General features: G+C 63.7%; 204 protein-coding genes, 1 tRNA gene, 1 other RNA gene and 1 riboswitch (1 of these 207 running past the window's edge). Of the genes, 86 read left to right on the plus strand and 120 right to left on the minus strand.

The annotated features are described in order from the left end of the window. Positions 1-146: 146 nt before the first annotated feature. From rnpB to MUO32_RS13050, 5 genes are all read right to left on the minus strand, one after another. An RNA gene (gene rnpB, locus MUO32_RS13030) (RNase P RNA component class A) lies at positions 147-542 on the minus strand. Between the two features lie 41 nt (positions 543-583). Continuing rightward, positions 584-1,765, minus strand: a complete 1,182-nt coding sequence (locus MUO32_RS13035) for an FAD-binding oxidoreductase (RefSeq protein ID WP_257948731.1) — start codon at positions 1,763-1,765, stop codon at positions 584-586. A gap of 68 nt (positions 1,766-1,833) precedes the next feature. After that, on the minus strand, positions 1,834-2,409 hold the full coding sequence (locus MUO32_RS13040; protein WP_374708640.1) for a lytic transglycosylase domain-containing protein: 576 nt from the start codon (positions 2,407-2,409) through the stop codon (positions 1,834-1,836). Positions 2,410-2,757: 348 nt separating this feature from the next. Beyond that, positions 2,758-3,522 (minus strand): N-acetylmuramoyl-L-alanine amidase, encoded by a 765-nt coding sequence (locus tag MUO32_RS13045; RefSeq protein WP_257948732.1) that lies wholly within the window; start codon positions 3,520-3,522, stop codon positions 2,758-2,760. Further along, a complete protein-coding gene (locus MUO32_RS13050) occupies positions 3,519-4,259 on the minus strand; it encodes a DnaJ family molecular chaperone (protein ID WP_257948733.1) in 741 nt (246 codons plus the stop codon). The genes MUO32_RS13045 and MUO32_RS13050 overlap by 4 nt, the downstream gene beginning before the upstream one ends. 281 nt (positions 4,260-4,540) lie before the next feature. Here MUO32_RS13050 and MUO32_RS13055 point away from each other — a divergent pair, with 281 nt between their 5' ends. The 3 genes from MUO32_RS13055 (at position 4,541) to MUO32_RS13065 (ending at position 7,520) form a co-directional block, all read left to right on the plus strand. Continuing rightward, positions 4,541-5,755 carry a pyrophosphate--fructose-6-phosphate 1-phosphotransferase gene (locus tag MUO32_RS13055; RefSeq protein ID WP_257948734.1) on the plus strand — a complete coding sequence of 405 codons (1,215 nt, stop codon included), beginning with the start codon at positions 4,541-4,543 and terminating at the stop codon, positions 5,753-5,755. Between the two features lie 68 nt (positions 5,756-5,823). Next, entirely contained in the window at positions 5,824-6,453 is a 630-nt protein-coding gene (locus MUO32_RS13060; protein WP_257948736.1) for a LysE family translocator, read from the plus strand. Between the two features lie 131 nt (positions 6,454-6,584). Further along, on the plus strand, positions 6,585-7,520 hold the full coding sequence (locus tag MUO32_RS13065) for a lytic transglycosylase domain-containing protein (RefSeq protein WP_257948737.1): 936 nt from the start codon (positions 6,585-6,587) through the stop codon (positions 7,518-7,520). A gap of 22 nt (positions 7,521-7,542) precedes the next feature. Here the strand turns inward: MUO32_RS13065 and MUO32_RS13070 are convergent, their stop codons facing one another. Continuing rightward, positions 7,543-8,130 (minus strand): GNAT family N-acetyltransferase, encoded by a 588-nt coding sequence (locus tag MUO32_RS13070; RefSeq protein ID WP_257948738.1) that lies wholly within the window; start codon positions 8,128-8,130, stop codon positions 7,543-7,545. An 82-nt stretch (positions 8,131-8,212) separates the two neighbouring features. On the opposite strand from MUO32_RS13070, the gene MUO32_RS13075 reads away from it, so the two are divergent. Further along, positions 8,213-8,614 carry a ketosteroid isomerase-related protein gene (locus MUO32_RS13075; protein ID WP_257948739.1) on the plus strand — a complete coding sequence of 134 codons (402 nt, stop codon included), beginning with the start codon at positions 8,213-8,215 and terminating at the stop codon, positions 8,612-8,614. On the opposite strand, the gene MUO32_RS13080 is transcribed toward MUO32_RS13075, so the two are convergent. After that, positions 8,599-10,002: a serine hydrolase gene (locus MUO32_RS13080; protein WP_257948740.1), complete on the minus strand. Its 1,404-nt coding sequence runs from the start codon at positions 10,000-10,002 to the stop codon at positions 8,599-8,601. The genes MUO32_RS13075 and MUO32_RS13080 overlap by 16 nt on opposite strands. A gap of 65 nt (positions 10,003-10,067) precedes the next feature. Continuing rightward, on the minus strand, positions 10,068-11,627 hold the full coding sequence (locus MUO32_RS13085; protein ID WP_257948741.1) for a bifunctional diguanylate cyclase/phosphodiesterase: 1,560 nt from the start codon (positions 11,625-11,627) through the stop codon (positions 10,068-10,070). A 234-nt stretch (positions 11,628-11,861) separates the two neighbouring features. Here MUO32_RS13085 and MUO32_RS13090 point away from each other — a divergent pair, with 234 nt between their 5' ends. From MUO32_RS13090 to MUO32_RS13105, 4 genes are all read left to right on the plus strand, one after another. Further along, positions 11,862-12,530: an outer membrane protein gene (locus tag MUO32_RS13090; RefSeq protein WP_257948742.1), complete on the plus strand. Its 669-nt coding sequence runs from the start codon at positions 11,862-11,864 to the stop codon at positions 12,528-12,530. A gap of 159 nt (positions 12,531-12,689) precedes the next feature. After that, positions 12,690-13,469 carry a glycoside hydrolase family 25 protein gene (locus MUO32_RS13095; protein WP_257948743.1) on the plus strand — a complete coding sequence of 260 codons (780 nt, stop codon included), beginning with the start codon at positions 12,690-12,692 and terminating at the stop codon, positions 13,467-13,469. Between the two features lie 171 nt (positions 13,470-13,640). Continuing rightward, positions 13,641-14,849: a lytic murein transglycosylase gene (locus MUO32_RS13100; protein ID WP_257948744.1), complete on the plus strand. Its 1,209-nt coding sequence runs from the start codon at positions 13,641-13,643 to the stop codon at positions 14,847-14,849. Between the two features lie 116 nt (positions 14,850-14,965). Continuing rightward, on the plus strand, positions 14,966-15,898 hold the full coding sequence (locus tag MUO32_RS13105) for a DMT family transporter (RefSeq protein WP_257948745.1): 933 nt from the start codon (positions 14,966-14,968) through the stop codon (positions 15,896-15,898). A 572-nt stretch (positions 15,899-16,470) separates the two neighbouring features. On the opposite strand, the gene metF is transcribed toward MUO32_RS13105, so the two are convergent. The 4 genes from metF to MUO32_RS13125 all read right to left on the minus strand — a co-directional run bounded on the left by metF (position 16,471) and on the right by MUO32_RS13125 (position 21,137). After that, complete coding sequence (metF, locus tag MUO32_RS13110) at positions 16,471-17,379, minus strand: methylenetetrahydrofolate reductase [NAD(P)H] (protein ID WP_257948746.1); 909 nt, start codon at positions 17,377-17,379, stop codon at positions 16,471-16,473. Position 17,380: 1 nt separating this feature from the next. Beyond that, on the minus strand, positions 17,381-18,382 hold the full coding sequence (locus MUO32_RS13115; protein WP_257948747.1) for a metalloregulator ArsR/SmtB family transcription factor: 1,002 nt from the start codon (positions 18,380-18,382) through the stop codon (positions 17,381-17,383). Positions 18,383-18,566: 184 nt separating this feature from the next. Beyond that, a complete protein-coding gene (ettA, locus tag MUO32_RS13120; protein ID WP_257948748.1) occupies positions 18,567-20,216 on the minus strand; it encodes an energy-dependent translational throttle protein EttA in 1,650 nt (549 codons plus the stop codon). Between the two features lie 165 nt (positions 20,217-20,381). Beyond that, positions 20,382-21,137 carry a ribonuclease gene (locus tag MUO32_RS13125; RefSeq protein WP_257948749.1) on the minus strand — a complete coding sequence of 252 codons (756 nt, stop codon included), beginning with the start codon at positions 21,135-21,137 and terminating at the stop codon, positions 20,382-20,384. A 173-nt stretch (positions 21,138-21,310) separates the two neighbouring features. Here MUO32_RS13125 and MUO32_RS13130 point away from each other — a divergent pair, with 173 nt between their 5' ends. The 4 genes from MUO32_RS13130 (at position 21,311) to MUO32_RS13145 (ending at position 26,218) form a co-directional block, all read left to right on the plus strand. Then, entirely contained in the window at positions 21,311-22,267 is a 957-nt protein-coding gene (locus MUO32_RS13130) for an alpha/beta fold hydrolase (protein WP_257948750.1), read from the plus strand. Next, entirely contained in the window at positions 22,264-23,208 is a 945-nt protein-coding gene (locus MUO32_RS13135) for a DMT family transporter (protein WP_257948751.1), read from the plus strand. The genes MUO32_RS13130 and MUO32_RS13135 overlap by 4 nt, the downstream gene beginning before the upstream one ends. Positions 23,209-23,375: 167 nt before the next feature. Beyond that, positions 23,376-24,572 (plus strand): CaiB/BaiF CoA-transferase family protein, encoded by a 1,197-nt coding sequence (locus MUO32_RS13140; protein WP_257948752.1) that lies wholly within the window; start codon positions 23,376-23,378, stop codon positions 24,570-24,572. Next, complete coding sequence (locus tag MUO32_RS13145) at positions 24,569-26,218, plus strand: thiamine pyrophosphate-binding protein (protein WP_257948753.1); 1,650 nt, start codon at positions 24,569-24,571, stop codon at positions 26,216-26,218. The genes MUO32_RS13140 and MUO32_RS13145 overlap by 4 nt, the downstream gene beginning before the upstream one ends. Before the next feature lie 34 nt (positions 26,219-26,252). Here MUO32_RS13145 and MUO32_RS13150 read toward each other — a convergent pair whose 3' ends face one another. Further along, entirely contained in the window at positions 26,253-26,591 is a 339-nt protein-coding gene (locus MUO32_RS13150) for a TIGR01244 family sulfur transferase (RefSeq protein WP_257948754.1), read from the minus strand. A gap of 74 nt (positions 26,592-26,665) precedes the next feature. After that, entirely contained in the window at positions 26,666-27,520 is an 855-nt protein-coding gene (locus MUO32_RS13155) for a DUF4432 family protein (protein ID WP_257948755.1), read from the minus strand. A 267-nt stretch (positions 27,521-27,787) separates the two neighbouring features. Here MUO32_RS13155 and MUO32_RS13160 point away from each other — a divergent pair, with 267 nt between their 5' ends. Further along, on the plus strand, positions 27,788-29,155 hold the full coding sequence (locus tag MUO32_RS13160) for a L,D-transpeptidase (RefSeq protein ID WP_257948756.1): 1,368 nt from the start codon (positions 27,788-27,790) through the stop codon (positions 29,153-29,155). A gap of 138 nt (positions 29,156-29,293) precedes the next feature. On the opposite strand, the gene MUO32_RS13165 is transcribed toward MUO32_RS13160, so the two are convergent. The 8 genes from MUO32_RS13165 to MUO32_RS13200 all read right to left on the minus strand — a co-directional run bounded on the left by MUO32_RS13165 (position 29,294) and on the right by MUO32_RS13200 (position 39,492). After that, on the minus strand, positions 29,294-30,817 hold the full coding sequence (locus MUO32_RS13165) for a globin-coupled sensor protein (protein ID WP_257948757.1): 1,524 nt from the start codon (positions 30,815-30,817) through the stop codon (positions 29,294-29,296). A gap of 249 nt (positions 30,818-31,066) precedes the next feature. Continuing rightward, a complete protein-coding gene (locus MUO32_RS13170) occupies positions 31,067-31,783 on the minus strand; it encodes a ParA family protein (protein ID WP_257948758.1) in 717 nt (238 codons plus the stop codon). Between the two features lie 221 nt (positions 31,784-32,004). Further along, on the minus strand, positions 32,005-32,751 hold the full coding sequence (locus tag MUO32_RS13175) for a ParA family protein (protein ID WP_257948759.1): 747 nt from the start codon (positions 32,749-32,751) through the stop codon (positions 32,005-32,007). 167 nt (positions 32,752-32,918) lie between these two features. Then, positions 32,919-34,064: an iron-containing alcohol dehydrogenase gene (locus MUO32_RS13180; RefSeq protein ID WP_257948760.1), complete on the minus strand. Its 1,146-nt coding sequence runs from the start codon at positions 34,062-34,064 to the stop codon at positions 32,919-32,921. Positions 34,065-34,069: 5 nt separating this feature from the next. Continuing rightward, a complete protein-coding gene (locus tag MUO32_RS13185) occupies positions 34,070-35,449 on the minus strand; it encodes an aldehyde dehydrogenase family protein (protein WP_257948761.1) in 1,380 nt (459 codons plus the stop codon). 119 nt (positions 35,450-35,568) lie between these two features. Further along, on the minus strand, positions 35,569-36,933 hold the full coding sequence (locus MUO32_RS13190; protein WP_150130017.1) for a glutamine synthetase family protein: 1,365 nt from the start codon (positions 36,931-36,933) through the stop codon (positions 35,569-35,571). Positions 36,934-37,033: 100 nt separating this feature from the next. Further along, positions 37,034-38,617, minus strand: a complete 1,584-nt coding sequence (locus MUO32_RS13195) for an amino acid permease (RefSeq protein ID WP_257948762.1) — start codon at positions 38,615-38,617, stop codon at positions 37,034-37,036. Positions 38,618-38,733: 116 nt separating this feature from the next. Next, entirely contained in the window at positions 38,734-39,492 is a 759-nt protein-coding gene (locus tag MUO32_RS13200; protein WP_257948763.1) for an N-formylglutamate amidohydrolase, read from the minus strand. A 190-nt stretch (positions 39,493-39,682) separates the two neighbouring features. On the opposite strand from MUO32_RS13200, the gene MUO32_RS13205 reads away from it, so the two are divergent. The 6 genes from MUO32_RS13205 (at position 39,683) to MUO32_RS13230 (ending at position 45,410) form a co-directional block, all read left to right on the plus strand. Then, on the plus strand, positions 39,683-40,561 hold the full coding sequence (locus MUO32_RS13205; protein ID WP_374708665.1) for a MurR/RpiR family transcriptional regulator: 879 nt from the start codon (positions 39,683-39,685) through the stop codon (positions 40,559-40,561). Positions 40,562-40,665: 104 nt separating this feature from the next. Then, positions 40,666-41,769: an ABC transporter substrate-binding protein gene (locus tag MUO32_RS13210; protein WP_374708641.1), complete on the plus strand. Its 1,104-nt coding sequence runs from the start codon at positions 40,666-40,668 to the stop codon at positions 41,767-41,769. Positions 41,770-41,854: 85 nt separating this feature from the next. Continuing rightward, on the plus strand, positions 41,855-42,745 hold the full coding sequence (locus MUO32_RS13215; RefSeq protein WP_257948766.1) for an ABC transporter permease subunit: 891 nt from the start codon (positions 41,855-41,857) through the stop codon (positions 42,743-42,745). Beyond that, complete coding sequence (locus tag MUO32_RS13220; RefSeq protein ID WP_244759448.1) at positions 42,742-43,524, plus strand: iron ABC transporter permease; 783 nt, start codon at positions 42,742-42,744, stop codon at positions 43,522-43,524. Before MUO32_RS13215 ends, MUO32_RS13220 begins: the two co-directional genes overlap by 4 nt. Positions 43,525-43,533: 9 nt before the next feature. Further along, positions 43,534-44,595, plus strand: coding sequence for an ABC transporter ATP-binding protein (locus MUO32_RS13225; protein ID WP_257948767.1), 1,062 nt, complete (start codon positions 43,534-43,536; stop codon positions 44,593-44,595). Positions 44,596-44,699: 104 nt separating this feature from the next. Then, positions 44,700-44,846, plus strand: a riboswitch (FMN riboswitch). 87 nt (positions 44,847-44,933) lie between these two features. Beyond that, positions 44,934-45,410, plus strand: coding sequence for a 6,7-dimethyl-8-ribityllumazine synthase (locus tag MUO32_RS13230; protein WP_257948769.1), 477 nt, complete (start codon positions 44,934-44,936; stop codon positions 45,408-45,410). Between the two features lie 105 nt (positions 45,411-45,515). Here the strand turns inward: MUO32_RS13230 and MUO32_RS13235 are convergent, their stop codons facing one another. Further along, positions 45,516-46,217 carry a helix-turn-helix transcriptional regulator gene (locus MUO32_RS13235; protein ID WP_257949220.1) on the minus strand — a complete coding sequence of 234 codons (702 nt, stop codon included), beginning with the start codon at positions 46,215-46,217 and terminating at the stop codon, positions 45,516-45,518. Positions 46,218-46,508: 291 nt separating this feature from the next. Between MUO32_RS13235 and MUO32_RS13240 the strand changes: the two genes are divergently transcribed. From MUO32_RS13240 to MUO32_RS13260, 5 genes are all read left to right on the plus strand, one after another. Further along, complete coding sequence (locus MUO32_RS13240; protein ID WP_257948770.1) at positions 46,509-47,582, plus strand: ABC transporter ATP-binding protein; 1,074 nt, start codon at positions 46,509-46,511, stop codon at positions 47,580-47,582. 38 nt (positions 47,583-47,620) lie between these two features. Then, complete coding sequence (locus MUO32_RS13245) at positions 47,621-48,781, plus strand: spermidine/putrescine ABC transporter substrate-binding protein (protein WP_257948771.1); 1,161 nt, start codon at positions 47,621-47,623, stop codon at positions 48,779-48,781. Positions 48,782-48,869: 88 nt separating this feature from the next. Next, the gene (locus MUO32_RS13250; RefSeq protein WP_257948772.1) at positions 48,870-49,736 is read left to right on the plus strand and encodes an ABC transporter permease; all 867 of its coding nucleotides are present in this window, start codon (positions 48,870-48,872) and stop codon (positions 49,734-49,736) included. Next, entirely contained in the window at positions 49,736-50,560 is an 825-nt protein-coding gene (locus MUO32_RS13255) for an ABC transporter permease (RefSeq protein ID WP_257948773.1), read from the plus strand. The genes MUO32_RS13250 and MUO32_RS13255 overlap by 1 nt, the downstream gene beginning before the upstream one ends. Positions 50,561-50,565: 5 nt before the next feature. After that, positions 50,566-51,327: an SDR family NAD(P)-dependent oxidoreductase gene (locus MUO32_RS13260; protein WP_257948774.1), complete on the plus strand. Its 762-nt coding sequence runs from the start codon at positions 50,566-50,568 to the stop codon at positions 51,325-51,327. A gap of 2 nt (positions 51,328-51,329) precedes the next feature. Here the strand turns inward: MUO32_RS13260 and MUO32_RS13265 are convergent, their stop codons facing one another. Further along, positions 51,330-52,043, minus strand: coding sequence for a L,D-transpeptidase (locus MUO32_RS13265; protein WP_257948775.1), 714 nt, complete (start codon positions 52,041-52,043; stop codon positions 51,330-51,332). A gap of 165 nt (positions 52,044-52,208) precedes the next feature. Between MUO32_RS13265 and MUO32_RS13270 the strand changes: the two genes are divergently transcribed. Then, entirely contained in the window at positions 52,209-52,808 is a 600-nt protein-coding gene (locus MUO32_RS13270) for a YdeI family protein (protein WP_257948776.1), read from the plus strand. 26 nt (positions 52,809-52,834) lie between these two features. Here the strand turns inward: MUO32_RS13270 and MUO32_RS13275 are convergent, their stop codons facing one another. The 7 genes from MUO32_RS13275 to MUO32_RS13305 form a co-directional block, all read right to left on the minus strand. After that, complete coding sequence (locus tag MUO32_RS13275) at positions 52,835-53,869, minus strand: glycoside hydrolase family 25 protein (RefSeq protein ID WP_257948777.1); 1,035 nt, start codon at positions 53,867-53,869, stop codon at positions 52,835-52,837. A 139-nt stretch (positions 53,870-54,008) separates the two neighbouring features. Beyond that, positions 54,009-54,581 (minus strand): ASCH domain-containing protein, encoded by a 573-nt coding sequence (locus tag MUO32_RS13280; protein ID WP_257948778.1) that lies wholly within the window; start codon positions 54,579-54,581, stop codon positions 54,009-54,011. An 8-nt stretch (positions 54,582-54,589) separates the two neighbouring features. Then, positions 54,590-56,257, minus strand: coding sequence for a urocanate hydratase (locus tag MUO32_RS13285; RefSeq protein WP_257948779.1), 1,668 nt, complete (start codon positions 56,255-56,257; stop codon positions 54,590-54,592). 33 nt (positions 56,258-56,290) lie between these two features. Further along, the gene (locus MUO32_RS13290; RefSeq protein ID WP_257948780.1) at positions 56,291-57,379 is read right to left on the minus strand and encodes a DUF917 domain-containing protein; all 1,089 of its coding nucleotides are present in this window, start codon (positions 57,377-57,379) and stop codon (positions 56,291-56,293) included. After that, positions 57,379-58,647 carry a Zn-dependent hydrolase gene (locus tag MUO32_RS13295; RefSeq protein ID WP_257948781.1) on the minus strand — a complete coding sequence of 423 codons (1,269 nt, stop codon included), beginning with the start codon at positions 58,645-58,647 and terminating at the stop codon, positions 57,379-57,381. Before MUO32_RS13295 ends, MUO32_RS13290 begins: the two co-directional genes overlap by 1 nt. Positions 58,648-58,649: 2 nt before the next feature. Next, positions 58,650-60,026 carry a dihydroorotase family protein gene (locus tag MUO32_RS13300; RefSeq protein WP_257948782.1) on the minus strand — a complete coding sequence of 459 codons (1,377 nt, stop codon included), beginning with the start codon at positions 60,024-60,026 and terminating at the stop codon, positions 58,650-58,652. Between the two features lie 10 nt (positions 60,027-60,036). Beyond that, a complete protein-coding gene (locus tag MUO32_RS13305) occupies positions 60,037-61,575 on the minus strand; it encodes an aromatic amino acid lyase (protein WP_257948783.1) in 1,539 nt (512 codons plus the stop codon). Positions 61,576-61,696: 121 nt separating this feature from the next. On the opposite strand from MUO32_RS13305, the gene MUO32_RS13310 reads away from it, so the two are divergent. Beyond that, positions 61,697-62,860 (plus strand): LysR family transcriptional regulator, encoded by a 1,164-nt coding sequence (locus MUO32_RS13310; RefSeq protein WP_257948784.1) that lies wholly within the window; start codon positions 61,697-61,699, stop codon positions 62,858-62,860. Here MUO32_RS13310 and MUO32_RS13315 read toward each other — a convergent pair. Further along, positions 62,857-63,852: a GlxA family transcriptional regulator gene (locus tag MUO32_RS13315; RefSeq protein WP_374708642.1), complete on the minus strand. Its 996-nt coding sequence runs from the start codon at positions 63,850-63,852 to the stop codon at positions 62,857-62,859. The two genes, MUO32_RS13310 and MUO32_RS13315, sit on opposite strands and share 4 nt — an antisense overlap. Positions 63,853-63,945: 93 nt before the next feature. Here MUO32_RS13315 and MUO32_RS13320 point away from each other — a divergent pair, with 93 nt between their 5' ends. The 9 genes from MUO32_RS13320 (at position 63,946) to MUO32_RS13360 (ending at position 75,906) form a co-directional block, all read left to right on the plus strand. Continuing rightward, positions 63,946-64,857: a 3-keto-5-aminohexanoate cleavage protein gene (locus MUO32_RS13320; protein WP_257948785.1), complete on the plus strand. Its 912-nt coding sequence runs from the start codon at positions 63,946-63,948 to the stop codon at positions 64,855-64,857. Continuing rightward, positions 64,854-66,347: a carnitine 3-dehydrogenase gene (locus MUO32_RS13325; RefSeq protein ID WP_257948786.1), complete on the plus strand. Its 1,494-nt coding sequence runs from the start codon at positions 64,854-64,856 to the stop codon at positions 66,345-66,347. The genes MUO32_RS13320 and MUO32_RS13325 overlap by 4 nt, the downstream gene beginning before the upstream one ends. A gap of 129 nt (positions 66,348-66,476) precedes the next feature. Then, positions 66,477-67,637, plus strand: a complete 1,161-nt coding sequence (locus MUO32_RS13330) for an acyl-CoA dehydrogenase family protein (protein WP_244759470.1) — start codon at positions 66,477-66,479, stop codon at positions 67,635-67,637. Positions 67,638-67,644: 7 nt separating this feature from the next. Continuing rightward, a complete protein-coding gene (locus MUO32_RS13335) occupies positions 67,645-69,705 on the plus strand; it encodes an acetate--CoA ligase family protein (protein WP_257948787.1) in 2,061 nt (686 codons plus the stop codon). Beyond that, positions 69,702-70,484, plus strand: a complete 783-nt coding sequence (locus tag MUO32_RS13340; protein ID WP_257948788.1) for a carnitinyl-CoA dehydratase — start codon at positions 69,702-69,704, stop codon at positions 70,482-70,484. Before MUO32_RS13335 ends, MUO32_RS13340 begins: the two co-directional genes overlap by 4 nt. Before the next feature lie 275 nt (positions 70,485-70,759). Next, positions 70,760-72,349, plus strand: a complete 1,590-nt coding sequence (locus tag MUO32_RS13345; RefSeq protein ID WP_257948790.1) for an ABC transporter substrate-binding protein — start codon at positions 70,760-70,762, stop codon at positions 72,347-72,349. After that, positions 72,349-73,458 carry an ABC transporter permease gene (locus MUO32_RS13350; RefSeq protein WP_257948791.1) on the plus strand — a complete coding sequence of 370 codons (1,110 nt, stop codon included), beginning with the start codon at positions 72,349-72,351 and terminating at the stop codon, positions 73,456-73,458. Before MUO32_RS13345 ends, MUO32_RS13350 begins: the two co-directional genes overlap by 1 nt. Beyond that, the gene (locus MUO32_RS13355) at positions 73,455-74,282 is read left to right on the plus strand and encodes an ABC transporter permease (RefSeq protein WP_069058246.1); all 828 of its coding nucleotides are present in this window, start codon (positions 73,455-73,457) and stop codon (positions 74,280-74,282) included. The genes MUO32_RS13350 and MUO32_RS13355 overlap by 4 nt, the downstream gene beginning before the upstream one ends. Continuing rightward, on the plus strand, positions 74,275-75,906 hold the full coding sequence (locus tag MUO32_RS13360) for an ABC transporter ATP-binding protein (RefSeq protein WP_257948793.1): 1,632 nt from the start codon (positions 74,275-74,277) through the stop codon (positions 75,904-75,906). The genes MUO32_RS13355 and MUO32_RS13360 overlap by 8 nt, the downstream gene beginning before the upstream one ends. A 39-nt stretch (positions 75,907-75,945) precedes the next feature. Here the strand turns inward: MUO32_RS13360 and MUO32_RS13365 are convergent, their stop codons facing one another. Genes MUO32_RS13365 through MUO32_RS13375 form a run of 3 tightly spaced genes read right to left on the minus strand, consistent with a single transcriptional unit; the run spans position 75,946 to position 77,620 of the window. Then, positions 75,946-76,296, minus strand: coding sequence for a PAAR domain-containing protein (locus MUO32_RS13365; protein ID WP_257948794.1), 351 nt, complete (start codon positions 76,294-76,296; stop codon positions 75,946-75,948). Further along, a complete protein-coding gene (locus MUO32_RS13370; RefSeq protein ID WP_257948795.1) occupies positions 76,293-76,712 on the minus strand; it encodes an ACT domain-containing protein in 420 nt (139 codons plus the stop codon). The genes MUO32_RS13365 and MUO32_RS13370 overlap by 4 nt, the downstream gene beginning before the upstream one ends. Next, complete coding sequence (locus MUO32_RS13375) at positions 76,709-77,620, minus strand: alpha/beta hydrolase (RefSeq protein WP_257948796.1); 912 nt, start codon at positions 77,618-77,620, stop codon at positions 76,709-76,711. Before MUO32_RS13375 ends, MUO32_RS13370 begins: the two co-directional genes overlap by 4 nt. A 123-nt stretch (positions 77,621-77,743) precedes the next feature. Between MUO32_RS13375 and MUO32_RS13380 the strand changes: the two genes are divergently transcribed. Further along, a complete protein-coding gene (locus MUO32_RS13380) occupies positions 77,744-78,652 on the plus strand; it encodes a LysR family transcriptional regulator (RefSeq protein WP_257948797.1) in 909 nt (302 codons plus the stop codon). A 3-nt stretch (positions 78,653-78,655) separates the two neighbouring features. On the opposite strand, the gene MUO32_RS13385 is transcribed toward MUO32_RS13380, so the two are convergent. Continuing rightward, the gene (locus MUO32_RS13385; protein ID WP_257948798.1) at positions 78,656-79,723 is read right to left on the minus strand and encodes an acyltransferase; all 1,068 of its coding nucleotides are present in this window, start codon (positions 79,721-79,723) and stop codon (positions 78,656-78,658) included. A gap of 227 nt (positions 79,724-79,950) precedes the next feature. Between MUO32_RS13385 and MUO32_RS13390 the strand changes: the two genes are divergently transcribed. The 10 genes from MUO32_RS13390 to MUO32_RS13435 all read left to right on the plus strand — a co-directional run bounded on the left by MUO32_RS13390 (position 79,951) and on the right by MUO32_RS13435 (position 90,662). Beyond that, positions 79,951-81,111, plus strand: a complete 1,161-nt coding sequence (locus MUO32_RS13390; RefSeq protein ID WP_257948799.1) for an ABC transporter substrate-binding protein — start codon at positions 79,951-79,953, stop codon at positions 81,109-81,111. A gap of 257 nt (positions 81,112-81,368) precedes the next feature. Beyond that, positions 81,369-82,364: an ABC transporter ATP-binding protein gene (locus MUO32_RS13395; protein WP_257948800.1), complete on the plus strand. Its 996-nt coding sequence runs from the start codon at positions 81,369-81,371 to the stop codon at positions 82,362-82,364. Continuing rightward, a complete protein-coding gene (locus tag MUO32_RS13400; protein ID WP_257948801.1) occupies positions 82,361-83,311 on the plus strand; it encodes an ABC transporter permease in 951 nt (316 codons plus the stop codon). Before MUO32_RS13395 ends, MUO32_RS13400 begins: the two co-directional genes overlap by 4 nt. Further along, positions 83,301-84,116, plus strand: a complete 816-nt coding sequence (locus MUO32_RS13405) for an ABC transporter permease (protein ID WP_257948802.1) — start codon at positions 83,301-83,303, stop codon at positions 84,114-84,116. Before MUO32_RS13400 ends, MUO32_RS13405 begins: the two co-directional genes overlap by 11 nt. Positions 84,117-84,138: 22 nt before the next feature. After that, a complete protein-coding gene (locus MUO32_RS13410; RefSeq protein WP_257948803.1) occupies positions 84,139-85,566 on the plus strand; it encodes a gamma-aminobutyraldehyde dehydrogenase in 1,428 nt (475 codons plus the stop codon). Positions 85,567-85,725: 159 nt separating this feature from the next. Next, on the plus strand, positions 85,726-85,899 hold the full coding sequence (locus MUO32_RS13415; protein ID WP_257948804.1) for a DUF1328 domain-containing protein: 174 nt from the start codon (positions 85,726-85,728) through the stop codon (positions 85,897-85,899). 141 nt (positions 85,900-86,040) lie between these two features. Then, positions 86,041-88,218 carry a TonB-dependent siderophore receptor gene (locus tag MUO32_RS13420; RefSeq protein ID WP_257948806.1) on the plus strand — a complete coding sequence of 726 codons (2,178 nt, stop codon included), beginning with the start codon at positions 86,041-86,043 and terminating at the stop codon, positions 88,216-88,218. Between the two features lie 100 nt (positions 88,219-88,318). Beyond that, positions 88,319-88,981, plus strand: a complete 663-nt coding sequence (gene fhuF, locus MUO32_RS13425) for a siderophore-iron reductase FhuF (RefSeq protein ID WP_257949221.1) — start codon at positions 88,319-88,321, stop codon at positions 88,979-88,981. Positions 88,982-88,983: 2 nt separating this feature from the next. Then, a complete protein-coding gene (locus MUO32_RS13430) occupies positions 88,984-90,087 on the plus strand; it encodes an ABC transporter substrate-binding protein (protein WP_257948807.1) in 1,104 nt (367 codons plus the stop codon). A gap of 59 nt (positions 90,088-90,146) precedes the next feature. After that, on the plus strand, positions 90,147-90,662 hold the full coding sequence (locus tag MUO32_RS13435) for a hypothetical protein (RefSeq protein ID WP_257948808.1): 516 nt from the start codon (positions 90,147-90,149) through the stop codon (positions 90,660-90,662). On the opposite strand, the gene MUO32_RS13440 is transcribed toward MUO32_RS13435, so the two are convergent. Beyond that, entirely contained in the window at positions 90,659-91,219 is a 561-nt protein-coding gene (locus MUO32_RS13440; RefSeq protein WP_257948809.1) for an isochorismatase family protein, read from the minus strand. The two genes, MUO32_RS13435 and MUO32_RS13440, sit on opposite strands and share 4 nt — an antisense overlap. Positions 91,220-91,329: 110 nt before the next feature. Between MUO32_RS13440 and MUO32_RS13445 the strand changes: the two genes are divergently transcribed. Beyond that, positions 91,330-91,776, plus strand: coding sequence for an Lrp/AsnC family transcriptional regulator (locus tag MUO32_RS13445; protein ID WP_257948810.1), 447 nt, complete (start codon positions 91,330-91,332; stop codon positions 91,774-91,776). A gap of 60 nt (positions 91,777-91,836) precedes the next feature. On the opposite strand, the gene MUO32_RS13450 is transcribed toward MUO32_RS13445, so the two are convergent. Genes MUO32_RS13450 through MUO32_RS13465 form a run of 4 tightly spaced genes read right to left on the minus strand, consistent with a single transcriptional unit; the run spans position 91,837 to position 99,107 of the window. Continuing rightward, entirely contained in the window at positions 91,837-93,378 is a 1,542-nt protein-coding gene (locus MUO32_RS13450; RefSeq protein WP_257948811.1) for a trimethylamine methyltransferase family protein, read from the minus strand. Then, entirely contained in the window at positions 93,371-94,216 is an 846-nt protein-coding gene (locus MUO32_RS13455) for an oxaloacetate decarboxylase (RefSeq protein WP_257948812.1), read from the minus strand. Before MUO32_RS13455 ends, MUO32_RS13450 begins: the two co-directional genes overlap by 8 nt. Further along, positions 94,213-96,660: an FAD-dependent oxidoreductase gene (locus MUO32_RS13460; RefSeq protein ID WP_257948813.1), complete on the minus strand. Its 2,448-nt coding sequence runs from the start codon at positions 96,658-96,660 to the stop codon at positions 94,213-94,215. Before MUO32_RS13460 ends, MUO32_RS13455 begins: the two co-directional genes overlap by 4 nt. Further along, positions 96,657-99,107, minus strand: coding sequence for an FAD-dependent oxidoreductase (locus tag MUO32_RS13465; RefSeq protein WP_257948814.1), 2,451 nt, complete (start codon positions 99,105-99,107; stop codon positions 96,657-96,659). Before MUO32_RS13465 ends, MUO32_RS13460 begins: the two co-directional genes overlap by 4 nt. Positions 99,108-99,237: 130 nt before the next feature. Between MUO32_RS13465 and MUO32_RS13470 the strand changes: the two genes are divergently transcribed. Continuing rightward, on the plus strand, positions 99,238-100,086 hold the full coding sequence (locus MUO32_RS13470) for a LysR family transcriptional regulator (RefSeq protein WP_257948815.1): 849 nt from the start codon (positions 99,238-99,240) through the stop codon (positions 100,084-100,086). A 65-nt stretch (positions 100,087-100,151) separates the two neighbouring features. After that, positions 100,152-100,406: a hypothetical protein gene (locus tag MUO32_RS13475; RefSeq protein ID WP_257948816.1), complete on the plus strand. Its 255-nt coding sequence runs from the start codon at positions 100,152-100,154 to the stop codon at positions 100,404-100,406. A 2-nt stretch (positions 100,407-100,408) separates the two neighbouring features. On the opposite strand, the gene MUO32_RS13480 is transcribed toward MUO32_RS13475, so the two are convergent. The 5 genes from MUO32_RS13480 to MUO32_RS13500 form a co-directional block, all read right to left on the minus strand. After that, positions 100,409-101,185 (minus strand): SDR family oxidoreductase, encoded by a 777-nt coding sequence (locus tag MUO32_RS13480; RefSeq protein ID WP_257948817.1) that lies wholly within the window; start codon positions 101,183-101,185, stop codon positions 100,409-100,411. A gap of 208 nt (positions 101,186-101,393) precedes the next feature. Continuing rightward, positions 101,394-101,615: a hypothetical protein gene (locus MUO32_RS13485; protein ID WP_257948818.1), complete on the minus strand. Its 222-nt coding sequence runs from the start codon at positions 101,613-101,615 to the stop codon at positions 101,394-101,396. A 171-nt stretch (positions 101,616-101,786) separates the two neighbouring features. Continuing rightward, entirely contained in the window at positions 101,787-103,097 is a 1,311-nt protein-coding gene (locus tag MUO32_RS13490; RefSeq protein WP_257948819.1) for a HAMP domain-containing sensor histidine kinase, read from the minus strand. A 68-nt stretch (positions 103,098-103,165) separates the two neighbouring features. Then, positions 103,166-103,822, minus strand: a complete 657-nt coding sequence (locus tag MUO32_RS13495; protein WP_257948820.1) for a response regulator transcription factor — start codon at positions 103,820-103,822, stop codon at positions 103,166-103,168. Between the two features lie 79 nt (positions 103,823-103,901). Beyond that, positions 103,902-105,548, minus strand: coding sequence for a phosphoethanolamine transferase (locus tag MUO32_RS13500; RefSeq protein ID WP_257948821.1), 1,647 nt, complete (start codon positions 105,546-105,548; stop codon positions 103,902-103,904). A gap of 461 nt (positions 105,549-106,009) precedes the next feature. Here MUO32_RS13500 and MUO32_RS13505 point away from each other — a divergent pair, with 461 nt between their 5' ends. Next, a complete protein-coding gene (locus MUO32_RS13505) occupies positions 106,010-106,669 on the plus strand; it encodes a glutathione S-transferase family protein (RefSeq protein ID WP_257948822.1) in 660 nt (219 codons plus the stop codon). Here MUO32_RS13505 and MUO32_RS13510 read toward each other — a convergent pair. From MUO32_RS13510 to MUO32_RS13540, 7 genes are all read right to left on the minus strand, one after another. Further along, the gene (locus MUO32_RS13510; protein WP_257948823.1) at positions 106,666-107,025 is read right to left on the minus strand and encodes a hypothetical protein; all 360 of its coding nucleotides are present in this window, start codon (positions 107,023-107,025) and stop codon (positions 106,666-106,668) included. The genes MUO32_RS13505 and MUO32_RS13510 overlap by 4 nt on opposite strands. Before the next feature lie 36 nt (positions 107,026-107,061). After that, complete coding sequence (locus MUO32_RS13515; RefSeq protein WP_257948824.1) at positions 107,062-109,218, minus strand: cellulose synthase; 2,157 nt, start codon at positions 109,216-109,218, stop codon at positions 107,062-107,064. A 163-nt stretch (positions 109,219-109,381) separates the two neighbouring features. Next, complete coding sequence (locus tag MUO32_RS13520; RefSeq protein ID WP_257948825.1) at positions 109,382-111,730, minus strand: cellulose biosynthesis cyclic di-GMP-binding regulatory protein BcsB; 2,349 nt, start codon at positions 111,728-111,730, stop codon at positions 109,382-109,384. After that, on the minus strand, positions 111,727-113,898 hold the full coding sequence (bcsA, locus tag MUO32_RS13525) for a UDP-forming cellulose synthase catalytic subunit (RefSeq protein ID WP_257948826.1): 2,172 nt from the start codon (positions 113,896-113,898) through the stop codon (positions 111,727-111,729). The genes MUO32_RS13520 and bcsA overlap by 4 nt, the downstream gene beginning before the upstream one ends. 85 nt (positions 113,899-113,983) lie before the next feature. Next, positions 113,984-114,904 carry a cellulose biosynthesis protein BcsN gene (gene bcsN, locus MUO32_RS13530; protein WP_257948827.1) on the minus strand — a complete coding sequence of 307 codons (921 nt, stop codon included), beginning with the start codon at positions 114,902-114,904 and terminating at the stop codon, positions 113,984-113,986. 108 nt (positions 114,905-115,012) lie between these two features. Beyond that, a complete protein-coding gene (locus MUO32_RS13535; protein WP_257948828.1) occupies positions 115,013-115,792 on the minus strand; it encodes a LytTR family DNA-binding domain-containing protein in 780 nt (259 codons plus the stop codon). Further along, complete coding sequence (locus tag MUO32_RS13540; protein WP_257948829.1) at positions 115,789-116,898, minus strand: sensor histidine kinase; 1,110 nt, start codon at positions 116,896-116,898, stop codon at positions 115,789-115,791. Before MUO32_RS13540 ends, MUO32_RS13535 begins: the two co-directional genes overlap by 4 nt. Positions 116,899-117,180: 282 nt before the next feature. On the opposite strand from MUO32_RS13540, the gene MUO32_RS13545 reads away from it, so the two are divergent. Beyond that, positions 117,181-119,292 carry a pre-peptidase C-terminal domain-containing protein gene (locus tag MUO32_RS13545; protein ID WP_257948830.1) on the plus strand — a complete coding sequence of 704 codons (2,112 nt, stop codon included), beginning with the start codon at positions 117,181-117,183 and terminating at the stop codon, positions 119,290-119,292. Between the two features lie 36 nt (positions 119,293-119,328). Here MUO32_RS13545 and MUO32_RS13550 read toward each other — a convergent pair whose 3' ends face one another. Beyond that, positions 119,329-120,780, minus strand: a complete 1,452-nt coding sequence (locus tag MUO32_RS13550; RefSeq protein WP_257948831.1) for an amidohydrolase family protein — start codon at positions 120,778-120,780, stop codon at positions 119,329-119,331. 172 nt (positions 120,781-120,952) lie between these two features. Here MUO32_RS13550 and MUO32_RS13555 point away from each other — a divergent pair, with 172 nt between their 5' ends. Both MUO32_RS13555 and MUO32_RS13560 read left to right on the plus strand, forming a co-directional pair. After that, on the plus strand, positions 120,953-121,615 hold the full coding sequence (locus MUO32_RS13555; protein WP_257948832.1) for a flavin reductase family protein: 663 nt from the start codon (positions 120,953-120,955) through the stop codon (positions 121,613-121,615). Positions 121,616-121,795: 180 nt separating this feature from the next. Further along, complete coding sequence (locus MUO32_RS13560; RefSeq protein WP_257948833.1) at positions 121,796-122,581, plus strand: GntR family transcriptional regulator; 786 nt, start codon at positions 121,796-121,798, stop codon at positions 122,579-122,581. A 50-nt stretch (positions 122,582-122,631) separates the two neighbouring features. On the opposite strand, the gene MUO32_RS13565 is transcribed toward MUO32_RS13560, so the two are convergent. From MUO32_RS13565 to MUO32_RS13595, 7 genes are all read right to left on the minus strand, one after another. Beyond that, entirely contained in the window at positions 122,632-123,117 is a 486-nt protein-coding gene (locus tag MUO32_RS13565; RefSeq protein ID WP_244759516.1) for a heme-binding protein, read from the minus strand. Between the two features lie 108 nt (positions 123,118-123,225). Then, positions 123,226-123,822 carry a response regulator transcription factor gene (locus tag MUO32_RS13570; protein ID WP_257948834.1) on the minus strand — a complete coding sequence of 199 codons (597 nt, stop codon included), beginning with the start codon at positions 123,820-123,822 and terminating at the stop codon, positions 123,226-123,228. Further along, positions 123,819-125,447 carry a sensor histidine kinase gene (locus MUO32_RS13575; protein WP_257948835.1) on the minus strand — a complete coding sequence of 543 codons (1,629 nt, stop codon included), beginning with the start codon at positions 125,445-125,447 and terminating at the stop codon, positions 123,819-123,821. The genes MUO32_RS13570 and MUO32_RS13575 overlap by 4 nt, the downstream gene beginning before the upstream one ends. Positions 125,448-125,480: 33 nt before the next feature. After that, the gene (locus tag MUO32_RS13580; protein WP_257948836.1) at positions 125,481-126,926 is read right to left on the minus strand and encodes an amidohydrolase family protein; all 1,446 of its coding nucleotides are present in this window, start codon (positions 126,924-126,926) and stop codon (positions 125,481-125,483) included. Next, entirely contained in the window at positions 126,919-128,013 is a 1,095-nt protein-coding gene (locus MUO32_RS13585; protein ID WP_257948837.1) for an amino acid ABC transporter permease, read from the minus strand. The genes MUO32_RS13580 and MUO32_RS13585 overlap by 8 nt, the downstream gene beginning before the upstream one ends. A 1-nt stretch (position 128,014) precedes the next feature. Continuing rightward, positions 128,015-129,163, minus strand: a complete 1,149-nt coding sequence (locus MUO32_RS13590) for an amino acid ABC transporter permease (protein WP_257948838.1) — start codon at positions 129,161-129,163, stop codon at positions 128,015-128,017. An 84-nt stretch (positions 129,164-129,247) separates the two neighbouring features. Continuing rightward, the gene (locus MUO32_RS13595; RefSeq protein WP_244759522.1) at positions 129,248-130,267 is read right to left on the minus strand and encodes an amino acid ABC transporter substrate-binding protein; all 1,020 of its coding nucleotides are present in this window, start codon (positions 130,265-130,267) and stop codon (positions 129,248-129,250) included. A 338-nt stretch (positions 130,268-130,605) separates the two neighbouring features. Between MUO32_RS13595 and MUO32_RS13600 the strand changes: the two genes are divergently transcribed. The 3 genes from MUO32_RS13600 to MUO32_RS13610 all read left to right on the plus strand — a co-directional run bounded on the left by MUO32_RS13600 (position 130,606) and on the right by MUO32_RS13610 (position 133,332). Beyond that, positions 130,606-131,355, plus strand: a complete 750-nt coding sequence (locus MUO32_RS13600) for an aspartate/glutamate racemase family protein (RefSeq protein ID WP_257948839.1) — start codon at positions 130,606-130,608, stop codon at positions 131,353-131,355. Positions 131,356-131,552: 197 nt separating this feature from the next. Next, the gene (locus tag MUO32_RS13605) at positions 131,553-131,921 is read left to right on the plus strand and encodes a cupin domain-containing protein (RefSeq protein ID WP_257948840.1); all 369 of its coding nucleotides are present in this window, start codon (positions 131,553-131,555) and stop codon (positions 131,919-131,921) included. Positions 131,922-131,946: 25 nt separating this feature from the next. Next, complete coding sequence (locus MUO32_RS13610) at positions 131,947-133,332, plus strand: FAD-binding oxidoreductase (RefSeq protein WP_257948841.1); 1,386 nt, start codon at positions 131,947-131,949, stop codon at positions 133,330-133,332. Positions 133,333-133,623: 291 nt separating this feature from the next. Here the strand turns inward: MUO32_RS13610 and MUO32_RS13615 are convergent, their stop codons facing one another. The 4 genes from MUO32_RS13615 to MUO32_RS13630 all read right to left on the minus strand — a co-directional run bounded on the left by MUO32_RS13615 (position 133,624) and on the right by MUO32_RS13630 (position 138,522). Then, complete coding sequence (locus tag MUO32_RS13615) at positions 133,624-135,366, minus strand: MFS transporter (protein ID WP_257948842.1); 1,743 nt, start codon at positions 135,364-135,366, stop codon at positions 133,624-133,626. Then, positions 135,305-136,306 carry a glutaminase A gene (gene glsA, locus MUO32_RS13620; RefSeq protein WP_257948843.1) on the minus strand — a complete coding sequence of 334 codons (1,002 nt, stop codon included), beginning with the start codon at positions 136,304-136,306 and terminating at the stop codon, positions 135,305-135,307. The genes MUO32_RS13615 and glsA overlap by 62 nt, the downstream gene beginning before the upstream one ends. 247 nt (positions 136,307-136,553) lie before the next feature. Beyond that, positions 136,554-137,255, minus strand: coding sequence for a GntR family transcriptional regulator (locus MUO32_RS13625; RefSeq protein ID WP_257948844.1), 702 nt, complete (start codon positions 137,253-137,255; stop codon positions 136,554-136,556). Between the two features lie 97 nt (positions 137,256-137,352). Beyond that, positions 137,353-138,522, minus strand: a complete 1,170-nt coding sequence (locus MUO32_RS13630) for a serine hydrolase (RefSeq protein ID WP_257948845.1) — start codon at positions 138,520-138,522, stop codon at positions 137,353-137,355. A 340-nt stretch (positions 138,523-138,862) separates the two neighbouring features. On the opposite strand from MUO32_RS13630, the gene MUO32_RS13635 reads away from it, so the two are divergent. The 3 genes from MUO32_RS13635 (at position 138,863) to MUO32_RS13645 (ending at position 140,287) form a co-directional block, all read left to right on the plus strand. Further along, positions 138,863-139,744, plus strand: a complete 882-nt coding sequence (locus MUO32_RS13635; protein WP_257948846.1) for a helix-turn-helix transcriptional regulator — start codon at positions 138,863-138,865, stop codon at positions 139,742-139,744. Between the two features lie 173 nt (positions 139,745-139,917). After that, positions 139,918-140,115, plus strand: a complete 198-nt coding sequence (locus tag MUO32_RS13640) for a hypothetical protein (protein WP_257948847.1) — start codon at positions 139,918-139,920, stop codon at positions 140,113-140,115. 10 nt (positions 140,116-140,125) lie between these two features. Beyond that, positions 140,126-140,287 carry a hypothetical protein gene (locus tag MUO32_RS13645; protein WP_257948848.1) on the plus strand — a complete coding sequence of 54 codons (162 nt, stop codon included), beginning with the start codon at positions 140,126-140,128 and terminating at the stop codon, positions 140,285-140,287. 29 nt (positions 140,288-140,316) lie between these two features. On the opposite strand, the gene MUO32_RS13650 is transcribed toward MUO32_RS13645, so the two are convergent. After that, a complete protein-coding gene (locus MUO32_RS13650) occupies positions 140,317-141,531 on the minus strand; it encodes an MFS transporter (protein ID WP_257948849.1) in 1,215 nt (404 codons plus the stop codon). A gap of 352 nt (positions 141,532-141,883) precedes the next feature. On the opposite strand from MUO32_RS13650, the gene MUO32_RS13655 reads away from it, so the two are divergent. Further along, entirely contained in the window at positions 141,884-143,104 is a 1,221-nt protein-coding gene (locus MUO32_RS13655; protein ID WP_257948850.1) for a helix-turn-helix domain-containing protein, read from the plus strand. A gap of 33 nt (positions 143,105-143,137) precedes the next feature. After that, complete coding sequence (locus MUO32_RS13660) at positions 143,138-143,782, plus strand: glutamine cyclotransferase (protein WP_257948852.1); 645 nt, start codon at positions 143,138-143,140, stop codon at positions 143,780-143,782. Here MUO32_RS13660 and MUO32_RS13665 read toward each other — a convergent pair. The 4 genes from MUO32_RS13665 to nirK form a co-directional block, all read right to left on the minus strand. Beyond that, positions 143,779-144,639, minus strand: coding sequence for a DUF1989 domain-containing protein (locus MUO32_RS13665; protein ID WP_257948853.1), 861 nt, complete (start codon positions 144,637-144,639; stop codon positions 143,779-143,781). The genes MUO32_RS13660 and MUO32_RS13665 overlap by 4 nt on opposite strands. A 179-nt stretch (positions 144,640-144,818) precedes the next feature. Next, entirely contained in the window at positions 144,819-145,514 is a 696-nt protein-coding gene (locus MUO32_RS13670; protein WP_257949222.1) for a Crp/Fnr family transcriptional regulator, read from the minus strand. Positions 145,515-145,590: 76 nt separating this feature from the next. Further along, positions 145,591-146,505 carry a formylglycine-generating enzyme family protein gene (locus MUO32_RS13675; RefSeq protein WP_257948854.1) on the minus strand — a complete coding sequence of 305 codons (915 nt, stop codon included), beginning with the start codon at positions 146,503-146,505 and terminating at the stop codon, positions 145,591-145,593. A 131-nt stretch (positions 146,506-146,636) separates the two neighbouring features. Then, positions 146,637-147,779: a copper-containing nitrite reductase gene (nirK, locus tag MUO32_RS13680; protein ID WP_257948855.1), complete on the minus strand. Its 1,143-nt coding sequence runs from the start codon at positions 147,777-147,779 to the stop codon at positions 146,637-146,639. Positions 147,780-147,993: 214 nt separating this feature from the next. Between nirK and MUO32_RS13685 the strand changes: the two genes are divergently transcribed. After that, on the plus strand, positions 147,994-149,199 hold the full coding sequence (locus MUO32_RS13685) for an NnrS family protein (RefSeq protein WP_257948856.1): 1,206 nt from the start codon (positions 147,994-147,996) through the stop codon (positions 149,197-149,199). A 41-nt stretch (positions 149,200-149,240) separates the two neighbouring features. Here MUO32_RS13685 and MUO32_RS13690 read toward each other — a convergent pair whose 3' ends face one another. The 4 genes from MUO32_RS13690 to MUO32_RS13705 are packed head-to-tail and all read right to left on the minus strand — an operon-like array spanning position 149,241 to position 151,734. After that, positions 149,241-149,537 carry a metal-sulfur cluster assembly factor gene (locus tag MUO32_RS13690; RefSeq protein WP_257948857.1) on the minus strand — a complete coding sequence of 99 codons (297 nt, stop codon included), beginning with the start codon at positions 149,535-149,537 and terminating at the stop codon, positions 149,241-149,243. A 5-nt stretch (positions 149,538-149,542) separates the two neighbouring features. Then, positions 149,543-150,070, minus strand: coding sequence for a DUF2249 domain-containing protein (locus tag MUO32_RS13695; protein ID WP_257948859.1), 528 nt, complete (start codon positions 150,068-150,070; stop codon positions 149,543-149,545). Continuing rightward, the gene (locus MUO32_RS13700; protein WP_257948860.1) at positions 150,070-151,428 is read right to left on the minus strand and encodes a hypothetical protein; all 1,359 of its coding nucleotides are present in this window, start codon (positions 151,426-151,428) and stop codon (positions 150,070-150,072) included. The genes MUO32_RS13695 and MUO32_RS13700 overlap by 1 nt, the downstream gene beginning before the upstream one ends. A gap of 24 nt (positions 151,429-151,452) precedes the next feature. After that, complete coding sequence (locus MUO32_RS13705) at positions 151,453-151,734, minus strand: DUF2249 domain-containing protein (RefSeq protein ID WP_257948861.1); 282 nt, start codon at positions 151,732-151,734, stop codon at positions 151,453-151,455. 226 nt (positions 151,735-151,960) lie between these two features. Here MUO32_RS13705 and hemN point away from each other — a divergent pair, with 226 nt between their 5' ends. Then, positions 151,961-153,313 (plus strand): oxygen-independent coproporphyrinogen III oxidase, encoded by a 1,353-nt coding sequence (gene hemN, locus MUO32_RS13710; protein WP_257948862.1) that lies wholly within the window; start codon positions 151,961-151,963, stop codon positions 153,311-153,313. A 73-nt stretch (positions 153,314-153,386) separates the two neighbouring features. On the opposite strand, the gene MUO32_RS13715 is transcribed toward hemN, so the two are convergent. The 6 genes from MUO32_RS13715 to MUO32_RS13740 all read right to left on the minus strand — a co-directional run bounded on the left by MUO32_RS13715 (position 153,387) and on the right by MUO32_RS13740 (position 158,993). Next, positions 153,387-155,285, minus strand: coding sequence for a nitric oxide reductase activation protein NorD (locus tag MUO32_RS13715; protein WP_257948863.1), 1,899 nt, complete (start codon positions 155,283-155,285; stop codon positions 153,387-153,389). A 9-nt stretch (positions 155,286-155,294) separates the two neighbouring features. Then, a complete protein-coding gene (locus MUO32_RS13720; RefSeq protein WP_257948864.1) occupies positions 155,295-156,098 on the minus strand; it encodes a CbbQ/NirQ/NorQ/GpvN family protein in 804 nt (267 codons plus the stop codon). A gap of 66 nt (positions 156,099-156,164) precedes the next feature. Next, complete coding sequence (locus MUO32_RS13725) at positions 156,165-157,511, minus strand: nitric-oxide reductase large subunit (RefSeq protein ID WP_244762834.1); 1,347 nt, start codon at positions 157,509-157,511, stop codon at positions 156,165-156,167. 24 nt (positions 157,512-157,535) lie between these two features. Then, a complete protein-coding gene (locus MUO32_RS13730; RefSeq protein ID WP_160862022.1) occupies positions 157,536-157,988 on the minus strand; it encodes a cytochrome c in 453 nt (150 codons plus the stop codon). 158 nt (positions 157,989-158,146) lie between these two features. Further along, complete coding sequence (locus MUO32_RS13735; RefSeq protein ID WP_257948865.1) at positions 158,147-158,422, minus strand: cytochrome C oxidase subunit IV family protein; 276 nt, start codon at positions 158,420-158,422, stop codon at positions 158,147-158,149. A 10-nt stretch (positions 158,423-158,432) separates the two neighbouring features. Further along, a complete protein-coding gene (locus MUO32_RS13740; protein WP_257948866.1) occupies positions 158,433-158,993 on the minus strand; it encodes a cytochrome c oxidase subunit 3 in 561 nt (186 codons plus the stop codon). A gap of 99 nt (positions 158,994-159,092) precedes the next feature. On the opposite strand from MUO32_RS13740, the gene MUO32_RS13745 reads away from it, so the two are divergent. Both MUO32_RS13745 and MUO32_RS13750 read left to right on the plus strand, forming a co-directional pair. Next, positions 159,093-159,248, plus strand: coding sequence for a hypothetical protein (locus MUO32_RS13745; protein ID WP_257948867.1), 156 nt, complete (start codon positions 159,093-159,095; stop codon positions 159,246-159,248). Between the two features lie 11 nt (positions 159,249-159,259). Next, positions 159,260-159,721 carry a hemerythrin domain-containing protein gene (locus MUO32_RS13750; protein WP_257948868.1) on the plus strand — a complete coding sequence of 154 codons (462 nt, stop codon included), beginning with the start codon at positions 159,260-159,262 and terminating at the stop codon, positions 159,719-159,721. An 89-nt stretch (positions 159,722-159,810) separates the two neighbouring features. Here the strand turns inward: MUO32_RS13750 and MUO32_RS13755 are convergent, their stop codons facing one another. After that, positions 159,811-160,293 carry an Lrp/AsnC family transcriptional regulator gene (locus tag MUO32_RS13755; RefSeq protein ID WP_374708644.1) on the minus strand — a complete coding sequence of 161 codons (483 nt, stop codon included), beginning with the start codon at positions 160,291-160,293 and terminating at the stop codon, positions 159,811-159,813. A 200-nt stretch (positions 160,294-160,493) separates the two neighbouring features. Between MUO32_RS13755 and MUO32_RS13760 the strand changes: the two genes are divergently transcribed. Together MUO32_RS13760 and putA are read left to right on the plus strand one after the other, a co-directional pair. Beyond that, a complete protein-coding gene (locus MUO32_RS13760; protein ID WP_257948871.1) occupies positions 160,494-160,670 on the plus strand; it encodes a hypothetical protein in 177 nt (58 codons plus the stop codon). Positions 160,671-160,708: 38 nt separating this feature from the next. After that, positions 160,709-164,392, plus strand: coding sequence for a trifunctional transcriptional regulator/proline dehydrogenase/L-glutamate gamma-semialdehyde dehydrogenase (gene putA / locus MUO32_RS13765; RefSeq protein WP_257948873.1), 3,684 nt, complete (start codon positions 160,709-160,711; stop codon positions 164,390-164,392). Positions 164,393-164,447: 55 nt separating this feature from the next. Here the strand turns inward: putA and MUO32_RS13770 are convergent, their stop codons facing one another. From MUO32_RS13770 to MUO32_RS13820, 11 genes are all read right to left on the minus strand, one after another. Then, on the minus strand, positions 164,448-165,920 hold the full coding sequence (locus MUO32_RS13770; RefSeq protein ID WP_257948875.1) for an FAD/NAD(P)-binding protein: 1,473 nt from the start codon (positions 165,918-165,920) through the stop codon (positions 164,448-164,450). Between the two features lie 28 nt (positions 165,921-165,948). Continuing rightward, complete coding sequence (locus MUO32_RS13775) at positions 165,949-167,364, minus strand: LLM class flavin-dependent oxidoreductase (RefSeq protein WP_257948876.1); 1,416 nt, start codon at positions 167,362-167,364, stop codon at positions 165,949-165,951. A gap of 191 nt (positions 167,365-167,555) precedes the next feature. Continuing rightward, a complete protein-coding gene (locus MUO32_RS13780) occupies positions 167,556-168,770 on the minus strand; it encodes an SfnB family sulfur acquisition oxidoreductase (RefSeq protein ID WP_257948878.1) in 1,215 nt (404 codons plus the stop codon). 79 nt (positions 168,771-168,849) lie between these two features. Next, positions 168,850-169,698, minus strand: a complete 849-nt coding sequence (cysE, locus tag MUO32_RS13785) for a serine O-acetyltransferase (protein WP_257948879.1) — start codon at positions 169,696-169,698, stop codon at positions 168,850-168,852. A 41-nt stretch (positions 169,699-169,739) separates the two neighbouring features. Then, positions 169,740-170,780: an isopenicillin N synthase family oxygenase gene (locus tag MUO32_RS13790; RefSeq protein WP_257948880.1), complete on the minus strand. Its 1,041-nt coding sequence runs from the start codon at positions 170,778-170,780 to the stop codon at positions 169,740-169,742. Positions 170,781-170,989: 209 nt separating this feature from the next. Then, positions 170,990-172,354 carry an LLM class flavin-dependent oxidoreductase gene (locus tag MUO32_RS13795; protein ID WP_257948881.1) on the minus strand — a complete coding sequence of 455 codons (1,365 nt, stop codon included), beginning with the start codon at positions 172,352-172,354 and terminating at the stop codon, positions 170,990-170,992. Between the two features lie 8 nt (positions 172,355-172,362). Then, positions 172,363-173,628 (minus strand): SfnB family sulfur acquisition oxidoreductase, encoded by a 1,266-nt coding sequence (locus MUO32_RS13800; protein ID WP_257948882.1) that lies wholly within the window; start codon positions 173,626-173,628, stop codon positions 172,363-172,365. 74 nt (positions 173,629-173,702) lie between these two features. After that, positions 173,703-174,515 carry a MetQ/NlpA family ABC transporter substrate-binding protein gene (locus tag MUO32_RS13805; RefSeq protein WP_257948883.1) on the minus strand — a complete coding sequence of 271 codons (813 nt, stop codon included), beginning with the start codon at positions 174,513-174,515 and terminating at the stop codon, positions 173,703-173,705. 20 nt (positions 174,516-174,535) lie between these two features. Then, positions 174,536-175,195: a methionine ABC transporter permease gene (locus tag MUO32_RS13810; RefSeq protein ID WP_257948884.1), complete on the minus strand. Its 660-nt coding sequence runs from the start codon at positions 175,193-175,195 to the stop codon at positions 174,536-174,538. Then, the gene (locus MUO32_RS13815; protein WP_257948886.1) at positions 175,185-176,237 is read right to left on the minus strand and encodes a methionine ABC transporter ATP-binding protein; all 1,053 of its coding nucleotides are present in this window, start codon (positions 176,235-176,237) and stop codon (positions 175,185-175,187) included. Before MUO32_RS13815 ends, MUO32_RS13810 begins: the two co-directional genes overlap by 11 nt. A gap of 4 nt (positions 176,238-176,241) precedes the next feature. After that, complete coding sequence (locus tag MUO32_RS13820) at positions 176,242-177,474, minus strand: acyl-CoA dehydrogenase family protein (RefSeq protein ID WP_257948888.1); 1,233 nt, start codon at positions 177,472-177,474, stop codon at positions 176,242-176,244. 330 nt (positions 177,475-177,804) lie between these two features. On the opposite strand from MUO32_RS13820, the gene MUO32_RS13825 reads away from it, so the two are divergent. Together MUO32_RS13825 and MUO32_RS13830 are read left to right on the plus strand one after the other, a co-directional pair. Then, the gene (locus MUO32_RS13825) at positions 177,805-177,990 is read left to right on the plus strand and encodes a hypothetical protein (RefSeq protein ID WP_257948890.1); all 186 of its coding nucleotides are present in this window, start codon (positions 177,805-177,807) and stop codon (positions 177,988-177,990) included. Further along, positions 177,980-178,600, plus strand: coding sequence for a helix-turn-helix domain-containing protein (locus tag MUO32_RS13830; protein WP_257948891.1), 621 nt, complete (start codon positions 177,980-177,982; stop codon positions 178,598-178,600). Before MUO32_RS13825 ends, MUO32_RS13830 begins: the two co-directional genes overlap by 11 nt. Before the next feature lie 45 nt (positions 178,601-178,645). Here MUO32_RS13830 and MUO32_RS13835 read toward each other — a convergent pair whose 3' ends face one another. From MUO32_RS13835 to MUO32_RS13860, 6 genes are all read right to left on the minus strand, one after another. Then, positions 178,646-178,993, minus strand: coding sequence for a hypothetical protein (locus MUO32_RS13835; RefSeq protein WP_257948892.1), 348 nt, complete (start codon positions 178,991-178,993; stop codon positions 178,646-178,648). A gap of 262 nt (positions 178,994-179,255) precedes the next feature. Further along, positions 179,256-180,617, minus strand: a complete 1,362-nt coding sequence (locus tag MUO32_RS13840) for an O-acetylhomoserine aminocarboxypropyltransferase/cysteine synthase family protein (RefSeq protein ID WP_257948893.1) — start codon at positions 180,615-180,617, stop codon at positions 179,256-179,258. Between the two features lie 25 nt (positions 180,618-180,642). Next, positions 180,643-180,942, minus strand: a complete 300-nt coding sequence (locus MUO32_RS13845; protein ID WP_257948894.1) for a hypothetical protein — start codon at positions 180,940-180,942, stop codon at positions 180,643-180,645. Next, positions 180,932-181,720 carry an ABC transporter ATP-binding protein gene (locus tag MUO32_RS13850; protein ID WP_257948896.1) on the minus strand — a complete coding sequence of 263 codons (789 nt, stop codon included), beginning with the start codon at positions 181,718-181,720 and terminating at the stop codon, positions 180,932-180,934. Before MUO32_RS13850 ends, MUO32_RS13845 begins: the two co-directional genes overlap by 11 nt. Continuing rightward, the gene (locus MUO32_RS13855) at positions 181,720-182,721 is read right to left on the minus strand and encodes an ABC transporter permease (RefSeq protein WP_257948897.1); all 1,002 of its coding nucleotides are present in this window, start codon (positions 182,719-182,721) and stop codon (positions 181,720-181,722) included. The genes MUO32_RS13850 and MUO32_RS13855 overlap by 1 nt, the downstream gene beginning before the upstream one ends. Positions 182,722-182,725: 4 nt before the next feature. Then, the gene (locus MUO32_RS13860) at positions 182,726-183,760 is read right to left on the minus strand and encodes an ABC transporter substrate-binding protein (protein WP_257948898.1); all 1,035 of its coding nucleotides are present in this window, start codon (positions 183,758-183,760) and stop codon (positions 182,726-182,728) included. Between the two features lie 237 nt (positions 183,761-183,997). Between MUO32_RS13860 and MUO32_RS13865 the strand changes: the two genes are divergently transcribed. The 6 genes from MUO32_RS13865 to pncB all read left to right on the plus strand — a co-directional run bounded on the left by MUO32_RS13865 (position 183,998) and on the right by pncB (position 190,816). After that, positions 183,998-184,300, plus strand: a complete 303-nt coding sequence (locus MUO32_RS13865; RefSeq protein WP_257948899.1) for a helix-turn-helix transcriptional regulator — start codon at positions 183,998-184,000, stop codon at positions 184,298-184,300. Positions 184,301-184,694: 394 nt separating this feature from the next. Next, positions 184,695-185,726, plus strand: a complete 1,032-nt coding sequence (locus MUO32_RS13870; RefSeq protein ID WP_257948900.1) for an amino acid ABC transporter substrate-binding protein — start codon at positions 184,695-184,697, stop codon at positions 185,724-185,726. After that, entirely contained in the window at positions 185,726-186,925 is a 1,200-nt protein-coding gene (locus MUO32_RS13875) for an amino acid ABC transporter permease (RefSeq protein WP_257948901.1), read from the plus strand. The genes MUO32_RS13870 and MUO32_RS13875 overlap by 1 nt, the downstream gene beginning before the upstream one ends. Continuing rightward, positions 186,922-187,977, plus strand: coding sequence for an amino acid ABC transporter permease (locus tag MUO32_RS13880; protein WP_257948903.1), 1,056 nt, complete (start codon positions 186,922-186,924; stop codon positions 187,975-187,977). Before MUO32_RS13875 ends, MUO32_RS13880 begins: the two co-directional genes overlap by 4 nt. Positions 187,978-188,141: 164 nt before the next feature. Continuing rightward, positions 188,142-189,311, plus strand: coding sequence for an FMNH2-dependent alkanesulfonate monooxygenase (gene ssuD / locus MUO32_RS13885; RefSeq protein WP_257948904.1), 1,170 nt, complete (start codon positions 188,142-188,144; stop codon positions 189,309-189,311). A 200-nt stretch (positions 189,312-189,511) separates the two neighbouring features. Beyond that, positions 189,512-190,816, plus strand: a complete 1,305-nt coding sequence (gene pncB, locus MUO32_RS13890; RefSeq protein WP_257948905.1) for a nicotinate phosphoribosyltransferase — start codon at positions 189,512-189,514, stop codon at positions 190,814-190,816. On the opposite strand, the gene otsB is transcribed toward pncB, so the two are convergent. After that, positions 190,813-191,625, minus strand: coding sequence for a trehalose-phosphatase (otsB, locus tag MUO32_RS13895; protein ID WP_257948906.1), 813 nt, complete (start codon positions 191,623-191,625; stop codon positions 190,813-190,815). The genes pncB and otsB overlap by 4 nt on opposite strands. 105 nt (positions 191,626-191,730) lie before the next feature. Between otsB and MUO32_RS13900 the strand changes: the two genes are divergently transcribed. Beyond that, positions 191,731-192,822, plus strand: coding sequence for an ROK family protein (locus MUO32_RS13900; RefSeq protein ID WP_257948907.1), 1,092 nt, complete (start codon positions 191,731-191,733; stop codon positions 192,820-192,822). A gap of 29 nt (positions 192,823-192,851) precedes the next feature. Here the strand turns inward: MUO32_RS13900 and MUO32_RS13905 are convergent, their stop codons facing one another. The 6 genes from MUO32_RS13905 to MUO32_RS13930 all read right to left on the minus strand — a co-directional run bounded on the left by MUO32_RS13905 (position 192,852) and on the right by MUO32_RS13930 (position 198,117). After that, positions 192,852-193,085 carry a DUF2171 domain-containing protein gene (locus MUO32_RS13905; protein WP_257948908.1) on the minus strand — a complete coding sequence of 78 codons (234 nt, stop codon included), beginning with the start codon at positions 193,083-193,085 and terminating at the stop codon, positions 192,852-192,854. A gap of 76 nt (positions 193,086-193,161) precedes the next feature. Continuing rightward, positions 193,162-193,914, minus strand: coding sequence for an ABC transporter ATP-binding protein (locus MUO32_RS13910; RefSeq protein ID WP_257948909.1), 753 nt, complete (start codon positions 193,912-193,914; stop codon positions 193,162-193,164). Then, entirely contained in the window at positions 193,911-194,720 is an 810-nt protein-coding gene (locus tag MUO32_RS13915) for an ABC transporter ATP-binding protein (protein WP_257948910.1), read from the minus strand. Before MUO32_RS13915 ends, MUO32_RS13910 begins: the two co-directional genes overlap by 4 nt. Then, entirely contained in the window at positions 194,717-195,571 is an 855-nt protein-coding gene (locus tag MUO32_RS13920; RefSeq protein ID WP_257948912.1) for an ABC transporter permease, read from the minus strand. Before MUO32_RS13920 ends, MUO32_RS13915 begins: the two co-directional genes overlap by 4 nt. Beyond that, positions 195,568-196,518: an ABC transporter permease gene (locus MUO32_RS13925; RefSeq protein ID WP_257949223.1), complete on the minus strand. Its 951-nt coding sequence runs from the start codon at positions 196,516-196,518 to the stop codon at positions 195,568-195,570. Before MUO32_RS13925 ends, MUO32_RS13920 begins: the two co-directional genes overlap by 4 nt. A 96-nt stretch (positions 196,519-196,614) precedes the next feature. Then, positions 196,615-198,117: an ABC transporter substrate-binding protein gene (locus MUO32_RS13930; protein WP_257948913.1), complete on the minus strand. Its 1,503-nt coding sequence runs from the start codon at positions 198,115-198,117 to the stop codon at positions 196,615-196,617. A gap of 192 nt (positions 198,118-198,309) precedes the next feature. Between MUO32_RS13930 and MUO32_RS13935 the strand changes: the two genes are divergently transcribed. Next, positions 198,310-199,530 carry a Xaa-Pro peptidase family protein gene (locus tag MUO32_RS13935; RefSeq protein ID WP_257948914.1) on the plus strand — a complete coding sequence of 407 codons (1,221 nt, stop codon included), beginning with the start codon at positions 198,310-198,312 and terminating at the stop codon, positions 199,528-199,530. A 5-nt stretch (positions 199,531-199,535) separates the two neighbouring features. Here MUO32_RS13935 and urtE read toward each other — a convergent pair whose 3' ends face one another. From urtE to urtA, 5 genes are all read right to left on the minus strand, one after another. After that, positions 199,536-200,231, minus strand: a complete 696-nt coding sequence (gene urtE, locus MUO32_RS13940) for an urea ABC transporter ATP-binding subunit UrtE (RefSeq protein ID WP_257948915.1) — start codon at positions 200,229-200,231, stop codon at positions 199,536-199,538. A 4-nt stretch (positions 200,232-200,235) separates the two neighbouring features. Then, on the minus strand, positions 200,236-201,000 hold the full coding sequence (gene urtD, locus MUO32_RS13945) for an urea ABC transporter ATP-binding protein UrtD (RefSeq protein ID WP_069061286.1): 765 nt from the start codon (positions 200,998-201,000) through the stop codon (positions 200,236-200,238). A gap of 5 nt (positions 201,001-201,005) precedes the next feature. Further along, positions 201,006-202,172 carry an urea ABC transporter permease subunit UrtC gene (urtC, locus tag MUO32_RS13950; RefSeq protein ID WP_257948916.1) on the minus strand — a complete coding sequence of 389 codons (1,167 nt, stop codon included), beginning with the start codon at positions 202,170-202,172 and terminating at the stop codon, positions 201,006-201,008. Next, positions 202,169-203,743, minus strand: coding sequence for an urea ABC transporter permease subunit UrtB (gene urtB / locus MUO32_RS13955; RefSeq protein WP_374708666.1), 1,575 nt, complete (start codon positions 203,741-203,743; stop codon positions 202,169-202,171). Before urtB ends, urtC begins: the two co-directional genes overlap by 4 nt. Positions 203,744-203,907: 164 nt before the next feature. Further along, positions 203,908-205,200, minus strand: coding sequence for an urea ABC transporter substrate-binding protein (gene urtA / locus MUO32_RS13960; RefSeq protein ID WP_069057861.1), 1,293 nt, complete (start codon positions 205,198-205,200; stop codon positions 203,908-203,910). A gap of 227 nt (positions 205,201-205,427) precedes the next feature. On the opposite strand from urtA, the gene MUO32_RS13965 reads away from it, so the two are divergent. Together MUO32_RS13965 and MUO32_RS13970 are read left to right on the plus strand one after the other, a co-directional pair. Then, complete coding sequence (locus tag MUO32_RS13965; protein ID WP_257948918.1) at positions 205,428-208,802, plus strand: ATP-binding protein; 3,375 nt, start codon at positions 205,428-205,430, stop codon at positions 208,800-208,802. Then, entirely contained in the window at positions 208,795-209,709 is a 915-nt protein-coding gene (locus MUO32_RS13970; protein ID WP_257948919.1) for a response regulator transcription factor, read from the plus strand. The genes MUO32_RS13965 and MUO32_RS13970 overlap by 8 nt, the downstream gene beginning before the upstream one ends. 61 nt (positions 209,710-209,770) lie before the next feature. Here the strand turns inward: MUO32_RS13970 and MUO32_RS13975 are convergent, their stop codons facing one another. Then, entirely contained in the window at positions 209,771-210,739 is a 969-nt protein-coding gene (locus MUO32_RS13975; RefSeq protein WP_257948920.1) for a DMT family transporter, read from the minus strand. Positions 210,740-210,803: 64 nt separating this feature from the next. Here MUO32_RS13975 and MUO32_RS13980 point away from each other — a divergent pair, with 64 nt between their 5' ends. Beyond that, positions 210,804-211,619 (plus strand): helix-turn-helix domain-containing protein, encoded by an 816-nt coding sequence (locus MUO32_RS13980; RefSeq protein WP_257948921.1) that lies wholly within the window; start codon positions 210,804-210,806, stop codon positions 211,617-211,619. A gap of 151 nt (positions 211,620-211,770) precedes the next feature. Beyond that, positions 211,771-212,400, plus strand: coding sequence for a histidine phosphatase family protein (locus MUO32_RS13985; protein WP_257948922.1), 630 nt, complete (start codon positions 211,771-211,773; stop codon positions 212,398-212,400). A gap of 209 nt (positions 212,401-212,609) precedes the next feature. On the opposite strand, the gene MUO32_RS13990 is transcribed toward MUO32_RS13985, so the two are convergent. Further along, positions 212,610-213,368 (minus strand): SIMPL domain-containing protein, encoded by a 759-nt coding sequence (locus tag MUO32_RS13990; protein ID WP_257948923.1) that lies wholly within the window; start codon positions 213,366-213,368, stop codon positions 212,610-212,612. 154 nt (positions 213,369-213,522) lie between these two features. On the opposite strand from MUO32_RS13990, the gene MUO32_RS13995 reads away from it, so the two are divergent. From MUO32_RS13995 to MUO32_RS14010, 4 genes are all read left to right on the plus strand, one after another. Continuing rightward, positions 213,523-213,598, plus strand: a tRNA-Ile gene (locus MUO32_RS13995). A 175-nt stretch (positions 213,599-213,773) separates the two neighbouring features. Next, the gene (locus MUO32_RS14000) at positions 213,774-214,106 is read left to right on the plus strand and encodes an Arm DNA-binding domain-containing protein (RefSeq protein WP_257948924.1); all 333 of its coding nucleotides are present in this window, start codon (positions 213,774-213,776) and stop codon (positions 214,104-214,106) included. Next, a complete protein-coding gene (locus MUO32_RS14005) occupies positions 214,091-214,699 on the plus strand; it encodes a hypothetical protein (protein WP_257948926.1) in 609 nt (202 codons plus the stop codon). The genes MUO32_RS14000 and MUO32_RS14005 overlap by 16 nt, the downstream gene beginning before the upstream one ends. Before the next feature lie 159 nt (positions 214,700-214,858). Continuing rightward, complete coding sequence (locus MUO32_RS14010; RefSeq protein ID WP_257948927.1) at positions 214,859-220,876, plus strand: FG-GAP-like repeat-containing protein; 6,018 nt, start codon at positions 214,859-214,861, stop codon at positions 220,874-220,876. 200 nt (positions 220,877-221,076) lie between these two features. Here the strand turns inward: MUO32_RS14010 and MUO32_RS14015 are convergent, their stop codons facing one another. Beyond that, complete coding sequence (locus MUO32_RS14015; protein WP_257948928.1) at positions 221,077-224,208, minus strand: calcium-binding protein; 3,132 nt, start codon at positions 224,206-224,208, stop codon at positions 221,077-221,079. Between the two features lie 652 nt (positions 224,209-224,860). Then, positions 224,861-226,495 (minus strand): winged helix-turn-helix domain-containing protein, encoded by a 1,635-nt coding sequence (locus MUO32_RS14020; RefSeq protein ID WP_257948929.1) that lies wholly within the window; start codon positions 226,493-226,495, stop codon positions 224,861-224,863. 363 nt (positions 226,496-226,858) lie between these two features. Here MUO32_RS14020 and MUO32_RS14025 point away from each other — a divergent pair, with 363 nt between their 5' ends. Next, the gene (locus MUO32_RS14025) at positions 226,859-227,827 is read left to right on the plus strand and encodes a hypothetical protein (RefSeq protein ID WP_257948930.1); all 969 of its coding nucleotides are present in this window, start codon (positions 226,859-226,861) and stop codon (positions 227,825-227,827) included. Positions 227,828-228,301: 474 nt separating this feature from the next. Here the strand turns inward: MUO32_RS14025 and MUO32_RS14030 are convergent, their stop codons facing one another. From MUO32_RS14030 to MUO32_RS14055, 6 genes are all read right to left on the minus strand, one after another. Continuing rightward, positions 228,302-228,721 (minus strand): hypothetical protein, encoded by a 420-nt coding sequence (locus MUO32_RS14030; protein WP_257948931.1) that lies wholly within the window; start codon positions 228,719-228,721, stop codon positions 228,302-228,304. Positions 228,722-228,832: 111 nt separating this feature from the next. Beyond that, positions 228,833-229,180 carry a nuclear transport factor 2 family protein gene (locus MUO32_RS14035; protein ID WP_257948932.1) on the minus strand — a complete coding sequence of 116 codons (348 nt, stop codon included), beginning with the start codon at positions 229,178-229,180 and terminating at the stop codon, positions 228,833-228,835. Positions 229,181-229,237: 57 nt separating this feature from the next. Beyond that, the gene (locus tag MUO32_RS14040; protein WP_257948933.1) at positions 229,238-229,660 is read right to left on the minus strand and encodes a secondary thiamine-phosphate synthase enzyme YjbQ; all 423 of its coding nucleotides are present in this window, start codon (positions 229,658-229,660) and stop codon (positions 229,238-229,240) included. A 7-nt stretch (positions 229,661-229,667) separates the two neighbouring features. Further along, positions 229,668-229,793 (minus strand): hypothetical protein, encoded by a 126-nt coding sequence (locus MUO32_RS14045; protein ID WP_257948934.1) that lies wholly within the window; start codon positions 229,791-229,793, stop codon positions 229,668-229,670. A gap of 50 nt (positions 229,794-229,843) precedes the next feature. Next, entirely contained in the window at positions 229,844-230,197 is a 354-nt protein-coding gene (locus tag MUO32_RS14050) for a DUF1428 domain-containing protein (RefSeq protein ID WP_257948935.1), read from the minus strand. Positions 230,198-230,367: 170 nt separating this feature from the next. Continuing rightward, on the minus strand, positions 230,368-230,686 hold the 3' portion of the coding sequence (locus MUO32_RS14055; protein WP_257948936.1) for a transglycosylase SLT domain-containing protein. Its footprint extends 254 nt past the window's final position; the window shows 319 of its 573 coding nt (coding positions 255-573); its start codon lies beyond the right edge, outside the window; it ends in the stop codon at positions 230,368-230,370.

The following is a 230,686-nucleotide window of genomic DNA, read 5'->3' on the forward strand; positions in this document are numbered from 1 at the left end:
TTGCCCAACCCGGATTGAAATTTAGATATAAGCAACACCATCGTGTCAACGGGACTGAATGGAGCTCCGACAGTCTTTCTCAGGAGCTTCACCAATTCCGGAGAATTCGAGAAGACACCATGGGAAAAACCGCGAACGAGGAAATTTTTGCCAGTTGGCCTGTAAGCCGGGTTCTGTATGGCTCCGGTTTGCACCGGAACGTGGCAGCCATTCATCTGGGACCGGACTTGCGCCCGGCCTCTTGCAACCCACCCGGATGACCGGCCCGGAAACAGGCTGGACCGCTTGCGCGGTCCGCGTCATCCCTATTCGGTTTTGCTCCCGGTGGGGTTTACCTTGCCGTCCATGTCGCCATGGCCGCGGTGGGCTCTTACCCCACCCTTTCACCCTTACCTTCCGAGGAAGGCGGTTTGCTTTCTGTGGCACTTTCCCTGGGGTCGCCCCCGCCGGACGTTATCCGGCACCGTGTTTCCGTGGAGCCCGGACTTTCCTCCCCCTGCGGCCTTTCGGCACTTGCAGAGCGCGGCTGCCCAGCCAACTGGCAGGCGCTGACTAGCCCATAGCGAAGGGAAAGGCCAGAGCCTCAGCGGAAATGAACGGCAAAATCGGTCGCATAGTCCGGTTCGTCCATCCGGCCGCGAACCACGAGGTCGGCGCCGAGGCGGCCGATCTCGTCGGAACTCTTGGCCGCCATGCCGTTGCCCCCGGTGAGAAGCGCGATCCGCTCGCTCTCGACGAAGCCGGCATAGGGATAGCCGTGCTCCGTGAAGGTGGTGACGCAGGGCGCCGAAAGGAGACGCACGGGGTTCAGGTCCGGGATCGAGCGGGCCAGCAGGCGCTGGAGATGGACGATCGCACCGGGCGTGCCCGCCCCGCGGAACCAGTCGCGAATCGCCGACTCCTCGTCGATCTCGATGTCGGTCGGATCGCCGCCGATCTTGAGATAGGAATGTCCGTCAGGATAGACGATCGGCGGCAGGAAATAGAAATGCTCCGAGGGATCGGCGCTCTCATCGATCCAGGACGGCATGTCGCGATAGGCCTCCGCCTGCCCCGGCGTCAGCTGCGCCAGCACCACGGTACGCGCCTTGACGACGAGCGCCGGCACTATCGGCAACAACCCCGGATCCCGGGCAAAGCCGCCGGTCGCTACGAGCACGCGCCCACCCGTCACCGCGCCACCCGTCTTCAGCGCCACCGATACGCGGTCGCCGACCTCCGTCACGGATACGACATCCTCGAGAACGCAAACGCCGCCCGCCTTTTCGAAGCAGGCGACCTGCGCCGCAACAAGCTTTCGAGGATCGATATAGCCCGCGCCCTTCGCCTCGAACACGCCGGAGGATGTCTCCGGCAGGTCGAACCAGGGGAACTGGGCCCGCAGTCCGCCGCGATCGAGCACTGGAGCGTCGAGCTTGTGACGCCGGGCGACGGCTGCCACCGAGGTGATGTAGTCACCGCCGGCACGGCCGGTGATCAGGCAACCCGTCTCGCCGTAGAAGGTGATACCGCTTTCGGCTTCCAGGTCCCGGTAGCGGGCGATGGAGCGTTTGGCGAGCAGTGCCCAGTCCGGATCGCCATCGATGGTGCGGGTGATGCGGCCGCTGTCGTAGTGACTGGCGAAGACGCCATCGTGGGTCTTCCAGTCCGCCGGTTCTCCCCGGCCGACAAGCGCAGCGGATGCGCCCGTGCGGATGAGGTGGCGCGCTGCGGCCGCCCCCATCATGCCCCTGCCCACGACGACGAAATCGAAATGCCGAACCATGCTTCACCTCATGTTTTGGAGGCATGGATAGCATGGCACGGTTTCGAATCCAGCCTGCGAGAAACCACTCAGTCGATAATGCTCTGCACCTTGCCGCAATAGCGCTTCGAGACCGGGTTCATGCGCTTGGCGCCGTGGCCGGCATTGTATTTGAGGATCGTGCCGCAGGTCGTACCGCCACCGAGATCATGCGCCATGGCAAGATACTTCATGCCGAACTTGATGTTCGTTTCCGGATCGTAGAGCCCCTTGGCGTTGCCGCGATACCCCATCATGCGCGCCGTCGCCGGCTTGATCTGCATGAGGCCGATTTCACCGGCGCTGCCGCGTGCCTTCGGGTTGAAATTGCTCTCGACGCGCACGACCGCATGGGCAAGATCGACCGGAACACCATAGGTCTTCGCATAGGTCTGGATGAGGCTGGAATAGCCCGCCGACTTGACGGCGTTCGTCAAAGGGTTCTCAGCCCTCGGGAATCCGGCGGTGCTCTTATAGGTCTTCAACTTGCCCACCACGACGCCGTCCTTTTCGATGACGGCCTTGCGCTTGTTGCGGTTGCCCGCGGTCTTGCGGGACTTCTGCTTGCTTGAGACCTTGGCCTTGCTCGTCCTCTCAGCCTTGGCTTTCACCGGGGTCTTGACCACGGGCTGGGATGCCAGGCGGGGACTTTGCGTTTGGATCCTTTCAGAGGCTGCATGCACCATGCCAGCGGAAAAAATGGACACACAAAAGCAGGCCGCGCTGAGGGCAGCAACAAGTCTTCTCATCTAGTTTCAGTCTCCAAAAGGCGCAAAGGCGATGCCTTTGGGGGCGGCATTTCAAGCCGCGCACCCTGCGCTAACGTCGTAATCCTCGTTGATTGCGATCAGGCCCTGACCGCATGTTGCGCTGCAACGAACGCAGATGGAAAAGACATGCCCAATCGGGTGAGGATGTGGCGAAGTGGTAAACTTCTGTTACAAAGCGTAATATTCGAATATACGCAGAGAGCGTCACGCACCCAGTCGCGGCAGCGCGGAAAGCAGCCGATGCAGCGTGTCGATGGTCGAAAAATCGGCGATGCCATCGACCTTTTCCGGCCGGAAATGACGCTGGAAAGCGGCAACGTCGCCTTCCGTTCTTTCCGAATAAATCCCATCGATTTCAGTGCCATAGCCATAGAGCGACAGCATGGTCTGCAGGGCCTCGACCGGCTTGCCGGCATCCCCCCGCTGGAAGAAGCGCCCACCCGCTATGGGAGACGGCTCCACCCAGTGCCCGACGCCCGCCTTGTGCAGGCGGCCCCACGGGAATTTTTCACCCGGATCAACCTTGCGAACGGGGGCCACATCGCTGTGCGCCAGCACCCTTTCGGGGGCAATTCCCCACCTCTCGCCACAATTGAGACACAGTTCGACGACCGCCTGGATCTGCTCTTCGGGGAAATCCGGCAGTCCGCCGGGATGGCCGGGATTGGCGATCTCGATCCCGATCGAGGCAGAATTGATATCGGCCTCACCCTTCCAGAAGCTCTTGCCGGCGTGCCAGGCGCGATCCTTCTCGCGCACGAGCTGCTCGACACGTCCGTCTTCATGCACGAAGTAATGACAGGAAACCTGGCTTTCCGGCGCACAGAGCCATTTCAGCGCGCCGTCCGCCGTTGCCATGCCGGTATAATGCAGGAGGAGGATATCGGGAGAGCGTCCGCCCACCCGCTCGCCGAAATTCGGCGACGGCGCGGGGGTCGCGCCGGAATAGTCACATGTGAATGCGCTCATGCGGCGCAGCGTTCCTTCTCGATCGCCTCATAGGCGGCATTGAGCGCGGCCATGCGGTCGTTCGCGATCTGATGGAATTCGGCCGGCACGCCACGGGCCACCAGCCTGTCAGGATGGTGTTCCGAGGCGAGCACGCGATAGCGCTTGCGGATATCCGCGAAGTCGTCGCTCGGTTTGACACCGAGAACCTTGTAGGGGTCGCGGCCGCTGACATGCACATGGCGCGCGGTAATCTGCTCGAAGCGCTCGTCCACCATGCCGAAAATCTCGGCGACGCGGCCGAGGAACGCCATTTCGTTTTCGTGGATGAGACCATCGGCCTTGGCGATGTGGAACAGGCCATCGACGATATCCTCGAGGATCGGGCAGTTCTTCTCGCAGGAGACGCAGAGCGCCTTCATCTTCTCAGCATAGGCCTCGTAGCCCGCAACGTCCTGCCGCGCGAGATTATAGAGCCGGGCGACATTGGCCGCCTGATTGTCGGGATACTTGAAGATATCCTTGAAGGCATCGACCTCGGCCGTCGTGACGATGCCGTCGGCCTTCGCCATCTTGGCGGAAAGCGCGATCATCGCGACCGAAAAGGCAACCTGCCGGCGTGTTTCCGGGTCACCCTCAAAGAGGGTGCGCACGGCCTCGACCACGCCGGACAGCACATTGCTGGCGGCATCGGAGACCATGCCGACAAGGCGATCCCATACGGCACTGATGAAGCAGCTTGGCGAATTTTGGAACATAAGGTGATTTTGATCAGACAATTGCAGGGAAAGCAAGGCATGGAAAGTCGGATTTCAGCCCTATGCCGAAATTTTGATGCCCCTCAATAGATGGGGCGATGGCATTTCGGATTGCCACGCCATCCCTCCCGCCCGAACCGGGGAATGACTGGTACGAGTTCCGAGTGCTGAAAGCGAACGGAGGAACAAAGAGGTGGAAAACCATCTCGCACCGTCATTTAAATGCCGTATGATTTCCGCTAGAGAGTGCGCGCGTTTCGAGGAATCCCTGAGGAGGAACTATGCCTAAGCAGAAAGTCGCAATGCTGACCGCCGGCGGGCTCGCGCCCTGTCTGTCGTCCGCCGTCGGAGGCCTCATCGAACGCTACAGCGATGTTGCGCCCGATATCGAACTCGTCGCCTATCGCTCCGGCTACCAGGGCCTGCTCCTGGCCGACCGCATCGAGATCACCAGCGACATGCGCGAAAAGGCGCCCCTCCTCCACCGCTACGGCGGCTCGCCGATCGGCAACAGCCGCGTGAAGCTGACCAACGCCGCCGACTGCGTCAAGCGCGGCCTCGTCAAGGAAGGCGAAAACCCGCTGCGCGTCGCGGCCGAGCGGCTCGCCAAGGACGGCATCACCATCCTGCACACGATCGGCGGCGACGACACCAACACGACGGCGGCCGACCTTGCCGCCTATCTCGGCGCCAATGGCTACAATCTCACCGTCGTCGGCCTGCCGAAGACTGTCGACAACGACGTCGTGCCGATCCGCCAGTCGCTCGGCGCCTGGACGGCCGCCGAAGTCGGCGCCGGCTTCTTCGACCATGTCAGCAACGAGCAGAGCGCCGCGCCGAAAACCCTCGTCGTGCATGAGGTGATGGGTCGCCACTGCGGCTGGCTCACCGCCGCCACCGCGCGTGCCTATATCCAGAAGACCGATAGCAACGAATATGTCGACGGCTTCATGATGAACAAGCAGTTGAAGAACATCGACGGCCTCTACCTGCCGGAGCTGGACTTCAACCTGGAGACCGAGGCCGAGCGCCTCAAGGGTGTCATGGAGCGCGCCGGCTTCGTCACCCTCTTCGTTTCGGAGGGCGCCTGCCTCGACGCCATCGTCGCCGAGCGGGAAGCCGCGGGCGAGACCGTCAAGCGCGATGCCTTCGGCCATGTGAAGATCGACACGATCAATGTCGGCAACTGGTTCACCAAGCAGTTCGGCGCACTCCTCGGCGCAGAACGCTCCATGGTACAGAAATCGGGCTACTACGCCCGCTCCGCACCGGCCAACCGCGATGACCTACGCCTCATCCAGAGCATGACCGACCTTGCCGTCGAAAGCGCGCTGAACAAGGTTTCCGGCGTCACCGGCCATGACGAAGGTCAGGGCGGCAAGCTGCGCACCATCGAGTTCCCGCGCATCAAGGGCGGCAAACATTTCGACACCTCGGCAAAATGGTTCGGCGAGGTGATGGATACGATCGGCCAGAAGTGGAAGCCGGCAGCGTAAATCCCGCTTGACGGCAAAAATTTGCAATGGCTTGCTCCCCGGATCGACATCGATCCGGGGAGTTTTTTATGTCCTTCGAACATTGGCTTGCCTTCGCCGCCGCATCCGCCGTGATGCTCGCCATTCCCGGCCCGACGATCCTGCTCGTGATCTCCTATGCGCTCGGCCACGGTCGCAAGACGGCCGGCGCCACGGTCGCCGGTGTGGCGCTCGGCGATTTTACCGCCATGACCGCCTCCATGCTCGGCCTCGGCGCGCTGCTTGCCACCTCGGCGGCAATCTTCACCGTGCTGAAATGGGTGGGGGCCGCCTATCTCATCTGGCTCGGCATCAAGCTCTGGCGCGCGCCCGTCTCGGCTGGGGCGGAAGGCGAAGCGCCCGCGGAGGAAAAGCCTTTCCGCATCTTCGCCCATGCCTATGTGGTAACGGCGCTGAACCCCAAGAGCATCGTCTTCTTCGTCGCCTTCCTGCCGCAGTTCCTCGACCTCTCGCAGCCGGTTCTGCCGCAGATGGTGATCTTCGAAATCACCTTCCTCGTGCTCGCCACGTTGAACGCCTTTTCCTACGCGCTTCTCGCCTCCGCCGCACGCAAAACCATCCGCAAACCCTCGGTTCAGAAGGTCGTCAACCGCACCGGCGGCACGCTTTTGATCGGCGCGGGATTGCTCACCGCCGGCCTCAAGCGGGCGGCGGCGTGACGCATCGGTAAGTCTGCGGGTTGCCGCTTTCGGCCTGATCGGTTATGAGCGGGATACGGCCACGGCCGATTGATTTGCAAAAGCGAGGGCGTTCCGGCGCCCTACCCCCCAGCAAACCGAGAGCGACGACCATGGCTGATACCACCGTTTCCCGTCCGGCACGCATTGCCACGCTTGCCTGCGCCGGCCTTCTTGTGACGCTTGCCGGCTGCGCCAGCGTTGCCGACGACGCAACGACGGCGCGAACGGTGAAGCCGACATCCACGACGACCACGGATCTGGCCGCTGCCGACGGTACGACGACCGAAGTCGCCTATGCCGCTCTGCCGGCCGCGAAGCCCGGCACGGAAAACACCGCACAAGCCCTGCCGACGCCGATCGTCGTCGCAGCGGGCGAGGCCGCCGGTGCGGTTCCGGTCTCGGCCCTTGCCGAAGCCAAGACGATGACGGGCGCTGCGGCAGCGACCGCCGCCCTCGCCGGCAATACAGTCGAGGTGGCGAGCGCCGAAACCGCGGCAACGCAAACCTATGACACCGTGATCGGCGTTTCGGTCATGGAGCCGGGTTTCGACAGCGGTGAGCCCGAGGGCCTCGAACAGCTTGTTGCCACACACAAGATCGTACCGATGGCCAAGCCCGCCGTAATCAGCAACGCGGTTCTGACGACAGAAACGCGCCTGATGGTGCCGCAGGCCGAGCAGCCCTTCAAGAAATCCGGCACGCCGATCGATGCGCTGATCACCAAATATGCAAGCCTCTACGGCATTCCGGAATCGCTGCTGCACCGCGTCGTGAAGCGTGAAAGCACCTACAATCCGCGGGCGTTCAATCGCGGTCACTACGGTCTGATGCAGATCAAGTATTCGACGGCCAAGAGCATGGGCTTCGAAGGCCCGGCTGAAGGCCTGTTCGACGCCGAGACGAACATCAAATATGCTGGCAAGTATCTGCGCGGTGCCTGGATGGTTGCGGACGACAAGAACGACGGCGCCGTGCGCCTCTATGCGGCCGGCTATTATTATCACGCCAAGCGCAAGGGTCTGCTCGACGAGACCGGCCTGCGTTAAGCCGGTCTTCGCCTAAACGCTTTCACCGCGCCGGCTTCAGCCAGAACGACATCGGTTTTTCCGTCTCGCCAGCTTCCCCGATATCCTGCCAGGCAAGCATCGTGCGCAAATCCACGCGGTGCGCATAACCGCGTTTGCTCCAGAATTCGTCAAGCGGCACATAGTCGGCTGGACGGAGCAGGTGATGGCTCGGGCGCTCGACGGCACAGAAAGCGCACCAGTCGAACCGGCCGAGTCGACGCGCATAGGCCTCTCGCTCCTCGAAGAAACGCACGCCGAGCCCCCTGCCCCGATAAGTCGACAGCAGCACGGATTCGCCGAAATAGAAGACGGTTGCCGGATCGATGCCCGCGGTCACGAACGGCACCTTGAAGACATCGGAGGCGTCCGTCATCGGCACACCCGTCGAGGCTCCGACGATCGTCTCGCCGTCGAGCGCCAGCACGAAGAGGCTTTCGGGCGATTGCGCATAGGTCGCGAGATAGGAGGCCTCATAGTCCTCGCTGCCTTCGTAGAGGTACGGAAAGGCGCGGAAGACGGTGGTGCGCAGGCGCGCGAGGTCGGCGATATGCGGCGTCACCGCTTCTCCATGGACAATCTTGATCTGCATGATCCGTGAATGTTCCCAACGGTTTGAACAATGTTATAAGGCGATCGGGTTTGACCCGTGCGATAACGATATGAGGGATGACATGCCAGCAAAAGAGACGATCCGCGCCTATTACGATGCTTTCAACAGGCAGGATATGGAGGCCTTCTTCGATCTCTTGCATGACGATGTCGTCCACGACATCAACCAGGGCGGCCGCCAGGTCGGCAAGGACGCCTTTCGCGACTTCATGGCGCACATGAACCGCAGCTACCGCGAGACGCTGACCGATATCGTCATCATGTCGAGCGAGGACGGCCGGCGCGGTGCTGCTGAATTCGTCGTCAACGGCCAGTATCTGGCGACCGACGAGGGCCTGCCGGAAGCCAACGGCCAGACCTATGTGCTGCCGGCCGGCGCCTTTTTCGAGATCCGCGACGGCAAGGTCGCCCGTATCTCGAACACCTACAATCTCAATGACTGGATCGCTCAGGTCGGCGCCTGAACCGTCGCGTCCTTGGCATCCACGATATCGAGGATGCGCCTGATCAGCGGCTGGGGCTCGTAACCGAGCTTCGATGGCGTCAGCCCCAGCCGGATGACCGCAAGCTTCTTCGAGGGAATGACGGTGGCCGACTGGCCGTCATGCCCGCGTAGCCAGAATGTATCGGCCGGCAGACCATGCTCGGCATCGCTTTTGGCACCCGGTCCCTTGAGCCAGGTCTGCATCTGGCTGTAGGTGCCGGCGGACGCCTTGCTTGGTGTCCCCATGGCCGCGACAAAACCTTCCGGCAGCAGCCGCTCGCCCTTCCACACGCCATCGTTCAAGAGCAGCAGGGAGAACCGCGCCCAGTCGCGCGCCGTCGCATACATGTAGGACGAGCCGACGAAGATGCCGGTCTCGTCCGGCTCCAGCACTGCGCTTGCCATGCCGAGCGGCCCGAACAGCGCCTTCGTCGGAAAGGACAACGCCTGGCTGCGCCCGGAAAGCGCGCTCATCCAGATGCGCGACAAAAGCAGAGCCGTGCCGCTGGAGTAGTTGAACCGCTCGCCGGGATTGGCTTCCGCTGGCAGCGACAGCACGAAGCGCGTCATGTCGGGCTCGAGATAGAGCATGCGCGTCACGTCGGCGACGTCACCGTAGTTCTCGTTGAAGGCAAGCCCGCTTTCCATGGCAAGCAGCTGGCCAAGCGTGATGGTGGAGCGCGCATCGCCCCGCCAATCCGGGAAGAGATTGTTCAACTGCGGCGTGAACGCGCCCGCCTGCATCAGCCGGCCCAGCAGGGCGGCGTTGACCGACTTGGTCATCGACCAGCCGAGAAGCGGCATCGTGGCGTCGAAACCGTCGCCATAGGCTTCCGCGACGATGCGGCCGTCATGCACCACGACGATCGCGCGCATGCCGGGACCGGTCAATTCGGCATCCTCAAGCAGAGCGGCAATCGCCGCATTCATCGCGACACTTTCGCCATCCGGCCAGAGGATCGCAGGATCACCTGCCGGTATCTTCGGCAACCTTACATCCGAGATCGCCTGCCGTGCGGCACGGAAATCGCCATCCGGCACGCTGGAGCAACCGAACCCCTCGTGCCATGCGGCATAACCCGGTGCGAACAGACCGAAGAGATGGGTCGTTACGGTCTTCTCCGTGAAATCGACATCCTGCCGCATCAGTCTCAACAGCGGATGGCCGGGCGCCTGCACGTCCTCGGCAAGAACCTGCCGGGCGTCACGGCCGGACACGAAAACGCTGGAGCAGACGATCTTGGCCGCATAGCCGGAGCCGACGCTGAGCAGTGCGGGCGGCGATACGATGAGCCAGCTCGCCCCCACCACCACGGTGAGGACAAGAAGCGAAAGCATCCAAGCGGCCAGCCTGTAGAATCGTCTCATCGAGGCCCCTCCGTCCAAGCCAGAGACAATCAGGATTTGACTGTCATGAAAAGGCTTTTTGCGCCTCAGGCCGAAAGCCTGTTTTCCGGTTTCTGAAGAAGACGCCGGACATCGCCCGCCCCGACCGGCGCAGAAATCAGGAAACCCTGCGCCTCGGAAGCGCCACGCTGACGGATGAAATCGAGCTGGCCCTCGGTCTCGATCCCCTCCACCGTCGTCGCGACCTGGAAGGTCTGGCCGAGCTTGAGAATGATATCGACAAGCTCCGCGTCACGCTTGGTCTCCATCATCGCCCGCGCGAAGGAGCGGTCGATCTTCAACTGGTCGATGGGGAACGCCCTGAGATTGTTGATCGAGGAGAAGCCGACGCCGAAATCGTCGAGCGCGACGCGCACTCCATAGTCGCGAAGCTCGCACAGGCTTTCGCGGATGACCGTCTCGTCGACGGAAAAGACCGACTCCGTCACCTCGATCGTCAGGCGTCCCGGTGCGAGACCACTCTCGGCGAGGCACTGCTTCACATAGTCGACGAAGGCGCGATCCTTGAACTGATCCCCCACGACATTGACGGCCACGCCCGCCGGCGCCGGCCAATTGGCCGCTTCGCGGCAGGCCTCCCGTACCACCCAGTTGCCGAGCGGCAGGATCAGTCCGGTCTTTTCCGCGACCGGAATGAAGACCGCCGGCATGATCCGTCCCTTTTCGGGATGCTGCCAGCGTAGCAGCGCCTCGAAGGAGCGCACCACACGGCTCTCGACGCCGACGATCGGCTGGTACTCGAGGAAGAATTCATCGGCATCGAGCGCCTTGGCGAGATCGCGTTCGATTTCTGCCCGCGCCAGCACGTCGGCGGCAAGGGCGGCATCGAAGAAGCGGAAGCCGCTGCCATGCGCCTCCTTGGCCTCATAGAGCGCGACATCGGCGCGCTTCAGCAGTTCGGACATCGACGTATCGTCCGCCTCCATGAAGGTGACACCGATGCTGCAGCCACTGGTGACACGGTTGCGCTTCAGCTCGAACGGCTCCTCGAAGAGCGTGCAGATCGTGCGGCAGACATTCTCGATCTTGCCCTCGGACGGATGCCCCGCGATCGTCACCACGAATTCGTCGCCACCGAGCCGGTAGACGCGGGCGACCGTGGAGAGTGCGCGCCGCAGCCGATCGGCAATCGCCTCCAGCAGCGCGTCGCCCGCATCATGGCCAAGACTGTCATTGACGAACTTGAAGCGATCGAGATCGATGAGCAGTAACGCCGGTCGCGCATCCTCATCCTCATCCTCCACCGCAGCCTGGATGTCCCGCTCCAGGCAGAAGCGGTTGCCGAGCCCGGTCAGCCGGTCATGATAGGCATCGTGCGACAACCGCTGTTCCGTCTGCCGCCGCTGGGCAAGCTCTTCGATGAGCTGCGCCTTGGAGCGGCCGATCTGGTAGAAACCGACGCCGAAAAACACCGGCATGAGGGCGAGCGCCGTCGCGGTGGGAGCGGAAAAGCCAAAAAGACTGGCCTGCGTTTCATCACGCAAAAGCTGGTCGGCGGCAAAACACAGGGTTGGAAGGAAAGCTCCGAAAACGGACCCCGTCAGCGCATAACGCTGCTCGATCCTCGGCAACAAGGTTTTCAACATCATGTAACCCTAAACCGTTGTTATCATGACAACAGGGTGCGTGCGAACCGCCATCGGCCCGGTGATGTTTCTAGCCGACAAACAATGACAGAGTGTTAAGCGAAGGTTGGCGTTCACCTGCCAGATTCAGCGGGTCCAAATTTCTTCGGAACACTCGGCGCCTATGTGCGTTGGAACCATGTTGTCATTCGCGTGCGGGGCTTTGCGCGAGTATCGAGTGAAAAGGACCATCACATGAAATCCATCATTTTCGGTGCCGCCGGCATCCTCGTCACCGCCAGCGCGCTGCCGGCTTTCGCGGCTGACATGACCATCGCCGAACCGCCCGTGGAAACGCCCATCGTGGAGGCGGCACCCGGCATTTACGACTGGGGCGGTTTCTATGTCGGTGTGAACACCGGCTATGCCTGGACCGGCGTCAATTCCGACGGCCCGGCGCCGGCCATCGACCAGCGCATCGGCGGTTTCGCGCTCGGCGCCTTCGCCGGCTACAACGTCTTCAACGATGGCTGGGTCTACGGCGTTGAAGCCGATGTCAAACACGACTTCAACAATGATCGCTTCGCTTCCGGCGGCACGACCTACGAGGCGGAGACGAAATGGGGCGGGTCGGTCCGCGCGCGTCTCGGCTATGCCTTCGACCGCACGCTGGTCTATGCGACGGGCGGCTGGGCCTTCACCAATGCCGCACTCGAAAACGTCGATACCGGCGTGAAGGAAAAGGATACGTCCCATGGCTGGACGGTCGGCGCCGGCGTCGAGCAGGCCTTTACCGACACCGTGGCCGGACGCCTTGAATATCGCTACACCGACTATCGCAGCTCCGACATCTTCCAGGCTGCGGGCCGGGACGGCGATCTCGATTCGCATTCCATCATGCTCGGCGTCAGCATGAAATTCTGACCGGCAATCCGGGCGGCGTTCGCGTCGCCCGTTTTAACCGACCGCTAACCGTAATTTTACGAAAATCCGCGATAGGTCGAGGACCTGTCTCGCGCGCTCCCCTTTACGGCCCGCTTCGTTCGAGGCAGGATCGGTAATCGCGCGAACCACGGGACCTCCATGCGTCGGCTCATTCTGGCTTTGCTGCCTCTCGCCCTCCTCGCCACATCGTGCTCCACCACCGATTACGACCTCGTGTCGACGGCATCGGTTCCGCCCCGCTTCGAAGACAAGGATCCGCAGGATTTCGGCGCACGCACGCCGCATCGCCATCAGGTGCACGGCATCGACGTCTCCAAGTGGAACGGCGATATCGACTGGCCTTCGGTGAAGAGCGGCGGCGTCTCCTTCGCCTTCCTGAAGGCGACCGAGGGCACGGACCGCATCGACGCCCGCTTTGGCGAATACTGGCGCGGCGCGCGCGCCGCCGGCTTGGCCCATGCGCCCTATCATTTCTATTATTTCTGCTCGACGGCGGATGCCCAGGCCGACTGGTTCATCGCCAATGTGCCGAAGGAGGCCGTGCAGCTTCCCCCCGTTCTGGACGCCGAATGGAACCCGGACTCGCCCACCTGCACGACCCGCCCGCCGGCGGACGAGGTGCGCACCGCGCTGCAGCGCTTCATGGACCGCCTCGAAAAGCACTACGGCAAACGGCCGATCATCTACACCACGGTCGATTTCCACCGCGACAATCTCGTCGGCCATTTCGAAGGCTATCATTTCTGGCTGCGCTCGGTGGCGAACCATCCGGAAAACATCTATTCGGCGCGCAAATGGGCCTTCTGGCAATATACCTCGACGGGCGTTGTGCCGGGCATTTCGACGAACACGGACATCAACGTCTTTGCTGGCTCCGCCAAGAACTGGAACACGTGGGTCGCCTCGGTCTCCCGCTAGGTCCGTAAACAATTGCGTGAAAAGGGCGACCGCCCGCTGCGGTTGCCCTTTTCTTCTTGCTTCCGTCACATTCATTTGAGACAGCCGGGCAACCAGAGCCCGCCGGACAGAGCTTGCGACGACGGGCACCATCGAAGACAGCAGGGCAACGGACCCTTAGGGAGTATTGAGATGCGGCTGAACCTGAAGACGACACTTGCAGCTGGCCTGACGGCCCTTCTTTTCGCCGGCGCCGCGCACGCCCAGACGGCGACCGCGACGGCACCGGCCTGCGGTGGCGATCTCGACGCATTCCTTCAGGGCGTGAAGGCTGAGGCCCAGACGCTCGGCGTTTCCGCCGAGGTTGCCGACCGCGCGCTCGCCGGTGCGGCTCTCGACCCGAAGGTCTTGTCGCGTGACCGCGCACAGGGCGTCTTCCGCCAGACCTTCCTTGAATTCTCCAAGCGCACGGTCAGCCAGGCCCGCCTCGATATCGGCCGCAAGAAGCTGAAGGAGCTTTCCGGCGTCTTCGGCCGCGCCGAGCAGGAGTTCGGCGTGCCCGGCCCTGTCATCGCCGCCTTCTGGGCCATGGAAACCGACTTCGGCGCCGTGCAGGGCGATTTCATCACCCGCAACGCCCTCGTGACGCTCGCACACGACTGCCGCCGTCCGGAAATCTTTCGCCCGCAGCTTCTCGCGGCCATCGAGATGGTCGGGCACGGCGATCTCGACCCGAACGGTACGACGGGCGCCTGGGCCGGTGAAATCGGCCAGGTGCAGATGCTGCCGCGCGACATCATCGCCTATGGCGTGGATGGCGACGGCGATGGCCACATCGACGTCAAGCGGAGTTCGCCGGATGCGATCCTGACGGCCGCAAAGTTCATCCAGAGCCTCGGCTTCACCAAGGGACAGCCCTGGATCCAGGAAGTCTCGGTTCCCGACACCCTGCCCTTCGAAAAGACCGGCCTGCAGTCTGGCATGAAGGCCGCCGACTGGTTTGCGCTGGGCGTCACGCCGCGCGATGGCGACACCACTTTCGGCAATCTCGAAGCCTCGGTGGTTCTGCCGCAGGGTCGCAATGGCCCGGCCTTCATGACCTATCCGAACTTCAACATCTATCTCGAATGGAACCAGTCGTTCATCTACACGACCTCGGCCGCCTATTTCGCGACCCGCCTTGCCGGCGCTCCGCCCTATGAGCGTGGCACTCCGGAAGAGGGCCTCTCTGAAGAGGCCATGAAACAGTTGCAGACCAGGCTGCAGGGTCTCGGCCACGATGTCGGCAAGATCGACGGCATTCTGGGTTCCGGCACACGCGCGGCCATTCAGAAGGAGCAGCAGCGGCTTGGCCTTCCCGCCGACGGCTGGGCAACGCAAGGCCTGCTTTCCGCCCTTTGACGAAATCGGGTGGCGGTTGCCCGCCCCGGTGCTATGACACCTGACAGACTGAGAGCGGCAGCACGGTCGGACCGGCGGCCGCTCTTCTCGTTGGTGCATGGATTGGGAGGGGAAAGATGGACAATTCGGTGACGGCACCGGCCCGTATGAACGCGCAGACCTGGGGTCTGCTGGCGCTGCTCGGCATGATCTGGGGCGGCTCGTTCTTCTTCGCCCGCGTCGCCGTCGGCCATGTGCCGCCGGCGACGCTCGTGCTGCTGCGGGTCGGCATCGCGGCCCTTGCCCTCCATATCTACATCGCCGGCCGCTTCGGGATCTATGAGACGCTGCGCGCCCGCTGGCGGGAGTTCCTGCTGCTCGGCCTCATCAACAATGCCGTGCCGCATATGCTGATCTTCCTCGGCCAGACGCAGATCGGCGCAGGCCTCGCCTCCATCCTCAACGCGACGACGCCGATCTTCACCGTGCTCATCGCCAACCAGCTGACGTCGGACGAAAAGCTCTCCTCCCAAAAGATCGCCGGCTGCCTTATCGGCCTCGTCGGCACGGCCGTACTGATCGGCCCACGGGCACTCGCCCCCTTTACCGGCGACAGCGGCCCGCCGCTCTGGGCCGTCCTTCTCCCCGTGCTCGCCGCCGTCTCCTACGGGTTCGCCGCGACCTACGGCAAACGTTTCCGCGGCACCGCCCCGCCGGTCATCGCCGCCGGCCAGCTGACGGCCTCCACGCTCCTCATGCTGCCGGTCTCCTTCGCGCTCGATACACCCTGGCAACTCGCGATGCCCCCTCTGCCGGCAATCCTTGCCGTGCTCGCGCTCGCGCTCCTCTCCACCGCCTACGGCTACATCCTGTTCTTCCGCATCATGGCTGCCGCCGGCGCCACCAACACGTCGCTCGTCACGCTGCTCGTGCCGCCAAGCGCCATTCTCGCCGGCATGCTCTTCCTCGGCGAAACGCTGACGCCGCTCGGCATTCTGGGGATGGCACTGGTTCTCTTCGGCCTCGTGGTGCTGGACGGACGCCCCGTCGCACGCCTGCGACGGGGCTAGAGCGAGCCCCGCAAAAACACCCGCGCTGATCTGTCAGGAAACGCGAGAATGGCTTCAACGACTCACGAGCGGGGGAACAAAAAATCATCCTGATCGTTTCGTTAAACTGCCGCGGTTGCGGAGCCGACCTGCACCAGTATGGTAAATGAACAATGTCGGCACACGTCATCTGGTAAGGATTGTGAATTTTTTGCGGCAAGCACAATAGCGCAGAAAATTCAGCGATTTAGCGCTGTGAATAACTGCTGGGCGACGCCCGGATGTTGCAATGCAGCAACAAAACGCCTTTCCAACACGCTTTTTTCGGTCGTAGTATCGACCGGTAAACGCAAGGAGGTCAGCCATGGGACTCACACATTCCTTGAATGTTCTGATGATCAGTGCAGCGTTCCTCTTCGTCGCCACCATGATTTTTATGTAGGCGACCAAAGCGCAGTCAGAGAGGCCGGGGAACAAAACCAACAAACCCTGCCGTACCTATTAAAAAATGCATGGCCCCGGAAACGGCGCCATGCATTTTCGTTTGGATGGCATTTTCATTTGGAAGGCGTCTGCATTCGGAAGCCTGGGCGTTACGCCGCGGCACCCGTTACACGACGCTGGCGATCGTTCCGCGCGAAACCGACGCCGTCGCACACGGCCGACACCATCGCGGCGCGGTTCATCGTGTAGAAATGGAACTCCGAAATGCCGCGGGCGATCAGATCGCTCACCTGCCGCGTCGCAAGCTCGATGGCGACGGCGGCACGCTCCTGCGGCCGGTCGTCGAACGGGCCGAGGCGGTCCGCCAGCCATCCCGGTACGCTGGCGCCACAGAGGCCGGCGAATTTCTGGACCTGCGAGAGGTTATGCACCGGCAGGATGCCCGGCACCACCGGGATGGTGATGCCCGCCTTGCGCACGCGCTCGAGATAACGCTCGAAATCGTCGTTCTCGAAGAAGAACTGCGTCAGCGCACGGGTCGCGCCCGCGTCCACCTTGCGCTTGAGCATATCGACATCGGCGGCGACATCAGGGCTCTGCGGGTGCTTTTCCGGATAGGCCGAGACGGAGATCTCGAAATCGGCAAGGCCGCGCAGGCCTGCCGTCAGTTCGGCCGCATTGGCATAGCCGCCGGGATGCGGCTGATAGGGTGTGCCCACACCGCCCGGCGGATCGCCACGCAACGCGACGAAGTGCTTGACGCCGACAGCCTGGAAGTCGGCGACGACGGCATGGACCTCTTCCTTCGTGGCGCCGACGCAGGTGAGATGCGAGGCGGCCGGCAGGCCCATCTTGAGGAGATGACGGACCGTTGCCAGCGTCGGCTCCTTGGTGGAGCCACCGGCGCCATAGGTGACCGACATGAAGCCCGGATCATAGGCCGAAAGCGCGGCAGCCGTCTCCCAAAGCTGTCCTTCGGCTTCCGCGGATTTCGGCGGAAAGAACTCGAAAGACAGGCGGATGTCCTTGCGGGCTGGGATGGCGGTCGCCTGGGTCATGTCAACTCCTCCTGCGGATGGCAACGGGGTCGGCCGCCTGTTCGCGAGTATCGCGGGCGAGCCAGATGGTAACGGTGAGCGCGTCGGCGGCCGAAGGCACGGGCTTGAGGTCGACGACCTCCTCGACGGAAAGGCCCGCCTTTTCCAGCCATTCGGACATGGTCTGATGCGAGAAACCGAGGCGAATATGGGCGTGCTCGTCGCGCAGGTGTTCAAGCGCATGCGGGGCGAGGTCGATGATGGCAAGACGGCCGCCGGGCGCCAGCATGCGCGCCGCCTCCCCCACCGCCGCTTCCGGCTCGTCGAGGAAGTGCAGCACCTGGTGGATCGTCACGACGTCGAATTCATCGCGCTCCAGCGGCAGGTTGAAGATATCGCCGTGGCGGATCGACGCCTTGGTGATGCCGGCGCGGTCGAGATTGGCGCGCGCCACCGCCAGCATGTCGCGGCTGGCATCGACACCGACGCCGCGGCGGTACAAGCCTTCAAAGAGCTGGAGGATGCGGCCCGTGCCGGTGCCGAGGTCGAGGAACCCGTCGACCGGCTCGGTGCCGATCATCGCGGCAAGCTTGGCTTCCACTTCCGCCTCGCTGACATGGAGGCGCCGCACGGCGTCCCATTCGGCCGCGTTGCGGCTGAAATAGGCCTGCGCCTTGTCGGAACGGATCTTCTTCAGGGCCCGCAGCCGCTCGTCGTCGCGGGCAAAGACAGCATCGGCCGGGTCGGATGCATCCAGAAGCTGGCGCACAAGCGTAACCGCCGCGCCGCCCTGGCTGAGGCGGAAGAAGGCCCAGGCCCCTTCCTGGTAGCGATCGACGAGCGCCGCTTCGGCGAGCAGCTTCAGATGGCGCGAGATGCGCGGCTGGGACTGGCCGAGAATATCGGTCAGGTCCGTCACCGTCAGGTCGCCATGCGACAGCAGCGCGAGCAGGCGAAGGCGCGTCGGCTCGCCCGCCGCCTTCAAGATCTCCACGATGTCGTCCAGTCCGAGTTTGTCGCCCATGATCTTCCCAATCAAGACATAAAGATATGTTTATGTGATTAATTCACGTCGCGCAAGGCAAAATCCGCGCCGCCGATCTTTCCATCAACGGGCCCAAAGAAAAACCCCGGCGAACCGGGGTTTTTCAAAGAGAGCGAACAATCGCTTCCGTTTCGGCAACGGCTGGGTTTCAGCCGCTCGACGATCAGCGCGTCAGGCGCTTGTAGGACTGGCTGCCGGGGTTGAGGGCATCGGGGCCGAGGCGGCGGACCTTGTCCTCCTCGTAATCCTCGAAGTTGCCTTCGAACCATTCGACATGGCCATCGCCTTCAAAGGCCAGGATATGCGTCGCGAGACGGTCGAGGAACATGCGATCGTGGCTGATGATGATCGCGCAGCCGGCAAAGTTTTCCAGCGCGCTTTCCAGCGCACCCAGCGTTTCCGTATCGAGGTCGTTGGTCGGTTCGTCGAGCAGCAGCACGTTGCCGCCGGCCTTCAGCATCTTGGCAAGGTGCACGCGGTTGCGCTGGCCGCCCGAGAGATTGCCGACCTTCTGCTGCTGGTCGCCACCCTTGAAGTTGAAGGCGCCGCAATAGGCGCGCGAGTTCATGTCGAACTTGCCGAGCTTGATGACTTCGGCGCCGCCGGAGATTTCCTCCCAGACGGTCTTGTTGCCGTCGAGCGCATCGCGGCTCTGGTCGACGTAACCGAGATGCACGGTATCGCCGATGCGGATCGACCCCGCGTCCGGCTGCTCCTGGCCGGTGATCATCTTGAACAGCGTCGACTTGCCGGCACCGTTCGGGCCGATGATGCCGACGATGCCGCCCGGCGGCAGCTTGATCGACAGATCGTTGATCAGCGTGCGGCCCTCAAAGCCCTTCTTGATGCCTTCCAGTTCGATGACCACGTTGCCGAGACGCTCGGAAACCGGGATGATGATCTGCGCATCGCCGGGCCGGATGTTTTCGGCCGCATCGACCAGCTGTTCATAGGCCTTGATACGGGCCTTGGACTTGGCCTGACGCGCCTTCGGGCTGGACGCGATCCATTCCTGTTCGCGCGACAGCGCCTTCTGGCGACCGGCTTCCTCGCGGCTTTCCTGCTTCATGCGCTTGGCCTTGGCCTGCAGATAGGCGGAGTAATTACCTTCGTAGGGAATGCCGCGGCCGCGGTCGAGTTCGAGGATCCAGCCCGTCACGTTGTCGAGGAAGTAGCGATCATGGGTGATCATCATCACGGCGCCGGGATAGTCGCGCAGGTGCTTTTCCAGCCAGGCGATGGTTTCGGCGTCGAGGTGGTTGGTCGGTTCGTCGAGCAGCAGCAGATCCGGCTGCGACAGGAGCAGGCGGCAGAGCGCGATGCGGCGGCGTTCACCACCCGACAGCAGCGTGACGTCGGACTCCTTCGGCGGGCAGCGCAACGCTTCCATCGCCATCTCGACCTGCTGCTCCAGATCCCAAAGGTTCTGGCTGTCGATGATGTCCTGGAGCTTGGCCCCTTCATCCGCCGTCTCGTCGGAATAGTTCATCATCAGCTCGTTGTAGCGGTCGATGATGGCGGTCTTGTCGGCAACGCCGACCATGACGTTCTCGAACGCGGTCTTGGTCGGATCCAGGTGCGGTTCCTGCTCCAGGTAGCCGACGGTCGCGCCCTCGGCGAGCCAGGCTTCACCGGTAAATTCCGTGTCCTGACCGGCGATGATGCGCAGCACCGTCGACTTACCGGCACCGTTCGGGCCGAGGATACCGATCTTGGCATCGGGATAGAACGACAGGTTGACGTTCTCGAGGATTTTCTTGGCGCCGTAGGCCTTGTTGAGCCCCGACATGTGGTAGATGAACTGACGTGCCATGCAAACGCGCTCCGGATCGGATAAATTTGCCCGCTATGTAGGGTAATTCTCCGCCCGCGGCAATCTGTGAAAGCCGCGGCGCACAGGCGAATGGCACGGAATCGCCTCCCCAGCCGGCGAACCGCACACCTCATCGAACATGCCCGGCATCCCCGTCAGGCCCTGCTAGCCCGCCTTGGCGATGCCCGTCGCGCCCTCGGTGCAGCGCGACTTGGTCGGTGAGGAGCCATCGATCAGCGTCTCGAGCTTTCCATCGCCCGTCGCGAGGCCGATGGTGAGGCCGATGACGATGGGCTTGCCGTCGGCTCCCTTGCGGCAGCCGAGGCGCACGCGCTCGCCGGCACCGGGGCCGAAGGCCTTGTCGAAGGCGGCACGCACTTCCGTCAATGTGATCACGGCCCCGGCCTTGCCGGCAAAAAGAGCAGGCAGCGGCGAAGCGTTCAACTGGTCGAGCAGGTCGAGCGAGCGGCTGTAATAGGCTTCCGCCGACGTGGCGACGCAACTGCCGCTTCTCAGCCACTGCTGCCGGTCGAGCCCGAGCTTTGCGGCGGGCATGGCGACCAGCAGGCGATCCTTGGTGCCGGACGCCAGCACGATACCCGGCAGGTCCGTCCATTTGCCCTTGCGCGCCTTCTGCTTAAGAGCGGCGTCGATGCCGCAATAGCTCTTTTTCGCCTGAAAACGGCTCAACAGCGAGAATTGCTTCGCGGCGGCCGACGTCGCCGCGAAATCGGCGCAGCCGCGGCTCTTCGGCCGCGCTGCACAATAGCCGGGCTGCCAGCTGACGGACAGCACTTCGCGCATGACGTCGGTTGCCGGCGCCGACTGCGCGACGGCAGGAAGCGGGGCAACAAACCAGGCGAGACATAGGGCAACGAAGGAAAAGACGGCTTTGAACGGCAAGGCAGCATTCGTCATCATGACCGGCTCCCGAATGAGAACAAAACAAGATCATTTACAACTAAAAATCCCAAAATTGCAACCATGAATCGGAAAAATCGCGAAAAGCGCGAGGCATTGTAAAAATACACGCCGCATCCCGTTGTCTTTGCAGGGCAAATCGCGTTGACCTGTCGGAAATGGGAGGAAATGCCGTGTTTTCAGAGGCCGAGACGCTGAAAAGCGCAAGCGGAGCGCGGCTTGCGCTGCGATACGAGGCGGCGCGTGGCGAGGCGCGCGGCATCCTGCTTCTGAGCCACGGCCTTGCCGAACACAGCGCGCGCTACGCCACCTTTGCGGCCCGCATGGCGGACGATGGTTTTCACGTCTACGCCCACGATCATCGCGGCCATGGCTTCACCACCACACCGGATGCGGCACGTGGCCAGTTCGCCCCGCGCAGTGGTATTTCCTATGTCATCGCGGATATGCGGGCGGTGCGCGACCACGCGGTCGGGCGGCACCCGAACCTGCCGGTCGTGCTCTTCGGTCACTCCATGGGCGGGTTGCTGGCGCTTGCCTTCGCCGAGGCGCATCCGGCGGATATCGACGCGCTCGCCGTCTGGAACTCCAATCTCGAACCCGGTTTTGCCGGGCGCATCGCGCAGGTCGTGCTGGCGGGCGAGCGCATGCTGAAGGGCTCGGACGTACCGAGCGACATCCTGCCCCGCCTCACCTTCGCCGCCTGGGGTAAAGCGATCGCCGGCAGACGCACGGCGTTCGACTGGCTTTCGCACGAAACCGCGCAGGTGGATGCCTATATCGCCGATCCGCTCTGCGGCTTCGACATCAATGTTTCCATGTGGATCGACATTTTCGCCGTCACCTTTGCCGACGCGTCGGCGGAAAGCCTTGCGAAGCTTCCGAAAGACCTGCCGATCAACCTTGTCGGCGGCGCGGAGGATCCGGCCACCGATGGCGGCCGGGCGACGCTCGCCTTTGCCGAGCGACTGAAAAAATCGCGGCTTGAGGACGTCACGACAACAGTCTATCGCGGCATGCGCCACGAAACACTGAATGAAAGCCCGGCGCTGCGCGATCCTGCCATCGAAGCCTTTGCCGGCTGGTGCCGGCGGGTCACTGCGCAAAAGCCGGTTCGGGAACACGCATGACCACACCGCATATCACGCCGGCGCGCCAGGAGATCGGCCTCGGCCTCCTCCTCATGGTCCTGTCGGTGCTTATCTCGCCGATCATCGATATTTTCGCCAAGCTCGCGGTGACGGCCGTTCCGGCGACCGAGATCACTTTCGTGCGCCTGCTCTTCCAGATGACGGTCCTCGCGCCGATCTGTCTCTATCGCGGCACGCTATTCGATGTGACCTGGCGGAGGATGGGGCTGCACGGGGCGCGCGGCCTGCTGATGGCGATCACGATGATCAGTTTCGTCACGCCGCTTGCCGTGATGGAAGTCGCCGACGCCATCGCCATCTTCTTCGTCGAGCCGATCATCCTGACCATCCTGAGCGCGATCTTCCTCAGGGAAACCATCGGCTGGCGGCGCTACACGGCCTGCGGCGTCGGCTTCTTCGGCTCGCTGCTCGTCATCCAGCCGAGCCTGCAGGAGGTGGGGCTGATTGCGTTGCTGCCGGTGGTCGCCGCCTTTTCGCTCGCCCTCTTCTTCCTCCTGACGCGTCTCGTCGCGCAGAAGGAGGATCCGTGGTCCATGCAGTTCTATGCCGGGTTCTGGGGTGCGGTGATTGCCGGCCTGCTGCTTCTCGTGGGCAGCCGCGCGGGCATCTCCTTCCTGACGCCCGTCGTGCCGGATATGCAGCACACGTTCTATATCGCGGGCGCGGCCGTCGCCGCCACCATTGCGGGCGTGCTCGGCGTCTACGCCTATCGCTCGGCGCCCGCCTCCACTTTGGCGCCGCTGCAGTATCTCGAAATCGTTTCGGCGACGATCCTCGGCTGGTGGGTGTTCGGCGATCTGCCGGATGCGCTCAAATGGCTCGGCATCGCCATCATCATCGCATCGGGCCTCTACGTCATCTGGCGCGAACGCAAGCTCAACAAGACAGGCGCGACGCCGCCCGTTTCGGCACCTATCTGACGAAGGCCGGTCGGCGCTCGTCCTGGCGGGCATCATGTCAGTCTCAGGCGTCATGATGTCCTCCCGGCCTTCGGCTATCGTGCCCGGCGGCTTTTTGTTATCCAAGGGAAAACGGGCGAAAAGCCCGGCGGCTTGCCATGTGCGCGGCCATCCAGGAGGAGTACACGATGGAGAAGTCGAACCTGCCGCTTTCCGGCATCAGGGTCATCGAGCTGGCGCGCGTTCTGGCCGGCCCCTGGGCCGGGCAGATGCTGGCCGATCTCGGCGCCGATGTCATCAAGATCGAGAACCCCGACGGCGGCGACGATACGCGCGCCTGGGGGCCGCCCTTCGTCATGGGCAAGGACGACGAAAACCTGTCCGCCGCCTACTACCACTCCACCAACCGCGGCAAGCGCTCCATCAGCGTCGACCTGAAGACGGAGGAAGGCCGCGAGACCGTCCACCGCCTCATCGCCACGGCCGACATCGTCATCGAGAACTTCAAGGTCGGCGGGCTCACAAAATACGGGCTCGACTACCAGAGCCTCGCAAAGAAACACCCCAAACTGATCTATTGCTCGATCACCGGATTCGGCCAGGACGGGCCCTATGCCGCCCGTGCCGGCTATGACTATATCGTGCAGGGCATGTCCGGCTTCATGTCGGTGACCGGCGCGCCGGATGGCGAGCCGATGAAGGCTGGCGTCGCCATCGCCGATATCTTCACCGGCATCTATGCCGTCACCGCCATCCAGGCAGCGCTCATCCACGTCATGAAGACCGGCGAGGGGCAGCATGTCGATATGGCGCTGCTCGACGTGCAATCCGCCGTCATGGCGAACCAGAACATGAATTTCCTCGCCTCCGGCAAGGCACCGACGCGGCTCGGCAATGCCCACCCGAATATCTCGCCCTACGAGGTGGTGCCGGCGTCCGATGGCCACATCATCCTCGCCGTCGGCAATGACGGACAGTTCCGCAAGCTGTGCGGTCTCCTGAAACTCGACGGTGTGCCAGACGACGAGCGCTTCGCCACCAATCGGGCCCGCGTCGCCAACCGCGTCGAGGTCCGCCGCCTCGTCACAGAGGCGACGGCCGGGCTCTCCAAGGCCGAATTGCTCGATGCCTGCGAGCGCGAGGGCGTACCGGCCGGGCCGATCAACTCGATTGCCGAGACCTTCGACGACCCGCAGGTGAAGGCGCGCGGCATGCGCGTCGATCTGCCGGATGCCGAGGGCAATCTCATTCCCGGCGTGCGCACGCCGATTGTTTTCTCCGGCACGCCGCTCGTCTACGATCGTCCGAGCCCGCGGCTCGGAGAACACACCGACGCCGTGATGGCAGAACTCGAAACGCTCGAAGCAGGAAAGAAAAAAGCATGAAGACCGGTGGCCAGCTGATCGTCGACGCCCTCGTTGCCAATGGCGTCAAACGCGTCGCCTGCGTGCCGGGCGAAAGCTACCTCGCCGTGCTCGATGCGCTGCACGACACGGATGTCGACGTGCTCGTCTGCCGCCAGGAAGGCGGCGCGGCGATGATGGCGGATTGCTGGGGCCGGCTGACCGGCGAACCCGGCATCTGCATGGTCACGCGCGGCCCTGGCGCCACCAACGCTTCGGCAGGCCTGCACATCGCACGGCAGGATTCCATTCCGATGATCCTGTTCATCGGCCAGGTGCAGCGCGATGCGCGCGAGCGCGAGGCCTTCCAGGAAGTGGAGTACCGCCGCGCCTTCACCGAGGTCGCCAAATGGGTGGCGGAGATCGACGACGCGCGCCGCATTCCGGAGTTCGTCACCCGCGCCTTCGCCGTCGCGACATCCGGCCGTCCCGGCCCCGTCGTGCTGGCGCTGCCAGAGGACATGCTGACGGACCAAGTCGATACGGTCGATGCGAAAGCCCATATGCCGGTCGAGGCCCATCCCGGCGCCAAGCAGGTTGCTGAATTCGCAAAGCTGCTGGAGGCGGCCGAACGCCCGCTTATCATTCTCGGCGGCACGCGCTGGTCGGAGGAAAGCGTCGCCGCCTTCACGGACTTTGCCGAGCGCTGGTCGCTACCGGTCGCCTGTTCGTTCCGCCGGCAGATGCTGTTCGATCACCAGCACCCCAACTACGTGGGCGATTCCGGCATCGGCATCAATCCGGCGCTGGGCAAGGAGATCCGCGAGGCGGACCTCGTCGTCCTGCTCGGCGGCCGCTACTCCGAAATGCCCTCTTCCACCTATAGCCTGTTGCAGGTGCCCTACCCGCAGCAGAAGCTGGTGCATGTCTATCCCGATCCGTCCGAACTCGGCCGTGTCTACCGGCCGGACCTTGCCGTCTGCGCGGCGCCGGAGGATTTCGTCGCCGCCCTCGACGGTATCTCACCGAAGGCGGCACCCCGCTGGGCCGCCCGCACGGCGGCCATGCACGAATCCTTCCTGAAGTGGTCGACGCCGCCGATGGGCGGTCCCGGCGACGTGCAGATGGGGCCGATTATGGCGTGGCTCGAAGAGAACGTCGCCGATGACACGATCTTCACCAATGGCGCCGGCAACTATGCAACGTGGGTGCACCGCTTCCACCGCTTCCGCCGCTTCGCGACACAGGCGGCGCCGACCTCCGGCTCCATGGGCTACGGCCTGCCGGCGGCCGTTGCCGCCAAGCAGCTCTTCCCGGAGCGCGAGGTCATCTGCTTTGCGGGCGACGGCTGCTTCATGATGCACGGCCAGGAATTCGCCACCGCCGTGCGTTACAAGCTTCCGATCATCACCGTCGTCGTCAACAACGGCATCTACGGCACGATCCGCATGCATCAGGAGCGGGAATATCCCGGCCGCGTCAGCGCCACGGATCTCACCAATCCCGATTTCGCAGCGCTCGCCGTCGCCTATGGCGGGCATGGCGAAACCGTGGAAAAGACGGAAGACTTTGCGACCGCGTTCCTGCGCGCCCGCGCCAGCGGCAAACCCGCCATCATCGAGGTGAAGCTCGATCCGGAGGCGATCACGCCGACACGCACGCTGTCGGATATCCGTAGCGGGAAGTGATTTTAGGGGGCGGTGAAAACCGCCCCTTTCGGTTTCAGCCGCGCAGGTGTTGCGCTTGCTCGTAGGTCTTCGTCGAGCGCATGCCGGAGCGGCAATAGCCGAGCATCGGGCGCGGCAGGTCGTCAAGCGCATCCATCATGCCGTTGACGGCTTCCACCGTTACACCCATCGGACCAACCGGCACATGGGCGGTCTCGATGCCGAGTTCTCCGGCGCGGGCAGCGATGGCGGAAAATTCCGGCTGGCCCGCTTCCTCATGGTCCGGGCGGTGGCAGACGATGGACTTGAAGCCCATGGCGGCGATCGCATCGAGGTCCTCGACGGTAATCTGGCCGGAGACGGAATATTCGTCGTTGATCTCACGGATATCCATGGGGCGCGGGTCCTTTCCGAATTGCTGCGCTCACCGTTTAAGCCCGCACCGACGGAGCGTCAATCGTCCGGCATCTAGCGGACTTCGAAGGAGAGACCGTAGCTGACGGTTTCACCCGTCGAAAAATCCGGCGCCTCCCCCGAGGCGATCAGCGCCTCGCGTGAAACGAGCCGGTGCGAGACCGGCTCGATGCCAAGCACCGCGCAACCCGGCGACTGGTTCCGCCAGACCTGGAGATAGGGCAAGGTATCGGTGCGGAAGCGGATAAACATGCTGCGCCCACCAAGCGAGGCGATCGGCCCGACGGCGATCTCCGCCCAGCCATGTTCGGCCGTCTCGGCCGCGGGCACGCAGAAAATCGTCATGTCCCCCTCGTCGAAACGCCACGGCAGGCCGCCGTCCGGCAGCATCGCGCCGGTCAGCCGGGTATTGTCGTCGAAGAGGCCGGTGCCGAAATTGATATGGTACATCGCAAAGGGCGGCCAAGCTTTCTTGCCACTGTTGGTAACGGTGTCATCCAGCGTGATATGGCCGGTGCGCCGGTCAGCACGCCAGTTGCGCGCCAATTCGGCCGTGCCGCCGTGCGCGAGCGAAACAGCGACATGCCCTTCGCAGACCATCTGGCCCTCATCCTCCTCGATCAGGATATCGCGCGCCGGATGAGACGACAGCGAGCCGTGCAGCGGATAGCGCTGGCCGTCGGTGGCACCCTCGATCGGCACCGGGTGACGGATGTGATCCGGCCCGCAGGTGAAGAGAAAACCCGGCAGCGCCCTGTCGATACGCGGATCGCCATCAGAAGGAATGGCCGATCCGGGTGACAGATCGACGCCATGGAAGATCGCGCTGCCGACATCCAGCGCCGACTGCGGCGTCAGTTCGAGACGGAAGGACTGGTCTTGCGTATCGGCGGTCAGGGCGAAGGTCATCCGGGGCTCCGGCAAAGGCGATGAGATCGACTCATGCTAGTGGGAACGTTTCGCGGGCGCCACCGTTTGCCCTCTGTCGGCACATGAATTTTCGCCGAGGCGAAGAACCGATCACAAGTTTTTGCATTCGGCATTGACGTTACGTTCACCATCGATTCAGTTTTTCCATATTAAGGTCTGAATTGAAGTGTTCCGTCCGCGCGATATGTGCAAGCTGGCAGGTCAAAAGTCGTGAATTCTATTTTGAGAACAAGCATTTCGCTCCTCATGGCAGCTTCCGTCACGGGAATCGCCCTGGTGCCTGCGCACGCACAACAGCCCTCCCGCGAGACGGTTCTCGTCTCCCCGGAAGGCGATATTCTCGATTATATCCCCAACGACGGCAGCGTTCGCTGGGCGCGCGATAATCGTGGCAACTCGGTTCTCGTCGACAACTGGGGCAACGTCGTCGCGACCGCCATGCCGGCCGGACGCTACTTCGCGCGCAACAACGACTACCGTCGTGACCGCTATCGCGATGTCAGCGGCTATCCGGAAACCGACCCGGACTACTTTCCGCCGGCGCCCTCGTCCGACTTCGGCGATGACCTGACCACCAGTTCCGTTCCCGAAATGCGCGAGGCGCTGCCGGGTGATATCGAGCGCCAGACGCTGCCCGATGCCGACTTCGGCAATTCGCAGGAGATGCCCGACTTCAACGACGACAGCGCCGCCTTGCCCGAGACGACCGACCCCAATGCCGAATTCGTGCCCGGCCCGAAATTCGAACCGGCAACGGCCCTCGGCAAGATGTCCTCGGCCGAGATCACCGCGCTTCAGGTGTTCCTCGACCGCGAGGGTTTTTCACCCGGCGTGATCGACGGCAAGAAGGGCTCGAACGTCACCAAGGCGATCGAGGCCTGGCAGAACGCGACGGGCGACACGCTCGACCCGAACAACGCGGACGACATTCTGGAGCGCCTGCGCCTTTCCGGCGGCATGGCCTTCACGACTTACGAGATCAGCGCCGCCGATGCCGCCGGCCCGTACGTTGCTGCCATCCCGGAAGACTACGCGCAGAAGGCCGCGCTGCCGCACCTCTCCTACACCTCGACCACCGAGATGCTGGCGGAAAGGTTCCACATGGACGAGGCCTATCTCAAGGAGATCAATCCGGGCGTCAATTTCACGATCCCCGGCACGATCGTGAAGGTCATCGACACGGGTGCGGCAAAAACCGGCAAGGTGGCGAAGATCCTCGCCGACAAGGGCCGCAAGCAGGTGCTCGCCTATGACGAAAACGGCACGCTGATTGCCGCCTATCCCGCGAGCATCGGCTCGGCCGATACGCCCTCGCCTTCCGGTCTGGTCACCGTCGAGCGGATCGCGCTCAATCCCGGTTACACCTATAATCCGAAGATCAACTTCCAGCAGGGCACCAACAACAAGGTGCTGACCCTCCAACCCGGCCCTAATGGCCCGGTCGGCACGGTCTGGATCGCACTTTCCAAGCCGACCTACGGTATCCACGGCACGCCGGAACCGTCAAAGATCGGCAAGACCCAGAGCCATGGCTGCATCCGCATGACCAACTGGGATGCAACCGAACTCGCCAAGATGACGAGCGCCGGCGTGACGGTCGAATTCGTCGATTGACGGTTTTGGCAAGCAGATGACAGGAAGCCGGTCCAGTGGACCGGCTTTTTCTTTGTGCCGTGCCCCTATCTGGAACGTCACGCGGAAACGAAAAAGCCGGGCATCCGCCCGGCTTTTTTTCGTCCATTCTCCCGCCGCTCAGGCCGCTCGGCTGTAGCCGGAGCCTCTTGCCGGCTGGGCCGTGCCGCCGGTGCGGAAGGCGCTGAGCTGAGCGGCGATGGAGGCTGCGTCCTGCGTCAGCGCCTGGCTGGCTGCGTTGGCCTGTTCCACCATGGCGGCGTTCTGCTGGGTGATCTGATCCATGGCGTTGACCGCCTGGTTGACGGCCAGAAGGCCCGTCGCCTGTTCGGCGGTGCTGGAGCGGATCGTGTCGAAGACGCTGCTGACCTCCACGACCTGTGAAACGATGAGACGCAGCGAACCGGCAACCTCGTTGACCGAGCGCACGCCATCCTCGACCTGACCATGCGACTTGGCGATGAGGTTCTGGATGTCCTTCGCCGCATCGGCGCAGCGCTGAGCGAGTGCGCGCACTTCCGAGGCGACGACCGCAAAACCGCGACCCGCCTCGCCGGCCCGCGCAGCCTCGATGCCGGCGTTCAGCGCCAGGAGGTTGGTCTGGAAGGCGATCTCGTCGATCACTTCGATAATGTTGGCGATCGCCGAGGACGAGGCCTGGATCTCACCCATGGCGGTGATCGCCTGTTCCACCACCTCGCCACTGCGTTCGGCGTTGCCGCGCGCAGCCTGAACGAGGGCGTTCGCCTCATTGGCGCTCTGCGCGGTCTGGCGCACGGTCGTCGTCACCTCCTCCACGGCCGCCGCCGTCTCCTCGAGATTTGCAGCCTGACGCTCCGTGCGCTTGGCAAGATCGTCGGAGGCGGCAGCGATTTCCTGCGCGCTGAGATGGATGGAGCCGGCACCGGTGCCGATACTGCCGATGGCCTGCGACAGCGTCGAAATCGCGTGGTTGAAGTCCTCACGCAGCGTCTCGTAGGCTTCCGGCAATGTGCCGGTAATGCGGGCGGTAAGATCGCCGTCCGAGATCCGCTTCAGCGCCGCGCCAAAACTGTCGCTGACGATCTTGCGTTCTTCGGAGACGACCTGCTCCTGCACCGCCCGCTGCTTGGCGACATCCGTCGCGTCCACATAGACGGAGATGGAGAGGTCCATATCGAGGAACATGGCCTTGAGCAGGCTCGAGAATTTCGCGGCGAACTCTTCCGGCGTGATTTCCTGGCGGGCGAACAGGCCCTGCTTCGGCCACAGCGACTTGACGGCCTCCGTCAGCAGGTGTTCGACGATCAGCGCATAACCACCGATGTACCAGCGCGGCTCCAGCCCGATGCGGGCATGAACCTGGCCGATCGTCTGTACCTTGGCGGCATAGTCACGCGTGAAATCGCCTGTCGCAATGTTTGCCCAATGGCCGAGCTGCGCATTTTTCGCACGATCGATATGCGCGTCGTTCGAGAAGAGGTGATTGACCTCCGGGCTCTTGCGCACGATCCCGTAGAACTTGTCGAGCGCCGGGCCGAGCTCCTTCTCGATGAAGGGCTTCAGGCTGCGCAAGCGCTTCAGGGCTGCTTCGTCGAGGCCGAGATACTCCAGACGGCGCGCGATGTCGTGGTTCTGGGTGACGGTCCCGGGAGCTGGTTTCATGCTGAAATTCCTGGCGGCAAGAGGAGAAAGCGGCGATTGTCCAGCAGGCCGGCGATGCCCTAGGCATCGTCACGCCCGCGACCCGTCATGGGTCCTTTGAAGACGATCGCCTTCCCGGGAACAAGCTTTCCGATGTGATAGCACTAGGTCAGGCGTGGTAAATTGTTCATTACCAGCCTTGCTTTTATTCAAAAAAACGGCTGCGCCATTGGTCGCAGCCGTTTCTGATATTCATCAATTCCAGGATACTTATGCCGCGCGCTGGATCGTGCGGAAGAAACCGCGTTCGGTGGCGACGCGCTTGCGTGACGGCATGAGGCGCAGCACTTCCTCGGCAAACAGGCGAGCGTTTTCGCGCGCCTTGTCGAGGTTGCTGACCTTTGCCGGATCCATCGAATAGAGCGTGCCGCCACAGTCGAAGATGTCACGGAAGGCCGTGCGCTCGCCGATCGGCGTATCGAGCACGGTGACACCGCGGGAGGACAGCAGCGATTTGATCGCCGTCATCGCGCGGGTCGTGACCATGGCGTTCATGCGGGTCAGCACGACGGAATGGTTGATGCGGATGCCAGCCTTCTCGTCAAGCTGTTTCAGAAGTTCCAGGATCTGTGCGCCACCCCGCGCATCCATCGCACAGCCCTGAACCGGGATCATCACATGGTCCGACAGGCCGATGGCCGTGGCGACCAGCGCGTCGCGGGCACCGGCGAGGTCGACGATGAAATAGTCGGTCGTGTCGCGGTTCTCGCGGATATGGCACTGGATGGAGGCCATGGAGACTTCCGAGATGACGGCGATGTTGCGCTGGCGGCCGGAAATCTCGTGCCAGTGGCTGATCCAGCGCTGCGGATCCGCATCGAGAATGGTCACGCGGTACCCCTGGCTTGCAAGTTCGGTGGCAAGGATGAGGGCCGCGGTGGTCTTGCCCGCGCCGCCCTTGGCATTGGCAAATGTGATGACTGGCATGTCTTTCCTCGTAAAATGCTGCGAGCTTCCTCATCGCTCTCGTCAGACGACCCGGATGAAATGGCGCCCGCTTCATCAAATCTTTCAAAACATGGTTAACGAAATGGAAATTTGCGCATCGCGAAGATTAATGAGGTCGGAGCCCCAAATCGGCGCCTGCGAGGAAAAAGCCCGGAAAACCAGCGTCCTCAGGGCTTCTGTCAATTGTTAACGGTAAGAATTCAGGGCGCGGGGAAAGCCATTGCGGGCTGCGTCGCTCCGGCTACAGCGCCCGCTTGCGCCCTCGCCAAAGGCTTCCGGCCGTCGTTGCCGACTGCAAAGCGCAGCACAGCGTCGGCAAAGGCCTGCATGTTGAGGATCGCCTTGTCGAGATTGCTCGTCCGGCCGGCCGCGATGGAATAGAGCGTGCCGCCCGTCTCGAACATATCGCGGAAAGCGGCTCGCTCGATGACCGGCGTATCGATGACCGGGATTTTCGCCCCGTCGAGCAAGGCCTTCACGCTGCGCAGCGCGCGGGTGGTGACGAGCGGATTGACACGCGAGAGCACGACGGCGCGGTTGATCGTCCTGTGTGAATTGGCACCGACGAGATCGATGAGTTCAAGCACGTGTGCCGCACCACGGCTATCCATGGCACAACCCTGGACGGGCACCAGCACGAGATCCGACAAACCGACGGCGAAGGCCACCAGCGCGTCGCGTGCGCCCGAGAGGTCGATGACGATATGCTGGTGTGTGGCGCGCAAAGCCTTGAGATAGCCGGCAAGATTGGAGACGGCAACGGTATCGACCAGCGTCAACCCCTCGCCGAGCCTTGCCGAACGCGCCCAGCCGGCCGCCAGCTTCAGGTCGTCGCAATCGAGAAGCGCGGTGCGTGCGCCGCGCTGCACGAATTCCGTCGCCAGCAAAACCGCTGCCGTGGTCTTTCCCGAACCGCCCTTGGCGTTCGCTACCGATATGACCGCCATTGCACTACCGCCGCCTCAGACCGTCTGGCTGCACCGGAAGCGGGCAAATCATGACAGTCGCATGACATTCTGATGACAAACATCATGCGGCGCAATTCGTAACAATTATCATAAAGAATCGGGGCGGCGATCAATTGACCGCCGCCCCGATGGTTCCGTCATAAAGATCAGATGCACTCGACGAAAAGGCGCTTGGCCGCGTCGAGCGTCAGTTCGACCGGATTGCCGCCGGCCGTCGGATCGACGATGGCCATTTCCGACATTTCGTCGATCCGGTCCGTGCCGACGCCGAGCGCCGACAACTTCTCCGGCACGCCGAGTTCTTCGCGCAGGCGCAGCACATAATCGAAGAAGCCGTCGAAGCCGCCGGCAATGCCGAGATAGGCGGCAGCGCTGGTGATCTTGGCTTCGATCGCCGAGCGGTTGAAGGTCAGCACCGGCGGCATCACGACGGCATTGGTCATGCCGTGGTGCGTGTTGTAGATCGCGCCGACGGGGTGCGACAGCGAATGGATCGCGCCAAGGCCCTTCTGGAAGGCGACGGCACCCATGGCGGCGGCCGACATCATATGGGCGCGGGCCTCGATATCGGTTCCATCCTTATAGGCGCGGGGTAGATATTCCTTGACGAGGCGCATGCCCTCAAGGGCGATGCCCTGGCTCATCGGATGGTAGAACGGCGAGCAATAGGCTTCGAGGCAATGGGCGAATGCGTCCATGCCGGTGCCTGCCGTGATGACCTTCGGCATGCCGACCGTCAGTTCCGGGTCGCAGATCGTCACAGAAGGCAGGAACTTCGGATGGAAGATCACCTTCTTGGTGTGCGTCTCGGAATTGGTGATGACGGAGGCGCGGCCGACTTCCGAACCGGTGCCTGCCGTGGTGGGCACGGCGACGATCGGCGCGATGCCATCGGAATTGGCGCGGGTCCACCAGTCGCCGACATCCTCGAAATCCCAGACCGGGCGGGTCTGGCCGGCCATGAAGGCGATCGCCTTGCCGAGGTCGAGGCCGGAGCCGCCGCCGAAGGCGACGACGCCGTCATGGCCGCCATCCTTGTAGGCTTTTACGCCGGCTTCGAGGTTCTTGTCGTTCGGGTTCGGATCGACATCCGCGAACATAGCGCGGCCAAGACCGGCGGCGGCGAGAATGTCGAGCGCACCCTGCGTGATCGGCATCGTCGAAAGGCCGCGGTCGGTGACGAGCAGCGGCTTCTTCATGCCGACCGCCTTGCAGTGATCGGCGAGTTCCTTGATGCGGCCGGCCCCGAACTTGATGGCTGTCGGGTAGCTCCAGTTGGCGGTGATGGTCATGCTCTTCAAGCTTTCCTGAAGTGGTAGGATTTCGGTCTGGTGAGGTTGTGGAAGCCGATGACGGAGAGCGAGCCGCCACGGCCCGTTTCCTTCACGCCGGTCCAGCAGAGTGCCGGGTCGAGATAGTCGGCGCGGTTCTGGAACACGGTGCCGGTCTCCAGATCGCGGGCGATATTGGCGGCGCGGTCGCTGTCCTTCGTCCAGAGCGAGACGGTGAGGCCGTATTTGCAGTCGTTCATCAGCGCGAGCGCTTCCGCGTCGTTCTTCACCTTCATGATGCCGACGGCCGGACCAAACGTCTCTTCCTTCATGAATTCCATGGAGTGATCGACATCGACGAGAATCTGCGGGGCAACGTAAGCGCCGCCGTCGTCAGCCGGGAAGAGTTTCGGATCGACGAGCGCCTTGGCACCACGCGAAACGGCATCGGCGATCTGCGCGCGAACGGTCGCGGCAAAACGCGTGTGCGCCATCGGGCCGAGCGACGTTTCCGGATCGAGCGGGTTGCCGAGCTTGTAGTTGGAGACCCAGGCGACGGACTTTTCGACGAAGGCGTCGTAGAGGTTCTCGTTGACGTAGATGCGCTCGATGCCGCAGCAGCACTGTCCCGAATTGAAGGTCGCGCCGTCCATCAGCGTATCGACGGCGGCGTCGAGGTCTGCGTCTTCCATGACGTAGCCCGGATCCTTGCCGCCAAGTTCGAGACCCACAGGCGTGAACGTGCCGGCAGCGGCGCGCTCGATGGCGCGGCCGCCTTCGACGGAGCCGGTGAAATTGACGAAGTCGAACGCGTTGCCGGCGATCAGCGCCGAGGTCGTGTCATGGTCGAGGAAGACGTTCTGGAAAACATCTTCCGGCACGCCGGCCTCGTTGAAGGCGCGCACCAGCCGTTCGCCGACGAGCAGCGTCTGGGCGGCATGCTTGATGATGACGACATTGCCCGCCATCAGCGCCGGCGCGATCGTGTTGATCGCCGTCATGTAGGGATAGTTCCACGGCGCGATGACGAAGACGACGCCACGCGCTTCACGCTCGATGCGGCGCTCGAAACGGTCGGAATTCTCGATGACGATCGGCGCCAGCGAGGAGCCGGCGATCTCGGCGACATAGTTGGAGCGTTCGTTGAAGCCCTTGAATTCACCGCCGTAACGGACCGGACGGCCCATCTGCCAGGCGATTTCCGGCACGATCTCGTCAGCCATCTCGTTGACGCGGGCGACACCCTTCAGCACGAGCTGGATACGGTCTTCGAGCGGGCGCTTCGCCCAGGCCTTTTGCGCCTTTTTAGCGCGGGCGACAACCTCTTGCGCGGCGGCCAGCGGCATCGCCTCGCGCTCGGCATAAACCGAGCCATCCACGGGGGATATGCATTTGATCACAGTCATGATCGATTTCCTGTTTCCGATATGAATCTTCGCGCCGGACAATAGCCGATCCCGCCACGCGGCAAATATCCCTGGAGGGTTATTCGCCGGGGCAGGACGGACCTTGACTGGCCGCAGCCTTACGCTCTCTCGAAGCCGCGCGCCACCTCCCAGTCGGTGATGCGGCGGTCGTACTCTTCCTGCTCCCATTCGGCAGCGCGGACATAGTGGTCGATGACGTCGTCGCCGAAGGCTTCGCGCAGCATCTTTGAACCGGTCAGTGCAGCGGTTGCACCGCGCAGCGTCTTCGGAATCTCGCGGGCGTCCTTGCCGCCATAGGCGTCACCGACGAAGGGCGCCTCAAGCTCCAGCTTCTCCTCGATGCCGGCAATGCCCGCTGCGAGCAGCGCCGCCATGGCGAGATAGGGGTTGAGGTCCGAACCGCCGACGCGGCATTCGATGCGGATGCCCTTGGTGCCCTCGCCGCACAGGCGGTAGCCGGCCGTGCGGTTGTCCTTGCTCCAGATCGCCTTGGTCGGCGCAAAGGTGCCGGCGACGAAGCGCTTGTAGGAATTGATATAGGGCGCGAGGAAATAGGTGATCTCGCTGGCATGGGCGAGCAGGCCGGCCACGTAGTTGTGCATCAGCTCCGACATGCCGTATTTGGCGTCCTTGTCGAAGAATTTCGCTTCCTTGCCGTCCAGGCTCCACAGCGACTGGTGGATATGCGAGGAGGAACCGGCGGCGGTGTAGTTCCACTTGGCGAGGAATGTCACGGACTTGCCGCGCTGCCAGGCGATTTCCTTGGTGGCGTTCTTGATGATCGAATGCCGGTCGGCCATCGTGACGGCCTCGGCATAGCGCACGTTGATTTCCTCCTGGCCGGGCGAGGCCTCGCCCTTGGAGTTTTCCACCGGAATGCCGGCACCCTGGAGGCCCTTGCGCAGCGCGCGCATGACGTCTTCTTCCTTGGTGGTCTGGAAGATGTGGTAGTCCTCGTTGTAGCCGGAGGCGGTGCGTAGGTCGCGGTAGCCGCTTTCGCGCGCATCGTCGAAGGTCTGGTCGAAGAGGAAGAATTCGAGTTCGCTCGCCATGAAGGCCTTGAGGCCCAGGGCTTCAAGTCGCTTGACCTGCTTCTTGAGGATGGCGCGTGGCGAATGCGGCACTTCCGCATGGGTATGGTGGTCGAGCACGTCGCAGAGCACCAGCGCCGTGCCCTCCAGCCAGGGCAGCTTGCGCAGCGTGGCAAGGTCGGGCTTCATCGTATAGTCGCCGTAGCCGGCGGCCCAGCTCGTCGACTTGTAGCCGGAAACGGTCTCCATCTCCATGTCGGTGGCGAGCAGGTAGTTGCAGCTATGCGTTTCCTCGTAGGCGCTTTCGACGAAATATTCCGCCTGGAAACGCTTTCCCATGAGGCGGCCCTGCATGTCGACGAGGCAGGCGAGAACGGTGTCGATGCGGCCCTCGGCAACATCCTTCTTCAGATCATCGAATGTGTAGGTCATGCTCATGGTTTTTGGTCCCAGAAATGGTGCCCGGCAATCGCCGCGCGTCGGTCGGAAATGAAAACGGGGGCCGCACGCGCGGCCCCCGCGCTAAGATGGCTTAGACCTGGCCGACAGCCTTTTCGGCGGCAGCGATCTCGGCCTGGCGGCGAGCGACTTCCTCACCGATCGGCGGACCCTTGAAACGGCGGTTTTCAAGGCCGAACCAGATGATAGCGGTCAGGACGAGGAAGCCGACGGTGATGTAGAGCGCCCAGTCGTTCGGCGGCTGGATGCCGAGCACGAAGATCAGCGCCATGGCGATGATCGACAGGACGGCGAACAGCTTGAAGACGCCTTCGCCGAGGTTCCACGGACCCATCTTGTCCCACTTAGACGTGCCCCAGGCGAAGAGGCCGAGCGCAATCGGGATCGCGAAGGAGAAGAACAGGAAGATGACGGTGCAAGAGACGACGACGGTGTAGACAGGCGTTTCACCGATGGAGACGAGCGACGAACCCCAGACGAACAGGACCGAAAGGATGGAGCCCGTCCAGATGGCGGCGACCGGAGTGCGGTAGTTCGGGCTGACCTTCGACAGGCCGCGCGAGAACGGCAGGCCGCCGTCACGCGAGAAGGCGAAGATCATGCGCGAAACGGACGTAACGGTGGCAAGGCCGCAAAGCCATTGGGCGACCAGGATGAGGAAGTAGAGAACATCCTTGAGCGCGGGGTTCACCTGCGTGTCCATGGCCCAGAAGAAGACGTTCCAGCCCTGAGCGGCGGCAGCGGCCATGCCGTCGGTCGTCGTGCCGTCGGCATTGGTGACCGAGCTAGGGATCAAAAGCACGAAGGAGCACAGCATGATGTAGCCGAACAGCGCCGACCACAGAACGGAGGAAACCATGCCGCGCGGCACCGAAGTCGCCGCCTTGACGGTTTCTTCCGAAGTATGCGCCGAAGCGTCATAACCGGTAATCGTGTAGATCGGCAGCAGCAGGCCGAGCAGGAACACCCAGGCGCCCGACGTTTCCGGCCAGACGTTTCCGCCGGCTTCACCGGAGAAGTTCGAGAAGGTGAAGAGGCGGCCGATATCGTAGCTGTCGGCAGCTGCAAGGCACACGATGGCAAGCAGGATCGACGTGGCGAAGATCAAGTAGCCCGAGAAGTCCGTGAGCTTGGCGGTGAGACCGATGCCCATGTGGTTCACGAGCGCCTGCGCGCCGGTGATGATCGCCAGGAAGATGATCCGGGTGACGGTCGTGTCTTCCATGCCGAAGTACGGCGTACCGAACGAGCCCATGAAGAAGTAGTAGGTGCCGACATTGATGGCACCGAGAACCGTGACGAGGCCGAGCAGGTTGAACCAGGCGGTCAGCCAGCCGGTGAAACGGTTGCCGAGGATCGAGCCCCAGTGGTAGAGGCCGCCGGCCGTCGGGTAGGCCGAGCTGATCTGCGCCATGGCGACGGCGAAGACGAGCGAGATGAAGCAGCCGAGCGGCCAGCCGATGCCGATCGCGGCGCCCCCCGCGCCCGATGTCGCCTGCGCCAGCGAATTGATGCCGCCGGAGAGAATGCAAATGATGGAGAAGGACACGGCGAAGTTCGAGAACTGGCTCATCCGCCGTTCGAGTTCCTGCGCGTAGCCCATGGAATGCAGGACCTGCATATCCTCATGTTTATCGTTGTCGGAGTAATCTGACATGTTTTTCCCCTGTATCGACTGGTCCCGGGCGGAATTGCCGAGGGCCGCCTGTGTCTGAGGCCCACGAAATACGTGGGATATGCGCCGCGGCCATGCCGCTCCCCGGGTCTTTTTTATTATGCGGCAGGAAGGCTCTCGCTGAGCAGCCCCGCCAGATAGTCGGCCACGACCCCTTGGCCGACTTCGTCTCGGATAAGGTCGTTGCGGACCTCGATCATCACATTGGGCAGGCCGTTTGCGAGGCCGTGCTCTCGTAGCGTATGCGTCACGCCGTCTTCCGGCCCGTAGGGCTCGTTGCGACGAACCATGTAGAGGCCGGCCGTTTTGGCGGCGGCCAGCATGCCGTCGGCGATCCGCGTATCGGCATCGTGCAGGATGCCGATCTCGACCTCGCGCGGCTTGCCGAAATAGACGGGCGTGAAGCTGTGCATGGTCACGAGAACAGGCGCCCTGCCCTCCGCAACCCGGCCCTTCACAAGCTGGGCGAGCGTTTCGCGAAACGGCAGATAGAGCGCTTCGGTGCGAGCATCGCGCGCGGCTTGGTCGAGCCCGGCATTGCCGGGAACATCGAAGACCTCGCTTTTCTCCGGCATCGCGGCGGGCGATTCCGGCGGGCGGTTGCAATCATAGACGAGGCGCGAAAAACGCTGAAAAATCAACGCAGCATCAAGGCTCTTCGCCATGCGGCGGGCAACGGCGAGCGCACCCGGATCCCAAGCGATATGGCTTGCCAGCGCCTCCTGCGAGAGGCCGAGCGTGCCGAGCGATTTGGGCAGAAGGCGTGACGCATGCTCGCAGACGAGAATGACCCGGCCGCGGGCAGACGCGTTTTCAAGGGCGACGGGGTCGCCCTCCTCTCCAGTCAGAATTCCCATAGCCTGATCCCCTCGACCGGCTTTTTTCGTTAATGAAAAGAATTCTTCACGGATTTGCCGGTGTCAACGGTGTTTTGAAAAAATCTCTTCAAAAAAACATTTGACTCGAATTGTGACAGCGCGTTTTATCGTCGAAATCCCGGCAAAGACCGGGGCGCAGGGGAACAATTTGACGCTCAACCAAGCATCCATGACGGTGTCGGATGTGATCGGTGCGCATTTCGACGCGTTGACGCGCGCCGAAAAGCAGCTGGCCGCATCGCTGCTCGACAACTATCCCGTCTCCGGCCTCGGCAGCATCACGACGGTCGCGGAAAACGCCGGCGTGTCGACGCCGACGGTTGCGCGCATGGTGCAGAAGCTCGGCTTCCGCGGCTTCCCGGATTTTCAGGCCCGCCTGCATCACGAACTGGAAGCGACGCTTTCGAACCCGATCACCAAACACGACCGCTGGGCCGCCAACGCGCCGGGCACGCATATCCTGAACCGTTTCGCCGACGCGATCATGACCAACCTGCGCCAGACGCTGTCACAGGTGGAAACCGCCGAGTTCGACGGCGCGGCCGCCCTTCTCGCCGATCGCCAGCGCAGCATCTACATCATCGGCGGCCGCATCACGAAGGCGCTGGCCGACTACCTGTTCACCCATCTCCAGGTCATCCGCCCGAACGTCACCCAGATCGCCTCCAATCCCAGTTCCTGGCCGCACTACGTGCTGAACATGAAAGCCGGCGACGTGCTGGTGATCTTCGACATCAGGCGCTACGAGCAGGAAATGGAGACGCTCGGCCGCGTCGCCCACGAACGCGGCATCCAGATCATCCTGTTCACCGATCAATGGGCCTCACCCGTCGCGAAGGCCGCTGCCAAAATCTTTCGCGTGCATATCGAAGCGCCCTCGGCCTGGGACTCGTCCGTCGTGACGCTGTTCATCGTCGAAGCGCTGATCGAAGCCGTGCAAAGCTCGGGCTGGGAGGAAACCAGCGGCCGAATGAAGACGCTGGAGGGACTTTTCGAAGCCAGCCGGCTTTTTCGCAAACCCCGGCCGGAGGTCCCCGGCAAATCCTGACGGCAATACGAAAAAAACCGAAACAAAACTGTCACATAACGTTCATATGCCCACAGTATCAGCTTCGCCGAAGTTGACTGACACACCAAAGGAGAACACCCGTGATGTCATCTACGAAACGTCTGCTTTCGCTCTCCACCGCATTGGCGATCGCGCTGCCCTCGCTCGCCTTCGCCGAGCCGAGCGCCGAGTTGATCGCAGCTGCCAAGAAGGAAGGCATGCTGACGACGATCGCGCTGCCGCACGACTGGTGCGGCTACGGTGACGTCATCGCCTCCTTCAAGGCGAAATATCCGGAAATCCAGGTCAACGAACTGAACCCCGACGCCGGTTCGGCCGATGAAGTCGAAGCGATCAAGGCCAACAAGGACAACAAGGGCCCGCAGTCGCCCGACGTGATCGACGTCGGCCTCGCCTTCGGCCCGCAGGCAAAGGCCGAAGGCCTGCTGCAGCCCTACAAGGTCTCCACCTGGGACGAAATCCCGGATACCATCAAGGACGCCGAAGGCTTCTGGTACGGCGACTACTACGGCGTGATGTCGATGCTGGTGAACAAGGACCTCGTCGCCAACACCCCGAAGGACTGGGCTGACCTCCTGAAGCCGGAATATGCCGGTCAGGTCGCTCTCGCCGGCGACCCGCGCGCGTCGAACCAGGCCATCCTCGGCGTTCTCGCCGCCGGTCTCGGCAAGGGTGCAAAGGCCGGCAAGGAAGCCGGTGAAGCAGGCCTCGCCTACTTCGCAGAGCTGAACAAGGCCGGCAACTTCGTCCCCGTCATCGGCAAGTCCGGCACGCTCGCTCAGGGCTCGACCCCGATCGTCATCGCCTGGGACTACAACGCGCTCGGCTGGGCCAAGACCCTCAACGGCAACCCGCCGACCGAAGTCGTCGTTCCGGCATCGGGCGTTCTCGCCGGCGTCTACGTTCAGGGTATCTCGGCCTATGCGCCGCACCCGAGCGCTGCCAAGCTGTGGATGGAGCACCTCTATTCCGACGAAGGTCAGCTCGGCTGGCTGAAGGGCTATTGCCACCCGGCACGCTTCAACGCCATGGTCAAGGCCGGCAAGGTTCCGCAGGACCTGATCGACGCCCTGCCGCCGGCAGCATCCTATGAAAAGGCCTACTTCCCGACGCTCGAGGAAGTAGACGCCAACAAGGCCGCCGTCACCGGCGCATGGGACAGCGCCGTCGGCGCGAACGTACAGTAAGCGACACTCTTCGTCGCCCCGGCTCGTTGGCCGGGGCGACGATTGCGGTATGCCAATGACGGCAACCACACCCGAGGTTTTCTTGATGTCATCAGACAGTTCAGCCGCCAGACCGCCTGCACGGGAGCCTTTCCGCCTCCCGCTGCATTGGCTTGGCGCGGCGCCGTTCGCGATCTTCGTCCTGCTGTTCCTGATCATGCCCACGATGCGCATCGTCATCGGGGCATTCCAGACCCCTGAGGGCAGCTTCACCCTGGAGAACATTCGGGGTCTCTTCACCACGTCGATCCTCTCGGCCTACTGGATCTCGATCAAGATCTCCGTCGCGTCCGCCGTACTCGGCTGCCTGATCGGCTTTTCCGTCGCGGCCGCCGCCGTCCTCGGCGGCCTGCCGAAATGGATCCGCGGCCCTCTACTGACCTTTTCCGGCGTTGCCTCCAACTTCGCCGGCGTGCCGCTCGCCTTCGCCTTTCTCGCGACGCTCGGCCCGGTCGGCCTGCTCACGGTGTTCTTGAAGACCCAGATCGGCATCGACCTGCGCGCGCTCGGCTTCAACATCCTGTCCTTCTGGGGCCTGACGGTCACCTATCTGTTCTTCCAGATCCCGTTGATGATCCTCATCATCACGCCGGCCCTCGACGGCCTGAAGCGAGAATGGCGCGAAGCCGCCCAGATCCTCGGTGCGACCAACGCACAGTATTGGCGCATGGTCGCCTTCCCGATCCTGCTGCCCTCCTTCCTCGGCACGCTGGCGCTCCTTTTCGCAAACGCCTTCGGCGCCGTCGCCACGGCAATCGCGCTCACCGGCTCCTCGCTCAACATCGTGCCGATCTTGCTCTTCGCGCAGATCCGCGGCGACGTGCTCGGCAACCCGCATCTCGGTTACGCGCTCGCCTTCGGCATGATCGTCATCACGGGGATCGCCAACACGATCTACATCTGGCTGCGCGCCCGCAGCGAAAGGTGGCTGAAATGAAGAAGTTCTGGGCCTGGGGCGCCCTCATCTTCGGGCTGCTCTATTTCATCCTGCCGCTCGTCGGCATGACCAACTTCTCCCTGAAGATGCGCCGCGGCGTCTATTCGCTGGATGCCTATGCCGTCGTGCTTGGCGATCCGCGCTTCCAGGAGACGTTCACCTATTCGATCCTGATGGCGCTCTCGACGATCGTCTTCGGCGTGCTGCTCGTGGTGCCCACCGCCTATTGGGTGCGCCTCAAGCTGCCGGGCCTGCGTCCCTATATCGAGTTCATCACGCTTTTGCCGCTGGTCATCCCCGCCATCGTCATCGTCTTCGGCTATATCAGGCTCTACAACACGTCGAGCTGGCTGCCGCTGACGGGTACGACCACGGGTACGAACATCCTCCTGATGTTCGGCTATTCGACGCTGGCGCTGCCCTATATGTATCGCTCCGTCGATACGGGCCTTCGCTCGATCGACATCGCGACACTCACCGAAGCGGCGCAAAGCCTTGGCGCCGGATGGACGACGATCCTTGCCAAGATCATCCTGCCGAACGTGCTCGTCGCCGTGCTTTCCGGTGCCTTCCTGACGTTTGCGATCGTGATTGGCGAGTTCACCATGGCGGCTCTGCTCAATCGTCCGGCCTTCGGCCCGTACATGCAGCTGCTCGGCGCCAACCGCGCCTATGAGCCGGCGGCACTCGCGGTCATGTCCTTCGCCTTGACCTGGGGCTGCCTCGGCCTGATCCAGCTTGTTTCCCGTTTCCAGAAGGGCGCGCAAAGCCCCGCCTAAGGACCTTTCATGAGCTTCCTGAACCTCACCAGCATCCAGAAGTCCTTCGGCCCCGTGCAGGTCGTCAAGGATTTCAACATGGTCATCGAGAAGGGCGAGTTCGTCTCCTTCCTCGGTCCGTCGGGTTGCGGCAAGACCACGGTCCTGCGCATGATCGCCGGCTTCGAGACGCCCTCGGGCGGCACGATCACCATCAACGGCAAGAGCCAGGCGAACCTGCGCCCCAACCAGCGCAACATCGGCATGGTCTTCCAGGCCTATGCGCTGTTCCCGAACATGAATGTCGCGGAAAACGTCGCCTTCGGTCTCAGGGTCGCCGGCCGGCCGAAGGCTGAGGTCGACCAGCGCGTCAAGGAGATGCTCGGCCTCATCAAGCTGGATCACCTCGCCGACCGCTATCCCTACCAGATGTCCGGCGGCCAGCAGCAGCGCGTGGCGCTCGCCCGCGCGCTGGCCCCGAAGCCGCAGGTGCTGCTGCTCGACGAGCCGCTCTCGGCGCTCGACGCAAAAATCCGCGTGTCGCTGCGCGAGGAAATCCGCATGATCCAGCAGCAGCTCGGCATCACCACGGTCTTCGTGACGCACGACCAGGAAGAAGCGCTGTCGATCTCCGACCGCATCGTCGTGATGAATGCCGGCAAGGCCGACCAGATCGGCGCACCTGCGGAAATCTACAACCGCCCGGCCACCCGTTTCGTCGCCAGCTTCGTCGGCACGCTGAACCTCATCGAGGCCAAGGTCGTCGATCCCGCTTCGAACCGCATCTCGATCGGCGACCAGGGCGTGACGCTGCGCGAACCCCTCGGCAATGCAAAGGCCGGCGACACAATCTCGCTGGCGCTGCGTCCGGAAGCCGGTTCGATCGCCCCCGACGCCAAGGGCGATACCGCGCTGACCGGCGAGGTCATCTCCTCCAACTTCCTCGGTTCGGTCATCCGCACCCGCATGAAAGTCGGCACCGCCGTCATCTCCTTCGACATGTTCAATAGCCCGGGGCTCGTGCCGCCGGCCGTCGGCGAGACGGCGACGCTGCGCTTCACCGCGACCGACCTGCTGATCATCCGCGACTAGCCTTTTCTTCCAAGCTTTTCCAATGCCTTGGAAAATTCTGTCGTGAATTACCGTTTTTACGTCGCCCGCGGATTTGATCCGCGGGCGTTTGCTCGTTAATCTTCCAGCGTTCTCAGGGCGGGGTGAAACTCCCCACCGGCGGTATCGGAAGCAATTCCGGAGCCCGCGAGCGCCTTTCGCGAATGAAAGGGTCAGCAGATCCGGTGCGATGCCGGAGCCGACGGTTAAAGTCCGGATGGAAGAGAGCAAGCAGGAAGACCGCCGCGTGAGGCGGAGCACCTGCGTGTTCGCCCAAGGGGACCGTTGAAAAATGGCTCAACCCTTGAAAGGCCTTATACATGAATGCGAATGCCACCCCCTCCTCCCGTATCGCCGTCCTCCGCGCCCGCTGGCACGCCGGTATCGTCGACCAGGCGGTAGACTCCTTCGTTGCGGAATGGACGACGCTTGGCGGCCGCGCCGAGGATGTCGACGTGATCGATGTACCGGGCGCGCTGGAAATCCCGCTGCATGCGCAGCTGCTCGCCCGGACCGGCCAGTATTCGGCCATTCTCGGCGTCGCGCTCGTCGTCGATGGCGGCATCTACCGCCATGACTTCGTCGCCGGCACCGTGGTGGATGCCATCGTGCGCGTCGGCCTCGACACCAATGTGCCCGTTCTCTCGGCCGTGCTGACCCCGCACAACTTCCAGGAATCGGACGCGCATATCGCCTTCTTCCGCGACCATTTCGTCATCAAGGGCAAGGAAGCCGCCAACGCCGCGCGCCAGATCATCGACGCCCGCGCGAAAGTAGCGCTGGCTGCCGTCGCCTGAATCAAAGCCTGAAGGGCCGGAATCGATCCACGAGGATCGAGCCGCAAACCCCTGCAATGACTCGGAAAACCCGGCATCTCTGCCGGGTTTTTTTTCATTACACCGCTACCCCTGCAAATTCTTCAGGTAGATCGACAGCAGCTGGATCTGCGAGGAGATGCCGAGTTTGCGATAGACGTTGCGCCGATGGACCTTCACCGTACCGGTGGAAATATCGAGCTTGAGGCCGATCGATTCCGAGGAATGGCCCTGCAGCACCAGCTCGATGATCGTGGCCTCGCGATCGGTGAGGTTGAGCTTGCGCCACACCTTATCCGCCTCGCTGACCGGTTCGCTGCGCCGACCGCGCCCCTGCCCGGTTTCCGCAAAACGCCGGGCAACATCGCCCCATGCATGCCGAACGAAGGCGGCGACGAAGGGCTCGGCGTCGTTGAGCAGCATGAATTCCGGCGCCGGGAAAACACCCGTCTTCTCCCGCCGCATCAGGGACACGACCACCGTCACGCCATCCGCCGTCGGCACGAAGAAGCCAAGCTCTTCGGCAAGCCGGGTCTGCGAATAATAGGTGCGGTAGTATTCGCTGGAGAAGAACCGGTCGGGCGCAAGCTCGCGCATGCGCAAAACGCCGGAGCGGCCGGCGCGCGTCGTGTGGAAGAACGGATCGAGCAGGTACGGACCGGCCTGGTAGAGCGTCACGAAGATGTTGTGGTCGTCGGCCTCGAAAGTGCTGAAGAGGTCGATCGGCCTGGCCTTGTCGCGATAGGCGAAGATGACGATGTCGTCGAAGCGCACGAGCGCGTGCATCATGGCCAGAAGCGTCTCGCCGGTCTGCCGGTCGGAGGCCTCGGAAGCACTCGTCCAGTCGGCAAGTGTCCGGAAAAATGCCGTGAAATCGACCCGCATGGCGTTTTCGCTCCCCGATTTGCCCGCAGGAGGCGTTTGCCACCACCGCTGGGATATACTCCTCCCACAGCCAATTTACGGATAAAATACCTCTCTCGGGGTATATACCAACCGGCCAGCGGATGACTAGCTTTGGGATGACGGTGGCCAAGGCGACACAGAGCGCCGAGAGACCAACAACCGCAGGGAACAGACGTGATATCCGCCCCAACGAACGACATCGAGTTCCGTTCGGTGACCAAGCGCTACGGCGCTGTGACCGCGGTCTCCGACATCAATCTCTCCGTGCCGAAAGGCGCCTTCGTGGCACTTCTCGGCCCCTCCGGCTGCGGCAAGACGACGTGCCTGCGCATGATCGGCGGCTTCGAGCAGCCGAGCGAGGGCGAGGTGCTGATTGCCGGTCAAGTCGCCAATGGCGTGCCGGCCTATCGCCGTCCGGTCAACATGGTCTTCCAGCAATATGCCCTCTTCCCGCATTTCGACGTGGAGAAGAATGTCGCCTACGGCCTGAAACAGTTGCGGCCGAAATTACCGACGGCGGAAATAGCCCGCCGCGTCGGCGAGGCGCTGGAAATGGTGCGCCTCTCGGGCTTCGCCAAGCGTCGCATCCACGAAATGTCCGGTGGCCAGCAGCAGCGTGTGGCGCTTGCCCGCGCACTCGTCAACAAGCCCTCGGTGCTGCTCCTCGACGAACCGCTCGCCGCCCTCGACAAGAAGCTGCGCACCGCCATGCAGATCGAATTGCAGACGCTGCAACGCGATCTCGGCATCACTTTCGTGCTCGTCACCCATGACCAGGAGGAGGCGCTGTCGATGAGCGATCTCGTCTGCGTGATGAGCGCCGGCAGCATCCGCCAGCTGGCGACCCCGCAGGAAGTCTACGATCGCCCGGCCGATCTCTTCGTGGCTGATTTCGTCGGAAAGACGAACCGTTTCTCCGGCACGCTCGAAACCGGCGGCACCGTCCGGCTCGCAAACGGCACCGCGCTGCCCTCCACTCGCATCGATCTCGCTCCCGGCGCGGTCACCGTCGCGCTGCGACCCGAAGCGATCCGCCTTTCGCGCGCAACCGATGGCGCGACGACACTGGAAGGCACCGTCACCCACCGCATCTTCCTCGGCTCCGCCGCCGAGTATTCCATCGCCATCGACGGTCTGGGCGACATGCTCGTCACCGCCGAACGCCAGACACAAAACGACCTCGTCGCGCCGGGCGAGCGGGTCGCAATAAGCTTCGATCCCGGTACAGCGCATATCTTTCCGGCCTGAGGGAAACAGGCCCGTCACAACAAAAAGGGAACAGTGTGATGTCGAAATGGTTCAGAGAGAATGCCCCTATCAGCGCCCGTGAGCTGACAGACGAATTCATGCGGCTCAAACGCGGCTCGGTCAGCCGCCGCCACTTCCTCGGCATCACGGGCCTTGGCCTTGCAGCCGCCGTGCTCGCCCGCCAGCCTGGCCTCTTCGCCTCGCCTGCCTATGCCGAAGACTTGGGCTCCACCATGTCGCTCGCGACCTGGCCGAACTACCACGACCCCGCGACCTTCGAAGCCTTCACGGCCGCGACGGGCGTTGCCGTCGAGGTCAACGTTTTCGGCTCGAACGAGGAAATGCTGGCAAAACTCCAGGCCGGCGGCACCGGCTGGGATTTGTTCGTGCCGACGAACTACACGATCTCCACCTATGCCGGCCTCGACCTGATCGAGCCGCTCGACCTCGCCAAGGTGCCGAATTTCGATCCCAAGACCCAGAACACCCGTTTCACCAACGAAGGCACGGTCGACGGCAAGGTTTTCGCGCTGCCGAAGAACTGGGGCACGACGGGCATCGCCTTCAATTCCGACAAGGTGAAGTCGAAGGTCACGAGCTGGAAAGAGTTCTTCGAGGTCGCACAGGGCGAGGCGACCGGCCGCGCCATGGTGCACGACTACCAGCTCACCACCATCGGCAACGCACTCGTCTCGCTCGGCTTCTCCTTCAACTCGGTAAAGCCCGAAGAACTCGCCAAGGCCGAGGAGCTGCTGATCAAGGTCAAGCCGCATCTCTATGCCATCAACAGCGACTACCAGCCCTCCATGCGCGCAACCGATGCCTGGATGACCATGTGCTGGACGAATGACGGCGCACAGCTCAACCGTGACATCCCGGAAATCCAGTTCGTGCTCGGCACCGATGGCGGCGAGATCTGGTCGGATTTCTACGCGATCCCGAAGAGCGCGGTAAACAAGCCGGCCGGCTATGCCCTGCTCAACTTCCTGATGGATCCCGCGAATGCCGTAAAGGAGCACATCGCCAACGGCGCGCCGACGACGGACAGCCGCGTCATGGCGCTGCTGCCGGCCGAGATCACCGGCAACAGGATCGTCTATCCGGACGAGGCCTCGCTGACGCCGCTGGAATTCGGCGCGGCCGTAACCCTCACCGACCCGGCCCGCGCGGAACTGATGGCCCGCTTCAAGTCGGCTTAAGGCGCAAGCGCCCCCGTCCGCCGCTCCGGAAGGAGCGGTTGCGCGGACCGGACGGGGGCCGGCGCTCTCCAGAAAATACGGATTTCTCATGGCTTTGACGATGACGGCAAAGAGACGGCTTGTGACGACGGCGCTTTTGGCGCCCGCGTCCGTCTGGCTGTTCGTCTTCCTCGTGCTGCCCTTCATCGCCATGGTGGTCTTCTCCGTCGGTGAGCGCGGCCCGGCGGGCGGCTATCAGGCGGCGTTCACCTTCGCGCAATATGCCAATCTGCCGGCCCGGGCGGCCGCCTACTGGAACACGCTGATTCTGGCGCCCGTCGGCGCCTTCCTCTGCCTCGTCGTCGCCTATCCCACAGCCTACTACCTTGCCGTCAAGGCCAGCCCGCGCCACCGGCTGATGCTCGTTTCGCTGGTCGTCGTACCGTTCTGGACGAGCCTGCTCGTGCGCACCTATGCCTGGATGTACATTCTTGGCTCGCGCGGCATTCCGAACCTGCTCGACATGATCGGCATTGCCGATGTGCGCCTCCTCAACACCTCGGGGGCCGTCCTGCTCGGCATCGTCTATGGCTACCTGCCGCTGATGATCATGCCGATCTATGTCAGCCTCGAAAAACTCGACCGCCGTCTGCTGGAGGCTTCCGCCGATCTCGGGGCAAAACCGGTCTCGACCTTCTTCTCCGTCACCCTGCCGCTCTCGCTACCGGGCGTCATGACGGGCGTCGCACTCGTCACCATCCTCCTGCTCGGCGAATATCTCATCCCGCAGCTGCTCGGCGGCGGAAAGGTCTTCTTCATCGGCAATGCGCTGGTCGATCTTTTCCTGCAATCGCGCAACTGGCCGTTCGGCTCGGCTATCGCCGTGACGCTGGTCGCCGTCGTCGTCGTGGTGCTGATGGTCGCCATGCGCATCGCCTGGCGTATTTCCGGCACAAGACAGGTGGACCTCGTCTGATGCGCGCGCTGATCACCTCAGTCTATCTCTTCCTCTATGCGCCGATTGCGCTGGTCGTGCTGTTCTCCTTCAACGCGGGGCGCAATGCGAGCGAGTTCACCGGCTTCTCCACGCAATGGTACGGAAAGGCGCTCGCCAATCCGTTCCTCGTCACGGCGCTGCAGAACAGCCTGATCATCGCCGTCGTCAGCGCCACACTCGCCGCCACCTTCGGCACCATGGCGGCACTCGGCCTCGAGCGGCTGGGCGCGCGCACCCGCGCCGTCTTCGATGGCCTGCTTGCGGCCGCCATCGTCGTGCCGGGCGTGGTGATCGGCATTGCGACACTCGTCGCGCTGGTGGCCGTCTTCGGCGCGATCAACCCCGCCGTCGCCGCGATCTGGCCCGGCGAAAGGCCGCCGCAGCTCGGCCTCGGCTATGGCTCGATCATCGCCGCGCACGGCCTTTTCACCATGGCGCTCGTCACCATGATCGTGAAGGCGCGCATCGCCACCCTCGGGCGCGACATCGTGGAAGCCTCCGCCGATCTCTACGCGACGCCGCTCACCACCTTCCGCGATATCGTGTTGCCACAGATCCTGCCTTCGGTGCTTGCGGGCTTCCTCCTTGCCTTCACCTTCTCCTTTGACGATTTCATCGTCGCCTTCTTCGTCGCCGGCTCCAAAACCACGCTGCCGATCTACGTTTTCGCCTCGATCCGCCGTGGCGTGACGCCGGAAGTGAACGCCATCGCCACCATGGTGCTGGTCGCCTCGCTGCTGCTGATCCTGATCGCCCGCCTGCTGATGCGGGAAAAAACCAAACCATCGCCTGCCGGGGAGTGAGACCGATGATCCTGAAGAACCGTGTCGCCATCGTCACCGGAGCGGGTTCCGGCATCGGCCGCGCCGGCGCGCGTATCATGGCGCGCGAAGGCGCCACCGTCTGCGTCGCCGATCTCGACGAGACCCGCGCGCACGAGACCGTCGATTTCATTCGCGCCGAAGGCGGCAAGGCGGAAGCCGTCATCGTCGATGTCACCGACGACGTGGAACTGAAGATGGCGGTCGCCGCGGTGCTTTCGCGCCACGGCCGCATCGATATTCTGCACAACCATGCCGGCGCGCAGGTGGCCGGCGACCTCGAAAGCGTGCCGATCGACGGGCTCGATTTTTCCTGGAAACTCAATGTGCGTGCCCATCTCATGGCGGCGCGCTACGTCATGCCGATCATGAAGGCGCAAAAGAAGGGCGTGATCCTCAACACGGCCTCCTCCTCCGGCGTGCTCTACGACCGCGAGATGATCGCCTATACGACGACCAAGCACGCCGTCATCGCCATGACCAAGCAAATGGCCGGCGACTATGCCGGCCTCGGCATCCGCGTCAACGCGCTCTGCCCCGGCTGGGTCGATACCCCCTTCAACGCACCCTTCATCGCCCAGATGGGCGGACGCGAGGCGATCGAGGCCTATATAAAGGATAAGGTGCCGATGGGCCGCTGGGCGGATGTGGAGGAGATCGCCGAGCCGATCCTCTTCCTGGTCTCCGACCGGTCAAGCTACATGACCGGCCAGATCCTTGTCGTCGATGGCGGCGAGACCGTCGGCTGATCTCAGACCGCGCTGAGCAAGCCCTGATGCACCACGATGCGCGCGTGATAGGGGACGCGCTTGTAGAGATCGAGCACATCCTGGTTGATCAGGCGCACACAGCCCGACGAGGTCGCCTTGCCGATCGACTTCCAGTCCGGCGAACCGTGCAGGCGATAGAGCGTGTCCTTGCCGTTCTGGAAGATGTAGAGCGCGCGCGCCCCGAGCGGGTTCTTGATGCCCGGCTCCATGCCGCCGTTCTCGACGGAATATTTCGCAAGGCTCGGCGTGCGGGCGATCATGTCGGCCGGCACCTTCCAGCGCGGCCAGGGCTGGCGCCACTGGATGACGCCCTCGCCCTCCCAGGCAAAACCGTCGCGGCCGATGCCGACGCCGTAACGCATCGCCGTGCCGCCGGGTTCGACCACGTACAGGAAACGGCCGGGCGTATCGACGACCACGGTGCCCGGCGCCTCACCGGTCGGATCCTGCACGCGTTGGCGGTAGTACTTCGGGTCGATCTGCGTATAGGGAATGGCCGGAATCTGATGGCCGCCATCTTCCAGAGCGGCATAGCGCGTCGCCAGCTCCTCGTCCGTTGCCGGCACGATGGGATATCGGACCTTCTGCGGAACCGGAGCGACCTTGACGGACGTTTCCGAAGTTGCGCAGCCCGCGAGCGTCGCGGCGGCGCCAAGGAAGAAGGCTCTGCGCGACAAAGTGCACACCGTAGGCATTCTCGATAGGACTCCAATGGGATAGACGGGTTGAGGCCGATGGCTATCCAAAGCGCTGGGTGACTGGCAAGAAGAAGGGGCTTCACATCTTCGGCATCGGCCCCTCGTTTCGTAGAGGCGATGCAAAGCGGCCACGCCCCGCCCGCGATTTCAAGGAAAACAAGCATGGCACCTGTGGAAATCAATCCGGCTCATGTCCGCGAGTTTGCCGACCTCGACAGCTTCTACCGCTGGCTCAGTGAAAACCACGCCACCGCGCCGGAAGTCTGGATCAAGATCCACAAACGCGCCTCCGGCCTTCAGAGCATCAATGCCGAAGAAGCGATCGAAGTGGTGCTTTGCTGGGGCTGGATCGACGCCATTCGCAAGAGCCATGACGACAAGAGCTTCTTCCAGCGCTACTGCCCGCGCGGCAAGAGAAGCGTCTGGAGCAAGAAGAATGTCGGCACGGTCGGTCGGCTGATCGAAAGCGGCCGCATGACCGAACATGGACTGAGACAGGTGGACACCGCCAAAGCGGACGGGCGCTGGGACAAGGCCTATGGCAGCGGCAAGGACCTGCAAATCCCCGATGACCTTCAGGCCGCCATCGACGCGGACGCGGCGGCGAAGGAGATGCTCGCGACACTGACAGAGCAGAACCGCTTCGCGCTGGCCTTCCGCATGCATGCCATCAAGACGGATGCCGCCCGCAAGCGCAATATCGAGGCTTTCGTTGCGATGCTGAACCGCGGCGAGACGATCTATCCGCAAAAGCGGAAATAGACCGTCCCGTCCCCAGGCATCGAAAATCAGTCGGCGCGGGCCGTGCGCGTACCCGACTGCCCGGCAAGCCAGTTGTGCCAGTCGCTCTCGCTGCCGGCGAAGACGTTGAGGTCGATCTTGCCGGACACGCCATGCGACAGGCCCGAGCCCGAATACTGCCAGAACGTCCAGCGGCGGTTCGGGTAGCGCTTCGAGGGATGGGCCGCGACCGAGCGCAGCCAGAACGGATATTCCGTCAACTCGCCGGCAAGGTTGTCCTCATAGAAATCCGGCGCCGTGTAGATGATGGGGCGCTTGCCGTAGTGGCGCTCCAGCATCTCGGCGAAAACCTTGATCTTCTCGACATACTTGGCCCGCGAAATACGCGCCTTGCAGGAGGATTCGCCGTTGTATTCGGCATCGATCACCGGCGGCAGCGCGTCGGGATCGCGCGGCACGTTGCGGATGAACCATTCGGCCTGCGAGCTCGCCACCCGGCACCAGTAGAAGAAGTGATAGGCGCCGCGCTTGATGCCCGCTTCCTTCGCCTTGCGCCAGTTCTTCTGGAACATCGGATCGAGATGGTCGCCGCCATCCGTCGCCTTGATGAAAGCGAAGTTGGCGCCCTGCGTGCGCAGCTTCATCCAGTCGATATCGCCCTGCCAGCGAGAGACGTCGACGCCGTGCACCTGATAGTGTTTTGGCGCGCGCTTGCCGAAATTGATGGGGTGGGCATCGCGGAACTGCTGGCTATAGACGCGCGAACGCTTGGCGGAGCGTCCAAAGGACGGCTCTACGGCCATGACGGCATTTTCCGGCCGGTCTTCCGGCACGGCCGACTGCTTCGTCATCGTCTCGAAGACATGGCTTTCCGCCGAGGGACCGGCCCAGGCAAGCATTTCCGCGCCATCCGCCTTCACCTTACCCTCGCCCACCGAAACCTCGGGAACCGGGCCGGCTTTCACGGAGCTTGTGACCTCCGCGGACGGTTTTATGGACAGGGCAGTCTCGGGATTGGACGAGGCGCAGCCCGCCATGGAGGCGCAGCCGAGCAGGATCGCTGTCAGGACCGAAAGACGCATAAGGCACTCGCACGCAAAACAAACCGAAGCCCCCGCCCACAGCGCGCAGACGGAATTACTAACGGAAGATTACCGCGAAATGTTAAATGCAACGTTTACGGCCGGCCGTGACATTTCAGTTACTTAGAGGTGGAAGCTGTCACGATCTCTGCCGGCTTGCGTTCACGAAAGCGTGTCCGCGCGGCGAAAGCCGGTAGCCGATGGTGAGGCTTTCGGTCAGCCCCAGTTCGTTCAGCTGACGGATTTTTCGCTTGAGCGCCAGCTTCTCCATACCAAGCTGCTTAGCCATCTCCGCCGCCGGACACCCCTCGTGTTCAGCGATGAGCGAAAGGACCGTGTCGGTCCACGTCTCCATCCGGTCGAGGGTCCGCAGGCGGGCTTGCAAGGCGGCAAGCTCTGTCGGATCGAGCGTAGCGCTTTCGCGCAGACCGTGCCGCGGGTCCTCCCCCGCGACATGGAATGCGATGCGGTACAGGCTCCCCTTCGCCCGGAGGTCCCGCACGAACGCATCATGGCCAGCATAACCGGCGGCGCGGAGGTCGGCTTCGGAGACGGCGGCAAGCTCGACCATTTCGACGCTATCGATGGCCAGCACGCCGGCCGCCGTGCGAAGCGTGCCACCCGCGCGCACCGTCGGCTTCACCCAACGGCGAAAGGCGAGTGTCACCTCGCCTCTTGCAACCCTTTCGAGGACTGCCGCCTTGAACAGCATCGCGCCTCTCAGCCGTTGCCGATTCTGACGTAGCCGATGCCCTTTTTTTCAATCTCGTCGAACGACTCCTCGTAGCCCGCATCGGCATAGCGGATGACCCCGAGCGAGGTGTCGTTGGTGAGAGCATGCTCCAGCCGCTCCGCGCCTTCGGCCGTGCCATCGGCCACCAGAGTCACGCCGCAACTCGTCATGTAGCCCGCATAACCACCGCCGCCAGAATGAATGACGACGAGATCGGCCATCGAGGAGGAGAGCAGCATGGCATCGAGCAGCGGCCAGTCGGCGATGGCATCCGAGCCATCCTTCATGCGCTCCGTCATGATGTTCGGGTGCGCCATGGCGCCGGCATCGAGATGATCGCGTGAGAAGGCGACCGGCCCCTTCAGTTCGCCCGCCGCGACCAGCCTGTTGACCGCCAGCGCCAATTCCGTGCGCTCGCCATGGCCGAGCCAGGCGATGCGCGCCGGCAGCCCCTCGAAAGGCACGTTTTCGCGAGCGAGGCGGATCCAGTTGGTGACGATCTGGTTGTCCGGGAACATCTCCAGCACAAGATCGTCGATACGGGCGATATCGCTCTCCTCGCCCGACAGCGCCATCCAGCGGAACGGCCCGATTGCCCGTGCAAAGAGCGGCCGCAGATAGGCTTCGGTGAAGATCGGAATGTCGAAGGCATTCGCAACGCCCCCTTCCCGCGCCTGTGTGCGGATAAGGTTGCCATTGTCGAAGACCTCGGAGCCCCGCTTCTGGAATTCCAGCATGGCCGAGACATGCTCGACGATGGAGGCGCGGCTTGCCGCCATCAGCTGCCCCTGCCCGTCGTCGCGCAAACCCTTGACCTGGTCGATGCTCATGCCCTTCGGCACATAGCCATAGACGAGATCGTGCGCCGATGTCTGGTCGGTGACGATGTCGGGCACGATGCCGCGCCGTGCAATTTCCGGATAGATTTCAGCGGCATTGCCGACCAGACCGATCGAGGTCGCGCGCTTTTGCCTTACCGCCTCGTCGATCATCGCGAGCGCCGTATCGAGATCCGGCGCGACCTGTTCAAGGTAGCCGACAGCCTTGCGCGCTTCGGCACGGGCCGGGTCGATATCGACGCAGAGGATCGCCGCCCCCGCCATGCGGCCCGCGAGCGGCTGTGCGCCGCCCATGCCGCCGAGACCGGCTGTCAGGATGAAGCGGCCGGCAAGGCTCCCGTCAAAACGCTTTTCCGCGATGCGCATGAAGATTTCATAGGTGCCCTGGATGACGCCCTGGCTGCCGATATATTGCCAGGCGCCCGCCGTCAGCCCTCCCCAGCAGATCAGGCCCTTGCGCTGAAGTTCATAGAAAACCTCCGCCTTCGCCCACTGCCCGACGATGTTGCAGTTCGCCATGATGACGAGCGGCGCCTTCGCATGGGTCTTCAGGAGTCCCACCGGCTTGCCCGACTGGATGACCAGCGTCTGGTCCTCGTCCATTTCGATCAGGGCCTTGACGATGGCCTTGTGCGCCGCCCAGTTGCGCGCCGCCTTGCCGAGCGCGGCATAGACGATAAGGTTATCCGGATCCTCGCCCACCGACAGCACGTTTTCGAGAAGCCGCAAAAGCCCCTCCTGCCGCCAGCCCTTGGCGCGCAGTACCGGGCCGCTCGGGATTGGATAGTTTGGGTGGCGCGGATTGGGCTTCGGCATTGTCTTCTCCTTACGTCTCTTTACGGCTTTGCCTCAAGCAAGCGCGTAACTCACCAGATCGATGCCCATCGCCTTTTCGACCGATGGATAGACCGTGGGATCAAGCACGCTCGATGCCAAAGGAATGATCGTCTTCGGCACATGCAGCACGAAGACGTTCATGCCGACCTGGAGCTGACCGACGCTGAGCGGTTCGCCGTCCGGGGACAGCGTGGTGATCACATCAGGGAAGGTCGCAAGGCGCTTGCCGTCCGCCGATTCTACCGCCATGTACTCGTTCATCACATGCAGTACGTTCGCGCTGTCGCCCTTGCCGACCGTCACGGTACCGATGTCGAACGCCTCCTTGGTATAAACCACCGACTTGTCGGTGATCACGCCTTCGGAGAGGATCGAACCGCCCGTCGTCCTGACCATCGCGTCGATGATCGCCGAACCGCCCTTGCCCTCTGCAGCGATGATCGCCTCGCCGAGTTTGAGCGCGAGCGAAATGCCGCCGAGCGCCGCATTCCCGCGCACATAGGAGGCGCGCAGCGGGTTGCGGCAGGAGGCAATGAAGCCGCCCGACATGTCGGAGGCGGCGCGCAGGATCGGCGAGACCTTTGCCGTCGCGCCGCGCACGACGAGCTCGATATAGCGGTTCTCGTCGCGGTTTCCGCCGACGGCCGTCTGGATCATCTGCTCGGGCGAGCCGGCCATGCCGATCGAGCCCATGTCGCCGGTCGGATGCGCGCGCATGTCGCCGACAGCATCCAGCACCTTCGTGCCGAGGATGGCGGATGGCAGCCAACCGTTCAACGTCGAGGACTTGCCGTTCTGACCCACCATCAGCGCCGCGACCTTCTCACCCAGCGCCTCCTGCAGAAGCTCGACGGCCTTCACGTAATCGACGCCGCGCATTTCCCACGGCGTGGTCGAGGCCGGGGCGCCGATCGCTGCTGCGGTCGCCACCCAGTCGTCATCGGACAGTTCGTCGATGGAAACCAGCTCCGGCTTGCCGATCGACACTGCGGCGTAACCGAGCATGCGCCCATGATCCGCCCAGCCACCGCCGCCGGCGGCGTAGACCGAGCCGCCCTTGACCGCCGCCTCGACGTCTTTTTCCTTTAGAATCCGGCCCATTAGGCGTCCTCCTGACTCAATTTCTCATCCAGCTGAATCACTGCATTAAAAAGCACCGCCGCCCCGAGCGCGATATCATCGGTCTCGGCAAATTCCTCCGGCGCATGGCTGCGTCCGCCAAGGCACGGCACGAAGATCATCGCCGAACGTGTCACCTTCGCCATGAAGGCCGTATCGTGCCCGGCCCCCGAGGCCATGCGACGATGACTTGCGCCCGCTGTCTCGCAGGCTGCATCCAGCACATCGAGCAGCAGGGGGTCGCCCGGCGTCGGCATGTTGTCGGAGATCCGGCGCGGCGGCGCGATGGTGGTGCCCGTCTCCCGCGCGATCTGCTCGGCCAGTTGATCCACGGACGCGGCAAAGACATCCATCGCCGTGCGCTCTTCAGCCCGCGCATCGATCAGCAGCCGCGCACGGGACGGAACGACATTGGCGGCATTCGGCTCGATGGAGAATTCGCCAACGGTCGCCGTGAAATGCCCTGGGCCTTGCGAGAGCGATTTCGCCAGCGCCTCGATGCCCGATACCAATCTGGCGGCCGCCGCCAGCGCATCGGCACGCGATCCCATTGGCGTCGTGCCCGCATGATCCGCCCTGCCCTCGACAACGATCTCGATGCGCGTGATACCGGCAATCGCCGTCACCACGCCGATATCGCGCTTTTCCGTTTCCAGCACCGGCCCCTGCTCGATATGCAGCTCGAGAAAGGCCGCGATATCCTTGCGCGCCTCGGCGGCGATGCGCGCCGGATCGCCGCCAACGTCGCGAATGCCCTGCTCCAGCGTCAGCCCGCCGCTCTCACGCGACAGCCAGTCCGCCGGCAGCACGCCGGCCATGCCGCGACTGCCGATGCAGGAGACACCGAAGATCGACACTTCCTCGGCGAGGAAATCGACGACCTCCAGATCGTGGTCGAGTTCGATCCCCTTGTCCGCCAGCGCGCGGGCCACTTCCAGCGCCACAGCCACGCCGGCGATACCGTCAAAGCGTCCGCCATCCGGCACGGTATCGGAATGCGAGCCGAGCATGATCGCGCCGAGGCCGGGCTTCCTGCCCCGCCGCCGGGCAACGAGATTGCCAGCTGCATCGATGCGCGTTTCGAGCCCCGCGGCCTGAAACTTCTCGAGAAGAAAATCCCGCCCCGCCGGGAACAGAGCGGTAAAGGCACGCCGCGTGTAGGGCCGGCCTGGCTCGGTGAGCCGGGCGAGCCCGTCGATCACGTCCTGTATACGGACGGGGTCGACCGGCAGATTGCTCGCGCGGGCCATGATCAGGCCCTCGCGGAAACGAGCGTCGGCAGCGGGCGCACGAAAGCGCCGGTGCCGGGTTCGGCAAGCACCTTGGTGCCGTCGAAGGCGAGTTTGCCGCGCAGGTAAGTCGCGGAAACACGCCACGGCAGCTTGATGCCGTGATAGGGCGACCAGCCGACGACGTTGTGGCCGCTCGCGGCAGCGTCGTAGCTGTAGGGCTCCGGCGTCAGCACGGTGATGTCGGCATCCTTGCCCGCCTCCAGCGCACCCTTGACGTGATCGAGCCGGAAATGGCGCGCCGGGTTCAGCGTCATCAGTTCGGCGGCGCGCGTCAGCGAAATCCCGCGCTCCAGCGCGCCCTTGACGAAGAGCGGCACCATGACCTCCAGCCCCGGCACGCCGGAGGCATTGGCCAGCATGTCCGGATTGGTCTTGCGGTCTTCCGACCAGCTCACATGATCCGTCGACACCAGCGTGACATTGCCTTCCGCGACATGGCGCCAAAGCTTTTCCACTTCGGCGCGCGAGCGGATCGGCGGATTGATCTTCGCCTTGCCGCCGAGCCGGGCGACGTCGTTCTCCTCGTCGAGAACGAGATAGTGGATGCAGCACTCGATGGTCGCGCGAAAGCCCTGCGCCCTGTAGGCGGCGGCGATATCGTAGCCGCGGCCGAGCGAGCAATGCACGACATGAGCCGGGCAGCCCGTCTCGGCACCGGTCTCGTAGATCTGGTTGGAGGCGAGCAGTTCCGTCAGCGGCGGGCGGGACAGGCCGTGTGCGCGATAGTCGGTGATGCCCGCAGCCTTCACCTTGGCAATCGCCGCGCGCACCGCCTCGTCGTCCTCATTGTGCACGCCAGCCGTCAGCCCCGTCGGAGCGATAGCGCGGAAGCAATCTTCGAGCAAAGCCGCCGGAATGCGTGGAAACCGTTTTGGGTCCGTGCCGAAGGTCGAGAACTTGAAGGCCGCGACGCCGGCCGCGACCATTTCCGCAATGCGCGCTGGCCCCTCTTCCGGATCGACCGTGCCGTAAAGTGCAAAATCGACGCGGGCCTGCGGCGATGCGTGATCGACCTTGATCTTCACCGCCTCCGCCGAGCACACAAGATTGCCCTCGTCATAGGGCATGTCGACGATGGTGGTTACGCCACCGGCCGCCGCCGAACGCGTCGACCAGATGAAATCCTCCTGGTTCTTCTGCGAGAGCGAATGCACCTGCGCGTCGATCGCGCCGGGCAGGATCAGCGCGCCGGAGAGATCGTGCCGTTCCCTGGCCGCCGGCATCGCGCCTTGGCCGACATGCACCACCTTGCCATCGCTGACCGCGACATGACCGCCTTCGACGATGCGATCCGCCAGAACCACGGTGCCTTTCAGAACAAGATCGAAGTCGGCCATCGAGGTTTCCTCAGGGTTTCAGGGCAAAGAACGTATCGACATCCGTCATGGGCGCGGCCTCGACAAAGGCTGCAAGCGCCTCGGGGCTGGCAAGGTCGCGGTCGAGCGCTTCGATTTCGGCGGAAAGCGGCCGGTCCTTGCGGTAGAAGGAGCTGATCGCGCGCGTGCGCTGGTAGGCGATGGCGGCAACGCCTTCGACATTGTCGCCGGCAAGATCGACGGCCTGGGCGGACAGCATGGCCTCGAGCGCGGCGAGCTGGCGCAGGTCCCGCACCTGGCTTTCCATGCGCTCGACGATGAGCGGCAGGAAGGTCGCCTCTTCCTCAAGCCCGCCGGCAACCACGATGGACTGCGCCGAGATCGGCACCGCCAAAGACTGGATGCGCATGTAGAGTTCGACGGCCAACTTCAGCAGCGGCCCGAACCCCGTCGCCGCCTCGCCGGGCGCGACGAGATTGACCGGCAGGTTGCGGCGAACGCCATTGGAGAGCAGCACGCAGCGGTTCAGCACATTGCGGGCAAGATGAGCAAAACCCGTCTGCGCCGCCTCGACATAGAGTGTGGTCGACAGCGGCAGCGAACCACCGGAGGCCATGACGTGGTTGTCCATCACGACCGGGTTGTCATCCGACTGCGCCGTCGCCTCGACGAGGCGCTCGGCAGCGGTCATCAGCGTATCGAGGCAGGCGCCGAAGACCTGCGCCGTCATGCGCAGACTGAGCGGATCATGGATGGCCGAGGGTTTCGGCCAGTGGCCGGAGGTCGCCTGCGCCTCGAACCATTTGCCGGCCAGCGCCTCGCCATGCGCCGAAAGCCGTGCCGCCACCCGCCACGGATCGGCCGATGCGCCGAGCGCCAGCGACGAGAGCACCCCCGTCACCATGAGATTGCGGATCGCCTTGGCCGCCTCGCGCACCACATTGGCGGCGGCGGCGTGCGAGATGGCATTGACGCTGAGGGCCGCCAGCGCATCGCGCGGCTGCATGCGATAGGGTTTCAGGCCCGCGCGCTTGAGCGCTTCCGGCGCCGGCAGCCGCTCGCCGCCATACCAGGCCTCACCCTCGCCGGTCATGACGGCCGCGATCTGTCCCATCAGCCCGATATCGGCACAGCCCATCGAGCCATGGCGGCGCACGACAGGCACGACGTCCTTTTCCAGAAGCGCCAGGAAGGCATCGATCAGTTCCGGGCTGCAGCCGGAATAACCGCCGAGCGCCGTGTTGACGCGGATCGCCATCGCCTTGCGCACGATCGGCAGCGTGAATGGCTCGCCGGTGCCGAAATGGTGCGCCTTGACGAGATTGTTGTTGAATTCAACGAGGTCGTCGGCCGTCCAGAGCTTGTCCTTCATGGAGCCGACGCCGGTATTGGCACCGTAGATCGGCAGGCCCGTGGCAAGACGGTCGGTGATGACCAGGCGCGACGTGCTGACACGGCCCATGCCGATCTCGCACGCCACCGGACGGCGCGCACCCGTGCCGATCGCCTCCAGCGTGGCGAAATCGAGCGGTTGGCCGGTGAGATAGAGCGTATCGGCGGAAGCGAGCATGTTTTGAAAAGCCTGTGTTTCGAGACGGATGTTATGCGGAACGTGAACGGAGCGTATATCCCAAAACCCGCACGGTTCATGCTATAGACCGAACAGTTAGGGAGAAACCAAGGACCCGCCCGTGGATCTATCCACCCTCTGCCTTGTGCACAGCATTCTCGAAGAACGCGGCATCCGCAGGGCGGCGGCCGTCGCCGGCCGGCCGGCTTCCAGCGCCAGTGCAGCGTTGCGCCGGGTCGAGGCGGTGCTTTCCGTTCCGCTGGTGCGCCGCGATGGGCAGGTGCTGGTTCCCACACTGGAGGCTGAAGCCCGCCTGCCGCGTTTCGCCGAGATCGCCAGCGCCGCCGCGGCACTCACCAGCCTCGGCCAAGGCCGCGAAAGGCCTCCGGTCCTCTCGCTTGCCGCCCTCTCCCGCTTTGCGGCGACCGCCAGGGCGGGCAGCATCAATGCCGCCGCCAAGAGGCTCGGCCTTGGTCAGCCGCAACTCACCCGCCAGCTCAGCCATCTTGAAGCGGCGGTCGGTGCGAAATTGCTCGACCGTTCGGCGGCAGGCATAAGCTGCACGCCGGCCGGCCTTGAAGCGCTGGCGCTTGCCGAACGCATCGGCGCGGCATGGGAATCATTGTCTGCGGCCTCCGGCGAACGCTTCCGCCGCAGTGCCGCGACCTGGCGGCTCGGCACCATCATCCCGTTCGGCCACGAGAGCGAGATCGCAGCCATGCTTGCGCGCCTGGCGGTCGAATGGCGTGGAGCACGGCCACGCCAGCCGCTCTTCCTCTCCTCCACCACGGCGGACGAACTCGTTTCCGGCCTGAAAACCCGCCGGTTCGACCTGATCCTGCTCGACACCGACCACTATCCCGCCGAGTTCGACGGCAGCCTGATCGGCCGCTCGCAGCTGGCGCTTGCCGGCCCGCGGGCATTGGAGAAAACCGAACCGCAGGATTTCGCCGCCCTGCTGCACCGCTATCCCGTGGCCGTGCCGAGCCCGCGGAGCGGTCTGCGCCAGATGACCGACCGCTTTCTGGAGGCGACGCTTTCCCCGGCCGAGCGTTCCCGCCTGACGCTGGTCGAGGTCGATTCGATCCCGGTCATCATCAATCTCGTGCTCGACCACGGCCATCTCTCCGTGCTCCCGGAGCATTCCGTCGCCAACATCAACCCGCCGCCGACATTGCTGCCGCTGGATGCCGCCTACCAGCAATCCCTCAGCCTCGTCTGGCCGCGCGATGCGCTGTCCCGACAGGCGGCGGAGACGATGATCGGGCTGCTCTCGAAACCTTAGCCCTTGGCGCCGGCCCGCAATCGCCGCCGGGTCTCCGTCGGGCTTTCGTGATAGTGCGCGCGGTAACTGCGCGAGAAGGCGGAGGAGGAGTTGAAGCCCGTCAGCGCCGCGATATCGGCGAACTCGGCCTTGGTCTCGATGACCTTTCGCCGGGCGGCATTCAGCCTTAGCGCAAGATAATGCTGGTGCGGCGCCACACCCATCGATTCCTGGAACAGGTCCTGGAGATGGCGTGCGCTGATGCCGACGCGTTTTGCCAGCCGTGTCAGCGTCAACGGCGCGTCCACCGTCTCCTCCATCAGCCGCACCGCTTGGCTGACGCGCTGGTCGGCGATGCGCATGTTGCCAAGGGCCGGCACCTGCAGCAGCCCGCCGGTCCGTTCGTGTTCGTAGATGAACAACCGGGACACTTCGAGCGCCAGCGAATAACCCTGCCGGCGGCGGATGATCTCCAGCATCAGGTCGAGCGTCGGCAAGGAACCGCCGGTGGTGATGCGCTTTCCATCGATGACGTAGCGCTCGCGCATCACCGCGATCTGCGGATAACGGGATGCGAATTCCTCCATGTCCTCCCAGTGGATCGTCACGGAATGGCCGTTCAACAGGCTGGCTTCGGCAAGCAGCCAGCTTCCCGATTCGATACCAGCCATCATCGTGCGATGGCGCGCCGTTTGCGAAAGCTGGCGTCGCAACAGAGGCGTCGCACTCATCTGCCATTGATAGCTCGAAAGCACGAAGAGCGGCTCTTTCTCCCGCTCCGGCCGGAACAGGCCGTCGACCGGCACCGGAATGCGGCTCCGTGTCTCGACCGGCTGGCCATCGGGGGAAAAAATTCGCCAGCGGTAAAGCGCCTGGCCGGAAATGCGGTTGGCGGCGCGCAGGGGCTCGATGACCGAGGCGACGAGGATGAGGTTCGTCTCGGGCAGCACTAGGATATCGATGTCGAGGGTATCGGAAGAGGGATCGAGCATGGCGGAAGCATGCGTATTCATCGCTCGAATTGTCAAGAATGGATCCGAAAAGTGAAAGCATTGCGCCGTCTCTTGGCTCGTAATGGACCCAATGAGAATACTGGGAGAGATCGAATGCCCTTAGCCATGAACCGTGATGTCTTCATCACCTGCGCCGTCACCGGCTCCGGCGACACCGCCGGCAAATCGCCCCACGTGCCGCGTTCGCCCAAGCAGATCGCCGAATCGGCGATCGACGCCGCCAAGGCCGGTGCCGCCGTCGTGCACTGCCATGTCCGCGACCCGGAAACCGGCGCACCGAGCCGCCGCAACGATCTCTACCGCGAAGTGACCGAGCGCATCCGCGATGCCGAGGTGGACGTGGTGCTGAACCTCACCGCCGGCATGGGCGGCGACATTATCTTCGGCGGCACCGAACAGCCGCTGCCGCTGAACCCCAACGGCACCGACATGGTCGGCGCCACCGAGCGCGTCTCCCACGTCGCCGAATGCCTGCCGGAAATCTGTACGCTCGATTGCGGCACGATGAACTTCTCGCTCGGCGACTACGTGATGACCAACACGCCGTCCATGCTGCGCGCCATGGGCAAGATGATGACCGACCTCGGCGTCCGTCCGGAAATCGAGGCCTTCGACACCGGCCACCTGTGGTTCGCCAAGCAACTCGTCGAGGAGGGGGTCATCGAGGATCCGGTGCTCATCCAGCTCTGCATGGGCATTCCGTGGGGCGCGCCCGACGACCTCAACACCTTCATGGCGATGGTCAACAACGTGCCGGCCAACTGGACGTTCTCGGCCTTCTCGATCGGCCGCAATGCCATGGCCTATCCGGCCGCGTCCATCCTGGCCGGCGGCAATGTGCGCGTCGGGCTTGAAGACAATCTCTATGTCGGCAAGGGCCAGCTTGCCACCAATGCGCAGCTCGTCGAAAAAGCCGTCAACATCGTCGAAAGCATGGGTGCCCGCATCATCGGCCCGGCCGAAGTGCGCGAAAAGCTGAAACTCCAGAAGCGGGCACCGAAATGAGCCAGATCAACAAGGCAGCCTGCGTCGGCGGCGGTGTCATCGGCGGCGCCTGGGTGGCGCGTTTTGCGCTCGCCGGCATCGACGTCAACATCTTCGATCCGCACCCGGAAGCCGAACGCATCATCGGCGAAGTGATGGCCAATGCCGAGCGCGCCTATGGCATGCTCACCATGGCTCCGCTGCCGCCGAAGGGCAAAGTCACCTTCTGCAAAAGCTTGGAAGACGCCGTCAAAGACGCTGATTGGATTCAGGAAAGCGTTCCCGAGCGCCTCGAATTGAAGCGCGGCGTGCTGACCCAGATCGATGCGGCCGCAAAACCCGACGCGCTGATCGGCTCGTCCACGTCAGGCCTGATGCCGACCGACCTGCAGCGCGACATGAAGCACCCCGAACGCCTGTTCGTCGCGCATCCCTACAATCCCGTCTACCTGCTGCCGCTCGCCGAACTGGTCGGCGGCGAAAAGACCAGCAAGGCGACGCTCGAAGACGCCAAGGCCAAGCTCGCGCCGATCGGCATGAAGGGCGTAATCATCAAGAAGGAGATCGAGGCCTTCGTCGGTGACCGTCTGCTCGAAGCCGTCTGGCGCGAAGGCCTCTGGCTCATCAAGGACGACATCTGCGACACCGAGACGCTCGACGATGTGATCCGCTACTCGTTCGGCATGCGCTGGGCGCAGATGGGCATGTTCGAGACCTACCGCATCGCTGGCGGCGAAGCCGGCATGCGCCATTTCCTCGCCCAGTTCGGCCCCTGTCTCTCCTGGCCCTGGACGAAGCTCACCGACGTCGTCGATCTCAACGACGAGCTGGTGGAGAAGATCGCCAACCAGTCGGACGCCCAGTCCGGCGCGCGCGGCATTCGCGACCTGGAGCGCATCCGCGACCAGAACCTCGTCGGCATCATGCATGCGCTGAAGGCCGGCGACGACGGCAAGGGCTGGGGTTCTGGCAAGCTGCTCGCCGAATTCGAGGAACATCTCTGGGCCAAGGCCGGCAAGGCGAAGGTCGAGGTTTCGGAAGCCGAGCCGCTGCGCCTCATCGACACCAAGGTCAACGCCGCCTGGGTCGACTATAACGGCCACATGACCGAGCACCGTTACCTCCAGCTCTTCGGCGATACGTCGGACGCGCTGCTGCGACTGATCGGCGTCGACTTCGCCTATGTCGAAGCCGGCCACAGCTACTACACGGTGGAAACCCACATCCGCCACATCGGCGAAGCCAAGCTCGGCCAGGCGCTCTACACGACGCTTCAGCTTCTGGCGTCCGACAGCAAGCGGCTGCACTTCTTCACCCGCATCCACGATGCGGCGACCGGCGATGTCATCGCGACGGCAGAGCAGATGATGCTTCACGTCGACTCGAAGGCCGGCAGGAGCGTCGATGCGCCTGCGGACGTGCTGGCGAAGATCAAGCCGATCGCGGACGCCCATGCCAAGCTGCCGACACCGGAAAGTGCCGGCCGCAGCGTCGGGCAAAAGCGCGCCTGACGAAACCGTTGAAGCGCCGGAGAGGAACGGCGCCGACGCAGAACACAATCTCCCCCGCTCATTGGGGGAGATGCCCCGCAAAGGGCTATGGCCGCCACGCGGCCCCAAAAGAATTCGAGGGGGAATGCCATGAACTTCGCATTGACCGACGAGCAGCAGATGATCGTGGATACGGTTCGCTCCTTCGTCGAAACGGAAATCTATCCGCATGAAAACGAGGTCGAGCGCACCGGCCATGTACCGCCGGAACTCGGCCAGGAAATCGCCCGCAAGTGCAAGGAAATCGGCTTCTTCGGCTGCAACATGCCGGAAGAAGTGGGCGGTGCCGGCCTCGACCATACCTCGTTCACGCTGGTCGAGCGCGAACTCGGCCGCGGCTCGATGGCGCTCACCGTCTTCTTCGGCCGCCCCTCCGGCATCCTGATGGCCTGCAACGACGAGCAACGCGAACAGTACCTTCTGCCCGCCGTGCGCGGCGAAAAGTTCGACGCGCTCGCCATGACCGAGCCGGATGCCGGCTCTGACGTGCGCGGCATGAAATGTTTCGCCCGCAAGGACGGCGACGACTGGGTCGTCAACGGCACCAAACATTTCATCAGCCATGCCAACATCGCCGATTTCGTCATCGTCTTTATCGCGACGGGCGAGGAAGACACGCCGCGCGGCAAGAAGAAGCTCATCACCTGCTTCCTCGTTGATCGCGGCACACCCGGATTCGAGATCCGCAACGGCTACGAGTCGGTCTCGCACCGCGGTTACAAGAACTGCATTCTCAACTTCGACGAATGCCGCCTGCCCTCCTCGCAGATCCTCGGCGAAGTCCACAAGGGCTTCGACATCGCCAACGACTGGCTCTACGCGACCCGCATCACGGTCGCCGCGACCTCCGTCGGCCGCGCCCGCCGCGCCTTCGACTACGCTTTGAACTACGCCGCCGAGCGCAAACAGTTCGGCAAGCCGATCGGCGCGAACCAGGGCGTCTCCTTCAAGCTCGCCGACATGATCACCGAGATCGACGCCGCCGACCTCCTGACGCTCAATGCCGCATGGCGCCTCGATCAGGGCCTGCCGTCGAACCGCGAGATCGCCTCGGCAAAGGTCTACGCCACGGAAATGCTCGCCCGCGTCACCGACGAGGCGATCCAGATTTTCGGCGGCATGGGCCTGATGGACGACCTGCCGCTCGCCCGCTTCTGGCGCGATGCCCGCGTCGAGCGCATCTGGGACGGCACGTCGGAAATCCAGCGGCACATCATCAGCCGTGATCTGCTCAGGCCGCTCGGAGCGTAATGTCGATATGACACGATCCCTCGACCGCCTCATCCGGCCCCGCTCCATCGCCGTCTTCGGCGGCAAGGAGGCGCGCCGCGTCATCTTCCAGTGCGACAAGATGGGCTTTACCGGCGAGATCTGGCCGGTGCATCCGCGCGAGGACGAAATCCTCGGGCGCAAATGCTACCGCTCCGTCGCCGATCTTCCGAGTGCGCCGGATGCCTCCTTCGTCGGCGTCAACCGCGAACTGACCATCGGCATCATCCGTGACCTCTCGGCGCGCGGTGCCGGCGGCGCTGTTTGCTATGCGTCCGGCTTCCGCGAGGCCGTCAGCGAGCTTGCCGATGGCGATGACCTGCAGAAGGCGCTGGTCGAGGCCGCCGGCGACATGCCGGTGCTCGGCCCCAACTGCTACGGCTTCATTAACATGCTGGACGGCGCCCTGCTCTGGCCGGACCAGCACGGCATGCTGCGCATCGACAAGGGCGTTGCCGTCCTCACCCAGTCCTCCAACATCGCCTGCAACATCTCCATGCAGCAGCGCGGCCTACCGCTCGCCTATATCCTGACCGCCGGCAACCAGGCCCAGACCGGCCTCGCCGACCTCGCCTGCGCCGTGCTGGAGGACCCGCGAGTCACCGCCGTCGGCCTGCATATCGAGGGTTTTGACAGCCTCGCCTCCCTCGAACGCCTGGCCTTGCGATCGCGCGAGCTGAAGAAGCCGGTCGTGACTTTGAAGGTCGGTAAATCGGAACAGGCACAGCTCGCCACAGTCTCGCACACGGCCTCGCTCGCCGGCAACGACGCCGTTTCCTCCGCCCTACTCGCCCGCCTCGGCATCGGCCGCGTCGAGACGCTGCCGGAACTGCTCGAAACGCTGAAGCTACTTCATGTTGCCGGCCCGCTGCCGAACTACGACATCTCCTCGATGTCATGCTCTGGCGGCGAAGCCTCGCTGATGGCGGATGCCGGTGTGAAGCGGAAGGTGAACTATCGCGATCTCCGGCAGGAGCAGCGCCAGCCGCTGCGCGAAACGCTCGGCCAGATGGTGACGATCTCCAACCCGCTCGACTACCACACCTTCGTCTGGGGCAACCACGAGAAGCAGACGCAGGCCTTCACCACCATGATGCAGGGCGGCTATGCCCTGAACCTCGTCGTGCTCGACTTCCCCCGCCTCGACCGCTGCGACGCCGCCGACTGGATCACCACCTGCCACGCCGTCATCGATGCGTCGAAGGCGACGGGCGCAAATGCCGGCATCGTCGCCAGCATGGGCGAGAACATGCCGGAAGCGACCGCCGAAATGCTGATGCAGAACGGCATCGTGCCCTTCTACGGCATCGAGGAAGCGCTCGCCGCCGCCGAAGTCGCCGCCGGCATCGGCGAAATCTGGGCAAAACCCCTGCCCGCGCCACTCCTCAAGACTATGGCTGGCGAAGGCGAGGCGGTCACGCTGACGGAGCATGAGGCCAAGCTGGCGCTCGCCGCCCATGGTCTCGTGGTGCCGAAGGGCATCACGGCGGAGACGGCGAATGCTGCGGCCGAGGCGGCACAAAACCTCGGCTTTCCCGTCGTGCTCAAGGGCCTGGGCGTCGCACACAAGACCGAGGCCGGCGCCGTCAAGCTCAATCTCGCCAGCCGCGGGGCCGTGCTGGAGGCCGCCGAGGCCATGGCCGGCGTCGCCTCCGGCTTCCTCGTCGAAAAGATGGTGGGAAAACCCGTCGCCGAACTCATCGTCGGCGCCATGCGGGACCCGGTCGCCGGGCCGGTATTGACCATCGGTGCAGGCGGTATTTTGGTCGAATTGCTCGAAGATTCCGCGATCTTGACCCTGCCGACGGATGAGAAAACCATCCGCGAGGCCATCGCCGGACTTAAGATTTCAAAGCTTCTGGACGGTTATCGTGGCGCGGCGAAGGGCGATATCGACGCGCTTGTCGCTGCCGTCGCATCAGCGGCATCCTATGTCGTTTCAAACGCTTCAATAATCGAAGAACTGGACGTTAATCCCTTAATGGTGCTGCCAGCTGGCGACGGTGTCGTCGCGGCCGACGCGCTGATCCGTCTGAGGAAAAACCCATGACCGGACCGATACGACAGCGCCGCGAAGGTGGCATTCTGGAAGTCACGATCGATCGCCCCAAGGCGAACGCCATCGACCTCGTGACCAGCCGCATCATGGGCAAGATCTTTGCCGACTTCCGCGACGACGACACCCTGCGTGTCGCCATCATCACCGGCGCGGGGGAGAAATTCTTCTGTCCAGGATGGGACTTGAAGGCGGCGGCAGCAGGCGATGCGGTCGACGGCGATTACGGTGTCGGCGGCTTCGGCGGCATGCAGGAACTGCGTGACCTCAACAAGCCGATCATCGCCGCCATCAACGGCATCTGCTGCGGCGGCGGGCTCGAAATCGCGCTCTCCACCGACCTGATCCTCGCCGCGGAACACGCGACCTTCGCGCTGCCGGAAATCCGCTCCGGTACGGTGGCGGATGCCGCCTCGATCAAGCTGCCGAAACGCATTCCCTACCACATCGCCATGGACATGCTGTTGACCGGCCGCTGGCTGGACGTACAGGAGGCGCACCGCTGGGGTTTCGTCAACGAGATCCTGCCGGCCGACAAGCTGCTCGACCGCGCCTGGGAACTGGCGCGCCTGCTCGAAAGCGGCCCGCCGCTCGTCTACGCCGCCATCAAGGAAGTGGTGCGCGCCGCCGAGGGCGAGGCGTTCCAGACGACCATGAACAAGATCACCCGCCGGCAATTTCCGACGGTCGACGTTCTCTATTCCAGCGAGGATCAACTCGAGGGCGCCCGCGCCTTCGCGGAAAAGCGCGATCCCGTCTGGAAGGGACGATAGGATACGCCCCTGCATCGGGCAAAGTCCGCATCTTTCCATAAGTTTAGCTTGTGGAAGAAATAGATAAATTAGGGCGTTACACGCGTCTGATACGTGAATAGTTTATACTAGACGAGCCGCCATGCGGCGAATGAAGGAGGCATTCGGGAAAACGGGAAATGCGCCGCCGCCGGCAAGAAAAGCCGGCCTGGAGGTTGCCTTACAGGCCAAAAACAGAAATTCTGCCAATCACAACGACAAATGCCCACTTCAGGGCGAGCAAAGGGAACAGGGGAATGACTGATTACACCAACTACCTCACCAGCCAGGTCACGCTCGGCAAGATGAACCGCCGCGAGTTCATGGGCCGCGCTGCTGCCTTCGGCATCACGCTTGCCGTCGCCGGCACCATGTTCGACACCGCCGCGAAGGCGCAGGAGCCGAAGCGTGGCGGCAACCTCAAGCTCGGCCTCGAAGGCGCTGCCGCGACCGACTCGAAGGACCCCGCAAAGGCGCTCTCGCAGTTCATGTTCGTCGTGAATCGCAACTGGGGCGACATGCTCGTGGAATCCGAGCCGCTGACCGGCAAGCCGGTTCCAGCGCTCGCCGAATCCTGGGAACCGTCCGCCGACGCCTCGACCTGGACTTTCGCCATCCGCAAGGGCGTAAAGTTCCATGACGGCAAGGAGCTGACGGTCGACGACGTCATCAAGACCCTGCAGCGCCACACCGATGAGAAGTCGGAATCGGGCGCGCTCGGCGTCATGAAGTCGATCAAGGAAATCAAGGCCGACGGCGACAAGCTTGTCCTCGTCCTGTCGGAAGGCAATGCCGACCTGCCGCTGCTTTTGACCGACTACCACCTCGTCATCCAGCCGAATGGCGGCCTTGACGATCCGAACGCGATGATCGGCACCGGCCCCTTCAAGGTCACCAGTTTCGAAGCCGGCGTACGCGCCACCTTCGAGCGCAACAAGGACGACTGGCGCCAAGACCGCGGTTATGTCGACACGGTCGAAATGATCGCGATGAACGACGCGACGGCGCGTATCGCAGCACTTTCCTCCGGCCAGGTGCACTATATCAACCGCGTCGACCCGAAGACCGTCGATCTCCTGAAGCGCGCGCCGACCGTGGAAATCCTCTCCACCTCCGGCCGCGGCCACTACGTGTTCATCATGCATGCCAACACGGCGCCGTTCGACAACAACGATCTCCGCCTCGCCCTGAAATACGCGATGGACCGTGAGACGATGCTGGAAAAGGTGCTCGGCGGCTACGGCAAGGTCGGCAACGACTTCCCGATCAACGAGACCTATGCCCTCTTCCCGGAAGGCATCGAGCAGCGCGCCTACGATCCGGACAAGGCCGCCTTCCACTACAAGAAGTCGGGCCACAGCGGCTCCGTCCTTCTGCGCACGTCGGACGTCGCCTTCCCGGGCGCCGTGGACGCCGCCGTTCTCTACCAGGAGAGCGCCAAGAAGGCCGGCATCGAGATCGAAGTGAAGCGCGAGCCGGGCGACGGCTACTGGTCGAACGTCTGGAATGTGCAGCCCTTCTCGACCTCCTATTGGGGCGGCCGTCCGACGCAGGACCAGATGTATTCCACCGCCTATCTCTCGACGGCCGACTGGAACGACACCCGCTTCCTGCGCCCGGACTTCGACAAGATCCTGCTGGAAGCCCGCTCGGAACTCGACGAAGCCAAGCGCAAGGACATGTATCGCACCATGGCCATGATGGTGCGTGACGAGGGCGGCCTGATCCTGCCGATGTTCAACGACTTCGTGAACGCCTCTTCCAAGACCGTGAAGGGCTACGTGCACGATATCGGCAACGACATGTCGAACGGCTTCGTCGCAACCCGCGTGTGGCTCGACGCCTGATGACCGGCGGCGGACCGGCGCACGGTCCGGAGCTGACAGCAACGGCGACTGCGGGCGATAGCCCGCAGCCTGCCGGCGTTGCCGGGTCGGTTGCGTCCACTGGAGCCCCCATCGTCGAAGGCACGCCTTCGCTCTGGGCGAAACTCAGCAAGAGCAGCCCCTTGGTTGCGCTCATCCTGCAACGCCTTGCGCTTAGCGTGGCCTTGCTCTTCGCCGTGTCCCTGATGATCTTCGGGGGCGTGGAAGCCCTGCCCGGCGACTTTGCCACCACCTATCTCGGTCAGTCCGCCACGCCGCAGGCGGTCGAGAACATCCGCAAGGATCTTGGCCTCGACCAGCCGGCCACCACCCGCTACTTCAAATGGCTCGGCGGCGCCATCCAGGGTGACTTCGGCAGCTCCTGGGCGTCGAAAAACTCGGTCAGCGAACAGATCGGCAAACGCCTCGGCAATTCGCTGTTCCTCGCTTTCTTTGCAGCCATCATCTCGGTTCCGCTCGCGGTCGGGCTCGGCATGCTCGCGGTGCAATACCGAAACCGCCTGCCCGACAAGATCATCAACGTCATCTCACTGGCGGCGATCTCGCTTCCCGAGTTCTTCGTCGGTTACCTGCTGATCCTGTTCTTCGCCGTGCAGCTCGGCGTCGCCACCTTCCCGGCGACGGTCTATGAAAGCATGACCATCGGCCAGCGCCTGTCGGCCATTGCACTGCCCACAGCGACCCTCGTCCTCGTCGTGCTCGCCCATATGATGCGCATGACGCGCGCAGCCATCCTCAACGTCATGTCGTCCGCCTATGTGGAGACGGCCGAACTCAAGGGTCTCGGCAGCCTTCGCGTCATCGCAAAACATGCAGCACCGAACGCCTTGGCGCCGGTCATCAACGTCATCGCGCTCAACCTCGCCTATCTCGTCGTCGGCGTCGTCGTCGTGGAAGTGGTGTTCGTCTATCCCGGCATGGGCCAGTACATGGTCGATGCCGTGACGGTGCGTGACATGCCGGTGGTGCAGGCCTGCGGCCTGATCTTCGCCGCCTTCTACATCTTCCTCAACATGTTCGCCGATATCCTTGCGATCATCGCGAACCCCAGATTGAGGCATCCGCGATGAGACTTTCCAGTATCCCCGTCAGCGCCTGGGTCGGCATTCTGGGCATCGCCCTTGCCCTCTTCTGTGCCCTTTTCGCCCCCATCATCGCCCCCTATAGCGAGAGCCAGATCGTCGGCTCCGTCTGGGAGCCGATCGGCGGCGATTACCTGCTCGGTACCGACAATCTCGGCCGCGACCTCTTCTCGCGTCTGATCTTCGGCGCCCGTACCACGATCTTCGTGGCGTTGGCCGCAACCGTGCTCTCGTTCTCGCTCGGCATGCTCCTGTCCTTCACGGCCGCCGTCACAGGCGGGCTGATCGACCAGGCCTTCTCGCGCTTCAACGATCTGATGATGGCGATCCCGACCCTGATCTTCGCCCTCGTCGTGCTGGCCGTTCTTCCCCAGCAGCTCTGGATCCTCATCCTCGTGATGGCGGTCCTCGACAGTACCCGCGTCTACCGCATCGGCCGCGCCGTCGCGCTCGATGTCGCGGTCATGGAGTTCGTCGAGGCGGCGCGTCTGCGCGGCGAAGGCACCGGCTGGATCATTTTTCGCGAAATCCTGCCCAACACGCTCTCGCCGCTCCTGGCCGAATTCGGCCTGCGCTTCGCCTTCTCGATCCTGTTCCTCTCCACTCTCTCCTTCCTCGGCCTCGGCATCCAGCCGCCGGCAGCGGATTGGGGCGGCATGGTAAAGGACAACAAGGACGGCATCATCTTCGGCATTTCCGCCGCCCTCATTCCGGGCGGTGCGATTGCGGGGCTGGCCATCTGCGTCAACCTCGTCGTCGACTGGCTGATGAAACGCACCTCGAGCCTCAAGGGAGGGCGCGGCGATGCCTGATCTGCTTTCCGTCAAGAATCTGAAGATCGAGGCGACCAGCTACCCGCCGGGCGAGCCGCCGCGCACCGTCACCCTCGTCGAAGGCGTGTCCTTCAATGTCGAGAAGGGCAAGGTGCTCGGCCTCATCGGCGAATCCGGCGCCGGCAAATCGACGATCGGCCTCACCGCACTCGCCTATGGGCGCGGCGGGGTGCGCATCACCGGCGGCGAGGTGCTGCTCAACGGGCAGGACCTGCTGAAGCTCGGCCCCAACGGTATCCGCAAGGTGCGCGGCTGCAAGGTCTGCTACGTCGCGCAATCGGCGGCAGCGGCTTTCAACCCCGCCCACCGGCTCGGCGAGCAGGTGATCGAGGCCTCGCTGAAACACGGCATCATGACCCGTGCCGAGGCGGAAAAGCGCGCGCTCTACCTGTTCAAGGTGCTCGGCCTGCCAAGCCCGGAAACCTTCGGCCAGCGCTATCCGCATCAGGTCTCCGGCGGCCAGCTCCAGCGCGCCATGACAGCCATGGCGCTCTGCCCGAACCCGGAACTCATCGTCTTCGACGAGCCGACCACGGCGCTCGACGTGACGACGCAGATCGACGTGCTTGCCGCGATCAAGCACGCCATCGAAGAGACGCATACGGCCGCGCTCTACATCACCCACGACCTTGCCGTCGTGGCGCAGATCACGGACGACATCCTCGTGCTCCGGCATGGCAAGATGGTGGAATACGGCTCGGTAAAGCAGATCATCGAGGCGCCGACGCAGGACTATACCCGCGCGCTGGTCAATGTGCGCGGCACCAAACGCGAGGAAGCGCCCGACCAGTCGGATACGCTTCTGAAGGTCGACAACATCACCGCAGGCTATTCCAACGGCTTCAAGGTGCTGCAGAACGTTTCCCTGCACCTGCCGAAGGGCCAGACGCTGGCGGTGGTAGGGGAATCGGGCTCGGGAAAATCCACCCTCGCCCGCGTCATCACCGGCCTGCTTCCCCCGCAGGAGGGCACGATCAGCTTCGACGGCAAGCCCTTGCCGAAGGCGCTGAAGGGCCGGTCGAACGACGAACTGCGCCGCGTCCAGATGATCTACCAGATGGCCGACACCGCGATGAACCCGCGCCAGACGGTGCGCGACATCGTCGGCCGTCCGCTCACCTTCTACTACGGCATGCGCGGCCAGCAGAAGACCGAGCGGGTGAAGGAACTCTTGGAGCAGATCGAAATGGGCGGCCGCTTCGCCGACCGCTATCCCGCAGAACTCTCCGGCGGCCAGAAACAGCGCGTGGCAATCGCGCGTGCGCTCGCGGCAAAGCCGGAACTTATCCTGTGCGACGAGCCAACTTCCGCCCTCGACCCGCTGGTGGCGGAAGGCATCCTGAAGCTGCTGTTGAAACTCCAGGACGAGACCCACGTCTCCTACATGTTCATCACCCACGACATCGCCATCGTGCGCGCCATCGCCGATAGCGTTGCCGTGATGCACCGGGGAAAACTCGTCCGCTTCGGACCGAAATCGAAGGTGCTCTCGCCGCCCTTCGACGACTATACCGACCTGCTCCTGAAATCCGTTCCCGAGATGGAGATCGGCTGGCTGGAAAAGGTGCTGACGACACGGCGTATGGAAAGCGCCGGCAACTGAGTAAAGCGGGCGGCTTCGGCCGCCCGTCTCGTTTTCAGCTCACTTCTGCGTGCAATTCACATCGCCGACGCGGCTGGTCGATTCACCCTCGGCCATGACGGTTTCTTCGCCGCGCGCCGTGCAATTGCCCTTCTCGCCGACACCCGTGCGGAACTTCACCATCGGCTGCCCCTCGATCATGATGCTCGGCACGATCTCGTAAAGCTCCGGTGGGCAGTTCACCACATCGGAAAGCCGGAGCGCGGGCGCACCGCCGATGAAGACGCTCTGGGCGCCCGTCAGCGCGCAGGCCGGGATTGGCGCCGCCGCATCCTCGGCCACGGATATGGACGGCGACGCCGTTGCAAGGCCAAGAGCCAGGACGGCCCCTGCAAACCGGAAAAACCTCATCTTCCCTCTCCCTTTTCTCGCGCCGAGCGGGACAGTGCGCGAAGGGCTTCCAGCGCCCGCCCCGCATCCCGCTCCGGCACGAATATATGGTCGTGGTGGTAGGCGGCAACCACGTTGGCGCTGATGCCTTCACGCGTCAACGCCGCGGCGAAGGCGCCGGTCAGCCCCACCGCCTCCAGCGAGGAGTGCACGGTCAGCGTGATCATGCGCATCGGCGGACTGGCAACGAGCCCTTCGGCGGCAATGGCCGGCACGATGAGCGTCACGCCTTCCGCTTCCTTGAAAAGGCCGATCGGCTTGCGGAACAGGTGGCTCGCGATCTCATCCTCCGCCACGCAGGCATAGACGAAACTTCCGTCCGCCAGCTCCGGCTCCATCGATTTCAGCAATTCGTCGAGATCGGTGACGCCGCTCATGGATTGGCCATCCGCCTGATGGCATCGCAGAGCGCCGCGAAACCGAATTTCGCCCCGTCGCTCATGAAGCGCGCGCGCAGCCAGGCGTGGATCATCTGCTTTTCCTCCCGATACTCCACCGACACGCCGGCCAGGATCAACAGCGCCGCATAGGCCCGCGCATCGTCCCGCAACGGGTCGAAATAGGCGCCCGTGATGAAGGCCGGCGGCAGGCCCGCCAGTTTTTCCGCGCGCAGCGGGAAGGCATGGGCGCAATCCTCCGGCGCCTGGTAGATATCGCGATAATAGGCGACGTCAGCGGTAGAGAGGCCGAGCGCGTGGGCCATTTCGTCGTAGGAGCCGGAAACCAGATCACCGCCGAGCCCGGGATAGATCAGCGCCTGGCCGACAATGCCCTTCAGCCCTTCGTCGCGCGCCTTCAGCACGATCCCCGCCGCGAGATTGCCGCCGGCGCTGTCGCCGATGATCACGACCGGCTGGTTCTCCAGCAAGAGTTCGATCAGCACGGCCCAACAATCGTCGAAGGCGGCCGGCCACACATGCTCCGGCGACAGCCGATAATCGACCGAGGTGAGCTCGGCGCCCGCCGCTTCGGAAAGTTCCGCGCAGATCGCATCGTGGCTATCAAGCGAACCGACAACGAAACCGCCGCCGTGAATGTAGAAAAGCCGAACCGGCGTCGTCACGGCCGCCGGTCGGTAACGCCGCACCGGAATGCGCTCCGCCACCAGACCGTCCCGCTTGACCATGCCGGCCGGCGGCGGTGCGTCGAAGGCGGCGCAAAGCGCGTCGTACCAGCCGCGTTGCCGGGTGATATCGGCATCCACGGCATCGGCGGGGTAAAAATCCTCGCAACGCTTGTGGAAGGCAAGAATGCCTTCCTCGGTCGGCATGGGGCGATCGGTCATGGCGGCTCCTCGTCTTTTCCGGATACCATAACAGCGCCGTTTCCGGACGCCTGTCCCGCCAGCGGCTTTCCCAAGGAATTTTCGGCGCTTGCCTCGCCTGCGACAGGCATATTAACTGCCGCCATGGCATTCACTCTCCGGCAATTGCAGTATTTCGTCGCCGTCGCGGAGCAGGGTTCCGTCACGCGCGCGGCGCAAAACCTCTCCATCTCGCAATCCTCGATCACCGAAGCGATCAAGGAACTCGAATCGGACCTCGGCGTCGAGCTTTTCGAACGCCACCCGCGCGGCCTGACGACAACGCATAACGGCCATCAGTTCCTGCGCCACGCCACGAAAATCCTCGCCAATGTCTCGGACGCACGCTCCTCCTTTTCCGACAACCGCACACCGGAAAAAGGCCAGCTCAATCTCGGTGTCACCTCGCTGGTTGCCGGCTACGTGCTGTCGGATCTGCTTTCGCGCTACCGTCGCGCCTTCCCCGGCATCGATGTCAGCGCCATCGAGGATAACGGCTCCTATCTCGAGCACCTGCTGGTCGGTGGCGAACTGGACGTCGCCGTCATGGTCATCTCGAACCTGCGCGACCGCATGGCGCTGCAGGCCGAGATCATCGAGACCTCGCCCTACCGCCTCTGGCTGCCGATCGGCCACCCGCTGGTCTCGGCGGATATCATTTCCGTCAGCGACATCGCCAAGGAACCGCTGATCATGCTGACGGTCGATGAAATCGAGGAGAATACCGGCAAACTGCTCTCCGCGCTCGGCGCCCGCCCGCATGTCGCCTTCCGTACCCGCTCGGTGGAGGCGGTGCGCAGCCTTGTCGCGACCGGCGCGGGCATCGCGCTGTTGCCCGATCTCGTCTACCGTCCCTGGTCGCTGGAAGGCGACCGCATCGAGAGCCGCGATGTCTCAGGTGCGCTACCCGTCGTGCAGATCGGCATGGTCTGGCGCAAGGGCTCCAGCCTGCCGCAGGCCGCGCGGGATTTCGTGGGGCTGGCGGAGGCGCTGCGCGGCGGCCGGGGGCGCTGACGATCAGCTTGTGCTTGACGCCGGAACCTCGACCTTTCCTGCGGGCGGCTGGATCAATCCGCTGCGCAACCGGCTCTTTCGCCACAGGTCGACCAGCCATTGCCGGGCAGGCATTTCGATCGTCACATGCAGGAACCACGCTGCGAGAACAGCTATCAGGAACGTCAGCGGAATGACGACCGCTTCAGGCAGCAGACCACCCAGCGTATGGCGCGCCAGGAACATGGCGGGGACATGGAAGAGATAGAGCGAGAAGCTGATCGCGCCGAGAAACCGAAGCGGCGCCGATGCGAAGACCGCCGCCGAGAGCGGGGCCTGCCAGGCGACAAGCGCCACGATCACGGCCGAGGCAAAGGCGCTGTGCACTCCCCAAAAATCCGGATCGATCGTCGGCAGGACGTAGCGATAGCTCATGAACAGGATCGGCAGCAGGAGCGCGAGAACCCCGACCAGCGCGGACCGGGAAGCCGGGCCCCAGACCGCATGCAGGCGGCCGGCAACGGTGCCGAAGACAAAATACGGCAGCTTTGACAGGAGCAGGATACCCGGTCCCGGCAGGCCAAGCAGTCCGTCTATGGCCACGAGCGCCATCAGAATCGCGATCAGGCCCGGGAACCGGCGCGGCTGGCCCAGGCAAAGCCAAAGGATCGGAAAGAAAACATAGAACTGGATCTCCGGCGGCACCGACCAGAAGACGCCGCTCGATCCGAGCAGCACGGCATGTCGCACGAAATCCAGCACGCCCCGGATCGGCTGGATGTAGTCGAGGCCCGGCGTCATCGAGAGGATCGTCACCATCACGACGGCGGCGAGATAGACCGGATAGATCCGGGCAAAGCGGCTGACGAGAAAGTCGAGCACCGCGCCCCGCGTCACCGGCTGCGCACCATAGAGATAGGCCATCAGGAAGCCGCTGAGCGCGAAGAACAGGCCGACGGCCTCGCTGCCCATGATCGGAAGGTGAAGGGCGGCCAGGCTTGGAAAAACCAGGCCGATATGCGCCATGACCACCATGGCCGCCGCAAGGCCGCGCAAGCCGTCGAGACTGGCGATGTGATCCGGCCGGCCCATGGTCCCGCTCCTTCATCTTAAAGTGGAAGCTTTACGCGAGAGATTTTGACAGACACTTAAAGCGACAGAAGAACAGGCGATGCACCCCGAAAATGCCAGGATGCAGACTGCATTCGGAATTTCCGATAGCGACATTCTGATTAATGAATTTGCGAAAGCGGCAAAACCACGGCACCTTTTCTTTCGGGAACAATACCGCTCAAAGCGGACCAAACCGGGAGACTGTCATGAAGCGACTTCTGCATTCCTGCACCGCGCTTACCCTTTCGCTCGCCTTCACCACCGCAGCCATCGCTCAAGAGCCGCTGAAGGAACTTGGCGCGGGTGAAGGTGAAGTGTCCATCGTCGCCTGGGCCGGCTATATCGAGCGCGGCGAGACGGACAAGAACTACGACTGGGTCACCGAATTCGAGAAGAAGACGAGCTGCAAGGTCACCGTGAAGACCGCAGCCACGTCCGACGAAATGGTCGCGCTGATGAACGAAGGCGGCTTCGACCTCGTCACCGCCTCGGGCGATGCCTCGCTGCGCCTGGTTGCCGGCAAGCGCGTCCAGCCGATCAACACCGACCTCATCCCGAGCTGGAAGACCGTCGACGAGCGCCTGCAGAGCGCGCCGTGGAACACGGTCAACGGCGTTCACTACGGCACGCCCTATCTCTGGGGGCCGAACGTCCTGATGTACAACACCGAGGCCTTCAAGGATGACGCGCCGAAGAGCTGGAAGGTCGTGTTCGAGGAGATGACGCTGCCGGACGGCAAGTCCAACAAGGGCCGCGTACAGGCCTATGACGGCCCGATCCACATTGCCGACGCCGCCCAGTACCTGATGGCGCACAAGCCGGAACTCGGCATCAAGAGCCCCTACGAACTCAACGAAGACCAATACAAGGCCGCGCTCGACCTGCTGCGCGTCCAGCGCACGCTCGTCGGCCGCTACTGGCACGACGCCATGATCCAGATCGACGACTTCAAGAACGAGGGTGTCGTCGCCTCCGGCTCCTGGCCGTTCCAGGTCAACCTGATGCAGGCCGAAAAGCAGCCGATCGCCTCCACCTTCCCGGAAGAGGGTGTCACCGGCTGGTCGGATACGACCATGCTGCATGCCGAAAGCCAGCATCCGAATTGCGCCTATATGTGGATGGAACATTCGCTTTCCGCCAAGGTGCAGGGTGACGCGGCCGCCTGGTTCGGCGCGGTTCCCTCGGTTCCGGCCGCCTGCAAGGGCAATGCGCTGCTGACCGACGAAGGCTGCAAGACCAACGGCTTCGACAACTTCGAGAAGATCGCCTTCTGGCGCACGCCCGTCAGCAAGTGCGAAAGCCAGGGCGAATGCGTACCCTACCACCGCTGGGTCTCCGACTATATCGGCGTAATCGGCGGACGCTGACGCTTCGCCAATCAGGTGATATCGGTACGGCAAACACCCACTCGTCTCCCCCCTTGAGGGGGAGATGTCACCGGAGGTGACAGAGGGGTGGCCGCGAAGCGGCAATATACAACGAAGCGGGTGGGTTTAGCCCCTCTGCCCTGCCGGGCATCTCTCCCACAAGGGGGAGATCGGATCGGTGCGCCGTTTTTCCTGCCAATGAAAATTCTCGCGATGGACGCTTCGCCCATCGCCCCCAACCCCCACCGGGAGCCACCATGACCGCCGTCCTGTTCCAGCAAGTATCCCGCCATTTCGGCGCCGTGCGCGCCGTCGACAGCGTGGATCTCGCCATTGCCGAGGGCGAGTTCTTCGCGATGCTCGGCCCGTCCGGTTCCGGCAAGACGACCTGCCTGCGCCTGATGGCCGGCTTCGAGCAGCCGACCGGCGGCCATATCGAGATTTTCGGCGAAACGGCGGAGGGCGTGCCTCCCTATCGGCGCAACGTCAACACGGTGTTCCAGGACTACGCCCTCTTCCCGCATCTCTCGATCCTCGAGAATGTCGCCTATGGCCTGATGGTCAAGGGCGTCGCCAAGGCCGAGCGGCTGAAGGCGGCCGAAGAGGCGCTTGCCATGGTAAAACTGCCCGGCTACGGCACGCGCCGGCCCGGCCAGCTCTCCGGCGGCCAGCGCCAGCGCGTGGCGCTCGCCCGCGCCCTCGTCAACCGTCCCCGCGTTCTGCTGCTCGACGAACCGCTCGGCGCGCTCGACCTGAAGCTGCGCGAGCAGATGCAGGAAGAACTGAAATCGCTGCAAAAATCCCTCGGCATCACCTTCGTCTTCGTCACGCATGACCAGGGCGAAGCGCTCTCTATGGCCGACCGCATCGCCGTGTTCAGCGACGGCAAGATCCAGCAGCTCGGTACGCCCGAGGACGTGTACAAGCGGCCGAAGACGCGGTTCGTTGCGGATTTCGTCGGCTCATCCAACGTGCTGCCGCCGGATTTCGTCGAAGGCCTCGGCTTCGGCAAGCATTATGCGAGCCTGCGCCCCGAGGCGATCGACCTCGGCGACGGCCCCGGCCGCAAGCAATTTTCCGGCCGCGTGACGGCGGCAAGCTTTCTCGGCGCGGCAAACCGCGTGACGGTGGAGGCGAACGGCGCGCGCGTCGCCGCCATGCTGTCGGCCTCCATTTCCGTGCCCGCGCAGGGCGAGACGATTACCCTCTCCTTCCTGCCCCAGGACCTGCACATGATGGACGGCACCCAATGAGCACCGTCAGCGGCACCTCCATCCTCACGGGCCGGCAAGGCCTCTCCGGGCGGCTCTCGGATTTCTTCTGGCGCAACCCGAAGATCCTGCTGCTGCTGATGCTGACGCCGCCGCTGCTCTGGCTCGGCGTCATCTATCTCGGCGCGCTCTTCGCGCTGCTGCTGCAGAGTTTCTTCTCGATCGACGACTTTTCCGGGCTGATCAACTACGAGTTCACATTCGCGACCTACAAGCAGCTGCTGATCCCGTCGAACTTCGACATCATCCTGCGCACCGTGCTCATGGCGGTGCTGGTGACGCTCGCCTCCGCCATCATCGCCTTCCCCATCGCCTATTACGCGGCACGCTATGCCCGGGGGAAATGGAAGGTCATCTTCTATCTCGGCGTCATGCTGCCGCTTTGGTCGAGCTATCTCGTCAAGATCTACGCGTGGAAGCTGATCCTAGCCAAGGAAGGCATCCTCACGTGGTTCCTGGCGAAGCTGAACCTGCTCTGGCTGCTCGATGCATGGTTGGCGTTGCCCGTCGTCGGCGGCACGTCGTTGTCGATCAGCTATACCGGCACCTTCATCGTCTTCATCTATGTCTGGATGCCCTTCATGATCCTGCCCATCCAGGCGTCGCTGGAGCGCGTGCAGGGCAACCTGATCGAGGCCTCTGCGGATCTCGGCGGCAAGCCCTCGCAGACCTTCCGTTACGTGCTCTTTCCCCTGGCGCTGCCCGGCATCATCGCCGGCTCGATCTTCACCTTCTCGCTGACGCTCGGCGATTACATCATCCCGCAGATCATCGGCTCGTCGCGGCTGTTCATCGGTCAGGCCGTCTATGCCCAGCAGGGCACGGCCGGCAACATCCCGCTCGCGGCCGCCTTCTCCATCGTGCCGATCGTCATCATGGGCCTCTATCTCTGGATGGCCAAACGACAGGGAGCCTTCGATGCGCTCTGACAAGAACACCTCCGCGCCGCTGGGCCTGAAGATCGCTGCCGGCCTCGGCCTCGCCTTCCTGCACCTGCCGATCCTGCTGATCTTCCTCTATGCCTTCACCACGGAGGAGAAGAGCTACCAGTTCCCGCCGCCGGGCTATACGTTCAAATGGTTCGCGGCCGCCTGGAACCGGCCTGATGTCTGGGAGGCGATGGGCCTTTCCGTCCGCGTCGCGTCGATCTCGACGGTCGTCGCGCTGGTGCTCGGCACGCTCTGCGCCGCCGCCGTCAGCCGCACGAAATTCTTCGGCCGGGAGGCGGTCTCGCTGCTCGTCATCCTGCCGATCGCGCTGCCCGGTATCATCACCGGCATTGCGTTGCGCTCGGCCTTTTCCTTCGCGGAAATCCCGTTCTCCTTCTGGACGATCGTGCTCGGCCACGCGACCTTCTGCGTCGTGGTCGTCTACAACAATGCGGTCGCCCGCTTCCGCCGCATCTCGGGGTCCCTGGTCGAAGCCTCGGCAGACCTCGGCGCCGACAGCTTCCAGACCTTCCGCTACATCATCCTGCCGAATATCGGCACGGCGCTTCTGGCCGGCGGCATGCTCGCCTTCGCGCTGTCCTTCGACGAGGTGATCGTGTCGACCTTCACCGCCGGCCAGCAATCGACGCTGCCGATCTGGATGCTCGAAGAACTCATACGCCCGCGCCAGCGCCCGGTGACGAATGTCGTCGCCATGATCGTGGTGCTCGTCACCTTCCTGCCGATCCTCGGCGCCTACTACCTCACCCGCGACGGCGACCAGGTTGCCGGCGGCGGCAAATGAACCAACGATAGGGAGAACGTCCATGGACACCCAGATGCTGATCGGTGCGCGCTTCGAGGCCGGCACCGAAGTGGAAGAGCACATCCTCAACCCGAAGACCGGCGCCAAGATCGTCGACCTGCCGGAAGCCTCCTACGGGCAGATCGACGCCGCAGTCGACGCCGCCGAAAAGGCCTTCGTATCCTGGGCGATCACGACGCCCGCCGAGCGCTCCGGCTACCTGCTGCGCATCGCCGACGCCATCGAGAAAGATGCCGACGCCTTCGCAGCCCTGGAATCGCTGAACTGCGGCAAGCCGATCAACGCGGCGCGCAATGACGAACTGCCCGCCATCGTCGACTGCTGGCGCTTCTTTGCCGGCGCGATCCGCTCGCTCAACGCCCCCGTCTCCGCCGAATACCTGCCCGGCTTCACCTCGATGGTGCGCCGTGACCCGATCGGTATCGTCGGCTCGATTGCGCCGTGGAACTATCCGCTGATGATGATGGCCTGGAAGCTGGCGCCGGCCATTGCCGGCGGCAATACGGTCGTCTTCAAGCCTTCCGAACAGACGCCGCTGACGGCGCTGAAGATGGCGAAGCTGCTCGCCGACATCCTGCCGGAAGGCGTGGTCAACATCGTGCTCGGCCGCGGCGAGACGGTCGGCAATGCACTGATCAACCATCCGAAGATCAACATGGTCTCGATCACCGGCGACGTCGCGACCGGCAAGAAGGTTCTCGCCGCGGCGGCAAAAACCGTCAAGCGCACGCATCTGGAACTTGGCGGCAAGGCCCCCGTCGTCGTCTTCGACGATGCTGACATCGAGGCCGTCGTCGCCGGCATCCGTGCCTTCGGCTATTACAATGCCGGCCAGGACTGCACGGCCGCCTGCCGCATCTATGCCCAGGACGGCATCTACGAAAAGCTCGTCGCCGATCTCTCGTCCGCCGTCTCGACAATCAAGTACAACGATCCCGACGACACGCTGAACGAGATCGGCCCGCTCATCTCCAAGCGTCAGCGCGACCGCGTCGCAAGCTTCGTCGAGCGCGCCGCCGAGGTGAAGCATATCGAGATCACGGCCGGTGGCCGCACCGGCAGCGACGAGGGCTATTTCTTCCAGCCGACGGTCATTGCCGGCGCCACGCAGGACGACGAGATCGTCCGTCGCGAGGTCTTTGGCCCCGTCGTCTCCGTCACCCGCTTCTCGGAGGCCGAACAGGCGATCACCTGGGCAAACGACAGCGACTACGGCCTGGCCTCCTCCGTCTGGACGAAAGACATCGGCAAGGCGATGAAGGCGGCGGCCCGCCTGCAATATGGCTGCACCTGGATCAACACGCATTTCATGCTGACCACCGAAATGCCCCATGGCGGCGTCAAGCAATCGGGCTACGGCAAGGACATGTCGATCTATGCGCTCGAGGACTACACCGCCGTCCGCCACGTCATGATCAATCACGGCTGATCCTCCCTGCCGCCAGGGCAATTCCAGCAAAAGCGCGAAGCGGTTTTGCGTTCGGGATCGCACAGAGCCAGCGCGGCCACCTTCCGGGGCGTTTTACCACGTCCCGGAACTTTTTTGCCCGTCGTGCGTCTTGTCTGCGATCAATTCGGAGACATCACCATGCTGAAATGGGCTTTGATTTTTCTCGTCATTTCGCTGATCGCGGGCTTCCTGGGCTTCTCCGGGGTCTCCGCCGCCACGGCGACCGTCGCCAAGGTGCTCTTCGCGATCGCCCTCATCATCTTCCTGATTTTCGTGGTGCTTGCACTGACGGCCGGTAGCCTCGCCTTCTGAGTGCACCCTATCCACAATTCCTGTGGCATTCACGCAACAGCGGCGAAATCATGACTATTATAGTCATATAATTTCTTGCGGCGCCAAGAATCCTGATAAAAACAGTCATCTTATTGACTGTCCCATCAGAAAGTGACCCGCATGCAAAACCGCACCCGCACGCTGCTCCGGCTGGCGCTCGCCGGAACCTCCTTCCTGACGCTCGCCACCATGGCGCTGGCGCAGGACCAGGCGACGACCGACGCCAGCGGCGCGACCACGCTCGAAGACATCGTCGTCAACGGCGGCAGCGGCGGCGTCATCACGGCGGACGGCTATGTGGGCAAGAGCAGCGCGACGGGCGCCAAGACCGATACGCCGTTCCTCCAGACGCCGCAGTCGATCTCGTCCGTCACCAAGGACCAGTTGGAAGACCGCAACCCGCAGACCCTGCTGGAGACGATCGCCTATACGCCTGGCACCCGCGTCGGCGGCTACGGCTTCGACCCGCGCTTTGACAGCTTCACGCTGCGCGGTTTCGACGTGACCTACTCCAGCGTCTTCAGAGACAATTTGCGCCAGCCCGGCTTCGGCTCCTCGCTCTTCAAGACCGAACCCTATGGCCTCGAAGGCGTTTCGATCCTGCGCGGCCCGTCGTCCGCCCTTTACGGGCCGGCCGGCGCCGGTGGCCTCTACAACCTCATCAGCAAGCGTCCAACAGAAGAGGCGATGCGCGAGGTCGAGGTGCAATATGGCAGCCATGACCGCTACCAGGGCCAGTTCGATCTCTCCGGCCCGATCAACGAGGAAGACCCCGTCTACTATCGCCTGACCGGTTTGCTCCGCGACTCCGACACGGAACAGGTCGGCGTTCCCGACAATCGTGCCTACATCGCGCCGGCCATCACCTGGAAGCCGGACGAGGACACGAAGTTGACCATCCTCGGCGAATATTCCCGAACCGAGACCGGCGGTACGGCCGCCTACTTCTTCGACGGCGTCGCCAACAAAGTCACCGACATCTTCGCGGGCAATCCCGCCTTCAACGACGCTGTCCAGAACCAGGGGCGCATCGGCTACGAGTTCGAACATCGCTTCAACGACGTCTTCGTCTTCCGTCAGAACGCTCGCGCCTCCTGGCTGAACATCGACGCCGACTGGGCCTTTGCTTCCGAGCGGAACGCAACGGACCCCACCCTGCTGGAAGGCACAGCCGGCACATACGAGGAATGGCTGGATACCTATACGATCGACAACCAGCTTGAAGCGAAGTTCGAGACCGGGGCATTCGAACACACGCTGCTCACCGGCATCGATATCACCAAGGTCTACTGGAAGTCACTCAACGGCTATGGCTCCACGCCGCCGATCGATACCGACAACCCTACGGTGGGCCGCCCGGTCGATCCGATCGCTTTCCAGACGAAGACCGTGCAGGATCAGCTCGTGACCGGCCTCTACATGCAGGACCAGATCCGCTACGACGCGCTGACCTTCACTCTGGGCGGCCGCTATGACTGGGTATCGACCGACACCGACGACACCGACCTCGCGTCCGGCGCCGTTGGCACGACCAAGCAGAATGACCGTGCGTTCACAGGGCGGATTGGCGTGAGCTATGAAACCCCGTGGGGCATTACGCCCTACGCCAGCTATTCGACCGCCTTCTTCCCGAACGGCGGCGTGGACATCGAAACGCGCGATCCCTTCAAGCCGACGGAGAGCAAGCAACAGGAAATCGGCGTGAAGTACCTGCTGCCCGACAGCAACACGCTTCTGACCGCCGCTCTATTCAACATCGACCAGAAGAACAGCCTGTACTACGAGGTCGTTGAACTCGACGACGGCACCGTCACCAATGCTCAGGTTCAGCGCGGCGAGATCCGCTCGCGGGGCTTCGAACTCGAAGCCAACACCTCGCTGGACAACGGCCTGTCGCTTATCGCGTCCTACACCTACACGAAGACCGAGATTCTGGACGGGCCGACCGGTACGGTCGGAAACGAAGTTTCCTCCGTACCAAACCACATGGCATCGTTCTGGGCGCATTATGATCTGCCGGAGGATGGTCCCTTGGCCGGTCTCGGTATCGGCGCGGGCGTGCGCTTCCTCGGATCCAGCTACGGCAGCGACTACAACACGACGAAGAACAGCGCTCGCGCGCTCGTCGACGCATCGCTCGATTTCGATTTCTCGGCAATCAACAAGGAGTATGCAGGCCTCAAGCTGCAGGTCAACGCGACGAACCTGTTCAACCGCCAGGACTCCGTTTGCTCTTCCGGTTATTGCTACCGCGATCAGGGCCGCACGGTTATCGGCAGCCTGAAATATTCGTGGTAAGCCCTTGACGACGCTTTCCTCAGAGGATCGCGGAACCGCTTTTAGGCCGGAAGGCCTGAGGGCGGTCTTTTCCGGCGAACATGCCTGGTGCGGCGAAAAGATGATGCTCTCGTCGGATCTCGAGGGCGCCATTCCGCTCGGCGAGTTCCTGGCGGGAGACGGTTTTTCCGAAACGCTCGACCGCTTCGCCGCAAGCTACGGCAAGGCGGACCGGCGCGCGGCCGCCTCCTTCTGGTCGCTCTACTATTTTTCCACCCTGACCATCCCCTATATCGTCGCCCGCCGGGCGGAGCGGGCGCTGCCCGTCGCCTTCGACGATATGACCATCGCGATTGGCGAAGACGGCCTGCCGCGCGCCTTCGGCCTGCCGCATGAAGGCGACTGGAGCGAGGGTGACGATCTCGTGCGTTTCATCACGCCCCTGGTCGACTGCCACCTCGCCCGCACCGTGGCGCTCTTCAAGGAAAAGTCCGGCATCGCGCCAAAGCTCGCCTGGAACAACGCCGCCGTCTATATCGACTACGCCTTCAACGTGACGGACCGCGCGCCGCCCGAAGGCGACGATCCCTGGCCGTCACGCCCGTTGTTCGATTGCCCGCTGCTGGCCGATGGCAGCCGCAACCCCTTTCACGGATGCCTGCGCCACGAGCTCGACGCGGGCACGACGCAGTGTCGTCGAAAAGTCTGCTGCCTGCGCTACATGCTGCCAGGCATTCCCGGCTGCGGCGAGCTGTGCGCCCTGCCTGAACTCAGAAAGCAATGATCATGCGCCTTCTCGCCCTCGTCGCCGCAGCTTTCCTGCTCGTCGTCGCCCCGCCGCTGCGTGCTGAAGTCCAGTATCCGCTGACCGTCACGGATGCACTCGGCCGCGAGGTCACCATCGCGGCGCAGCCGAAGGCGATCCTGCTCGGCAGCGGGTTCAATCTCGTGGCGCTGTCGCTGATCCATCCCGACCCGGTCAGCATCCTCGCCGGCTGGGCCAGCGACATGAAGGGCGACAACCCGGAAATCTATGCCCGCTTCAAGGACAAGTTCCCTGCTATCGAGCAGGTGCCGATCATTGGCGACGGCGTCACCGTCTCCTTCGAGGCGGCTCTGTCGCTGAAGGCGGATCTTGCCATCCTCGCCAACTGGCAGGCTGACACGGAACTCGGCAAACAGGCGATCGGCTATCTCGAACAGACCGGCGTTCCCGTCGTCGTCGTCGATTTCAACAGCGACGCCCTCAAGAACACCGCCGACAACATGCGCCTGCTCGGCAAGGTGCTGAACCGCGAGGACCAGGCCAACGCCTTCGCCGATTTCTACGATGCCCGCGTGAAGCGTATCCGCGACCGCGTTGCGGAGCACCCGGAGCCCGGCCCGAGCGTGCTGATGGACGCCTTCCCGAATCCGGAAAAATGCTGCTACGCCTATGGCACCGGGGGCCTTGGCGCCTTCATCGCCATCACCGGCAGCCGCAACATCGCCGAAAGCCTGCCGGCGCAGGGCGGCATCGTCAATCTCGAATTCATCGTCGCGGCCGAGCCGGACGTCTATATCGCGACGGCCTCGCCGGGCGGCGTCTACAGCACCTTTTCCGTCGGCCCCGGCGTGAACCCGACCGAAGCACGCGAAACCCTCGGCCGCGCCGTGAACGGCCCGCTGCTGTCAGGCCTCAAGGCCGTGAAGGAAGAACGGGTCTACGGCCTCTGGAACTTCTTCAACGCCGTGCCGCTCAACATCCTTGCCGCCGAAGCCTTCGCGCACTGGCTGCGTCCGGACATTTTTGCCGACATCGATCCCGATGCGACGCTGAAGGAAATCAACGCGCGTTTCGCCGCCGTTCCCTTCGACGGCGCCTATTGGATCGCGCTCAAGCCGAATTGAACCGGCCTGCCCTTTCGGCAGCCTGCCGCGCACGCTATATCATGCCCAGGAGGACCTGAATGATCTGGGCATTTGCGGTTGTGGCGGCGGCCATTCTTTATCTCGCGTTGCGTTTCCGGCGTTTTCAAAGCTGGGTGGAACCCGTCCTCACCATCGTGGTGGCCATCGGCCTTGCGGCCGCCCTCCTCATCTGGTTCGTCGAAGAGCGTACCCCCTCGGGTACGCCCGTCGTGCCGGAAACGGAAACGCCGGCGCTTTCGGCCGAAGTCGTCACGCTCTCCGAAATGCAGGCGGATGCCGGCCAGACGAGAACGAGCTTCCGCGTGACCGGACAGGTGACGAACAGCGGCACCGTGCCGATGCAGTCCTTCTGGCTGGATGTCGTGCTGTCCGATTGCCCCGATGGCACCTGCCGTGAGGTCGGGCGCGACGACGCGCTCATCGTCCTGCGCGTCCTGCCGGGCGAAAGCGCCGATTTCTCGACTTTCGCCGTCTTCCCCGGCATCGACCTTACCCCCCTCACGGCGCCCAGGTTCGATTACGGCGTCCGCGACGTGCGCGCCGTCAGGCGCTAGAGACCGGCGATCGCGTCCGCCGTGGTCAGCACGGTGGCGAACTCGTGCCGCAACGTCGCGACATGGGCGCGATGGACATCACGCGCCGCAATCGTCCCGCCGTCGCCATCCGGCAGGTCGAAGCAGTCGCAGGCGTCCTCGACGAGAAACACGCGGTAGCCCAAATTGGCGCCGACGCGCACGGTGGTCGATACGCACATATCCGTCGAGATGCCGAAGAGCACGATTGTATCAACCCCCAGGCGACGCAGGCGCAGATCGAGATCCGTTCCGATGAAAGCGGCGTTGACGCTCTTGCGCACCAGCGGCTCGCCGGCCTGCGGCTCGAAGCCGGTGCGCAGGGCATTGCCGGGCCGGTCGGGGCGCAGGGTGGAATTTGGCTCGGCGCTGTCATGGCAGACGTGGATGACCGGCCGGGAGGCCGCGCGCCAGGCGGCGAGCAAAGCGAGACCATTCTCGTCCAGCTTCTTGTTCCAGCGCGGCGCCCAGGGCGCCGCGTCGAAGGCCTGTTGCATGTCGATGGGGATCAGGACGGCATTTTGCGGTAGGCTCGGCATCGGTTTCTCCTTGAAGCGATACCCGACGAATAGTTGCTTTATCGTCCGGTTTCGCGCAGCAAGGAGACGGAGTGCCGGACATTTGTCCGGTCAGAGGGAGAATTTTCCGGATGAACGAGCTGGACGAAAAGGACAGACTGCTTCTCACGGCCCTTCGCGCCGATGCCCGCCAGAGCCTCGTGGAGCTTGCCCGCCACACCGGCCTTTCCCGCAGCGCCGTGCATGAACGCATCCGGCGGCTGGAAGCCAAAGGCGTGATATCCGGCTACACGGTGAAGCTCGGCATCAGCAGGGACCGGGCCGGCGTGGAAGCCCTGATCGCTGTCGGCTTCCAGCAGGGCCGCAACTGCGACCACATCGTGCCGCATCTCACCGGCATCCCCAACGTCGTGACCTGCTGGTCGCTCGCCGGGCCGACGGATCTCATGCTGCTCGTCGAATGCGCATCCAATGCCGAGCTCGACACGGTGCGCCGCCAGATCGCGACGACACCGGGCATCGCGACCGTGCAGACGCACGTGTCGCTGCGCACCCATTTCGATCGCCGCGCGGGGTAAGCAAAACAAAGGGATGGAGCGCTTCCGTGAATCGACGCAGGAGAACGCTCATCCACCAGTTCAGAAATAGATCTTGAACTTTTCCCGCACCGCCTGGTCCGTGGCAAAGTCGAAGAGCGGGCCGCCGGCTTCGGCGAGGATGCGGTTCTTGCGCTCGATCGCCTTCTGCACGAGGTCCGGCCGGCCGATCTCGGCCCATTCCTTGGGGCTCGTGCGGTCGGCGACGACGGGGTAGACATATTCCGTCTGCATCAGCGACAGGGTCTGCGGGTCGCCGAGATAGTGCCCGGGGCCGTCGAGGCAAACCGAGCGCATCGTCTCCAGCGAGACGGAATCTTCCGTGACATCGATGCCGCGCACGCAGCGCTGCACCTGCCCCAGGAGGTCGTCGCCCAGCACGAGGCTTTCCAGGCAGAAGCCGAGCAGGGACGCGTGCATGCCGACCGCCTCATAGACCATGTTGAGGCCGGAAAGACCGGCCATGACGTTGGAGATCGCCTGCTCCCAACCGGCCTGCATGTCCGGCAGCTTGGAGTCCGCGATACCGGCAGCCGCCCCGCCCGGCAGGCCGTAAAACTGGTGCATCTGCGCGCAGCCGGCCGTCAGCAAGGCCTGCTCGCCCGAACCGCCGGACATGGCGCCGGTGCGCAGATCCGACACGAAAGGCCAGGTGCCGAAGATCGCCGGATGGCCAGGCGCCATGGCATTGACATAGACGACGCCCGCGAGGCACTCGGCGACGGCCTGCACGATGGCGGTCGCCAGCGGTGCCGGGGCCGTCGCACCCGCCTGCCCTGCCGAGAGCAGCAGGATCGGCATGCCGGCCCGGATGCAGGCTTCCATGGTGATGCAGCTTTCCTCCGCGAACTTCATCGGCGGCACGACGAAGCAATTGGAATTCGACACGAAGGGCCGCGCCCGCCACTTGTCCTCGCCGCCCGCCATCATGTGGATGAGATCGAAGCAGCCGGCGACATGGGACGGATCGGAGAAGCTGGTGCCGACATGCTTGGACGTGCCGGCGCAGCAGCCGTACAGCGTGTTGATGTCCATCAGGAAATTGTCGGGCACATCCCGGCAGACCATCGCGCGCTGGAAGAAATGCACATTGTCGAGATGGTGGACGAGCTGGGCGGCGTTGAAGAGGTCTTTTGCCGTCGACTCGCGATATTCCCGCTTCTCGACATCCACGATATGCACCGCAGCACCCGCCGTACCGTAGTAGACGCGGGTGCCCGAGAGTTCGAGATCGTATTTCGGATCGCGGCCGTGCAGCGTGATGTCACGCGCGGCGAGCGCCAGCATGTCCTCCACCAGGGCACGCGGGAAGCGCAGACGCCCGTCCTCACCAAGAATGGCACCGGCACCGGTCATGATCTCGACGCCGGATTTTGGCGCATTGGCAAGGCCGATGTTTTCCAAGGCATCCAGCGCCGCTTCGTGGATGCGGCGCACATTCGCATCCGTCAGCGGCTTGTACTGGCCGCCGGACAAACCCGGGCGTATGGGTCGGACGTTCTCCGCCAGCGGCGCAGCACGCATCGCAACACGGGCCGCACGGCCACCGGCGCGACGGGAGGACAAGGCTGCTGCTTCACTCATGATCCGTCTCCCCCGCACCAGCGGCAAGCATCCTGTTGATAAGATCGCCCGACGCGGCAGCGGACAATTTAGCGAAACTGCCATCCTTCACGATGGCCTCCATCTGTTCGACGATGGCCGCGTGCGTTACGCGGGCGATCATCGAGCCGAGCGAAATTCGACGCACGCCGATATCGGCGAATTGCGGCACGGTGAGCTGGCGCAACGGCCCCGCGGCGAGCACATTGACCGGCTTGGAAACCGACTGAACCACGCGGCGCAATTCCGCCTCGCCCGGCGGCACCGGCACATAGAGAAGATCCGCGCCGGCCTTTTCGAAGGCCTGAATCCGGCGGATGGCCTCGTCGAGATCATAGGCGCCGTTCATCACGCCATCGGCGCGCGCGCAGAGAATGAAGGGACGGCCAAGAGCGCGGGCGGCGTCGGCAGCCGCTCGGATGCGCTCCACGGCGAGGTCGAACGCATAGGCGGGGTTGCCGTCCACCATCTGCGTATCTTCGATCGAACAGCCGGAAAGACCGACCTCCGCCGCAAGCCGAATCGTCTCCGCTACCTCCTCGGGCGCATCGGCAAAGCCGTTCTCGAAATCGCCCGAGACGGGAAGCGGCGTCGCACGCATGATCTCCTCGGCGTGCCTCAGCGATTCATCGCGCGTCACGCGGCCCATATCCGGCCGGCCAAGCGTGAAGGCGAAGCCGGCCGAGGTCGTGGCGAGCGCCACCGCGCCGGAAGCGGCCATCATGCGGGCAGAGCCGATGTCCCAGGGGTTCGGGATGACGAAGCAGCCCGACTGGTGCAGGTCATGGAAACGCTGATGGCGCTCGGCGAGGCTGGTCATGCCCGCACCCTCTCCGACTTCGGGTCATACATAGGCACAAGCGAAGCTTCCGCCTTCACGCGCGTGCCGGCGATCTCGACCTCGTAGTGCGAAGCGAGCACATCCGCTTCGCTCTCCCCGGCGCAGGGCACGTAGCCCATGCCGATGGCACCGCCGAGGAAGTGACCATAATTGCCTGACGTAATGGTCGAAACGATCTTGCCGTCGCGCACCAGCGCCTCGTTGTGGAACAGCAGCGGCTCGGGATCGGCGAGCTTGAACTGCACCATCCGGCGCTTCAACCCTTCGTCCTGCCGGCGCAACACGGCATCGCGGCCGATGAAGTCACCCTTCTTCGTGCGCACGGCAAAACCGAGGCCCGCTTCCAGCACATGGTCCTCGTCGGTAATATCATGGCCGAAGTGGCGGAATGCCTTTTCGATACGGCAACTGTCGAGCGTGTGCAGGCCGCAGAGTTTCAGGCCGACATCGGCCCCGGCCGCCTCCAGCGCCTCGAACACATGCGCCGTCTGGTCGGTGGAAACGTACAACTCCCAGCCGAGTTCGCCGACATAGGTGACGCGGTGAGCGCGGGCGAGGCCCATGCCGATTTCGATCTGCCGCGCCGACGCGAAAGGGTGCGCCGCATTGGAAAAATCGTTCGGGCTGACCTTTTGCATGAGGTCGCGCGCCTTCGGCCCCATGACGCAGAGCACGCTTTCGGCCGCCGTGACGTCGGTGACGACGACGAACTCGTCCTGCAAATGCTTGCGCAACCAGGCGAGATCGCGCTGGAGCGTCGCGCCGGGCACGACGAGGAAAAAGGCGGTCTCCGACAGGCGCGTCACCGTCAGGTCGCTCTCGATGCCGCCGCGGGCATTGAGCATCTGGGTGTAGACGATCTTGCCGGGCGCAACGTCCATCTGGTTGGCGCAGAGTTTCTGCAGGAAGGCCAGCGCATCGCGGCCCTCGACGCGGATCTTGCCGAAAGAGGTCATGTCGAAAAGACCGACGCCGTTGCGGACAGCGAGATGTTCTTCCTTCTGATTCTCGAACCAGTTCTGCCGCTTCCAGGAGTAACGATACTCCCGCTCCTGCCCCTCCTTCGCGAACCAGTTGGCTCGCTCCCAGCCGGCGACTTCGCCGAAGACGGCGCCGCGAGCCTTCAGGTGCTCATGCAGCGGCGAGCGTCGCACGCCGCGCGCCGTCGCCATCTGACGGTAGGGGAAATGGTCGGCATAGAGCAGGCCGAGCGTTTCGGAGACGCGATCCTTCAGATAGCTGCGGTTCTTCTGGAAGGGCTGGGCGCGGCGGATATCCACTTCCCAGAGATCGAACGGCGCCTCGCCGTCGTTCATCCATTGCGCTAGCGCCATGCCGGCGCCGCCGGACGAGACGATACCGATGGAATTGTAGCCGGCGGCGACCCAGTACCCCTTCAGTTCCGGCGCTTCCCCGAGATAGTAGCGGTCATCGGGCGTAAAGCTTTCCGGGCCATTGAAGAACGTGTGTATGCCGGCAGTCTCCAGCATGGGCATGCGGTTGATGGCGTTTTCGAGAATCGGCTGGAAGTGATCGAAATCTTCCGGCAGCTGGTCGAAACAGAAATCCTCACTGATGCCGTCCATGCCCCACGGCTTTGCCTTCAGCTCGAAGGCGCCGATCAGCATCTTGCCGGCATCTTCCTTGTAATAGGTGCATTCGTCCGGCACGCGCAGCACCGGAAGCCGCTGCAAGTTCGGGATCGGCTCGGTGACGATGTAGAAATGCTCGCAGGCATGCAGCGGCAGCGTCACGCCGGACATATCGGCCAGCGTGCGGCCCCACATGCCGGCGGCGTTGACGACATTGTCCGTCTCGATGGTGAAGGTCTCACCGTTCTGCTCGCAGGTGACGCCGGTCACGCGGCCGTCCTTTGTGACGACGGAGGTGACCTTGACGTTCTCGATGACCGTCGCGCCATTCTGCCGTGCGCCCTTGGCGAGCGCCATGGCGATGTTGGCCGGGTCGCACTGGCCGTCGAGCGGCAGGTGCACGGCCGCCTTCACATCCGCCGTGTTGAGGTGCGGATACATCGCCTTCACCTCGTCGACGGTGATTTCGCGCACATCGACATCGAATGCACGGGCGAGAGAGGCCTGGCGGTAGATCTCTTCCTTGCGCTCTTCCGTCAACGCCACGGTCATCGAGCCGCACTGGCGCATGCCCGTGCCGATGCCGGTCTCGGCTTCGAGCTTGGTGTAGAGATCGGCGGAATATTTGGCGAGCCGCGTCATGTTCTGGGAGGCGCGCAGCTGGCCGATCAGGCCGGCCGCATGCCAGGTGGTGCCCGACGTCAGCTGCTTGCGCTCCAGAAGCACGACATCCGTCCATCCGAGTTTTGCCAGATGATAGGCGACCGAGCAGCCGGACACGCCGCCGCCGATGATCACGGCTCTTGCCTTGGAGGGAATGGGCTTGCTCATGCGCGCAGTCTTTCATTGTTGGGGTCGAAAAGCGGGCCGTCGGGCTGGACGGTCGCCTTGAAGCGGTCGCCGTAGATTTCCACCTCGATTTCCGTGCCGGGCACCGCAAGCTCGGCCTTCAGCATGCCGAGCGCGATGGATTTGCCGATGCGATACCCCCAGTTGCCGGAGGTCGTTTCGCCGACGACTTTGCCGTCATGCCAGAGCGTCGACATGTAGGGCGCGTCGCAGTCGCCGGCCTCCACCGTCAGCGTCACGAAACGCTTGGTGACGCCCTGCTGCTTCTCCCGCTCCAGTGCCGCCTTGCCCTTGAAGTCCGGCTTGCCCCAATCGACGAAGCGGTCGAGACCGCCTTGCAGGATGGTGTAATCCGTCGAAAGATCTCCCTTCCAGGCGCGATAGCTCTTCTCGATGCGCAAGCTATCCAGCGCCTCCATGCCGAAGGGTTTCAGGCCGTGCTTCTGGCCGGCCTCCCACACCGCGTCGAAAATAACGGCGGTGTCATCGACCTTGCTGTGGATTTCCCAGCCGAGCTCGCCAGCGAAGGAGACGCGCACCAGCTGGCACCAGCGGCCGGCGATCTGGCAGCTCTGGTGCGTCAGCCAGCCCTTGGAGAGGTCGGCATCCGTAACATCGGCGAGGATGACGCGGGAGTTCGGGCCCGAAAGAATCTGGCAGGAGAAGTTTTCCGTCACATCATCGATGGTGAAGGCCGCCCCCTTGGGCATATGTTTCTGAAGCCATTCGAAATCGTGCCATTGGGCGGTCGCGGCGGTAATGAGGAAGAAGAAGTCCTCCTCCAGCATCATGACCGACATTTCCGTGACGATGCGGCCCTTGTCGTCGGAGAAATAGGCAAGGCCGATGCGGCCGGGCTTTGGCACTTTGCCGGTGATGAGCGAGGACAGCCACGCCGTCGCGCCGTCGCCCTTCACGCGGAAGCGCGAGAAGCCGGGCAGATCGAGAATACCGGCAGCCTCGGTCACGGCGCGGCATTCCGCCTCGATACGCGGCCGCCACGGTCCCTCACGGTTCCAGGTCTGGGTCGATTCCTCCGACAGGTCGTCGCCCGGCCCGGCATACCAGTTGGCGCGCTCCCAGCCGTTATAGGGCTTGAACTGGCCGCCCAATGCCTTGATGCGGTCATGGATCGGCGAGAGTTTCTGGTCACGCCCGGCCGGCCAAGCGTGCTTGGGGAAATGCATGGCGTATTCGTGGCCGTAGATTTCCATGCCCTTGGCGATGCAATAGTCCTTGTCGGCGGCAAAGGACGTGTAGCGGCGCGGATCGCAGGACCACATGTCCCACTCCGTCTCGCCTTCCGTCACCCACTCGGCCAGCACCTTGCCGGCGCCGCCTGCCTGGCAGATGCCGAAGGTGAAGACGCAGGCTTCAAACGCGTTGGGCACGCCTGGCATGGGACCGAGCAGCGGGTTGCCGTCAGGCGCATAGGGAATGGGACCGTTGATCATGCGGGAAAGGCCCGCCGTGCCGAGGATCGGCACGCGCTCGACGGCGTCGTTGAGATACCATTCGAGGCGGTCGAGATCGTCGGGGAAGAGCTGGAACGAAAAGTCGTCCGGCATCGGATCATCCGGCGCCACCCAATGCGCCTTGCAGTTGCGCTCGTAGGGGCCGAGATTCATGCCCGTCTTTTCCTGGCGAAGGTAGTAGGACGAATCCACGTCGCGCAGCAGCGGCAGCTTGTGGCCGGCTTCGCGCGACCAGGCGGCGAGTTCCGGGATTTCCTCGAACAGCATGTATTGATGGCTCATCACCATCATCGGCACGTCGCGGCCGAACCATTTGCCGACCTCACGCGCATAGTAGCCGGCAGCGTTGACGACCTTTTCGCAGCGGATTTCCCCCTGCGGCGTGGAAATCACCCACTCATCACCCTCGCGGCGCGCGCCGGTGGCCGGACAGAAACGGAAGATCTTCGCGCCCATGTCGCGCGCGCCCTTGGCAAGCGCCTGCGTCAACTGCGCCGGATCGATGTCACCGTCATAGGGATCGTAGAGCGCGCCGGTCAGGTCGTGCGTTTCGAGGAAAGGGTACTTTCCACGGATTTCGTCGGGCGACAGGATGTCGAGGTCCATGCCCTGGTAGCGGCCCATGCCGACCACGCGTTTGAATTCCTGCAGCCGCTGCTTTGAGTGGCCGAGGCGGATCGAACCCGTCACGTGGTAGTTCATGGGATAATCGACCAGCGCACCCAGCTCGCGGTAAAGCGAGGCGGAATAGCGCTGCATGTTCATGATCGACCAGGAGGAGGAAAAGGTCGGCACGTTGCCGGCGGCATGCCAGGTGGACCCGGCGGTCAGCTCGTTCTTTTCGAGCAGCACGCAATCCGTCCATCCCGCCTTCGCGAGATGATACAGCGCCGACGCGCCCACGGCGCCTCCACCGATGATGACGACACGGGCATGGCTTGGCAGTCCGGACATTCTCGCTCCTCTTCGTTACCCCGGATTTGTGGCAACCAAAGCGGCGGTCGGCAAGCGGGCGGAATTCGCTTTATTAATCGACATTACCGATTACACTTGCGCCGAACATTCAAAAAAACCCGGCGCATTCATGCAAATCATTCTGATTGAGACATTCCTCGACCTGATGGAAACACGCAACTTCAACCGCACGGCAGAACGGTTGAATGTCACGCAATCGACGATCACCCACCGCATCAATGCGCTGGAGGCATTGTTCGCGCGAAAACTCTTCGCGCGCAACAAGGGCGGAACGCAGCCGACGGCGGCGGGGCTGCGCTTTCTGGATCATGCGAAAGCCCTGCAACATCAGTGGCATGAGGCGACGCGCGCGGTGGAGACGGCAGGCGCCTACGAGCGTTCCATGCGCATCGGCCTGCAGCACGACCTTGCCGCCCACTATGCGGGCGATTGGCTTGCCGCCGTGCGCAAGGAACTGCCGGGAACATCAATCTATCTGGAGGTCGATTATTCCAATCAGATGAACCGCGATCTCGGCGCCGGCGACCTCGACCTCGCCATCCTTTTCACCCCGCACTACCTGCCGGACCTGCACTACGAACGCATCGGCGACGTGCATTACGAGATGGTGAGCAACACGGTAAGCCGTATCGAGGATGTGCGGCCGGAAGATTACATCCAGGCCGTCTATTCGCCCGCCTTCGACCGCCTGCATCGCCAGGCCCATCCCGGCCTTTCGACCGCACCGATCGCCAGCGGCGAGACGACGGCCATTCTCGCGCTGATGCAAAAACTCGGCGGCTCGGCCTTCGTGACTGCAGCGGATGCGAAACGGCTGCTGCGGACCGGCGCCGCCAGCCGCGTGGCGGGCGCCGAGCCGATCGCCCAGGCCGTCTATGCCGCCGTCAACGTGCGCACCCGCCATGCCCATCAGCATCGGCGCATCATCGCCGTGCTTCAGGCGCTGCTCGCCGCATGAGGCATTGAAACCATCCGGCGCGATGCCTATTAACGGGCAACCCGCATCTGACGAAGGAATCGCCCATGGCCGCCCGTGACCGCTATTCGCGCAAGCTCGAATGCGCCATGTGCGGCAATTCCGGCTATGCCGAAGTCTCCGAGGATGACATGCCCACGCGCAAGGACCCGGATTTCAAGATCGACGCGCTGCCGGCCGGTTTCCTGACGGAGCGCCCGTCGAAATATCCGGACAGGCACATGATCCGCTGCCGCTGCGGCCACATCTTCAAATTCCGGCAGAAGACCGTCTATGCCGAGGGTGGCGAACCGCGACGGTAAGCCTACCCTCGCCCGACGAACGGCATGTTGGTCGCCATCACGGTCATGGTCAGCACGTTCGCATCGAGCGGCAGGCTCGCCATGTAAATCACCGCATCGGCGACGTGCTTGACCGACATGGTCGGCTCCGCGGCGATTTCGCCGTTCGCTTGCAACACGCCGGCATTCATCTTCGACGTCATGTCCGTCGCGGCGTTGCCGATATCGATCTGGCCGCAGGCGATGTCGTATTTGCGCCCGTCGAGCGCCGTCGATTTGGTGAGACCGGTAATGGCGTGTTTCGTCGCCGTATAGGGCGCGGAGTTCGGACGCGGTGCGGTCGCGGAGATCGAGCCGTTGTTGATGATGCGTCCGCCGCGCGGGTTCTGGTCCTTCATGATCCTGAAGGCCTGTTGCGTGCACAGGAAAGCCCCCGTGAGGTTGGCAGCAAGGATGCTCGACCACTCCTCGAAGGGAATATCCTCCAGAAGCGCGGGAGACACATTGGATCCCGCATTGTTGACGAGGACGTCGAGCCGGCCGAATTCCTGCCTGACCGCATCGAAAGCCGCCGCGACCTGCGCCGGAATGCCGACATCGCAGGTGATCGCCCGGACAGGATTGCCCGTCTCGCCCGAAATCTCGGCAGCCGCCGTCTCCAGAACGCCCGCTCGGCGGCCGGTGATGAGCACGGCATATCCTTCGGCGCTAAGGCTACGCGCAATGGCAAGGCCTATGCCCGTGCCACCGCCCGTTACCAGCGCGATCCTGCCGTTTCCGGTCCTGCCCCAATCGGTCATGCCAACTCTCCGCCGTTTCCATCCAGATCCGCCACGTCCAGCGCGCCGAAAGCGGCCGTCGAACGATCCGGACCGGAAAGGAGCGGATGCGGGACAGGCGCGGCGGCGCAGCAGGGCTGGCTTGCCCGTTCTACGACGTGTTTTCGCACTTGACCAGCAAGGCGCGGCCGCCCGGTGCGGGTGGCCTGCCGGCACAGACGCCTGGGCGTCAGGAATGCAGATGGATTCGCTCGCGGCGCTCACGCATCGCCACAAGCTCTTGTTCGACATGGACTTTCCGGGCGTCGTCCATCGCAGCCGCGATGGTCTGGCTGATCACCTGCACACAGTGCTCGGACAGCGGCTCGGAGGCCCCATGGCATTCTGCTGCATGTAGTTTGCTGAGTGCGCTGGCAAGAAGCCGCGCATAGTCTTCCGGTTTGCGACCCATATTCCCCACCTTTTTTGCTTATATCCACAGAAAACCACAAAATGCGGCAAAAAGCCACAGGTTTCTCACATGACAAATGAAAATATTTGTGGGGTTTCGCGGCGCCGTTCGGCGCCGGAATGCTGGAAAACAAGATTGTTCAGCAATGAAGCAGACCTTTACCGGAAAACCTCATCCGGCGGCAGGAAACACGATCTCGGCCTGGAAACCGTCAACACGCCCCGGTACGGGTGAGGTCAGCACGAGACTTGCCCGCATCTGCTGGAGGAGGCGCTCCGCGATGGAGAGCCCGAGGCCGGAACCGACAGCGACCGTCTTGCCGCGCGCGAAGCGTTTGCGCACCGCCGCAAGCTCCGCTTCCGAAAGGCGTGGCGCCGCGTTGGAGATGCGCACATTCCCCTCGCCCGTCAGCCGGATTTCCACCGGCTCGCCGGTCCGCCCGTGCAGCAGCGCATTCTCGATGAGGTTGCGCAGCACGATGGCGAAGGCATCGGCCGTGCCTTCGTAGAGCCGTGGCGCGGCGAGCTCGCTTGAAAACCGGATCCGCTCTCCATCGTCGGACGCGCGCTGGAAATCCGTGACGACGACACCGACGACGTCGGCGATATCGAATGTGGTTTCCGCAACGCCGATGCCCGCTTCGGCGCGGGCGAGCTGGAGCAGCTTTTCGGTGAGCTTGGTCAATTTCTGCAGCGATGTCTCGATCTGCAGCGCACGCGCACGGGCCGGCGCGTCCTTCAGTTCCGTCAGCAGAAGCTGCGTCTGCGCCAGCGCGCCCGCAATGGGCGTGCGCAGTTCATGCGCGCTGTTGGAAGTGAATTCCCGCTCAGCGGTAATCACGGCGCGCAGACGTGCGAGCAGCAGATTGACGGAACGCAGGATCGGCTGAAGTTCGAGCGGCAGATGCGCCGCCTCGATGGCCGCGAGATTGCCACCATCCTTCTCCGCGATCGCCGCCCGCAATGTCTCCACCGGAGCAAGCGCGCGCCGCACGGCGAACCAGACCGCCGCGATCGTGATCGGTACGATGAGCAGCACCGGCAGCAGCAAGGCGAGCGATGCTTCTCGCGTCGCCTCTTCGCGTTCCTGAGCCGTGTCCTTCACCTGCACGAAGATCGTGCCTTCAGCCGCCGCCGCAGTGTAAATCCGCCCGTTTTCGGCCTGCCAGAAACCCGCCTTCAGCGGCGCCTCGAACGGTGTGGCCGTGGCCGAGTGCGAATGTAGGAGGACCCGGCCCGTCAGATCGCGCACCTGATAGGACAGATACTCCTCCTCCGCCGGTGGGCGTGACGCCTCGATGCGCTGGGGCGTCTCCAGATCATCGCGGCGGCGAAGGTCATCGAGAAGAAGCGGCGTCAGGCGCTCCGCCGTCTCCTGGAGGGCGCTGTCGTAGATTTCACCGAACTCGTCCTGCATGATGAGCGCGCCGAACCCGACAGCGACAAGCCAGAGCACGGTGATGGTCGCGGTGATCCACAGCATCAATCGCCCGGCGAGGCTTTTTCGCCTCGGGCGAGAGGACCGGCGTCCACTTTGCTGAACGTCGTCCATCATCGCCCCAGCCTGTAGCCAATGCCGCGCAGCGTCTCGACGCAATCCTTGCCGAGCTTCTTGCGCAGCCGGCTGACATAGACCTCCACCGTGTTGCTCTCGATCTCCGAGCCGAACGCATAGAGCGCCTCTTCGATCTCACCCTTGGAGACGATGGCGTCCGGGCGATTTGCAAGTCGTGCCAGCACGGCCCATTCCCGGCCCGAGAGATCGACCGGATCGCCCTCGCGCAGCACCCGGCGATCGGCAAGCTGGATGGTGAGGTTGCCGGCCTCCAGGACCGGAAGCGATGAACCGGCATAGCGCCGCGCGACGGCCAGCATGCGCGCGCCGAGTTCGCCGAGATTGAAGGGTTTGACGAGATAGTCGTCCGCCCCGCTGTTGAGGCCTTCGATCCGGTCGGAAATCTGGTCATGGGCGGTGAGGATGATGACGGGCGTCACCGCACCCGTACGGCGGAGCTCCGTCAGCAGCGTCAGGCCACGGCCATCGGGCAGGCGCAGGTCGAGCAGGATGAGGTCGTAATCGACCGCCCTTGCGGCCGTGCGGCCGTCATCCAGCGTCTGCATCCAATCGACGGCATGACCGAGGCCGGCCACGAAATCGCGCACCGCCTCGCCCAGCACGGCGTCGTCCTCGATCAAAAGAACTCTCAAGCCACACTCCCGATACCGGGAGCCACAATAGGCGTCGCCCCTTCCGCTCGCAAGCATGCGTCAGCTCCGACGGCCGTCTTCAGCTTGTCGCGCCGAGCCGGCAGGCCGAGACGAGATCGAGCGCGGGGTCACGCACCTTGGTTTCCACCCGCATCATGCCGAGCACCGAATGGAAGAGGTTGTCGTGCGACTGCGGCTTCTTCGTTTCGTCGGCAAGGCAGCCGGCCGAGTAAGCCGTCTTGGCATCCTTGCCGAGCCAGAGCACGAAGGGCACGTGGGTCTGCTGCGGCGGTGCGATCATGTAGGGCGCGCCATGCAGGTACAGGCCGAATTCGCCCAGCGATTCGCCGTGGTCCGACATGTAGAGCATGGAGACGTCGAGCCGATCCTCCTGCCCGGCCAGCCGGTCGATCACGCCGGCGAGGATATGGTCCGTATAGGCAATCGTGTTGTCATAGGCGTTGACGATCTCGTCGCGCGAGCAGTCGGAGAATTCCGTGCTGCGGCAATCCGGCTTGAAGCGGCGGAACTCTTCCGGGTAACGCTGGGAATAGGCCGGGCCGTGGCTGCCGATCTGGTGCAGCACCAGCACCGTGTCGGTCTTCACCGAGCCGATCCAGGCGTCGAGATTGTCGAGCAGCACCTGGTCGCGGCACTCGCCATTGCCGCAGTAACGCGGATCGCCGCCCTCGATGACCGAACGCTCCTTCACGCGCGCGGCGATCTTCTTGCTGCCGGTGTTGTTGTCCCACCATTCCACCTTCACGCCGGCATGGGAGAGCACGTCGAGCAGGTTCTGGGTCTCGAGACCCTTGCGGTGGGAATAGGTGGCGCGGGTATAGACGGAGAACATGCAGGGCAGCGAGACGGCCGTTGCCGTGCCGCAGCTCGTCGTATCCGGAAAATAGTAGATGTCCTTTTTCGCCAGCTCCGGGTTGGTGTCACGCTCATAGCCGCCGAGCGAGAAATTGTCAGCGCGCGCCGTCTCGCCGGCAACGACGATCATGAGGCGCGGCTTGCGTTCGCTCACCGGAACGTCGCTGATCCGCGCATCCTCGCCGAGCGGCGCGGCGACGATGTTGACATCGCTGGATTCGCCGACGGCGAACTGCACGGCCGTCACCATCGGCACGAAGGGGTTCAGGGTCTCGAACCAGTCATGATGCGAGCGCACGGCGGCGGCATAGACGCGGGCATGGGAGAGGCCGGCGACGAGCGCGATGACCAGTGCCGGCACGATGACGGCGAGATTACCGCGCACCTTCCCGAGGAACGGGCGGTGACGGACCTTGACCCAGACGAGCAGCAGCGAGGGCAGGATGCCGAAGGCAAGCATATGCAGCACGAAGCCGGATGTGATCATGTGCCCCGCCTCGGCATTGTTCGTCTCGGCGGCATTGCGGATCATCTCGATATCGATGATCACACCGAACTGGTCCATGAACCAAGCGCCGGCAGCGCTGGCAAGGATGAGAAAGATGAAGACCGGCTTCATCACATACTTCACCGATACGGCGACGCAGAACGCGATGTAGAGAAAGGCGACACCGATGGCGATGGAGGCGAAGGTGGTCGGCCGGCCCTCGAGATAGAGCCAGCCCTTCGACCAGAATCTCTGATTGGCGATGGCAAGAAGGTAGAGCGCCGTCAGAATGCTGACCGTGATGCTGCCGAGCTCAGGCCTCCACAATCCCTTGCGGCTCGTTGCTCCCGTATTGTCGCCCATCGTCTTCCCTTCCGTCGTTCATGCCGGCAATCCGCACGAGGGAGCGCCAGCCTGACCGTCCCTGCCGGGGCAAGCTGACAGCCGGCTGAACGAGGCTGACGAAACGTTCAGCGCCGCGTCAGCTTTCGCGGCCAGAAGGGGCCAGACTGTGCGTGAGGTGACATTTGAAACCGAGACTGCTCCATCCGGGAACGCTGTTCGTGACCGTTCTGGTCGTCATGATCCTGGCAATTCCGTTCGCGCAAATGCAGTTTTCCCGCCAGCGCGGCGATGACGTGCAGCGCGTCCTACTGTGGCGAGCCGGTTAAAGCGGCGCTTTAACGGGTTCACCGCATGGCGGTTTTCCGACGACGACCAATCTGGCGAAGCGGCATTCGCGCGTCGGCATGTCCGGCTCGTTAAAACCGATTGCATTTTGCAATCAGATTTGCGACAAAGGGCCGTCACTCGCGGAGGCCGTCATGAAACCCGTTCTCTATGCCCACCCCTTTTCCAGCTATTGCCAGAAGGTGCTGACCGCCCTTTACGAAAACGGGACCGAGTTCGAATACCGCCTGCTGGACCACAACGACGCCGAAACGCTCGCCGATTTCGAGACGCGCTGGCCCATCAAGCGCTTCCCCATCCTGGTCGACGGCAACCGTCAGGTGATGGAGGCAACGGTTCTCATCGAGTATCTGGGGCTGCATTATCCGGGGCCGGTCAGGCTCATTCCGGAGGATCCGGACAAGGCGATCGAGGTGCGCATGCTCGACCGCTTCTTCGACAACTACATTTCAACGCCGCAGCAGAAGATCGTCTTCAACGCAATCCGCAATGAGGCCGACCGCGACCCCTATGGCGTCAAGGAAGCCCGCGAGATGCTGGAGCATGCCTATGCCTGGCTCGACCGGCACATGGAAGGCCGCGTCTGGGCGTCCGGCGATACGTTCACGCTCGCCGATTGCGCCGCCGGCCCGTTCCTGTTCTATGCGGATTGGACCCATGCCATCGATCCGGCCTTCACGCATGTGCATGCCTATCGCAAGCGCCTGCTCGCCCGTCCCTCCTTCGCCCGCGCCGTGGACGAGGGCCGCCCGTTCCGGAAGTATTTTCCGCTCGGCGCGCCCGACCGCGATTAACCCGTCGGGCAACCGCGCCGCTCGCCGGCCGTCGTTTCACGCGCGATGCCGGTTACGACAAACGCCGATGGCCCGTCCCGGCGCTCGACATGTCCGCGCAGCACCAGGCGCCCGAAATGAAGCGCGTCCGTCTGGCGGATGCGCTCCCGGTCGGCCTCAGGCAATTCATCCAGCATCGGAAAGACGCTCTTGACCGACTTGCCCGTCAAAAGATCGCGCACGGTCGACGACGGGCACGGTGCCTTGAAGCAGCGAAGGCCGTTGTCGCAGACGACGTAGAGGCGATCAGCCGCGGCAAGCGGCGTGGCAAGGAAAAGCAAGATTAACGCTGCGCGAAAGCCGTGGCGGGTTTTCATGCCGCATCCTCCGTGAGAATTTCGGCCGGAGCGCGGTCAGTTCGGCCCCCGGTCTTCGGCGCGCATTTCGGCAAGGGCGCGGATGGCGTCCTGCCGTCCGGTTTCGGCAAGCGCCTCCAGCAGGCGAGCGGCATCGATGCGCATGCCAAGGTTCTTGTAGGAGAAGGCGCGAAGGATCATCAGGTCCGTCGGTTCGGCGCGCAGCTGGTTGCGCTGGTCGAGAAAACCGATCGTCTCGCGGTAGCGCCGGGCGCGGAAGCTGCTGATGGCCCGGTCCGCAAGAATGGCGGTCTGAAGTTCGGCGCCACGGCGATGGTCAAGCTTGGCCCTCGTCGCCGCGACGGCGGCGTCGCTGGTGAGCCCGGCGCGCAGATAGGCAAGGCTTTGGCCATAGGCGGCGTCGCTGCGCGTGCGTCCCTCACCCGTCAAGGCCACCTCGAAGGCCTGCGCGGCTTCCAGCGGCCGGTTGCGCTCCATCAGGCACCAGCCGAGCGTCAGGGCACGCGCCGGGGCAAGGCCAACCGGATTGCGCGTGCTGCGGCAATCCCCCGTGACATCGCCGGTGTGCCGCGCCGTGCGTACGATACGTTGCGGCCGGGCGGCAACGTCCTCAACGACTTCGCGCGTGACGATGCGCTGCTCGCTCCGGATCGCCCGCGGCTGCCGCTCCAGAGCGTCAGGCGCCTTGTCATCCGTCGTATCCCGCTCCCCGAGCCGCGCTATGCGCTCGGAGCGCCCCGCCCAGGCCTGCTTGACGGCAGCAAGACCGGCTTCATCCTCGAGGCGCAGTCGCGCAACGCCCAGACCGTAGGCGGCGGGCTCATAGTCCGCCTTCCATTTCAGCACCTGCGCAAACCATTCCTCGGCGGTGACCGGCTGGTCCATGGCCAGCGCATACCAGCCGAACTGTTCTCCCGTCTCGGGATGCTTTTCCTCCAGCGTCACCTGCGCGATGCGGTTGAGAACCTTGGCCTCTAGCTTTTGCGGCGGATCGAGGGCCAGAAGATTGGTGGTCGCGGCAAGATAGGTCTGCATCGCCTGGTCGGAGGTCGTTCGCCAGGCATACATCACATCCTCGGCCTCGGCCGGCATCTTGCGGGCCAGGAGAATGAGCGCCAGGCCCTGCGAGGCCGAAGCGGAATCCTCGACGGCACGCGCCTTGCGGAAGAAGGGTTCGGCCACGGCGTTCTGGTCGCGCCGCAGATGATACCAACCGAGCAGCAGCGCATCGGAGGCAAGCCCCTCGTCCGTCACCAGCTTCTCCACCAGCTTCAGATAGGTGGGCGCCACGGTGATCTCGGGATCCTCGTCGCCCTCGCCGACGAAGCGGCGAGCAAGATCGCCACGGATCGCATCGAACTCCTTGACGCCGTCAGGCCCGGCGCGCTCCCGCGAGAGGAGGTCCTGCATGTCCTTGTAGCCGAGCAGCGTCGATGCCTTCTGCACGGTCGCCACGCGCACCGGCGCATCCGTGCAATTGTCGAGCATGTAGCCGTAGGTGTCCTTGGCGCGCTGCAAGCGATCGGTCTTCGCGAAGGCTTCCGCGACACGCCACAGCACGTCGGCGTCCGAGCAGGTCAGCAGGCTCGGTGTCTCCGCACCAAGCCGCACCACATCCTCAGGCTTGCCGGCATTCGACGCGGCGATAAGCTCGGCGCGCTTTTCCGCAACATCGAGGCGTTCGACGAGGTCGGCAGGCGGTGTCCATTGCGGATCCTCCTGCTGGCGCTTGGCGATCGCCGCACGCACGTCCGCGTAACGCGACTGGCTGTAGAGCGCCCACATGGCCTCCAGCTGCTTGTCTTCGTTGACAGGCACGGCGAGCGGATTTTCCGGTGGGGTCCAGGTGGGATAGAGTGCACGCAGCCGCGCGATCTCGGCATTGAGCCGGGCCGTGTCGCCCCGCGACGCGAAATACCGCAATGCGCTTTCATCGACGGCAGGGCGGCGGTCCACCGTTTCGACGACGGGGGTGGTCTTCGCCTGACCGCTCTCGACCTGCGCGACCTCCACCCGCGATTGTTTGACGGCCGCGGCCGGAATCTCTTCCGTACTGCCGGTCGCTACGTCGTCCGTCCCCACGCCCAGGCGCGGCAGGGCCTTCGTCAGGCTGTCGGGCACGCCGAACGACAGGCCGGCAACACCGGCCGCTCCGGCCGAAGCAAGGACGACCGCCATGAGGATCGACTTCATGCCGAGCTTCCTTCGGTACGCATCAACCACAAGGCTCTCCCAGACAGCGACGACACGCATAGGGAACGCCAAGCGCTCCGCGAGAGAAACCAACGAGCTTCGATAAAAGCGCGATAGGGTTAATCTGCGGTAAACACCCGCCCGTCAGTCTTGCGGTGATACCTCAGGCCGAGCGGCCAAAACGGCGCAAAAGCCCTGATGTCGTGATGCCCAGCAGGATCGACAGGACGCAGAAGATGACCGCATAGGCGAGGATATTGGACGACAGCCAGTTTGCCGCGATCAGCCGGACATTGGCGAAAGTCCAGGGCTGGGTCGCAACGAACCGCGTGCGGCTGACCGCGCGCGTATCGAGCGTTTCAGCATCCTTGCTTTCCAGCGTCACATAGCCGTCGAGCTGTTGCCAGCGAACGTCCTGCGCCACGGCGTTCATGCCGGCGCGCAGATCCGCCCCGGTGGGTGCGGAGACCACCGTCCACACGGCGGTACGCCCTGGGCTGTCCCCCTGCGCCACCAGGAAGCGCGCCGCATCGTCGGGCGTCACCAGCGCCTCCTCGCCCGGCAACAGGCGCAGCGAGGAAAGCGAGATGTCGAACGTCTCCTGCAACCAGGCTTCGAACGCGGAAAACTGCCCGCGCCAGGAACCGCCCCGCACGCGCGACTGCCATTCGTCGAGCGCATCCTGCGTTGCGCCCTGCCCCGTGTCGCCGCCGGTACCGCCCCAGCTCGACGCGCTCTCGGCGTCGATATGCGTCTGGCCAAGCACCAGCGGGGGAAGCTGCGAGATCGTTCCGAAAAGGAGTGCGTCCCGCTCGCCAATCGCAAGCGCGGAGGATTCCGGCCGCACCTGCAGGGCCCGGCCGCTCGAAACGGCCATCTTGCCGAGGAAGGTCGCGCTGGTCGACAGCGTATCCGTGTCGAGACGGTCGAGATAGAGTGCGATCGGATCGACCGCGCGCGAATAGGGAAAGCCCGTTCCCGAGAGCGCCGCAAGGTTCGGCAGCTGCGCGATGCGGGCAAAACGCGGCATGCGGAATTCGGACGTGTCGAAAAGCGCAAAGCGCGGCTCCTCCGAAGCGCTGGAACCGGGCGCGCAGACCGCGTCGGCGGCGGTCATCAGCACGACCTCGACGTCGATACGGTTCGGGCCGGGTCGGAAATGGCGCATGGTCACGCGGATCGGAAGATGCCGGAAGATACCGCCGTTGCGGCTGGTGATCGGCACCGTCGAGGCGATATTGCCGTTGACATAGATATCGACATGGCTGCCCGGCTGCACCTCGGCCGAATAGGCGGCATCGAGCAGCAGCGCCGCCTCGCCATAGGCGCCGGCGAAGAAATCCGAGGGGATACCGACATCGAAGCCGGTGCGCAGGCGCCGGCCGCTGAACTCGGCCGTGCGCACGCCGAGCGAAGCAAGCCTCAACGTCGTCTCACCCGATAGCAGCGGCATTTCCGCCGCATTGCGCTGGCGCACGCTGAGCGCCTCGCGCGTCACACCAAGTGGCCGGTCGATGGGGGAAACCATACCCTCCACCGCCCCCTCGATCGATGGCCAGTCCGGTCCGCTGACGACGAAAATCTTGCGCTCGCCCGACGGCGCATCGACGAAAGTCGCGACGGCGGAGAAACTGGCGGACGCCGGCAGGCCGGGCAGCAGCGGTGAAAGGTCAGCGGCGGTGCCGACCATGACCTGCAGTTCACCCGCCCCGCCCGTCGCGGGCAGCGCATCGACCACGTCAAAAGCCTGGTTCGGCATCTTCGCCATCAGGGCGAGGCCCTGGCTGAGCCGCATCAGCGCATTGGTGGCGACGGGCTGGCCCATCTCGGGCACGACCATGGTGAACTTCGTCCGGCCGTCCGGGCCGACGCCGATCGCCGCAATGTCGTCCGTCGTGAGCAAGCGGCCGCTCGTATCGCGCGGCACCGTAAGATAGGTGCGCGCCGGATCCAGCGCCGTCCAGAGATCATAGGTCGAGCGGATCGTGCAGTCGGTGCGATGACGCTGCACCGCATTGAACGTCACGCGGTTGACGCCCGGCCGCAGCAGGCCGGCCGGCAGATCGAAGCGCATGTCCTTCGTGCCCTCGGCCGACTGCACAGGCGTTTCGCCGACCACGACGTCGTTTACGACGACGGTGAGGCTGGAGACTTCGGGCGCGACGACCACGGCGTTGGAATAGCCGAGATTGATCGAAGTCGCCGCCGCGGCCTGCTGCGGCGTCAGGTAGACAGGAAAGGAACGGCTCGCCGCCTCCCCTTCCAGCATCAGCGACGTTGCCGAAATGATGTAGCGCCGCGCGGCGGTGTCCGGAACTTCCACCTTCTTTTCCGGCACCTTGGTCTCGACGCCAGAAGCACCACCGTCGGTGATCGCGGGTTTCATCTCGGTGGTTGGATCGCGCTCGCCCGACATGTCGAACGGCACCGTCGACTGCTGGGCGAACGCGACAGACGCGGAAAGCGTGAAAGCCAGGCCGAGCAGCGCAGCCTTTGCGGGAGCGAACGTCACGGTGTGGTCTCCCCCTTGCGTGCGCCACCGAAGCTGCGCACGAAATAGATGAGCCCACGGCTCGTCTGGTAGGCAGCAATGCCGAGGAACCACAGGGTACCGCGGAACAGGCCGGGATTGTAGCGGCGAGAGACCTGGAAGTCGCTCCACTGGTTGGAATTGGCGAAGATGAGGTCGGCGACGAGCGAATGGTGACGCGCCACCTCCGGCATGAAGCGGCAGCCCACGGCCAGCACGCTGCCGAGGCTTTCGACATTGCGCACCTCGATGGGCAGCGATTCCTCATCCGCCGCGCCGGAGGGCGTGAAGCGCAAATAGCCGCGCGTCTTCGCCTCCATCTGCCCCTCCAGCCCGAAGACCTGCACGCGCGCGCCATTGGCCGAGACGTTTTCGAGCGTCGACGGATAGTCACGGCCATCCATGACGAAGGTGCAGCGGCGCTTGACCGTCACGCGTCGGCTCGACGCTCGCTCGCTGCGCTCGGACACGACGCCCAGCGCACAGCCGGCGATCAGGAGGTTGAGGAGGTTCCAGCCGCCGACCACGAAGGTGACGTCCGCCTTGAAGGGCTCGGTATAGAAACGGTAGACGCTGACGAGGAAGGCGACGAACAGCACGCCGAAGATGACGAAGAACGGTCGGCTGATCTCCGACAGGCGCGACACCCGGATGGATTCGTCCTTCGCCGTCACCTTGAAGGTCGGTTTTGTCGGGTTGAGCATGACGGAGACGACGGCGGGCAGCAGGTGCACGCTCTGCACATACTCGTAAAGCTCGGAAATCCAGGGCCAGCGGAACGATCCATAAAGATAGTTCTGCATCATTAGGTTCACGAGCATGTAGGCGAGCGTATAGCCCAAAAACTCGCCGCCGGAGGCCGTGAAGATTTCCAGGTCGAAGAAGAGGTAGAAGAGCGGCGCGACGAGGAAGATCGTGCGCGGGAACGGGAACAGCCAGAACAGCATGGACGACATGTAGCAGAGCCGCTGCGGCACCGAGAGCCCACGCTTGAAGAGCGGGAAGCGAAAACGCAGGATCTGCATCATGCCCTGCGCCCAGCGGCTGCGCTGGCCGATGAAGCTGGCGAAGGTCGCGGGCTGCAGGCCGGCGATCAGCGGCCTGTCGACATAGACGCTGTTCCAGCCGCGCGAATGCAGCGAAAGCGCGGTCTCGCAATCCTCCGTGATCGAAAGGCCCGAAAAGCCGCCGGCCTCGTTGAGGGCGGTGCGCCGCAGCACTGCCGCCGAACCGCAGAAGAACGACGCGTTCCACTTGTCGAGACCACGCTGAATGATGCCGTAGAACATCTCGTTCTCGCTCGGCATGTTTTCGAAGGTGCGCAGGTTCCGCTCCAGCGGATCGGGATTGAGAAAGAAGTGCGGCGTCTGCACAAGGAAAAGTTTGGGATCATCGGCAAAAAAGCCGACCGTCTCGCGCAGAAAGTCGCGTGCCGGTGCGTGATCGGCATCGAAGATGGCGATGAGTTCGCCCGTCGAATACTGCATGCCGTTGTTCATGTTGCCGGCTTTGGCATGCTCGTTGCGGGCGCGCGTCAGGTAGTTGACGCCGAGATCGCGGCAGAGCGCCTGAAGCTCGCGGTGCCGCGCTTCGGCCGTCTGCGCCTCGATGACGGCTGCGGCATTGCGCTTCTGCTCCGTGCCGCCGTCGTCGAGCAGCCATACGGTCAGTTTGTTGGCCGGATAGTCCATGGCCTTGGCGGCGGCGAGCGTGTTGGCGAGAAGGCCGATATCCTCGTTGTAACTCGGCACGAAGACGTCGACGGAGGGGAGCCGGCCCTCCTCCGCGATGCGGCTCTTGCGCGACGGCAACGGCATCGCCACGACGAACAGGCTGAGCGCCAGCATCATGACGCTGTACATCTCGGCGAGATAGAGCAGGAAACCGGGGATGAAGTTTTCCAGCTGGTTCAATGGCGGCAGCGTGCTCGTCGTGCGCCAATAGACGTAGCGCAGGACGATGGCCGTGCCGAAGGCAAGCGCAATGAGGCGCCAGATGCCTTCCGCGCGCAGCACCTTGATGACCGCCATGAGGGTGACGACCGCAATGCTCGCGATCAGCTGGGTCTGCAGGTTGATCGGCAAAGTGATGACGAGGATCACAAGGGCGGAGACGAGCGCCCACAGGATAATCGTGCCGGTATGTTTCATACGCCGTCCTTCGCCATCATAGCGTTTCAACCCGGACCTTATGCATTATTATGTTAAGGAAAAATTAGGCCGGGCGGCGGGTTTGTCAATTACAGGTTGCTGACCCTGACGCCCCTGTAACGCAAACGGGTGACGGCACCACGACCGCCTCATCCTCCGGGGTTGTCGTCGTGGTCGTCGCCGAGCCTCCGGTGGGCGACGGCACGACGACGACATCCTTTGCCACCACCTGCTCCGTGCGCCGGTTAAGCGGTTTTGTTTCGGCAATATGCCGGGTAACCGGTGCCTGCTCCACGGTCTCGACGCTCACGACCGCACGACGCGGCTCCTCGATCGCGACGCGCAGCGGCTTGCCGCCCCCAACCTCGGCATCCACGGAGGCTGGAGTTCCATAGGGGTTCCAGGTCGCGCCGGAGAAGCCGCCGACGATGGTATAACCATACATCAGCTCGACAAGCTGCTTCTCGCTCGCGCCCGCCTGGCAGACACGCAGGCGGATCTGAAGCATGCCGAAGCTGTTCATGAGGTTGCGGTCGGCCTCGTCCGAACGGATCTGCTGCCAACCATAGAGGCAACCGTCATTGCCGGCGCCCGGACCATAGGCATAGCCGAAGGGACCGTAGGTGTTGCGCACGAAATTGCTGGAGATCGTCAGGCGTGCGCCGGGAAAATAGCTGCGGATTTCCGCCTGGATCGCCGAATGGCGCACCGGCCTGAAGCTCAGCGCACCACCCGGCATGGCAACCGTCTCGGCCGGGCCGAACGCCTGGATGCTGATGAAATTCTGCCCCGATGACGTGGCCGAGGTGGAAAGCGCGATCTGCTGCTCGACGGCGTTGGTATATTGGCGCTGGATCACGCTGACGATGGAGAGCGTGCCCGGAGCGGGCAGCACCAGTGCGTTTGCCGTCGAAACGGTCGAGGAGAGCGTTGCCACGCCGGCCCCTGGCCGCGCCGCGCAACCGCCAAGCACCGCTGCGGCCAGCGCCGCGAGCAGGGAGCTCATCCGAAAGAGGCCGCCGCCACGGCCGAAAAAACGAATCGCTGCCGAATCATCCATGCCTACTCATATTTCGACCGGCGCCGAATAGGAATCCCCAGATCCCATCACACGCTAAAGAGCGACAAGCTTCATGCAAGACAGGTAGCTGCGGCCGATACGGACCTCGCTGCCATCGAGAAGTTCGGCAAACCAGGCACCGTGCCGTCCGCGCCGGAACCCCTTGATGGCTTCCATGCGCAGGATGGTGGAGCGGTGGACACGAATGAACTGTTCGGCTGGCAACCGGCTTTCCAGCGAGGCCAGCGTTTCATCGAGCAGATAGGTTTCGCCTTCCGCATAGAGGCGTGCATAGTCCCGCTCCGCATCGATGCGGGTTACGCCCGCCGCCGAAACACGCAGCAACCGCCCGCGCGAACGCACCCAGAAGGGCGGCAAACCGCTCTGCTCCTGGCGCATCGCCTGCCGGAGCGCATCGAACGCCGCCGTCATTTCCGCCAGCCGCTCGGCCGCGTTGCGGGTGCCGAGGCGATGGCGCACACGAAGAAGCGAGGCGGCCAGCCGCTCCTCCTCCACGGGCTTCGTCAGATAGTCGACGGCATCGGCCGCAAAGGCCGGAAGCGCATAGTGCCCGAAGGCGGTGACGAAGACGACCGCGGGCGGCGCGTCCCTCAACGCATCGACCACATCGAAACCGTCGCCCCCCGGCATGCGTACGTCGAGGAGCAGAAGGTCCGGCAGATGCCTGCGCGTCTCTTCGACGGCGGCGGCAACGTCGCCGGCCTGGGCCACCACCTCCACACCGCCGATGGAAGCGAGGAGCCGCGCCAGCCGTCGGCGCGCGATGGGTTCGTCATCGACGATGATGGCAGTCAGGTCCCGTTCGGCAATCATGCGCGATGCCACGGCAGCGTCAGACGAACCGCAAACCGACCCGGGCGGATATAGCCGCTGGAGAGCGTGGCCGCGCCGCCGAAATGCGTGGCGATGCGTTCGGCAACGTTGCGCAGCCCGATCCCCATGCCGGGGGGAATTTCGCCGTCTTCGTCCGGCGGCGTATCGTTTTCCACCGTCACGACCAGGACATCGTCGAGGCGTTCCGCCCACAGCGCGATCTCCACCGCCCCGCGCGTCGCGCCGACACCGTACTTCACGGCATTCTCGAAGATCGGCTGGAGGATCAGCGGCGGCACGCGGATGTCACGCGCGTCGTCATCCACCTCAAAGGAGACCTTCATGCGGTCGGAAAAGCGCGTGCTTTCCACGGCGAGATAATCCGACTGGAGCGCCAGTTCTTCGCTGAGCGGAATATCCTGCATGGGATCGAGCGTAAGCGTCTTGCGCAGGAAGGCCGAGAGTTTCAGCACCATGCCGCGCGCATGGGCGTTCGCGCCCTCCTCGATAAGACCCGCCATGGCGTTCAGCGTGTTGAACAGGAAATGCGGATTGACCTGATAGGCCAGCGCCCGCATCTGCGCCGACAGAGCTTCCTCACGCAAGGCCGCCATGCGCCGCTCGCCCTCGGCGAGCGCGAAGCTGTAGCACAGGACGAGATAGAGGCAGCACCAGCCGAAGAACAGCGACATGCCGAAGATCATGCCAAAGGCGAATTCCCGGATCTCGAACACCGCCGGCTGCGGGTAAACGCAGACGATATAGATGAGGTAGTCCGCGGCGGCAGAAACGGGGGTAGCAGCAAGCGACAGGGCGAAGGCCATCCCCGCCTGCTGCCAGAGCGGCCAGCCAAGCGTGCGCTTCAGCAGCATCGTCATGCCCGTCGTCAAAACAAGCGCAAAAGCGATCGAGGCGAGCTTGCCGGGAGCGGATTCGATCGGATCGGTTCCGGCAACCGCCCAGAGCACGCTCGTGGAAAAAAACACTGCAGCCCAGTAAGCGACGGCGAGACGGAAAACGGCCTTGCGCCGCTCCATTTTCTCCCGGTTTCGCCCGGTATCGCCCTGCGCCACCACCCCGAAACCGGCCTTGGCTAGACTGGCCATGCCATCCCTCGCATTCGTCACCATTCCCGCCGGACTATTCCGCCGATTGGCTCGCCTGTCGATAGACGCTCGTCGTCGCAGGAAGGCCGTTTGCAGAAATTCGCTCTTTCGACGGTAGCTGCCGTGCTCTATCCCGGACGCGGCGGGAGCGAACGAGATTCGACGACCGGCAAGGGTCAGCGTGCGGCAACGCCAAGCGGACCTCGCCGCTCCGCCGCCACGGACGGGTATTGCCGCGCGTGGCAGCATGCAGGATCTCATGTCGATTTTTAGGAGTTCATTATGTCTGATATTCCCGGCAACACCTCGACCAACGCAACCATCGGCAAAGGCCAAGCGATCAACGGTACCTTGACCTTCGCGGGTGACAGCGATTGGTACAAGGCTAGTTTCTCCGCCGGCCTCGACTATGGTTTCCGACTTTCCGGTGACGGCTCGTCACTGACCAACCCCGATCTTACGCTCCATGACGCCAACGGTACGGTACTAGTCGGCGGCACGAACTATTCCTCGAACACGGTAACAGTGAATTTTTCGGCCACCAATGGCGGCACGTATTTCGTCGGCGTCAAGGACAGCTCCGACATTGGAAATTACAACCTCGTCTGGCTCGGCAGCGATACGATCCGCCGCGACGCCAACACCACGGCGACGCTATCGCAGGGGCAGACCGTCAAGAGCGCCGTGGATGTCGTAGGCGATTCCGACTGGTTCAAGATCAGCCTCAAGGCCGGTCTCGACTATGGTTTTTCAGTCTCCGGCGATGGTAGCAACGCATCGCTGCCCGATGCGGACCTGATCCTGCGCGATGCGAATGGCACCCAGCTTGCCGGCGGCACGAACTACAACGACAGCACCTACACAATCTCCCATGCCGCCCAGCAGACCGGCACCTACTTTATCGACATCCGCGACAACGGCGAGGTTGGCAATTACAATCTCCGTTGGCTTGGCAACGACACGATCCTGCGCAACATCTCCACAACCGCCGCACTGGGCACGGGTGCCAGCATCACGAGTGCTATCGACGTGCAGGGCGATTCCGACTGGTTCAAAGTGAGCCTGAAGGCCGGCATCAGCTATGCATTCAAGGTCACGGGCACGGGCACTTCCCGCCTTCCGGATGGCGACATTTATCTGCGTGATGCCAATGGCAACAAGATTGCGGGCAGCACGAACTATAACTCCGCCACAGGCCTTGTCACATTCACCGCCCAAAGCGCAGGGACCTATTTTGTCGATGTCACGGATGCCAGTGACATCGGCCGATACATCGTTTCCAATCCCAGCCTCGACACCGTCTTCAACAACGTCAACACCGATCGCAGCCTGCTCGTCGGCCGCTCGACGACCGGCAAGATCGACGTGGAGGCCGACAGCGACTGGTACGGTTTCACCGTCAAGTCGGGCGTCACCTATCGCTTCACGGCAAGCGGCACCGGCGACGTCGCAGGCGCAAACGGCCTGAAGCTTGCACTGCGCGACGCGAATGGCAACCTGATCGATTCGGATTCCGATTCGGTCGCCGTCGTCGAGTTTACGGCGACGAGCAGCGGCAAGGTTTTCCTCGACATCGCCGGCTACAACAGCTCCATCAAAGGCAAGTTCATCCTGTCGGCCGTCTCCGACGCGCCGGTTCTGAAGGGCACCTCGGCAAGCGAAATGCTGACCGGGGGCGATAACGCCACGAAGATCTACGGTTATGCCGGCAACGACACGCTCTACGGCGCCGATGGCAACGACACGTTGATCGGCGGCACCGGCGCGGACACGCTCTACGGCGGTTCGGGCTCGGATACGGCCTCCTATGCCGGTGCGAAGGCGGGCGTCACCGTCAGCCTCACCAAGCCTTCGATCAACACCGGCGACGCCAAGGGCGATCGGTATTCCTCTATCGAGAACCTCACCGGCTCGTCCCATGTCGACACGCTGACGGGCAACTCCAAGGCCAACAGCATCGCCGGCGGTGCGGGCAACGACATCCTCAAGGGCGCAGCCGGCAATGACAAGCTGTATGGCGACAGCGGCAACGACAAGCTCTACGGCGGTGCCGGTGCCGACAAGCTCTATGGCGGTTCGGGCGCGGACACGTTCGTCTTCACCAGCGAAAAGGACAGCACCTCAAGCGCCCGGGACATGATCTACGACTTCTCGCAGAAGCAAGGCGACCGGATCCACCTGTCCGGCATCGACGCCCGCGATGCCACGAGCAAGAACGATGCCTTCACCTTCATCGGCGACAAGGCATTCTCCGAAAAGGCAGGCGAGCTTCGCTATTTCCACAAGAGCGGCGATACCTTCGTCTACGGCGACGTGGACGGCGACGGCAAGGCCGACTTCGCGCTCCGCCTCGACAAGACCATCGACTTGGTCAAGGGCGACTTCATCCTGTAAACAACGATCGGGGGCGGCCTTGGCCGCCCCTTTTCATTATTGTGCTACGGACTCGTAGCGGGTGTTGCGCCAGTAGCCGGCGGGTTCCGAAAGGCATTCTTCCAGCCCTGCCCGCTCGAAGGCTTTCCTCTGTTCGACGGCGGCCATTTCCATGATGTCGCCCGTATCGAGATGCGCCACCTTGCGGCCGCGCATCAGCACGCGCCCGTTGACCATCACCGTGTCCACATCCGCGGCGTTGGCGAAATGCGCGATGCGCAGCACCGGCATGCCCGGCGGATAGAGGTGGGGTTTGCGCATGTCCACGAGTATGATGTCCGCCTTCTTGCCCGCTTCCAGCGAGCCGATCTCGTTCTCCAGCCCGAGCGCCCGGGCGGCATCGATCGTTACCAGTTCGATTGCCTTGCCGGGCGGCAGATAGGCGGGATCGCGGAAGTGGCGGCGGTGATAATGCATCGCCTGCGCCATATGGCGGAACATGTCGTAGCCGCGATCCGGCGCCGAGGCATCCGAGGCGATGCAGACATTGATGCCGGCATCCAGCAGCTCCGGCACCGGGCAGCGGCCATAGATCGACATGATGGCGCTTGGATTGTGGATGATCGAGGCCCCCGTCTCCTTCAGCGCCTCGAAATCCTCCGGCGTCAGGTCCACACTGTGGCCGAGCAGCGCGAAGCGGCCGAGCAGGCCGAAATCGCGGGCGAGCGCAATCGACCCCTCGCGGTGGCCATCCTGCGTGAAGAGCACGCCGAGCCGTTCGCGCAGCGCCATGACGGCCTCACCCATCGCCGTAATCGCCTGGCGGTCGGCCGGATCCTCGATCTGTTTCGCATTGTAGACCGGCATCATCAGGCACACGCCGGTGCCACGCCCGAGCACGTCGTTCCAGCGCGTGATGAGGTCCTCGCTGACCGCGAGCTGGTGTTCGAAGGTAACGGCGACATCGCGCACCGGCCCATTGTCGAAGCGGCGGAAGCTGCGCGGGAACGGCGGACGGCGCGGGCCGACGGCGAGAATGGTGCGCAGGCCCGATTCCGCCGTTGCTCCGCAATGGGCATCGCCGAAGGCCGGATCGTCGGTGCGGATGATATCGGCGCCGCCGCCGAGCAGCGTCATGCCTGTCGTGACGCCGGCCATCAGCCGTTCGAGCATGGTCAGCCGTGCCTCGGCGCGCCAGAAATCCGGGGTCGAGCCCTGGGCATAGACACCCTCGCAGACTTCGGTCCAGCGGTCGACATCGCCATAACCGGCAGCACGGATGAGACCATGGCCGGCGTGGGAATGGCAATCGATGAGGCCGGGCATCGCCACCATGCCGGTACCGTCGATGATCTCCCTTGCACCCTCCGGCGGCGGCGTGTCGTCCTCGCAGGCGATCCCCAGGATGCGATCGCCCGAAACGGCGATCCAGGCCCGCTCGATGACGCGGCGCTCCCCGTCGACGGTCATCGCGGTCACATTGCGCAGGAGCACATCCGGCTTGTCCATGTCAGTCCCTCTCCATTCGCCAAACAACTCTACGTTCGCATTGTGTACAAAATTGTTGACAATATTTCCATCGAATGCCAGCAATAAATCGACGGCATAGCCCACCCGATCGCCTGCGCTCCTGTCCGGGCCCGCCGGCACCATCGCACAGGCCGCCACCCGAGGGGACCCCATGGAATTCGATTTCGCGCAACTGCCCGCCCAGGACCGCTACCGCCTGCTGGTGAGTTTCGTCGCTCCCCGCCCCATTGCGCTCGTGACGACCATCGACGGCGAGGGCTGCCACAATGCGGCGCCGATGAGCTTCTTCAACGTCTTCTCGCAGGACCCGCCGCTCGTCATCCTCGGCATGCAGATGCGCCCGAACGGCGGATTGAAGGACACGGTCGCCAATATCCGCCGTTCCGGGGAATTCGTCGTGCATATGGTGGACATGGCGATCGCCAACCAGATGATCGTCACCGGCGTCAACTTCCCCTCCGACGTGGACGAGATCGCCTTTGCCGGTCTGACGCCGGTGCCCTCGGTCAAGGTCGCGCCGCCCCGCATCCAGGAGGCGCCCTGCGCCATGGAATGCCGCGTCGCCCACACGATCGAATACGAGCGCCGCACCATCGTGCTCGGCGAGGTCGTGCAGATGCATGTACGCGACGAGTGCCTGGATGAACGCGGCCGCTATGTGCGCCCGGAGACCTACCAGCCGATCGCTCGCCTGCACGCCGACAACTACATCGTGGCCGACCGCCAGTTCGTGCTGAAGAAGCCGGAGGACCTCGTGCATTACGAGATCGCCGCAGGTTATGCCGATCCGCCGGCCGTCAAGACCGGTTCCTGAGCGAAAAACCGTTGCGCGGCCGTTAAAACGACCCATTTGATACCGGGAATCCCGGCAATTGGCGAAAATACCGTACACACTGCCCGCCGTGCCGGTTGCGGATCGTGGCAGTCGTCTTGTATTGCTGTGCTCAGCCGGACATCACCTTCAAGTTTTACTTGGGTAGTGAACGAAAACAGCATGGCTATAGAACGGTTGGCCGAGGCGGAGCGGCCGCCGATCGAGGGAGAGGCGATGGAACAGGCGTCGAAGACAACGGCCAGCGAACGCGCTTCGGCCACGAAATCCAGAAAACGGACGGGTCCGACCGACGAGCATATTCATGGCGAGATCTACAGCGCCATCATCAATCACCGTCTGCGCCCCGCAACGCCCTTGCAGGAAGACGCGCTGGCGGGCGCCTTCGGCGTGTCGCGCACCATCATCCGCAAGGTGCTGCAGCGCCTCGCACATGAAAAGCTGGTCGAACTGATCCCCAACAAGGGTGCATTCGTCGCGCGCCCCTCAATCGACGAGGCACGGCAGGTTTTCGAGGCCCGGCGCGGCATCGAATGCCTGCTGATCGAAAAACTGGCGCTGACCGTGACGGAGGAAAACATCCGCCAGCTGACGGACATGGTGGAAGCCGAAGCCGATGCGGTGGCGCGCAACGACAAGAAGCGCCGCGTCCAGCTCTCGGGCGATTTCCACCTCGAGCTTTCCAACATGGCCGGCAATGTGGTGATGCGCGACTTCGTGCAGGAACTCGTCTCACGCACATCGCTTATCATCGCGCTTTACGAATCCCCCGGCGCCGTACCCTGTTCGCATGGCGAACATGCCGAAATCATCGATGCGCTGAAACGCAAGGATGCCAAGCGGGCGGCAAGCCTGATGGATCACCACCTGCGCCACATCGAGGCGCAGATCGACCTTGAAGAGCAGCCGACACGCGTCGATTTCACAGCACTTTTCCGCAATACCTGACAGCAGGAAAACTCCGACTTCCGCATGGAAGCCGGAGCCCTTCGACAGGATTACTTCAGCTTGGCGCTGACGGCGTCGATGCCTGCGCGTGCGCATTCGTCGTCGATATCACCGCTCGGCGCACCGCCGACACCGATGGCGCCGATCGTTTCCTCACCGGCCTTGACCGGAACGCCGCCGGCAAGCACGAGCAGGCCTTCGATCGAAACGAGCTGGGCAGCGGCCGGGTTCTTGCCGACATTCTCGGCGATCTTCTGGGTCGGCGTGCGCATGGAGGCGGCGGTGTAGGCCTTGCGGACGGCGCTGTCGAGCGTGTGCGGACCGGCGCGGTCGGCACGCAGGACGACGCGGGTCACGCCGGCGCGGTCAACGACGGCAACGGTCACGTTGAACTTCTTGGCGGCGCAGGCCTTGACGGCGGCATCGGCAGCTTCGACGGCGATGTCGAGCGGCATGTTGCGCTCGGTGAGGATCTCGGCCTGGGCGGCGCCAGCAAGCGTCAGGGCGGCAAAGGCAGCGGCTACGAACGTCTTCATGTTGATCTCCATCTGGGGCCGCTCGGATCTCGTTGCGGCGACGTCCTTCTTTTCGGAGATTTCTTCCCTTTCCGGTATCGGTGGACGGACGGAGCGGGGTCCGTAGGACTACGGAGCCTGCCCGATCAGGGAAAGGCGCGCGAACTCCGCGACCGACGTCGTGCCCAGCTTCTGCGCGATGTTGGCGCGATGCGTATCGACCGTACGCGGCGAAAGTTCCAGCGTTTCCGCGATCTCCCGTGTCGACCAGCCTCGGCCCACCATGTCCAGCACCTCACGCTCGCGGTCGGTCAGCTGGGCGACCAGCTGCGCCGCCTCCGCCCGCTCGGCCCGCGCATCGAGGGCGCCCGACGCCTGCTGCAACGCTTCGATCAAAACCTGCTCGTCGATCGGCTTCGTGAGGAAATCCACGACGCCGGCCTTGAAAGCCCGCCGGCAGGCATGCACGTCGCCATGGCCGGTGCAGATGATCGTCGGCCAGTCGCAACCGATGGCACCGAGCCTTTCATGCAGTTGCAGGCCGGTGATGGCCGGCATGCGCAGATCCAGCATCAATACGCCGGGTTTCAGTTTTGGCGCCCGCGCGAGGAAGGCGGTGGGATCGCCGAAGGTCTCGATGCGAATGCCATAGGTACCGAGCAGCAGCGAAAGCGCGCTGCGCACCCCCTCGTCGTCGTCGACCAGATAGACCGGCGCCATCGTCATTCCGCTGCTTCCTCTCGTTTTGCCGTTTCCGGCGCCGCCGGCAATCGCACGGTGAAGACCGCGCCGCCGCCAGCAATGTTCTCGGCGGAAATGCTGCCGTCGAAACGCTCGACGATGCTTTCGCAGAGACTGAGCCCCAACCCCATACCGTCGGCCTTGCTGGAGAAAAACGGCTCGAAAAGCCGCGGCAGGATGTCGGGCGCTATGCCCGTGCCATTGTCCGTCACCGTGATGTGGTAGTTCGCCCCCGCATCCTTCAGCGATACGACAACCCGGCCATCCGCCCTCTCCCTCTGCTCCACCGCATCGGCGGCATTGCGGACGAGATTGTGGATAACCTGCTCGATCTCGACGGGGTCGATCCGGGCCAGAGCCGGGGCGTCCGGCAGATCGATATCGAGCGTGATGCCGCGCCGGTCGAGATCGATGCGCGAGAGCGCGACGATGTCGGCAACATGCCGGCAGAGATCGTGTATGCCCGCCTCCAATGCGCTCTTGCCGACATAGGCGCGCAGGCGCACCAGAATGTCGGCGGCGCGTTTGGCCTGCAATACGTTGGCGGCGAGCACGGTGTCGATGGGCGTATCCGCAAGGCCGTTCGCCGCCGCGATGCGCCGGCCGGCCTGGCTCTGGCTGAGCAGCGCCGTCAGCGGCTGGGTGAGTTCATGGGCGATGCCGGAGGCCATCTCGCCCATGCTGTTGATGCGCAGCGCATGGGCAAGCTTCGTCTCGTGCTGGCGAAGCGCCTCGCGCCGGGACGCCGCTTCCGCCGCCTCGCGGGCGATGGCGGCATCCTGCCGGTGCCGCAGCAGCGAGCGCACGAGAACGAGCCCCAGAAGAGAGACGGCCGCAAACGAGACGAAGGGCAGCGGCGGAAGCAACTGTGCCAGCGTGACCTGCCGTTGCAGGGAAAGCCGCAAGGGCTGCGTGGCGCTGACGATCGGCACGTCGAAGCTGATGGTCCGGGCAAGGAGGGAGGTTTCCCCAGAGGACGTGGCGCCCTCTTCCAGCAACGGCCCCTCCGCCGTGGAAAGCGTCAGCAACGCCCAGCGCGGCAGTTCCTCGCCCTCGACGAGTTTCGTCCCGTCGATATCGAGGCTGACAGCCAAAGTGTCGTCCATGCGTTTCATCAGACGGTAATGGCCGGGCTTGGCATCCGGGCCATAGACGGCCTTTCCGGGCGTCAGCTTCTCCACCGCCTTGAAGACCTGCATGGGGTCGGACGTCGTACCGTCCGCCGACGTCGCCGAACTCACTACGCCGGCCTCTTCGGCCGCACGCACGCTGACAAGATCGATGGCGACGATGCGTGGGTAGAAACGCAGGATCGACCCCGCGACAGGGCCGAAATCCTCGGACGGCTGCGCGCGGGCGAGGCCCAGCGCGCTGAGGCTCGTGAGATGCGCATCGTGCTGGGCGACGCGCTGCGAGATGATCCGTTGCAGCGTGCGGCCGCTTTCCGACACCTCCTGATCCAGCACCTGCCGGTGGCTTGTCACCGAATAGAGGCCAAACAGCACCACCAGCAGCAGCCAGCCGCCGGCAAGAGCAGCAGGGGATCGGAGAAAGGTCAGGCGTCGATGCATCGAAGGTGAAACCGGCTCAGGGATCGGGGAAGTCATCATAGGGCTTCCCTTCCGCCTTGGCGATCCGCAGCATCACGGATGCGAGAGCACCGGCAGCGAAAGCGGCGCGAGTTCCGAGACCGGTCGCCCGCGCGGATCGTTGGCCTGCAGGCGACGCACCGCAAAATCCTGCACGGCCTGCAATTCCGCAAGCGCGCCGTCGTAGTCGACCCGCGTCGGCCGGTCGTTCTCCATCACGCAGGCGCCGTCGACGAAGACAGCGGACACCGCGCGCTCGGCGGCGCAATGCAGCAGGTTGCGCAGGGGATCGTAGACCGGCTGCATGCCGGGATGCCTGAGATCCACAAGCGAGAAATCCGCCTTGGCGCCCATGGCAATGCGGCCGATGTCGCTCCGGCCGAGCGCCCTGGCGCCGGCCAGCGTCGCCACGTCGAAAATATCGGCCGTCGAGACATCGAACACCGTGCCGCCGGCAATGCGGGCGTTGATCAGCGCGGTGCGCATCTCCTCCAGCATGTTGAAGGGATAGCTGTCGGTACCAAGCGCCACATTCACGCCGCTGCGGCGGTAACGGCCAACCGATTGCAGCACCATGCCGCTGCGCGCGAAGGTGACGGGGCAATGAGCGACGCTGGTCCCGCTGGTCGCGAGACGGCCGAGATCGTCGACCGTGCGCTGTCGCGTCCAGGAATGGTTGTCGGTGAAAATGCAATGGCCGAGGATCAGATCCGGACCGAGGATCCCGAGCGTCTCGAGATACTGCACGGCGGTGAGACCGTGGCGGCGCAGCAGTTCCTCATGCTCGGCCATGGTCTGGGCGGCATGGATGGTGATCGGCACCTTGCGGCTGCGCGCAGCCTCCGCCGCCGCCTGCAACAGCTCGGGCGAACAGGTCTCGACCTGTGCGGGCGCGACGATGCCGCCTAGACGGCCGGAGGGATGCGCCTGCGCCGCATCGACAGTCTCCAGCGCGCGGGCGAAGGCCTCGCGACCACGGACCGCATCCCAATGGAAATCGAGGCGGTGACTGCCTTCCACATGCCAGGCCGCTTCACGGAAACCGGGAGCGGCATAGGCGCGGACGCCGCTTTCAGCCAATGTCGGCAGCCAGCATTCATGCGGGCCGGCAATATCGACAAAGGTGGTGACGCCACTGCGCAGGAGGTCGCCGAGCATGACCGTCAACGCGGCTTTCACGGCGTCGTCGCCGATCTCGATGAGCGAGGAATATTCGTACATCGCCTGCCCCCAGAGAGCAGCGGTGCCCTGGTCCTCGAACAGGCTTTTGGAAACCGGCTCCTCTCCGGAATGGCTGTGCACATTGACGAAGCCCGGCAGGACCATGCGGTCGCGGCCGGAGATTTCCCGCACGAAAGAACCGTCATAGCGGCCACCGACATGCGCGAAACCGGTTTCGTCGAAGGCGACGTCGGCATCGTTGAGATAGGCATGCCCGCCCGTCGCCGGATCATAGACAACGACGGTGTGGGCGTTGCGGATGACGGTCGTGTCAGGCATGGGTCGTCCTGAAATATCTTTCGAGGAAGCGGCTATAGGCGCCCATCAGGGCACTGAAGGTGAAGTAGACGGCAGCGGCGACGAGATAGCCTTCCAGCACCGCGATGCCCTGCCATTCCGGATCGCGGATCGCCGCGCGCACCGTATCGAGGAAATCGACGAGGCCGACGATGGTGACGAGCGTGGTATCCTGGAAGAAGCCGATGAACAGGCCGACCATCGGCGGAATGACCTTCTTCAGTGCTTGCGGCAACACGATCTTGCGCATCACCTGCCAGTAATGCAGGCCGAGCGACTTGCCGGCCTCCACCTGGCCGGCCGGCACGTCCTGCAGGCCGCCGCGCACGATCTCGGCGATATAGGCCGACGCGAAGAGGATGATCGCCACCTGCGCACGCACCAGTTTGTCGATAGTGACGCCATCGGGCATGAAGAGCGGCAGCATGACGGTCGCCATGAAGAGGATGCTGATCAGCGGCACGCCGCGCACGATCTCGATGAAACCAACGGCAAGCACCCGGATCGCCGGCAGGTTGGAAGCGCGCGCCAGCGCCAGAACGATGCCGAGCGGCAGCGCCAGCGTCAGCCCGACGAAGGAGAGCATGAAGGAGAGCGGCAGGCCGCCCCAGCTCGTCGTCGCCACCGGCGTGAGACCGAACACCCCGCCGGCCATGAGGATATAGAGCACAGGCAGAATGACGACGATCCAGACGAGAAGCAGGTTCCGGCTCCAGAAACGTGGCACCATGGAGACGCCGCAGACGCTGAAGAGCAGCAGCAGGGCCAGCAGCGGGCGCCACTGCTCTTCATAGGGATAGAAGCCGAAGACCATGTAGCGCAGCTTCTGCACAACGAAGGGCCAGCACGCACCGCTCGCCGCCTTGCAGGCTTCGCCTGCGCCGGAAAACACGGCATCGATCACCAGCCAGCCAAAGGCCAGCTTGGCGATGAAGAACATGCCGGCAATCGACAGCATACTGATGATCGTATTGCCCGGCGTGCCAAAATAGGCGGAGAGTTTGCCGAAACGCTGGGCAGTCGGCGCCGGCTGCGGCGGGGCCAAAACAAGCATCTGGACGTCGGCCATATCAGCGCTCCTTCAGCGCGACATGCGCATTGTACCAGTTCATCAGGAGCGAGATGGCAATCGACAGCGCGAGATAGACGCCCATGAAGATCGCGATCGTCTCGATCGCCTGGCCGGTCTGGTTCATCACGGTGTTGGAGACCATGACGAGATCCGGATAGCCGATGGCAATCGCCAGCGAACTGTTCTTGAAAACGGTGAGATAGGTGTTGGTGAGCGGCGGGATGATGATGCGCAGCGCCTGCGGCAGCACGACGAGCCGCATGGCCTTGCCGCGCGAAAGCCCGAGTGCGGCCGACGCCTCCCACTGCCCCTTGTCGACGGCCTGGATGCCGGCGCGCACGATTTCGGCGACGTTGGCCGAAACGCTGAGCGCCAGGCCGAAGAGCAGTGCGACGAATTCCGGCCGCACATGCAGCCCGCCCGTCAGGCGGAATTTTCCGGCGGTCGGGAAATCCCAGTTCACCACGACGCCGTTCGCCAGCCACAGCAGCAGCACGGGCACGACGAGTGCCGCAAGCGCGATGAGGCCGCCGTGGTTTGACCGGCCGGTCGCCACGCGATGGCGGGTGGAGGTGATGCGGATGACAAGCGCTGCCGCCGCGCCGCCGACAAGGCAGGCAACCAGCGCAAGTCCGCCGCTTTCGACAAGGGCCGCCGGCACGACGAGGCCGCTGTTGGAGAGATAGACGCCCGGCAGCAGATGGAACGCCTGCTTGACCGGCGGCAGGATCAGGATGATCAGCGAATACCAGAGGAAGAGATAGAGCAGCAGCGGCACGTTGCGCAGAAGCTCGACATAGACGAGCGCCAGACGTGCCAGCAGCGGATTGTGCGACAGGCGCGCAATGCCCACGCCAAGGCCGAGCACGGTGCCGAAGATGGCCGCGAGCAGCGAGACTTTCACCGTATTGGCAATGCCGACGAGGATGGCCCGACCGACCGTATCGGTCGCCTCGAAGGCGATGGCCGACTCGGTAATGACGAAGCCGGCCGGCCGCGTCAGGAAGTCGAAGCCGGTCGCGATGTTCTGCTTGGCAAGATTGCCGCTCGCCGTTGCGAACATGGTCCAGCCGACGAGGGCTACGAAGCCGATCGCGACAATTTGGTAGAAATAGGCGCGAAAGCGCATGTCATGAAGGAAAGCCATGAATCCTCGCCGCCAACATTGAGAAAGGAAGTGGGCGCGCGCACCGCCATGCGCGCGCCCGGGTGATCGCCTCGAAAGAAGCGATCAGCGGATCGGCGGCGAGTAGATCAGGCCACCGGCGTTCCACAGCGCGTTCGGGCCGCGCGTCAGGCCGAGCTTGGTGCCCTCGCCCACGTTGCGCTCGAAGACCTCGCCGTAATTGCCGACGCTCTTGATGACGTTGTAACCCCACTTGTTGTCGAGGCCGAGCATCTTGCCGAGCTCTTCCGTGGCGCCCAGCATGCGCTGTACGTCCGGATCCTCGCTCTTCAGCTTCTCGTCGACATTCGCCTGGGTGATGCCCTTCTCTTCGGCGGCCATCAGCATCCAGACCGACCAGGAAACGATATCCCCCCACTGGGAATCGTTCTGGCGGAAGGCCGGCGCCAGCGGCTCCTTGGAGATTGTCTCCGGCAGCACGATGTAGTCGGCCGGGTTGTTGGCGACGGCGCGGATCGAGGCAAGGTCCGAACGGTCGGACGTGATGGCCTCGCAGCGGCCGGAATAGAAGGCGGCGCGGTTTTCGTCCGGGCTTTCGAAGACGACGAGCTCGAACTTGCCGTTGATGGCGCGGAAGAAGTCGGAAATGTTCTGCGCCGTCGTGGTGCCCGGCAGGGTGCAGATCGCCGCTTCCGTCAGTTCCTTGGCGCTGGAAACGCCGAGCGACTTCGGCACCATCAGACCCTGGCCGTCATAAAACACCGTCGGGCCGAAATCGAGACCGAGCGATGCATCGCGCGAGAAGGTGTGCGTCGTCTGGCGCGAGAGAACGTCGATCTCGCCAGACTGCAGCGCCTGGAAGCGCGTGTTGATGTTGGTCGGGACGAACTCGACCTTGTCGCCGTCTCCAAAGACGGCAGCGGCGATCGAGCGGCAGATGTCGGCGTCGAAGCCCTGCATCCGCCCCTTGTCGTCGGGTGCGGCAAAGCCCGGCGTCGCCAGCGAAACGCCGCAGACGAGCTTGCCGCGGGCCTTGACGGTTTCGAGCGTGGTTGCGGCCGAGGCCGAGCCTGCTGCGGCCAGGCCAAGTGCGGCTGCGCAGATCGAAAGAAGTGCCTGTTTCATGCTTCCCCTCCCATTGGGTGTTGGCTGGGCCGGCGACGTCCACTCTGCAGCAGCGCCCGACCAGCGTCGCGATCTCCCGGATCACAAAAATTGTGTACAATGATAGAAATTCTACAGCAACAGATTCGTATATAAAATCTGCGTCATCAACCACAAACCTTGCCGGACAATGCTCATCATCATATGCCGGAATCGCATCAAGGACGCGCTTTCGACACTGCCCTCTCTGTGTATGATCGCTCGCGTGCGAACAGCCGGATTGACAGACGCATAAAAAATACAATACCAAATAATATAGTATACAATATTGGCCGCACAGGCAGCCCAGCGAGGACATCGTGAAGATCAAGCTGATCAATCCGAACACCACCCGCTCGATGACCGACCTTATCGCGGAGGCCGGCCGGGAGGTGGCGGCGCCGGGTACGGAAATCATCGCCGCGACCTCGCTCTCCGGCCCGGCTTCCATCGAGGGGCATTTCGACGAGGCGATGAGCGTGCTCGGCCTCGTCGACGAAATCCTGGATGGTCCGCGGGCCGATGCCTACATCATCGCCTGCTTCGGCGATCCGGGCCTGATGGCGGCCCGAGAAATCACCGATGCGCCGGTGCTCGGCATCGCCGAGGCGGCCATGCACGCCGCCACCTTCATCGCAACCGGCTTTTCCGTGGTGACGACGCTCGAGCGCACGCGCATCATCACCGAGCACCTCGTGCGCAGCTACGGCATGGAGCACCACTGCCGGCGCGTGCGCGCCACGGACGTGGCCGTGCTGGACCTGGAAAATCCGCAGTCGAACGCCCGCGCCACCATCCTTGCCGAATGTGAACGGGCGCTCGCCGAAGACCAGTCGTCCGCCATCGTGCTCGGTTGCGCCGGCATGGCCGATCTCGTGCGCTACCTCGAAGAAAAATTGCAGGTGCCCGTCATCGATGGCGTAGCGGCAGCGGTGAAGATGGCCGAAGCCCTGGTCGGCATGGGCCTGAAGACCTCCAAGCGCGGCGACCTCGCCCCGCCATTGCCAAAGCCCTATCGCGGCAAGCTCTCGGCCTATAGCCCGAAGGGCGCGGCGCTCATCGCAAGCTAAAGCATCACCAACGGTTTTCTCCCGGACGACGGGGCTGGAACGCGAATGTTCCAGCCCCGCCGTCGTTTTCGCACGTTGCCAGAGAGCGGCGCCGGCCACCTACCCTTTTGGCGTATTCCGCCGTTTCTGGCCCCAAGCCAAATACGGGCAAGCCCTGCAAGAGCGGGGAAACGCTTCAACGAAGGTTAGGAACCACCATGTCGAAAGTCATCAAGCTCGGCCGCGACGGCGTCGGCCTCAACGCTCTGGAAACGTGCAGTGTCGTACCGGCAGTAGCCATTCTGGCCGGCTTTGCCGAAGAGATGGGCGATGTGCATTTCGAAAGCGCCGACGGATCGCTTGTGATCGGCACCTGGCAGTGCACCCCCTATGCCGAAATGCTCGCCTACCCCAACGGCACCGAATATGCCGTCATCGTCTCGGGCAAGGTGGCGCTCACCAATCCGGACGGCTCCGTCGAAACCTTCGGCCCGGGCGAAAGCTACATCCTGCCGCCGGCCACCGAAGTGCGCTTCGAGGTGCTCGAAACCATGCGCAAGATCTACGTCCTCCAGACGGCACAGTAACCGGCGGACGGGGGAGGACGGAGCCATGGTATCGAAAGCGCTTGCCGACGCGAAAATGGAGCCCTTCTGGCTGGATCGATCCGACCGGCCGGAAACGCTGCCTCCCCTCACCGCTCCGCGCAAGGCCGACCTGCTCGTAGTCGGAGGCGGCTTCACCGGTCTCTGGGCCGCCATTCAGGCACGACAGGCAGCGCCTGAGCATACCGTCATCCTGATCGAGAAGGCGAGTGTCGCCAGCGGTGCCTCGGGCCGTCCGGGCGGCGTCGTCTCCACCTCGGTCATGCACGGCCTTTCCAACGCCACCCGCATCTTCCCCGGGGATATCGCGGCACTGGAAGTGCTTGGCCAGGAGAACATGCGCGGCTTCATGCAGACGATTTCCGAAAACGGCATCGACTGCCACGCCGAATGGGGCGGCGAACTCAACGTCGCCATCGACGACAGCCAGATCGACAGCCTGCGCGACGAACACGCGCTGCATCTCAAATACGGGCATAATGCCGTCTTCCTCGACGAGGCGGCGCTCGCCGAACACATCCGCTCGCCGCGTTACAAGGCCGGGGTCTGGACGAAGGACGTCGCCGGCACCGTGCATCCGGCGCTGCTCGCCTGGGGCCTGAAGCAGCTGGCGCTGAAACTCGGCGTCGAAATCTACGAAAACACCCCGCTCGAAACCATCGACGAAACCGGCGGCAGGATGCGCGTGACGACGCCGCACGGTTCCGTCGTCGCCGACCGCGTGCTGCTCGCCACCAATGCGTTCATGGCCGGCCACAGGCACATCAAGCGCCGCATCGTGCCGATCCGCGACCGGGTGCTCGCCACCGAGCCGCTCACGGACGCGCAAATGGCGGCCATCGGCTGGGGCAATCGGCAGGGCATCTACGACATGCGTACGCAGATGAACTACATGCGGCTGACCAGGGACAACCGCATCATCTTCGGCGGCCGGCTCGCCTATGCCTTCAACGGCGACACGTCGCCCCCCATCGACCGCGAACGCGAAACCTATGCGCCACTGGCCGGCGCCTTCTTCGAGACGTTCCCGCAGTTGGAAGGCCTGCGCTTCAGCCATGCCTGGAGCGGCGCCATCGACCTCTCGACGCGCATGGCCGTGCATTTCCAGCGCTACTTTGACGGAAAGGTCGTCTATGCCGGCGGCTATTCCGGTTTCGGCGTGTCCGCCTCGCGCTTCGGCGCACGGATTGCGCTCGACATCCTGAACGGGTCGCATCTGCCCGAAAGCAAGCTGGAATTTGCGACCCGGCTGCCATCCATCGTACCGCCGGAACCGTTCCGCTGGCTCGGCGCGCAGATCACCATGAACGCACTCGACACGGCGGACCGGAAAGGCGGATGGCGGCTGCCCTGGCTGAAATTCGTCTCGGCGCTGGGCTTTCCCCTGCACTGAGCTCCTGGTCTTTGCCAGGCCCGGCGGATAACTGACCAGCCCGAAAAGGGATGGTCAGTTATCGCGAGTGCCATTCGCTAGATTTGTTCCGCTCCCCTGCGGACAGGAAAACACGGGTCTGAAGGCGGTCGGGGAACTCTTCCCTGTCTGGCTTTACGGACAAGCAGCGCTAGAGATTGCTGGGCGATGCCGAAAACCGTGGACCGCGTGGACACGACAATGGGGAGAGATGGAGACGCTATACCGGCCCATAGACGGGACCACCCGGCAGCAGCGTCTCCACGATCTCACCTATGCGCGTTGTGGCGGCAGCTCGCCCGGCCGATAGTTCGGGAGCCGCGACGCCGGAATGATCGTTAGCAAGGCAAGCCCGGCCATAAGCAGGAGGCCGATCTTCAGTGCGCGCAGCCTGGATTCGGTGTTGACGCGCACCGCCTCGGCGACTTGCTCCGGCGTTGCGCCGGTTGCCGTGATAGCGCTCTCAAGCCGATCGTTGCTGACGAAGTTGATGCTGTCGAGATCGACCTGGGACTGGATTTCCGGCGGCAGCAGCGGGTTCTCCGCGATACTGCGCAGGACCGCCGCGCTGAGCAGGCCGACAAGAAGCGCACCGGCCACGGCGGTTCCGAGCGCGGCCGCGAGATTGTTGGCCGTGCCCCGCAGCGAGCCGACGTCGCCGGCAAGTTCCTTCGGTGATGCGGTGACCAGCACGTTGAACAACAACGTGACCAGCGATCCCTGCCCGATGCCGAACACGATCAGGCCGAGGAGTACGGGGATGGCGCTCCAATCGTTGCGCACCACGAAGGCGAGCCACAGGAGGCCGACCGCGCACAGGATGAAGCCGTAGCGGCCGATCTGCCGGGGGGTAAAACGATCAAAATACCGGACGATGAGCATGGCCGCGAAAAATACGGTGAGGTTGAACGGCATCATGGCGATGGCGGTGGTGAGGGGCGATTGGCCCTGCACGATCTGGATGTAGAGCGGCACCGAGAAATTTAGCGCGGCCTCGAGGGCCACGACCGAAAACATCGCATAGACGGCGGCGCGTTCCTGTGGCGAATCGATCACTTCGAGCGCCAGCAACGGTGTCTTCTGCGCCGCTTCGCGTCGGCGGGTCCACATCAGAAAAGTCTGGCCGAGCACGATGCCGACGACAATGAAGATCGGCGCCGGCGACAGGCCCAGAATGTTGAACGGAGCGTTGGGTCCGGCAACCCCCATGCCCCAGCCGTTCAGATTGTTGAAGCCGAAGCTGATGAGAATGATCGCGGTAGCGGCTAGAACGACGCCGACCATGTCGATTTTCACATCCGGACGGCCCTGGGCCGGCTTCAGGCGGAAGCTCAGGAAGAAGACGATCGCCGAAACGGCGATTAGGATGCCGAATGCCGGCCGCCAGCCGATATAGGTGCCGAGAACGCCTCCGATGATGAAGGCAAGCACGCCGGCAGCGGCGCGGGCGGATCCAAGCGCGCCGAGCGCGGTCGCTTGCTGCTTTCCGCGATAGTTTTCAGCGATGAGCGCCACCAGTGACGGCACGATGACGGCGGCGGCGGCGCCGCAGAGCGCCTGGGAGGTAATCATCATGGTCGCGTTGGGGCTGAACGTCAGCAGCACCTGCGCAGCGCCGAAGACAAGCACCGCGATGCGAAAGACGTTGAGCGCGCCGTAGCGCTGAGTGAGCTTGGCGCCGAGCATAACGAAGCCCGCGACCAGCATCGAATAGGTGACGATGCCGGTGGCGATCGTCGTTGGCGGAACGTTGAAGCTCTTCACCATGCCGCCAAGCGCGACGGGCAGGGAAGCGACGTTGAACGACATAATCATCTGCCCAAGTGCGATGGCGATCATCGGCACCCAGGATTCCTGGACTTCGGTTTGATCAAGCGAGGCCGCATCTGCTGACATGGATATCTCCTGTAAGGTCCTGACCGGATCAGCGGCGCCGACCCGGCATATGCTGCCTTCAGCGCTCCGGCTGCGAGACAAACAAATCCATACCAAGTTGCTGCGAAAGAAATTTCGCAACCAACTGCCCTTTGACGCTGTTTCCGGCGCTGTCGAGCGGCGGGGCGAATGTCCCGAGCCCGCCTTTGCCGGGGGATACGGTGACGATACCGCCGCCGATGCCGCTCTTTCCCGGCAGGCCGATGTCGAACAGCCAATCGCCGGACGTCTCATAAAGTCCTGCGGTCGCCATCACCGCCAGCGCATAGTGGCAGACGGAGGGGCTGACGACCTGCTCCCCGGTCAGCGGATTGACGCCGCCGTCGGCCAAGGTCGCGCCCATCACCGCCAGATCCTTCGCGCTCACGTTCAGCGAGCACTGCCGCGTGTAGAGATCCGTAGCCTCGACCGGATCGGAATAGATACAGCCGAGGCTCTGCAGCGTGCGCGCGATTCCGCGGTTGCGGAAATTGGTGTCCGAGGCGGAGGCATAGACCTCTTCGTTCAGAGGCAATTGACGGCCGGCGAACTTGGACAATCCGTCATGAATAAACTTCCATTTTTCATCGGTATTGGCGCCCGGCACCAGACTCGTCGTCGCGATCGCGCCCGAATTCACCATGGGATTGGTCCGCCCGTCGGGGCTGCGTTCGATCGCAGCGAGCGAATTGAAGGGGAAGCCGGTGCTGTTTGCTCCGAGCTTGGCGCGTGCGGCTTCCGGCCCGATCACGTCGCAGATCAGCGCGAACAGGAATGGCTTTGACACGCTCATGATCGAGAATTCGTGGTCGGTGTCTCCGGCCGCATAAATGCGGCCGTTGGTGCTGACGACGCACACGCCGAACAGGCCTTGGGCTACATTGGCAAGCGCCGGATAGACCTGGGAATTCTGTCCATCGGAGTTCGATTTGAAACGCCGGTGGGCTTCTTCCACAAGCCGTTGCACGTCATCAGGCGAAGGCAAGTGGCCTGTCGAAATATAGGAAATATCTGGGCCATCGGCCCGGGTTTGCGTCTCCATGAATTCTCCCTCGAATACAACCTGAAAAGCACGGAAGGCCTAAACCGCACGCAACGCTAGCAGGTTTTTCGAGGAAACAAAGCAATTTATTGCCCGGCTCCCGACCTTGGGACACCACGCCTATTCCGCCTCATGGGCGACGGTACGGAGGGACATCCCGGCGTTCAGCGCCTTGGCTTTCGCATCCCAGCACGCTTCGCCGCTGGACAAGCCAGTTCAAGTGCATCATCGCCGTTCTGGAGGGCAGCTAGCCGGCGTCCGAGCCCATGAATTTCGCGTGTTTCAGCATGTAGTGGCCGGCCTCCCGGATGTCATGCGCAACAGCTTCGCGGGCACGCGCGGGGTCCTTCGCTTCCAGCGCATCCATGATCCGTTCATGGAAATCCACGTCGAGCGCCTCGGTCGGCGTGAAAGTCGTGCCTTCCACCAGCTTGCGCAGGAAGGGGCCAGCCTGGAGCCAGAGGATTTCGATCAGGTGCAGCAGATATTCGTTGCCGCAGTGCTGGTAGATCGAAAACTTGAAATCGAAATTGGCTTCCAGATAGCGGTCGATGTCGCCGGCCTTCGCCGCCTCCGTGCGCGCCTTGCAATGGTGGCGCACGGTGCGCAGGCTGTTGCCGTTGAGGTGCGGTGTGGCGAGTTCGGCCGCGGTGCCTTCGATGGCGATACGCGCTTCCGTCAGGCTGTTGAACGAGGACGCGGTCAGAAGCGGCACTTCCACGCTGCCGTTCGGCAGGAGGTTCAGCGCGCGCACGGCCTGCAGGCGCTGGAAGGCGGTGCGCACGGGCATGGGGCTGGTGCCGAACTGCTCGGCGACCTTGCGGTAGGTGAGCTTCTGGCCCGGTTCGAAATGGCCTGCCATCAGCGCATGCACGATCTGCCGGTAGACCTGCTCGTGCATGGGCACGGGCGCCTCGATCGCCGTGATGCTCGTCGCCTTCTTCGCCATATCCGCCTCTCGAAACCCGCACCCTGCCGGAACTGCCCTTGGTAAGAGTTTTTCCCGCGCCGACGCAAGTCCCGCGACCGGCGCGACCTTGCCGCAATCAGACCATGCGGGACAGTTGCGCAAGAAAGGCGATGTTGTCGCGGTCGAACGGATCGGTCACAGGATCGGGCTGCGAGGACATGCGCACGATGACGGTTTCCGTCGCGGGATCGATATAGAGCCATTGGCCATGAATGCCGATGCCGCAATAGGCGGCCTCGCCCGTCTGATACCACTTGTTTCGGTAGCGCCCTTTCGGGAAGAGCGTGAAAAAGTCGCTCCTGTCCCAGGCTTCCTTGCTGCCGCCACCGATCGTATCGGCCACCCAGGCTTCGGGAACGAGGCGGTTTGCGTTCGCCACACCGCCCTGCCGCATCATTTCGCCGAAGCGGGCCAGATCGCGCGGAGTGAGCGAGATGCCCGCCGAGGCGCGGCTCGCCCCCTCCCGGTCCACGGTGATCGTCACCGCACCGCGTGCGCCGAGCGGTGTAAAGACCTTTTCCCGCAGCAGGTCCGGCATGCGCCGGCCGGAGGCGCGTTCCAGGATGATGCCGAGCATGTCGGTATTCGGCGAGCGGTAGCGGAAGACATCGCCGTGGTTTCCCGGCAGGCGCTGAAGCGTGCAGAGGAATTCGCGCAGCCCTTCATCGCCCCCGCCGGGGTTCCACAGCATCGCCTTGCGATAGCGCGCAAACGGGCTTTGCGGATCGAGATAGGCTTCGTCGATATCGATCGCGACCGCCATGTCGAGCACGTTGCGCACCGTCGCATCGCCATAGGCCGAGCCTGCCGCTTCCGGCACGTAGTCGGTAACCGGCGCCTGCGGATCGAGAAGGCCGTCCGCCTGCAAGGCACCGGCAACGACGGCGACGATGGACTTGCTGATGGAAAAGGCGATGTGGCGGTTGCCGAAATCCATCGTCGGCGCGCACCAGTCGGCGACAAATCTGCCGGACTTCATCACCGTCAGCGCATCCGCATGGGAGCGCGCCAGAAAAGCCGAAATCGTCTCGCTCCCCCCGGGCAGCAAGATCGTTTCGGCCATCAGCGCGGTGGGATCCTGCGCCATCTCCTCGCTGCCGGCACCGCTCCAGACATGGGCGCTTGGCACGAGTTCGCCGACATTCTGGTATGCCCAGGCGCTGAACGGCGCCAGCCGCCAGTTGCCGAGCCGCACCGCATCGCGGGCAAAACCGTATCTCTTTTCGAATGCGCTCGTGCCGACCATGGCCTCTCCTTTCTCTTCCGCTGCAAAGGGCGCAGCCGCTTCGCCTAACCGGCTCGCCCGTCAGCACGACCGGATATGAAATCCCGCACAAACTCGAGGTGACCACAGGACATTCCGCCCGGCTTCGCCGGCTCTCACACGGAACGCGCCCCGACGTCACCCTCACGAAGCCGTGCGAATGTCTCCGGAAGCGGCTTTTCCCGAAGATCTTCAGACGCTATACTGTGATCTCAGATCACGCAATATGCTCGCTTGCTCTTCTTGATGAGGCGAGACAACTGCAAACTTCGTGCATAGGATTAGAGGCAAGCGGGAGGCCGGGACCGGTCGCGGAGAAGACATGACGATCGAATTGCAGGGTGAGGACGGACAGGTCGCGGCCATCGCGGATCTCGCGATGGCGCTGCTGGAAGGCATCGGCCGCCTGGATTTCCAGGAACGCATCATGACGGCTCTCAAGCAGCGGGTCGCCTTCGATGCCAGCCTCGTGCTGCTCTACCGCCGCGGCTTTGCGCCAAAAATCCTGTTCAACGACTGGCGCACCGACCGCGGCCTTTCGAACATCCAGCAATATCTGCAAGGCTATTACCGGATGGACCCGTTCTACCGGCTGACGCTGGAGGACAATATCGACGGCGTGCACCAGCTTAGCCAACTCGACGCCGGTTTCGACGACAGCGACTATTACCGAGAGTTCTACCAATATTCGGGCCTGCAGGACGAGATCAACGTGCTCGTCAGCCTCGATGCGGACACCAAATTCGCCATCTCGCTCGCACGGCGCAGCACGCGCCCCGCTTTCACCAGCGAAGACCTGAAATTCCTGCGCACAGCGACACCGCTGCTCGTCAAGGCCATCGTGCGGCATTACCGCGACCTGCGCCCCGGCGAGCAGGAGGGCGAACCGCTGCTGCAAAGCGCGCTGGCGCAGGCGGTGCGCAATTTCGGCCGCAGCGTTCTGACAGGCCGGGAATGCCAGGTGGTGCAGCTCATTCTGCGCGGCCATTCGGTGAAGGCGGCGGCGATCAAGCTTGGCATCGCGCCGGCGACGGTGAAGCTGCACCGCCGAAACCTCTACGCGAAGCTCGATGTCACCTCGCAAGCCTCTCTCTTCTCGCTGTTTCTCGATGCCGTCTGCTCGGCGGACAACGCCTTCGACGACCCGCTTGCCGGCTACCTCAACCGCCGCGCCAAGCTGACGGGCGACGTTATGCGCGCCTGAAACGTCATTTTTCACCGCGCGTTTCTTCACGCCATCCCTGCGCGACCGGGGCGCCCGGCAGCCATGCGCCCGGGATTTTGCGAAACGGCCTGGTTTTTTCCATTCGCTGGCAGGAACAATCGGGGCGCCCGCCGGTTCAAGGTCGGTACCATGATGATTGGACATGATCGCACATGACGGAACAGTCCAAGCTCTTTCCCGAGCACCGCAGGCTTTCGGGGGAGCGCTATACGGTCGAAACCTTCCGCGCGGCCTATGACCTGCCCCAGCAGGAGGCCCGGCGGCTCTTCGAAAAATTCGGCCCCTCGAAACGGGAGCTGGACCTTCTCATGCGCGCACGTCGCGACCCCCAACAATTCCTGAATTTTTAAGGAAATGGCCATGACGAAGTTTCACCCACAGACTGCCTCGACGCCCTCGTCTCCGGACAATCGGCAGGTTGAAAACGACGCGAAACCGGAGATGGAAGACGAAAAGATCAAGCGCGAGCAGGCGACGAAGCCGGCGTTGATGCCGATCGGCGACCCCTCGGGGGCGGCCTGAAAGGCCACCCTCCTCCGTTTCGTATCCCCTTACGCGGCCACCAGCGTTTCCCGTGCCTTCGGCACCGGCTTGAACGTCATGGCGATCAGGAACGCGCCGAGGCCGATGCCACAGGATCCAACATAGAGCCAAGTGTAGCTGGCGAAGGTATCGTAGATCAACCCGCCCGCGACCGGCCCCAGCGCCATGCCGAGACTGCCGGCCATCGCGGTGCCACCGATCACCGTCCCCATCAGCCGCAGCGGAAAGTTCTCCCGGGCAATGACCGCATAGAGCGGCATCACCCCCGCATAGATGAAGCCGAAAATGCCGGCGACGAGGTAGAACGAGGCAAGCCCGCCGGTGAAAACGTAGGCGAGCGCGCCGAAAGCCTGCGCCAGCAGCCCGAGCACGAGGATGTGCTTGGCCCCGAACCTGTCGCCGAGAACCCCGAACACCACACGGCCGCCCATGCCGGCAAGGCCTTCGACGGAGTAGATCGTTACGGCCGCGATCATCGGGATGCCGCAGGTGATGGCGTAGCTCACCGTATGGAAGATCGGCCCCGAATGGGTGGCGCAGCAGAAGAAATTCGTCAGGCACAGGATGATGAATTGCGGTGAACGCAGAACATCGCGCGTCGTCATGCCCTCCTGCGGCTCGTCCGCCACGGCGAAGGTTTCATTGCCCGCTTCCAGCGCCGGCGGACGCTTGATGAGCAGGGAGACGGGGATCATAACCACGGCGACGACGACGGCGATGATCTGCATCGAGGTGCGCCAGTCATGCCCGGAGACCAGCCAGGCGGCGAACGGCGACATGGTCATCGGCGCCATGCCCATACCGGCCGAAACCAGCGAGACGGCCAGGCTGCGATGCGTGTCGAACCAGCCGGTGACGCAGGCCATCATGGGCGCGAAGACGGCGGCGGCAGCCACCCCGACGATCAGGCCGAAGGTGAACTGGAAGGCCAGGAGCGAGGTCGCGACACTTGCCGCAGCGAGGCTTGCGGCCAAGAGCACCGAGCCCGCCAGCACCACGGGCCGCGGCCCCCAGCGGTCGGATAGGCCGCCCCAGATCATGCTGGCGAAGGCCATGGCGAGAAAGCCGATGGTCATGGCGGTGGAAACGCCCGTCACCGACCAGCCGGTATCCTTGGAAATCGGCAGCAGGAACACCGGCAGCGAGAACATGGCGCCGATGGCGATGCAGCCGAGCAGACCGCCCGCCGCCACGATCACCCAGCGATAATGCGTATGGATCATTGTCATCTCCTTCGCGGTCACCCGGCCCGGCCGGAACCGCCCCAAACCTGATATTGATCGCGACGCCCTATCCCTTGTCTCGAAAGCAAGGGCAGGCGGGCACTCTACACCTTCCCAACGGCGGCTGAAGCAGGAGGCAATGCGGACATTCCCACCCGTCGGCCTCTCTAGAAGACGCTGGTATTCGCCGTTCCCGACATCGGCCGTGCGAAATTTTGCGCTTTCGCAAAATGCGTCCCGCTGCCATCTATTGATTGCGCCTCGGGCAACCTCGTTGCCCGTTCGGACAAGGCCCGTTCAAGCTAGACGGCGCGCATCCGAATGCGGGAGTTACAAATGTGACGGGAACGGCATGGACTCGATGATCACAGCCGCCGCCCGGGCGCTTGCCACGGGCGATCCGCTCGGCGCCTTAAACCGGGTGGCCTTGCGCGACGACGCGCCTGCGCTGGCCCTGCGCGGCATCGCCATGGCGCAGCTCGGCGATCTCGACCGGGCGAAAGCGCTGCTGAAGAGCGCCATCGGCGCCTTCGGCCCGCGCGAAACGGTGGCGCGGGCGCGTTGCGTCGTGGCGGAAGCGGAGATTGCGCTCGCCGCCCGCGACCTCACCTGGCCGGTCAAGGCGCTCGCCGCCGCCGGCAAAACGCTCGCCGCCCATGGCGATGCCCTCAACGCCGCCCATGCGAGAACGCTCGCCATCCGCCGCCTGCTGCTGATCGGCCGGCTGGACGATGCCGGCACCCTACTCTCCGAGATCGATCCCGCCACGCTCGCGCCCCCGCTGCGCGCCGCCCACGAACTCGCCGCCGCCGGCATCGCGATCCGCCGGCTGCAGACGATGAAAGCACGCGCCGCCTTTGCGCGGGCAATGGAGGCCGCGCGGCAGGCGCGGATCCCCGCCCTCATCAAGGAGATCGAGGACGCCGCGACCGTGCTGGAAAAGCCGGCCGCACGGCTGATCGCCGGTGGCGCGGAACAGGAGCTGCTTCCCGACGGCGTGGAGGCCCTGTTCGCCGAACCACGGCTTGTCATCGACGCCTGCCGCCATCTCGTGCGCCGCGGCGAGGTCGGCCTGTCGCTTGCCACGCGTCCTATCCTCTTCTCCCTGTTGCGCACGCTGGCAGAAGCCTTCCCCGGCGATGCCAGCCGGGAAAAACTGCTTTTCAACGCTTTTCGCGCGCGGCATGCCGATGAATCGCACCGCGCCCGGCTGCGCGTGGAAATGGGCCGGCTGCGGACAGCGCTGGAGCCGCTTTCCGGCATCGAGGCCACCAAGAACGGCTTCATGCTCCTGCCGCGCGACGGCCGGTCCGTTGCGGTGTTGGCGCCGCCACGGGACGAGCCGTATGCGGACGTGCTTGCCCTCTTCGCCGATGGCGAGGCATGGTCGAGTTCCGCGCTTGCCATCGCGCTCGGCACCAGCGCCCGCACCGTGCAGCGCGCGCTGGAGGGGCTTTCCGCCGCCGGGAAAGTCCAGTCGATCGGCCGCGGACGAACCCGGCGCTGGCTAACGCCGACGCCGGGTGCCTTCTCGACACTCTTGTTACTCCCGGGTCCGCTGCCGGGCGACTAACATCGGATCACCAACGATCCAAAGGAGATGACGATGACGACCTCGCAAGCCCAGATCCTGCGTGAATACGGCCCCTTCCCCGATGTGGAACAGGTGGGCGGTGTGACCTATGACGGCGAAAGCGTATGGTTTGCCGCCGGCAACCGGATCAACGCCTTCAACCCCGACACCGGCGACGTTCTGCGCGCAATCGAGCTCGCCGCCCATGCCGGCACCGCCTATGACGGCCGCCATCTCTTCCAGATCTCCGAGGACGTCATCCACAAGATCGACCCCACCTCCGGCACCGTGCTTTCCACCATCCCCGCCCCCGGCAAGGGCGGCGATTCCGGTCTCACCTGGGCCGAGGGATCGCTGTGGGTCGGCGAACACCGCGGTCGAAAAATCCACCAGATCGATCCGCAAACCGGCGCGATCATCCGCACGATCGAGAGCAACCGCATGGTGACGGGCGTCACCTGGGTGGATGGCGAGTTCTGGCACGGCACCTGGGAGGGCGACGAGAGCGACATCCGCCGGATCGATCCCGAGACCGGCGCGGTGCTGGAGACGCTCGTCATGCCCGAAGGCACGGCCGTCTCAGGACTTGAGTCCGACGGCGGTGATCGCTTCTTCTGCGGCGGCGGACGCAGCGGAAAGGTCCGCGTCGTCCGCCGTCCGGAAAGGGTTCGCGGTTAAAGACCGTGGGTGCCGTCGTAGCCGTTGACCGGTGGCGGCGCCCAGCCTGCGGGCAGCCCCCTGGGCTTGTAGATCTCGACGACCATGGGATGGCAGGCCGCAGTGTCGGATGAGTGCTCCGACGAGCAGTCCCCGCCGGGGCAGGCCGACATGCAGCCGAGAAGGTCGATCTCGGCGAAGAATTCCAGGTAGTCGCCCGGCCGCACCGGGCTTGCCTTCATGAAATACTGGCCGGTATCGCGGGTGAAACCCGTGCACATGAAAACGTTCAGCACATCATGCACATAGGTCTCCGCCTCGCGCGGCGCCATGCCGGTCTTCTTGGCGAAGGCGCGCGTCAGGTTGGAATGGCAGCAATGATGGTACTGTCCGCCGTCGCTGAGCAGATTGTGCGTATAGGGATCGCAGCGCGTGCCGATCACGTCGTGCACGGCACCGCCGAATTCGTCGAAACCGTACCAGTCGAGCGTATCGTGCGTGATGGTGGCGATGGGGCGAAGATACGGGAAACTCGAGAAGAGCTGGTCGCCGAGGCCGACATGCGTGCCGTTCAGCGCCCGCGTCTTGCCGGTATAGAGCTTTTCCTTGAGGTCGTTGGCATTGAAAAGATTGAGGTCGCCGACCTGCGGGCCCTCGGAACAGACAAGGCGGCAGAAGTGCCCCGCCGGCACCGACCAGGTCGCGGCCTCGCGCGGCGGCACGATCACGGTCTCGACCAGGGTGAGATCATCGCGCAGCGCGCGATAGGTGGAAAGGTCCGGACGCGGCAGCGTCTCGACGGGATAGCAGACGACCGGCTTGATCGCCTTGCGGGCGCCGGCATCGGCCGGTGCTGCGGTAATCGGATTCGGCTTCATGAAAGTCCTCCCTCTCATCCCGGGGAGCGCGGGAAACCGCGCATCCTGCCCCGAAGAAATCCACCATTGTTGAATATCAAGAATATGATTGTTCAACAAGATTGAATTCATGCGCAACAGCGCCTCTTTCCGGCGCAGATGCGACGGCGGCGATGTTTCAGGCGGCAGGCATGCCCGTCCTATTCGCGTGCGCCCTCGGCCAGTGCCGAAAGACCGACGAGGTCGCAGATCAACAGCTTCTGTCGGCCACCCTGCACCAGCCCCTGCGATTCCCAGGCGCTGAGGATCCGCGAGACGGTGTGCAGCGTCGTGCCGGTCATTTCGGCGATGTCCTGGCGCGAGATCGGGAAGTCGATGCGGATGCCGTCACCTTCCTTTCGGCCGGCCTGCTTGGAAAGCCGGAGCACCGCGTGCGCGACGCGTCGCTCCACCTCCTGCGTCGACATTTCGCGGATACGGGTATGCGCCTCTTCCAGCCGCTGGCCGATCGTCTGCATGGCGGTAACGGCAAGGCGGGGGTTCTGTTCGACGAAATGCGGCCAGAGATCCGTCGGCCAGCCCAGAATGACGCTTTCGGTCGCAGCCTTCGCGGTGCCGGGGTAGTCGGAGCGCTGCAGCGCCTTGGCAAAACCGAAGAGATCGCCGGGATGCACGACGCGCACGATGATCTGCTGGCCATCCGCCGTCACCTGCGTCACCTTGAGGCGGCCATGCAGCAGGAGGAAAAAGCTCGTCGCCTGCTGGCCCTGCTCGAAGACGGCATCGCCCTGCGCCACGCGCCGGGCGGTCGCATGGTTCAGCAGCCTGTCGAGATCCTCGTCGCTCATCCTGTCAAACAGGGCAAGCGACCGGACGACGGTCCGGTCAATCTTCACAATCATGTCCTTTTGCGTGCGCCTTCATCGGCTTAAAGCACCCGGCTTCTATCACGCCTCTCCACCGGCCGAAAGTTCAGAGCGCCAGTCCTTTCGCCCGAAGTTTGGCGAGAAGCGGCGCATACCAGCGCGTATCCTTGACGAGCCGGAAGCCGACATTGTCGGGCGGCACGCCGACCGCACAGCCGCCGCCCTTGGGATTGCGCACGAACGAACTCATCGCCGCCCTGTGCTTGCCGCTCGCGACATAGATGCCGCACGACGAGACATCGTTCACCACCGCGCCCGCCTTGTCGAGATTGACGCGGCGATTGCAGGTCGCCGTCCATTCCCAGATATTGCCGGCGAAATCCGCAAAGCCGTATTCGTTCTCGCCGAAGCGACCGAGCGGCTGCGGCACGGGATCGCGCGAGGCCTTGCGCGCCGCCTCGCGATTGTAATCGGCAAGCCAGCGGTCGGCGGGATTGGTGCTGTCGATGTCGACGCCGAGCGCATCGTCGGGGAAACGCGAGCCGGCGGCGAAGGCAAGATCCCGGTCCGTCGGCAGAATCCAGACCTCGCCCGTGCGCGCACTCAACCAGCCGGCATAGGCGCTGGCATCGTCGTAGCTGACGCCGGTCGCGGGCGTGGTTGTGGCGTCCGCCGGTGCAAAGCTCGGCTCGGCCGGCGCGCAAGCGCCATCGGCCACGCAGCGGCCGTAGTCCGCAGCCGTCACCTGGTATTTCATGATGGTGAGCGGGCGGCGGGCGGTAACGCTTTTCACCGGCCCGTCGACGGCAAAGCCGTTGCGAAAGAACTCGCCGCTGTCGCGATAGTCGAAGGTGCGGGGTGCGATCTCCACCGTCAACGGCTCATCGAGCACGGGGCCGGCGGGTGTAGCGCCAACAAGATCGGTCTGTATCGCGACCGTACCGGCAAGCGCGGTAAACAGCAGGGCAGGAAGCACAAGCGATATCAGGGGAATGCCGGGTTTCGATGTCAGCACAGCCATGAAGGCCTCCTTGCGCCTCGCCCGGACGATCGTTCAGCGTCCGGGACGGGCGCCGATTGGTAGAGGGACCGTGGGATCACGGTCCGGGAGGCGCGCCCGCCACAGGGCGGGCACGCCTGTTTCACAGGGCCTCAGGCGCCGCTCGGCGGGCTGACCGAGGTCATCAGGTCGTCGTTCCAGTCGCCGGTGACCGCGAAGTGTCCGGCCGCCCCCAGTTCGAAGGCCTCGATGAGGTTGTGGTTCACATAGGCGTAGATGCCCGGCTGCTGGAACGTATAGAAGGCCGCACCCGCCGTGCCGCCCGGAATGAACCAGGTTTCCTGATCGACATCAGGCACGTTGTGGAACTTGCCGGTCTGCCAGACATAGTCGCCATGGCCGCCGATCAGGTGCGGGCGGGTGTCGCGGTTGGCCTGCGAATGCACGACGAGCACCTTGTCGCCCACCTTGGCCTTCAGCGCATTGTCGCCCGTCAGTGCGCCCACGGCCCCGTTGAAGACGATATGGCTCGGGGTGAGGGTCCGCATGACCTCCAGCGTATCGGCATAGGCTTCGCCGACGCTGGGATACTTCTTGTAGTTCCCTTCGGCATCGCGGGGCACGTAAAAATCCTGCTCGCCGACATAGTAGACGTGGTCATAGGTCAGTTCCTTGCCATGGCCATCGGTCAGGCCTTCGCGCGGCAGCACCATGATGGCGCCGTTCATGCCCGACGTGACATGCCAGGGCACCATTCCGGGAGGGGCGCAGTGGTAGACGAAGACGCCCGCCTTGGTGGCCTTGAAGCGCAGCACGGTGCGTTCGCCGGGATTGACCACCGTCAGCGCGCCGCCACCGAGCGCGCCGGTCGCCGCATGGAAGTCGATATTGTGCTGCAGCTCGTTGGTATCGGGGTTGATCAGCGTCAGCTCGACATAGTCGTTCTGGTGCACCACCATCAGCGGGCCGGGAACCGAGCCGTCGAAGGTCATGGCGTGCACTTCGGTGCCCTTGTCGTCGAGGATCATCTTCTTTTCCTCGATCGTCATGGTGAACTCATAGACCTTCGGGCCGCCTTCGGCCTTCTGGGTGTGGGCATGTACGAAGGGCGGCTTCACCAGCTCGACCTTCACGCGCTCCAGCTTGGCGATGTCGGCCGCGGTCGCGGCGGCGTTCGTCTCGATCGCGCCACCTTCGGCGCGGGCCATCGACGCCGCAATGATCGGCGTCAGGACGCCGGCAAAGGCGGCACCGCCGAGGATCGTGCGGCGGGTCATCTGAAACTGCTCGGTCATTGAATGTCTCCTTTTCGAAAGGCCGGAGCGGTGTATCGCCCGGTCCTCTCTGTTCTAGGAGCATTCGCGCAAACCTCTTTGTGATGGGACAAACAGGCCTTTCCGGCGGCTGCGGCATTTTGGCAGAGGCTGATTTGCTCTTTGCCATCTCGCAAAGAAGCCGCCCCGCCGATCCCTTAGAACCAGCTGACGATTGCAAAGGAAAGAGACGATCATGCCTGTCAGCCCATCCGTCAGCCGCCCCGTGGCGCGCGGCCTTTCCCGCACCGGCCCGGTGCTCTTCTCCTACGGCTTCCGCCCGTTCTTCCTCGGTGCCGCGCTTTGGGCCATAGCGGCCATGGGCCTGTGGATCGCGGCGATATCCGGCCACCTCACGCTGGCCGAGGCCTATGGCGCGCCGAACTGGCACGCCCATGAAATGCTGTTCGGCTTCGCCTCCGCCGTGCTCGCCGGCTTCCTTCTGACGGCTGTGCCGAACTGGACGGGGCGCCTGCCCGTCTCAGGCTGGCCGCTTGCCGGCCTCTTCGCGCTGTGGTGCGCCGGGCGCATTGCGCTGCTTGCCTCCGACGTGATCGGCGTGGCCACCGCCGCCGCCCTCGACGCGCTCTTCCTGCCCGCCCTCCTCGCCATCTGCACGCGCGAGGTCGTGGCCGGGCGCAAGTGGAAGGATCTGAAGGTGCTCGCCGGCCTGCTCGCCCTCTCGCTCGCCAACGCCCTCTATCATGTAGCGGCAATCCATGGCGGCCATGACAATATGGCGATCCGGCTCGCCGTCGCAGCCTATGTCGTACTCGTCATGATCGTCGGCGGACGCATCATTCCGAGCTTTACGCGCAACTGGCTGAACAAGCTGGGCCGCACGGATTTTCCGGTGCCCTACAACAGCTACGACATGGTCGCGATCCTCGCCGGCACCGGCGCGCTGGGCCTGTGGTCCGTGCTGCCGGACCACCCGGCGACCGCCGCCGCCGGTCTTGCCGCGGCCGTACTCCACGGCATCCGCCTGCACCGCTGGCGCGGCTGGACGGTGGCGCCGGACCGCATCCTGGTCATCCTGCACATCGCCTATATCTTCATACCGCTTAGCCTCTTCGCCATAACCCTCAGCGCGCTCGGCTTTCTGGAAGAGCGCTCGGTGCTTCACCTGCTCTCGGTCGGCGCCATCGCCTGCATGATGCTGGCCGTCATGACGCGGGCGAGCCTCGGCCATACCGGCCGCGCGCTCGTCGCGTCGAAGATGACAGTCGCCTCCTACGGAGCGCTCATCCTCTGCGCGCTGGTGCGCCCGCTCGCGGAGGTGTTTTCCGATCTCAGCCCCGTCCTTTACGCCGCCTCCGGCCTGCTCTGGATCGCCGCCTTCGGCCTCTATTGCCTGGAATACAGCCCGATCCTGGCGCGGAAGCGCCGCGCACCGCTGTGAAACGCAATCGGCCCGGAGGTTCTCTCCGGGCCGATTTGCTTCTATGCGACATCCATCATGTCAGGTGTCCATGGCGGCTCGTAGGTCAGCCGCACCTCGGCATATTCGACACCCGGCACATACCAGACGCAGGCCTGCACCGCCTCCTTGAGAAAATCAGTCGCCGGGCAGAAGCGCGTCGTCGTGGTCATGGTGACATAGACGACGCCGCCCTCCTCCACCGCGATGTCGTAGACAAGCCCGAGATCGACGATATTCCTGCCGATCTCCGGGTCGATGATCATGCGCAGTGCGTCGCGGATATCCTCCGCAAGCGTCGCCTTGTCCATCTCGTTCATCGCCTTCAAGCCTCGCCGACCCGCACGAGGATGCGGTAGGTAGAGCCCGCCTCGTCGAAGTTCCCGGCCCACTGGTGGCCGCGCTTGGTCAGCTCCGGGAAGAGGAACAGCGGCTCGCGGGACAGGACGGCAAAGAGCACGTTGCCCGGCTCGAGCGCCTCGGCGGCGGCCAGGATGCGCACCATCGGTTCCGGCGGGTCGAGGTCGGTAAGATCAAGGTGCTCGGAAGGGTCTGGCCAGGTCTCGGGACGGTCGGCATCGACGGAGACCGCAACCGGCACCGCCTCGGGCTGCGGCGTGAAGAGCACCTCCCAGTTGCCACCCTCGATCTCACGTACTTCATGGTCGAAGCCTCGGCCTTCCATCACGCGAAACAGCGGCTGCGGGCGAAAGGTGGCGAGGAGTTTCAGCCCCTGCCCCGGACGCAGATCCTGCACGGCCTGCATGATCGCCTGGAACGGCTCGCCGCCGCTTCGCAGCATCGGCCGCACATCGAGCACTTTCGGCGCGGTCTCGGGTGAAACGTCGGGCATCATTTGTCTCCTTGAAAAACGGATGGGGGAAGGAAGAGGGGCGGCTGCACCATTCCGGCAGGCGCGCGCAAAGCGGCCGGCACGATGGAGAGGCGGCGAGCGCGGATGAATTCACGCATCAGGCAAAGCGTCGCAAAGAGCTGCGCCGCCACGGTCACGCGGAAGAGGCCTGTCGCGCCGGCGGCAAGCGCCAATGTCGCGACAACCACCGCACCGTAGTAGATGCGGAACAGGATATGGGCATGGCGTTCGTCGACGAGATCCTGCACCCTTGGCACGGGCGCGCGTCCCAACACAGGACCATAGGCCTCGAGCCAGGTGAGAAAGGCGACGATCTTGTAGAGTTGCGCAAGCCCGAGCCCGGTGAGCCACCCGAAAACGAAGAGATAGACGACCGTCGCGACCAGATTGCCGGTGCGCAGTGCGGGAACGTTGAGAAGAAGGACGGACAGGGCGAACAAAGCCAGCGCGGCAAAGCTCGCGCGGATGTTCAGTTCCGCCTGCTTGCGTTTTCGCGCACGATAGATGTGCAGGATATCGGCACCGTAGAGCGCGACGGCCACGAGCGTCAGCAGCAGCGCGCAAGCAAACGCCAGCGTGCCGCCGAAAATCCCCGACATCACGAAAACCACCGCAGTCGTGACCAGACCGACAGCAAGGCTTGCCCCCCACCAGGCGGCGCGGCTGGTCGATCGCTCGACCTCCGGCGCCAGCAGGAACATGGAGAACAACCGGTAGCTGACCCCGACCGCCGTCGCACTCAGCCAGCCGCCGAGGCCGAGGGCCGCATGCAGTTCAACGCCATCGGCCACCAGCCGATCCAGGAGCGGGCTTTCCACGACGCCCGACAAGGCGCCGGTAAAGGCGAAACCGATGAGCGCCGCGCCGAGCAGCGCGACAAGGCCGGTAGCGACGAAACGGGCGGGAAGCGGCAAAGGTCGGGCAGCGTAAAGCGTCGCCGCGAGTATCGCGGCAAACAGGCCAAAACCGGCCAGAAGCAGCAAGCCGCCAACCGGCAGCAGCGCAAGCGGCAGATCGATGGCGCCTGACAAAGCAACAAACCCGCCGACGAGACAGCCCAGCCCGCCGAGCAGCAATAGCAAAGCCGGCGCGGCGAAACGCCCGCCGACGATCGCACGGCCGATGAGCACGGGCACGAACTGCAGAAGCGCACCGGCCATCAGAAGGCTAAGCCAGCCGATCGCAACGAGATGGACCAGCACCAGCGTTTCCGGCGCGCCGACATCGGCAGAGGGATAGCCGTAACCGGCGACCATCAGCCCCTGCCCCGCCACGAGCATGAGGCAGGCGGCGGCGAAGTAGGACATGGTCCAGCGAGAGAGCGTTGCGCCCGGCATGTCGGTTTCCTTCGCCGCGCTGTTTCAGTGGTCCGCGCCGCAGCAGCAGTCGCAAGCGCCGCCGTCTTCCAGCCGGTCGATTTCGACGCGCCAGACTTCCGGCCCCTGTTCGAGATAATCCCAGCCGAACTGGCCGGGGAAATTGGTTTCGAGCTGATAGTGCAGCGGCCGCGGATCGTGGTCGCTGGTGATCAGCATGGATTTGCCGGGCATCAGGGCGCCGAGCATGCCGAAAATGCGTGGATGGCGCTCCCGCGGGGGAATGGTGCGTACGTCGATCAGGGGCTTGTCCAGGGTCTCAGACATGGTTTGGTGTTTCCGTCCCGGCCGCTCCAATCGCATTCCGAAAGGGCACGGCCCGACCCGACCGGAACCGCCTGACGCTAACCCCGCGCCGCGCCCGGCACTTTGACCCTGCGCAAACAATTGCGGATTTTCAGGTCTTGCGCGCCGTTGCTTGGCTTTTCGCAAAGAAGGGTGCCCCCGCCGCTCCTACCCTCTCGCCATCGACACACGGATTAAGGAGAGCGCCATGCAACAGGCCCTGATCGAGAAATACGGCGAGGCGCGGCTGCCGCGCTATACGAGCTATCCGACAGCACCGGGCTTTTCCCCCATCATCGGCGCCGGCACCTATGACGACTGGCTTTCGGCCATCAAGCCGGGCACCGAGGCCTCGCTCTACCTGCACATCCCCTTCTGTCGGTCCATGTGCTGGTACTGCGGCTGCCACACCACCATCACCCAGAAGGACGAGCCAATCCTCGACTATATCGACATGCTGCGAAAGGAGATCGGCCTCGTTTCCGAACGCGTGGAAAACCGCATCAAGGTCAGGCACATCCATTTCGGTGGCGGCACGCCGACGATCATGCAGCCGGAAGAGTTCCGCGACCTGATCGGTCTGCTGCGTGCCCGTTTCGGCCTCGTCGCAGGAGCGGAGATCGCCGTGGAGATCGATCCGCGCACGCTGACGGCGGAAATGGCGGCGGCGCTCGGCGAAGCGGGCGTCACCCGCGCCAGCCTCGGCGTGCAGAGTTTCGATCCCGTCGTGCAGAAGGCGATCAACCGCATGCAGAGCGAGGCGCAGACCGCCGAGGCCGTGACGCGGCTGCGCATAGCAGGCGTCAGCGGCATCAACTTCGATCTCATCTACGGCCTGCCGCACCAGACGGTCCAGTCCTGCATCGACACGGCGAAGGCGGCGGTTGCCATGCGGCCGGAGCGTTTCGCCGTCTTCGGCTATGCCCACATCCCCTCCTTCAAAAAGCACCAGCGGCTGATCGATGAGCGCGCGCTGCCGGATGCCTCGGCACGCGCCGAGCAGGCGGAGGCGATTGCTGAAACGCTCGTTGCCGCCGGCTATATCCGCCTCGGCCTCGATCACTATGCGCTCCCGAGCGATGATCTCGCTGTCGCTGCAAAGCGCGGCCGGCTGCGTCGCAATTTCCAGGGCTATACGACGGATGCCTGCGAAACGCTGATCGGCTTCGGCGCCTCGGCCATCGGCCGCACGCCGGCAGGCTACATCCAGAACGAGGTGCCGCCGGGACTTTACGCCCAGCGCATCGCCTCGGGCCGCCTCGCCACCGTCAAGGGTTATCGGCTGACCGCAGAGGACCGGTTGCGTGCCGATATCATCGAGCGGCTGATGTGCGACTTCCGCGCCGACATGACCACCATTGCCGCCCGGCACGGCTTTGATGCGGCCCCGCTCCTGCAAGGCAATGCCCGGCTGGCGGCGCTTGCCGAAGACGGTGCGATCGACATCCGGGGCGGCACGGTCACGGTGCGGCAGGATCACCGCTTCATCATCCGCGCGGTCGCCGCCGCCTTCGATGCCTATATCGACCAGTCGGCCCGCACGCACAGCAAGGCGGCCTGAAACCACAATTCGAGAAAGCAAAAGGCCCGGCGTGGTGCGGCACGCCGGGCCTTTCTCGCAACTCCCGTGTCCTCTATCCCACGAGACCGCGATAGATCGCCGGCAGCGCCGCAGGCAGCCGAGCGATGTTGCTGACGATGGCATAGCCGTTGCGCCCGAAGATGGCGGGCACATAGGCCTGCGCCTCCCGGTCGACCGTCACGCCGAACACGCTGAGGCCCGTGCGCCGTGCCTCGCTGACCGCGCGACGACTGTCCTCCAGCGCAAACCGGCCCTCGTAGTGATCGACATCGTTCGGCTTGCCGTCCGTGAGGATCAGCAGGAGTTTCCGGCGGTTCGGCTGTTCGCGCAGCTTCGCCGCAGCATGGCGGATCGCCGGGCCGATACGCGTGTAGAAGCCCGGCTTGAGCGCGGCGATGCGTGCCTCCACGCCATGGTCTATCGGTTCGCCGAAATCCTTCACCGTCTCGACCCGCACCCAGGAACGGCGGCGCGAGGTGAAGGTAAGGATCGAGTGGCTGTCGCCACAGGCGGCAAGGCCGTGGGAGAGCACCAGCAGCGCCTCCTTCTCCACGTCGAGCACCCGGCGGTTGTCGAACCAGGCGTCGGTGGAGAGCGAGACATCCACGAGAATGGTGACGGCGAGGTCATGCGCCTGCGGCCGGCTCATCTGATGGATGCGGTCGCTGCCCTGCCCGCCGGCGGCAAGGTCGCTGCGCGCCCGCACCACCGCATCCAGATCGAGTTCTGCACCGTCGAGCTGCGCGCGCAGCATTTCATGACGGGGCCGCAACACCTCGAACTGCCGACGCACGCGGCGGATGAGGCTTTTTGTGTCGGCATCCGCTTCCGGCACCGCGGCCGTATCCGGCACGGGCGAGGCCAGCACCCGGCAATGGTCCGGCAGGTAGGTCGCCGTGCGATAATCCCATTCGGGATAGGTGAATTCGCCCGTCAGCCGCGTGCGGTCGAGCGCCTCCGGCGGCAGGTCGAGATCGAAACGGAAGCGTGCGGCCGGGCGGCCCTTGCGCTCACCGAGCGTCATGTCGTCGAGTTCGTCGGCAGCCGAGGAATCGTGGTCGTCGCTATCGTCGCCGGGACGGTCGACATTGACCATCTCGGCCATCGCCAGGATCTTCTCGAAGCGGTTGAGGATGAAGGGACTGCGTTCGCTCTTGCGGTTCTCCGCCTTCTCACGCAGCGCCACATGGCGCCCGGTCTCCGGCGTCTCGGGCGTGCCTCCGCTCACCGGCTGGTCCTCCTCGCCGCGCCCCTCGCCCTCTTCGCGCAGGAGCGCATCCGGCCAGAGCGGCACGGGCAACATGGGTAGATAGCCGGCCGGCGCGCAGTGCGGGAAGATCACCGGCATGGTGTTGTCCGAGAGGCCCGCGCCTTTGCGCAGAAGGCTCAGGATGCGGTTCTCGACATGGCGCTCGACGGAGGGAAGCGGCCGGGGCTGGCGCGCTCCCAAGGCGGCGGCGCAAAGGCGGCGGTAACGCCTCGCGAGGCCGGGGAAGGCCGCGAGCACCACTTTTGCGGTCGCCTCCGCCCGCTGGAGAACGGCAAGGTCGCGCTGGAGCGGATCGCTCTCGGCAATGGGATCGAGCGGCATCAGGGCCATGGCGGCGGTGAGCCAGACATAGAGGTCGCGGTTAAGGTCGCGGTCAGCAAACAGATCGATACTGCCGGGCAGCATGACAGTCGCGTGGTCGCGGCCGGGTTGTACCAGCTTCTCCTCGCCTAGGCCCATGCGCTGGCGCAACCTGAGCCGATGCGTCGAGGTGCGCCCCCGCGCCGGCGCGATCTGCACCGCGCCCTCCCCGCCAAAGCCGCGAAAGCAGACGGCGAGCACCGGGCGGATATCCTCCAGCCGCACGGCATGATCCGGATGGCGTGGCCAACTGCCGGTATTGCCGACCAGCCGATGCCAGGCCCGGCCGACGGTCTCCTCAAGTTCCAGAAAATCCAGCATTGCGCGGCCTCACCGGATCATCGCATCGGCGATTTCGAGAAGGGCGGCGCGCACGTCCGGCTCGTCGGTCAAAGGCTCGATCATCGCCGCGCGCACGGCCGCGCGCACGCCCATGCCGCTATCGATGAGGCAGGCGCAATAGACGAGCAGGCGCGTTGAAACGCCCTCTTCGAGGTCATGCCCCTTCAGCGCGCGCAGGCGATGCGCCAATGCAACGAGCGGCGCGACACGCGCCTCGTCCAGCCCGCTTTCGGTGGCGACGACGGCGATCTCTTCCGCCTTCGGCAGGAAATCGAACTCGATGGCGAGGAAGCGCTGGCGGGTGGAGGGTTTTAGGGCCTTCAGGAGGTTCTGGTAGCCGGGATTGTAGGAGACGACGAGCATGAAGCCGGGCGGGGCTTCCAGCACCTCGCCGGTGCGCTCCAGCGGCAGGATGCGCCGGTCGTCAGTCAGCGGATGCAGCACGACGGCGACGTCCTTGCGGGCCTCGACGATCTCGTCGAGATAACACACGCCGCCCTCGCGCACGGCGCGCGTCAGAGGGCCATCGACCCAGACCGTATCGCCGCCTTTCAGCAGGTAGCGGCCGGTGAGGTCGGCGGCCGAGAGATCGTCGTGGCAGGACACCGTCGAGAGCGGCAGGTTGAGCTTTGCGGCCATATGGCTGACGAAGCGGGTCTTGCCGCAGCCGGTCGGGCCTTTCAGGAGGAGTGGAAGCTGGCGCACCCAGGCCTTTTCGAACAGGTCGCATTCATTGCCGGAGGGGCTGTAGGCGGGAATGTCGGCACTGATGGCCTTGAGCATCACGTTCATGTCGATCTCCAAGTCTATAGAGGAAGAAAGGTGCCGGCCCCGTGGGATGACGGGGCCGGCCAGCACTCACTCGGCCGGCTGGACCATCCGGGTAAGGCTGTCGGTACGCTCGCGGCCAGGCACCAGCACGGCCCAGATGAACATCAGCGCCGAGACGAGCACGACCACGCCCGAGCCGAGGCGGACCCAGTAGAACAGCGCAAGCTGATCCTGCACGTCCATGAAGCTTTCGCCGAGCACGCGCTGGAGATGGATCTGCACGACGCCCGCGAAGGTGAGCGCGAAGGTCATGACCGACATCGCGGTGCACATGATCCAGAAGCTGACGATCGAGAGCCACTGGTTGTAGGGCTGGCGGCCACGGATTTCCGGAATGGCATAGGCCATCATGGCGAGGTTCAGCATCACATAGGCACCGAAGAAGGCGAGGTGCCCGTGGGCGGCGGTCATCTGCGTGCCGTGGCTATAGTAGTTCACCGACGACAGGGTGTGCAGGAAGCCCCAGACGCCCGCGCCGAAGAAGGCCATGACCGAGCAGCCGATCGACCACAGCAGGGCCGCCTTGTTCGGATGGTTGCGGCCGGCCTTCCAGGTCATCACGAAGGTGAAGATGACCATGGTGAAGAAGGGCGCCACTTCCAGCGTCGAGAACAGCGAGCCGATCCACTGCCAGTAGCCCGGCGCGCCGATCCAATAATAGTGGTGGCCGGTGCCGAGAATGCCCGAGAAGAGTGCCAGGCCGACGATGACATAGAGCCACTTTTCCACGACCTCGCGGTCGATGCCGTTGAGCTTGATCATCAGGAAGGCGAGAACCGACGCCATGATCAGCTCCCACACGCCCTCGACCCACAGATGGATGACGTACCACCAGTACATCTTGTCAAGCGCCAGGTTGATCGGATTGTAGAAGGCGAAGAGGAAGAAGAGCGCCAGGCCCCACAGGCCGAAGAGCAGGATGTTGATGACCGTGGTCTTGCGGCCCTTCAGCGCCGTCATGGTGATGTTAAACAGGAACATCAGCACGACCACGACGATGCCGACCTTGGCGATGAAGGTCTGCTCGAGGAATTCGCGGCCCTCATGGATGCGGAACATGTAGCCGACGACCGTCAGGCCCGCAGCCACGAAGAACATCCAGAACTGCGCGACTGCGAGCTTGGGGCTGTAAAGCTCCGTCTCGGTCTCCTCGGGGATCATGTAATAGGTGGCGCCCATGAAGCCCATGAGCAGCCAGACGACGAGCGCATTGGTGTGGATCATGCGCACGATATTGAAAGGCAGGAGTTCAGACAGCGTGTTGGGCAGCACGTAGATCGTGCCGGCCACGACGCCGAAGAGCACCTGGGCGAGGAACAGGCCGAGCGCGCCGTAAAAATACAGCATCGCGACCTTTTGCGTTTGATATTTCATGTCGTGTCTCCTGAGCGCAATCGGTCAGCCGGCGTCGTTCGGCGGCCAGTTCTGGGTCTTGATCTTGCTCGTCCATTCGAGGAAGTCGGCGAGGTCGTTGACCTCCTGTTCGGTAAGGTTGAACTGCGGCATCTGCCGCCGGCCTTCCGCGCCGCTCGGCTGGGCGGCCATCCAGGCCTTCAGCGCCTCGCGTGCGCCCTCCGGGTCTTCCACGCCGCCATAGCGCTTCCACACATTGCCGAGCTCGGGCGCGAAATAAGCGCCTTCGCCGAGCAGCGTGTGGCAGTTGATACAGGCGTTCTTTTCCCAGACATGTTTGCCGCGCGCGACGCTGTCGGTCAGCGTCGTCTCGTCGGTGGAGACCGTGCGCATGTAGTAATGCGAGTGGGCGGTCAGTCCCACGAAGATCGTGAAGAAGAAGATGGACCCGCCATAGAAGACGTTGCGGGCCCCGGTCTTGGTTAGGCGCTCTGCCATCCCCTGGTCCTTTCCTTGGCCGGAAACCCTTTGGCATCCGGCGTCAAACCCCGCTGTTACGGTTGCCGGCGATCCCCTCGCCGGCGATGCGGGACGCTTCTGTTCTAGCGCCGGGACAAAAGGCTTCTTTGCGCGCAGGCAAAGAGCGGAACGGTTCGTCAGCCGATAAGCGAAACGGTGATGGCGCGAACGAGCGCGAGAGAAAGGAGAACCGCCGGCCAGGCAAGCAGCGCCGACTTCAGGACGCCGCGGCTTGCGCGCAGTTCCATGAAATCGAGCACGATGAAACGCCCCTTGGCATAGGCCATGACCAGCACCGCCGTGATGGGAACCAGCAATCCACCAGAGAGGCCGCCGACGAAAGCGCCACCGGCGGCGAGCGTCAGCAGCATGGCGAGGGTGGCGAAAAACTGTTCGCGGGCCTGTCGGGTCATCCAGATATCCTCAGGTGAGATAGACGATGGGGAACATGACGAGCCAGACGAGATCGATCGCGTGCCAGAGCGTCGCGATCATCACGACATTGGCGCGCGAAGGCCGCCAGGCGACGAGAAGCAGGATCGCCGCGCCGAAGACGACATGCAGCAGGTGGAAGCCGGTGACGAGAAAATAGAGTTCGGCGAGCGTGCCGAGATCGCCGACGCCGGAGCGGATCTCCAGCGTATATTCGAAAGCCTTCACGGCCGCGAAGCAAAGGCCGAGCAGGGCCGCCAGCACGAGGGGACGGCGGACGGCCCTCCCCTCGGCGCCGAGCCGCACCGCCAGCGCCGCCTGCCAGCCACTCAGCACGAGGATGATGGTGTTCGCAGCCGCAAGGCCCGGATGGAGATGCGTGCGGAACAGCGCCGCCCCCTCCGGGTCCAGCATCGTCACGACCATGAAGGCGACGAGCAGCACGCCGAAGGCGGCAAGCTCGCTCCAGACCAGAATCCACAAAAGCAGGCTGCCGCCCTCGCCGCCCTGCGTCTTCGTCACCGCCATGCTGAGATCATCCGTAGTCGCCATGGCCCTTTCTAGCGGGCCGGGCCGCCGCCTTCTTTGCGCCTGCACAAAGATCGGCGAGCGCAGGCGCGGCAGGATGGCGACAAAGGAAAGGATGGTCTCATGACCGACGCGCAGATCGGCCTCGTCGTCGCGGCCCCCGTCATCATCGGCTTTGCCCTGATGCTCTATCGCATGGGCGTGCTTCAGGGCGCCGGAACGCTCTCGGCCGTCGGCGCCTCCGTCGTCATCGCCGCCGTATTGTTCTTCGGCCAATAGGAGGGAGCGGAATGAACGGCCCAACCCTTGCCGCCGCCGATATCGGCCGGCTCGAAACCCTGCACGGCAACCTGTTGGACCTCTGCCTGCGGCTCGAAGAAGCTGCAGGCGACCCCGGCAGCGCCGAAGAATTGCGCGGACTTGCCGAGGCCGTTCCGCCGCTCCTGAAAGCCGTTCACGATCTGGAAGAGCATCTTCTCTTCCCCGATTTCGACCGTCACGCCGGCTCGTGCTTCGCCGCCATGACCATCGAGCGGCTGAAGGCCGAACACCGCTGCGACCGACTTGCGGCGGAAGAACTCTCCCTCACCCTCAAGGCCGTCGCGGATGGCCGCTGCGGGCTTTCGCCCGAGACCGTCTCGCGCATGCTCGGCGGCTTCCAGGAAAGTCTGCGCCGCCACGTCTTTTCCGAAAAGATGATTCTCGAAAGCCTGCTGGCTGCAAAAGCCGAAGCGCGCGAGGTTTTTGGCTAGAGCATTTCCAGCCGAAGCGGCATCGCTTCGGCGTCGGACAATGCGACAAAACCAAGAGGCTAGAGCAATTCCGGTGAACCGGAATTGCTCTAGCCGCGCTCCTTCACCATCTCCATCACCACGTTGGTGGACGTGTTGGCGACATAGGGCAGGTTGGAAATCCGCTCGCCCAGAACCAGCCGGTATTTCTTGATGTCGCGCGTGCGGATTTTCAGGAGATAGTCGAAGCGCCCCGCAATCATGTGGCACTCCTCCACTTCCCGGATCTTCTTAACCGCATTGTTGAAGCTGGTCAGCGCCGCCTCATGCGTGTTGGTCAGCTTCACTTCGGCGAAAGCGATATGGTCGAGGTTCATCTTCGATGGATTGAGGATCGCCTTGAAGCCCTGAATGAAGCCTTCCGCAAGCAATCGCTTGAAGCGATTCTGACACGGCGTCTTGGATAGACCGACCTTCTCCGCGAGCTCCGCGACGGAGATGCGGCCGTTTTCCCCGAGTTCTTCGAGGATTTTTCGGTCGAAGGCATCCAACGACCCATCAAGCTGCGAACTATCAGTCAAATCGACCTCCATATGACGAAAAATAGACCCATATAGTCTAAATACAGGCAATATGAAGTCCATTCGTTTTTCGCGCCTTATGATATCAATTGCAACCAGCTTCCAGGAATGAACGCACGAGACCGGGCGCCGTTGAGGCGCACCGGCACAGGCGGCGTTCCCGCGCCGAACGACAGGGGGATCTGGTGCAAGACAAGAGCTTCGATGATAGCATGCCCGCGGATTTCATCCGCCACTACAAGCCGCTCGCCATCCGCGCCGTCGTGGCGGCCTGCAGCATCAGGGCGGAACGGTCCGAAAGCGCCCGAGAGCGTTTGATGCTCCAAGGCGCGTCGGAGTTCGATGATGTCCCGGTCTGGGACAAGCCTGCCCCCGCCTTCATCCGCTGATCCCTTCAGACACCGAACCGCTTCTCATAGGTCCTTCCATGCAGAATCCCGCAGACGCATCCTCCGCCCCCTTCGCCGATTTCGCCCCACCGATCCGCCCGCAGAACGAGTTGCGCAAAGCGATCACGGCCGCCTATCGCCGCCCCGAGACCGAATGCCTGCCGCCGCTGGTCGCGGCAGCCCGTGTTTCCGAGCGCGAGCGCTACGACATCCGCAGCACCGCCCGCACGCTGATCGAGGCGCTGCGCGCCAAGCACAAGGGCACCGGCGTCGAGGGTCTGGTGCAGGAATATTCGCTGTCGAGCCAGGAAGGCGTGGCGCTGATGTGCCTGGCCGAGGCGCTGCTGCGCATTCCCGACACCGACACGCGCGACGCGCTGATCCGCGACAAGATCGCCGAGGGTGACTGGACCTCCCATATCGGCGGCGGCAAGTCGCTCTTCGTCAATGCCGCGACCTGGGGCCTTGTCGTCACCGGCAAGCTCACCTCCACCGTCAACGACCGCGGCCTTTCCGCAGCCCTGACGCGCCTGATCGCTCGCGCTGGCGAGCCGGTCATCCGTCGCGGCGTCGACATGGCGATGCGCATGATGGGCGAGCAGTTCGTCACCGGCGAGACCATCGAGGAGGCGCTGAAGCGTTCCAAGCCGCTCGAAGCGCGCGGTTTCCGCTATTCCTACGACATGCTCGGCGAGGCCGCCACGACCTCGGCGGATGCCGAGCGCTACTACCGCGACTACGAGAACGCCATCCACGCCATCGGCAAGGCCTCGGGCGGCCGCGGCATCTACAACGGTCCCGGCATCTCCATCAAGCTCTCGGCCCTGCATCCGCGCTATGTCCGCGCGCAGACCGCCCGCGTCATGGGCGAGCTGCTGCCGAAAGTGATCAAGCTCGCTGCACTCGCCAAGAGCTACGATATCGGCCTCAATATCGACGCCGAGGAAGCCGACCGGCTGGAACTGTCGCTCGACCTGCTCGAAAGCCTGTGCTTCGACGAGGCTCTGAAGGGCTGGAACGGCCTCGGCTTCGTCGTGCAGGCCTATGGCAAGCGCTGCCCCTTCGTGCTCGATTTCATCATCGACCTCGCCCGCCGCTCCGGCCGCCGCGTCATGGTGCGCCTCGTCAAGGGCGCCTATTGGGACGCCGAGATCAAGCGCGCCCAGCTCGACGGCCTGGAAGGTTTCCCGGTCTATACGCGCAAGATCTACACCGACGTCGCTTACGTCGCCTGCGCGCGAAAACTGCTCGCCGCGCCGGATGCGATCTTCCCGCAGTTCGCCACCCACAACGCCCAGAGCCTGGCCACCATCTACCAGCTCGCCGGCCCGGACTTCGCCGTCGGCAAATACGAGTTCCAGTGCCTGCACGGCATGGGTGAGCCGCTTTATGACGAGGTCGTCGGCAAGGACAAGCTCGACCGGCCCTGCCGCATCTATGCGCCTGTCGGCACCCATGAGACGCTGCTCGCCTATCTCGTACGCCGCCTGCTCGAAAACGGTGCGAACTCCTCCTTCGTCAACCGCATCTCCGACCCGAAGGTCTCGGTGGAGTCGCTGATCGCCGACCCGGTCGAGATCGTCGCGTCCATGCCCGTCGTCGGCGCGCAGCATGACCAGATCGCCCTGCCCGACGGCCTCTTCGGCGCCTCGCGCAAAAACTCCGCCGGTCTCGATCTTTCGAATGAAGAAACGCTCGTCGAGCTCTCGGCCGAATTGGCCGGCACGGCCGCCAAGCAATGGCACGCCGTTCCGGTTCTCGCCGATGGCAGCGCCGCCGGCGATACGCAGGACGTTCTGAACCCCGCTGACCACCGCGACGTCGTCGGTAGCGTCACCGAGGCGAAGGCCGAGGATGCCGCCCGCATCGTCGCCATGGCCGCCGACAGCGTCGCGAGCTGGTCCGCCGTCTCGCCCGCTGACCGCGCCGCCTGCCTCGACCGCGCCGCAGACATCATGCAGGCCCGCATCGAACCGCTGATGGGCGTCATCATGCGCGAAGCCGGCAAGTCCGCCGCCAACGCCATCGGCGAAGTGCGCGAAGCCATCGACTTCCTGCGCTACTATGCCGAACAGGCCCGCCGCACACTTGGGCCCTCGCATCTGCCGCTCGGCCCGATCGTCTGCATCAGCCCCTGGAACTTCCCGCTCGCCATCTTCACCGGCCAGGTCGCCGCAGCGCTCGTCGCCGGCAATCCGGTCATTGCGAAGCCGGCCGAGGAGACGCCCATCGTCGCCTATGAAAGCGTGAAGATCCTGCACGAGGCGGGCGTTCCCGTCGGTGCATTGCAGTTCACGCCCGGCGGCGGCAGCCTGGGTGCCGCCCTCGTCGGCGCCGACAAGACGGCCGGCGTGATGTTCACCGGCTCGACGGAAGTCGCCCGCCTGATCCAGGCGCAGCTTGCCGAACGTCTTTCGGTGGGTGGCAAGCCGATCCCGCTGATCGCCGAAACCGGCGGCCAGAACGGCATGATCGTCGATTCCTCGGCTCTTGCCGAACAGGTCGTCGCCGACGTCATCGCCTCCTCCTTCGACAGCGCCGGCCAGCGCTGCTCGGCGCTGCGCGTACTCTGCCTGCAGGACGACGTCGCCGACCGCACGCTCGCCATGCTGAAGGGTGCCTTGCAGGAACTGACGCTCGGCCGCACAGACAGCCTGAATGTCGATATCGGCCCCGTCATCACCGGTGAAGCACGCGACAACATCGTCGGGCATATCGAGCGCATGCGCGGCCTCGGCAACAAGGTCGAGCAGCTGCCGCTGCCGGCTTCCGCCGAGCACGGCACCTTCGTTGCGCCGACCATCATCGAGATCAAGAAGCTCTCCGACCTCCAGCGCGAGGTCTTCGGCCCCGTGCTGCATGTCATCCGCTTCCGCCGCGCCGACCTTGACCGGCTGATCGACGACATCAACGCCTCGGGCTATGGCCTGACCTTCGGCCTGCACACGCGCCTCGACGAGACGATCGCGCATGTCACCAGCCGCATCAAGGCGGGCAATCTCTATGTGAACCGCAACATCATCGGTGCCGTGGTCGGCGTGCAGCCCTTCGGCGGACGCGGCCTTTCGGGCACCGGCCCCAAGGCGGGCGGCCCGCTCTATATCGGCCGTCTCGTGCAGAAGGCCCCGGTGCCGCCGCAGCAGGATTCGGTGCATACCGACCAGGCGCTGCGCGACTTCATCTCCTGGCTCGACCGCAAGGGCAAGGCTGCGGAAGGTGAGACCGCCCGCAGCTTCGCCAACCGCTCGGCGCTCGGCCTCGTGCGCGAACTCGCCGGCCCCGTCGGCGAACGCAACCTCTATGCGCTGCATGCGCGCGGCAACGTTCTCCTCGTGCCGGAGACGGAAGCCGGCCTGCTGCGCCAGGTCGCCGCGGGCCTTGCCACGGGTAACATGCTCGTCATCGACAATGCCGCAGCGCTGAAGCCCGTCCTCGCCGACCTGCCCGCCTCCGTCGCCGCCCGCCTTTCGTGGACGACCGACTGGGCCAAGGACGGTCCGTTCGCCGGTGCGCTGGTGGAGGGCGATGCGGAGGCCGTCCGCGCCGTCAACCGCAAGATCGCCGCCCTGCCCGGCCCGCTGGTGCTGGTACAGGCCGCGACGAGCGAGGAACTGCTGAGCGATCCGGACGCCTATTGCCTCAACTGGCTGCTTGAGGAGGTCTCGACCTCGATCAACACGGCAGCGGCCGGCGGCAATGCCAGCCTGATGGCGATCGGCTGATTGGCGGCTATCCGTTAGACCTGATGCAAAGGCCCGCGAAAGCGGGCCTTTTTCTTCATGCCGTTGCCAGCGAGAGTGCGGCCAGAACCTCCGCGGAACTCCGTTCGATTTGCCGAGCGGCAATATCGCGCGCCACGTTCTCGGCAACGAAGACGGCATGCTCCGTCACCTGTGGCAGGCCCATCAATTCACCAAAGGTTCCACGTGCGAGTGGCCCCGCAATGTAAAACGTTTCCGCCGCTCCTTCTACCCCAATGGCATGGCTTCGCCGGTCGACAGCAAGTCCGAGACCGACGCCATCCGCTTGCAGCACGCCCGCCTTGCCGAGCCCGGCGAGAAACGGCTGGCTCGACAGGATGCCGCCGTGCCCCGGCCCCGTCGTCACCACGACGGCGTCGTACCGGCCATCGACCACACCCCGCCCATGGCGCAGCCGGAACCGGACGCGGATCGTATCGTCCGCCTCTCGCTGGACGTCGGCAATCGACGCGGCGTGGAAGGCAAGCCTGCCCTCGGCAATCCCGCGCTCGATGGCAGCCTCCACCTGCGGCGCGATGCGGAAGCGGTGCACATCCCAGTGGGCGCGCAAGAGGCGCACCAGCCGGCGTCGCTCGATGACCGGTAAGGCCTGCCAAATATCCCGGCCTTGCCCGCGCAAACGGTCGAAGACCGCATGCCACGTCACACCAGACGCCTCGGCATCCTCAAGCGTCTCTCGCACACGGCGCAACAGCGCACGCGCTGATCGTGCCGGCGGCAAGGTGAAATCACCAAAGGGATCCTGCGGAGAGAGGTTATGGCCACGCGAACGCAGACCGCGGCGGGAAATGGCGGTGATCGGACCGGTGTGGCCGGACGCCTCCAGCGCGGCGATCACATCGGCTGCCGTCAATCCCGCACCCACGACGAGCACGCGATCCTCCGGCCGGATGCCGGACAAGGCGCCCAATGCCGTGGCGTCCGGCACATAGCGCGGATGATCGGCCAGTACGCGGGTAAGGACACCGGGCGCCTGTGGGCTCGGATGGGTGGCGGCGAGAACGGCGATATCGGCTTGCAACGCCGCGCCGTCCTCGGCCTCGAGGCGCCAGCCTGCCCCACTTTTCTCAACGGCTCGAACAAGGCTTCGGCGGTGCTCTATCACGCCACCATCAAGCAAGGGCTGAAGCTGTGCTGCGACGTAGCGTCCGAAATCAGAGCGGCGGGCAAAGATGTGCCCGTCCGCCGTCATTGCTTGCGCATCGTCCTTCAGGGCATCGGTTTCGAGGAGCCAGCGCTGGAAATGCTCGTCGTCACCGGGAACAAGCGTCATGCGCGCGGCCGGCACGTTGATACGGTGGACGGGCTCGTCGGTGTCGTAGGCCAGGCCACCGCCGAGGATGGCGCGCGGTTCGTAGATCACGATCCTTGCGGCCCCGTTCGGAAGAATCCGCGCGAGGTGATAGGCAAGCGCCGCCCCCGAAAAACCGCCGCCAACGATGGCGACGGTGGGGCGCTTGGTGGATTGGGTCGTCACAGGCGCAACCATGGTTCAGCTCCGGCGGTTTCCCACCATCTCAGGCACCGACCGATTTCAGCGCCGGCACGGCCTCTGCCTCGCGCCGCTTCACCGCCTCGATATCGCGGTAGCCATCGGCCGGATGGGTCTTTGGCAGGTACGGCCCGTCTCCGAAAAGCTTTTCGCGCAATGTACCTTCCTTGTAGGCCGTCGGATAGGCGCCGCGCTTCTGCAATTCCGGCACGATATGGGCGACGACATCCTCGAAACTGTCAGGCGTCACGGCGTAGGCGAGATTGAAGCCATCGACATCGGTATCTTCGACCCATTCCTGAAGAATGTCGGCAATGCGCTCCGGCGATCCGACGAAGACCGGCCCCATGCCGCCGATACCGCCGAACTGTGCCAGCTCGTCGATGGTCCACGACTTGTCGCCGCCGGCTATGTGCTCGACGAAGGAATGGATGGCGTTGGTCTCGATCTTTTCCACCACATCCGTCGGGGCATATTGACCGAAATCGATACCGCTCCAGCCGGACATGAAGGTGAGCGAGCCGTCGTAGGAAACGTAGCTCTTGTAGTCCTCGAACTTCTTTTGCGCCTTCTCCTCGGTCTCGTCGGTGATGACGGTGACGAGGGTGTAGATGTAGACCTTTTTCGGGTCGCGTCCGGCGGCGGCGATGCGCTGGCGGATATCGGCGACATAGGCCTTCAGCACGGATTTCGTGGGTGCCGCGACGAAGATGCATTCGGCATGTCCGGCCGCGAAAGCCTTGCCCGGACCGGAAGCGCCGGCCTGGTAGAGTACGGGCGTGCGCTGCGGCGACGGTTCGGTCAGGCCATAGCCCGGCACCTCGAAGAACTTGCCCTTGTGGGCGATCTCGTGAACCTTTTCCGGATTGGTGAAAATGCGATTGTCGCCATCGCGCACGACAGCGCCCTCTTCCCAGGAGCCTTCCAGCAGCTTGTAGAGCACTTCGACATATTCGGTGGCAACCTCGTAGCGGTTGTCATGCCGGCGAAGCCCGCCCTGCCCGACATTCTTCGCTCCGCTCTCCAGATAGGACGTCACGATGTTCCAGCCGACGCGACCCTTGGAATGATGATCCGCCGTCGCAAGGCGCCGCGCGAACGTATAGGGATGCTCGAAGGAGGTGGAGGCCGTGATGCCGATGCCGAGATGTTTCGTGGCAAGCGCGATAGGGGCCGCCAGCTGCAGCGGATCATTGACCGGAATCTGCGCCGCCTGATGGATCGCGTGATAGTTCGAGCCCTTGTAGACGTCGTAATAGCCGATGACGTCGGCAATGAAGATGCCGTCGAAGACGCCGCGCTCCAGCGTCCGGGCAAGATCCTGCCAATAGTCCAGATCCTTGTATTTGAAGGATTTGTCGCGCGGATGCGCCCACAGGCCCGGCGACTGGTGGCCAACGCAGTTCATGTCGAAGGCATTGAAACGAATGTGGCGTGCCATGGCGGTCTCCGGCGTCTGTGAGGATGCCTCCTGGCATCTGTTGCGCCTGACGATAACGCCTGGCCTCCACAAATACAGAAATTCTATCTTTTATATGGACTAATTTTGGAAATGACTTTTCGCCGCTCGAAAAAGGGCCGCAATCCCGAGGGATTGCGGCCAGGCGACCACCCCCACCACGAGGGTTGATTTCAGAGCGCGCCGTTGCGCGGCGGTGCAACGCCGTTCAGATGATAATTGCCGACGACGTGGTACTTCCAGCGCACCGGATCGTGCAGCGTATGCGTGCGCGCGTTGCGCCAGTGGCGTTCGAGGTTCAGGCCGCGCTTGGTGGCCGAGGTGCCGGCAAGCTCGAAAAGCACATTCGTCGCGTCGATGGCGAGTTCCGTGGTCAGCACCTTGGCGGCGGCGACGGCGAGCGTCGCGGCGACGGAATTCTCCTGGCTGAGATTGACCTGCGCCAAATCGACCTTGCGTCCCGCCCGTTCCAGCACCGCCTCGGCCGCCTCGATGCGGATGGCAAGCTCGCCGATGCGGGAAATGGTCAGCGGATCGTCCGCCGCACGCTCCACGCCGCTATCCGTCCAGGGCCGCGCCTTGTCGCGGACATAGCCGATGGTCTCCTTCAGCGCCGCCCGCGCGATGCCGAGATCCACGCCTGCATGGATGATCTGGCCGACCGAACCGATCGTGCCGGGACGCTCGAACCCCTTCTGATGCTGTACGACTGCATCGGCCGGCACATAGACGTCGCGCAGAATCGTCGTGCCGCTGCCGGTGGTGCGCTGGCCGAAGCCGTCCCAGTCATCGACGATCTCGATGCCGTCGGTATCGCGCGGCGCGAAGGACATGGTCAGGCGCTCCTCCTCGTCGAGCGCGAAAATCGTGACCCAGTGGGCGAAGAGCACGCCCGTCGAATAGAATTTCCGGCCGTTGATACGGAAGCCCGCGCCATCGCGCGTGATGCGCGTATTGTAGTTGCCCACCGTCTTCGTGCCGACCTCGGACAGTGCATTGCCGAAGCGGTCGCCCGCCAGCGCGCGGCCGAAGTAGAAGCGCTTCTGCGCTTCGCTGCCATCGTGCCGCAGCGCTTCGAGAATGTAGAAATGGTTCTGCGGGATCTGGCCGATGGAACTGTCGGCCTCCGAAAGGATCGCCGTCACCTCGGCCAGGACCGCATTCGACACGTCGATACCGCCAAATTCGGCCGGCACGGTGATGGCGAGCAGGCCCGACGTGGAGAGCCGGTCGAGCTCTTCATAAGGCAGCGCCCGCTCGAAGTCGCGGCGGCTTGCTCCCGCGACGAATTCGGCGGCAAGCGCGCGGGCGACGTCCAGCGCCTCGTCCTCGCTGACGATGCGATGGGCGGTTTCCTTGGGTTCGACGAGCTTGATGACGCTGCTCATGCAGGTTCCTTTCGGTGAAGGCTGGGGCATTTCCAATCGCTTCGGCGTCGGACAATGCGGTAAAACAAGGCCCGGAAATTCAGATGGTGTATTCCGGTTCGCTGAGGCTCTGGTCCATGGTCAACCCCGGCAGCGCCGTATGCGGCTTTCCGACCGGACGGGCCGGCACGCCGACGACGGAACTGTAGGGCGCGACAGCTGTGACGACGACACTGCCGGCGCCGACCTTGGCGCCGATACCGATCTCGATATTGCCGAGGATCTTTGCCCCCGCGCCGATCAGCACGCCGCGTCGCACTTTCGGATGGCGATCGCCCGTCTCCTTGCCCGTGCCGCCCAGCGTGACGTTCTGAAGGATCGAGACCTCGTCTTCCACGACCGCCGTCTCGCCGATCACCAGCCCGCTGCCGTGATCGAGCATGACGCCGCGACCCACGACGGCGGCGGGGTGAATATCGATGGAGAAAGCCTCCGAAATCCGGCTCTGGATGTGCCGGGCAAGGTGCCTGCGCCCGCTTGTCCAGAGCCAATGGGCAACGCGGTAGCCCTGCAACGCCGAAAAACCCTTGAAATAGAGAAAGGGCGTCAGCACCTCGGTGTTGCTCGGGTCGCGGTCCTTCACCGCCTGCAGATCGGCGGCCGCAGCCCCCAGCAGACCCGGCCTGTCCGTATAGGCGCCATGGATCAGGGCCAGCAATTCGTCGCGATCGACATCATGGTCGGCGAGCTTGATGGCCAGCCGATGGGACAGCGCATGGCCGAAGCCGGCATGCATCAGCACGGCCGAATTCATCGCCCGCGCCAGCGCATGGTCGCGGTGGACGGCAGCATTCGCCTCCAGCCGCAGCGTATCCCAGAGCACGGCGACGTCGCGGCGGGCGGCATCCTCGACGGGGAGGAAGACAATGTTGTTTTCCTGTCCTTGCATGGAACGACCCTCGTTAGAATGTGCGCCGCAGCGTCGTTTACTCAGGCCTTGACCGGCTTTTCCAGAAGGTGAAGCAGGTCGGCGTGGTGCTTGGCGGCCACGTCGGGATGGGAGCGCAGACGGCTCTTCAGATGATTGATACCCACCTCGCGGAAGATCGGATTGAGCGGATCGACCGTGATGCCGCGCTCGCCGCGCTTCAACTCCTCGGGAAGCGGAATGACCGGGATCGTCGCGTCGTAACGGGCACCGAGGAAGAAGGCGACGGAGAAACGCTCCACGCCGGCGGGCGGCGTCACGACGTCATGCACGTCGGCGCGGACAAAACCGTTGGTGGCGAGTTCCAGCAGTTCACCGCTGTTGATGATGAAGGTGCCGGGCACCGGTGGCGCCTCGATCCAGACGCCCTCCTCGGTGCGGATACGCAGGCCCGGCGTCGTATCCTGCAGGAGCACGGTGACGAAGCCGCCATCCTTGTGCGCACCGACACCCTGATCGCTGCCGGCGGCCTCGCGGCCGGGATAACGGATGATCTTCAGGAGCTGCGAGGGCGACGGCTCGTAGATATCGGCAAAGACGTTTTCCGGCTGGCCCAGCGACAGCGCGATGGCCTTCAGCACGTCGATGCCGATGCGGGTGACTTCCGCCTGGTAGCGTAGCAGAAGCGGCTTCAGTTCCGGCAGCGCCTCCGGCCACTGGTTGGGGCCAAAGAGGCGGTTCCATGGCGTTTCCGGGCCTGAAGCCAGCGGCTCGCCTTCGGTGTTGATGTCGAGCTGTTCACGCCAGTCCTGCTCGCCACGGGTGCGCTCGTAGCCGGCGCGGTTATAGCCCCTGAAATGTGAGGATTTCACCATCTCGATTGCCAGCTTGTCGGCTTCAGGCAGCGCGAAGAAGCGTTTCGACGCGGCCAGCACGTCATCGATCAGGCTCTGCGGCACGCCATGGCCCGTGAGATAAAAGAAGCCGTGATCGTGCAGGACGCGCGTCAGTTCCTTGACGAAGCTCTGGCGTTCAGCGGCATCGCCGTAGAAGCGGGAAAAGTCGATCGTCGGCAGGTGGACGGGCTTCGTGTGGATGGTCATAGGGTTTGGCTCCTCCAGAAAGTGTTTGTTTCGTGCGCTTGGCCGGCGGGGCGGAACGGGCTTCCAAGACCGATCGAACCGGTGGCCGAGCTGCGCATCGCCGCAAAGCCTTTGAATGAAATCAGATGGCTTTGAGCCTATTGTCGATAAATTCTATAGGCAAAGAAATTTATTCCATCTATCAGGCCCTTGCGGAAAAAGACCTGATGTCACGACCGGCCTGTGCCGGCACGAAACCCTGCCGCCGGATGGCGGGCCGGCAGGCGGTTGCCCTCGCCGAACAGCCGGTTGCGCAGGCTTCCCTCGCCATAGGCCGTCTTGTAGCGCCCGCGCTCCTGCAGCACCGGCACGACAAGATCGATGAAATCCTCGTAGCTCTCAGGCGTCACCGTCCGTGCCAGGTTGAAGCCATCCACCTCGCCTTCGTCGATCCATGCCTCCAGCGCATCCGCGACCTGATTGGCATCCCCGACGACAAGCGGATAGCGCCCGCCGAGCGCCATACCCGAGAGGATGGTGCGCTTCGTCCAGCCGCGCTCGCGCGCCAGATCGACGGAGGTCTGGACAAAATTGCCCTTGCCGTAGGTGATCGGTTCGTCAAGATCGTATTGCGAGAAATCGATGCCGGTGCCGGCGGAGAAATGCGCGAGCCCCGCCTCCGGGCTGGCATGGCGGGCGTAATCCTCATACTTCTCCCGCGCCGCCCGCTCCGTGCGGTCGACGACCACGGTGAGGCCGGCGAAGATGCGCACGTCCGCCGCCCGCCGCCCCGCCTTCTCCGCCCCCTGCCGGATCGCGCGCGATGCCGTACGGGCAATCGACGTGTCCGGCGAAGAGATGAAGACGCATTCGGCATGGCGGGACGCGAACTGCCGACCGCGGCCGGAGGTGCCGGCCTGGTAGAGAACCGGCGTGCGCTGGCGCGACGGCTCGCTGAGATGGTAGCCTTCCGCGCGGAAATAGGGCCCCTCGTGCCGGATTTTCCGCACCCGCGACGGATCGGCATAGATGCGCGCCTTGCGATCCCGCAGCACCGCATCATCGTCCCAGCTGCCTTCCCAGAGCGCGTAGAGCAGGTCGAGGCACTCGTCCGCCCGGTCGTAGCGTGTGTCGTGCTCGCCGAGCGCCGCCTGCCCCACGGCACGCGCCGCGCTGTCGAGATAGCCGGTCACGATGTTCCAGCCTATGCGGCCATCCGTGAGGTGATCGAGCGTCGAGAGGCGGCGCGCGAAGATGTAGGGCTCCTCGGCGTGGACATTCACCGTGACGCCGAAACCGAGCCCCTTCGTCACCGCCGCCATGGCGGACACCAGCATCAAGGGGTCGTTGACCGGAAGCTGGATGGATTCGCGCAGCGTCAGATCGACGGACTGCTGGTAGACGTCATAGACCCCGACGATATCGGCAAGGAACAATCCGTCGAACAGCCCACGCTCCAGCGTGGCGGCAAGCGAGGTCCAGTAGTCGAGCCGGTTGTACTCGTCCGAGCGGTCGCGCGGATGGGTCCAGAGACCATGATTGATGTGGCCGACGCAGTTCATATTGAACGCGTTGAGCAGGATTTCCTTTGCCATGGATGACGTCAGATCCAGGAATGCAACGGCGGCTGCACGCCGTTGAGATAATACTGCCCGACCGCATGGAATTTCCAGCGCACCGGATCGTGCAGCGTATGTGTGCGCGCATCGCGCCAGAAACGGTCGAGATTGTGCGCGCTGAGCGTCGAGCGCGTGCCCGCGAGTTCGAACAGCTTGTTGGCCGCAGCCAGCGCCACTTCCGTCGTCAGCACCTTGGCCTCGGCGACAGCGATCTTCGCCTTGCCGATCGTCTCGTCGTTGACCGTGGCAATCGTCTCGTCAAGCTGCCGACCGGCGCGGTCCAGCAGGGCTTCGGCGGCGTGCAGGCGGATTTTGAGGTCGCCGATGGCGGCAATCGTGTAGGGATCGTCGCCGGCCCGGTCGGAACCGCTGTCGATCCACGGCCGGGCATGGTTGCGCACGAGATCGATGGTCGCCTCGATAGCGCCGCGCGCAATGCCCGCATCGATCGCCGCATGGATGAGCTGGCTTTGCGGGCCGACGGCGCTCTGGTTTTCGTAGACGATATGAGCCGGCAGCACACAGTTTGGCGGAATGGCGACCGTGTCGAGGATCACCGTTCCGCTCGCCGTGGTGCGTTGGCCGAAGGCTGACCAGTCGTTGACCACCTCCAGCCCCGCCGCATCCCGGTCGGCGACCGCGACGACGACATGGCCCTCCTCATCCAGCGCGACGATGGGCACCAGATGGGCGAAGAGCGCGCCCGTCGAATAGAATTTCTTGCCCGAGACCACGACGTGATCGCCGCTGCGGACGAGCTTCGTCTCGAAGGCCTCGACATTCTTGCCGCCGAATTCGGAAAAAGCATTGCCGAGGCGTTTTCCCGACAGCACCGCGCCGAAGAGCTCGCGTTTCTGCGCCTCGCTGCCGGTCTGCCTGATGACGTCGATGATCTCAAAACTGTTCTGGGCGATCTGCGTCAGCGAGGGATCGCCAGCCGCAAGCGTCGCGAAGACTTTTGCGAGCGTGACCTGCGAGACACCCGCGCCGCCGTATTCCTTGGGAATGGTGATGCCCCACAGCCCACTCTGCGAAAAGAGATCGACCTCACGGAACGGCAGCCGTCTTTCGCGATCCCGTTCCTTCGCCTCGGCGGCAAAGAGCGGCCTGAGCTGTTCGGCAACGGCAATCGCTTCCGCATCGTCGCGGATGACATGGGCGGGCGCCACCGGTGGATTGGGCAGCCAGCCGGGTTCGCCTGGCTCTGCGTGGGTTGGAAGACGGGTTGCGGTCGCGGTGTTCGAGCTCATGGATGTGCTGCCATCATGTCGGAAGGAAAAGCCGGGCTGCGGCAAGGCGCAGCCCGGCGGCGAAAGGCGGGAAATCAGAAGGCGGCGACCACCTGTCCCTTGTAGCGCTCCTCGATGAACTTCCGCGTCTCGTCGCTGTTGAGCACCTTGGCGAGCTTGGCGACACGTGGGTCGCCCTTGGTTTCCGGGCGCGTCACGAGATATTCGCTCCAGACATTGTAGCCATCCTGGCCACGGTCGATGAGCAGCGCCTTCTCGATGTCGAGCTTGGCTTCGAAGACATAGTTGCCGTTGAGTGCCGCCAGATCGACTTCACCCAGCGCGCGCGGCAGGAGGGCGGATTCCAGCTCGACGATCTTCAGGTTCTTCGGGTTCTCCACGATATCCTTGATGGTCGGCAGAGCGTCGTCGGGCGACGTCAGCTCCGGCTTGCCGGAGACCTTGATCAGGCCAAGCTTCTGCAGCAGCAGCAGCCCGCGCCCACCATTGACGGGGTCATTCGGAATCGCGACGGTCGCGCCATCCTCAAGCTTGTCGATCGCATCGATCTTCGTCGAATAGGCGACGAAGGGCTCGATATGCACGGGCACGATCGGAACGAGTTCCGTACCGCGCTGCTTGTTGTAGTCATTGAGGAACGGGCGGTACTGGTAGTAATTGGCGTCGAGTTCGCCGGAAACCAGCTGCGCGTTCGGCTGGATGTAATCCGTGAAGACGCGGATATCGAGATCGAGGCCGTCCTTGGCCAGGATCGGCTTCACGAATTCAAGGATTTCCGCGTGCGGGATGGCGGTGGCGCCGACGACGAGCGTCTCGTCCGCCTTGGCGGAGCCAAAGGCGGCAAGCGCCAGGCCGGCGGCGATGGTGATGGATTTCAGGATGCGCATGTGGGTCCTCCGAGCGCTGGTCATTTGCGGGAAAAGTGGGTGACGAGGCGGTTGCCGCTCGCCTGGATGAGCTGGACGAAGACGATAAGGATCGCCACGCACACCAGCATGATTTCGGTCTGGAACCGGTGGTAGCCGTAGCGGATCGCCAGATCCCCGAGCCCGCCGCCGCCGATGGCGCCTGACATGGCGGTGTAGTCGACGAGCACGATGGCCGTGACGGTGACGGCGGCGAGCAGGCTGGGCAACGCCTCTGGCAGAACGGCGCGAAAAATCGTCTGGGTGGTCGAGGCGCCCATGGCGAGGCTCGCCTCGATGATGCCGCGATCGACCTCGCGCAGCGCCGTTTCCACCAGCCGTGCAAAAAACGGGGCCGTGCCGACGACGAGCGGGAAGATGACGCCGCGAATGCCGAGCGATGTGCCCGTGACGATGACCGTGATGGGCATCAGCACGATGAGCAGGATGATGAAGGGCACCGAGCGGATGATGCTCAGCACGAAGGACAGGCTGCCATAGGCGACCGGCGCCTGGAACAGCTGCTGCCGGCCGGTGAGGAAGAGCAGGATGCCGAGCGGCAGGCCGACGAGGACGGTGAGCAGCAGCGCGCCGCCGACCATGGCCAGCGTCTGGGCCAAGGCTGCACCGATATCGCCCCAGTAGAGATTTTCAAACGACATGGCGCGGCCTTTCCTCGACCTGCGGCAGGGGCAGCCCGGCCTGCAATTCCACATCGACGCCGCTCGCTCTCAGGCCGGCGATCGCGCCGGCCACATCCCTCCCGCTGAGCGATACGGTGAACTGGGCATAGGGGGTCTCGCGGATGTGACCGACGCGACCGGCAAGGATTGCGTAGTCCACGAGGTTTTCGCGGGCGATACGGCCGAGAATGGGTTTGTGTGCGGCAGGCCCCGTGAAGGTGAGGCGCACCGCGCGACCGCCGAGATCGGAGGCGGCGATCGCATCCAGCGAGCCGCCATCCGGCTCGGCCTCCCGCACGAGGCGCAGCGTCGCGGCATGGCGCGGATGCAGAAAGACATCCGTCACCGGCCCCTCCTCCACCACGCGGCCACGGTCGAGCACAGCGACGCGGTCGCAGGTTCGGCGGATGACGTCCATCTCGTGGGTGATGAGCACGACGGTGACGCCGAGATCGCGGTTGATCTGGCGCAGCAGGTCGAGCACGGCACCCGTCGTCTGCGGGTCGAGCGCACTCGTCGCCTCGTCGCAGAGCAGCACCTGCGGCTCGGAGGCCAGCGCCCTGGCTATGCCGACGCGCTGCTTCTGCCCGCCCGACAGCTGACGCGGATATTTTGTCGCGTGTTCGGACAGGCCGACGCGCTCGAGCAGTGCTGCCACGCGCTCGGCGATCTCGATCTTGCCGTACTGGCCGGTCAGCTCCAGCGGATAGGCGACATTGCCGGCGACGGTACGGGCGCTGAGCAGGTTGAAATGCTGGAACACCATGCCGATCGACCGGCGCAGGTCCCGCAGCCGTTCACCCCTTGCATCCGTCACCCGCTCGCCGGCGACGAAAACCTCGCCACCATCAGGGCGCTCGAGCAGGTTGATCAACCGCACCAGCGTGGACTTCCCCGCACCGGAGGAGCCGATGATGCCAAAAATCTCGCCCTTGGCGATGGTGAGGTCGATGCCGTCGAGGGCCGCGACCGCGCCTTCCTTGCCGGCAAAGCTTTTCGTGATGCCTTCGAGCCGGATCATCGTGTCAGCCCGCGCTCGCGCCGATGCGCCACTGATAGGGCGGCGGCGTGCCGTTGACGGCGAAGTCGCCGATGATGCGATGCTTGTAGATGCGCGGATTGTGGGAGGCCAGCGTGCGGGCATTGCGCCAGTGACGATCGAGGCCGGCAGGCTTCTTGGTCGCGGACGCACCAAGCGCATCGAACAGCAGGGTCGAGGCCTCGAGGATCAGGTCGGAAACGACCGTCTGGGCCTGCGCCGCTTCAAGCTCGGCAATCGCGTTCGCCTTTTCCTCGGCATCGGCGTCGTCTGCGAAATGCGCCTCGAAGGCACGCTGCAGGCTGGCGGCCGCCTGAAGCGTGATGGCGGTCGCGGCGTAGGCAGCCGCACGGATGCGGCCGACAACCTGCAGCACCTGCGGGTCCTCGCTGGAACGCGCGGCGGCGGCATGGGTATAGGTGCGGCGGCGCTCGGCGACAGCCTTGGCGACGTCATTCGTGATCGCCCGGCCGATGCCGGCGAGCGTTGCGAGATGCACGAGCTGGTAGAAGGCGGCCGAATATTTGAAGCGCTCGTCGTCGATGACGATATCCTGCGGCTCCACCGTCACATCGCGGAAGGTCGTCGTGCCGCTCGCCGTCAGGATCTGGCCAAAACCGTCCCAGTCGTCGACGACGTCGACGCCCTCGGCATGACGACGCACGGCGACCGAAATACCCTCGCCCTGCGCATTGGAGGCGCCGACATCGATCCAGTCGGCAAAGAGCGAGCCGGTCGTATAATATTTCGCGCCGTTGAGAACGAGCCTGCCATCCTTCTCCGCGACATTGGTCGAGAAGCGGTCGAGGGCGGCACCGGTGCCGATCTCGCTCCAGGCATTGCCGGTGATCTCGCCGCCGCCGATGCGGCCGAGCCAAAGGCCGCGACGCTCGGCATCCTTGGTGTTGAGGATGTCCTCGGTGAAACCGAAATGGCCGCGCAGCGCCTGCGTAATATTGGAATCGGCCGCCGAAAGCTCGATCAGCAAGTTGAAGAACTGCGGCAGGCTGGCACCCTTACCGCCGGCTTCCACGGGCAGGCGCACCGCACCGAAACCCGCTTCCTTCAGGCGGCGGATGGCCTCGTGCGGCAGGCCGCGGTTGAGATCACGCTCGGTCGCGCTCGTCGCGATCTCTACGAAGATCGGCCGGAACGGCGCAGCCAGTGCTTCATATCCTTCACCGGGGCCGGCGCCCCAGGCGTTTTCGATCTGCGTCATGCTACCCTGCTTCTCGCTGTCGCGCCGGGGGTGATGTGCCCGGCCACGTTTGGAATTGATCGCGAGAGTAGCCTTCGCCTTACCGAAATACAGAAATTCTATCTTTTATATGTATTTTAAAGTGGAATGACGTTTCTTTTTACGTGGCCGGCTTGAGAGGAGCCATCCCGAACGCCCCTCTCACCCATCTCCGGCACTCCGGCGGGATTTTCGCGAGCGGGCCGGCAAAGCGAAAACTTTTCCCGTCTTCGCCGTCATTTTGAGCGGACCTGCCTTTGAATGCGCTGAAAAGCATATAATTCTTATAGACAATAAGCGCAGGGGATTTTCATGGCAGCAGAGAATGCGAAGATCGTTGATTTCCAGGCCTATCGCGATGCCCGCCGCAAGCCGGCAGCGCCCGTCGCGGCCCTGCCCGTCGGGCAGGCCATCAGCGGCCTGCAGCCAATGATGGTATGGGTGCCGGTCTGGACCTTCGTGCCCATGATGCCGAGCCCGTGGATCCATGCGCAGTGAGCTCCTGGCGAGTTTTCCCCAGCCGGAACACCATGACCCCTCCGAGGCGATCTGCCTGCGCACCGGCCAGAACCTGCGGCGGCTGAGGACACGGCGGGGCTATTCCCTCGACCGCCTAGCCAAGGTTTCCGGCGTCAGTCGCGCCATGCTGGGGCAGATCGAGACGGGCAAGAGCAGCCCGACGCTGACCATCCTCGCCAGGATTGCCGCGGCGCTGGAAGTCTCCTGCGGCTCGCTGATCATCGAGGACGAGGAGCCGACGACGGTGCTTTTGACGCGCGCCGCCTCCAAGACGCTCTCCTCCAGCGACGGCCGGTTCGAGACACGCGCGCTCTTTCCCTATGAAGGCGACCGGACGGTGGAGTTTTACGAACTTCGCCTCGCGCCCCACCACGCCGAGCGCGCCGATGCGCACCGCGACGGCACCGTGGAAAATCTCGTCGTCGCCGAAGGCACGGTCGAGGTGGTGGTGGGCAAGCAGCCCTATATCCTCGGCGAGGGCGATGCGCTGGTCTTCGAGGCGGACGTGCCGCACGTTTATCGCAACATGACGGGCGGCCCGGCACTGGTCTATCTCGTCTCGACCTATCGCGAAGTGATCCACATATAAAAGGCCTCCCCGAAGGGAGGCCCTGAAAGCGCGGTGCCGGTGGCCTTAAGCGGCCATGTTGCAGCACATCATCATGCCGCCGCACATCATCATCATCGGCATGCCGCCGCTCATCATGGACATCATGCGCTTGCAGCATTCCATGAACATGGCCTGATCCATGCCTTCCATCGGCTTCATTTCGCACATCATGCCGGTGTCGGTCATCTTGCAGGTCATCATGCCCATCATCATCGGCATCGGCATCATCATGGGCATGCCGCCCATCATCGGCATCATACCGTTCATGGGCATCATGCCGTTCATCATCGGCATCATGCCATTCATCATCGGCTGGCCCATGCCGCCCATCATCGCGTTCATCATCGGCATCATGTTCATGGCAGTGTTCATGGAGGTCTCCCGGCCGGCGGCCCGTGTTTCGCGTTTCAATGAGAGTGTGGGTAATTAATGCGCGAAACGACCTCAAGAGGATAAATCGTTCCAAGATTATTTCCTCCAATAGAACGAACACTTGGTTGGCCACAGACGAAAATCGGACTGATATCGCGGAAATCCCTCCAATATCTGAGAGGGCGGCGGCCCCTCCAGAACGAAAAACCCCGGCGCGAGGAGGAGCGCCGGGGCATTTGGCCGATTGGGTCGGGGCGTGGCGTCAGGCCAGCGCGATGGCCCGCTCCAGATCGGCGATCAGGTCATCGGGATGTTCGAGACCGATGGAGAGGCGCACGTAGCCCGGCGTGACGCCCGTCGCGAGCTGGTCCTCCAGCGAAAGCTGCGAGTGGGTGGTCGTCGAGGGATGGATCGCCAGCGAGCGCGCATCGCCGATATTGGCGAGATGGTAGAAGAGCTGGAGGCTGTCGATGAAGCGGCGGCCCGCCTCGCGCCCACCCTTCAGCTCGAACCCGACCAACGCACCGAAATAGCCGGGCTTGAAATACTTGTCCGCCCGCGCCTTGGCCGTGCCCTCCTGAAACTTCGGGAAGATCACGCGCTCGACCTTGGCGTGGCCCTTGAGGAATTCAGCGACCTTCACCGCGTTCTCGTTGTGCTGGCGCAGGCGCAGCGGCAGGGTTTCGAGGCCCTGGATGAACTGGAAGGCATTTTGCGGGCTGATGGCGGCTCCCAGATCGCGCAGCAGAACCGCGCGGGCGCGCAGAATGTAGGGGTGGAAGCCGATGGCCTCGGCCTTCTCGATCCAGGTCTTGCCCTGGTAGCTCGAATCCGGCTCCGTGAGGTTCGGCTGCCGATCAGGGTTTTCGGTCCAGGGGAAGGTGCCGCTGTCAATGATCGCACCGCCGATCGAGGTGCCGTGGCCGCCGATATATTTCGTCGTCGAATAGACGACGACGGCCGCCCCATGCTCCAGCGGACGAATAACCAGCGGCGCAGCCGTGTTGTCGACGATCAACGGAATGCCGTGCCGGCGGCCGATGGCGGCGACCTCGGCGATGGGGAACAGTTCCAGCTTCGGGTTCGGCAAGGATTCGGCGTAATAGGCGCGCGTGCGCTCGTCCGTGGCCTTTTCGAAAGCTTCCGGATCGGACGCATCGACGAAGCGTGTTTCGATGCCGAAGCTCTTCAGCGTCGCGGCAAAGAGCGCCCAGGTGCCGCCGTAGAGCCCGGCCGCGCTGACGATGTTATCGCCGGCGCGCGCGACATTCAGGATGGCGAAGGCCGATGCCGCCTGACCGGACGAGAGCGCGAGCGCGGCCGCCCCGCCTTCCAGCTCGGCAAGGCGCTGCTCGAAGGCATCCTGCGTCGGGTTGGAGACGCGGGTGTAGAGATGGCCAGGCGCCTCGAGCGCAAAGAGCTTGTCGGCGCCGTCGGTCCCGGGCAGCTGGAAGGAGGATGTCTGATAGATCGGAACGGCAACCGCGCCGGTCGTTGGATCGTAACGGAAGCTGCCGCCGTGCAGCGCAATGGTTTCCGGATGGCGGCTCTTGAAAGTCGCGGTTCCCGCCGGGACCTGAACGACATCGTGCTCGGCAACCTCGGGGGCTTGGTGGATCGTCATGACACTTCTCCTTGGGTAGGGGCGCTCAGGCGCGCGAGGGACGGACCGACAGAAGGACGCCGGCGACGAGGATGGCCGCAGCGGCCCAGAAAGCTTCCGGCGCGTACCACCGGATGCCGTAGAGATGGTCGTTGGTGCAGAGCGCCTGCGCGAGCGCGCAGAGATCCGTCGCCCCGGCAATGCAGGTCACCGCCTGGCGGACGGTGAGGTAGTCGGCTGCAACGACCTTGCTGAAGATCAGCCACCACCAGCCGAGCGACAGCAGCGCGAAGCCGCCGCCCGCGACGGCCACGGCGTGATGGGAAAGGCGCGCGCTAGACGTCATGGGAGATCCCCAGCTTCTCCAGCAGTGACCGGCGGAGCGCTACGAGGCTGGCATCGTCCCGGCGGCGCGGATGGGGCTGATCGACCCTGATTTCCGCAACGATGGAGGCCGGCCGGTCCGAGAGCACGATGACCCGGTCGGCAAGCAGCAGCGCCTCCTCGACATCATGCGTGACGAGCAGCGCGGTGAAGCCGGCGCTCTTCCAGAGGTCGAGCAGTTCGTTCTGCATGCGAAGCCGGGTCAGCGAGTCGAGTTTGCCGAAGGGTTCGTCGAGCAGGAGCAGCTTGGGATCGTTGACCAGCGCACGGGCAAGGGCCGCGCGCTGCGCCATGCCGCCCGAGAGCTGGTGCGGGTAGAAGTCCGCAAAGCCTTCCAGCTTGACGAGCTTCAGCACCTCGTCGATCCGAAACCCCTTCTCGCCGAGCAGGCCGCGGGCTTCGAGGCCCGTTGCGATATTGGCGCGCACGGTACGCCAGGGAAACAGCGTGGCATCCTGGAAGACGAGGATGCGGTCCGGGTTCGGCGCGGTGATCGGCCTTCCGTCCTCCAGCACCTTGCCCGTCGTCGCCGTTTCGAGGCCGGCGGCGAGGCGCAGAAGCGTGGACTTGCCGCAGCCGGAGGGGCCGAGCAGGGCGACGAATTCGCCCGGCGCAATCGTCAGGCTGACATTGTCGAGAACCTGCAGCGACTTGCCGTCGAGCTCATAGCGGTGGGAAACGCCTTCCACATCGAGAGCGATGCTTTCGACCGGCGTGGCTTCTGCGAGAGCAAGCGCCATCAGAGGATCCCCTTCTGCCAGCCGAGCAGGCGATCACGCGCCACGAAGAGCAGGCGCACGAGCCCGGCGCAGATCAGCGCCATGATGATCAGGGCCGCATAGACATTGGCATAGGCCGAATAGGCCGTGTTGAACTGGAGGTACCAGCCAAGGCCGAACTTGGCGCCGAGCATCTCGGCAACGACCAACACGGCGAAGGAATAGTAGAGCCCCATGAAGATGCCGACGAAGACGTTCGGCAGGGAGGCGGGGATCGCGACCTTGAAGATCAGGAAGCGGTTGTCGGCGCCGAGTGTGCGGGCAACGTCGTAGAAGGAGCGGTTGACCTGGCTCACGCCCGCCGCCGTGAGGATCGCGACCGGAATGCCGGAGGCCAATGCCACGAGGAAGATCGAGGCATGGAAGACCGACGGGAAGATAAAAAAGGTGCAGGGAATCCAGGCGCTTGCCGGAACCGGCCCGATCAATTTCAGAAGCGGCATGCCCCAGTAGGCAAAGCGTTTCGACCAGCCGAGCGCGACGCCGGCGGCGAAACCGACGAGGATGCCCGAGAAGAAGCCGAGCCCCCAGAGACGCCCGGTATAGGCAATGCAGATCAGCAGCCGGTCCCAGTCCGTTATGTAGACATGCAGGAGACCCTGCGGCGGCGAGAAGAACGGTTTCGGCAGCCAGCCGAGCTTGGCCGTCAGCACTTCCCAGACGCCCAGCCAGAGGCCGAGCACGATGAACCACGGCCCGTAATGGATGAGCGTGCGGCCGAAGCCGCCAAGCCTGTGCACCGTCACCGACAGCGCGAGGAAAATCCCCGCGCCGACGAGCATGATGATGGCAAAGAGCTCCGTCGCGCCCCAGCTGATGACATCGGGCAGACCATAGCTCAGCGCCGCGGTCAGGGACCACGTGCCGGCCGCAAAAAGCCCGTTGCGCCAGACGCCCCCGAAAGGCAGGGCGAGCGTTCGCCGCCCTGCCCCGCCGAATGTATCCTCGACCGCCGCACTCATGGCATCACGCGAAGATGTCGATGGTGATGCGGTTGGCGATCTCTTGCGGATCGGTGCCCGCATCGATGACGCCGGTCAGCTTGAGATCCTCGTAGCCGATCTGCACTTCCTTCAAGAGGTCCTTGCCGAACCAGTGATCGTGATAGGTGAAGGACGCGAGAACTTCCGTCAGATCCTCCAGCGAGAGACCCGGCTTCAGCGTCTCGAAGTACCATTTGGCCACTTCGTCCGGGTGCTTGGCCGTGTACTGGTGGATTTCGAGATTGGCGGCGGCGACCCGCTTGATGGCGTCCTTGTTGGCTTCGTAATAATCGCCGTTGACGCCGAGCACGCAGCAGACGCGGTCCTTGAACGTGCCGGTCTGCGTATCGGCGACGCGACGGAAACCGTGTTTCTTCTCATAGGAATAGGCCCAGGGATCCATATGCGCGACGGCATCGGCCTCGCCCTTCAGCACACCTTCGGCAACCAGATCGAAGGGGAAGACCTTCCAGGTGACATCTGTTTCCGGGTTGAGGCCGGCCTTGGCAAGCGCAACCGAGAAGGCGACGCGCGAGGGCGACATGACGTCGAACGTGCCGATCGTCTTGCCCTTGAGGTCGGTCAGCGTCTTGACGTCGGAATCGGGCTGAACGAGGATGCTCTGGCAGCCGCCATGCGAGCCGGCGAAAAGGCGCACGTCGAAACCCTGCTCAATCGGCTTCAGCCAGTCATAGAGCAGGCCCGGGCCGGCTTCCGCCTTGCGGGTGGCGAGCGCCTGGATGAGGGTCTGGCCGCTGGCGCCCTGATAGAACAGCTCCACATCGAGACCGTGCTTGGCGTAGATGCCCTTGGACAGGCCGAAACCGACCGGCGAATGGCAGGCGGCAACCTCGGTCCATTCGAGCTTGATCGGAATGAGATTACCGGCAATGGCGTAGCGTGTGGAACGCGCGCCGATCACGCCGGCGGCAGCGGCCACCGCCGTCACGCCGGCCGCCTTGATCAGGCCGCGGCGCGAAAGGCCCTTGGATAAAATTGTTTCGGATTGCTGGCTCATCGGAATGTCCCCTGACGTATGATGCAGCCAGCCTATCAAGAAATCATATTGTTTATAGATTTTATGGATTATATCTCCCGGCAAGCGGAGAATATTCTTTCATCGGGAAGCGATCGCGTGGATCGGCGTCCTCTCGCCGGTCGCGCGCGCCAAAACCAGCGGCTATCGGACGCGGCAAAGCCGGCAACGTTGACCCGCCGAATCCGTTGAAGCATAGTCCCGCAAAAGGAGACCTGCATGATTACTGGCTCTCAGTGCCGGGCAGCGCGAGCACTCGTCGAATACAGCCGGGAGCGTCTCGCAAAAGCCTCAGGCGTCGATATCGAGACGATTGCGCACTTCGAGCGCAAGCTCGGAAAACCCGATGACGGGGACATCGCCGCACTGCAGTCTTCGCTCGAGGTCGCGGGAGCCGTATTCCTGCCCGATGGAGATCGTGGCGGGATCGGCGTGCGGTTGAAATTCAACCGCTCCGAAACCCGGCGTATCGCGACATTGGAAGGCGAAGGCGGCGTCGTAGCGCACGATGACGTTCCGTAGGCTGTAGCGTATCGGCGCCACTCCGTTTCCATTTACGTTTACCACCCATACCCGTGCGGCACCCGGTCGGCCTGTCGCCGGCAATACCCGATAGGCGGTTGAACGCGACCTGCCGGCAAGGGTCTTCTCCAGATTAGAACAGTCTTCCTGAAAGCACGCCCCCGGCGCCAGCCCTCTCCGGCGTGCAATCGAGGCGTTGCGCCCCGGCCGTCTGGAATCCGCAGATCGAAACGGCGCCATCGCGGGGAAGCAATTTGCTTCGGAAACGCGCAAATTTGGATGTCGGTTTCTTAAATACAGTAATTTTATAGATAATATAAACATATCTTCCGATGCCTGGCGAAGCCGTCTTGCAGCGGAAGCTCAGTTCTTTTGAAAATGGGGACATTTCAATATGATAGTGCACAAGACCTTCCGGCGGGCCATCCAGTCGGCCGCGGCCGCCGCTTTCCTGGCAACCACCATGTTGTCAGGCCTCGCTCATGCCGGCCCGACGCTCGACAAGATCAACCAGCGCGGCGCCATCAAGGTCGGCGTCGGCACGACGCCCGGCTTCTTCGCGCCCAGCAGCGACGGCAAGTGGCAGGGCTTCTTCGTCGATTTCGGCCGCGCCCTGTCCATCGCCGTCTTCAACACGCCCGACAAGGTGGAATTCACCTCCTCCTCACCGCAGCAGCGTCTTCCGGCCCTCCAGAGCGGCGAGTTCGATATCCTGCTTTCAGGCGTGACGGTCACCGCGACCCGCGCCTTCAAGCTCGGCTTCCACTTCGGCCCGACGGTCTTCTATGACGGCCAGGGCATTCTCGTGCGCAAGGACCTCGGCGTGACCAAGGCCGCCGATCTCGACGGCGCGACCATCGGCGCGCAGAGCGGCACGACGGGCGAGTTGAACGTCGCGGACTTCTTCCGCAAGACGGGCAAGACCTTCACGCCCGTCACCATCGAGGACACCGGGCAGTTCATCGATGCGCTGGAATCCGGCCGCGTCGACGCGATCACGCAGGATTCGTCCGACCTCGTCGGCAAGCGCACCCAGCTGAAGAAGCCGGATGATTACGTGCTGCTGCCCGAGCGTCTTTCCAAGGAACCGCTCGCACCGGCGATTGCCGGCGGCGACGACCGCTGGCTGGAACTCGTTAACTGGACGGTGAACGCCACCATCCAGGCCGAGGAATGGGGCATCACCTCGGCGAATGTCGATGAGTTCCTGGAATCGGAAGACCCGGCCATCCAGCGTTTCCTCGGCGTCGATCCGTCCTTCGCCAAGGATCTCGGCCTCGATCCGAAATGGGCCTACAACATCATCAAGACCGTCGGCAATTACGGCGAGATCTATGACCGCAACCTCAAGCCGCTCGGCTGGGACCGTGGTTACAACAGCCTGTGGACCGATGGCGGCCTGCTCTATTCGCCGCCGTTCCGTTGATGTCTGACAGACGCGTGTTCCGCGCCGTCGTACCGGGTCCCCCACGACCCGGTACGTTTGGCAAGATCCGCGCCTGGTGGGGCGGCTGGCCGCTTGGCCAGCTCGCCTTTCTGGCCGTTCTTGCGCTTTTCGGCTGGCTGTTCGTCTCGAACGTGCTGGAAACCATGGCGCGCATCGGCATCCTGCCGGGTTTCGGCTTCCTCTCCAGTTCCGCCAATTTCGAAATCGGCGAAAGCGCCATCGCCTTTCGCGCGGGCGATACCTATCTGAGGGCAATCGCCGCCGGCCTCGTCAACACGCTGAAAGTCTCGCTGCTCGGCTGCGTGCTCGCCACCATCCTCGGCGTGGTCATCGGCGTCGCCGGCCTGTCGCGCAACCTGCTGCTTGCGGGCCTCGTGCGCTGGTTCATCGAGATCACGCGCAACACACCGCTTCTTCTGCAGCTCTTCTTCTGGATGGCGCTCGCCAAGGCCCTGCCCGCGCCACGCCAGGCGCCTGCCCTGTTCGAGACGGTCTTCCTCACCAATCGCGGCGTCTATATTCCTTCCTTGTCGCTCGAAGGCGGACCATTTGGTCTCCTCGCGGCCATCGCGCTTGCCGCAGCACTGGGCAGTGCCCTCCTTCTCCTGCTCCGTCTTGCCGGCCGTCTGACGCGCCGCTCCGGCACCGCGGCAATAACCCTTTCCCTGACGGCAATCCTGCTTCTGCTCGTTCTCTCCGGCACGCGCCCGATCGTACAGGCGCCAGCGCTGGCCGGCTTCAACATCCGCGGCGGGCTCAATCTCTCGCCGGAATTTGCCGCCCTCCTCACCGGCCTCGTGGTGAAATTTTCCGCCCTCATCGCCGAGATCGTGCGCGCCGGCATCCAGTCGGTCGGTACCGGCCAATGGGAGGCAGCGCGCGCACTCGGGCTGCATGACGGCCAGATCATCCGCCTCGTCGTGCTGCCGCAGGCGCTGCGCGTCATCACGCCGCTGACGACATCGAGCTATCTCGACCTCACCAAGGATTCGAGCCTGGCCGTGGCGATCGGGTTTCCGGACCTCGTCAGCATCATCAATACCACGGCCAACACGACCGGCCAGTCCATGGAGGCGCTGATCATCCTGATCGGCACGTTCCTCGCCATCAACCTTGCGCTTTCCGCGCTGATGAACCTCTACAACAACCGTGTCGCGATGCGGGGATCGACCCGATGACGACAGCCTCTCCCCGCCTGCTGACGACGCTGCGCACCGGGCTCTTCGGCACACGCGGCAACACGCTGATTACGGTCACGACACTGCTGCTGCTCTCGCAGATCCTGCCGCCGCTGTTCCGCTGGGTGGTGCTCGACGCCACGTTCACCGGCGATGCGACCGCCTGCACGCGCGACGGCGCCTGCTGGGCCTTCGTGACGGCGAAGCTGCGCTTCATCCTGTTCGCCTTCTATCCGTCGGAGCTGCTCTGGCGGCCGACACTGGTGATCCTGCTTCTCGCGGCGATCCTCACGGCCAGCGCCCTGCCACGCTTCTGGGGCCGTCCCCTGCTCATCGCCTGGCCGCTGACCATCCTCGCCTGCTGGCTTTTGATGCAGGGCGCCTTCACCGCAGCGCCGGTCCCCTCGAACCAGTGGGGCGGCCTGCCGGTCACGCTCTTCGTCTGGGCGGTCTGCTTTGCCGCGGCGACGCCGATCGCCGTGCTGCTGGCGCTTGCCCGCCGCTCGACGCTCGGCGGCCTCCGGACCTTCTCGGTGCTCTACATCGAACTGATGCGCGGCACGCCGATGGTCGGCATCCTCTATGTCGCCATGCTGATCCTGCCCATGGCGCTGCCGGATGCACTGTCGCTCGACAAGATGCTGCGCGCCATCATCATGATCACCCTGTTCTGGGCCGCCTATATCGCCGAGGTCATTCGCGCCGGCCTTCAGGCCATCCCCTCCGGCCAAAGAGAGGCGGCGACAGCACTCGGCCTCGGCTACTGGCGCATCCAGCAGCTGGTCATCCTGCCGCAGGCGTTCCGCATCGTCATTCCCGGCATGGTGAACCTCGCCATCGGCTTCCTACTCGCGACCTCGCTGCTTGCCGTCATCGGCATCTTCGACCTGCTCAACGCCGCGCGTGCCTCCGCCGCCGATCCGCAATGGCTCGGCTTCTACAACGAAGCCTATCTCGTCGTCGCCGTCGTCTATTTCGTCATCTGCTTCAGCGCGTCGCGCTACAGCCGCTGGCTGGAGAAGCGGCTCGCCTCCGGCGGAAAACGTCCATAGCCGTGAGGTTTATCCACGTCTCCACCGGCGATGAAAAATCCCATCCGCCGCCGCAGGAAGAAATATAATTCCTTACTGAAACCATAGAATTTATTATTCTGCCTTCGACCGGGCAGGCCGAAACCTGTCCTCTGATCGACAGCCCGCACGGCAGGATGACATTCATGACCCAAACCGACCAGCCTCTCGATTTCCTCTGGTTCATCCCCAGCTCCGGCGATGGTTCCTATCTCGGTTCCGACGATCTCTCCCGCCCGGCCGACCCCGGCTACTTCCGTGAGATCGCCGTCGCGGTCGACCGGCTCGGCTATTCGGGCGTGCTGATCCCGGTGGGCGCTGCCTGCGAGGAATCCTTCGTGCTGGCCGCAGATCTCGCCGCCCGCACGGAGCGGTTGAAATTCCTCGTGGCGATCCGCCCCGGCACCGCCACGCCGGCCTACTACGCCCGCCTCGCCGCGACGCTGGACCGCGTTTCGAACGGTCGCCTGCTGCTCAACATCGTGGTCGGCGGCAGCGCGCAGGAGCTTGCCGGCGATGGCATCTTCCTGCCGCATGACGAGCGCTACGACCACGCCTCGGAATTCTTCCAGGTGTTCAACGAACTGATCGAGACCGGCCACTCCACGCTCGACGGCAAGTACATCAAGGCCATCGACGCCAAGCTCGGCCTGCCGCCCGTGCAGCAACCGCGCCCGCCAATCTATTTCGGCGGCTCCTCGGACGCCGCCATCGATTTTGCTGGAGGCCTTGTCGACAAGTATCTGACCTGGGGCGAACCGCCGGCACAGGTGGCCGAAAAGATCGCGCATGCCCGCAAGGCAGCGGCGGCGAAGGGCCGGCAAGCCTCCTTCGGCATCCGCCTGCACCTGATCGTGCGCGAAACGGACGACGAGGCGTGGGAAGCCGCCGACCGGCTGATCTCGAAGCTCTCGGACGAAGCGATCGCATCGGCGCAGGAAGTGCTGACGAAGAACTCCGATTCCGTCGGCCAGGCGCGCATGGTGGCGCTGCACAACGGCCGGCGCGACAAGCTCGAAGTCTCGCCCAATCTCTGGGCCGGCATCGGCCTGGTGCGCTCGGGCGCCGGCACCGCACTTGTCGGCTCGCCGAAAACCGTCGCTGCGCGCCTTCGCGAATACCAGGCGCTGGGCATCGATACGGTCATCGCGTCGGGCTATCCGCATCTCGAAGAGGCCTATCGCGTCTCCGAACTGTTGTTCCCCGAGCTGGGTCTGCCCGGCCCGCACAACCAGCTCCGCTCCTCCTTCGGCGCCCACCAGGTCTTCGGCGGCGGCGGCCATGGCGGCAATGTCAAGCTCACCTCGGCGTCCTGACGCCACGTTCTCCGGGCCGTGAAAACGGCGAAACCGCTCGCGCTCCAGATCGGCGCGGGCGGTTTTTTTTCATGGGAGGATTTCTCCTGCGCCCCTCCCGCCCCGCCGATGTTGCGCTAAGGTGGCGCCGCAGGAATGGGAGACTCAAACATGCACACGGGAAATTCAGTCGCCGCGTCAATGGTTGAAGGGAGGGCAGCGTGACCGTCACCGATTTCGCAACCCGCACCTACGACCATAACTTCCGGCTGGACCCGATCGTGCGCAGCCTGCTCGATACGGATTTCTACAAGCTCCTGATGCTCCAGATGATCCGGCAGCTTCATCCGGACGTGAATGCGACCTTTTCCCTGATCAACCGCACGAAGAGCGTTCGGCTCGGCGAGATCATCGACGAGGGGGAACTGCGCGCCCAGCTCGACCATGCCCGAAGCCTGCGCTTCACCAAGAAGGAGCTGATCTGGCTCGCCGGCAATAGTTTTTACGGCAGGGCGCGCATGTTCGGCCCTGAATTCATCGCCTGGCTTACCGCCTTCCAGCTGCCCGATTACGAATTGCGCAAGGCCGACGGCCAGTACGAGCTGCATTTCTACGGCCCCTGGACGGATACGATGATGTGGGAGATCCCGGCGCTCACCATCATCAACGAGCTGAAATCCCGTGCCGCCATGCGCGACAAGGGGCGCTTCGCGCTCGATGTGCTCTACGCCCGCGCCAAGGCGCATCTCTGGGAAAAAGTGGAGCGGCTGCGGCTCCTGCCCGACCTTGTCATCTCGGATTTCGGCACGCGCCGCCGCCACAGCTTCCTCTGGCAGCGCTGGTGCGTCGAGGCGCTCAAGGAGGGGCTCGACGCGCGTTTCATCGGCACCTCCAACGTGCTGCTCGCCATGGATGCCGATCTCGAAGCCATCGGCACCAATGCGCACGAGCTGCCGATGGTCGCCGCGGCCCTTGCCGAGGACGACGCGGCCCTTGCCCGAGCCCCCTATCAGGTGCTCGAGGAATGGCGGCAACATTACAACGGCAACCTGCTCATCGCCCTGCCCGATGCCTTCGGCACCACGGCTTTCCTCGCCAAGGCGCCGGACTGGGTGGCGGACTGGACCGGTTTTCGCCCGGACAGCGCGCCGCCGATCGAGGGTGGCGAGCAGATCATCCGCTGGTGGAAGGAAAAAGGCCGCGATCCCCGCGAAAAGCTGCTGATCTTCTCCGACGGCATGGATGTCGATACGATCGAGGAAACCTACCGGCATTTTCACGGCCGCGTGCGCATGAGCTTCGGCTGGGGCACCAACCTGACCAACGACTTCCGCGGCTGCGATCCCGATGGCGGCAACGGGCTAGACCCGATCTCGCTGGTCTGCAAGGTGACGAGCGCCAACTGCCGCCCGGCGGTCAAGCTGTCGGACAATCCGCTGAAGGCGACGGGCGATCCCGCCGAAATAGAACGCTATCGCCGCGTCTTCGGAACGGATGTGCAGGAGGCACGCCCGGTGGAGGTTTAGGATGGAGGGACAGCCCGTCCCTCGCCTGCAGCGGCAATGGTCGAGAGCGCGGAGCGGATCGCCGAGGGCGAAGAGGCTTTCGCCAGCGCGCAGGTGGGCGTCGAAAGCGAGCCGACCCGGATCGACCGCCCGCCACGTGCATTGGCGAGCGCGAACATGGTCTCATCGGTAAGGTCGTCGCCAACGGCGATGGGCAGGCGCCCGGAAAAGGCCGGCTGCTCCAGATAGGTCGCCACGGCATCGCCCTTGTCGGCGCGCGCGGGGCGGATTTCGAACACCATCTTGCCCGGCTGTAACACCCAGTCCGGCCCCGCCTCATCGGCGAAGACCTGCATGATGCCTTCCAGCGCCGTGTCGAAGGCTGGCGCCAGCCGGTAGTGCGCAGCTACGGCCGCCCCCTTGTCCTCGATCAGCACCCCCTCCATCCACGCCGTCTGCTCGACCAGGCGCTGCTTGAGCGAAACGAAGGCCGGCGTGGCCACGGCAACGGCCGTCTCGCCGTCGGCACCCCGGAATTCCGCCCCGTGCAGCCCGGCAATCGGGAAGCGACAGGGTGAGAAGAGAGCATCCGCATAGGGCAGACTGCGCCCCGTCACCAGCGCGAGTGCGCCCTTGAGACGGTGGGCGACGGCCTGCAGGTCGCCTGAAAGCGACAGCGGCACCTGGATGGCATCGGGCGTCGCGGCGAGGTCGAGAAGTGTGCCGTCGATATCGAGAAACAGCGCCCAGCGATCCGGCTCGTCGATCAGGCGGCGCACCAGATGGCGGGTGGCGGCGTCCGTCGGCCGCAGTTTTTCCAGCTCGTCCATGACCTTGCAAGTAGATCGCGAGGCCGAGCCGACAAGGTCGCGCAGGAACAAGTTTTCACGCGCCGCATTGTGTCTTCGCCACGCAATCGCAGCAAGGGAGTAGCAATGGGCAATCGGAAAGCACCACGGACCGCGGACAACGACGCCCCCGTCACCCATGGAGCGGACGACCTGCCGATGGTCGCGGTTTCCAGCTACAATCTCGAACTGCGAAACAAGCAGGGGTTCATCGGTGATCGTGCCAACAAGTCCGCCTTTCGCGATGCGCTCGACACATGGCGAAAGCGCATCCGCAAGGGTGGCGACGATCCGCTGGGCGATGTTCCGACCGACGCGCTTTCCAAGAGGGACATCGATGCCCTGCTGAAGGAAGAGGACACGGAAGCGGCGGCTCTGGTGCGCGCCGCTGTGGACGATTTTGCGGTCGAGCTTGCCGAGGTCCTGATGCGCTACCTGAAGGAGGATGCCTGGAAGGAAACGGAACGGATCGCCGTCGGCGGCGGTTTCAAGGACAGCAAGACCGGCCTGATGGCGATCGCCCGCGCCCAGTTGCTGCTGAAAGCCGAAGGGGTGAAGGTTCGACTATCGCCCATCGCCCACCATCCGGATGAAGCGGGTCTCATCGGTGCCGTTCACCTCATCCCCTCCTGGATGCTGAAAGGGCACGATGCGATCCTTGCCGTGGATATCGGCGGCACGAACATCCGCGCCGGCGTCGTCAAGCTGAACCTTGATGACGACACGAATTTCGGCAAGGCCAAGGTCTGGAAATCGGAGCTTTGGCGTCATGCGGACGATGAGCCCAAACGCACCGCCACCATCGAATATCTCATACGCATGATCGAGGGTCTGATCGGCAAGGCGAACAAAGCCAAGCTGGCGCTCGCTCCCGTCATCGGCATCGGCTGCCCGGGCATCATCGCCGCCGACGGATCGATTGCGCGCGGCGGCCAGAACCTGCCGGGCGGCAATTGGGAAAGCACCCATTTCAACCTGCCGGAGGCACTGCGCAAGGAGATCCCCCGCATCGACGACCAGCCGACCTTCGTAATCATGCACAACGATGCCGTGGTGCAAGGCCTGTCGGAGGTTCCGCGCATGAGAGACGCCAAGGCATGGGCCGCCGTTACGATCGGAACGGGCCTCGGCAATGTCAGCTTCATCAGCAAGACCGACCAAAATCCAAAGCCGAAATGAAAAAGCCGCCCTCGGGCGGCTTCTTCCGGTCAGTTCAGGGTGGACCATTCCCGGCGCACCGTGTCCGCATCCTTGTTCAGATGCACATGGACGTCGACGTGATCGACCCAATCGAGCGGAATAAGATGGTGCTTGCCGTCCTCGGAATCGGTCCGGGTCAGCTTGATGCGGCTCTCGCCCTCCAGGTGGTCGACCGTGCCGACGTGACCGCCATCGGCGGCGCGTACTTCCATATGTTCGCGGATTTCATGTGCAGCGACCATTGTCGTTCTCCTTTGGTGAACTTGCCGCAGAAGAACGACAAACCCCGCCCACGGTTCCGCGCGACTTTGTCTGGCGTCAGGCGCGTTGCGGCATGCGCGGCGTGCTGGCAAGCAGCCTTTGCGTATAGGGATGGGCCGGTCGGGCGAGAATATCGCGCGTTGCGCCCTGCTCGACGATCCTGCCCTGCTCCAGCACCGCCAGCCGGTCGCAAAGCAGCGCCACCAGCGCGATATCGTGCGAGACGACGATGAAGGTCATGCGTGAGGAAAGACTGCGCATCAGGTCGATGATTCGGGTGCGCGTGGTGAGGTCGAGCGCGCTCACCACCTCGTCGGCAATCACGAGATCGGGTTTGGCGACGATGGCCCGGGCAATCGCGATGCGCTGGCGCTGGCCGCCGGAGAATTCGTGCGGATAACGGCTCGCCGCATCGGCCGGCAGATCGACATCGGCGAGCGCCCCGGCGACCGCACCGACAACATCCGTCTCGATCTTCAGGGAGCGCAGCGGCTCCGCGATGATGTCGAAGACGCGCTGGCGCGGATCGAGCGAGGAGTAGGGATCCTGAAAGACCGCCTGAACGCTGCGGCGAAAACCACGCATGAAGGCCCGGTCGCGCGGCTCCAGCGTCTCGCCGCGAAACGAGACCGTGCCTGTGGAGACGCGTTCGAGCCCGAGCAGCAGCTTCAGGAGCGTCGTCTTGCCCGAGCCGGATTCCCCGACGATCCCGAGATTGCTGCCAGCAGCAACCGCGAGGTCGATATCGTGCAGCACGCACTTTCCTCCGCCATAGGCGAAGGAAACGCCGGAGAGGTCGAGAAGCGTCATGGTGCGATCTCCAGGGCGGCATCGAAGGCCCGCGCGGCGGCAACGAGACCTTCAGTATAGGAATGGGCGGGGTGATCGAAGAGCGTGCCGACCGGCCCCGTCTCGATCAGTTCGCCATGGCGCATCACCAGCGCCCGCTCCGCGATGGTCGCGACGACCGGCAGATCATGGCTGATGAAGAGAAGGCCCATGCCCTCGTCGGACACCAGCCCCTGCAGCAGCTTCAGGATTTCGGCCTGCGTGGTGACGTCGAGCGCCGTCGTCGGCTCGTCTGCGATCAGGAGTTTCGGCCGGCAGGCGAGCGCCATGGCAATCGCCGCGCGCTGGCGCTGGCCACCGGAGATCGCATGGGGAAAGGCCCGCATGATGCGTTCGGGTTCCGGCAGCGCGACACGCTCCAAAAGGGCGAGGACACTCGCCCGCACCTGCGTTGTGCCAGGTTTGTGGCCGTCACGACGGGCACGGCGGCGCACCACCTCGCCCACCTGATCGCCGATCCGCATCAGGGGGTCGAGCGCGGTCATCGGCTCCTGGAAAACGGCGGCGACGCTCACCCCACGCAGCGGCACGAGATCGCGGTCGCGCGCGCCGATCACCTGATGGCCGTCGAGGAATATCGAGCCGCCGGTGCGCATGGTTTCCGGCAGAAGGCCGAGCACGGCAAGCGCCGTCAGCGACTTGCCCGAACCGGATTCGCCGATGAGGCCCACCCGCTCACCTGCGGCAATCGAGAAGGAAACGCCCGAGACGAGCGTACGCCCGGCCGCGCGGATGTCGAGATTTTCGACGGACAGCAAGGGGCTCACCGGCTTCTCCTCTTGGTCGGATCGGCAACCTCGCGCAGGCCGTCTGCGAAGAGATTGAGGCCGATGACGAGCGAGACCAGCGCCAGGCCGGGCGCGATGGCGCCGAAGGGCGCCGTATAGACGGAGGCCTGCGCCTCCTGCAGCAGCCGTCCCCAGGAGGCATTCGGCGGCGGCGCACCGAGGCCAAGATAGGAGAGCGACGCCTCGGCGATGACCGCCAGCCCGAATTGCAGGGCGAAACTGACGATCAGCGTCGGCCAGATATTGGGCAGCACATGGATGCGCACGATGCCCGGCCAGGACGTGCCGGAAATGCGCGCCGCCGTGATGTAGTCCATCGCAAGGATACGCTTGGCGAGGATGCGCGTCAGCCGTGCGACGATGGCCGAGCCGGCGATGCCGATGGCAAGGATCGCCGTCCAGAGGCTCGCGCCGCTGGATGCGACGATCAGCATGGCGAGCAGCAGCGTCGGAAAGGCGATGAGGATATCGAGGGCCGCAGCCAGCACGTCGTCGAGCGTGCGCGTGGCGAAGGCAGCGAACACGCCGATCGCGACACCGAGCAGCGCGCCGAGCGCCACCGCCCCGCAGCCGACGACGAGGGCGATGCGCGAGCCGATCATGATCTGGGTCATCAGATCGCGGCCGAGCCGGTCCGTGCCCGCCCAATGGGCGAGCGATGGACCTTCGAGCCGCCCGCCGACCATGTCGCCGACGCCATAGGGCGTCCAGACGAGCGAAAGAAGTGCCACGGCGACATGCAGGCCCACCAGCAGGCCGCCGACCGCGAGTGGCCAGGGAATGACGGGTTTTTGCGGCACGCGCGTGCCGGCTGTATCCGGCGCGCTCATGCACCACCTCCCGCGAGACGGCCGCGCAGGCGCGGGTCGATGAGGCGCTGGATGATATCGGCGGCAAAGCCGACCAGCAGCACCAGCAGGGTCGAGACGAAGAGCACGCCCTGCACATTGGGATAGTCGCGCTGCTCGATGCCGAGAAGCAACATGGAGCCGAGGCCCGGCAGCGCAAAGACCCGCTCCACCACGACAGCGCCGAGCAGCGTGGAGGCAAGCTCGATGCCGAGCACGGAGATCACCGGCACCGCGCCGTTGCGGATGCCATGGCGGACCAGCGCCTCGGAGAAGGTGGCGCCGAGCGCGCGGGCGGTGCGCAGGTAATCGCTGCCAAGCACATCCTGCGTCGCCGAACGCACGTAGCGGATCAGCGAGGCGGACATGACGATGGCGATGGTCACGACCGGCAAAACCAGCGCCTGCAAGGCCGCACCCGCCGATTGCCAGCCGCGCGATGGAAAACCGCCGGAGGGAAAGAGCCGGAGATTGACCGCGAAGACGGTGACGAGAAGGATGCCGATCCAGAACACCGGCACCGCGATGCCGAGCTGCGAGACGATGGAGATCAACCCGCCATACCAGCGGTTCTGGCGCACGACCGAGAGAATGCCGAGCGGCACCGCAAGACAAACGGCGACGAGGAAGGCAAGCAGGGTCAGCGGCACCGTGACGATGAGGCGCTTGCCGATCTCCTCAAGAACAGGCGCATCGGAAACAAAGGAATTGCCGAGGTCGAAGCGCGCAAGGCTGCCGGCGAAACGCAGAAACTGTTCGTAGAGCGGCAGGTCCGAGCCCACCTGCTTGCGCGCCGCCTCGATCTGCGCCGCATCGGCACCGACGGAAACCAGCGCATTGGCAGGGTCGCCCGGCAGAAGACGCAGCAGCACGAACAGGATGACGGCGGCGATGACGACCGACAGCGCCAGAATGACGGATCGGCGGATTATGTAGGAAAATATGGGTGTTACCTCTCACGCGCAAACGCCGCCCGAAGATAGTTCAGGCGGCGTTTCCTGTCGAGCGTGTCTCTTCGAGTGCGCTTACTCGGCCTTGGTGATGCCGTAGGCGAAGAACTGCGAGTTGAGGCCGTTCACCGGATAGCCGCCGACCGTTGCCTTCGACACGACGATCTGCGGGTAGAGATAGAACCAGTTGCTGGCCGCATCCTCCGCGATGAGCGTGTTGGCTTCCTTCAGCTTCTCGGTCTGTTCGGCTTCCGTGGCACTGGCTTCGGCCTGCTTGATCAGATCGACGACCTTCGGGTTGTTGTAGCCCCAGTAGAAGTCCGGATTACCGTAGAAGACGATGTCGCGGTGGTTGACATGCTCCTGCAGGGTCGCCTGGAAGTCATGCGCCTTGTAGATCTTCGTGTACCACTCGTTGGCGGTGATGACGTTGATCTCGACCTTCACGCCGATCTTGGCCAGTTCGCTCTGGATGAACTGCGCGGCGATCGGGTGCGGATCGTAGTTCGGGGTGTCGATGGTGAAGGTGAAACCGTCGGGATAGCCGGCTTCCTTCAGCAGCGCCTTGGCGCTTTCCGGGTCGTAGGCGTCAGTCTTCGTCAGATCGGCATACCAGGCGTCCGTCGGCGGCACGAAGGAGCCGATCAGCGTGCCGTAGTCGCCCCAGACGGCCTTCAGCAGCTTCTCGTCGTCGATGGCACGGGCCAGCGCCTTGCGGACCTTCACATTGTCGAAGGGCGCGACGCGGTCGTTATAGGCGAGCAGCAGCTTCGTCGTCGACTTGCCTTCGCTGACGGTGAATTCCGGGTTGTCCTTGAACTGCGCCAGCGAATCCGGGCTCTGCACGGAGGTGATGATGTCGACCGAACCAGTCAGAAGCGCATTGTTGAGCGCCGTCGCCTCGGTGAAGTACTGGAAGACCACTTCGCCGTTCTTCGGCTTGTCGCCCCAGTATTTGTCGAAACGGGCAATGGCCAGCGACGAGCCGCGGCGCCATTCCTGCAGCGCATAGGGGCCGGTGCCGTCTTCCTTCGCCTGGAAATCCGTCGCCTCGTCGTTGGCGATCCAGACGTAGCTCAGATTGTAGGGCAGCGAGATGGAACGGGAGGCGAGCTTCACGACGACGGTCGCGTCATCGGGCGTCTCGATGCCGGCGATCGACTTCAGGCTGTTCTTGCGCGAGCTCTTCGAGGCTTCGGCCGTCACGCGCTCGATGGAGAATTTCACGTCCTTGGAGGTGAGCGGCGCGCCGGAATGGAAGGTGACGCCCGGCTGCAGCGTGAACGTATAGGTGAGGCCGTCCTCGCTGACCTTGGTGTCCTTGGCGAGAACCGGCTCGACCGTGCCCGCATCCGTCAGGCGGAACAGCGCTTCATAGACATTGCCGTTAAAGGCTTCGTTGATGCCCTGTCCGGCGCCGGCCGTGTTGTCGAGGTTCTGCGGCTCATAGAGCGAACCGATATTGACCGTTGCGTCCGGATTGGCTTCCTGGGCAAGCGCGGGGCCGAAGACACCGGCGGCAAGGACAGCTGCGAGCGCCGTCGTCAGCACCCGGTTGCGGGTTTTGGAACCGCTCATTTCATTCTCCTGTTGCGAGATCGCCGTCTGCCGGCGTTCTGGTGGCGATTGTAGTTATCCTTGCGGAAGCATGATATCCGCGTCCACTCCAATTTGCGGAAATTAAAGGGAATTGTCTTTCAACGAAGGTCAAATCCATGGATAGTTTTCGCGCCTGCGAAGCGGGCGACAGCGGAAAGAAGCGAGGACGGAATGAGCGACATCGATCGCAAGAGGGCGGAAAAGCTGCTGGCGGCCGAAGGCCTGGACGGAATGGTTCTCTTCCGGCCGGAGGCCTTTCGCTACGCGACCGGCCTTGCCGCGGGTGTCGCGACCATGTGGGGACGCGCGGGCTCGGCCATCGCACTCGTTCCGGCCAACGCGGGCGCGCCGCTTGCCGCCATCATGAGCGATCACGCCGCAGGCAGCGCCCGCCCCATCGATATCCGCACCCACCGTATCTGGATCGACGGCGTCACCGTGACGAACGCAGCCTCGATTGCCGATGTCGATGCAGCCTATCGCGCCAGCGGCAATATCGGTCCGCGGCCGGAAACCTTCGACCAGGACGCCTGCTTCCGTCTGCTTGCCGACCTCCTTGCGGAACGCAACCTCTCCCGCGCCACGCTCGGCGTCGACCTCGATTTCATGCCGGCAGCCGATTTCGCTCGTCTCAAAAGCCTCATCCCTGAAGTCGACTGGCGCGATGCCTCCGACGTGCTGCGGCGGCTGCGGCTCATCAAGAATACACGCGAAATCGAACGGCTGCGCCGGGCCACGACTTGCGCCGAGGCCGGATTGGCAAGCCTCGCCCATGCCGCCCAGCCGGGCCTGCGCGCCGCCGATCTCTCCGCCGCCTGGCTCGCCGGCGCGCGCGCGGAAGCTATCCGCAACGGCCATGGCCTGTCTGGCCATTGGGATTACATTTCCATCGGCGCGGACCTGCAGAATGCCGGAGCCATGCTCGGCGATGGCGACCTCATCAAGGCGGATGTCGGTACGCTGGTCGATGGCTATTCCTCGGACGGCGCGCGCACGTTCGTCTGGGGCAAGCCCTCACCGCTTGCCGCCGATATCTACAAGGCGTTGCTGGAAACCTTCATGGCCGGCGTCGAGACGCTACGGCCTGGCCGACGCTTCGGCGACGTGCATGAAACCATGCTCGCGACCATGCGCCGGCATGGTTTCAAGGAATATTACCGGGGTCATTTCGGCCATTCCGTGGGTGCGGCCGCCGGTATCGAGGAGTGGCCCTTCCTTTCGCATGGCAACGACATCGTCATCGAGCCGGACATGGTGCTGGCGCTGGAAGCGCCCTTCTATGCCAATGGCATCGGCGCACTGATGATCGAGGAACAGTTCCTCATCTCGCCCGACGGGGCGCAGAGCATGAACCGGCTGCCACGAGAGCTGATATCGCTCGGAACCATCTGACGGCCTCAAACCGTCAGATGCCGGCGCGCCTCCTCGGTATCCAGCGTTTCGGCGGCCCCCTCATGCACGATCTCGCCACGATCCATGATGTAGACGTGGTCGGCCAGCTCGCGGCAGAAATCGAGATATTGCTCGACGAGCAGGATGGCCATGCCCGTTGTATCCCGCAGATAGCGGATCGCGCGGCCGATATCCTTGATGATCGACGGCTGGATGCCCTCGGTCGGTTCATCGAGCACGAGGATTTTCGGCCGCGTCACCAGCGCCCGACCGATTGCCAACTGTTGCTGCTGGCCACCCGAGAGGTCACCGCCGCGCCGCCCCAGCATGGATTGCAGCACCGGGAACAGGCTGAAGATCTCGTTCGGAATGAAGCGGTCCGACCGCCTCACCGGAGCGTAACCGGATTCAAGATTTTCCTTCACCGTCAGCAGCGGAAAGATCTCGCGCCCTTGCGGTACATAACCGATGCCCTGCTTGGCGCGATTATAGGGTGCCATGCCGTCGAGCTTGACATCGTTGAAGGCGACGCTGCCGGAGGAGAGCGGATGCTGGCCGGTAATCGCCCGCAGCAGGCTCGACTTGCCGACCCCGTTGCGGCCGAGCACGCAGGTGATCTTGCCCATCTCGGCATTCAGCGAGATGCCGCGCAGCGCCTGTGCGGCACCGTAGTGAAGATTGACGTTTTCGACGGTCAGCATGGCCTCATCTCCCCAGATAGTTCTCGATGACCTTCTGGTCGGCGCTGACGAAATCAATCGAGCCTTCTGCCAGAACAGAGCCTTCGGCAAGGCACGTCACCTTCACGCCGAGATCGCGGATGAAGCCCATGTCATGCTCGACGACGACCACCGAGCGGGTTTTTGCGATTTCCTTCAGCAGGATCGCCGTTTCCGCCGTCTCCGCATCGGTCATGCCGGCGACGGGCTCGTCCACCAGAAGCAGTTCCGGCTCCTGCGCCAGCAGCATGCCGATCTCCAGCCATTGTTTCTGGCCGTGGCTGAGATTGGCGGCAAAATCGTCCTTGCGGTTGGCGAGGCGCACCGTCGAGAGGATTTCCTCGATGCGCGCCTTGTCCTCGGCGGTGAGGCGATAGAACAGCGTGGAGAAGACGCCGCGGTTGCGGTTGAGGGCCAGTTCCAGATTGTCCCAGACCGTATGGCTCTCGAAGACCGTCGGCTTCTGGAACTTGCGGCCGATGCCGAGCTGGGCGATTTCGGCCTCGTCCTTCTGGGTGAGATCGATCGTACCCTTGAAGAAGACCTCGCCAGAATCCGGCCGCGTCTTGCCGGTGATGATATCCATCATCGTCGTCTTGCCGGCACCGTTCGGGCCGATGATCGCGCGCAGTTCGCCGGGCTCGATGACGAAGGACAGCGAATTCAAAGCCTTGAAACCATCAAAGGAGACGGAGACGCCGTCGAGGTAGAGGATGCTGTTCGGTTTTGTGTTGCCAACGAGGGTGTTCATGCCGGTCACTCCGCCGCCTGGGGTTCTGCCGCCGTCGCAAAGGTGCGCGCCTCTTCAGCCTCCCGCGCCTTACGGTATTCCTTGCGCCGTTCGACGAACTGGCGTGCCGTGCCGACTATGCCTCTAGGCAGGAAGAGCGTGACCAGCACGAAGAGGCCACCGAGCGCGAAGAGCCAGAATTCCGGGAAGGCGGCGGTAAAGATGCTCTTGCCGCCGTTGACGAGAATCGCGCCGACGATCGGGCCGATCAGCGTGCCGCGCCCGCCGACCGCCGTCCAGATGACGACCTCGATGGAATTGGCCGGGTCGAACTCGCCGGGATTGATGATGCCGACCTGCGGCACGTAGAGCGCGCCGGCAACGCCCGCCATCATCGCCGAGACAACGAAGGCGAAGAGCTTCATATGCTCGACCCGGTAGCCGAGGAAGCGCGTGCGGCTTTCGGCGTCGCGCACGCCGACGAGGATCTTGCCGTACTTGGAGCGCACGATGCCCGAGGTGATGATCAGTGACAGGGCGAGTGCTACCGCCGAGGCCGCAAAGAGTGCGGAGCGCGTGCCGTTTGCCTGGATGTTGAAGCCCAGGATATCCTTGAAGTCGGTGAGGCCGTTGTTGCCGCCGAAACCCATGTCGTTGCGGAAGAAGGCGAGCAGCAGGGCGAAGGTCATCGCCTGGGTGATGATCGACAGATAGACGCCGTTGACGCGCGAGCGGAAGGCGAACCAGCCGAAGACGAAGGCGAGCAGGCCGGGCACGACGATCGCCATCAGCGCGGCGAACCAGAACATGTCGAAGCCGTACCAGAACCAGGGCAGTTCCTTCCAGTTGAGGAAGACCATGAAGTCCGGCAGCAGCGGGTTGCCGTAGGAACCGCGCGCGCCGATCTGGCGCATCAGGTACATGCCCATGGCGTAGCCGCCGAGCGCGAAGAAGGCGGCATGGCCGAGCGAGAGGATGCCGCAGAAACCCCAGACGAGATCGAGCGCCAGCGCCAGCAGCGCATAGGTCAGGTACTTGCCGAACAGCGAGACGATATAGGTCGGCACATGCAGCGGATGGTCCGGCGCCGTCAGCAGGTTGAGCGCCGGAACGAGGGCCGCAAGCACCAGCAGGATCGCGACCGTGATGACGATGTTGCGCCCGAGCGCCTTGGCGAGAAACGACGTGATCATGCTTCCACCGCCCGTCCCTTGAGTGCGAAGAGCCCGCGGGGCCGCTTCTGGATGAAGAGGATGATCAGCACGAGCACGAGGATTTTTCCGAGCACGGCGCCGGCATAGGGCTCCAGGAACTTGTTGAGGATGCCGAGCGTGAAGGCGCCGACCAGCGTGCCCCAGAGATTGCCCACGCCGCCGAAGACCACGACCATGAAGCTGTCAATGATGTAGCCCTGGCCCAGGTTGGGCGAGACGTTGTCGATTTGGCTGAGTGCCACGCCGGCGATGCCCGCAATGCCCGAACCGAGCGCGAAGGTCAGTGCATCGACCCAGGGTGTCCTGATGCCCATCGAGGAGGCCATGCGACGGTTCTGCGTGACGGCACGCATCTGCAGGCCCATCGGCGTCTTCTTCAGGAGGAAGAGCAGGAAGGCGAAGACGGCGAGCGAAAAGACGATGATCCAGAGCCGGTTCCAGGTCACGGTGAGGCCGCCAAGTTCGAAGGCGCCGGACATCCAGGACGGATTGCCGACCTCCTGGTTCGTCGGCCCGAAGATCGAGCGCACGGCCTGCTGGAGAATCAACGAAACGCCCCAGGTGGCGAGTAGCGTTTCGAGCGGCCGGCCATAGAGGAAGCGGATGATGCCACGCTCCATGACGAGGCCGACCGCGCCGGTGACGAGGAAGGCGAGCGGCAGCGCGATCGCCAGCGACCAGGCGAAGGCGTCGGGATAGGAATTGCGGATGATCTCCTGCACCACGAAGGTGGTGTAGGCGCCGAGCATGACCATCTCGCCATGCGCCATGTTGATGATGCCCATCACGCCGAAGGTGATGGCAAGCCCGATCGCCGCGAGCAGCAGCACCGAGCCGAGCGACAGGCCGTACCAGATGTTCTGGCCGGCGGCCCAGAGTTGCAGCTGGTCCTCGATCTGCTGGATCCCAGTCTCGATATCCGGCCGCAGGCTTTCATCGGCAGAGGAGAGAGCGCCGGAAAGCAGCGACAGTGAATCCCGCCCGCCTGTCTCGACGACGGTGGCGATGGCGGCCTTCTTCTCCTCCACCGGCCGATCGGACACGAGGACGGAAGCCGCGCGGGCCTTTTCAAGCACGGCCTTGACCGCGCTGTCCGTTTCACCGGCAAGCGCCGCATCGAGGCCTTCGAGGGAATCGGCGGATGGCGTGCGCAGGATTGTCTGCGCTGCCTGGAGGCGAACGCCCGCATCAGGGCTCATCAGCGTCAGGCCGCCGAGTGCGGCGCGGATCACGCGGCGCAGCCCGTTGTTGACCTTGACCTTTTCGAGCGCCGCCTTGGCTTCCTCGCCGGCTGCGTCTCCCGTCAGGGCGTCGACGAGTTTGAAATTGGAACCGGCCGGCTTGACGATGAAAACCATGCCGTCGGATTTGCGCTGGTAGAGATCCCCCTCGGACAAGGCCTCCAGCGCCGGAACGATCTTCGGATCACCCGTCTTGGCGAGCGCTTCGACCTGCTTCTGGTTCTCCTGGAAACTGCCGCCGCCGAGCGCGTTGACCATCGTTCGCAGATCGTCTGCAGCTCTAAGGTCCGTCGCAAGCATCGTCACCATCACGCAGACAGCGACGAGCAGGCATTGCAGGAAACGATGGATGAGGCGCGCAGGCATCTCATGTCCTTGAGGTTGGGAAAGGACTGCATCCCGGCGCGTCATACGCCGGGATGCGAGTTTGGTCGCCGCGAAGGAGACGCGCGGCAGACATCAAGCCTTCGGGATCAGGAACCCTTGCCGCCGCACTTGCCGGTGGCGACGTTGAAGTTGCCGCACGACATCGGCGCACGCCAATCCGCGATCAGGTCCTTGGAGTCGGCCAGGAAGTCCGACCATTCGTCGCCGACCACCAGGCCGGGTGTTTCCCACACGGTCTCGAACTGGCCGTCGGCCTGGATTTCGCCGATCAGCACGGGCTTCGTGATGTGGTGGTTCGGCATCATGGTGGAGAGGCCGCCCGAGAGGTTCGGCACGGAGACACCGATCATCGCATCGAGCACGGCATCCGTATCCGTCGTGCCGGCCTTTTCAACGGCCTTCAGCCACATGTTGAAGCCGATATAGTGCGCTTCCATCGGGTCGTTGGTGACGCGCTTTTCGTTCTTGGTGAAGGCCTTCCACGTCTTGATGAACTCGGCATTCGACGGGTTCTCGACGGACTGGAAATAGTTCCAGGCAGCCAGGTGACCGACAAGCGGCGTCGTATCGAGACCGGCGAGTTCCTCTTCGCCGACCGAGAAGGCAACGACGGGAATGTCTTCCGCCTTGACGCCCTGGTTGCCAAGTTCCTTGTAGAAGGGAACGTTGGCGTCGCCGTTGATGGTGGAGACCACGGCGGTCTTCTTACCGGCCGAGCCGAACTTCTTGATGTCGGAGACGATCGTCTGCCAGTCGGAATGGCCGAACGGTGTGTAGTTGATCATGATGTCCTCAGGCTTCACGCCCTTGGAGATCAGGTAGGCTTCGAGAATCTTGTTGGTCGTGCGCGGATAGACATAGTCGGTACCGGCGAGAACCCAGCGCTCGACGCCTTCGTTCTCGGCGAGATAATCGACAGCCGGGATCGCCTGCTGGTTCGGCGCCGCACCCGTATAGAACACGTTGCGCTGGCTTTCTTCACCCTCGTACTGGACGGGGTAGAAGAGGATGGAGTTCAGCTCTTCGAAGACCGGCAGCACGGATTTGCGCGAAACGGACGTCCAGCAGCCGAACACGGCCGAGACCTTGTTGACCGATACCAGTTCGCGTGCCTTTTCGGCGAAGAGCGGCCAGTCGGATGCCGGGTCGACGACGACGGCTTCGAGCTTCTTGCCCAGCAGACCGCCCTTCTTGTTCTGCTCGTCGATGAGCATGAGCATGGCATCCTTGAGCGTCGTCTCGGAGATGGCCATGGTGCCGGAAAGCGAATGCAGGATGCCGACCTTGATCGTATCGTCGGCTGCGAAAGCGCCGTGGAAGGCGGTCGTCGAGAGAATGGCTGCAAGCAATGCGCCGGTGGCGCGCGCCTTGATGGACATGTCGGAACCCCTCTAGTTCTTTTTTTGACCGCAACGGGGCGGAAGCTTTTTTACCGTTGCTTAAGAAACTATCGGACAGCGATGCTGCGCTGCACATACGTCATATTGCGTAGTTGCCGGGGGTAAGTGGGAAGCTTTTGCCGCGATGCACCAATTTCGGGCATGCACCATCTGTGTTACGAAGGTTCGGACGGCCGGATAACGGGCCTTGGGAACAGCAGGAACACATGGCCGCACGCCAGCGCATCATACCGATCCGCCGCGAGTACAATCGCTGGGTCGCCAACCAGACGCTGGAGGACTATGCGCTGCGTTTCACAGCAAAGAGCGCACGGCGCTTCTCCTCCGACCGCATCTCGCAGACCGCGATCGGCGCCATCTCCTTCCTGGCGCTGGAAGCGATCGGCGGCGCGATCACCATGTCCTACGGCACGACGAACGCCATCGTTGCAATCGTCGTCGCCAGCCTGATGATCCTGCTGGTCGGCCTGCCGATCAGCCGCTATGCGATCCGCCACGGCGTCGATATCGATCTTCTCACGCGCGGTGCGAGTTTCGGCTATATCGGCTCGACGCTCACCTCGCTGATCTATGCAAGCTTCACCTTCATCCTGTTCGCCATCGAGGCCTCCATTATGTCCGGCGCGCTGGAGCTGGCGCTCGGCATACCGCTATGGATCGGCTACATCATATCCTCCGTCGTGGTCATCCCGCTGGTGACGCACGGCGTGCAGCTCATCTCGCGCTTCCAACTCATCACCCAGCCGTTCTGGATCGTGCTCAACATCCTCCCCTTCGTCTTCATCGCCTTCGCGGACTGGGAGAAGATCGACCTGTGGCTCGCCTATTCCGGCCTGCATCACGCTTCCGGCCCACCCGGCACCTATGCGCCCTTTAACCTCGTCGAGTTCGGCGCGGCCTCCGCCGTCATTTTCGCGCTGATGGCGCAGATCGGCGAACAGGTGGACTTTTTGCGCTTCCTGCCGCCGGATGGGCAGCGCAAGCTGCACCATCGCATTGCCGTGTTTCTCGCCGGCTCCGGCTGGGTCATCGTCGGCGCGCCGAAACTGATTGCCGGCTCGTTCCTCGTGGTGCTCGCGCTGTCGGCCGGCGTGCCCTCCACCCGGGCGGCCGATCCAGCGCAGATGTACTATACCGCCTTCGGCTACATGCTGCCGTGGGATAGCGCGGCCCTGCTGCTGATGGTCGCCTTCGTGGTGGTCTCGCAGCTCAAGATCAATGTGATGAACGCCTATGCGGGCTCGCTCGCCTGGTCGAACTTCTTCTCCCGCCTGACCCACAGCCATCCTGGCCGCGTCATCTGGCTCGTCTTCAATGTGGCGATCGCACTCCTCCTGATGGAGCTCGGTATCTACCGGCTCCTGGAGGAGACGCTCGGCGTCTTCTCGATCGTCGCCATGGCCTGGCTGTGTACGATTTCCGCCGATCTCTTCCTCAACAAGCCGCTCGGCCTCTCACCCCCCGGCATCGAGTTCAAGCGCGCCCATCTCTACGACATCAACCCGGTCGGTCTCGGCGCGATGACGCTGTCGGCGATCATCGCGCTCACCGCGCATTTCGGCACCTTCGGCGACATCCCCGCCTCGCTCGCCCCCTACATTGCCGCCATCGTCGCCTTCATCGCCTCGCCCGCCATCGCCTGGGCAACCGGCGGAAAATATTACCTGGCGCGAAAACCTCGGAAGAGCTGGGCAAAGCTGCACTCCATCACCTGCTCGATCTGCGAGCATCCCTTCGAGCCGGAAGACATGGCCTGGTGCCCGGCCTATGCCGCACCGATCTGCTCGCTCTGCTGTTCGCTCGACAGCCGCTGCCATGACCTCTGCAAGCCGAAAGCCCGCTTCAACGCGCAGGTGGCAGGTGTCGCAAAAACCATCCTGCCAGAGCAGGTAACGACAGCGCTTGCCACGCGTCTGGGCCGCTACGGCATCGCCACCGTGCTGTCGATCACCGGCATGGGCATCATCCTCGCCATGATCGCCCACCAGGTCGGCACGCATTCACCGGAGACGGCATCGGTGGTGGAGCGCACCATCGCCGTGGTCTTCTTCGTCTTCGCCGTGGTGGCGGGCGTCGTCTGCTGGTTCTATGTGCTGGCGCACGACAGCCGGGTCGTCGCGGAGGAGGAGTCGTCCCGCCAGACCACCCTGCTCCTCAAGGAAATCGCCGCCCACAGGAAGACCGACGCCGCACTCCAGCAGGCAAAGGAAACGGCTGAGGCCGCCAACCGCGCCAAGAGCCGCTATGTCGTCGGCCTCAGCCATGAATTGCGCACCCCGCTCAACGCCGTGCTCGGCTACGCCCAGGTTCTGGAGCGCGACGAGAGCATCCCCCCGCAGCGGCAGAACGCCATCCGCGTCATCAAGCGCAGCGCCGATCATCTCTCCGGCCTCATCGATGGCCTGCTCGACATTTCCAAGATCGAGGCCGGCAAGCTGCAGGTCTATTCCAACGAGATCCACATCCACGATTTCCTCGACCAGATCGTGGAAATGTTCCGCCCGCAGGCGCAGGCCAAGGGCGTCACCTTCACCCACACGCGCCCGGCGAACCTGCCGCATTACGTGCGCACCGATGAAAAGCGCCTGCGCCAAATTCTGGTGAACCTCATTTCCAACGCGCTGAAATTCACCGACCAGGGCAGCATCCGTCTTGACGTGGCCTATCGCAGCCAGGTCGCGACCTTCACCGTCGCCGACAGTGGTCGCGGCATTCTCGAAAAGGACCTGCCCCGCATCTTCGAGCCCTTCCAGCGGGGCGACGCCGAACACGGTCGCATGCCCGGTCTCGGCCTCGGCCTCACCATCACCCGCCTGCTCACCCAGACGCTCGGCGGCGAAATTTCCGTGAAAAGCGAACGCGGCACGGGCACCGAGTTTCGCGTGCGCCTGATGCTGTCAGCCGTCGACCGTCCGACGGTGCCGAAGGCTGCCGTGCAGCGCATCAAGGGCTATGGCGGCCGCCGCCGCACCATCCTCGTCGTCGATGACAATGCCGATCACCGCAATCTCATGGAAGAGGTGCTGCGCCCGCTCGACTTCACCGTGCTGACGGTAAAGAGCGGAGCGGATTGCCTGACGCTGATAGAAGGCCTGAAACCCGACCTCTTCCTCATCGATATCTCCATGCCCGGCATGAACGGCTGGGAACTGGTCGCGCGCCTGCGCGCGCTTGGCCAACCCGGTCCGATCATCATGCTGTCGGCCAATATCGGCGACGGCACGGCGGCCCATGCCGGCCATAACGATACGCTGGCAAAGCCATTCGACCTGCGCCAGCTCACAGACAAGCTTGCCCTGCAGATGGGCATCGACTGCATCTATCACGACGACGCAAAACCGGAAGCGCCTGCCAAGGTCAGCATCGTCATTCCGGCAGAGACCCATGTGCAGGAACTGATCCGTCTTGGCGAGATCGGCTATGTGCGCGGCATCGAGGCCAAGCTTTCGGAAATCGCCCGCAGCCCCGAACACCAGCCGTTCACCGAGGCCGTTCGCGCCTATGTCCAGGTCTTCGACCTCGCCGGCTACGATGCCTTCCTGAAAACCATGAACCAACAAGAAGGCGCCGCCCGTGACTGAGACAGCCACCCCGCGCGACATCGTCCTCATCGTCGATGATTCCCCCGAAGCTCTCGGCTTCCTGACGGAAGCGCTGGAGCAGACCGGCTTCTCCGTGCTGATCGCGACGTCAGGCGCTTCTGCGCTCAACATCGTCGATCGCATCACGCCCGACATCATCCTGCTCGATGCCGTCATGCCCGGCATGGACGGTTTCGAGACATGTCTCAGGCTGAAGGCGAACCCGTCGATCAGCCCCGTCCCCGTCGTCTTCATGACGGGGCTTACCGAGACGGAACATGTCGTGCGCGCGCTGGAGGCCGGTGGCGTCGACTATCTCACCAAGCCGATCAATATCGACGAGTTGCGCGCCCGCATCCGCGTGCACCTCACCAATGCCCGCTCCGCCCAGAGCGCCCGCGTGGCGCTCGATGCCGCCGGCCGTCACCTGCTGGCCGTCAGCGGCGAGGGGAAAATCCGCTGGTCGACCCCGCAGGCAACGCGTCTCGTCAATGCCGCAACGGGCAGCGACGAGGGACTGGATGCCATTTCCACCCATATCCGCGACTGGATGAAAACGCGTGGCACCGCACGCGAAAACACCTTCGGCATCCACCAGGCCGGCCAGGCGAGCCTGCAGCTCTCCTTCCTCGGCGCGATCGGCATGGACGAATATCTCTTCCGCCTCATCGCCGGAAACCGCCTGTCCGACGACGAGATCCTGCGCCAGCATTTCTCGCTTACCCAGCGGGAATCCGAGGTGTTGCTGTGGATCGCCAAGGGCAAATCGAACCGCGACATCGGCGAAATCCTCGGGCTCAGCGCCCGCACGGTCACCAAGCATCTCGAGCAGATCTACGTCAAACTCGGCGTGGAGAACCGCGCCTCCGCCGCCGTCAAGGCTGCCCACATCCTGCACGAGGTTTGAGCGCGGACAGCCCGCCCCTCAGACACAGCGGCTGGTGAGGCGACAGGAGTGGCACGCCCGCCTAAGCTTTGGCGCGTCCATTCATTTCGGCGATGCGACGATTTCTTCCCGCCGCAGACAGTTGCTCGATCCAGGGATAGGCGCTCACGATCACGATCCCCGCCATCACACCCGCCGCCCCGATCGCGAATTCCCGCGTCAGCGGCTCGCCCAGAAGCACGACACCCAGCAGAACACCGAACACCGGCGTCATAAACGAGAAGACGCCAAGCTGCGAGGCCCGGTACTTCGTGAGCAGCCAGAACCACGTCAGGAAGCTGAGGAAGGAAACCGCGAGCGCCTGGAAGGCGAGGTTCAGGAGCAGAGCCTGCGAGGGAACGAAGGTCGCCTCGCCCGCCATCACCGCGGCCCCGGTCAGAACCGGAAAGGCGGTCGCTAGCTGGTAGAACAGGACATGCGTGGCCGGAGCCGTGCTCAGCCGCGTCGTCCGGATAAGCACCGTCGTCAAACCCCAGGCCGCGCCGCCGATCAGCGCCAATCCGTCGCCCCAGAGCACGTCACCGAGACCGCCCGCCGCCTGATGGCCGTCCTGCGGCGCTAGAAAGGCAAAGGCGATGCCCATCGCGGCCAAGGCGATCCCGCCCCACTGGATTGCCGAAAGGCGCTCGGAAGGCAGTTTCCAATGCAGGCCGAGCGCCGCGAAAATCGGGGCCGTATAAAGGAAGACCACGACGTGCGAGGCAGACGTGTGCTTGAGCGCCTCGCCGACGAGAAAGAACTCGAAAGCGAACAAGAGACCGGCACAAACGCCGAGCATCGCGGTCTTCCCCCACAGATCCACCTTCTGCCGTCGGGCGCAGATCAAGGCGAACACGCAGAGCGCAGCAAGCCCGGATCGCAGGCCGATCTGCAGCACCGGCGCGGCGAACACGCTGGTGGATTTCAGGCCGATCTGCTGAAAGGCCCAGATAAGGCAGATGCCGACCATGAGGCCGACGGCCGTGATGTCGATGGATTTGCGGCTGTCCAAGATCGTCTCTCCGATTTCGCAAACCGCAATAGCATTTGGCAGGAAAGGCAGATATAACGACTTCATGACAGTCGGTATAGAAAACCTGACAGACGCTTCCGGCGCCGCGCATTTTCGCGACGTGCCCTTTCGCGACGCCCTGCCCTACCCTCTATACTTCCGCTCCGCGCAGATGCCGCAAAACGCGACCTATCCGCGCCATAGCCATCCCTGGGGTGAGTTCGTCTACTCCTACAGCGGCATGATGGAGGTCAGCCTCTCCGACGCGCACTATCTCGCCCCGCCGCACTACGCGGTCTGGCTGCCGCCCGGCATCGAACATCGGGGGCTGAACCGTCATGCCGCCGTTCATTGCTCGCTCTATGTCGATCCTTCGCTCTGCGGTAGCCTTCCGCAGGAGACCACGGCGCTCGAAGTCAGTCCGCTGCTGCGCGCGATGCTGGAGTATCTGCGCGAGAACGGCGATCGGGACCACGGGGCTGCCGAACATCTTCGTTTCCTCCGGGTCGTCATCGATCTCGTCACGGCCGCGCCGAATGTCGGCACCTACCTGCCCTGGTCGGTCGATCCGCTGCTTGAACCGGTGCTGACCCACCTCCAGGAACATCCTGCCGACAACCTTTCCCTTGCCGAACATGCGCGCCGCGCCGCAACAGCGGAACGGACCCTGATCCGCCGATGCCTGCGCGATCTCGGCATACCCTTCGCCGAATGGAAACAGCGGCTGCGGGTCGTCAAGGCCATGCCCATGCTCGAGGCGAACGATACCGTCGAAAACATCTCGGCCGCCTTGGGATACAGCAATGCCTCTTCCTTTATCGCCATGTTCAAACGCATGACCGGCACGACACCCGACGACTACCGGGCTTCGGCGCGGTAGTCGCGGCAACAGCACAGCGCGCCCCGCCCCACAAATGCGATGCGGATCGCGTCGCTCTGGAATTCCGCTGGCTTGCCGATGGGATTTGAATATCTATCGGTAGAGGGTATCAACACGCGACGGCGTTCCTGGCGGGGAGAACGGATAGATCTTGAGCAGCGAAACCGAGAAGCCGAAACCGGCTGCCAACAGGGCGACACGTCTTACAATCCTGTGCCGCGGCGCGACCCTGGCCAATCGACAATCGCGTCTCTCCTCCGATGAGCCGCTGCTGCCCAAAGAGCAGGTGCGGTTGCGGGCGCTTGCGCGCAGCCTTCGTCTCTTCGATTCGGTTGTGTATGCACCGGAGCGCGCGGCAGCCGAAACCGCCGCGGCCTTTTCCCCCGAGGCGACATCGTGTCCGGCACTGAGGGATATCGACTATGGAGAATGGGCTGGCCGAACGGTCACGGAGATCGCAGAACGGTTCCCGGAAGAGCTGCAGCGCTGGCAGGCGGACCCGACTTCCGCCCCGCATGGCGGCGAGCCCTTCGAGGCAGCGCAGGCGCGGGTATCGGCATGGCTGGAGGGTCTTCATTCGGCGGGCGGAAACACGCTGGCCGTGACACACGCCATTCTCCTGAAGCTGCTTTTCCTCCATGTGACCGGCGCGCCCCTCGCCTCGATAGCGCGCATCGACGTCGAGCCGCTGGGCCTGCTGGCATTAACCAGCGATGGCCGGCGTTGGGCGCTTCGCAGCTTTGGGCCGGGATTGCCGGGCAGCGATGAGGCTGCGGATTGATCGCTCAAAGCCGGAAGACGCCAATTGTGACGCTGCCACCCGCAGCATCCGCTTGTCGATCCCGTCACGACGACTTGAGGCAGCGACGTCTGCGTGAAGCGCGCCCGTAGCGCAACGGACAAAGGCTGACGGAAGTTTGATGCCGGATGAGCCGCAAAACAAAAGGGACCGGTTTCCCGATCCCTTTCGTTCCGTGCATGGCACGTCGTTTACTGACCGAGCGCGAACGTCACGTTGACGACCACGGAATAGCTGTTTTCGCCCGTGGCAAGCGGTACGGCGCCACCTTCGGCGGCAAAGTCCTTGGCCATGGTGCGCATCATCGGCATGGGCTCGGCACGGTAGCTGGTTTCCGAAATTTCCAGGACACGCCCGAGACCGACGCCCGCAGCGTCCGTCAATTCCTTCGCCTTTGCTATGGCGTTCTCGACAGCATTCCTGCGTGCAGCGCTGATGACCGTTTCCGGCTTGTCATTGGTGAAACGGATGCCACCGCCCTGGTTGGCGCCGAGCGACACCGCCTTGTCCATGATTTCACCGAGCTTGGAGAGATCGCGCACGCGCAACGTGACCGTGTTGGTGACCTGGAAGCCGGTCAGCACCGGCGGCGGGTTTTCGCCGTTCGTGCTCTGCGGAAAACTGTACTGCGGATTGATCATGAAGCCAGACGTCTGCACATCCCGCCCCTCGATCCCGGCTTCCCTCAGCGCGGCAAGGATTTCGGCCATGGCCTTGTTGTTGGCGTCGAGCGCCTCGCGGGCGGTCTTCGCATCCTTGACGACGCCAAGGTCGATCAGCGCCATGTCGGGCGCGGCGACGGCCGAGCCTTCGCCGGTCACGACCACCGTCGCCGCACGCGGCGTTGCGGCATCTTCGGCCTTCGCCGCAAGCGGCAGGGCTGCGGCAAGAGCAAGCGAGAGCGCGACAAGGCTGGCGCCGGTGCGGCGGCCGAGGATTCCGTGGATCATGTTGGAATATCTCCTGATAGTTGTGTCCCTGACACCGTTCTTCGCTTGCTATTGTGTAGAGAATACGGCGACGCTTGTGAGGAAAGCCGATTTCGTCTAGACGATCTTCAACCGTCGGCCGCCATTGACCGACGGCCCCGGCAAACCGCCGGTCGGGCCTGTAGCTCAATGGTTAGAGCCGGCGGCTCATAACCGCTTGGTTGGGGGTTCGAGTCCCTCCGGGCCCACCATTCCCCATCATCGAGTATAGTCCAGTTTGGATGAAGGGATGCGAGATAATCGCGGTTTTTCAATGGGTTTCAGCGCTTCATTTGTCCAAAGAGGTTTGCCTGCGAGCGGCGGCATCCGGCCAAATGTTGGTAGCTTCGTTGGTGTTTGTTCGCTTCTTGAGGCAAAATACCGACAATGCCTTTGACCGAAGTGTTCTGCCGGAATGCCAAACCCGCCGAAAAGCCCCAGAAAATCAGTGATGGCGGCGGTCTTTTCCTGCTCATCGAACCACGGGGAAGTAAGCTTTGGCGACTGGCTTACCGCTTTCACGGCAAGCAGAAGACGCTTTCCTTTGGTATTTACCCGGCCGTCAGCCTGAAGGATGCGCGCAACTATCGCGACCGGGCCAAGGGGTTGCTGGCGCGTGGTATCGATCCCGGCGAGCATAAGAAGCAGGAAAAGCGAAAGAAGCGGCTTGAGGCCGGCAGTACGTTCGAAACCGCCGCACGGGAATGGTTCGACGCGTAGAAAGCGGGGGGACAGAAGGCTACGCCGACCGGATTGTTCGCAGGCTTGAAGTCGACGTCTTCAAGGTCATCGGCCGCAGGCCCATCAACGACATCGAGCCGCCGGAATTGCTGGACGCGATTCGCCAGATCGAAAAGCGCGGCGCCATTGTTCTCGCAAGACGCCTCATGCAGGTTTCCAGACAGGTCTTCCGATACGCAATCGCCAGCGGGCTTGCGACCCGCGATCCGTCTCAGGACATTCGCGGCGCATTGCGGTCCGCCGGCCCCAAGAAGCACCGGACTGCGCTGGCAGGAAACCAATCTTCCCAAGGTCCTGCCAATGCTGGCAACGTCTTTTATGTTCGCATGTCCGGTGATGGACATGCCTTCAACCCCGTGCAGCCTGTTTCGGCGACGGTGGGGATGCGGCTGCGGCCCCTGCTGGCTGCGCGTCAGGGCCGGCATCACGCGTGCGTGATTTCCCATCGTGTCAAAAATGGACGGAGACACCCTGACTCCGTTTCAATAACCCTCCTGAAGAACGAAGGCTTGTGTTCGCGCAGGCGCTACAGATTGCCCGCTCTCTGCGCCTTTGCGCGACACAGTGCCTGAAACGTGAATGTCGTCGTTCTCCGCTGTCGCCCCTTGGGGATCGCCCGGCGGTCAGCGTATCGCCGAATGTCGGCACGGCGGCGGCTGCTTTTTATACATTCCGGGAGTGAGCTGCGGCGAATTCCTGTCTTTTAAACGCTCGTTATCCGGGGAAATACGATGAGCACGACCTTTACCAGACAGGATTACAGCCTGGGTGTCAGTCCCGTTGATCTCGCCATCGCCGACATCGATGGGGATGGCAACCTTGACCTGGTGGTGACCAATGTGGGTTCCACGGCCAAGCTTCTGGTGTTGCTGGGGAACGGCACGGGAAGCTTCTCGACGTCGACAAACATCGACGTCACGACCGGCGACCCCAGCATGGGCTTCGCCAAGGTCGCCGACATGAACGGCGACGGCCATCTCGATATCGTCTTCGACAGTTACTACGACTACAGCGTCCGGGTACTGCTCAGCGATGGCGCGGGAGGCTATCAGGCCGGAACCCACGCGAGTTTCTGGTCTCGCCCCATGTCGATGGCGATCGGCGACGTCAATGGCGACGGCCGGACAGACGCGGTGACCACGAGCCAGAACGGTGTGATTACCGTGCTGTTGGGCGATGGGCAGGGCGGCTTCCAGAGCCCGATCAACAACGCGTCCATCACCTCCCGTTTTCCAGGTTACGTCACCCTGGCGGACATGAACGGCGATGGAAAGCTCGACATCGTCGCCTCCGGCAACTCTCCTCCGTTCGGCAGCGTCTCGGTAATGCTGGGTGATGGTGCCGGCGGCTTTACGGCCGTTACACATTACAGCATGGGAACGCGCCTGCCGGGCACCGTGACCGTTGCGGATGTCAACGGCGACGGCAAACTCGACGCCCTGACGACCAATATCGGAACGCCCGGCACGGTTTCGGTCCTGTTGGGCAATGGCAATGGCGGCTTCACATCCGCCACGGACATCAGCGTCGGCGCCAATCCCGGATCCCTCACAGTGGCGGACCTGAACGGCGACGGCAAGCTCGACCTCATCACCGCAAACTCCAACGCCAACAGCGTTTCGGTGCGGTGGGGAGACGGTAGCGGCAACTTCTCGGGCGGCACGGACATCGCCGTCGGCAGCATGCCGAAAACCGTCAAGGTGGCCGATGTCAACAAAGACGGCAGGATGGACATCGTCGTTACCGGCGTCATGGGCGGCGGCGTCACGGTGCTGCTGGGCGGCAAGAAGGCAGATGTCACGGCGATCTCGTCGAGTGCCACCGGCACGCTGAAAACCGGCGATACGGTTACCTTCACGCTGACGACCGACGTGCCCGTCACCGTGAACGGCACGCCGGAACTGGTGCTCAGCAATGGCGGGCGAGCGGTTTTTGCCGGGCTCGACGGTAACGGCAGGCCGACATTCACCTACACGGTCGTCGAGGGCGATACCGGCACGAACACTCTTTCCATTACCGGCATCGACAGCACCGCTGGCTCGATCGATGGATCGGCCGAGTTGAGCTTTGCGACGCCGCTCGGCGCCGTCGGCGGCAACGGAATCCATTCCCAGATAACCGCCGTGGATGTGAGCGGCGATGGCAAGCTCGACCTGCTGACCGCCAACCAATTTATGAGCACGGTTTCGATCCTTTTGGGTGATGGAACAGGCAATTTTTCCAGCCCGACGCAGGTCACGGTCGGCTCTGGTAACTACGCCCTCTATAGCCTTGCTACCGGCGACATAAATGGCGACGGCAAGATCGACCTGCTGACCGCCAATGGGACTGACGGCACAGTCTCCGTGCGTTTGGGCGATGGCGCGGGCAATTTTTCCGGCTCGACGGAGATCAGCGTCGGCGGCACACCCCAAGCCATCATCCTTGGTGATGTGAACGGCGACGGCAAGCTCGACATGGTCACGGCAGGCGGCGGTGTTGCCGTGCGGCTGGGCGATGGTGCCGGCAATTTCTCCAGTGCAATAAGCGTTGCAAGCTCGGGCTTGGCCGTGGCCCTTGCCGACGTGAACCGTGACGGCAAGCTCGACATGCTGATATCGGGCGGGCTCAACATCGCGGTGCGGCTGGGCGATGGTGCCGGTAATTTTTCCACTTCGGGCACGGCCAGTGTCGCCAGTTTACCGACGTACCTCACCGTTGTGGACTTGAATGGCGATGGCAAGCTCGACCTGCTGTCGGAGCATAATTCGTCCAACCAGGTTTCCGTGCGCCTGGGCAATGGCACCGGTGGCTTCTCCGGCTCGACGCAGCTGACCTTCGTACACAACGTCCGCGACATCGCAGTCGGCGATGTGAACGGCGATGGCAAGGCCGATGTGGTCGCGGCGAACGGCGGAAACGTGTCGGTGCGGCTGGGTGATGGGGCCGGCAATTTCTCCGCCTCGACGGATATCAGCGTGGCTGCCTCGTTGGACGTCATCAGCCTTGCGGACGTAAATGGCGATGGCAAACTTGATATTCTGGCGTCCTACAATGGCACCACGTGGGTCCTGCTAAACACCTCGCATACGGCGGCGTCTTTCGACGGCACGACCATTTCCACTGCGGACGGATCGGTAACCTGGCTCGAGGTGGACGCGACCCGGCCGGATGCGCCGACCCTCGCGCTTGCCAACGATACCGGCAGGTCCTCGACCGACCGTCTCACCAACGACGGCTCCCTGACGATAGGCAGGGAGGTTGGAGCAACGCTGAGCTACATCGTCGATGGCGGCCAAGCTTCGGCAAGCTACGATCCGACAGCGCTCGCGGAGGGCGAACACACGATCGAGGTGACGCAGACGGATCTTGCGGGCAACGTGTCCCTGGCCGGCAGCATCACATTTACAATCGATCGGACCGCACCGGACGCAGCCGTCCTGGCGCTGGCAACCGACAGTGGAAGGCCCCACGCGGACGGGATCACGAACGACGGTGCGATCACCATCGTGGGCGTGGAGGACGGCACGACACTAACCTTCTTCGTGGATGGTGTGGCGACCTCGAACTATGATGCTAATGCGCTTACCGACGGCGAGCATACGCTGGAGGCAATGGTGACGGATGCCGCGGGCAACGTTTCCACCACAAGCAGCCTCACGTTTACGCTCGACAGGGCCGCCCTGGCACCTGTTCTTGCCTTGACGTTGGACACGGGTGCGTCCCCGACCGACAAGATCACGAAGAGCAATGGCGCCCTGACCATCACGGGAGTGGAGGATGGTGCGACGCTGAGCTACGTCGTGGATGGCGGCGCCGCAACGTGGTACTACGATCCGGACGCGCTTGCCGATGGTGAGCATACGATAGAGGTGGTACAGAAGGATCTCGCCGGCAACGTCTCCAGCGCAGGCAGCATCACCTTCACGCTCGACCGCAACGCGCCAGACGCGGTGGTCCTGGCGCTGGCATCCGACACGGGAACGTCCGCTACGGACAAGCTCACGAACAGCGGCGCGCTGGCGATCTCCGGTCTGGAGGACGGCACGACGCTGAGCTACATCGTGAATGGCGGCGCGGCATCGTCGAGCTTCGATCCCGATGCGCTTGCTGACGGCGAGCATACGGTGGAGGTGATGCAGACGGATGCGGCAGGCAACGTTTCCGACGCAGAGAGCATAACATTCACGATCGACAAGACCGTCGCGGTGCCTGTTCTTGCTCTGACATCGGATACGGGCTCGTCCTCGACCGACAAGATCACCAGCAGCGGTGCGCTGACAATCGCTAAGGAAAACAACGCCACGCTCAGCTATGTCGTCGATGGCGGGGCTGCATCGAGCAGCTACGATCCGTCCGCCCTTGCCGATGGCACGCACACCGTCGAGGTCATTCAGACGGATGCCGCGGGCAACATTTCCGACGCCGGCAGTATTGCGTTCACGCTCGACAGGTCCGCTTCGGCCCCTGTTCTTGCCTTGACATCGGACACAGGCTCCTCCCCGACCGACAAGATCTCCCGCAACGGTGCGCTGACAATCGCTAAGGAAAACAACGCCACGCTCAGCTATGTCGTCGATGGCGGGGCTGCATCGAGCAGCTACGATCCGTCCGCCCTTGCCGATGGCACGCACACCGTCGAGGTCATTCAGACGGATGCCGCGGGCAACATTTCCGACGCCGGCAGTATTGCGTTCACGCTCGACAGGTCCGCTTCGGCCCCTGTTCTTGCCTTGACATCGGACACAGGCTCCTCCCCGACCGACAAGATCTCCCGCAACGGTGCGCTGACAATCGCTAAGGAAAACAACGCCACGCTCAGCTATGTCGTCGATGGCGGGGCTGCATCGAGCAGCTACGATCCGTCCGCCCTTGCCGATGGTACGCACACCGTCGAGGTCATTCAGACGGATGCCGCAGGCAACATTTCCGACGCCGGCAGCATCACCTTCACCATCGACAAGACCGCTACAGCGCCTGTCCTTGCCTTGACATCGGATACCGGCTCATCCTCGACCGACAAGATCACCAGCAACGGCGCGCTGACAATCACCAAGGAAAATAACGCCACGCTGAGCTATGTCGTGGATGGAGGAACGGCGTCAAGCAGTTACAATCCGTCCGCCCTTGCCGACGGAGCACACACGGTCACGGTCGTGCAGACGGATGTCGCCGGCAATGTTTCCGATGCCCGTAGCATCACCTTCACGCTCGATCGGACAAAGCCTGTCATCCCGGTTCTATCCCTGAGCTCGGATACGGGCTCGTCCTCAAGCGACAGGATCACCAGCAACGGCGCGGTGACGATCACGGGGAAGGAAAGCGGGACGACGCTGAGCTACATCGTCGATGGAGGCCCGGCATCGAGCACCTACAATCCGTCCGCTCTCACCAATGGCGCCCATAGCGTGAAGGTGATCCAGACCGACAAGGCCGGCAACGTGTCGTCGGCCGGCACCCTGACCTTCACGCTGGACAGGGCTACGCCGACCGTGACCGGTGTCACCGCTTCCGGCCCGGGCGTCAGCGGCGGTTCAGGCACGCTTACCACCGGCCAGACCGCCGAGTTCAAGCTCACGCTCAGCGAGGCGGTGGTGCTGACGGGCGCCACCAAACTGACGTTGACGCTCAGCAACGGCAAGCAGGCCATCTTTGATGCCACGGCATCGAGCAACAAGACGCTCGTTTTCGACTACAAGGTTGCACTTGAGGACAAGGCGAGCGATCTCTCCGTCACGAAACTCAACCTCAACGGCGCCACCATCAAGGATGCCGCCGGCAATGTCCTCAACATTACAGGCGCCAGCATCAATCCGGCCGGCAAACTGGTCATCGACGGGTATACCGGCACATCGGCCACGGATGTCTTCAACGGCACTGTCGGTGCGGAGACGTTCCGTGGTCTGGGGGGCAACGACACCTATATCGTCAACAATGCCGGTGATGTGGTTGTGGAAGGCGCAAGCGCCGGCACCGATCTCGTCAAGGCATCGGTCAATTATACGCTGACCAGCAATGTCGAGAATCTGACGCTGACCGGCTCGTCAAAGCTCAGCGGTACGGGCAACACACTCGCCAACATCCTGACCGGCAACGACGCCGACAACGTGCTCGACGGCAAGGCCGGAGCAGACCGGATGACCGGTGGCAAGGGCAACGACACCTATGTCGTCGACATCGCCGGCGATGCGGTGGTGGAAGGCGCGAACGCCGGCACCGATCTCGTCAAGGCGTCGGTCAACTACACACTGACCGGCAATGTCGAGAACCTGACGCTGACCGGCTCCGCAAAGATCAACGGCGCGGGCAACACGCTCGCCAACATCCTCACCGGCAACAGCACGGACAACATCCTCGACGGCAAGTCCGGGAACGATACGCTTGTTGGCGCTGGTGGTGCCGACACGCTCCATGGCGGCGCAGGAGCTGACAAGCTGGCTGGTGGTTCCGGCGCGGATGTGTTCCTGTTCAAGGCGATCTCGGATACGACGGTCGCTGCCGCCGGCCGCGACACGATCATCGACTTCAACCGTGGCCAGGGAGACCGAATCAGCCTGAAGGCAATCGACGCCAATCTTGACCTGAAGAACGACCAGGCCTTCACGTTCATCGACACGCAAAAATTCCACAAGAAGGCGGGTGAACTGCGCTACGAGATCAAGAACGGCGACACATTCATCTCCGGTGATATCGATGGCGACGGCACGGCGGATCTGTCCATCAGGCTCGACCTCAGCCTGGCCATGAAGGTGACGGACTTCATCCTGTGATCGTGCCGGGCCCCAATCCGTCCTGGAGGAAATTCGCTGTGGCAAGTCACTTTGGGCGAATGCCGAGGTTCAGATACACGCCAGAGATAAATCGGAGTGGCGGCCGTCTGAAGCCGGCGGCGGCGACCACTCTCCAGTTCAAGGCGCCGGAAGGTCCGGCGCCTTGAGTGTTCGGTTCATCGCAGGGCGCTGGCGCGTCCCTAGATGATGAAGAAGTCCGTGTTGTTGATGCCCAGCCCCGGATCCAGTTTCGCGAATTGCACCGATCCACCTGCCGCGTTTCCGTTGGTGTCGTAGAACAGCTTCCCGGTATCCGTTTCGTAGATGATGCGGTCGCTCGAATCGCTCGCCGTACCGCTGACATTGGCGACAAATTGCGCGGCACTGAGCACGCCGACACCGACAATCGCGTTGAAGATGGCATTTTCCAGCCGGATCGTGTCATTGACGAAGCTGAAGTCGGTGATGGTATCGACGTTGGTTGCTCCAAGCGCCGTATTGAACAGGAATGTGTCGTTCCCGCCGCCGCCCGTCAGCGTGTCGTTGCCGGCCCGACCGTTCAGCGTATCGTTGCCACTGCCGCCGATCAGGATATTGCCACTGCTGTTGCCAGTCAGCGTATCGTTGAAAGCGGAGCCAGTCAGGTTTTCGATCGATGAGTAGGTATCACCCGCTGCATCGCCGGTGTTGCTGGCGGGGGTTGTCAGGCTTGCGACCACTCCGGCCGTGGCCGTCTGATAAGAAGCCCTGTCCGATCCATTGCCGCCGGACAGCGCATCTGCACCCGCGCCGCCGATCAGGGTGTCGTTGCCATCTTGCCCGAACAGACTGTCATTGCCGCCGAGCCCGAAAATGGTGTCGTTGCCAGTAGCACCGATGATACTGTTGGCGCTGTTCGTACCGGTAAGCGTATCGTTGAAATTGGAACCGGTGAGATTTTCGATCGATATGAAGGTGTCGCCTGCCGCATCACCGGTGTTGGCTGCCGGGCTAACAAGCGACGCGACGACGCCGACCGTGGCCGTCGCATAAGAGGCACGGTCGCCGCCTGCACCGCCATCAAGTATATCCGCACCCGCGCCACCGATCAGGTTGTCATTGCCATCCTGCCCGAACAGACTGTCATTGCCGCCGAGCCCGAAAATGGCGTCGTTGCCAATAGCGCCGACAATGTTGTTGGCACCATTGGTGCCAGTCAGTCTATCGTTGAAGTTGGAACCGGTGAGATTTTCTATGGATATGAAGGTGTCGCCGGCCGCATCACCGGTGTTGGCTGCCGGGCTAACAAGCGACGCGACGACGCCGACCGTGGCCGTCGCATAAGAGGCACGGTCGCCGCCTGCACCGCCATCAAGTATATCCGCACCCGCGCCACCGATCAGGTTGTCATTGCCATCCTGCCCGAACAGACTGTCATTGCCGCCGAGCCCGAAAATGGCGTCGTTGCCAATAGCACCGATAATGCTGTTGGCACCGTTGGTGCCAGTCAGTCTATCGTTGAAGTTGGAACCGGTGAGATTTTCGATCGACGAGTACGTGTCGCCAGCGGCCTCGCCGGTATTGCCAGCTGGGCTTGTCAGGCTGGCAACCACGGCCGCTGTCGCATTGACATATGTGGCACGGTCCGAACCGTTTCCGCCATCCAGAAGATCACCGCCTGCGCCACCATCCAGCAAGTCGTCGCCGCCCAGGCCATTCAGTTCGTCACGCACCGATGTGCCGCGCATCGTTTCACTGTCGTTGTCACCGAGGATGATCAGCTGGTCCGCTTCACCGGCACCCGGAAAGAAATCCTGCACCTGGAACTGCGACAGGTCGACGGTGGTCGCGCTGAGCATTTCGACGCGGAAGCGGTCAGGTGTACCGACCGCCGCGAAATCGACGACGAGATTGGCCGCAAGGCCGGCGCCGACCTGATCGGCGCGGATGACGACGAGCTTCGCGGGCGCCACGGCCTGGAATTCGATTTCCTCTATGGAGATGACGGTCGTATCGACGAGGCTGATGTCCCCGGTGGCCAGGATGCGGTCGGCATCGGCACCACCGTCGATCAGGTCGTTGGTAAAGGCACCGAGGCCGCCGCCCTGGAACGTATCGTTGCCGGCATTACCGGATGCGATATCGCGCAGGCTATCGATGGTGATCGTGTCGCTCGCAGCGTCGCTGACGCTGGTGCGGCTCAACTGGTTGACCTCGCCGGTGATCCGGCCACCGCCGCCGTCGGTGTCGCCGGCGTCCTGCCACACGGTGATGAATTTTCCGTTCTGCAGCATGCCGAGGGCGGAAAAGACGTCCCGGTCCGCGCCTTCCGCAGCGATCGCAAATTCGCTCGCCATGTTGGCCGACAACGCATTGCCGTTCTGATCGAAGATGCGGGCAAAGATATCGTCGGTGGTGGCATTGAAAGGTTTCGTCCAACTGACGACGATGAAGCCGTTCGACAGGACCGAAATGTCAGGATCGACTTCGTCAACGGTACTTGTTGTGTTGACCTTGATGAAACCGGTCTGGGAGACGCCGTTTGCGTTGAAAATCTCAAGCGTGATGCCGTTTCCCAGCGTGCCGCCTTCGACCCAACCGGAATCCGTGTAGACCACGGCCCAGTTGCCGTTTGGCAGTGCGGTCAACGCCGATTGCGTGTTGTCACCGAAATTATCGATTAGGAAGTCCGCAGTTCGGACGGTTCCGTCGGCGTTGTAGATCGCAGCCCTGAGTGGCTGGTTGGCAGGATTGGTGTCGGTATAGGTCACAACGAAACCACCATCTGCCAACCCGACGATGGACGCGTCGTTCTGGGTGCCGGCCGTCGCGACGGTGTTCACCTGTGTGAAGCCGCCAAGCTGGGAGCCGAACGCATTGTAGCGGCCGACAAAGACGTTGCCGCCGAACGTGAAGCTTATGGCAAAGCCGCCGCTGGCAAGCGCGCTGGTGACCGGATCTTCAAATGAGATCGACGAGCCACTCAGTTTGAGCTCGCCACCCACCGTATTGCCATTCTGGTCGAAGATACGACCAAGCATGAAGGTTTCGGCGGGGTTGTTGTCGTCCCACACGACCAGAACATTGCCATTGGCGAGCTTGGTCAGCGAGGGCTTTCCGGGAGGCTCCGTGTTGGTATCGTCGTAGGGGATGCGGAAGCCGCCAACCTGGTTGGAATTGGCGTCATAGAAATTCAGAAGAATGAAATTGCCACTTGCGGTGTTGTAGGCGGCGGCAAAGCCGCCATTGTCGAGACCCAGAACATCCGGGAAAATCTGATTGCCCGGTGTAAAGGTATTGACCCCGAATTGGAAGGTCGTGGTGGTGTTGTTGAAAGTCGTGGTGACGGCCATTGTGAACACTCCTGAACTGATATGGTCGATCGGAATTCAGCGTGATTTCGGTAGAACCGGGGGTGATGCGAACGGATCAACGTTGCGCGTCAGGTCATTCGACAAGGCGAAAAACCCGGATACAAACCCTACAATGGGGCGCATGCGCAGTGGGAAACACCCTGAAAGACGTCCCGCCCTATGCGGACAAGATTTCGCCTCGGGATATGTCTTTCGGTTTCCTGAACGCCTCGTTCTAGGCGTCTACAAATACGAACGTGAGTGGTGCCCAGTTTATTCGAAAGTCTGTTTTCCTAATATGCAATACTCATTCGCAGCCTGAAAAACCAAGGCCCGAGCATGCAATCAGTAATTGCTTTTAATCAATTCGCTCTACTTAAAAATATCAGACTGCCAGAGAATTCGTCTCCGCTATGACGGTGGCGAGCTTCGTCCCGTGATCGAGCGGGAGAGGAATGTTTATACGTAGGGCGCTCAGCCCCAGCAGCATGTCACCGTCCCGCGGCGGCTCTGTCATCCTGAGACGTTCCGATCGGCAGGTCCGTCTCTGGATTAGGCCGTCGCTTGTCGTGGTAAAGCACCGCCGCAGCAAAGGGGTGCGTGGGGACCGGAGAGAGAATGCCAGCGCGCACCACGCTTAGGGCCGTTTTCTCTAGGGTTTTCCGTCTCTCGGCAAACCCATTCCGGCGAGCGTATCGCTGATCTTGCGGCCAGCCTGGAGATAGGTTTCGCTGGCGTTGCGGGTGGGTAGGGCGATATTAAGCGTGGTGGAACCGGGGCGCAGGGCCATGCCTTTGCGCAACGCTTCCTCAGCCTCTTCCTGTCGGCCGAGGCGTTGATAGGCAACGGCGAGCAGCATGTAGGTCCGGCCCGACGCAGGCGTGACGGCAAGGGAGCGCGTTAGCCATTGCGCGGCCTCCTCGTCGCGTTCGAGGATGAGGGACGCAAGGCCGGCGCCCAGCAGCCATGTCCAGCGCGAGACTTCCGGCGTGCCGAAGCTGTCAGCCTTGACGAAGCTGGCGAGCGCATCCTCGAAGCGGCCGAGCTGGAGCTGCGTCAGGCCGAGCTGAAAGAGGGCTGCACCGTCCCAAGGGTTGATGGCAAGGGTTCGCGCACAGGTGACCAGACTGTCCGGGAACTGATTGGTCGCGGTCAGAAAGCGGCAATAGGTGCCGAGCACCGAGGCGGAATTCGGCATGGCCTTTACGGCCGCCTCCAGAAGCGCGCGCGCGTCGTTTTCCGCCTTGCTTTCCTCGCCCGGTGGATACCAGTTCATCTGGATCGCGCGCAGATGCAGTGCCGCGAGCGCAACCTGGACATCGACATTGTCAGGCTCGGCGGTACGGTTTTTTTCGAGAATCGCCCGCGCCGTCGCAAAGCGCTCGCGCGTCGTCTGGTTGATGGAAGCGGTTGCCTGCTGAATGGCGATGTTTGCCGGATCGCTCTGCGAAATGCTCTCCCCGTTCTCGAGGGTGTTGAGCCGCAAGGCGAGCGCATAGCCCGCGCCGGCTGCGAGCCGGGATTGCAGGTATCGCGCGTCCTCCGCCCGTGCATCGATTGCGATATCCGCGACCGATTGGATCTCACGCGTCACCGCGTCGATCAGGCGGACCTGCAGCGTCCAGGATCGCGGGTCCTTCTGCAGGACCCCTTCGACCAGCAGCGTCGCGGCGTCTGTGTCCTGCGCCGTCGATCGACTGCCTTCTTCAGGCGGCGTGACAAGGCGGATGCCGTCGATCCTGGAAAGGCCGCCGATCAGCTCGCCAGCTACCCCATGGGCGAGCGCGACGCTTTCGGGATCATCTTTTTTGACGGTAAACGGCACAACAGCGATGACTGGCTCCGGCCGGCCGGAAAAGCTGCCCGACAGCGCAAGGAAGGCCGTGAAGGCCACTCCGGCCGCCAGAATGGCAAGCCCTGCGGACAAAAGCCCACCTCGTCGTCCAGCAAGACGGAAGCGGGAGACGGCGCCGGGCTGGTTCACCGCGGCGATTGCAGGCGTATCCTCGCGGGTGGAGACATCGGCGGCAAAATGATAGCCCCGACCCGAGACGAGCTTGACTGTCTGGCGTTGATCATCACCGAGCGCCGAGCGGATTTCGCGGATGCACTGGAAGAGGCTGTCTTCTCCGACATGAACCCCCGGCCAGATGGCGTCGAGCAGTTCCTGCTTGGTGAGAAGCCGGTGGCTGTTGGCAACCAACAGGCGCAGGAGTTCGAAAGTCTTCGGGCGCAGATGGATCGCGACTCCATCGGGGCCGCGCAGTTCGACGCGGTCCGGATCCAAAACGAATCCCGAAAAAAAGAACACCAGGCCCTCACCATCCCGCCGGAGTTGGACGCGCAAAATAGAGAACAGTCGGACCGGACGTCAACCTGTGCCGTTCAGGCCAGACCTCGTTATAGCGCAACACTCGCTGTTGCTGCGTTCTCGCCATCGATTTCAGAAAAATTTCAGAAAACTCCAACGTCTTGCCGGCGCCCTGTCAGGACGTCGATTGGGAAGCGGACTATCAATATGAGAACCGCGAAAATGGAAGTGAAAGCAATTGCTTCAGGGAGGACAGAACGATGCGGGGCAGCGGCGCAGGCGTAACGACGACACCCTTTCCTTCCGGGACCGGCGGGCCGCGAGGCTTCGGTAAAAACCATGCTTGACCAACACGCAACGTCATCCACGTCCCGGCTTTCGAAACTGCCGGAAGATCAGCTCGGCCGTTTGATGCAGGCCCCGGCTTTCCCGCATGTCGTGCAGCTGCTTGCCCGCGGATTTGACACGCTCTACAAGCACGCGCCCCGGGTGTCCTCTCTCTTCGCCTCGCAGCAGCGCTGGCTTCTCTGCCATGCGGGTCTTGCCCTTCATTTTCGTGCGTCTCTTGAGGGCACCCCAGGTTTGACGCGCCGCGCGCTCGGCCTGTTGGCCGTCGAACTTCGCCTTGCCAGCCGCAACACGGCCTATGCTTTTTTCGACGAGGCGCTGAAATATGGCGTCGTCCGCCCGGCGATGGCGGGCGGTGGCGAGCGTACGGGGGAAGTCGAGCTGTCGCCTGAACCCGTGTCCATGTTGATCCATTGGTATGATCTGCATTTCAAGGCCCTCGACCTCATCGACGGCGCAGGCCGCAGCGGCCGATTTCTGGCACAGCCGGAACGCGCCCTTGCCGTTCTTGCGCCACGCTTCGCGCCGGCCCTTCTGTCGAGCACGCAGGTGCGCATGCCCGGCCCCTTCTACACGATCTTCACCTGGGCGGACGCGGGCGGCAACCTGATGGACCGGCTGATCGCGGGTATCGAGGACCATGCATCGCCGCGGGATGGCTGCTTTCCGACGGATGTGATGTCGATTTCCCAGTTGGCAGAGGCCTTCGCCTTGTCGCGTTCCCACACGAGCCGGAAACTTGCCGCGGCCGAAGCGCTCGGCGGCATCGGATGGAGCGGGCGGCGCGGATATTCGTCGATGTGGATCTCGACGGACTTCTACCGGGAATATGCCCGCGCGCAGGCGCAAAAGCTGTTCCTTCTGGACAATGCTTTTACCGAGCTCTCGCCAGCGCCATCCGTGGCCTTCCTCCCGGATCATTCGCCGGCCCCAATCCGCCAGGAGAGCATCGGAGCGTAGGCCTTTGCCGGCGCGCGGGGGCCTGAGGCCGTGTCAAAAATGGACGGAGACGCAGAGTGATCCACGTCCTAGCCTCCCCTCGCTTGAGGGGCGTCTGCGGCTACCTTGCAATCTACCGGGGGATGATTGCGGGGTAGTCGCGACGGGCCGCTACACAAACAAAAGCTTTCAAGGCGAAACATGATCGACGTGCGGCAGGGGCGCCCGTCAGCACAGAGATCCGAAAGCCAGCACTAAAGAGTGCAAATCCCAACGCTGTCGGACGGCCGATAGCGGTCGCGTAGGCGTCCAATGGCTAGGGTGGCGCCGACTATGGTGTTCCAGAGGGCGATACCTTTACGGGCGAGAAGCAATGCCTCCCGTGCCCCAACGCAAAACCCTCCCGGCTTGCGCCGAGAGGGAGGCCGCTCGCCGGCCGGGGGTGACAAGACGAACGGCTTTCGTTCAGGCAGGTGCCGGCGAGCCGGCCCCACCTTAACGCCAGAGAACCGGGCAGTGACGGTCGTTTGCGAAGACGACGCGGCTGTAGCCGCCATGCCGGAAGCCTTCGACCACGACCTTGCGCGGGGTCACATCGGCAAGGCGGGCACGGCGCAGGCCGAGATCGCGCGCCTTGGCGACGGCGAAGTCCGGCGAGCAGCGGCCACGACGACCCCAGTCGCCGTGACGGCGCTCATGGCGGCGATCCCAGCGGTCACGGCGATCGCTGCGACGATCCCAACGATCGCGATCGCGGTCGCGGCCATAGTCGTGCACTTCGAAGAAGCCGTTGCGGTAGCCGACCTGCTCGATGGAAAGGCTGATATCACCGGCCGACGCAGCCGGAGCGACAGCAGTCAGGGCGCCGAGGCCGAGAAGGGCGGCGAGCACGGTCTTTTTCAGAAAATTGGTCATCGGGGTCTCCTGTTTGCTCTGCCCTGGCCGTCTTGCGTCGGGCGATTGAGGAGACCTTAGGGCCGCGTATCTGAACGCAGCCCGAAGCGGTCGTTCAGACTGCGTTCAACTTCATGAACCGGCAAAGAAGGCGATCCGGGTCACGACCCCGTCCTCGACTTCCAGAAGCAGTATCTTTTCCTTGGAATAGCTGCCGCCGGAGGATGTGCCGCGGGCGGTGAGACGGATGGCGATGTTGTGGCCAAGCGCGTCGCTCATCACGAGAGCATCCGCATAACTTTCATCATGCGCGGCGAAATGCCGGGCAAGACGGTCTCGCAGCGCGTCGCGGCCATTGTCCATCCCCTCGCCGATGCCGGAAATCGCGACATCCTCGTTCACCCTGGCGGCGAGCGCGGCAAAATCGCGCGCGTTCAGTGCCTCGATCACGGCATGATTGATGCTTTCGGTGCTGGTCATGGATCTCTCCTCTTCCTGGGGCGCAGCAAGAACGTTCCACCCGACAAAGCGGTTCCGTCAAGAGCTGAGATGCAGAACGATTTCGCGCCGATGCGGCCGGTCGCGGTGTTCGAAGAGATAGAGACCTTGCCAGGTTCCGAGCGCCAGCCTGCCATCGGTAACGGGAATGCCGATGGAAACCTGGGTGAGAGCCGCCTTGATATGGGCTGGCATGTCGTCCGGCCCCTCCAGCGTGTGTATGACCCAGCGCATGGACGGGTCGTCGGAGGGTGGCACGAGGCGGCGGAAGAACTGGTCGAGATCGCGCCGAACATCCGGATCGGCATTTTCCTGGATGAGCAGCGAACAGGAGGTATGGCGAACGAAGACGGTGAGCAGGCCCGTTTCCGGGCCTGCTGCATGCACGAACTTTTCGGCGTCGCCGGTGAACTCGTAGAGTCCCTGCCCGCGGGTTTGAAGGGTCAGGATCGTCTGCGGCATGCGCGCCTCAGCCGAGCGCCCAGAACAGGCCGCCGACGACCACGATGAAGGCGAGGATCACGCCCATGAAGCGCGCGAGGCCCATATTCGTATCCGTCGTGTCTCCGACGATAGCATAGTAGAGATCGAGCATGGCAAAGCCTTTCTTCCGGTATCATAGGTGATAGCCGACCTGCCCTCCGCTCACAACTCGACAACCGCCTGGAAGCCGCCATAGATCATGCGCTTTCCGTCGAAGACATCCTTCCAGGCATCCCCCTTCAGGCGTTCGTCGGCCATCACCTTGGCGACGATCTCGTCGCGCCTTTCGCGGGATTCATAGGTCACCCAGGAGAAGATCACGATCTCGTCATCCGTCGCCTGCACGGCGCGCGGAAACGAGGTGAGTTCGCCATAGGGTACGTCGTCGCCCACGCATTCCACATAATCGATCGCGCCGTGTTCCTTCCAGACGGCACCGGCCATACGCGCCATATCCTTGTAAGCCTCGATATTGGCCTTCGGCACGGCGAGCAGAAATCCATCCACATAGGTCATGATCGTCTCCTCCATTGATTTGCCCCCCAAGGACGTGGGGCGCAACGACGATCCGACAAGGGGGACGATTTTTTGCGCGGTGCGGATGGCACCGTCCGCCGGCCGACAGGATGCCGATCGTGAAGATCGACATCACCTCGCACGAACGAGTGGCAACCTCACCTCAGCTTTTACCAGGCGCCGCAGTTCTTGAGCTGGCGCGAATAGTTGGACGCGATGTTGGCCGCCCGTTTCGCGCCGGCCTTCGCCGTGCCGCTCCAGTTGCCGCGCTGGTAGCCGGAATGGCCGTGGTAGTAGGCGATGTAGAGCCGATAGGTATCGTTGAGCGCGATGCCGTTCTTGCGGTTGCTCTCGGCGTGATACCAGGCGATGAAACGGATCGCATCCTTGAAATCGGTGCGCTTGGCCATCCAGCGGCCCGTCACGCGCTTGTAGCTCGCCCAGGTGCCGTCCAGCGCCTGCGAATAGCCAAGCGCACTCGACTGGCGC

The organism is Shinella sp. CPCC 101442, from assembly GCF_024704725.1.
Taxonomy (GTDB): domain Bacteria; phylum Pseudomonadota; class Alphaproteobacteria; order Rhizobiales; family Rhizobiaceae; genus Shinella.

Coding starts and splice junctions, on each gene's coding strand:
- MUO32_RS13035 (WP_257948731.1), bottom strand. CDS start 1,765: ATGGTTCGGCATTTCGATTTCGTCGTCGTGGGCAGGGGCATGATGGGG.
- MUO32_RS13045 (WP_257948732.1), bottom strand. CDS start 3,522: ATGAGCGCATTCACATGTGACTATTCCGGCGCGACCCCCGCGCCGTCG.
- MUO32_RS13050 (WP_257948733.1), bottom strand. CDS start 4,259: ATGTTCCAAAATTCGCCAAGCTGCTTCATCAGTGCCGTATGGGATCGC.
- MUO32_RS13055 (WP_257948734.1), top strand. CDS start 4,541: ATGCCTAAGCAGAAAGTCGCAATGCTGACCGCCGGCGGGCTCGCGCCC.
- MUO32_RS13060 (WP_257948736.1), top strand. CDS start 5,824: ATGTCCTTCGAACATTGGCTTGCCTTCGCCGCCGCATCCGCCGTGATG.
- MUO32_RS13065 (WP_257948737.1), top strand. CDS start 6,585: ATGGCTGATACCACCGTTTCCCGTCCGGCACGCATTGCCACGCTTGCC.
- MUO32_RS13070 (WP_257948738.1), bottom strand. CDS start 8,130: ATGCAGATCAAGATTGTCCATGGAGAAGCGGTGACGCCGCATATCGCC.
- MUO32_RS13075 (WP_257948739.1), top strand. CDS start 8,213: ATGCCAGCAAAAGAGACGATCCGCGCCTATTACGATGCTTTCAACAGG.
- MUO32_RS13080 (WP_257948740.1), bottom strand. CDS start 10,002: ATGAGACGATTCTACAGGCTGGCCGCTTGGATGCTTTCGCTTCTTGTC.
- MUO32_RS13085 (WP_257948741.1), bottom strand. CDS start 11,627: ATGTTGAAAACCTTGTTGCCGAGGATCGAGCAGCGTTATGCGCTGACG.
- MUO32_RS13090 (WP_257948742.1), top strand. CDS start 11,862: ATGAAATCCATCATTTTCGGTGCCGCCGGCATCCTCGTCACCGCCAGC.
- MUO32_RS13095 (WP_257948743.1), top strand. CDS start 12,690: ATGCGTCGGCTCATTCTGGCTTTGCTGCCTCTCGCCCTCCTCGCCACA.
- MUO32_RS13100 (WP_257948744.1), top strand. CDS start 13,641: ATGCGGCTGAACCTGAAGACGACACTTGCAGCTGGCCTGACGGCCCTT.
- MUO32_RS13105 (WP_257948745.1), top strand. CDS start 14,966: ATGGACAATTCGGTGACGGCACCGGCCCGTATGAACGCGCAGACCTGG.
- metF (WP_257948746.1), bottom strand. CDS start 17,379: ATGACCCAGGCGACCGCCATCCCAGCCCGCAAGGACATCCGCCTGTCT.
- MUO32_RS13115 (WP_257948747.1), bottom strand. CDS start 18,382: ATGGGCGACAAACTCGGACTGGACGACATCGTGGAGATCTTGAAGGCG.
- ettA (WP_257948748.1), bottom strand. CDS start 20,216: ATGGCACGTCAGTTCATCTACCACATGTCGGGGCTCAACAAGGCCTAC.
- MUO32_RS13125 (WP_257948749.1), bottom strand. CDS start 21,137: ATGATGACGAATGCTGCCTTGCCGTTCAAAGCCGTCTTTTCCTTCGTT.
- MUO32_RS13135 (WP_257948751.1), top strand. CDS start 22,264: ATGACCACACCGCATATCACGCCGGCGCGCCAGGAGATCGGCCTCGGC.
- MUO32_RS13140 (WP_257948752.1), top strand. CDS start 23,376: ATGGAGAAGTCGAACCTGCCGCTTTCCGGCATCAGGGTCATCGAGCTG.
- MUO32_RS13145 (WP_257948753.1), top strand. CDS start 24,569: ATGAAGACCGGTGGCCAGCTGATCGTCGACGCCCTCGTTGCCAATGGC.
- MUO32_RS13150 (WP_257948754.1), bottom strand. CDS start 26,591: ATGGATATCCGTGAGATCAACGACGAATATTCCGTCTCCGGCCAGATT.
- MUO32_RS13155 (WP_257948755.1), bottom strand. CDS start 27,520: ATGACCTTCGCCCTGACCGCCGATACGCAAGACCAGTCCTTCCGTCTC.
- MUO32_RS13160 (WP_257948756.1), top strand. CDS start 27,788: ATGGCAGCTTCCGTCACGGGAATCGCCCTGGTGCCTGCGCACGCACAA.
- MUO32_RS13165 (WP_257948757.1), bottom strand. CDS start 30,817: ATGAAACCAGCTCCCGGGACCGTCACCCAGAACCACGACATCGCGCGC.
- MUO32_RS13170 (WP_257948758.1), bottom strand. CDS start 31,783: ATGCCAGTCATCACATTTGCCAATGCCAAGGGCGGCGCGGGCAAGACC.
- MUO32_RS13175 (WP_257948759.1), bottom strand. CDS start 32,751: ATGGCGGTCATATCGGTAGCGAACGCCAAGGGCGGTTCGGGAAAGACC.
- MUO32_RS13180 (WP_257948760.1), bottom strand. CDS start 34,064: ATGACCATCACCGCCAACTGGAGCTACCCGACAGCCATCAAGTTCGGG.
- MUO32_RS13185 (WP_257948761.1), bottom strand. CDS start 35,449: ATGACTGTGATCAAATGCATATCCCCCGTGGATGGCTCGGTTTATGCC.
- MUO32_RS13190 (WP_150130017.1), bottom strand. CDS start 36,933: ATGACCTACACATTCGATGATCTGAAGAAGGATGTTGCCGAGGGCCGC.
- MUO32_RS13195 (WP_257948762.1), bottom strand. CDS start 38,617: ATGTCAGATTACTCCGACAACGATAAACATGAGGATATGCAGGTCCTG.
- MUO32_RS13200 (WP_257948763.1), bottom strand. CDS start 39,492: ATGGGAATTCTGACTGGAGAGGAGGGCGACCCCGTCGCCCTTGAAAAC.
- MUO32_RS13205 (WP_374708665.1), top strand. CDS start 39,683: ATGACGGTGTCGGATGTGATCGGTGCGCATTTCGACGCGTTGACGCGC.
- MUO32_RS13210 (WP_374708641.1), top strand. CDS start 40,666: ATGTCATCTACGAAACGTCTGCTTTCGCTCTCCACCGCATTGGCGATC.
- MUO32_RS13215 (WP_257948766.1), top strand. CDS start 41,855: ATGTCATCAGACAGTTCAGCCGCCAGACCGCCTGCACGGGAGCCTTTC.
- MUO32_RS13220 (WP_244759448.1), top strand. CDS start 42,742: ATGAAGAAGTTCTGGGCCTGGGGCGCCCTCATCTTCGGGCTGCTCTAT.
- MUO32_RS13225 (WP_257948767.1), top strand. CDS start 43,534: ATGAGCTTCCTGAACCTCACCAGCATCCAGAAGTCCTTCGGCCCCGTG.
- MUO32_RS13230 (WP_257948769.1), top strand. CDS start 44,934: ATGAATGCGAATGCCACCCCCTCCTCCCGTATCGCCGTCCTCCGCGCC.
- MUO32_RS13235 (WP_257949220.1), bottom strand. CDS start 46,217: ATGATGCACGCGCTCGTGCGCTTCGACGACATCGTCATCTTCGCCTAT.
- MUO32_RS13245 (WP_257948771.1), top strand. CDS start 47,621: ATGTCGAAATGGTTCAGAGAGAATGCCCCTATCAGCGCCCGTGAGCTG.
- MUO32_RS13250 (WP_257948772.1), top strand. CDS start 48,870: ATGGCTTTGACGATGACGGCAAAGAGACGGCTTGTGACGACGGCGCTT.
- MUO32_RS13255 (WP_257948773.1), top strand. CDS start 49,736: ATGCGCGCGCTGATCACCTCAGTCTATCTCTTCCTCTATGCGCCGATT.
- MUO32_RS13260 (WP_257948774.1), top strand. CDS start 50,566: ATGATCCTGAAGAACCGTGTCGCCATCGTCACCGGAGCGGGTTCCGGC.
- MUO32_RS13265 (WP_257948775.1), bottom strand. CDS start 52,043: ATGCCTACGGTGTGCACTTTGTCGCGCAGAGCCTTCTTCCTTGGCGCC.
- MUO32_RS13270 (WP_257948776.1), top strand. CDS start 52,209: ATGGCACCTGTGGAAATCAATCCGGCTCATGTCCGCGAGTTTGCCGAC.
- MUO32_RS13275 (WP_257948777.1), bottom strand. CDS start 53,869: ATGCGTCTTTCGGTCCTGACAGCGATCCTGCTCGGCTGCGCCTCCATG.
- MUO32_RS13280 (WP_257948778.1), bottom strand. CDS start 54,581: ATGCTGTTCAAGGCGGCAGTCCTCGAAAGGGTTGCAAGAGGCGAGGTG.
- MUO32_RS13285 (WP_257948779.1), bottom strand. CDS start 56,257: ATGCCGAAGCCCAATCCGCGCCACCCAAACTATCCAATCCCGAGCGGC.
- MUO32_RS13290 (WP_257948780.1), bottom strand. CDS start 57,379: ATGGGCCGGATTCTAAAGGAAAAAGACGTCGAGGCGGCGGTCAAGGGC.
- MUO32_RS13295 (WP_257948781.1), bottom strand. CDS start 58,647: ATGGCCCGCGCGAGCAATCTGCCGGTCGACCCCGTCCGTATACAGGAC.
- MUO32_RS13300 (WP_257948782.1), bottom strand. CDS start 60,026: ATGGCCGACTTCGATCTTGTTCTGAAAGGCACCGTGGTTCTGGCGGAT.
- MUO32_RS13305 (WP_257948783.1), bottom strand. CDS start 61,575: ATGCTCGCTTCCGCCGATACGCTCTATCTCACCGGCCAACCGCTCGAT.
- MUO32_RS13315 (WP_374708642.1), bottom strand. CDS start 63,852: ATGAATACGCATGCTTCCGCCATGCTCGATCCCTCTTCCGATACCCTC.
- MUO32_RS13320 (WP_257948785.1), top strand. CDS start 63,946: ATGCCCTTAGCCATGAACCGTGATGTCTTCATCACCTGCGCCGTCACC.
- MUO32_RS13325 (WP_257948786.1), top strand. CDS start 64,854: ATGAGCCAGATCAACAAGGCAGCCTGCGTCGGCGGCGGTGTCATCGGC.
- MUO32_RS13330 (WP_244759470.1), top strand. CDS start 66,477: ATGAACTTCGCATTGACCGACGAGCAGCAGATGATCGTGGATACGGTT.
- MUO32_RS13335 (WP_257948787.1), top strand. CDS start 67,645: ATGACACGATCCCTCGACCGCCTCATCCGGCCCCGCTCCATCGCCGTC.
- MUO32_RS13340 (WP_257948788.1), top strand. CDS start 69,702: ATGACCGGACCGATACGACAGCGCCGCGAAGGTGGCATTCTGGAAGTC.
- MUO32_RS13345 (WP_257948790.1), top strand. CDS start 70,760: ATGACTGATTACACCAACTACCTCACCAGCCAGGTCACGCTCGGCAAG.
- MUO32_RS13350 (WP_257948791.1), top strand. CDS start 72,349: ATGACCGGCGGCGGACCGGCGCACGGTCCGGAGCTGACAGCAACGGCG.
- MUO32_RS13355 (WP_069058246.1), top strand. CDS start 73,455: ATGAGACTTTCCAGTATCCCCGTCAGCGCCTGGGTCGGCATTCTGGGC.
- MUO32_RS13360 (WP_257948793.1), top strand. CDS start 74,275: ATGCCTGATCTGCTTTCCGTCAAGAATCTGAAGATCGAGGCGACCAGC.
- MUO32_RS13365 (WP_257948794.1), bottom strand. CDS start 76,296: ATGAGGTTTTTCCGGTTTGCAGGGGCCGTCCTGGCTCTTGGCCTTGCA.
- MUO32_RS13370 (WP_257948795.1), bottom strand. CDS start 76,712: ATGAGCGGCGTCACCGATCTCGACGAATTGCTGAAATCGATGGAGCCG.
- MUO32_RS13375 (WP_257948796.1), bottom strand. CDS start 77,620: ATGACCGATCGCCCCATGCCGACCGAGGAAGGCATTCTTGCCTTCCAC.
- MUO32_RS13380 (WP_257948797.1), top strand. CDS start 77,744: ATGGCATTCACTCTCCGGCAATTGCAGTATTTCGTCGCCGTCGCGGAG.
- MUO32_RS13385 (WP_257948798.1), bottom strand. CDS start 79,723: ATGGGCCGGCCGGATCACATCGCCAGTCTCGACGGCTTGCGCGGCCTT.
- MUO32_RS13390 (WP_257948799.1), top strand. CDS start 79,951: ATGAAGCGACTTCTGCATTCCTGCACCGCGCTTACCCTTTCGCTCGCC.
- MUO32_RS13395 (WP_257948800.1), top strand. CDS start 81,369: ATGACCGCCGTCCTGTTCCAGCAAGTATCCCGCCATTTCGGCGCCGTG.
- MUO32_RS13400 (WP_257948801.1), top strand. CDS start 82,361: ATGAGCACCGTCAGCGGCACCTCCATCCTCACGGGCCGGCAAGGCCTC.
- MUO32_RS13405 (WP_257948802.1), top strand. CDS start 83,301: ATGCGCTCTGACAAGAACACCTCCGCGCCGCTGGGCCTGAAGATCGCT.
- MUO32_RS13410 (WP_257948803.1), top strand. CDS start 84,139: ATGGACACCCAGATGCTGATCGGTGCGCGCTTCGAGGCCGGCACCGAA.
- MUO32_RS13415 (WP_257948804.1), top strand. CDS start 85,726: ATGCTGAAATGGGCTTTGATTTTTCTCGTCATTTCGCTGATCGCGGGC.
- MUO32_RS13420 (WP_257948806.1), top strand. CDS start 86,041: ATGCAAAACCGCACCCGCACGCTGCTCCGGCTGGCGCTCGCCGGAACC.
- fhuF (WP_257949221.1), top strand. CDS start 88,319: ATGATGCTCTCGTCGGATCTCGAGGGCGCCATTCCGCTCGGCGAGTTC.
- MUO32_RS13430 (WP_257948807.1), top strand. CDS start 88,984: ATGCGCCTTCTCGCCCTCGTCGCCGCAGCTTTCCTGCTCGTCGTCGCC.
- MUO32_RS13435 (WP_257948808.1), top strand. CDS start 90,147: ATGATCTGGGCATTTGCGGTTGTGGCGGCGGCCATTCTTTATCTCGCG.
- MUO32_RS13440 (WP_257948809.1), bottom strand. CDS start 91,219: ATGCCGAGCCTACCGCAAAATGCCGTCCTGATCCCCATCGACATGCAA.
- MUO32_RS13445 (WP_257948810.1), top strand. CDS start 91,330: ATGAACGAGCTGGACGAAAAGGACAGACTGCTTCTCACGGCCCTTCGC.
- MUO32_RS13450 (WP_257948811.1), bottom strand. CDS start 93,378: ATGAGTGAAGCAGCAGCCTTGTCCTCCCGTCGCGCCGGTGGCCGTGCG.
- MUO32_RS13455 (WP_257948812.1), bottom strand. CDS start 94,216: ATGACCAGCCTCGCCGAGCGCCATCAGCGTTTCCATGACCTGCACCAG.
- MUO32_RS13460 (WP_257948813.1), bottom strand. CDS start 96,660: ATGAGCAAGCCCATTCCCTCCAAGGCAAGAGCCGTGATCATCGGCGGC.
- MUO32_RS13465 (WP_257948814.1), bottom strand. CDS start 99,107: ATGTCCGGACTGCCAAGCCATGCCCGTGTCGTCATCATCGGTGGAGGC.
- MUO32_RS13470 (WP_257948815.1), top strand. CDS start 99,238: ATGCAAATCATTCTGATTGAGACATTCCTCGACCTGATGGAAACACGC.
- MUO32_RS13475 (WP_257948816.1), top strand. CDS start 100,152: ATGGCCGCCCGTGACCGCTATTCGCGCAAGCTCGAATGCGCCATGTGC.
- MUO32_RS13480 (WP_257948817.1), bottom strand. CDS start 101,185: ATGACCGATTGGGGCAGGACCGGAAACGGCAGGATCGCGCTGGTAACG.
- MUO32_RS13485 (WP_257948818.1), bottom strand. CDS start 101,615: ATGGGTCGCAAACCGGAAGACTATGCGCGGCTTCTTGCCAGCGCACTC.
- MUO32_RS13490 (WP_257948819.1), bottom strand. CDS start 103,097: ATGCTGTGGATCACCGCGACCATCACCGTGCTCTGGCTTGTCGCTGTC.
- MUO32_RS13500 (WP_257948821.1), bottom strand. CDS start 105,548: ATGGGCGACAATACGGGAGCAACGAGCCGCAAGGGATTGTGGAGGCCT.
- MUO32_RS13505 (WP_257948822.1), top strand. CDS start 106,010: ATGAAACCCGTTCTCTATGCCCACCCCTTTTCCAGCTATTGCCAGAAG.
- MUO32_RS13510 (WP_257948823.1), bottom strand. CDS start 107,025: ATGAAAACCCGCCACGGCTTTCGCGCAGCGTTAATCTTGCTTTTCCTT.
- MUO32_RS13515 (WP_257948824.1), bottom strand. CDS start 109,218: ATGAAGTCGATCCTCATGGCGGTCGTCCTTGCTTCGGCCGGAGCGGCC.
- bcsA (WP_257948826.1), bottom strand. CDS start 113,898: ATGAAACATACCGGCACGATTATCCTGTGGGCGCTCGTCTCCGCCCTT.
- bcsN (WP_257948827.1), bottom strand. CDS start 114,904: ATGAGCTCCCTGCTCGCGGCGCTGGCCGCAGCGGTGCTTGGCGGTTGC.
- MUO32_RS13535 (WP_257948828.1), bottom strand. CDS start 115,792: ATGATTGCCGAACGGGACCTGACTGCCATCATCGTCGATGACGAACCC.
- MUO32_RS13540 (WP_257948829.1), bottom strand. CDS start 116,898: ATGGCCAGTCTAGCCAAGGCCGGTTTCGGGGTGGTGGCGCAGGGCGAT.
- MUO32_RS13545 (WP_257948830.1), top strand. CDS start 117,181: ATGTCTGATATTCCCGGCAACACCTCGACCAACGCAACCATCGGCAAA.
- MUO32_RS13550 (WP_257948831.1), bottom strand. CDS start 120,780: ATGGACAAGCCGGATGTGCTCCTGCGCAATGTGACCGCGATGACCGTC.
- MUO32_RS13555 (WP_257948832.1), top strand. CDS start 120,953: ATGGAATTCGATTTCGCGCAACTGCCCGCCCAGGACCGCTACCGCCTG.
- MUO32_RS13560 (WP_257948833.1), top strand. CDS start 121,796: ATGGCTATAGAACGGTTGGCCGAGGCGGAGCGGCCGCCGATCGAGGGA.
- MUO32_RS13565 (WP_244759516.1), bottom strand. CDS start 123,117: ATGAAGACGTTCGTAGCCGCTGCCTTTGCCGCCCTGACGCTTGCTGGC.
- MUO32_RS13570 (WP_257948834.1), bottom strand. CDS start 123,822: ATGACGATGGCGCCGGTCTATCTGGTCGACGACGACGAGGGGGTGCGC.
- MUO32_RS13575 (WP_257948835.1), bottom strand. CDS start 125,447: ATGATGACTTCCCCGATCCCTGAGCCGGTTTCACCTTCGATGCATCGA.
- MUO32_RS13580 (WP_257948836.1), bottom strand. CDS start 126,926: ATGCCTGACACGACCGTCATCCGCAACGCCCACACCGTCGTTGTCTAT.
- MUO32_RS13585 (WP_257948837.1), bottom strand. CDS start 128,013: ATGGCCGACGTCCAGATGCTTGTTTTGGCCCCGCCGCAGCCGGCGCCG.
- MUO32_RS13590 (WP_257948838.1), bottom strand. CDS start 129,163: ATGGCTTTCCTTCATGACATGCGCTTTCGCGCCTATTTCTACCAAATT.
- MUO32_RS13595 (WP_244759522.1), bottom strand. CDS start 130,267: ATGAAACAGGCACTTCTTTCGATCTGCGCAGCCGCACTTGGCCTGGCC.
- MUO32_RS13605 (WP_257948840.1), top strand. CDS start 131,553: ATGTCGAAAGTCATCAAGCTCGGCCGCGACGGCGTCGGCCTCAACGCT.
- MUO32_RS13610 (WP_257948841.1), top strand. CDS start 131,947: ATGGTATCGAAAGCGCTTGCCGACGCGAAAATGGAGCCCTTCTGGCTG.
- glsA (WP_257948843.1), bottom strand. CDS start 136,306: ATGGAGACGCAAACCCGGGCCGATGGCCCAGATATTTCCTATATTTCG.
- MUO32_RS13625 (WP_257948844.1), bottom strand. CDS start 137,255: ATGGCGAAGAAGGCGACGAGCATCACGGCGATCGAGGCGCCCGTGCCC.
- MUO32_RS13630 (WP_257948845.1), bottom strand. CDS start 138,522: ATGGTCGGCACGAGCGCATTCGAAAAGAGATACGGTTTTGCCCGCGAT.
- MUO32_RS13635 (WP_257948846.1), top strand. CDS start 138,863: ATGACGATCGAATTGCAGGGTGAGGACGGACAGGTCGCGGCCATCGCG.
- MUO32_RS13640 (WP_257948847.1), top strand. CDS start 139,918: ATGACGGAACAGTCCAAGCTCTTTCCCGAGCACCGCAGGCTTTCGGGG.
- MUO32_RS13645 (WP_257948848.1), top strand. CDS start 140,126: ATGACGAAGTTTCACCCACAGACTGCCTCGACGCCCTCGTCTCCGGAC.
- MUO32_RS13650 (WP_257948849.1), bottom strand. CDS start 141,531: ATGATCCATACGCATTATCGCTGGGTGATCGTGGCGGCGGGCGGTCTG.
- MUO32_RS13655 (WP_257948850.1), top strand. CDS start 141,884: ATGGACTCGATGATCACAGCCGCCGCCCGGGCGCTTGCCACGGGCGAT.
- MUO32_RS13660 (WP_257948852.1), top strand. CDS start 143,138: ATGACGACCTCGCAAGCCCAGATCCTGCGTGAATACGGCCCCTTCCCC.
- MUO32_RS13665 (WP_257948853.1), bottom strand. CDS start 144,639: ATGAAGCCGAATCCGATTACCGCAGCACCGGCCGATGCCGGCGCCCGC.
- MUO32_RS13675 (WP_257948854.1), bottom strand. CDS start 146,505: ATGGCTGTGCTGACATCGAAACCCGGCATTCCCCTGATATCGCTTGTG.
- nirK (WP_257948855.1), bottom strand. CDS start 147,779: ATGACCGAGCAGTTTCAGATGACCCGCCGCACGATCCTCGGCGGTGCC.
- MUO32_RS13685 (WP_257948856.1), top strand. CDS start 147,994: ATGCCTGTCAGCCCATCCGTCAGCCGCCCCGTGGCGCGCGGCCTTTCC.
- MUO32_RS13690 (WP_257948857.1), bottom strand. CDS start 149,537: ATGAACGAGATGGACAAGGCGACGCTTGCGGAGGATATCCGCGACGCA.
- MUO32_RS13695 (WP_257948859.1), bottom strand. CDS start 150,070: ATGCCCGACGTTTCACCCGAGACCGCGCCGAAAGTGCTCGATGTGCGG.
- MUO32_RS13700 (WP_257948860.1), bottom strand. CDS start 151,428: ATGCCGGGCGCAACGCTCTCTCGCTGGACCATGTCCTACTTCGCCGCC.
- MUO32_RS13705 (WP_257948861.1), bottom strand. CDS start 151,734: ATGTCTGAGACCCTGGACAAGCCCCTGATCGACGTACGCACCATTCCC.
- hemN (WP_257948862.1), top strand. CDS start 151,961: ATGCAACAGGCCCTGATCGAGAAATACGGCGAGGCGCGGCTGCCGCGC.
- MUO32_RS13715 (WP_257948863.1), bottom strand. CDS start 155,285: ATGCTGGATTTTCTGGAACTTGAGGAGACCGTCGGCCGGGCCTGGCAT.
- MUO32_RS13720 (WP_257948864.1), bottom strand. CDS start 156,098: ATGAACGTGATGCTCAAGGCCATCAGTGCCGACATTCCCGCCTACAGC.
- MUO32_RS13725 (WP_244762834.1), bottom strand. CDS start 157,511: ATGAAATATCAAACGCAAAAGGTCGCGATGCTGTATTTTTACGGCGCG.
- MUO32_RS13730 (WP_160862022.1), bottom strand. CDS start 157,988: ATGGCAGAGCGCCTAACCAAGACCGGGGCCCGCAACGTCTTCTATGGC.
- MUO32_RS13735 (WP_257948865.1), bottom strand. CDS start 158,422: ATGACCCGACAGGCCCGCGAACAGTTTTTCGCCACCCTCGCCATGCTG.
- MUO32_RS13740 (WP_257948866.1), bottom strand. CDS start 158,993: ATGGCGACTACGGATGATCTCAGCATGGCGGTGACGAAGACGCAGGGC.
- MUO32_RS13745 (WP_257948867.1), top strand. CDS start 159,093: ATGACCGACGCGCAGATCGGCCTCGTCGTCGCGGCCCCCGTCATCATC.
- MUO32_RS13750 (WP_257948868.1), top strand. CDS start 159,260: ATGAACGGCCCAACCCTTGCCGCCGCCGATATCGGCCGGCTCGAAACC.
- MUO32_RS13755 (WP_374708644.1), bottom strand. CDS start 160,293: ATGGAGGTCGATTTGACTGATAGTTCGCAGCTTGATGGGTCGTTGGAT.
- MUO32_RS13760 (WP_257948871.1), top strand. CDS start 160,494: ATGCCCGCGGATTTCATCCGCCACTACAAGCCGCTCGCCATCCGCGCC.
- putA (WP_257948873.1), top strand. CDS start 160,709: ATGCAGAATCCCGCAGACGCATCCTCCGCCCCCTTCGCCGATTTCGCC.
- MUO32_RS13770 (WP_257948875.1), bottom strand. CDS start 165,920: ATGGTTGCGCCTGTGACGACCCAATCCACCAAGCGCCCCACCGTCGCC.
- MUO32_RS13775 (WP_257948876.1), bottom strand. CDS start 167,364: ATGGCACGCCACATTCGTTTCAATGCCTTCGACATGAACTGCGTTGGC.
- MUO32_RS13780 (WP_257948878.1), bottom strand. CDS start 168,770: ATGAGCAGCGTCATCAAGCTCGTCGAACCCAAGGAAACCGCCCATCGC.
- cysE (WP_257948879.1), bottom strand. CDS start 169,698: ATGCAAGGACAGGAAAACAACATTGTCTTCCTCCCCGTCGAGGATGCC.
- MUO32_RS13790 (WP_257948880.1), bottom strand. CDS start 170,780: ATGACCATCCACACGAAGCCCGTCCACCTGCCGACGATCGACTTTTCC.
- MUO32_RS13795 (WP_257948881.1), bottom strand. CDS start 172,354: ATGGCAAAGGAAATCCTGCTCAACGCGTTCAATATGAACTGCGTCGGC.
- MUO32_RS13800 (WP_257948882.1), bottom strand. CDS start 173,628: ATGAGCTCGAACACCGCGACCGCAACCCGTCTTCCAACCCACGCAGAG.
- MUO32_RS13805 (WP_257948883.1), bottom strand. CDS start 174,515: ATGCGCATCCTGAAATCCATCACCATCGCCGCCGGCCTGGCGCTTGCC.
- MUO32_RS13810 (WP_257948884.1), bottom strand. CDS start 175,195: ATGTCGTTTGAAAATCTCTACTGGGGCGATATCGGTGCAGCCTTGGCC.
- MUO32_RS13815 (WP_257948886.1), bottom strand. CDS start 176,237: ATGATCCGGCTCGAAGGCATCACGAAAAGCTTTGCCGGCAAGGAAGGC.
- MUO32_RS13820 (WP_257948888.1), bottom strand. CDS start 177,474: ATGACGCAGATCGAAAACGCCTGGGGCGCCGGCCCCGGTGAAGGATAT.
- MUO32_RS13825 (WP_257948890.1), top strand. CDS start 177,805: ATGGCAGCAGAGAATGCGAAGATCGTTGATTTCCAGGCCTATCGCGAT.
- MUO32_RS13830 (WP_257948891.1), top strand. CDS start 177,980: ATGCGCAGTGAGCTCCTGGCGAGTTTTCCCCAGCCGGAACACCATGAC.
- MUO32_RS13835 (WP_257948892.1), bottom strand. CDS start 178,993: ATGAACACTGCCATGAACATGATGCCGATGATGAACGCGATGATGGGC.
- MUO32_RS13840 (WP_257948893.1), bottom strand. CDS start 180,617: ATGACGATCCACCAAGCCCCCGAGGTTGCCGAGCACGATGTCGTTCAG.
- MUO32_RS13845 (WP_257948894.1), bottom strand. CDS start 180,942: ATGACGTCTAGCGCGCGCCTTTCCCATCACGCCGTGGCCGTCGCGGGC.
- MUO32_RS13850 (WP_257948896.1), bottom strand. CDS start 181,720: ATGGCGCTTGCTCTCGCAGAAGCCACGCCGGTCGAAAGCATCGCTCTC.
- MUO32_RS13855 (WP_257948897.1), bottom strand. CDS start 182,721: ATGAGTGCGGCGGTCGAGGATACATTCGGCGGGGCAGGGCGGCGAACG.
- MUO32_RS13860 (WP_257948898.1), bottom strand. CDS start 183,760: ATGAGCCAGCAATCCGAAACAATTTTATCCAAGGGCCTTTCGCGCCGC.
- MUO32_RS13865 (WP_257948899.1), top strand. CDS start 183,998: ATGATTACTGGCTCTCAGTGCCGGGCAGCGCGAGCACTCGTCGAATAC.
- MUO32_RS13870 (WP_257948900.1), top strand. CDS start 184,695: ATGATAGTGCACAAGACCTTCCGGCGGGCCATCCAGTCGGCCGCGGCC.
- MUO32_RS13875 (WP_257948901.1), top strand. CDS start 185,726: ATGTCTGACAGACGCGTGTTCCGCGCCGTCGTACCGGGTCCCCCACGA.
- MUO32_RS13880 (WP_257948903.1), top strand. CDS start 186,922: ATGACGACAGCCTCTCCCCGCCTGCTGACGACGCTGCGCACCGGGCTC.
- ssuD (WP_257948904.1), top strand. CDS start 188,142: ATGACCCAAACCGACCAGCCTCTCGATTTCCTCTGGTTCATCCCCAGC.
- otsB (WP_257948906.1), bottom strand. CDS start 191,625: ATGGACGAGCTGGAAAAACTGCGGCCGACGGACGCCGCCACCCGCCAT.
- MUO32_RS13900 (WP_257948907.1), top strand. CDS start 191,731: ATGGGCAATCGGAAAGCACCACGGACCGCGGACAACGACGCCCCCGTC.
- MUO32_RS13905 (WP_257948908.1), bottom strand. CDS start 193,085: ATGGTCGCTGCACATGAAATCCGCGAACATATGGAAGTACGCGCCGCC.
- MUO32_RS13910 (WP_257948909.1), bottom strand. CDS start 193,914: ATGACGCTTCTCGACCTCTCCGGCGTTTCCTTCGCCTATGGCGGAGGA.
- MUO32_RS13920 (WP_257948912.1), bottom strand. CDS start 195,571: ATGAGCGCGCCGGATACAGCCGGCACGCGCGTGCCGCAAAAACCCGTC.
- MUO32_RS13930 (WP_257948913.1), bottom strand. CDS start 198,117: ATGAGCGGTTCCAAAACCCGCAACCGGGTGCTGACGACGGCGCTCGCA.
- MUO32_RS13935 (WP_257948914.1), top strand. CDS start 198,310: ATGAGCGACATCGATCGCAAGAGGGCGGAAAAGCTGCTGGCGGCCGAA.
- urtE (WP_257948915.1), bottom strand. CDS start 200,231: ATGCTGACCGTCGAAAACGTCAATCTTCACTACGGTGCCGCACAGGCG.
- urtD (WP_069061286.1), bottom strand. CDS start 201,000: ATGAACACCCTCGTTGGCAACACAAAACCGAACAGCATCCTCTACCTC.
- urtC (WP_257948916.1), bottom strand. CDS start 202,172: ATGATCACGTCGTTTCTCGCCAAGGCGCTCGGGCGCAACATCGTCATC.
- urtB (WP_374708666.1), bottom strand. CDS start 203,743: ATGGTGACGATGCTTGCGACGGACCTTAGAGCTGCAGACGATCTGCGA.
- urtA (WP_069057861.1), bottom strand. CDS start 205,200: ATGTCCATCAAGGCGCGCGCCACCGGCGCATTGCTTGCAGCCATTCTC.
- MUO32_RS13965 (WP_257948918.1), top strand. CDS start 205,428: ATGGCCGCACGCCAGCGCATCATACCGATCCGCCGCGAGTACAATCGC.
- MUO32_RS13980 (WP_257948921.1), top strand. CDS start 210,804: ATGACAGTCGGTATAGAAAACCTGACAGACGCTTCCGGCGCCGCGCAT.
- MUO32_RS13990 (WP_257948923.1), bottom strand. CDS start 213,368: ATGATCCACGGAATCCTCGGCCGCCGCACCGGCGCCAGCCTTGTCGCG.
- MUO32_RS14000 (WP_257948924.1), top strand. CDS start 213,774: ATGCCTTTGACCGAAGTGTTCTGCCGGAATGCCAAACCCGCCGAAAAG.
- MUO32_RS14005 (WP_257948926.1), top strand. CDS start 214,091: ATGGTTCGACGCGTAGAAAGCGGGGGGACAGAAGGCTACGCCGACCGG.
- MUO32_RS14010 (WP_257948927.1), top strand. CDS start 214,859: ATGAGCACGACCTTTACCAGACAGGATTACAGCCTGGGTGTCAGTCCC.
- MUO32_RS14015 (WP_257948928.1), bottom strand. CDS start 224,208: ATGGCCGTCACCACGACTTTCAACAACACCACCACGACCTTCCAATTC.
- MUO32_RS14025 (WP_257948930.1), top strand. CDS start 226,859: ATGCTTGACCAACACGCAACGTCATCCACGTCCCGGCTTTCGAAACTG.
- MUO32_RS14030 (WP_257948931.1), bottom strand. CDS start 228,721: ATGACCAATTTTCTGAAAAAGACCGTGCTCGCCGCCCTTCTCGGCCTC.
- MUO32_RS14035 (WP_257948932.1), bottom strand. CDS start 229,180: ATGACCAGCACCGAAAGCATCAATCATGCCGTGATCGAGGCACTGAAC.
- MUO32_RS14040 (WP_257948933.1), bottom strand. CDS start 229,660: ATGCCGCAGACGATCCTGACCCTTCAAACCCGCGGGCAGGGACTCTAC.
- MUO32_RS14045 (WP_257948934.1), bottom strand. CDS start 229,793: ATGCTCGATCTCTACTATGCTATCGTCGGAGACACGACGGATACGAAT.
- MUO32_RS14050 (WP_257948935.1), bottom strand. CDS start 230,197: ATGACCTATGTGGATGGATTTCTGCTCGCCGTGCCGAAGGCCAATATC.